This is a genomic window from Aurantivibrio infirmus (assembly GCF_054767315.1).
In genome coordinates this window covers 57,427-288,112 of the sequence record NZ_BAAFSK010000004.1, presented here as the reverse complement: position 1 = coordinate 288,112, position 230,686 = coordinate 57,427, and the positions used below count along the sequence as shown (strand labels likewise).

At 43.5% G+C, this 230,686-nt stretch carries 197 protein-coding genes, 1 tRNA gene, 1 other RNA gene, 1 pseudogene and 1 riboswitch (2 of these 201 running past the window's edge); of the genes and pseudogenes, 142 read left to right on the top strand and 58 right to left on the bottom strand.

Annotated elements, in window-relative coordinates; genetic code table 11:
• On the top strand, window positions 1-32 hold the final stretch of the coding sequence (locus tag ACYUCY_RS10720) for a DUF2878 domain-containing protein (RefSeq protein WP_460226481.1). Its footprint begins 520 nt before the window's first position; only the last 32 of its 552 coding nucleotides appear in the window; its start codon lies beyond the left edge, outside the window; it ends in the stop codon at window positions 30-32.
• 44 nt (window positions 33-76) lie between these two features.
• On the top strand, window positions 77-790 hold the full coding sequence (locus ACYUCY_RS10715; protein WP_460226480.1) for a hypothetical protein: 714 nt from the start codon (window positions 77-79) through the stop codon (window positions 788-790).
• Window positions 791-824: 34 nt separating this feature from the next.
• Here ACYUCY_RS10715 and rnt read toward each other — a convergent pair whose 3' ends face one another.
• Window positions 825-1,472 carry a ribonuclease T gene (gene rnt / locus ACYUCY_RS10710; protein WP_460226479.1) on the bottom strand — a complete coding sequence of 216 codons (648 nt, stop codon included), beginning with the start codon at window positions 1,470-1,472 and terminating at the stop codon, window positions 825-827.
• A 74-nt stretch (window positions 1,473-1,546) separates the two neighbouring features.
• Window positions 1,547-2,578: a dihydroorotase gene (pyrC, locus tag ACYUCY_RS10705; RefSeq protein WP_460226478.1), complete on the bottom strand. Its 1,032-nt coding sequence runs from the start codon at window positions 2,576-2,578 to the stop codon at window positions 1,547-1,549.
• 206 nt (window positions 2,579-2,784) lie between these two features.
• On the opposite strand from pyrC, the gene ACYUCY_RS10700 reads away from it, so the two are divergent.
• The 12 genes from ACYUCY_RS10700 (at window position 2,785) to ACYUCY_RS10645 (ending at window position 14,841) form a co-directional block, all read left to right on the top strand.
• The gene (locus tag ACYUCY_RS10700) at window positions 2,785-3,738 is read left to right on the top strand and encodes a flagellar protein MotY (protein ID WP_460226477.1); all 954 of its coding nucleotides are present in this window, start codon (window positions 2,785-2,787) and stop codon (window positions 3,736-3,738) included.
• Between the two features lie 241 nt (window positions 3,739-3,979).
• Entirely contained in the window at window positions 3,980-5,203 is a 1,224-nt protein-coding gene (locus tag ACYUCY_RS10695) for an argininosuccinate synthase (RefSeq protein WP_460226476.1), read from the top strand.
• Window positions 5,204-5,276: 73 nt separating this feature from the next.
• Window positions 5,277-5,507, top strand: coding sequence for a DUF1272 domain-containing protein (locus ACYUCY_RS10690; protein ID WP_460226475.1), 231 nt, complete (start codon window positions 5,277-5,279; stop codon window positions 5,505-5,507).
• A gap of 443 nt (window positions 5,508-5,950) precedes the next feature.
• Window positions 5,951-7,423 carry a cytochrome-c oxidase, cbb3-type subunit I gene (gene ccoN / locus ACYUCY_RS10685; protein ID WP_460226474.1) on the top strand — a complete coding sequence of 491 codons (1,473 nt, stop codon included), beginning with the start codon at window positions 5,951-5,953 and terminating at the stop codon, window positions 7,421-7,423.
• Window positions 7,424-7,460: 37 nt separating this feature from the next.
• Window positions 7,461-8,072, top strand: coding sequence for a cytochrome-c oxidase, cbb3-type subunit II (ccoO, locus tag ACYUCY_RS10680; RefSeq protein ID WP_460226473.1), 612 nt, complete (start codon window positions 7,461-7,463; stop codon window positions 8,070-8,072).
• A gap of 12 nt (window positions 8,073-8,084) precedes the next feature.
• On the top strand, window positions 8,085-8,243 hold the full coding sequence (locus ACYUCY_RS10675) for a cbb3-type cytochrome oxidase subunit 3 (protein WP_460226472.1): 159 nt from the start codon (window positions 8,085-8,087) through the stop codon (window positions 8,241-8,243).
• 79 nt (window positions 8,244-8,322) lie between these two features.
• Window positions 8,323-9,240, top strand: a complete 918-nt coding sequence (gene ccoP, locus ACYUCY_RS10670; protein WP_460226471.1) for a cytochrome-c oxidase, cbb3-type subunit III — start codon at window positions 8,323-8,325, stop codon at window positions 9,238-9,240.
• Window positions 9,241-9,317: 77 nt separating this feature from the next.
• Window positions 9,318-10,715, top strand: a complete 1,398-nt coding sequence (ccoG, locus tag ACYUCY_RS10665) for a cytochrome c oxidase accessory protein CcoG (protein ID WP_460226470.1) — start codon at window positions 9,318-9,320, stop codon at window positions 10,713-10,715.
• A gap of 43 nt (window positions 10,716-10,758) precedes the next feature.
• Complete coding sequence (locus ACYUCY_RS10660) at window positions 10,759-11,346, top strand: FixH family protein (protein WP_460226469.1); 588 nt, start codon at window positions 10,759-10,761, stop codon at window positions 11,344-11,346.
• Window positions 11,347-11,412: 66 nt separating this feature from the next.
• Window positions 11,413-13,908 (top strand): heavy metal translocating P-type ATPase, encoded by a 2,496-nt coding sequence (locus ACYUCY_RS10655; protein ID WP_460226468.1) that lies wholly within the window; start codon window positions 11,413-11,415, stop codon window positions 13,906-13,908.
• A 13-nt stretch (window positions 13,909-13,921) separates the two neighbouring features.
• Complete coding sequence (ccoS, locus tag ACYUCY_RS10650; protein WP_460226467.1) at window positions 13,922-14,152, top strand: cbb3-type cytochrome oxidase assembly protein CcoS; 231 nt, start codon at window positions 13,922-13,924, stop codon at window positions 14,150-14,152.
• The gene (locus ACYUCY_RS10645) at window positions 14,152-14,841 is read left to right on the top strand and encodes a sulfite exporter TauE/SafE family protein (protein ID WP_460226466.1); all 690 of its coding nucleotides are present in this window, start codon (window positions 14,152-14,154) and stop codon (window positions 14,839-14,841) included. Before ccoS ends, ACYUCY_RS10645 begins: the two co-directional genes overlap by 1 nt.
• Window positions 14,842-14,928: 87 nt before the next feature.
• Here the strand turns inward: ACYUCY_RS10645 and ACYUCY_RS10640 are convergent, their stop codons facing one another.
• Window positions 14,929-16,233 carry a serine hydrolase domain-containing protein gene (locus ACYUCY_RS10640; protein ID WP_460226465.1) on the bottom strand — a complete coding sequence of 435 codons (1,305 nt, stop codon included), beginning with the start codon at window positions 16,231-16,233 and terminating at the stop codon, window positions 14,929-14,931.
• A gap of 538 nt (window positions 16,234-16,771) precedes the next feature.
• Here ACYUCY_RS10640 and ACYUCY_RS10635 point away from each other — a divergent pair.
• Window positions 16,772-18,250, top strand: a complete 1,479-nt coding sequence (locus ACYUCY_RS10635) for a spinster family MFS transporter (RefSeq protein ID WP_460226464.1) — start codon at window positions 16,772-16,774, stop codon at window positions 18,248-18,250.
• Window positions 18,251-18,337: 87 nt separating this feature from the next.
• Here ACYUCY_RS10635 and ACYUCY_RS10630 read toward each other — a convergent pair whose 3' ends face one another.
• Both ACYUCY_RS10630 and ACYUCY_RS10625 read right to left on the bottom strand, forming a co-directional pair.
• A complete protein-coding gene (locus tag ACYUCY_RS10630) occupies window positions 18,338-18,997 on the bottom strand; it encodes a cytochrome b/b6 domain-containing protein (protein ID WP_460226463.1) in 660 nt (219 codons plus the stop codon).
• Between the two features lie 22 nt (window positions 18,998-19,019).
• Entirely contained in the window at window positions 19,020-19,511 is a 492-nt protein-coding gene (locus ACYUCY_RS10625; RefSeq protein WP_460226462.1) for a c-type cytochrome, read from the bottom strand.
• A 598-nt stretch (window positions 19,512-20,109) separates the two neighbouring features.
• On the opposite strand from ACYUCY_RS10625, the gene ACYUCY_RS10620 reads away from it, so the two are divergent.
• The 5 genes from ACYUCY_RS10620 to ACYUCY_RS10600 all read left to right on the top strand — a co-directional run bounded on the left by ACYUCY_RS10620 (window position 20,110) and on the right by ACYUCY_RS10600 (window position 28,858).
• On the top strand, window positions 20,110-21,198 hold the full coding sequence (locus ACYUCY_RS10620; protein WP_460226461.1) for a COX15/CtaA family protein: 1,089 nt from the start codon (window positions 20,110-20,112) through the stop codon (window positions 21,196-21,198).
• 153 nt (window positions 21,199-21,351) lie between these two features.
• A complete protein-coding gene (locus tag ACYUCY_RS10615; RefSeq protein ID WP_460226460.1) occupies window positions 21,352-21,954 on the top strand; it encodes a Yip1 family protein in 603 nt (200 codons plus the stop codon).
• A 331-nt stretch (window positions 21,955-22,285) separates the two neighbouring features.
• Window positions 22,286-22,837, top strand: coding sequence for a cyclic nucleotide-binding domain-containing protein (locus ACYUCY_RS10610; protein ID WP_460226459.1), 552 nt, complete (start codon window positions 22,286-22,288; stop codon window positions 22,835-22,837).
• A 208-nt stretch (window positions 22,838-23,045) separates the two neighbouring features.
• Complete coding sequence (locus tag ACYUCY_RS10605) at window positions 23,046-25,103, top strand: TonB-dependent receptor (RefSeq protein ID WP_460226458.1); 2,058 nt, start codon at window positions 23,046-23,048, stop codon at window positions 25,101-25,103.
• Between the two features lie 650 nt (window positions 25,104-25,753).
• Window positions 25,754-28,858 (top strand): beta strand repeat-containing protein, encoded by a 3,105-nt coding sequence (locus tag ACYUCY_RS10600; RefSeq protein ID WP_460226457.1) that lies wholly within the window; start codon window positions 25,754-25,756, stop codon window positions 28,856-28,858.
• Window positions 28,859-29,020: 162 nt separating this feature from the next.
• On the opposite strand, the gene rrtA is transcribed toward ACYUCY_RS10600, so the two are convergent.
• Together rrtA and ACYUCY_RS10590 are read right to left on the bottom strand one after the other, a co-directional pair.
• The gene (gene rrtA / locus ACYUCY_RS10595) at window positions 29,021-29,614 is read right to left on the bottom strand and encodes a rhombosortase (RefSeq protein ID WP_460226456.1); all 594 of its coding nucleotides are present in this window, start codon (window positions 29,612-29,614) and stop codon (window positions 29,021-29,023) included.
• Between the two features lie 235 nt (window positions 29,615-29,849).
• Window positions 29,850-30,836 carry an HlyD family secretion protein gene (locus tag ACYUCY_RS10590; RefSeq protein ID WP_460226455.1) on the bottom strand — a complete coding sequence of 329 codons (987 nt, stop codon included), beginning with the start codon at window positions 30,834-30,836 and terminating at the stop codon, window positions 29,850-29,852.
• 487 nt (window positions 30,837-31,323) lie between these two features.
• Between ACYUCY_RS10590 and ACYUCY_RS10585 the strand changes: the two genes are divergently transcribed.
• From ACYUCY_RS10585 to ACYUCY_RS10485, 21 genes are all read left to right on the top strand, one after another.
• A complete protein-coding gene (locus ACYUCY_RS10585; RefSeq protein ID WP_460226454.1) occupies window positions 31,324-32,292 on the top strand; it encodes an alpha/beta fold hydrolase in 969 nt (322 codons plus the stop codon).
• A 74-nt stretch (window positions 32,293-32,366) separates the two neighbouring features.
• Window positions 32,367-32,750, top strand: an RNA gene (gene rnpB / locus ACYUCY_RS10580) — RNase P RNA component class A.
• An 832-nt stretch (window positions 32,751-33,582) separates the two neighbouring features.
• Entirely contained in the window at window positions 33,583-34,023 is a 441-nt protein-coding gene (gene mraZ, locus ACYUCY_RS10575; RefSeq protein WP_460226453.1) for a division/cell wall cluster transcriptional repressor MraZ, read from the top strand.
• A gap of 19 nt (window positions 34,024-34,042) precedes the next feature.
• Window positions 34,043-34,978 (top strand): 16S rRNA (cytosine(1402)-N(4))-methyltransferase RsmH, encoded by a 936-nt coding sequence (gene rsmH / locus ACYUCY_RS10570; protein ID WP_460226452.1) that lies wholly within the window; start codon window positions 34,043-34,045, stop codon window positions 34,976-34,978.
• A gap of 1 nt (window position 34,979) precedes the next feature.
• Window positions 34,980-35,297, top strand: a complete 318-nt coding sequence (gene ftsL / locus ACYUCY_RS10565; RefSeq protein ID WP_460226451.1) for a cell division protein FtsL — start codon at window positions 34,980-34,982, stop codon at window positions 35,295-35,297.
• 35 nt (window positions 35,298-35,332) lie between these two features.
• Window positions 35,333-37,144 (top strand): peptidoglycan D,D-transpeptidase FtsI family protein, encoded by a 1,812-nt coding sequence (locus ACYUCY_RS10560; RefSeq protein WP_460226450.1) that lies wholly within the window; start codon window positions 35,333-35,335, stop codon window positions 37,142-37,144.
• Window positions 37,144-38,679 carry a UDP-N-acetylmuramoyl-L-alanyl-D-glutamate--2,6-diaminopimelate ligase gene (locus ACYUCY_RS10555; RefSeq protein WP_460226679.1) on the top strand — a complete coding sequence of 512 codons (1,536 nt, stop codon included), beginning with the start codon at window positions 37,144-37,146 and terminating at the stop codon, window positions 38,677-38,679. Before ACYUCY_RS10560 ends, ACYUCY_RS10555 begins: the two co-directional genes overlap by 1 nt.
• A gap of 40 nt (window positions 38,680-38,719) precedes the next feature.
• Window positions 38,720-40,138: a UDP-N-acetylmuramoyl-tripeptide--D-alanyl-D-alanine ligase gene (locus ACYUCY_RS10550; RefSeq protein WP_460226449.1), complete on the top strand. Its 1,419-nt coding sequence runs from the start codon at window positions 38,720-38,722 to the stop codon at window positions 40,136-40,138.
• Window positions 40,138-41,220 carry a phospho-N-acetylmuramoyl-pentapeptide-transferase gene (gene mraY / locus ACYUCY_RS10545; RefSeq protein ID WP_460226448.1) on the top strand — a complete coding sequence of 361 codons (1,083 nt, stop codon included), beginning with the start codon at window positions 40,138-40,140 and terminating at the stop codon, window positions 41,218-41,220. The genes ACYUCY_RS10550 and mraY overlap by 1 nt, the downstream gene beginning before the upstream one ends.
• Before the next feature lie 93 nt (window positions 41,221-41,313).
• Window positions 41,314-42,693 (top strand): UDP-N-acetylmuramoyl-L-alanine--D-glutamate ligase, encoded by a 1,380-nt coding sequence (gene murD, locus ACYUCY_RS10540; protein ID WP_460226447.1) that lies wholly within the window; start codon window positions 41,314-41,316, stop codon window positions 42,691-42,693.
• The gene (ftsW, locus tag ACYUCY_RS10535; protein WP_460226446.1) at window positions 42,690-43,904 is read left to right on the top strand and encodes a putative lipid II flippase FtsW; all 1,215 of its coding nucleotides are present in this window, start codon (window positions 42,690-42,692) and stop codon (window positions 43,902-43,904) included. The genes murD and ftsW overlap by 4 nt, the downstream gene beginning before the upstream one ends.
• Window positions 43,901-44,974, top strand: a complete 1,074-nt coding sequence (gene murG / locus ACYUCY_RS10530; protein ID WP_460226445.1) for an undecaprenyldiphospho-muramoylpentapeptide beta-N-acetylglucosaminyltransferase — start codon at window positions 43,901-43,903, stop codon at window positions 44,972-44,974. The genes ftsW and murG overlap by 4 nt, the downstream gene beginning before the upstream one ends.
• Window positions 44,967-46,388 (top strand): UDP-N-acetylmuramate--L-alanine ligase, encoded by a 1,422-nt coding sequence (murC, locus tag ACYUCY_RS10525; protein WP_460226444.1) that lies wholly within the window; start codon window positions 44,967-44,969, stop codon window positions 46,386-46,388. Before murG ends, murC begins: the two co-directional genes overlap by 8 nt.
• Before the next feature lie 21 nt (window positions 46,389-46,409).
• Window positions 46,410-47,363 (top strand): D-alanine--D-alanine ligase, encoded by a 954-nt coding sequence (locus ACYUCY_RS10520; RefSeq protein WP_460226443.1) that lies wholly within the window; start codon window positions 46,410-46,412, stop codon window positions 47,361-47,363.
• Window positions 47,360-48,292, top strand: coding sequence for a cell division protein FtsQ/DivIB (locus ACYUCY_RS10515; RefSeq protein ID WP_460226442.1), 933 nt, complete (start codon window positions 47,360-47,362; stop codon window positions 48,290-48,292). Before ACYUCY_RS10520 ends, ACYUCY_RS10515 begins: the two co-directional genes overlap by 4 nt.
• Before the next feature lie 97 nt (window positions 48,293-48,389).
• Complete coding sequence (gene ftsA / locus ACYUCY_RS10510; protein WP_460226441.1) at window positions 48,390-49,625, top strand: cell division protein FtsA; 1,236 nt, start codon at window positions 48,390-48,392, stop codon at window positions 49,623-49,625.
• Window positions 49,626-49,686: 61 nt separating this feature from the next.
• The gene (ftsZ, locus tag ACYUCY_RS10505) at window positions 49,687-50,859 is read left to right on the top strand and encodes a cell division protein FtsZ (protein WP_460226440.1); all 1,173 of its coding nucleotides are present in this window, start codon (window positions 49,687-49,689) and stop codon (window positions 50,857-50,859) included.
• Between the two features lie 366 nt (window positions 50,860-51,225).
• Window positions 51,226-52,137, top strand: coding sequence for a UDP-3-O-acyl-N-acetylglucosamine deacetylase (lpxC, locus tag ACYUCY_RS10500; RefSeq protein ID WP_460226678.1), 912 nt, complete (start codon window positions 51,226-51,228; stop codon window positions 52,135-52,137).
• A gap of 332 nt (window positions 52,138-52,469) precedes the next feature.
• On the top strand, window positions 52,470-53,405 hold the full coding sequence (locus tag ACYUCY_RS10495) for a M23 family metallopeptidase (RefSeq protein WP_460226439.1): 936 nt from the start codon (window positions 52,470-52,472) through the stop codon (window positions 53,403-53,405).
• 325 nt (window positions 53,406-53,730) lie between these two features.
• The gene (gene secA, locus ACYUCY_RS10490) at window positions 53,731-56,469 is read left to right on the top strand and encodes a preprotein translocase subunit SecA (RefSeq protein ID WP_460226438.1); all 2,739 of its coding nucleotides are present in this window, start codon (window positions 53,731-53,733) and stop codon (window positions 56,467-56,469) included.
• A 128-nt stretch (window positions 56,470-56,597) separates the two neighbouring features.
• Window positions 56,598-57,551 carry a Nudix family hydrolase gene (locus ACYUCY_RS10485; protein ID WP_460226437.1) on the top strand — a complete coding sequence of 318 codons (954 nt, stop codon included), beginning with the start codon at window positions 56,598-56,600 and terminating at the stop codon, window positions 57,549-57,551.
• Between the two features lie 90 nt (window positions 57,552-57,641).
• Here the strand turns inward: ACYUCY_RS10485 and yacG are convergent, their stop codons facing one another.
• The 5 genes from yacG to pilB are packed head-to-tail and all read right to left on the bottom strand — an operon-like array spanning window position 57,642 to window position 62,411.
• On the bottom strand, window positions 57,642-57,842 hold the full coding sequence (yacG, locus tag ACYUCY_RS10480; RefSeq protein WP_460226436.1) for a DNA gyrase inhibitor YacG: 201 nt from the start codon (window positions 57,840-57,842) through the stop codon (window positions 57,642-57,644).
• A 59-nt stretch (window positions 57,843-57,901) separates the two neighbouring features.
• Window positions 57,902-58,510: a dephospho-CoA kinase gene (gene coaE / locus ACYUCY_RS10475; RefSeq protein ID WP_460226435.1), complete on the bottom strand. Its 609-nt coding sequence runs from the start codon at window positions 58,508-58,510 to the stop codon at window positions 57,902-57,904.
• A gap of 58 nt (window positions 58,511-58,568) precedes the next feature.
• Window positions 58,569-59,447 carry a prepilin peptidase gene (locus tag ACYUCY_RS10470; protein ID WP_460226434.1) on the bottom strand — a complete coding sequence of 293 codons (879 nt, stop codon included), beginning with the start codon at window positions 59,445-59,447 and terminating at the stop codon, window positions 58,569-58,571.
• A gap of 5 nt (window positions 59,448-59,452) precedes the next feature.
• Window positions 59,453-60,676, bottom strand: a complete 1,224-nt coding sequence (locus tag ACYUCY_RS10465) for a type II secretion system F family protein (protein ID WP_460226433.1) — start codon at window positions 60,674-60,676, stop codon at window positions 59,453-59,455.
• 4 nt (window positions 60,677-60,680) lie between these two features.
• A complete protein-coding gene (pilB, locus tag ACYUCY_RS10460) occupies window positions 60,681-62,411 on the bottom strand; it encodes a type IV-A pilus assembly ATPase PilB (RefSeq protein WP_460226432.1) in 1,731 nt (576 codons plus the stop codon).
• 368 nt (window positions 62,412-62,779) lie between these two features.
• Between pilB and ACYUCY_RS10455 the strand changes: the two genes are divergently transcribed.
• Entirely contained in the window at window positions 62,780-63,205 is a 426-nt protein-coding gene (locus ACYUCY_RS10455; protein WP_460226431.1) for a pilin, read from the top strand.
• 410 nt (window positions 63,206-63,615) lie between these two features.
• On the opposite strand, the gene nadC is transcribed toward ACYUCY_RS10455, so the two are convergent.
• On the bottom strand, window positions 63,616-64,542 hold the full coding sequence (gene nadC / locus ACYUCY_RS10450; RefSeq protein ID WP_460226430.1) for a carboxylating nicotinate-nucleotide diphosphorylase: 927 nt from the start codon (window positions 64,540-64,542) through the stop codon (window positions 63,616-63,618).
• 134 nt (window positions 64,543-64,676) lie between these two features.
• The gene (locus tag ACYUCY_RS10445; protein WP_460226429.1) at window positions 64,677-65,201 is read right to left on the bottom strand and encodes a retropepsin-like aspartic protease family protein; all 525 of its coding nucleotides are present in this window, start codon (window positions 65,199-65,201) and stop codon (window positions 64,677-64,679) included.
• 339 nt (window positions 65,202-65,540) lie between these two features.
• Between ACYUCY_RS10445 and ACYUCY_RS10440 the strand changes: the two genes are divergently transcribed.
• The 6 genes from ACYUCY_RS10440 to ACYUCY_RS10415 all read left to right on the top strand — a co-directional run bounded on the left by ACYUCY_RS10440 (window position 65,541) and on the right by ACYUCY_RS10415 (window position 73,955).
• Window positions 65,541-68,111: a DUF1631 domain-containing protein gene (locus ACYUCY_RS10440; protein WP_460226428.1), complete on the top strand. Its 2,571-nt coding sequence runs from the start codon at window positions 65,541-65,543 to the stop codon at window positions 68,109-68,111.
• A 181-nt stretch (window positions 68,112-68,292) separates the two neighbouring features.
• Window positions 68,293-68,844, top strand: a complete 552-nt coding sequence (gene ampD / locus ACYUCY_RS10435; RefSeq protein WP_460226427.1) for a 1,6-anhydro-N-acetylmuramyl-L-alanine amidase AmpD — start codon at window positions 68,293-68,295, stop codon at window positions 68,842-68,844.
• A 120-nt stretch (window positions 68,845-68,964) separates the two neighbouring features.
• The gene (locus tag ACYUCY_RS10430; RefSeq protein ID WP_460226426.1) at window positions 68,965-69,882 is read left to right on the top strand and encodes a hypothetical protein; all 918 of its coding nucleotides are present in this window, start codon (window positions 68,965-68,967) and stop codon (window positions 69,880-69,882) included.
• A gap of 287 nt (window positions 69,883-70,169) precedes the next feature.
• Window positions 70,170-70,652, top strand: coding sequence for a YajQ family cyclic di-GMP-binding protein (locus ACYUCY_RS10425; RefSeq protein WP_460226425.1), 483 nt, complete (start codon window positions 70,170-70,172; stop codon window positions 70,650-70,652).
• 25 nt (window positions 70,653-70,677) lie between these two features.
• A complete protein-coding gene (locus ACYUCY_RS10420) occupies window positions 70,678-71,358 on the top strand; it encodes an ABC transporter ATP-binding protein (protein WP_460226424.1) in 681 nt (226 codons plus the stop codon).
• A 71-nt stretch (window positions 71,359-71,429) separates the two neighbouring features.
• On the top strand, window positions 71,430-73,955 hold the full coding sequence (locus tag ACYUCY_RS10415) for an ABC transporter permease (RefSeq protein WP_460226423.1): 2,526 nt from the start codon (window positions 71,430-71,432) through the stop codon (window positions 73,953-73,955).
• 71 nt (window positions 73,956-74,026) lie between these two features.
• Here the strand turns inward: ACYUCY_RS10415 and maiA are convergent, their stop codons facing one another.
• The 3 genes from maiA to ACYUCY_RS10400 all read right to left on the bottom strand — a co-directional run bounded on the left by maiA (window position 74,027) and on the right by ACYUCY_RS10400 (window position 77,125).
• Window positions 74,027-74,665 carry a maleylacetoacetate isomerase gene (maiA, locus tag ACYUCY_RS10410; RefSeq protein ID WP_460226422.1) on the bottom strand — a complete coding sequence of 213 codons (639 nt, stop codon included), beginning with the start codon at window positions 74,663-74,665 and terminating at the stop codon, window positions 74,027-74,029.
• Window positions 74,666-74,858: 193 nt separating this feature from the next.
• Complete coding sequence (locus ACYUCY_RS10405) at window positions 74,859-75,467, bottom strand: histidine phosphatase family protein (RefSeq protein WP_460226421.1); 609 nt, start codon at window positions 75,465-75,467, stop codon at window positions 74,859-74,861.
• Window positions 75,468-75,589: 122 nt separating this feature from the next.
• The gene (locus ACYUCY_RS10400; RefSeq protein WP_460226420.1) at window positions 75,590-77,125 is read right to left on the bottom strand and encodes an alkaline phosphatase; all 1,536 of its coding nucleotides are present in this window, start codon (window positions 77,123-77,125) and stop codon (window positions 75,590-75,592) included.
• A 274-nt stretch (window positions 77,126-77,399) separates the two neighbouring features.
• Between ACYUCY_RS10400 and ACYUCY_RS10395 the strand changes: the two genes are divergently transcribed.
• Complete coding sequence (locus ACYUCY_RS10395) at window positions 77,400-78,650, top strand: hypothetical protein (RefSeq protein ID WP_460226419.1); 1,251 nt, start codon at window positions 77,400-77,402, stop codon at window positions 78,648-78,650.
• Window positions 78,651-78,654: 4 nt separating this feature from the next.
• Here the strand turns inward: ACYUCY_RS10395 and ACYUCY_RS10390 are convergent, their stop codons facing one another.
• Complete coding sequence (locus ACYUCY_RS10390; protein ID WP_460226418.1) at window positions 78,655-79,812, bottom strand: tRNA-queuosine alpha-mannosyltransferase domain-containing protein; 1,158 nt, start codon at window positions 79,810-79,812, stop codon at window positions 78,655-78,657.
• A 216-nt stretch (window positions 79,813-80,028) separates the two neighbouring features.
• Between ACYUCY_RS10390 and ACYUCY_RS10385 the strand changes: the two genes are divergently transcribed.
• Window positions 80,029-80,445, top strand: coding sequence for a hypothetical protein (locus ACYUCY_RS10385; protein WP_460226417.1), 417 nt, complete (start codon window positions 80,029-80,031; stop codon window positions 80,443-80,445).
• A 148-nt stretch (window positions 80,446-80,593) separates the two neighbouring features.
• Here the strand turns inward: ACYUCY_RS10385 and ACYUCY_RS10380 are convergent, their stop codons facing one another.
• The 4 genes from ACYUCY_RS10380 to xseA form a co-directional block, all read right to left on the bottom strand.
• The gene (locus tag ACYUCY_RS10380) at window positions 80,594-81,394 is read right to left on the bottom strand and encodes a thiazole synthase (RefSeq protein WP_460226416.1); all 801 of its coding nucleotides are present in this window, start codon (window positions 81,392-81,394) and stop codon (window positions 80,594-80,596) included.
• Complete coding sequence (thiS, locus tag ACYUCY_RS10375; RefSeq protein WP_460226415.1) at window positions 81,394-81,594, bottom strand: sulfur carrier protein ThiS; 201 nt, start codon at window positions 81,592-81,594, stop codon at window positions 81,394-81,396. Before thiS ends, ACYUCY_RS10380 begins: the two co-directional genes overlap by 1 nt.
• A 1-nt stretch (window position 81,595) precedes the next feature.
• A complete protein-coding gene (thiO, locus tag ACYUCY_RS10370) occupies window positions 81,596-82,780 on the bottom strand; it encodes a glycine oxidase ThiO (RefSeq protein WP_460226414.1) in 1,185 nt (394 codons plus the stop codon).
• Window positions 82,781-82,822: 42 nt separating this feature from the next.
• Window positions 82,823-82,947, bottom strand: a riboswitch (TPP riboswitch).
• Window positions 82,948-83,019: 72 nt separating this feature from the next.
• Window positions 83,020-84,414: an exodeoxyribonuclease VII large subunit gene (gene xseA / locus ACYUCY_RS10365; RefSeq protein WP_460226413.1), complete on the bottom strand. Its 1,395-nt coding sequence runs from the start codon at window positions 84,412-84,414 to the stop codon at window positions 83,020-83,022.
• Between the two features lie 206 nt (window positions 84,415-84,620).
• On the opposite strand from xseA, the gene ACYUCY_RS10360 reads away from it, so the two are divergent.
• From ACYUCY_RS10360 to ung, 5 genes are all read left to right on the top strand, one after another.
• On the top strand, window positions 84,621-85,022 hold the full coding sequence (locus ACYUCY_RS10360; RefSeq protein ID WP_460226412.1) for an NINE protein: 402 nt from the start codon (window positions 84,621-84,623) through the stop codon (window positions 85,020-85,022).
• Window positions 85,023-85,202: 180 nt separating this feature from the next.
• Window positions 85,203-85,715 (top strand): DUF3237 domain-containing protein, encoded by a 513-nt coding sequence (locus ACYUCY_RS10355; RefSeq protein ID WP_460226411.1) that lies wholly within the window; start codon window positions 85,203-85,205, stop codon window positions 85,713-85,715.
• Between the two features lie 104 nt (window positions 85,716-85,819).
• Window positions 85,820-86,915, top strand: a protein-coding gene (prfB, locus tag ACYUCY_RS10350; RefSeq protein WP_460226410.1) for a peptide chain release factor 2 whose coding sequence is annotated in 2 segments (ribosomal slippage) — window positions 85,820-85,891 and window positions 85,893-86,915 — 1,095 coding nt in all. Because the reading frame shifts where the segments join, the coding sequence is not laid out codon by codon here.
• A 52-nt stretch (window positions 86,916-86,967) separates the two neighbouring features.
• Entirely contained in the window at window positions 86,968-88,506 is a 1,539-nt protein-coding gene (lysS, locus tag ACYUCY_RS10345) for a lysine--tRNA ligase (RefSeq protein WP_460226409.1), read from the top strand.
• On the top strand, window positions 88,496-89,191 hold the full coding sequence (ung, locus tag ACYUCY_RS10340; protein WP_460226408.1) for a uracil-DNA glycosylase: 696 nt from the start codon (window positions 88,496-88,498) through the stop codon (window positions 89,189-89,191). Before lysS ends, ung begins: the two co-directional genes overlap by 11 nt.
• 42 nt (window positions 89,192-89,233) lie before the next feature.
• On the opposite strand, the gene ACYUCY_RS10335 is transcribed toward ung, so the two are convergent.
• Both ACYUCY_RS10335 and ygfZ read right to left on the bottom strand, forming a co-directional pair.
• Window positions 89,234-90,070: an HDOD domain-containing protein gene (locus tag ACYUCY_RS10335; protein ID WP_460226407.1), complete on the bottom strand. Its 837-nt coding sequence runs from the start codon at window positions 90,068-90,070 to the stop codon at window positions 89,234-89,236.
• 151 nt (window positions 90,071-90,221) lie between these two features.
• A complete protein-coding gene (gene ygfZ, locus ACYUCY_RS10330; RefSeq protein ID WP_460226406.1) occupies window positions 90,222-91,262 on the bottom strand; it encodes a CAF17-like 4Fe-4S cluster assembly/insertion protein YgfZ in 1,041 nt (346 codons plus the stop codon).
• 91 nt (window positions 91,263-91,353) lie between these two features.
• Between ygfZ and ACYUCY_RS10325 the strand changes: the two genes are divergently transcribed.
• Entirely contained in the window at window positions 91,354-91,599 is a 246-nt protein-coding gene (locus ACYUCY_RS10325; RefSeq protein ID WP_460226405.1) for an FAD assembly factor SdhE, read from the top strand.
• Window positions 91,596-91,985 (top strand): protein YgfX, encoded by a 390-nt coding sequence (locus ACYUCY_RS10320; RefSeq protein ID WP_460226677.1) that lies wholly within the window; start codon window positions 91,596-91,598, stop codon window positions 91,983-91,985. The genes ACYUCY_RS10325 and ACYUCY_RS10320 overlap by 4 nt, the downstream gene beginning before the upstream one ends.
• Before the next feature lie 65 nt (window positions 91,986-92,050).
• Here ACYUCY_RS10320 and nadB read toward each other — a convergent pair whose 3' ends face one another.
• Window positions 92,051-93,667 (bottom strand): L-aspartate oxidase, encoded by a 1,617-nt coding sequence (gene nadB / locus ACYUCY_RS10315; protein WP_460226404.1) that lies wholly within the window; start codon window positions 93,665-93,667, stop codon window positions 92,051-92,053.
• Between the two features lie 362 nt (window positions 93,668-94,029).
• Between nadB and rpoE the strand changes: the two genes are divergently transcribed.
• The 11 genes from rpoE to recO all read left to right on the top strand — a co-directional run bounded on the left by rpoE (window position 94,030) and on the right by recO (window position 104,645).
• Window positions 94,030-94,632, top strand: a complete 603-nt coding sequence (rpoE, locus tag ACYUCY_RS10310; RefSeq protein ID WP_460226403.1) for an RNA polymerase sigma factor RpoE — start codon at window positions 94,030-94,032, stop codon at window positions 94,630-94,632.
• 271 nt (window positions 94,633-94,903) lie between these two features.
• Window positions 94,904-95,587, top strand: coding sequence for a sigma-E factor negative regulatory protein (locus ACYUCY_RS10305; RefSeq protein ID WP_460226402.1), 684 nt, complete (start codon window positions 94,904-94,906; stop codon window positions 95,585-95,587).
• 63 nt (window positions 95,588-95,650) lie between these two features.
• Window positions 95,651-96,712, top strand: coding sequence for a MucB/RseB C-terminal domain-containing protein (locus tag ACYUCY_RS10300; protein WP_460226401.1), 1,062 nt, complete (start codon window positions 95,651-95,653; stop codon window positions 96,710-96,712).
• Between the two features lie 46 nt (window positions 96,713-96,758).
• Window positions 96,759-97,217, top strand: coding sequence for a SoxR reducing system RseC family protein (locus tag ACYUCY_RS10295; protein ID WP_460226400.1), 459 nt, complete (start codon window positions 96,759-96,761; stop codon window positions 97,215-97,217).
• Window positions 97,218-97,364: 147 nt separating this feature from the next.
• Entirely contained in the window at window positions 97,365-98,762 is a 1,398-nt protein-coding gene (locus tag ACYUCY_RS10290; RefSeq protein ID WP_460226399.1) for a trypsin-like peptidase domain-containing protein, read from the top strand.
• A gap of 232 nt (window positions 98,763-98,994) precedes the next feature.
• Window positions 98,995-100,794: a translation elongation factor 4 gene (gene lepA, locus ACYUCY_RS10285; protein WP_460226398.1), complete on the top strand. Its 1,800-nt coding sequence runs from the start codon at window positions 98,995-98,997 to the stop codon at window positions 100,792-100,794.
• Window positions 100,795-100,862: 68 nt separating this feature from the next.
• Window positions 100,863-101,750 (top strand): signal peptidase I, encoded by an 888-nt coding sequence (gene lepB, locus ACYUCY_RS10280; RefSeq protein WP_460226397.1) that lies wholly within the window; start codon window positions 100,863-100,865, stop codon window positions 101,748-101,750.
• A 104-nt stretch (window positions 101,751-101,854) separates the two neighbouring features.
• Entirely contained in the window at window positions 101,855-102,268 is a 414-nt protein-coding gene (locus ACYUCY_RS10275; protein ID WP_460226396.1) for a DUF4845 domain-containing protein, read from the top strand.
• The gene (gene rnc, locus ACYUCY_RS10270) at window positions 102,261-102,962 is read left to right on the top strand and encodes a ribonuclease III (RefSeq protein WP_460226395.1); all 702 of its coding nucleotides are present in this window, start codon (window positions 102,261-102,263) and stop codon (window positions 102,960-102,962) included. Before ACYUCY_RS10275 ends, rnc begins: the two co-directional genes overlap by 8 nt.
• Window positions 102,952-103,860 carry a GTPase Era gene (gene era / locus ACYUCY_RS10265; RefSeq protein ID WP_460226394.1) on the top strand — a complete coding sequence of 303 codons (909 nt, stop codon included), beginning with the start codon at window positions 102,952-102,954 and terminating at the stop codon, window positions 103,858-103,860. The genes rnc and era overlap by 11 nt, the downstream gene beginning before the upstream one ends.
• A 71-nt stretch (window positions 103,861-103,931) precedes the next feature.
• Entirely contained in the window at window positions 103,932-104,645 is a 714-nt protein-coding gene (recO, locus tag ACYUCY_RS10260; RefSeq protein WP_460226393.1) for a DNA repair protein RecO, read from the top strand.
• Window positions 104,646-104,654: 9 nt separating this feature from the next.
• Here recO and ACYUCY_RS10255 read toward each other — a convergent pair whose 3' ends face one another.
• Window positions 104,655-107,396 (bottom strand): response regulator, encoded by a 2,742-nt coding sequence (locus ACYUCY_RS10255; RefSeq protein WP_460226392.1) that lies wholly within the window; start codon window positions 107,394-107,396, stop codon window positions 104,655-104,657.
• Between the two features lie 569 nt (window positions 107,397-107,965).
• Here ACYUCY_RS10255 and cysM point away from each other — a divergent pair.
• The 3 genes from cysM (at window position 107,966) to mazG (ending at window position 112,072) form a co-directional block, all read left to right on the top strand.
• A complete protein-coding gene (gene cysM, locus ACYUCY_RS10250; protein ID WP_460226391.1) occupies window positions 107,966-108,862 on the top strand; it encodes a cysteine synthase CysM in 897 nt (298 codons plus the stop codon).
• Window positions 108,863-108,908: 46 nt separating this feature from the next.
• Complete coding sequence (gene relA / locus ACYUCY_RS10245; protein ID WP_460226390.1) at window positions 108,909-111,152, top strand: GTP diphosphokinase; 2,244 nt, start codon at window positions 108,909-108,911, stop codon at window positions 111,150-111,152.
• Between the two features lie 104 nt (window positions 111,153-111,256).
• Window positions 111,257-112,072 (top strand): nucleoside triphosphate pyrophosphohydrolase, encoded by an 816-nt coding sequence (gene mazG / locus ACYUCY_RS10240; protein WP_460226389.1) that lies wholly within the window; start codon window positions 111,257-111,259, stop codon window positions 112,070-112,072.
• Between the two features lie 57 nt (window positions 112,073-112,129).
• On the opposite strand, the gene ACYUCY_RS10235 is transcribed toward mazG, so the two are convergent.
• The gene (locus ACYUCY_RS10235) at window positions 112,130-112,843 is read right to left on the bottom strand and encodes a hypothetical protein (protein ID WP_460226388.1); all 714 of its coding nucleotides are present in this window, start codon (window positions 112,841-112,843) and stop codon (window positions 112,130-112,132) included.
• 465 nt (window positions 112,844-113,308) lie between these two features.
• Here ACYUCY_RS10235 and adk point away from each other — a divergent pair, with 465 nt between their 5' ends.
• The 10 genes and pseudogenes from adk to ACYUCY_RS10185 form a co-directional block, all read left to right on the top strand.
• Window positions 113,309-113,962 carry an adenylate kinase gene (gene adk / locus ACYUCY_RS10230; RefSeq protein ID WP_460226387.1) on the top strand — a complete coding sequence of 218 codons (654 nt, stop codon included), beginning with the start codon at window positions 113,309-113,311 and terminating at the stop codon, window positions 113,960-113,962.
• Window positions 113,963-114,044: 82 nt separating this feature from the next.
• Window positions 114,045-115,040 (top strand): ferrochelatase, encoded by a 996-nt coding sequence (gene hemH / locus ACYUCY_RS10225; RefSeq protein ID WP_460226386.1) that lies wholly within the window; start codon window positions 114,045-114,047, stop codon window positions 115,038-115,040.
• A 920-nt stretch (window positions 115,041-115,960) separates the two neighbouring features.
• A complete protein-coding gene (locus tag ACYUCY_RS10220; RefSeq protein ID WP_460226686.1) occupies window positions 115,961-116,878 on the top strand; it encodes a hypothetical protein in 918 nt (305 codons plus the stop codon).
• 284 nt (window positions 116,879-117,162) lie between these two features.
• Window positions 117,163-117,912, top strand: a complete 750-nt coding sequence (gene tsaB / locus ACYUCY_RS10215) for a tRNA (adenosine(37)-N6)-threonylcarbamoyltransferase complex dimerization subunit type 1 TsaB (protein ID WP_460226385.1) — start codon at window positions 117,163-117,165, stop codon at window positions 117,910-117,912.
• A gap of 36 nt (window positions 117,913-117,948) precedes the next feature.
• Window positions 117,949-118,752 carry an undecaprenyl-diphosphate phosphatase gene (locus tag ACYUCY_RS10210; RefSeq protein ID WP_460226384.1) on the top strand — a complete coding sequence of 268 codons (804 nt, stop codon included), beginning with the start codon at window positions 117,949-117,951 and terminating at the stop codon, window positions 118,750-118,752.
• A 77-nt stretch (window positions 118,753-118,829) separates the two neighbouring features.
• Window positions 118,830-119,714 (top strand): NAD(P)-dependent oxidoreductase, encoded by an 885-nt coding sequence (locus tag ACYUCY_RS10205; RefSeq protein ID WP_460226383.1) that lies wholly within the window; start codon window positions 118,830-118,832, stop codon window positions 119,712-119,714.
• Between the two features lie 118 nt (window positions 119,715-119,832).
• Entirely contained in the window at window positions 119,833-121,134 is a 1,302-nt protein-coding gene (locus tag ACYUCY_RS10200; RefSeq protein WP_460226382.1) for a M18 family aminopeptidase, read from the top strand.
• A gap of 249 nt (window positions 121,135-121,383) precedes the next feature.
• Window positions 121,384-122,418, top strand: coding sequence for a cyclic nucleotide-binding domain-containing protein (locus tag ACYUCY_RS10195; protein ID WP_460226381.1), 1,035 nt, complete (start codon window positions 121,384-121,386; stop codon window positions 122,416-122,418).
• A 339-nt stretch (window positions 122,419-122,757) separates the two neighbouring features.
• Window positions 122,758-123,765, top strand: a complete 1,008-nt coding sequence (locus ACYUCY_RS10190; RefSeq protein ID WP_460226380.1) for a tryptophan--tRNA ligase — start codon at window positions 122,758-122,760, stop codon at window positions 123,763-123,765.
• Between the two features lie 818 nt (window positions 123,766-124,583).
• Window positions 124,584-125,072: pseudogene (locus tag ACYUCY_RS10185) on the top strand (methyl-accepting chemotaxis protein); the annotation flags it as partial.
• Here ACYUCY_RS10185 and bioA read toward each other — a convergent pair.
• On the bottom strand, window positions 125,073-126,359 hold the full coding sequence (bioA, locus tag ACYUCY_RS10180; RefSeq protein ID WP_460226379.1) for an adenosylmethionine--8-amino-7-oxononanoate transaminase: 1,287 nt from the start codon (window positions 126,357-126,359) through the stop codon (window positions 125,073-125,075).
• Between the two features lie 233 nt (window positions 126,360-126,592).
• Between bioA and ACYUCY_RS10175 the strand changes: the two genes are divergently transcribed.
• Window positions 126,593-127,948 (top strand): dicarboxylate/amino acid:cation symporter, encoded by a 1,356-nt coding sequence (locus tag ACYUCY_RS10175; protein WP_460226378.1) that lies wholly within the window; start codon window positions 126,593-126,595, stop codon window positions 127,946-127,948.
• Window positions 127,949-127,999: 51 nt separating this feature from the next.
• Here the strand turns inward: ACYUCY_RS10175 and ACYUCY_RS10170 are convergent, their stop codons facing one another.
• Entirely contained in the window at window positions 128,000-128,791 is a 792-nt protein-coding gene (locus tag ACYUCY_RS10170; protein WP_460226377.1) for a flagellar brake protein, read from the bottom strand.
• Window positions 128,792-129,308: 517 nt separating this feature from the next.
• Here ACYUCY_RS10170 and ttcA point away from each other — a divergent pair.
• The 4 genes from ttcA to ald all read left to right on the top strand — a co-directional run bounded on the left by ttcA (window position 129,309) and on the right by ald (window position 132,665).
• Window positions 129,309-130,238, top strand: coding sequence for a tRNA 2-thiocytidine(32) synthetase TtcA (gene ttcA / locus ACYUCY_RS10165; RefSeq protein ID WP_460226676.1), 930 nt, complete (start codon window positions 129,309-129,311; stop codon window positions 130,236-130,238).
• Between the two features lie 121 nt (window positions 130,239-130,359).
• Window positions 130,360-130,734, top strand: a complete 375-nt coding sequence (locus tag ACYUCY_RS10160) for a hypothetical protein (RefSeq protein WP_460226376.1) — start codon at window positions 130,360-130,362, stop codon at window positions 130,732-130,734.
• 266 nt (window positions 130,735-131,000) lie between these two features.
• Window positions 131,001-131,378 (top strand): hypothetical protein, encoded by a 378-nt coding sequence (locus ACYUCY_RS10155; protein ID WP_460226375.1) that lies wholly within the window; start codon window positions 131,001-131,003, stop codon window positions 131,376-131,378.
• Between the two features lie 174 nt (window positions 131,379-131,552).
• Window positions 131,553-132,665 (top strand): alanine dehydrogenase, encoded by a 1,113-nt coding sequence (ald, locus tag ACYUCY_RS10150; RefSeq protein WP_460226374.1) that lies wholly within the window; start codon window positions 131,553-131,555, stop codon window positions 132,663-132,665.
• Window positions 132,666-132,865: 200 nt separating this feature from the next.
• Here the strand turns inward: ald and ACYUCY_RS10145 are convergent.
• Window positions 132,866-132,942: transfer RNA gene (locus ACYUCY_RS10145), tRNA-Arg, on the bottom strand.
• Window positions 132,943-133,182: 240 nt separating this feature from the next.
• Here ACYUCY_RS10145 and arsS point away from each other — a divergent pair.
• Complete coding sequence (gene arsS / locus ACYUCY_RS10140) at window positions 133,183-134,166, top strand: arsenosugar biosynthesis radical SAM (seleno)protein ArsS (protein WP_460226373.1); 984 nt, start codon at window positions 133,183-133,185, stop codon at window positions 134,164-134,166.
• A gap of 44 nt (window positions 134,167-134,210) precedes the next feature.
• Complete coding sequence (locus ACYUCY_RS10135) at window positions 134,211-134,873, top strand: TIGR04282 family arsenosugar biosynthesis glycosyltransferase (protein ID WP_460226372.1); 663 nt, start codon at window positions 134,211-134,213, stop codon at window positions 134,871-134,873.
• Here ACYUCY_RS10135 and ACYUCY_RS10130 read toward each other — a convergent pair whose 3' ends face one another.
• From ACYUCY_RS10130 to flgA, 4 genes are all read right to left on the bottom strand, one after another.
• A complete protein-coding gene (locus ACYUCY_RS10130; RefSeq protein WP_460226371.1) occupies window positions 134,874-135,647 on the bottom strand; it encodes a flagellar brake protein in 774 nt (257 codons plus the stop codon).
• A 23-nt stretch (window positions 135,648-135,670) separates the two neighbouring features.
• The gene (locus ACYUCY_RS10125; RefSeq protein WP_460226370.1) at window positions 135,671-136,174 is read right to left on the bottom strand and encodes a flagella synthesis protein FlgN; all 504 of its coding nucleotides are present in this window, start codon (window positions 136,172-136,174) and stop codon (window positions 135,671-135,673) included.
• A 71-nt stretch (window positions 136,175-136,245) separates the two neighbouring features.
• Window positions 136,246-136,566 carry a flagellar biosynthesis anti-sigma factor FlgM gene (gene flgM, locus ACYUCY_RS10120; RefSeq protein WP_460226369.1) on the bottom strand — a complete coding sequence of 107 codons (321 nt, stop codon included), beginning with the start codon at window positions 136,564-136,566 and terminating at the stop codon, window positions 136,246-136,248.
• 123 nt (window positions 136,567-136,689) lie between these two features.
• A complete protein-coding gene (flgA, locus tag ACYUCY_RS10115) occupies window positions 136,690-137,409 on the bottom strand; it encodes a flagellar basal body P-ring formation chaperone FlgA (RefSeq protein WP_460226368.1) in 720 nt (239 codons plus the stop codon).
• Between the two features lie 276 nt (window positions 137,410-137,685).
• Here flgA and ACYUCY_RS10110 point away from each other — a divergent pair, with 276 nt between their 5' ends.
• The 24 genes from ACYUCY_RS10110 (at window position 137,686) to ACYUCY_RS09995 (ending at window position 165,742) form a co-directional block, all read left to right on the top strand.
• Window positions 137,686-138,633 carry a chemotaxis protein CheV gene (locus ACYUCY_RS10110; protein WP_460226367.1) on the top strand — a complete coding sequence of 316 codons (948 nt, stop codon included), beginning with the start codon at window positions 137,686-137,688 and terminating at the stop codon, window positions 138,631-138,633.
• 18 nt (window positions 138,634-138,651) lie between these two features.
• Entirely contained in the window at window positions 138,652-139,521 is an 870-nt protein-coding gene (locus tag ACYUCY_RS10105; protein ID WP_460226366.1) for a CheR family methyltransferase, read from the top strand.
• Window positions 139,522-139,826: 305 nt separating this feature from the next.
• Complete coding sequence (gene flgB, locus ACYUCY_RS10100; protein ID WP_460226365.1) at window positions 139,827-140,249, top strand: flagellar basal body rod protein FlgB; 423 nt, start codon at window positions 139,827-139,829, stop codon at window positions 140,247-140,249.
• 2 nt (window positions 140,250-140,251) lie between these two features.
• Window positions 140,252-140,692, top strand: coding sequence for a flagellar basal body rod protein FlgC (gene flgC, locus ACYUCY_RS10095; protein WP_460226364.1), 441 nt, complete (start codon window positions 140,252-140,254; stop codon window positions 140,690-140,692).
• A gap of 61 nt (window positions 140,693-140,753) precedes the next feature.
• Window positions 140,754-141,464: a flagellar hook assembly protein FlgD gene (locus ACYUCY_RS10090; RefSeq protein ID WP_460226363.1), complete on the top strand. Its 711-nt coding sequence runs from the start codon at window positions 140,754-140,756 to the stop codon at window positions 141,462-141,464.
• A 30-nt stretch (window positions 141,465-141,494) separates the two neighbouring features.
• The gene (locus tag ACYUCY_RS10085) at window positions 141,495-143,849 is read left to right on the top strand and encodes a flagellar hook-basal body complex protein (protein ID WP_460226362.1); all 2,355 of its coding nucleotides are present in this window, start codon (window positions 141,495-141,497) and stop codon (window positions 143,847-143,849) included.
• 139 nt (window positions 143,850-143,988) lie between these two features.
• A complete protein-coding gene (locus ACYUCY_RS10080) occupies window positions 143,989-144,732 on the top strand; it encodes a flagellar basal body rod protein FlgF (protein WP_460226361.1) in 744 nt (247 codons plus the stop codon).
• Between the two features lie 81 nt (window positions 144,733-144,813).
• Window positions 144,814-145,599: a flagellar basal-body rod protein FlgG gene (gene flgG, locus ACYUCY_RS10075; protein WP_460226360.1), complete on the top strand. Its 786-nt coding sequence runs from the start codon at window positions 144,814-144,816 to the stop codon at window positions 145,597-145,599.
• A 16-nt stretch (window positions 145,600-145,615) separates the two neighbouring features.
• Window positions 145,616-146,329 (top strand): flagellar basal body L-ring protein FlgH, encoded by a 714-nt coding sequence (gene flgH / locus ACYUCY_RS10070; protein ID WP_460226359.1) that lies wholly within the window; start codon window positions 145,616-145,618, stop codon window positions 146,327-146,329.
• A gap of 36 nt (window positions 146,330-146,365) precedes the next feature.
• Window positions 146,366-147,469, top strand: a complete 1,104-nt coding sequence (locus ACYUCY_RS10065; protein ID WP_460226358.1) for a flagellar basal body P-ring protein FlgI — start codon at window positions 146,366-146,368, stop codon at window positions 147,467-147,469.
• 36 nt (window positions 147,470-147,505) lie between these two features.
• Window positions 147,506-148,600, top strand: coding sequence for a flagellar assembly peptidoglycan hydrolase FlgJ (gene flgJ / locus ACYUCY_RS10060; protein ID WP_460226357.1), 1,095 nt, complete (start codon window positions 147,506-147,508; stop codon window positions 148,598-148,600).
• A 32-nt stretch (window positions 148,601-148,632) separates the two neighbouring features.
• The gene (gene flgK, locus ACYUCY_RS10055; RefSeq protein WP_460226356.1) at window positions 148,633-151,371 is read left to right on the top strand and encodes a flagellar hook-associated protein FlgK; all 2,739 of its coding nucleotides are present in this window, start codon (window positions 148,633-148,635) and stop codon (window positions 151,369-151,371) included.
• A 79-nt stretch (window positions 151,372-151,450) separates the two neighbouring features.
• A complete protein-coding gene (flgL, locus tag ACYUCY_RS10050; protein ID WP_460226355.1) occupies window positions 151,451-153,058 on the top strand; it encodes a flagellar hook-associated protein FlgL in 1,608 nt (535 codons plus the stop codon).
• A gap of 35 nt (window positions 153,059-153,093) precedes the next feature.
• On the top strand, window positions 153,094-153,390 hold the full coding sequence (locus ACYUCY_RS10045; RefSeq protein WP_460226354.1) for a hypothetical protein: 297 nt from the start codon (window positions 153,094-153,096) through the stop codon (window positions 153,388-153,390).
• 270 nt (window positions 153,391-153,660) lie between these two features.
• Complete coding sequence (locus tag ACYUCY_RS10040) at window positions 153,661-155,784, top strand: flagellin N-terminal helical domain-containing protein (RefSeq protein ID WP_460226353.1); 2,124 nt, start codon at window positions 153,661-153,663, stop codon at window positions 155,782-155,784.
• A 67-nt stretch (window positions 155,785-155,851) separates the two neighbouring features.
• Window positions 155,852-156,247: a flagellar protein FlaG gene (locus ACYUCY_RS10035; RefSeq protein ID WP_460226352.1), complete on the top strand. Its 396-nt coding sequence runs from the start codon at window positions 155,852-155,854 to the stop codon at window positions 156,245-156,247.
• Window positions 156,248-156,657: 410 nt separating this feature from the next.
• Entirely contained in the window at window positions 156,658-158,670 is a 2,013-nt protein-coding gene (fliD, locus tag ACYUCY_RS10030) for a flagellar filament capping protein FliD (protein ID WP_460226351.1), read from the top strand.
• Window positions 158,671-158,845: 175 nt separating this feature from the next.
• Window positions 158,846-159,580, top strand: a complete 735-nt coding sequence (locus ACYUCY_RS10025; RefSeq protein ID WP_460226350.1) for an acylneuraminate cytidylyltransferase family protein — start codon at window positions 158,846-158,848, stop codon at window positions 159,578-159,580.
• Window positions 159,573-160,613, top strand: coding sequence for an N-acetylneuraminate synthase family protein (locus ACYUCY_RS10020; protein WP_460226349.1), 1,041 nt, complete (start codon window positions 159,573-159,575; stop codon window positions 160,611-160,613). Before ACYUCY_RS10025 ends, ACYUCY_RS10020 begins: the two co-directional genes overlap by 8 nt.
• A 78-nt stretch (window positions 160,614-160,691) precedes the next feature.
• Window positions 160,692-161,828, top strand: a complete 1,137-nt coding sequence (gene neuC / locus ACYUCY_RS10015) for a UDP-N-acetylglucosamine 2-epimerase (RefSeq protein WP_460226348.1) — start codon at window positions 160,692-160,694, stop codon at window positions 161,826-161,828.
• Entirely contained in the window at window positions 161,825-162,676 is an 852-nt protein-coding gene (hisF, locus tag ACYUCY_RS10010) for an imidazole glycerol phosphate synthase subunit HisF (protein ID WP_460226347.1), read from the top strand. Before neuC ends, hisF begins: the two co-directional genes overlap by 4 nt.
• Window positions 162,673-163,302 (top strand): imidazole glycerol phosphate synthase subunit HisH, encoded by a 630-nt coding sequence (gene hisH / locus ACYUCY_RS10005; protein WP_460226346.1) that lies wholly within the window; start codon window positions 162,673-162,675, stop codon window positions 163,300-163,302. Before hisF ends, hisH begins: the two co-directional genes overlap by 4 nt.
• 1 nt (window position 163,303) lies before the next feature.
• Window positions 163,304-164,536, top strand: coding sequence for an N-acetyl sugar amidotransferase (locus tag ACYUCY_RS10000; RefSeq protein WP_460226345.1), 1,233 nt, complete (start codon window positions 163,304-163,306; stop codon window positions 164,534-164,536).
• A gap of 54 nt (window positions 164,537-164,590) precedes the next feature.
• The gene (locus ACYUCY_RS09995) at window positions 164,591-165,742 is read left to right on the top strand and encodes a polysaccharide pyruvyl transferase family protein (protein ID WP_460226344.1); all 1,152 of its coding nucleotides are present in this window, start codon (window positions 164,591-164,593) and stop codon (window positions 165,740-165,742) included.
• Here ACYUCY_RS09995 and ACYUCY_RS09990 read toward each other — a convergent pair.
• Window positions 165,735-167,834, bottom strand: coding sequence for a motility associated factor glycosyltransferase family protein (locus tag ACYUCY_RS09990; protein ID WP_460226343.1), 2,100 nt, complete (start codon window positions 167,832-167,834; stop codon window positions 165,735-165,737). The two genes, ACYUCY_RS09995 and ACYUCY_RS09990, sit on opposite strands and share 8 nt — an antisense overlap.
• 260 nt (window positions 167,835-168,094) lie before the next feature.
• Here ACYUCY_RS09990 and fliS point away from each other — a divergent pair, with 260 nt between their 5' ends.
• From fliS to ACYUCY_RS09895, 19 genes are all read left to right on the top strand, one after another.
• Entirely contained in the window at window positions 168,095-168,493 is a 399-nt protein-coding gene (gene fliS / locus ACYUCY_RS09985) for a flagellar export chaperone FliS (protein ID WP_460226342.1), read from the top strand.
• Window positions 168,486-168,782 carry a hypothetical protein gene (locus tag ACYUCY_RS09980; RefSeq protein ID WP_460226341.1) on the top strand — a complete coding sequence of 99 codons (297 nt, stop codon included), beginning with the start codon at window positions 168,486-168,488 and terminating at the stop codon, window positions 168,780-168,782. The genes fliS and ACYUCY_RS09980 overlap by 8 nt, the downstream gene beginning before the upstream one ends.
• 461 nt (window positions 168,783-169,243) lie before the next feature.
• On the top strand, window positions 169,244-170,701 hold the full coding sequence (locus tag ACYUCY_RS09975) for a sigma-54 dependent transcriptional regulator (RefSeq protein WP_460226340.1): 1,458 nt from the start codon (window positions 169,244-169,246) through the stop codon (window positions 170,699-170,701).
• 440 nt (window positions 170,702-171,141) lie between these two features.
• Window positions 171,142-172,449, top strand: coding sequence for a sensor histidine kinase (locus ACYUCY_RS09970; RefSeq protein WP_460226339.1), 1,308 nt, complete (start codon window positions 171,142-171,144; stop codon window positions 172,447-172,449).
• A 37-nt stretch (window positions 172,450-172,486) separates the two neighbouring features.
• A complete protein-coding gene (locus ACYUCY_RS09965; RefSeq protein WP_460226338.1) occupies window positions 172,487-174,031 on the top strand; it encodes a sigma-54-dependent transcriptional regulator in 1,545 nt (514 codons plus the stop codon).
• Between the two features lie 290 nt (window positions 174,032-174,321).
• Window positions 174,322-174,504 (top strand): hypothetical protein, encoded by a 183-nt coding sequence (locus ACYUCY_RS09960; RefSeq protein WP_460226337.1) that lies wholly within the window; start codon window positions 174,322-174,324, stop codon window positions 174,502-174,504.
• Between the two features lie 603 nt (window positions 174,505-175,107).
• Window positions 175,108-175,503, top strand: a complete 396-nt coding sequence (fliE, locus tag ACYUCY_RS09955) for a flagellar hook-basal body complex protein FliE (RefSeq protein WP_460226336.1) — start codon at window positions 175,108-175,110, stop codon at window positions 175,501-175,503.
• A gap of 39 nt (window positions 175,504-175,542) precedes the next feature.
• Window positions 175,543-177,255 (top strand): flagellar basal-body MS-ring/collar protein FliF, encoded by a 1,713-nt coding sequence (gene fliF / locus ACYUCY_RS09950; RefSeq protein WP_460226335.1) that lies wholly within the window; start codon window positions 175,543-175,545, stop codon window positions 177,253-177,255.
• A 75-nt stretch (window positions 177,256-177,330) separates the two neighbouring features.
• Window positions 177,331-178,365, top strand: a complete 1,035-nt coding sequence (gene fliG / locus ACYUCY_RS09945) for a flagellar motor switch protein FliG (protein ID WP_460226334.1) — start codon at window positions 177,331-177,333, stop codon at window positions 178,363-178,365.
• A gap of 31 nt (window positions 178,366-178,396) precedes the next feature.
• Window positions 178,397-179,413: a flagellar assembly protein FliH gene (locus ACYUCY_RS09940; protein WP_460226333.1), complete on the top strand. Its 1,017-nt coding sequence runs from the start codon at window positions 178,397-178,399 to the stop codon at window positions 179,411-179,413.
• The gene (fliI, locus tag ACYUCY_RS09935) at window positions 179,406-180,776 is read left to right on the top strand and encodes a flagellar protein export ATPase FliI (RefSeq protein WP_460226332.1); all 1,371 of its coding nucleotides are present in this window, start codon (window positions 179,406-179,408) and stop codon (window positions 180,774-180,776) included. The genes ACYUCY_RS09940 and fliI overlap by 8 nt, the downstream gene beginning before the upstream one ends.
• A 91-nt stretch (window positions 180,777-180,867) precedes the next feature.
• A complete protein-coding gene (fliJ, locus tag ACYUCY_RS09930) occupies window positions 180,868-181,323 on the top strand; it encodes a flagellar export protein FliJ (protein ID WP_460226331.1) in 456 nt (151 codons plus the stop codon).
• 285 nt (window positions 181,324-181,608) lie between these two features.
• Window positions 181,609-181,914 carry an STAS domain-containing protein gene (locus ACYUCY_RS09925; RefSeq protein ID WP_460226330.1) on the top strand — a complete coding sequence of 102 codons (306 nt, stop codon included), beginning with the start codon at window positions 181,609-181,611 and terminating at the stop codon, window positions 181,912-181,914.
• A gap of 272 nt (window positions 181,915-182,186) precedes the next feature.
• Window positions 182,187-183,893, top strand: coding sequence for an ATP-binding SpoIIE family protein phosphatase (locus tag ACYUCY_RS09920; protein ID WP_460226329.1), 1,707 nt, complete (start codon window positions 182,187-182,189; stop codon window positions 183,891-183,893).
• Between the two features lie 33 nt (window positions 183,894-183,926).
• Window positions 183,927-184,280, top strand: coding sequence for an Hpt domain-containing protein (locus ACYUCY_RS09915; protein WP_460226328.1), 354 nt, complete (start codon window positions 183,927-183,929; stop codon window positions 184,278-184,280).
• Between the two features lie 234 nt (window positions 184,281-184,514).
• Entirely contained in the window at window positions 184,515-185,066 is a 552-nt protein-coding gene (locus tag ACYUCY_RS09910) for a PH domain-containing protein (RefSeq protein WP_460226327.1), read from the top strand.
• 77 nt (window positions 185,067-185,143) lie between these two features.
• Window positions 185,144-186,712: a PH domain-containing protein gene (locus ACYUCY_RS09905; protein ID WP_460226326.1), complete on the top strand. Its 1,569-nt coding sequence runs from the start codon at window positions 185,144-185,146 to the stop codon at window positions 186,710-186,712.
• A 142-nt stretch (window positions 186,713-186,854) separates the two neighbouring features.
• The gene (locus ACYUCY_RS09900) at window positions 186,855-187,256 is read left to right on the top strand and encodes a VOC family protein (RefSeq protein ID WP_460226325.1); all 402 of its coding nucleotides are present in this window, start codon (window positions 186,855-186,857) and stop codon (window positions 187,254-187,256) included.
• Window positions 187,257-187,807: 551 nt separating this feature from the next.
• Window positions 187,808-189,292 (top strand): peroxidase family protein, encoded by a 1,485-nt coding sequence (locus tag ACYUCY_RS09895; RefSeq protein ID WP_460226324.1) that lies wholly within the window; start codon window positions 187,808-187,810, stop codon window positions 189,290-189,292.
• A gap of 251 nt (window positions 189,293-189,543) precedes the next feature.
• On the opposite strand, the gene ACYUCY_RS09890 is transcribed toward ACYUCY_RS09895, so the two are convergent.
• The 7 genes from ACYUCY_RS09890 to ACYUCY_RS09860 form a co-directional block, all read right to left on the bottom strand.
• Complete coding sequence (locus ACYUCY_RS09890; protein ID WP_460226323.1) at window positions 189,544-189,840, bottom strand: hypothetical protein; 297 nt, start codon at window positions 189,838-189,840, stop codon at window positions 189,544-189,546.
• A gap of 120 nt (window positions 189,841-189,960) precedes the next feature.
• The gene (locus ACYUCY_RS09885; RefSeq protein WP_460226322.1) at window positions 189,961-190,356 is read right to left on the bottom strand and encodes a hypothetical protein; all 396 of its coding nucleotides are present in this window, start codon (window positions 190,354-190,356) and stop codon (window positions 189,961-189,963) included.
• 22 nt (window positions 190,357-190,378) lie between these two features.
• Window positions 190,379-191,593, bottom strand: a complete 1,215-nt coding sequence (locus ACYUCY_RS09880; RefSeq protein WP_460226321.1) for a Bcr/CflA family multidrug efflux MFS transporter — start codon at window positions 191,591-191,593, stop codon at window positions 190,379-190,381.
• Window positions 191,594-191,930: 337 nt separating this feature from the next.
• Window positions 191,931-194,804, bottom strand: a complete 2,874-nt coding sequence (rapA, locus tag ACYUCY_RS09875) for an RNA polymerase-associated protein RapA (RefSeq protein ID WP_460226320.1) — start codon at window positions 194,802-194,804, stop codon at window positions 191,931-191,933.
• A gap of 149 nt (window positions 194,805-194,953) precedes the next feature.
• Window positions 194,954-195,976: a hypothetical protein gene (locus tag ACYUCY_RS09870; RefSeq protein WP_460226319.1), complete on the bottom strand. Its 1,023-nt coding sequence runs from the start codon at window positions 195,974-195,976 to the stop codon at window positions 194,954-194,956.
• A gap of 11 nt (window positions 195,977-195,987) precedes the next feature.
• The gene (locus tag ACYUCY_RS09865) at window positions 195,988-197,244 is read right to left on the bottom strand and encodes an MFS transporter (protein ID WP_460226318.1); all 1,257 of its coding nucleotides are present in this window, start codon (window positions 197,242-197,244) and stop codon (window positions 195,988-195,990) included.
• A gap of 59 nt (window positions 197,245-197,303) precedes the next feature.
• Window positions 197,304-198,038 (bottom strand): 4'-phosphopantetheinyl transferase family protein, encoded by a 735-nt coding sequence (locus ACYUCY_RS09860; protein ID WP_460226317.1) that lies wholly within the window; start codon window positions 198,036-198,038, stop codon window positions 197,304-197,306.
• A gap of 153 nt (window positions 198,039-198,191) precedes the next feature.
• On the opposite strand from ACYUCY_RS09860, the gene trxA reads away from it, so the two are divergent.
• From trxA to ACYUCY_RS09845, 3 genes are all read left to right on the top strand, one after another.
• A complete protein-coding gene (gene trxA / locus ACYUCY_RS09855; protein WP_460226316.1) occupies window positions 198,192-199,094 on the top strand; it encodes a thioredoxin in 903 nt (300 codons plus the stop codon).
• Window positions 199,095-199,112: 18 nt separating this feature from the next.
• Entirely contained in the window at window positions 199,113-200,477 is a 1,365-nt protein-coding gene (gene ppnN / locus ACYUCY_RS09850) for a nucleotide 5'-monophosphate nucleosidase PpnN (protein WP_460226315.1), read from the top strand.
• 150 nt (window positions 200,478-200,627) lie between these two features.
• On the top strand, window positions 200,628-203,438 hold the full coding sequence (locus ACYUCY_RS09845; RefSeq protein WP_460226314.1) for a cation-translocating P-type ATPase: 2,811 nt from the start codon (window positions 200,628-200,630) through the stop codon (window positions 203,436-203,438).
• Window positions 203,439-203,452: 14 nt separating this feature from the next.
• Here the strand turns inward: ACYUCY_RS09845 and ppsA are convergent, their stop codons facing one another.
• From ppsA to ACYUCY_RS09805, 8 genes are all read right to left on the bottom strand, one after another.
• Window positions 203,453-205,888 (bottom strand): phosphoenolpyruvate synthase, encoded by a 2,436-nt coding sequence (gene ppsA / locus ACYUCY_RS09840; RefSeq protein WP_460226313.1) that lies wholly within the window; start codon window positions 205,886-205,888, stop codon window positions 203,453-203,455.
• A 169-nt stretch (window positions 205,889-206,057) separates the two neighbouring features.
• Entirely contained in the window at window positions 206,058-206,930 is an 873-nt protein-coding gene (hypB, locus tag ACYUCY_RS09835) for a hydrogenase nickel incorporation protein HypB (RefSeq protein ID WP_460226312.1), read from the bottom strand.
• A gap of 28 nt (window positions 206,931-206,958) precedes the next feature.
• Window positions 206,959-207,306: a hydrogenase maturation nickel metallochaperone HypA gene (gene hypA, locus ACYUCY_RS09830; protein ID WP_460226311.1), complete on the bottom strand. Its 348-nt coding sequence runs from the start codon at window positions 207,304-207,306 to the stop codon at window positions 206,959-206,961.
• A complete protein-coding gene (locus tag ACYUCY_RS09825; RefSeq protein WP_460226310.1) occupies window positions 207,299-207,835 on the bottom strand; it encodes a hydrogenase maturation protease in 537 nt (178 codons plus the stop codon). Before ACYUCY_RS09825 ends, hypA begins: the two co-directional genes overlap by 8 nt.
• The gene (locus ACYUCY_RS09820; protein ID WP_460226309.1) at window positions 207,832-209,298 is read right to left on the bottom strand and encodes a Ni/Fe hydrogenase subunit alpha; all 1,467 of its coding nucleotides are present in this window, start codon (window positions 209,296-209,298) and stop codon (window positions 207,832-207,834) included. Before ACYUCY_RS09820 ends, ACYUCY_RS09825 begins: the two co-directional genes overlap by 4 nt.
• 50 nt (window positions 209,299-209,348) lie before the next feature.
• The gene (locus tag ACYUCY_RS09815) at window positions 209,349-209,906 is read right to left on the bottom strand and encodes an NADH-quinone oxidoreductase subunit B family protein (protein ID WP_460226308.1); all 558 of its coding nucleotides are present in this window, start codon (window positions 209,904-209,906) and stop codon (window positions 209,349-209,351) included.
• Entirely contained in the window at window positions 209,896-210,660 is a 765-nt protein-coding gene (locus ACYUCY_RS09810; protein ID WP_460226307.1) for a 2Fe-2S iron-sulfur cluster-binding protein, read from the bottom strand. Before ACYUCY_RS09810 ends, ACYUCY_RS09815 begins: the two co-directional genes overlap by 11 nt.
• Window positions 210,660-212,393: an NADH-ubiquinone oxidoreductase-F iron-sulfur binding region domain-containing protein gene (locus ACYUCY_RS09805; RefSeq protein ID WP_460226306.1), complete on the bottom strand. Its 1,734-nt coding sequence runs from the start codon at window positions 212,391-212,393 to the stop codon at window positions 210,660-210,662. Before ACYUCY_RS09805 ends, ACYUCY_RS09810 begins: the two co-directional genes overlap by 1 nt.
• Window positions 212,394-212,530: 137 nt before the next feature.
• Here ACYUCY_RS09805 and hypF point away from each other — a divergent pair, with 137 nt between their 5' ends.
• The 4 genes from hypF (at window position 212,531) to hypE (ending at window position 217,514) form a co-directional block, all read left to right on the top strand.
• Window positions 212,531-214,957: a carbamoyltransferase HypF gene (hypF, locus tag ACYUCY_RS09800; RefSeq protein ID WP_460226305.1), complete on the top strand. Its 2,427-nt coding sequence runs from the start codon at window positions 212,531-212,533 to the stop codon at window positions 214,955-214,957.
• Between the two features lie 2 nt (window positions 214,958-214,959).
• Window positions 214,960-215,181 carry a HypC/HybG/HupF family hydrogenase formation chaperone gene (locus ACYUCY_RS09795; RefSeq protein ID WP_460226304.1) on the top strand — a complete coding sequence of 74 codons (222 nt, stop codon included), beginning with the start codon at window positions 214,960-214,962 and terminating at the stop codon, window positions 215,179-215,181.
• On the top strand, window positions 215,178-216,287 hold the full coding sequence (hypD, locus tag ACYUCY_RS09790) for a hydrogenase formation protein HypD (protein ID WP_460226303.1): 1,110 nt from the start codon (window positions 215,178-215,180) through the stop codon (window positions 216,285-216,287). The genes ACYUCY_RS09795 and hypD overlap by 4 nt, the downstream gene beginning before the upstream one ends.
• Window positions 216,288-216,377: 90 nt before the next feature.
• Window positions 216,378-217,514 (top strand): hydrogenase expression/formation protein HypE, encoded by a 1,137-nt coding sequence (gene hypE, locus ACYUCY_RS09785; RefSeq protein WP_460226302.1) that lies wholly within the window; start codon window positions 216,378-216,380, stop codon window positions 217,512-217,514.
• A gap of 125 nt (window positions 217,515-217,639) precedes the next feature.
• Here the strand turns inward: hypE and ACYUCY_RS09780 are convergent, their stop codons facing one another.
• From ACYUCY_RS09780 to ACYUCY_RS09765, 4 genes are all read right to left on the bottom strand, one after another.
• On the bottom strand, window positions 217,640-217,966 hold the full coding sequence (locus ACYUCY_RS09780) for a hypothetical protein (protein WP_460226301.1): 327 nt from the start codon (window positions 217,964-217,966) through the stop codon (window positions 217,640-217,642).
• 2 nt (window positions 217,967-217,968) lie between these two features.
• The gene (locus ACYUCY_RS09775; RefSeq protein WP_460226300.1) at window positions 217,969-220,062 is read right to left on the bottom strand and encodes a M13-type metalloendopeptidase; all 2,094 of its coding nucleotides are present in this window, start codon (window positions 220,060-220,062) and stop codon (window positions 217,969-217,971) included.
• A 217-nt stretch (window positions 220,063-220,279) separates the two neighbouring features.
• Window positions 220,280-220,939, bottom strand: a complete 660-nt coding sequence (locus tag ACYUCY_RS09770) for a glutathione S-transferase family protein (RefSeq protein ID WP_460226299.1) — start codon at window positions 220,937-220,939, stop codon at window positions 220,280-220,282.
• 131 nt (window positions 220,940-221,070) lie between these two features.
• A complete protein-coding gene (locus ACYUCY_RS09765; protein WP_460226298.1) occupies window positions 221,071-222,915 on the bottom strand; it encodes an ABC transporter ATP-binding protein in 1,845 nt (614 codons plus the stop codon).
• Between the two features lie 244 nt (window positions 222,916-223,159).
• Between ACYUCY_RS09765 and ACYUCY_RS09760 the strand changes: the two genes are divergently transcribed.
• The 4 genes from ACYUCY_RS09760 (at window position 223,160) to ACYUCY_RS09745 (ending at window position 226,990) form a co-directional block, all read left to right on the top strand.
• Window positions 223,160-223,714, top strand: coding sequence for a hypothetical protein (locus tag ACYUCY_RS09760; RefSeq protein ID WP_460226297.1), 555 nt, complete (start codon window positions 223,160-223,162; stop codon window positions 223,712-223,714).
• A 12-nt stretch (window positions 223,715-223,726) separates the two neighbouring features.
• The gene (locus ACYUCY_RS09755; RefSeq protein ID WP_460226296.1) at window positions 223,727-224,290 is read left to right on the top strand and encodes a hypothetical protein; all 564 of its coding nucleotides are present in this window, start codon (window positions 223,727-223,729) and stop codon (window positions 224,288-224,290) included.
• 361 nt (window positions 224,291-224,651) lie between these two features.
• The gene (locus ACYUCY_RS09750; protein ID WP_460226295.1) at window positions 224,652-225,770 is read left to right on the top strand and encodes a phosphoserine transaminase; all 1,119 of its coding nucleotides are present in this window, start codon (window positions 224,652-224,654) and stop codon (window positions 225,768-225,770) included.
• Window positions 225,771-225,817: 47 nt separating this feature from the next.
• Window positions 225,818-226,990: a phosphoglycerate dehydrogenase gene (locus ACYUCY_RS09745; protein ID WP_460226675.1), complete on the top strand. Its 1,173-nt coding sequence runs from the start codon at window positions 225,818-225,820 to the stop codon at window positions 226,988-226,990.
• Window positions 226,991-227,095: 105 nt separating this feature from the next.
• Here the strand turns inward: ACYUCY_RS09745 and ACYUCY_RS09740 are convergent, their stop codons facing one another.
• The 4 genes in view from ACYUCY_RS09740 to rsxC are tightly spaced (at most 57 nt apart) and all read right to left on the bottom strand, a layout consistent with a single transcriptional unit that may run on beyond the window.
• Window positions 227,096-227,890, bottom strand: a complete 795-nt coding sequence (locus ACYUCY_RS09740; protein ID WP_460226294.1) for an electron transport complex subunit E — start codon at window positions 227,888-227,890, stop codon at window positions 227,096-227,098.
• 1 nt (window position 227,891) lies between these two features.
• The gene (gene rsxG / locus ACYUCY_RS09735) at window positions 227,892-228,527 is read right to left on the bottom strand and encodes an electron transport complex subunit RsxG (RefSeq protein WP_460226293.1); all 636 of its coding nucleotides are present in this window, start codon (window positions 228,525-228,527) and stop codon (window positions 227,892-227,894) included.
• Between the two features lie 40 nt (window positions 228,528-228,567).
• Window positions 228,568-229,629, bottom strand: coding sequence for an electron transport complex subunit RsxD (rsxD, locus tag ACYUCY_RS09730; protein ID WP_460226292.1), 1,062 nt, complete (start codon window positions 229,627-229,629; stop codon window positions 228,568-228,570).
• A 57-nt stretch (window positions 229,630-229,686) separates the two neighbouring features.
• A protein-coding gene (gene rsxC, locus ACYUCY_RS09725; RefSeq protein WP_460226291.1) for an electron transport complex subunit RsxC crosses the window boundary here: on the bottom strand, window positions 229,687-230,686 show its end. Its footprint extends 1,493 nt past the window's final position; the window shows 1,000 of its 2,493 coding nt (coding positions 1,494-2,493); its start codon lies off the right edge, out of view; its stop codon occupies window positions 229,687-229,689.

Below are 230,686 nucleotides of genomic sequence, written 5' to 3'. Positions count from 1 at the left end.
TCACCCAGTCAAATGGAGTCGAAAGCCTGTGAGCGGCTGGGGTTTGAATAGGTTTAATCAAAAGTATTCATTTTTCATGGTTTCGTTTGTTTTTTTGGCTTGCGTACCGTTTTCAGTGTTCGCGGTTGGGCAGAAAGATTTGCCGGCGGATATTGTCGGTGAAGCTTTTGATTTGGAGTCTGGTGCGTTTCTCTATCGAGAGCTACATTTTTTGTCGCCGAATTTAGGGGAGCATCGGGTGGCTTATCAAGATCAGGAAGGAAAAATAATTGCTGAGAAAAATTTGGACTTTGATGGTGTGAGTTGGCAGCCAAGCATGCGTCAACGAAACGAGATTTGTGGTGAGTTGATTGACGTTGAATTCTCTAGTGATAGTGAAAACCTGACTATTGACTATCGTGCGGACTCAAATGCTAGGTTTAAACAAAAAATAATAAAGAATTCCGAAGCCTTGGTTGTCGATGCTGGATTCGACGCGTTGCTTCAAAAAAGTTGGCAGGAACTTATTGCTGGAGAAACGATTCGCTTTGACTACTTAGCGCCTTCACAACTGAATACTTTTTTGTTTCAAGCCGAGAAAACTAATTGCGCAGAGTTGGATGGCGCAGACCTGCAGTGTTTTTCGGTTCAGCCGAAAAGGTGGTGGATGAAGGTGTTGTTAGATCCTATTATCGTGAGTTACGACAGTAAAAGCAGAAACTTGATGTCTTTTAAAGGCTTGGGAAACATTGCGAATTCGAATTGCGACTACATGAAAGTTGATATTAGATACGAATATTTAAGTAATTAGTTTAGTGTTATAAATCTCCATTTAAAAATATCTACTAGATTATCCAGCCCCCCAGCTGTTGCCAGCGATTGACAATCCCACAAAATAATTCAGCAGTTTTTTCAGCGTCGTACGCGGCGGAGTGGGCGTCGTTGTTATCGAATTCTATTCCCGAAGTTTGGCAAGCTTTTGCGAGTACAGTTTGACCATAGGCCAAACCCGCCAGGGTTGCCGTGTCGAAACACGAAAAAGGGTGGAAGGGGTTGCGTTTTATTTGGCAGCGCTCAACGGCAGCATTGACGAACCCGAGATCAAAATGTGCATTATGTCCGACGATTATTGCGCGATTGCAACCGTTCATTTTTACCGCATGGCGTATCGGTTTGAAAAGCTCAGCCATCGCAATAGTTTCTGGTACAGCGGGTCGATCAGCAGACTCTAAATTGATGCCGGTAAAATCTAATGCAGCCTGTTCGATGTTGGCGCCTTCATAGGGTTCAACGTGAAAATCATAGGTTTCCAAGGGTGATAGAAACCCTTTTTCATCCATGTGTAGCGTTACTGCGGCGATTTCTAATAAGGCGTCAGTGTCCGAATTGAAGCCTCCCGTTTCAACGTCTACGACTATGGGTAGAAACCCGCGAAAGCGTTGCGCGAATAGAGTTTTATCTTCTTGTTTGTTGACTAAATTGCTATCGCTCATAAATTGCTTTCTTTTTAACTTTTCGGTTTTATTTTGTTATTGCTTTGGAATATGCGCGTTTAGCACTTTATTTGTTATTCAACCGACCAACTTAAGGTTTGCCCCGCCGCAAGTGGCGTTAGGTTTTGCGTAGCGAAAGCGAGTTGTTCCGGTACCACCCATGATTTTTTAACCAGGGTCACGGTATCTGTATTGCGCGGTAATCCATAAAAATCAGGGCCAAAATGGCTGGAAAAATTTTCTAGCTTGTGGAGTGCACCCGCGTCTTCAAAAACTTGGGCATAGAATTCTAATGCCGCGTGAGCGGTGTAGCAGCCAGCGCAGCCGCAAGCAATTTCTTTTTTGTTGGTCGCATGGGGAGCGGAATCGGTACCTAGAAAAAACTTAGCGTTACCACTTGTTGCTGCTTTTAATAAAGCTTGTTGATGATGATTGCTTTTTAAAATCGGCAGGCAGTAATAATGCGGACGAATACCACCGGCCAATAAATGATTGCGGTTATAAAGTAGATGGTGAGCAGTAATGGTGGCGCCGACATTACTGTTGGCCTCAGACACAAACTCTACCGCTTCGGCAGTTGAGATATGTTCCAGCACGATTTTCAAGTTTGGAAATGAATCGACTAGCTTCGACAAAATATTGTCGATAAATATTTTTTCTCTTTCAAAAATATCAATGTGGCTGTCGGTCACTTCTCCATGAATTAAGAGAGGCATTGCGCACTCCTGCATTGCATTTAATGCAGGATATATCGCTTCTAGTTTGGTAACGCCGGCATCCGAATTAGTCGTTGCGCCTGCCGGATAGAGTTTACAGGCAACCACACCTTGCGCTTTCGCATCTCGGATATCCTGGGCGGATGTAAGATCCGTTAAATACAACACCATTAAGGGTTTGAATGTGCGTCCTGCGGGAATCGCTCGGCATATTCTTTCTTGATAGGCATTGGCTAAGTTGGCGTTAGTCACCGGGGGGACGAGGTTAGGCATGACAATGGCGCGGCCGAAGTAGCGGCTCGCGTCCGCTACGGTTGCGGTTAATGCATCGCCATCGCGAAGGTGAATATGCCAGTCATCAGGACGTGTAATGGTGAGACGATCAGTCATGCAGTAAAACTTACTTAATTGGGTAGCCGGACGCTTTAACAATCTTTTAGTCGACCGAAGCGGCTAAGGACGAGTTATAAAAGAGGCGTATTCTTACACAAAATGGCTGTTAAAGCACTGAGCGAAGAGGCCGATACCCTTAGAACAGCCTTGTTAGCTAGACGATACTTCCTGGCTGACGGTATAGAGTGGTAAAGGTAGCAACGATGAAATCGACATTATTGAAAAGCGGCCTTGTATTGGCCATGTTGTTGGCGTGCAAGGGCTTGAGTGCAACCAAGTTTGAAGCCAACATTTTGGAGTCTGAATGGTTGGTTGATACCTCGGTATTCGAGTGTCACTTAGTACAAGGGATTCCCTATTTTGGTGATGCCGTATTTATTCAGCGGGCGGGTGAAAGCCAACAGTTCATTCTCACTTCTGATGAGCCAAGATTAAAAACCGGGCAGGCGGCATTGACATCAACTAAGCCAAATTGGAAGAAGCACGGGCGAGATAAAAACCTGGGCTACGTTTCGGTGAAACAAGGCATTCAACCCATCAATTTAGGGCCGCAGATGTCACAGCGTGTTTTATCGGAACTACACCAAGGCATGGAAGTAACCTTTACACGACGACCTTGGTACGGGGCAGAAAAGTCAATTAATGTATCGATGACATCCGTTAATTTTCGCCCAGCGTATCAAAAATTTCTCAGTTGCCAGGCTGGTCTGCTGCCTGCAAACTTCGAGCAAATTGAGCGAAGCTCAATATATTTCGGCTCAAGTAAAGAAGCCCTGCTACCTAGCGAAGTCAGAAAGCTTGATAATATCGGCATTTATGTCAAAGCTGACCCCAGCGTAACGGCGTTCTATGTCGATGGCCATACCGACAGCGTCGGTGCACGACAAGAAAATTTTGAGTTGTCTCGCGAACGCGCCGAGATGGTGGTGGATTTCTTGATAGCTCGGGGAATTCCAAGCGAAGCGATTGTCACCCGATGGCATGGTGAGCGTTATCCAGTTGCAAGTAATCAAACTCGTAAGGGAAGAGCGCAGAACCGACGTGTTACGATTCGTCTAGTCAAAGGTGAGGAACCTATTCGCCCAGAGGTCGAGCCTGATCAAGAAGAGCTCGAAGACTCAGGTTCCGACAATAGCTTGGCTTCGATAACGAATTAATGTTGAAATCTGCGTTTACTGTTTTGATATTCTCAGTGATTTAACGCTACAATCTCGCTTCTGTATTCAGCCCAAATTGTCGAATTCGTCAGATACCCTCAGAACAGATTGTTCTGGTTTCGATAATTATCACCTGACCCCATTGTTGAATTGATTAGTCGGCCATCGAATCGATTCGTTGGCCTGAATGTTTATTAATAGACGCGCTTGATAGCGCGTTTTCGTGTTTTTGGGAGTGTGTATGTCGTCCGTTAAAAAAGTGGTTTTAGCTTACTCTGGTGGCCTGGATACCTCGGTCATTGTTACCTGGTTGAAAGAAACTTATGGCTGCGAGGTGGTAACGTTTACCGCCGATATCGGTCAAGGTGAAGAGGTCGAGCCAGCACGCGCGAAGGCTCAAGCCTTGGGTATTAAAGAAATTTACATTGACGATCTGCAAGAAGAATTTGTTCGTGACTTCGTCTTCCCTATGTTCCGCGCCAACGCGATTTATGAAGGCGAATATTTGTTAGGTACGTCAATCGCTCGCCCCTTAATTGTTAAACGACTGGTTGAAATTGCCAACGAGACCGGCGCTGATGCGATATCGCACGGCGCAACCGGTAAAGGTAATGATCAAGTGCGTTTCGAGCTTGGCGCTTATGCTTTGAAGCCGGGTATTTCAGTTATCGCGCCTTGGCGTGAATGGGATTTGACCTCTAGAGAAACCCTGATGGCCTATTGCAAAGATAGGAATATTCCGGTCGATTTTTCTAGCAGCAAGAAAAAATCGCCTTATTCGATGGATGCGAATTTATTACATATCTCCTATGAAGGTGATTTGTTGGAAGAGCCATGGAACGAGCCAGAGGAAGATATGTGGCGCTGGTCTGTTAGCCCAGAAACAGCACCAGATAAGCCGACCTACATTGAGTTGAGCTACAAAAACGGCGATATCGTGGCTATTGATGGTGTCGAAATGACGCCCGCTAAAGTACTAGCTCACCTCAATAAAGTGGGTGGCGCCAATGGTATTGGGCGCTTGGATATTGTTGAAAATCGCTATGTGGGCATGAAGTCGCGTGGTTGTTATGAAACCCCGGGGGGCACCATCATGATAAAGGCTCATCGCGCTATTGAGTCCATTACCCTTGATAGAGAAGTGGCGCATATCAAAGATAGTCTGATGCCTAAATACGCAGAGTTAATTTACAACGGTTATTGGTGGAGTCCTGAACGCCATATGTTGCAAACGGCGATAGATGAATCTCAGCAAGTTGTGAACGGCGATGTGAAGCTTAAATTGTATAAGGGTAATGTGATCGTTGTGGGTCGCCGCTCCGAGGACAGTTTATTTGATGCGGCGATTTCGACATTTGAAGATGATGCCGGTGCTTATGATCAGAAAGATGCGGCGGGCTTTATTAAGTTAAACGCTTTGCGTATGCGTATCGCGGCGAGTAAGGGACGTAGTCCTTTAAAATAATCGTTCCTTTGCCTATGCCGCCTGCATGTATTAGTGGGCGGATTTCAAACTTTTATTTAAGGCGAAGCTTGCGTTGAATCATGGGGAAACTATAAGGGTATTCCTATGCTTGAATAGCGACACGGATTTGCTTGCGAGTTCTGCCGAGGCTGTGATTTATAGTTTCGAGTGTACCTTCTGTATGTATTGCGTAAACGGAGTGTTAAAGAGGCATTCTCCAAACTGTAGTGGCAGTTTTCAAGTGTGTCCTATTCGTCCTGAGTGGCTCTCGTTAAATTTCTACCATCGTCAAAACAGGTGTTAAATCCTGAAGCGCAAAATGTCTACTTAGTCATTTGTGCATTACTGAATATTGGTTTCGCCAACCCGGTTTTGTTTGATATTTATCAAATTAACCTGGCGTCAATTCACGCATAATGCGCGCGATGTGTTTGGCAGCAATTTTTCGTACTTGTTTTCGTATTAAACCAATTCACCTCTTGATCCACTAATTCTTTATCTGTATTTTCATTACCCAGATTGATCTTGCTTATTTAATTTATCGGTAAAAATACAATCCACGCCACAGTGGACCAGTGCATCGTATTTTTAACAGTCAATGGACTTAGAGTGTAAATGCCAGGTTTTCAATCACATCCAGTATTAGGTGCATCTCGCCTATATTTTTTGTCATACGCCAAGATAGGCATTTTACCTTTCTTTCCGTCGTCACAATTAACATTCAGTTAGCTCGGGGAACTCTTCAATATGGCGAATGAGGCTACTTCAGAATTCGGCACAACAGTAAAAGCTGAAACTTACAACTATAAAGTCGTCCGTCAATTTACCATCATGACGGTGATTTGGGGTGTCGTTGGTATGGGGGTCGGCGTGCTGCTCGCGGCGCAATTAGTGTGGCCAGAATTGAATGACATTTGGCAACCCTATACACATTTTGGGCGTTTAAGACCTTTGCATACTAATGCGGTTATCTTTGCCTTTGGTGGTTGTGCATTGTTCGCAACGTCTTTTTATATTGTTCAACGGACTTGTCAGGCGAAATTGTTTGGTGGAATTTTAATTCCATTTGTTTTTTGGGGTTGGCAGCTGGTTATCTTAGCTGCTGCGATAACCTTGCCGATGGGATTAACCACTTCGAAAGAATACGCTGAACTTGAGTGGCCGATCGATGTATTAATTACCCTGGTTTGGGTTGCCTATGCCGTCGTATTTTTTGGCACGATCATGAAGCGCAAGACGGCCCATATTTATGTCGCGAATTGGTTTTTTGGCGCTTTTATTATTACCGTGGCGGTTTTGCATTTGGTTAACAGTGCCGCAATTCCTGTCGGACTATGGAAATCTTATTCTGTTTACGCCGGTGCCAGTGATGCAATGGTGCAGTGGTGGTATGGACACAATGCCGTAGGGTTTTTTCTAACGGCAGGATTTTTGGGAATGATGTATTACGTTGTTCCTAAGCAAGCGGGGCGCCCCGTTTTTTCTTATCAATTATCTATTGTGCATTTTTGGGCTTTAGTTGCGCTTTATATTTGGGCCGGCCCTCACCATTTGCATTACTCAGCATTGCCGGATTGGGCACAAAGCTTAGGTGCGGTTATGTCAATTATGCTACTGGCACCTAGTTGGGGTGGGATGATTAACGGCATGATGACGTTGAGTGGCGCCTGGCATAAGTTAGCGACAGATCCTACTTTGCGATTTTTAGTTGTATCACTTTCGTTTTATGGCATGTCGACTTTCGAAGGGCCGATGATGTCGATTAAAACGGTTAACGCACTTTCTCACAATACGGATTGGACTATTGGTCATGTCCATTCTGGCGCTTTGGGTTGGGTGGCGATGATTTCGATTGGCTCGGTCTATCATCTAATGCCAAGTCTTTATCGTGTTAAAGAAATGTGGAGCGTTAAATTAATTAATGCGCATTTTTGGCTGGCGACAATCGGTACCGTTCTTTATATCGCATCAATGTGGGTTAATGGTATTGCCGAGGGCTTGATGTGGGGTGCTTTTAATACCGATGGCACCCTAACTTACAGTTTTGTTGAATCTATTATTGCGAAAGGTCCAGGCAATATCGTTCGTGCTGGTGGAGGAGCGATCTTTTTACTAGGCATGCTGTTGATGGCCTACAACATGATTAAGACGATTGAAAGTTCGAAGCTGTCCGTCGCTGATAACGATGCTGATGAAATTTCGCAGGTGCAAACTGCGTGATGAATAAAAATGTACCGAGTGATATGGAGACTCAAGCGTGAAAAATCACGATAAAGTAGAGAAAAATATTTTTATCATGATCATATTGGTGGTCGTTGCAATCAGCTTTGGAACATTGGTAGAAATTATTCCGCCAATGTTTTTAAAGGAAACGACACAGCCAATTGATGGTTTGAAACCTTTAACGGCTATGCAGCTAGAAGGCCGTGATATATATATTCGCGAAGGGTGCCATGTTTGTCATACGCAAATGGTGCGACCATTACGTGCAGAAGTAGAGCGTTATGGTCACTATTCTGTTGCGGGTGAATTTGTTTATGATCACCCGTTTTTATGGGGTTCAAAAAGAACGGGGCCTGATCTTGCGAGAGTTGGTGGTTTGTACAGCGATGATTGGCATCGGTTACATTTGTTTAATCCTCGGGCGGTGGTTCCTGAGTCCAATATGCCCGCTTTCCCTTGGTTGTTAGATGACGAGGTAGATGGCAGCGTAACGGGTAAAAAAATGGCAGGCTTGCGTAAAGTGGGCGTACCTTATACCGATGAAGATATTGAAGGGGCTGCATCGGAGCTAGAAAATGTTAAAGAAATTGACGCGCTCATCGCTTATTTACAGCAATTGGGTACCTTGTTAAAACACAAACGCTAGGGTTTTATCGTTATGGATATTAATACACTACGCGGTATCTCCATCATCTTGATGATGATTGCTTTTCTGTATCTATGTTGGTGGGTTTTTTCGCCAAAGCGAAAAAAATCTTTTAAAGATGCGGCAAAGCTACCCTTTGCTGACGAAAATGAGCAAGAGAAAAAAGATTAAGGCGTACATATCTAGCATTTGAATTTGTATATTGTTAACGACCTGTTGATTGAAAACAGCGATTTAACTAGGAGTCATCATGAGTTTGTTTTGGAATATTTGGATAATAGGGCTGACTGTAATATCTACCGCTTTGGTGATGTGGGTTTTATTAGCCAACCGAAAGGTTGCCGTTAGAGATGACCAAGACCCGGAAGATAAAACGACGGGTCATGTTTATGATGGCATTGAAGAATATGATAATCCTTTGCCAAGGTGGTGGTTTCAATTATTTATTTTAACGTTTGTTTTTGCTGTCGTTTATTTGATTTTATTTCCCGGTCTTGGATCTTGGCCGGGTGTTCTGAATTGGACATCTGAAAAACGTTTAGACAATGAGTTCGCAGTAGCGGACCAACGTTATGGTGAGCTTTACGCCGGTTTTGCAGCGCAGTCAATTGAACAACTAGCTGATGATCCGCAAGCAGAAAAAATTGGCGTTCGATTGTTTTCGAATCACTGCTCTACTTGTCACGGTGCCGATGGTGGTGGAAATTTTGGCTTCCCCAATTTAACCGATGGTGAGTGGCTTTATGGCGGCACCCCTGAAGCTATTAAAACGTCAATTACACATGGTCGTATTGGGCAAATGCCTGCTTGGGGAAGTGTTGTGGGTGAGGAATCCGTTCTCGCGCTGACTGAGTATGTATTAAAAATTTCAGGTCAGGATCATACAGCGAGTAAAGCGCAACAAGGCGAAGCCGCATATCAACAATTTTGCGCCGCTTGCCATATGGCAGATGGGAAGGGAAATTTTGCTTTAGGCGCCCCTAATCTAACTGACAATGATGCCTGGCTATATGGTGGTAGCCGAGAAATTATTGCGCAAACCATTCGTAGTGGTCGATCCGGTGCAATGCCAGCACAGAGCGAAAGTCTTCGTGAAGAAAAAATACATCTACTCACCGCATACGTGTATGGGCTTGCACGTGATTATGCTGAACTTGAAGACAAATAGCGCTTGCGAATCGAGTCAATGCGTGAGAATGTTTTTTAGTTTTTTATCAATCGTTAATAGCTGATAGGCGGCTGCGAGTGAAGAAAAACGATACCATCGCCACAGATAAGTCCGAAGATAAATATCGCTCTCTCTATGTTGCCGATGAAAAAGTGTATACACGGAAGATCCATGGTTTTTATCAGCGTATTCGTCGTTATACCGGTATTCCCCTTCTAATTGGCTTTTTAATTTGCCCCTGGTTAATTATCGATGCTCGACCCGCAATGTGGTTCGACCTACCTGCTCGAAAATTTTACGTATTTTGGTTAACTTTTTGGCCACAAGATGGGATGTATCTCGCGTGGTTGCTAATCATTTCTGCATTTTTACTATTTACAGTAACCGTATTGGTGGGGCGAGTCTATTGTGGGTTTACCTGCCCGCAAACCGTATGGACTCACATGTTTATTTGGGTGGAAAACTTAGTTCAAGGTGATCGAAATAAGCGAATAAAATTAGACCAACAAGATTGGAATGTTGAAAAGTTTGTTAAGAAATCGACCACCTTCTTTATTTGGTTTTCGATCGCGTTGATATCCGCCTTAACTTTCGTTGGTTATTTTGTTCCCATTCGTGAATTGATTTACAGTTTTGTCGATTTCAGTGTTTCGCCCGTTTCTGCTTTTTGGGTCGTGTTTTTCACCGCCGCGACTTTTTTAAACGCAGGTTTTATGCGTGAACAAGTCTGTAAATACATGTGCCCTTACGCGCGCTTTCAATCGGTGATGTACGACAAAAATACTTTAGCGGTTCGCTACGATGAGCAGCGTGGAGAGAAAAGAGGGCCGCGTAAACCAAATGAAGACTATAAAGCGCTAGGTCTGGGTGATTGCATCGATTGTTCTTGGTGTGTTCAAGTATGCCCAGTTGATATTGATATACGCGATGGCTTGCAATATGAATGTATTGATTGTGGCCTCTGTGTCGATGCGTGTAATTCGGTAATGGATAAATTGGAATATCCCCGTGGTTTAATCCGCTACGGTACCGAAGATGGAATGAAGCAAAAGAAAGTCAGTATATTCCGGCCGCGCTTGCTGGCTTATGCTGCCGCGCTCTGTGTCATGATAGGTTTGTTCGTTTTTGCGATTGCAAGCCGTGTGCCGGTAGGTTTAGATGTGATTCGAGATCGTGGTGTGCGGATGTATCGTGTGCGAGGTGATAACATTGAAAACGTCTACACCTTAAAAGTTAGAAATATGGATCGTGGGGCCCATGATTATTTAATCGAGGTCGAAGGTTTGCCTTCTTATCGTCTCGGAGGAATACGAAATTTACGTTTAGAAGAGGGTGAAGTCTTGTCCGTACCTGTGCGTTTGGCAGTACCAAAGAACGAAATCTCCGAGAAAAATATGGACATAGTCTTTACCATACGAGCAATCGACGATGAGACCCAAAATGCTAGAAAAGAAACTCGTTTTATCAGCCCTTAAAATTCGCCAATAAATCTATTGTTAAACCGGATAATGCAGAAATATGACTCAGCCAATAAGCGAAAAAAGTATTAATAGTGGGAGTCAATCCGTTCGCGATGAGCCTGTTATGGCCAAACCGGGTACTCGTGAACCCTGGTTTTGGATTATTATTTCACCCCTAATTTTAGTTCTCTTCGCGTGTGCGATTACTATATCCATCGCAGTCATCAATGCGGATGATGTGGTTGTCGGTAATTATTATAAGCAAGGTCTGGCGGTTAATGAGGAATTCTCGTTGGCGGACAATGCAAGATCCCTTGGCTTATCCGGCGAAATGCGCTTTGATCAGCAAAATTCAACTATCCAGATTGATTTTTTGAATACTAAGAGCGAAAGCCTTCCACTATTGCCGGAGGAGTTAATTTTGCATCTTAGCCACCCTGCGGAGAAGAGAGAAGATCGAAATGTTATCTTGACCTTAAAATCTCCCGGTATATACAGTGGAACTGTTTTGAGTAAGATTGATAATCGTTGGTATTGGCAATTGAACCCCTCTTCAAGTGCCGGACGATATTCTGAAAATCAGCGCTGGCAATTGACGGGTGAGTTAATTATTTCTGACCGCGATGAAATTCTCGTTTCCTTTTAATTTTGGCCAATCTTAGCTCGACCTATTTCCACCTATTTCTTTTCTATCCTGTCTCGAGAGCAGCCAATGCTAGCAGCGTCTAAATGTTTTCACTGTGGATTAGCAGTCTCATCGAAAGAAACCTTTCCAATTGTTATTGATGGCGAATTAAAAAATTTTTGTTGTCTAGCTTGTCAGTCTGTCGCTAGCTTGTTGAGTGAGTCGGGGTTCGATCAGTACTATCTTTATCGAGATAGAATGTCTAAAGAGCTTAGCGAGCAAGATCAAAAAATTTTGCGCAATGCCGCTCAGAAAAATATAGATTATTCTGCTTATGATCAGCGATCTCTGCAAGAGGAGTTTGTCGTTGCAACGGGAGGTGGCAATTATCGCGCTAATTTATTAATAGAAGGCGTACACTGTGCCGCTTGTACGTGGTTGATAGAACATTATCTTGCCAAACAAATTGGTGTAAAAAGTGTATCCGTAAATTTGGCAACCCATCGATGCAGTGTTGAATGGGATTCCGCACTCATTCAATTGTCGCAAGTAATGCAAGCGATAAACGCGGTTGGTTATCAAGCGATACCAGCAACGACAACTCAACAGGAAAGTTTTCACAAAAAAGAAAATCAACAAGCACTTTTACGACTGGGGCTCGCGGGAATTGGCATGGTGCAAGTCGGTAGCTTGGCTATCGCTCTATATGCTGGCGCTCTGCAAGACATGACAGTGCAATGGCAGTCGATATTTCGATGGATTAGTGCGCTTATCGCAACACCGATTGTATTGTTCAGCGCACGACCATTTTTTACTGGAGCTTTACGATCACTGAAAGCAAAACGACTCACAATGGATGTATCAATCGCATTGGCAATTGGTCTGGCTTATGTGGCAAGTGTTTGGGCAACCGTGAGTAATACCGGTGAAGTGTATTTTGATTCAGTTAGCATGTTTACTTTTTTCTTATTGTTGGGTCGATACTTGGAAATGCGTATTAGGCATTCCAACCAGCAATCAATGTATAGACTTAGTCAAGCGTTACCGAATTATGCGGAATTAGTCGAACAGGGTACTGAAGAACCGTCGCTTCGACCGATATTGGTGAAGCAAATCGCTGTCGGGGATCGGTTGTGGATACGAGAGGGCGACGCGATTCCAGTTGACGGTAAGGTGATTCAAGGTGAAAGCCACGTCAATGAAGCAATGCTAAGTGGAGAGGCCACGCCAATCGCGAAAAAAATCAATGATCAAGTCTTGGCTGGCTCAGTCAATCTCAGCGACACCTTGATAATAGAAACTGAAACTATCGGCGATCAAACAAGACTCTCTGCAATACAGCAGGTAATGGAAAAAGCAATTAACGAGAAGCCGCCTGAAGTGAGTCGTGCTGATCAAATTGCCGGTTATTTTGTTGCTGCGGTACTGGGTTTAGCTTTACTGGTTGCCACTTATTGGTGGCAACACTCACCGCAAGATGCTTTATGGGTTGTGCTTTCCGTTTTAGTCGTTACTTGTCCCTGCGCATTATCGTTAGCGACACCGGTCGCGCTTACCGCCGCGACTCATCGTTTGCGCCGTTTGGGTTTTTTAGTTTTAAAATCTCACGTTGTCGAAAGCTTGAGTCGAGTGTCGCGCGCTATCTTTGATAAAACCGGCACCTTAACTTATGGTGACATGCGAATTGCTAAGATAGAAACCTATGATGCGCTGGCGCAATCGGACGTTCTGTCATACGCAACGGCAATGGAAGCGGGTTCTAATCATCCAATCGCTTCTGCATTTAAGAAAACCAAACTTGCCGATGATTTTGATATTGGTTTTAAACAGATCGATACCAAAAACTGTAGAAATGTCTCAAGTATGGGAGTCGAAGCGGAAATACAGGGTACTTATTATCGCTTCGGGCGATTAGATTTTATTTTTGATGATTTCTGCTCCTTGAGCCAAAAAAAAACAGAGCTAGAAATAAATAACTCACACAACTTAATTCTTTGGTTGGCAAGTCGAGAACGAATGTTGGCGAGGATTGAGTTGGAAGATAGTTTGCGCGACGATGGCCCTCAACTTGTCAAAGCGCTCGATAGTTTCGGTATCGCCTCGGAAATTTTGAGTGGCGATGAACAGCGAGCTGTAGAAAGTGTCGCTCGAACACTTGCAATAAAAGATTTTTCGGCAAAACTCTTACCGGAGCAGAAGCTTGTACACTTGAGGAAGAGGCAAGCAGAAGGGGATTGTGTGTTAATGGTCGGCGACGGTCTCAACGATTTACCGGTATTGGGTGGTGCGGATGTGTCTATCGCGATGGCAACAGCAACTGACTTGGCTCAACTGAAATCGGATAGCGTTCTTTTGAGTGATCACTTGCTGGTGATTCCGAATGCGATTGCCTGCGCACGTTTTTGTGCACGCATTATCAAACAGAATTTGGCTTGGGCTTTGTGTTATAACCTGCTTGCCTTGCCATTGGCGGCGATGGGGATGATACCACCTTATATCGCTGCCATCGGCATGTCCTTGAGCTCATTACTGGTAGTCATGAATGGCGCCCGACTCTATCGATTTCAAACAAAAAATAGTTAATATTTGATTCCCTATGCAAAGTCTCTATTTATTGATTCCAATTGTTTTAATCGTTGTCGCTATTGGCGTCGCGCTATTTTTTTGGGCGGTAAAAAGTGGGCAATACGAAGACTTGGAAAAGGAGTCGCAGAGTATTTTTTTTGATGATGAAGATTCAACTGAGAAAAAGACAGCTCGAGACGACCACCAAGGCAGAGCCTCTTCAAATAGCAGTGAGATAGATGACGAAGAGAAAATTAACTAATGGAATTTATAGTCATCTACATGAGTGCGTTTGGAATTGGCTTGCTAGGCGGTATGCATTGTATCGGTATGTGTGGAGGGATTTCTTCGGCCTTGGGGTTTGCACTTGAATCGAATTCACGCTGGAAACGCCTCTCGATATTGTTGAGTTACAACATCGGACGTTTGTTTACCTATAGCTTATTAGGCTTTTTCGTTGGCTATGCGAGCCATCAAATTTCGACTCACGCACACCATGAAATAATGCCTCACGATATAAAGTTGGCGAGAATAATCGCGGGATTTCTTTTGATTGCAATGTCGCTTTATTTAGCCGGTTGGTGGTATGGCTTGCGTTGGTTGGAAAAAATCGGCCAATTATTTTGGAAGAGAATTCAGCCCTTCGCACAAAAACTATTACCGGTTAAAAATTTTCCGCAAGCTTTCGCCTTAGGAATTTTATGGGGGTGGTTACCTTGCGGACTTATCTATTCAGCGCTGGCATATAGCGCGACTCAAAATCATCCCTTAGTCTCGGCGGCGACGATGTTGAGTTTTGGTTTGGGTACCTTGCCCGCGGTACTTGCCAGTGGAATTTTTGCAGTGAAAATAAAACAACTACTGCAAAAGAAAAATTTACGCTTTGTATTTGCGGGTTTTCTTTTTGTTTTTGGATTGTGGACTATACGAGGTGGGCTACCGCACATGTAAAGAACCCCTGAATTTTTGGGGATTCTTTACGTGATCTGAGCAAAAAAATAACTTGAAAAAAGTAACTTGAAAAAGTCGCCTTATAAATTATTCAATAATCGCCTGGTGGGTTAAGACTTGAAAATCTTGGCGAATATTTAAATGATTGTATGGTCGCACTTGCGTCATCATCATGCCGATTAATCCCTCTTTGCGATCAATCCAAGTAATGGTGCAATAAGCACCGCCCCAGTACACGCTACCTTCTGATAAAGGTGTTGCCGCGTCACCGCGATCTTCTACGACGGCCCAGCCTAAACCAAAGCCCATGCCTGGACCCGGTAGCCAGAGAGGAAGATCCCCAGTGTGATTATCCATCATTAAATCAAGCGTCGTTGGCGATAATAATCTTTTTCCCTCCAACTCACCGCCATTCAACATTGCTTGTTGAAAGCGCAAATAATCATGAGGCGTAGATACGAGCCCACCGGCACCACGAGGAACCTTTGTTCTCCCTGGACCGTTAATCCATCGGCTGGCATCAGTGCCAGGATCTTGAAGAACGATTTTTAGATCGTCACCAGGCATGTATTGCGACATCAAACGACCGTTTTTAGTGTCGTCTAGCCAGAAGTGGGTGTCAGTCATTCCTAACGGTTCGAATATTTTTTCCTGGAGGTATTGATCGAGAGGCATCCCGGATATTACTTCGACTAAGCGGCCAACAACATCTGTTGCACTTGAGTACTGCCATTGTTCTCCCGGCTGATAATTTAGGGGAAGGGACGCGAGGCGTTTGATATAAGAATCGTGCGTATCTGCGGCAGTGACTGAGGCATGTTCGGTGTAATAATCAACATTGCCGCGATAGGAATTTGCCAAGCCCGCAGTGTGGGTCAACATGTCTCGAATCGTAGCCGGTCTTTTTACATCAACAAGCTCGCCAGTTTCACCACTAGCATCCGAGGTTGTCGATACCTTCTGATTGGCGAATTCAGGTAGAAATTTACTGACAGGGTCTCGTAACTGAAATTTGCCTTCTTCCCAGAGCATCATTAACGCAACTGAAGTAATCGGTTTGGTCATCGATGCAATGCGAAACATCGCGTCTTTTCTCATCGGTGTTTTTGCGTCGACATCCATAAAACCTTGTGCTTCAAAATGAACCACTTTGCCATGGCGGGCTACCAAGGTTACGGTGCCAGGTACTAAACCTTCATCAATGTAACGCTGCATTGCAGGGCGAATTCTCTCTAAGCGCTCACTAGACATTCCCACACGCTCAGGTTTGGTGGTTTTTAGGCCAGGATCAACGGAATCGGCAAACGCCAGGCTGCTTATCGCTAGCCCCGAAATGGCCAGGCCAACGAGTATTGCATAGCTTATATTTATTCTTTTAATGACTTGTTTCATTGAGTTTTCCTCCAGTTGAACTGCGAATCCTAACCTATCCCTTGCCATAGCTCATCTGATAATTGATGATTTTTGGTGCAATTTACTAAATTGAGTAGGGAAAACCAGGGCGTTATGACTTAACAATCGAGACGTGGATAGGGCATTGATATGGCCGAACGTGATAGCAGTGCTAGGGGAAATATGATTTAATTCGTCGATCTCAGCGTCATTCGCAGATTGATGGGAGACATCCTACTTATCGCGGATTCGACGTTGTTATCAGGAATCTCGGTCAGGAATTAGTCTTGAGTTCTTGGTTTAGAATCGTAAAGCTAGCAGCTACGCAAACATGAGATTTAAATAATAATAATTGAAGATAGACGAACACAAAAACAAAAAAGAAAACAAGCACTATAAACATCGTGTTAAAAATTCCCACGATTTTGAAATCTAATTAACTAACCAAATTATTAAAACTAATTTGGTTGAATATAAATTTGCCTAATTAACTTTGCTTGATTAGCAATACAATAAGAAATAGCACGGAGATCTGCAAATGAGTTCTGAAAACATCGAAGCGAATCCCGCGAAGGAAGCTCCAAAGGAAGAAATTCCATACCCGAAAGAATCCTACGCCTGGTACGTTGTTGGTGTTCTTATGGTGGTTTATGTTTTTTCTTTTATGGATCGACAAATTCTGAATTTGCTGATTGATCCGATCAAAGCTGACCTGAATGTCACCGATACACAAATGAGTTATCTGGGTGGTTTAGCCTTTGCGGTTTTTTACACATTTTTCGGCATCCCAATCGGCAGAATGGCGGATAGTAAAAATCGCAAGGTAATTATTACTATCGGTCTCGCATCGTGGAGTTTCTTCACCATGTTATGTGGTGCCGCCACTCGCTATACCTACTTTGCATTGGCGCGAATGGGTGTTGGTGTTGGTGAGGCGACTTTGTCGCCTTCGGCTTATTCCCTTATTACCGATATGTTTCAGCCAAAACGTATTGCACTCGCAATCAGTATTTATGCCGCGGGTATTTATATCGGTTCGGGGCTTTCCAGTATCTTCGGTGGGATTATTATTGGTTGGGCAGAAAATGCAGGCCAACTAACTTTGCCAATTATTGGCGATGTAAAACCTTGGCAGTTCGTATTTTTTGCTATTGGATTCCCAGGTCTAGTTTTTACGTTGGTCATGTTGACGGTTAAGGAACCCTTGCGCCGTGAATCGCGTGCGGCTTCACGAGAAAAACCCGTTACTTCAGTTCCTTTCTTACAGGTGTTTTCTTATATTGGGCGCAACTGGAAAACATTTGTTTATCATAATGTCGGTTTCGGTTTTTGCTCGTTTATCTCTTACGGGGCATCATATTGGATTCCAAGTTTTTTGATTCGGGTACACGAACAAACGCGCTTTGAAGCAGGTGTATATTACGGTTCTATTGTTGCGATCTGCGGAACATGCGGAATTATTTTTGGTGGCTGGCTAGCGGGGCGATTACAAGAAAAAGGTTATGCTGATTCGAAAATGCGGGTTGGATTAATTGCCGCTATTGCTCATATTCCTTGTGGTTTACTTTATCCATTGATGCCAACACCTGAATTAGTTTATCTCATTCTTTGTCCCTCCGTATTTACGGTTGCGATGCCATTTGGTGTTGCACCGGCGGCGATTCAAGAAATGATGCCCAATAGAATGCGGGCTCAGGCGTCATCGGTTTATTTGTTTATCTTGAACATTATCGGTTTAGGCTTGGGGCCATCCGCTGTTGCTTGGTGTACTGATCTTTACTACAAAGATACACAGATGGTAGGAATGTCATTGCTGTGGGTAAGCACCTTGTTCGGACTAATTTCTTGTGTGTTGTTGTATTTAGGAATGCGTCATTTCCGTACCAGTATGCAAAACTTGGAAGATTGGAATAACGGAATAGAAGTAAAACAATATACGGCAAAACAAATGTATACTTTCTTAACCTTATTTAGCACCTTCATTCTAGCGACTGTCGGGTGGCTATTGTTTGGTTGACGAATGCTTGCAATAAATCTGTCCAATAAAAAAGGTCGACAATTGTCGACCTTTTTTATTGGACAAGAGATTGATAGGTAACTTAACTTACGATACTAGCCACCAAACAAAAACACTAGAAATTAAAATACCGATGAACGCCAGCCAAAAAGGTTTTAATTCTATTTTTAAATCATCTAAGCGTTCCTGGGGTATCTCTTTGTTTCCATCTATCATTGGTTTAATTAGGTTTTCATTCTTAAATATAAGATAGAAAAATACCGCCGCGATATGCAAGCCAATAAAAATTAATAGATAGTCAAAAAGGTCTTCGTGAGTTTTCGCTGCCCACCTTCCTAAATCGTAGCTGACTAAATAAGATAAAGGCCCTGAAGCTAAACCGTCGACATCTTCGGAAAATAGGCCGAGTAGTATTTGGGCGAGCATTAACCCGAGAAGAACGACAACGCTTAGTCCTCCCAAAGGATTATGCCCGATACTATTGGAAGGCGTTTTTTTGAATAGTGTCGTCGCGTAGGAAAATAAATTTTTTGGTCCGCGAATAAATTGTGTAAATCGAGCAGTCGTGCTGCCAAAAAATCCCCACCAAAAAATACGAAATAACAACAAGGTTAATAAGGCGTAGCCAGACCACGTATGCCATTCAAGCTTGTCGTATTCCGCGGTCCACCAAGAAACACCAATAAATACTACGAATAGCCAGTGCGTAATCCGCACTGGCAAATCCCAAACTTTTATTTTTGTCATTTAACTAAACCAGATTTGATGTTTACTCGTCTTCTTCTCGAAAGGCATCGTGACAATTTTTACAGCTACCACCTAGTGTGCGAATGCCTCCGGGCACCGCTGATGCGCCTTCTGAGTTTAGGCTGGCGATGTACTTCGCAGACTCATCAACCAAGCGTTGTGCGGCTTTGCTAAACTCTTCTGGTTTTTGCCAGATTTCAGCTTTTGCTTCTGTCTCGTTACCACTTTCCGGGCCTGAGCCAGCAGGGAACCAGGTATCAATTTGTTTAGCTAGAGTATTAATGGTCGTTGCCGCTTCGGTTACCTTGGCGACATCGGCATTACCGGAACGCGCTTGGTCGCGGATCGTTTTAAAAGATTCGCCAATCATTTCAAAATTTTCGTGACGTTTCTCCATGGCTGCTTTAATTTCTTGCGCATCTGCAGCAACAAGTAAACTGCTGAATGCGACGCTGAACCCGATAAGTAATCCAGTAGCAATGTTCGGCAAAGTAGAAAGACGAGATAAAGACATAGTTACTCCTTAAGTTTTGTTTGATATTCGAGTGTTATACCCGATGGACGAGTTGTAGTGAAATAGTAGTTTATTTAAACATTAGTGGTACAAGGTGAATCTTTTGATTTCGGTAATATTCAGCAATAAAAGAAACTTGTAGGATCTTAAAAAATAAAAACTGGCAGCGGAAAGTATCTAATGGTTTCGCGAAGCCAGCTACTGTTCTTATTATTCACTTCGCATGGTACACAGCCATTGCGTGGGTGATGTTGGTCGCCTTGGACGAAAACTGTATTGTTACCAACTTATCTTGGAGATTCAACGGTTTTCAAAGTTCCCTAGAGTCGATTTTGTTCGCTTTATGAGAGGAGAGCCGGATAACGCGACGACTATTCTGGTCCTCTCAGAGTCATTTTTGATTAAGAAGTGTTATGGCTTCGATCGAAGTGAGGCGACTAGACCTTGTTGTGAGAGTAATGAATGAGCCAGATACTATTAAAATTGGAAGAGAGAATTTGCTACAATGCGACGCTAATTTACAGGCGGTAGCTGTTCCCTTATTCACTGCACCTTGCATCGAAGTGCCAAACCATCCATTTCTTCAAATGTAGAACTAATGACAATATTGACAGAACCCCAACATCGAAAAGCCGACTTTCAGGTTGCTATTTGGCTACTTATTTGCGCTGCTGTCATCTTTGGGATGATTGTCTTGGGCGGCGTTACTCGGCTCACGGGTTCAGGTTTGTCCATGGTTGAGTGGAAGCCGTTGATGGGGGTGATCCCCCCCTTGAATCAAGATCAATGGCAAGAAACCTTCGAAAAATATCAACAGTTTCCGGAGTACCAAAAAGTTAACCATCAAATGGATTTGCAGGGCTTCAAGAGTATTTTTATTTTTGAGTATGCACATAGGGTTCTTGGCCGTTTGATCGGAGTGCTGTTTTTCTTTCCTTTTTTGTATTTTCTAATACGAAAGAAAATTCCCGCTGGCTACGTGCCTAAATTATCGGTTCTTTTTGTTCTTGGTGCGCTTCAGGGCCTGTTGGGTTGGTATATGGTGAAAAGCGGTTTGGTGGATTTACCTCGTGTGAGCCAGTATCGCTTAACCGCACACCTCGGATTAGCAGTAGTAATCTATACTCTGATGATGTGGCTGGTCTTCGATTTGCTGTTCACAAACAAAGATTCCAGTTCTCCTTCGTCCGTCAATTCTTCTCACAATTACGACCGTTATCTGACGCTGAAAAAATACGCTTACATCATAACCGCGCTTATTTTTCTGATGATTTTATCCGGAGGCTTGGTGTCTGGTTTGAGGGCAGGTTTTGCTTACAATACCTTTCCGTTAATGGACGGACGCATCATCCCTCTTGGTCTTTACGATCTGTCCCCGGCATGGCGCTCGATATTTGAAGATATTACGACGGTGCAATTTAATCATCGGATCTTCGCCTATATTCTATTTGTCTCGATTTTGAGTTTCGTGTTTGCAGTATTCTGCGGTCAATTGAGTCGCAGAATTCGCCGGGCAGTTTTAGTAATGTTGACGATGTTGTTGATTCAAGTGAGCTTGGGGATTAGTACTTTGTTGCTAATTGTGCCAGTTCCCTTGGCGGCCGCGCATCAGGCGGGCGCAATACTCTTACTTAGTGCCGCGCTCTTTGTGTGCCACGTATTTAAGGTCGAGACTAGCAAAAGTTGAATTGGTGTAATAAAAAAACGATTTACATCAAGAACTGCTTTTTTATAATCGGTATAGTGCGTAAATTATAATAATCTACATTACTGACGGATCAGTCAGTGTTGGCGAGAGCATCTAGGTCAACAATCACAGACCGCATTAAGAGGAGTATCCATGCTTAATCATCTTTTTGGTTTGCTATTCAATCCGCGACACACTTGGCAAGTGATCGGCGATTTGCCCGACGAAAGTCTCAAAAAGAATTTACCCTATGCCATGGTGTTGGCAGTGTTTCCAGCATTGGCCTGGTACATCGGCACTACCCAAACCGGCTGGAATCTAGGTGTTGACGACGATAGTATCCGCATCAGTTCAGAAAGCGCGTTGTCGTTAGCGGGCGGCTTCTATTTGGCGATGGTTCTTGGCGTCACCGGAATCGGCTATTTTATTCATTGGATGGCCCATACCTACGGCGCTGCTTCTAACCCTATAAAAGGTATTGTAATCGCAGGCTATACGGCGACGCCGGTTCTGTTGGCTGGAATCGCTGGAATTTATCCTATTTTTTGGTTCGATATTATTCTAGGTACCTTGGCTGTGGCCTACGCTGTTTACCATTTATATATCGGTATCCCAATCGTTATGCATATCCCGCAAGAGCGGGGCTTTTTGTTCGCCAGCGCCATCGTTGCGGTCGCTTTAGTGATTGTTATCGCGGTGATGGGCGGAACAGTCATTTTTTGGGAATTTATCTCAGCGCCTGAGTTCATTCGCTAGTATTCCCCTCGCAAATGCGGCAGGTTTGCACATCATGGAGCCATTTCGTAGTGGCTCCGTGGTCTTGATAGCCTAAACAAATTCTTCCTTTGACATACTCTTTGTCCACAATTTTTTATAAATCATCGAATTTATTCGTCGTAATTTACTTAGTTTTTCATTTCAAATAGCAGCTAAAAAGGGATTTGAAAGACTGCGAATTTATAATGCAACTCTCTTATTATCGTCTTTACTTAAGCTATGAGTGTTTTATTACCTGTCTCTTTGAAGGTAATGCCATGTGCATGAAAACAAGGGGAAATTGCCGTCAGAGAGAGTCGGCTCAAACAAAATGTTAGAACCTATAGAACAAACGTTTCAAACAGACGAAGACCCGATCGATGTTATCGTTGACCAAATTTCCATATTGGGCGGCATGTCGGATTCCCAGGTTTACGATGTCGTGCAGCGGCTAAAAAAAGTTAGCTACCAACGCGGAGAGCTGGTTTTCCGTCAAGGTGATCCGGCTTCCAGCATCTATATTGTTTTGACCGGTTTCGTCCAATTACTTTTTGCCGAAGGCCGACACCCGATGTCGAATCGTCAATTTGGTGTTGGTGAGTGTTTTGGCGAAACCTCAGTGATTGGGATACTCCCTCATTCGGCGAGTATGATTGCCGTCGATAACGTCGATCTTTTAGAATTATCTAAAGATGATTTAGGGCAAATTTTTGAAGAAGATACCGAGTTGTTTAGTCGGCTTGTTTTGAATATTGCCAGAGAAACTTGTCGTAGACTTCATCAAACCAACGAATTACTAGAAAAATGCTTTCAGAGCGGTGAGCTTGTCACACCGCATTTTATTCCTGTTCAAACGCCCTCAAATCATGGGCTTCGTCGTTAGTTCAGCGCTGGATTCCCGCCAAACATCAGCCGTCATTATCCGCTCGAATTCCCACTGTAATTGTTAACAGAGCTTTACCTGTTCCGTTCAGATCCATCTGGCGAAGCCCCCCACTTTTTTGCTATTGTTTGCGCCCCATGTTTTTAATGTATTTGATAGGTATCGATACATTTTCGTCTACCAGAAACTAGAAAATCAAAGGTTAGTTATGCGCTTCTTTCTTCTTAGTATTGCGATATTTCAAGCATCATTCACATTTGCACAATCAAACTCGACGATGGATGAAATCGTAACGACCACGCAGCGCAGAGATAGCTCAGCTGATAGCGTGGGGAATATTGCACAAATAAATGAGCAGCAGTTACGAGAGATCGGCTTGCTTCACATTCAAGATGCTTTAGTCAGAGTGCCGGGGGTTAGCTTTCAGCAAGGCAACGGCCAGGAATACTTACCTTCAATTCGATCAGCGGTACTAACGGGTGCTGGTGCCTGCGGTGGGTTTTTAACGGCTCAAGATAGTATTCCATTACGAGCTGCGGGCTTTTGTAACGTGAATGAATTGTTCGAAGCGAACACAGAGCAGGCCGCTTCGATCGAAGTCATTCGCGGGCCAAGTAACGCTTTGTATGGTTCAAATGCTTTGCAGGGTGTTGTGAATGTTCTTTTACCTTCTTCACCTTCGGAGCGACTTACTTCATTTGGGATTGAACTGGGTGCAAACGATTATCGAAGAGAAAAATTAACCCTAGGCAACACTTTTGGCAATCATGGCTTTATCGTTAATTTGAATACAACCCATGACGGCGGCTTTCGAGACGATGCTTATTTTGATCAGCAAAAATTAAGCGTGCGGCACGATTATTCTGGGGACAGTTGGGAAATTGCGACGACTTTTGCCGCGACGAATTTGAATCAAGAGACGGCGGGTTTTATTCTCGGTGATAAAGTTTACAAAGATAAAGACATCGCAGAATCGAATCCAAATCCCGAGGCGTTCCGAGATGCAAATTCATTCCGCTTGTATTCTCGATTTGAGCGCAACTTCGGGAATGACACCGCGTTGGCAATCACACCTTATTTTCGCAAAACAGAAATGGATTTTTTGCAACATTTTTTGCCTGGAACTCCACTAGAAGAAAATGGACAAGAAAGTATCGGCGCTCAAATTACCTGGTATGACGATCGCAGTGAATTGGTCAGTTGGATTACTGGGATAGATATTGAAAATACAAATTCATATTTGCGAGAAACACAAAGTGGTACTGCTCCCGCATTCGGTAGTGCTCCGTTTCGAATCCGTCCACAAGGCAAACATTATGATTATGAAGTCGATGCAGTTCAAATAGCGCCCTATGTTAATGTCGACGTAAGGCTTACTGAAAAATTATTATTAAATGCTGGGCTCCGCATTGAACTTATGAATTACGAATACAACAATAAAATGATTGATGGGAATACTGCAGATGATGGCATTCCATGCTTAGATGGTTGTCGTTACACGCGACCCGCGGATCGCGAAGATGATTTTACCAATCGGTCACCTAAAATTGGGCTTTCGTATAAATTTTCCGAAAGTGCTCAATTGTTCACAAATTATACCCATGGTTTTAGGGCGCCTCAGGCCACGGAATTATATCGTTTACAGGCAAGCCAGAATGTCGCTGATTTGGATTCTGAGGATGCAAAAAGTGTTGAGTTCGGTTTGCGAGGTAGAAATCGTTTTGTAAGTTATGAAGCGGTTGTTTATGGAATGAAAAAAGACAATGTTATTTTTCGGGATAACAGTGATTTTTCTAACGTTGATAATGCTAAAACAAAACACCGAGGCTTGGAGTTGGCTTTAAGCTTCCAGATATTTGACAACTTAAGTTTAGCGACGACGCTCAATTACGCGAAACATGAGTTCGATGGGACCCAATTTGTTAGTGGTACAAATGTTGGTGGTAACGAATTGGATACGGCCCCGAAACATTTTGGTAGTACTCAGCTCCAGTGGCGATTTGCTGAGAGTGCGGGTGCTGAACTTGAGTGGATACACATGGGTAAATACTTTACCGACACAAATAATAACAATACCTATGATGGCCATGAGGTGTTGAATCTGCGAACGTATTGGCAGCTGTCACCGAAAATTTACTTGGATTTTAAAGTGCTTAATTTGCTTAGAGAAGAGTATGCGGAACGTGCTGACTTCGCTTTTGGGAATGATCGTTATTTTCCTGGCGAGCCACGCTCTGCATATATAGGAGCCGAAATTAAGTTTTAAATTTTTTATCTGCAGTTATAAACGCGGTGGTTTTTACATTGTTTCTGCCAAGAAAATATAGGCTGTAAATTTTGTATTAACTAACCGCGTTTTTATTTTTTTTAGCCGTTATAAAGCTTTTGGTTTATTCTAATGGCTGCTTTTGAACGGTATAGCCATATAACCTTTATTTTATTTTTCAGTTACATTGATAACTAGAAAGCTCAAGTTGTTCGTTGTTTAATATAATTTCAAAAAAAATAGTGTTTAAAAAAAATAATTGCAATTGCAAGTATTGATAAAATACTGCTGATTTTTCGCAATATAACTTATTTGTCTAGTAAATATTCACTGGATGGATAGTTAATAAATTGATCAATAAAAAACCATAAAGATCCTATGCTTAGCTATTTTTGTTAACCCTGTCACTAATTATTCTCGCCCTACCGCTGATCGGCGTGCCCACCGCAAGCCATTGTTAATTCCTAAATGATCGAATAAGCTCGCGGCTTAGATTCACTTGGGGTGTTTCGCAAATTCCACACAAACTTTTTCTTTTGCATTTTTTATGCAAGGGCGACTTATGTTTGTTTGTTGAAAATGCGATCACAAAATCGCTTGATTACGTCACATAGCTGATACGTAACAAATTAAACTTTTGGGATATATTTATGCGCGGATTGTCATGGACTTTGGCTGTAAGTTACTTGGTATTGTTGTCAGCATGTGGTGGCGGTAGTGGAAGTTCGACGCCTGCCGATACAACACCTGGATCTTTTTCGTTTGTTGATCAGAGTGATGTCAGTTTAAATACCTTGCTAAGCTCCAATGCCATCAGTGTTTCCGGTATCAACACAGCGTCCCCGGTTTCAATTAGCGGCGGTGAATATTCCATTAATGGTGCGGCATTTACCTCGGCGTCTGGAACGGTAACCAACGGCCAAAATATCACTGTAAGGCAAACTTCTAGCGCGAATTTTTCGACATCAACCAGTGCAGTGCTTTCAGTGGGCGGTGTAAGTGACGCGTTTGAGGTCACAACCTTGGTGGAAGATATTACGCCTAATATTTTTAGTTTCACTGATCAGATCGATGTGGAACCATCAACGCTTACAACATCTAATTCAATTGTTATCTCATCCATTAATTCTCAGGCGACAGTGACAGTTGTCGGCGGCGAATATTCTATAGATGGTGGTGCTTTTACCGCCGTTGCTGGAACGGTTTCCAACGGCCAATCACTTGCGGTGAGAACAACTTCATCGGCTAATTTCGGTGGCGCAGTCGACGTTGATATCAGTGTCGGGACGGTTAGTGACACATTTAGTGTGACGACGCGAGCCGCGAATACAACGCCGGCTAGTTTTTCTTTTGTCGATCAAAGTAATATCGCATTGTCGACGCTTACTGAATCGAACACGCTTGTTATCACGGGACTTGAAGCTGATGCGAACCTTAGCATAACGGGTGGAGAGTATTCGATTAATGGCGCAGCGTATACAAGTGCAGCGGGGACGATTGCTGACGGACAAAATATTAAAGTTCGACAAACCTCTTCAAATTTAGCCAATACCACCACAGATACGGTGCTCACGATTGGTGGCGTCAGTGACACTTTTAGTGTTGCGACAGTTGTTGATAATGCCGCGCCTACCGCGACAATTTTATTTCCTTCCACGCAATCAATTTCTGACGGCGCAAATGTCATTGTTCGTGGTAGTGCAACTGACAATATTAGTGTGATCACCGCAATTTCGGTAAACGGCATTGCAGCGACAACCAGTGATAGTTTTGCGACCTGGACGGCGACGGTTCCCCTGGCACTCGGTTTAAATTCTCTTGATGTTAGTGCAACCGACGAAGCGGGAAATACCGATGCAAATGCAGCACAAGTGATTGTGCAGCGTAGTTCGACCTTGCTCACAGATCCTCGCGAAGTGCTAATTGACACTGCGGGTTCGCGAGCCATTGTTGTGGATTCCGGTTCTGCTGCAATTTTGACGATGGATTTAACAACTGGCGCGCGGGCAATTTTATCTGCAAATGGTATCCCCGCCGATAGTCCTATTTCCTCGCCTCGAGCAATCGGTATTGATGCCAATAACGTTTATGTCCTTGATGAAATATTTTTATCATTATTCGCTGTCGATCTAACAAGCGGTGCAGTGACCTTGGTATCGGGTATCGATATAGCGGGCAACCCGTTTCCCGACGCCAATAATTTATTTGCGCAACCAGTGGCTTTGACAATCGATAGTGCGAACAACCGCGCCCTAGTGCTAGACGCGAATCCCGCTGATCCAAATTTACATTCGATTATTGCGGTTGATTTAAGTGTTGGCGCTAACTTTGGCGTAAGGACTATTTTGTCGGACGGAACAACACCGAACAACACCTTGCCATTTAATTCGCCTACCAGCATCGCAATTGATACTGCTAACACTCGCGCGTTAGTGACAGACTCAGGGAATGCTGGCCGGGTTATCGCCGTCGATTTAACACCGGGTGCTACTTTGGGCGCACGAAGCTTATTGACCACCGGTGGCACTTTAGCGTTTCCTGTTGGCATTACCCTCGATACCGCAAACACACGTGCGTTAGTGTCGGTGTCTGCGAGCGACGGTTCGCCGGTAGGTATTCAAGCGGTTCGTTTGGATACAGGTGTAATTTCTGATTTTTCTAATGCAACCACACCGGATACGGCCAATGTATTGATCGACCCGATGGGTTTAACCTTGGACTCCGTCACTGGAGGTCGAGCGTTAATTGCTGATCGGACTTCGCAAGCGATTTTCGCGGTCAACCTTACCGACGGAACGCGAAGCATAGTGAGCGACGGCAAAGAAAACACGCCGAATGACTTAAACGTTTTGCAAGATCCTCAGTCAGTCGTGCTTGATAAATTAAATAATCGACTGTTTATCACTGAGCCATTTGATACTGGCGACGGAATAGATTCAGCGGCGGTTGGTAATGGAATTATCGAAGTGAATATTGCCACGGGAGAACGAAGTGTATTTGTTGCTGGTGTAAGCGGCGGTAACGATAGATCCTTCCAAGGCCTAGCTTTGGACACAGCCAATGATCGGCTACTCGCAACGCATACAGGAACCGATACGCGACTTATCGCAATCGATTTACAATCAAAAGTTGAAACAATTATTTCTGACAGCGCTGACGCTGCTGCCAACCCTTTTACAAGTCCAGGGCGAGTAATTCTCGATAGTGCCAATACTCGAGCTGTCATTATCGACGCGCAATTACAAACGATGTTCATGGTGAATTTATCGTCTGGAACCAGAACGGTTTTGTCTAGTCCGACGTTTCCCGATGCAGTAAATGTTATTAACAGCCCCTTTGGTGGCGCTTTAGATATCTTGAACGATAGAGTGTTGGTAGTTGATTCGCAGGGGTTTAATTCCGCTTTAATCGCAGTGAGCTTAAGTGGCGGCGCACGAACAGTTGTTTCCGCGAATGGTATTCCTGACGCGAACAATCAATTCGTGAGTGCCCTTGATGTTGCCTTCGATGAAAATACAAATACCGCTTATGTAGTTGATGCGGGTACGGATGCACTTTATGCGGTTACGGTAAACAGTGGTGTACGGACTTTGGTTTCTGATTTGGGACTTCCGAACAACAGTAACGTGATGACGCAACCTTGGAGCGTAGTGGTAGATCCTGTTGATAATCTCGCCTATGTCGTCGATAAAGGTTTGCAGAGTATATTGTTGGTAGATCTCATCAGCGGTGACCGCGTATTTTTATCACGATAAGCTTGTAAGGTTTAACGCTTACTGGCATAAAACACGTTTGACGTTGTAAATAAAAAACACGAAGTAGTTTACCGCTTCGTGTTTTTTTATGTGAGCACGGAATCTGTTTCGAAGGAATATATTTTTATAGTATCTTGTCGATGTTTTAAGGTCTTAGACAAATCACTTGTTTATAGTCTTTATTAAAGCTAACACGCCACCAAGTAATAAACCGGTTACAGCTCCCCACAAATGCGCGTCAACGATAACGACGGCTCCCCCTAACATGTTTGACACGTTGTCAGATGAAAACTGTTCCCAGATTAGTTTTACTAAGATTACAGATAACAATAAGCTCGCCGAGATTTTTTCTCTCTTAAAAATTTGTATACATCCGAGCACGAAAAAACCGTGCAAGACGCCGGATAAACCACGATACCACTGTACATCCGAGCTAAACCAATAAAGCCCAATGCTAACTGCGATAGCAAGAACAAACAGGGCGCTTAGTGTATACCCGGAATGCTGATCTTTAAAAAATAAGCTATTTATTGCGAGTAACGCTATCGCATTAAAGGTTAAATGTAGCCAGGTGATGTGGCTTAAGTGAGCTAAGAGTAATCGAGCAGGCTGCGAGAAAAGGTTGGCACGTTGATACTCTAATTCGGATTGTAGGCCCAGTAGTTGAATGCCGATGCAGGCGCCCACTATTACGATAATTCCAAAATGATGTCTTAGGAAAGCGGGCAAATTAAATTTGAGTGAATCCGTTTTCATGATGACTCATTTTTTTGGGGCGAGGATGTGTCGGTAATTTTTCTAGAGTACGATTCTACGTTATTCACGCGTCGATTCGATATAGGGAGAGGAGTCATTTTGCCAGCGAATTGGTGTTATCTTTTCAACAGAGGCGAATACTAAAATGCCGGAGTATATTCATACTCCGGCATTCGGGGGGGCATAATTGTGATTATGGTAGAAAGCTGTAATTTTCTGTTATTGCAAAATGTACTTATAAGTGATCCAGTAAGGATTTTTTCACTGCGACAAATGTAGGGTTTCTACGATCTTCAGCATCATAATAAAAAACATAAATTTCGCCGTCATCGGCCTTAGGTATTTCCATTGCGTATTCTTGGCGCCCAGCGCGTAGTTTTCTTAAGCCGGCTTCAATCGTGGATTCAGTTCGATAGATATCACTGCCAAGGTATTCGAAAATGGATCGCTCCACTCCCGTCCCTCTGAATTGTAAGTCTGAGATACTCGGCTCATCGTTCTCCGGGGGGGTGGCAATGCGCGCGTTAAATGATTTGATAGATTCGCGAACGCGGTTAATTTCTGATTTGTCATAATCAGATAATGATATTTGAGCTGCGGGTTTAGTTGGTGCTGCTGGTTTAGGTTCTTCTGGGGCTTGCACCGGTGCAGGCACCGGCACTGGCGCCACAGCTACAGGAGCTGGCGCTACTGGTTTAGGTGCGAGTGCAGCAATTTCTTGCGCGCGAGCTTCAATTTGCGCATCCGTTACGCGCTGTTCCTGTCGTTCAATCTGGCGTTTTGTAGCTTCAATCTTCGCTTGCAAAGCGGCAATATCATCGCCACTGTTTGCATGTTTACTCATGATGCGATCAAGTTCGCGCTGTTCTCGATCTTTTGCTCGGCCAGCAAATCTTGTGGTGTTTTCTTGTAGCATCAAATCACGATCAACATCCGCTGAGGGGTTGCTGGCTTGAAGTTGCTTTAAGCGATTCAATTCTTTTTCGGCCGCAATAAAATCCTTTTCTGCTTGCTCTAGTTCAGCTTGCGCCGCCACTGCTTCAGGGGGTAAGACGTTAACTTTAGACTGGGCCGCCAATAAGTCTGCATTTTGTTTTTTCAGTGTGTTATTCAGCGCGGCTAATGCTTCTTTTTCTTGCCCAACTGTAGCGCAGAAGGCAGTAGTTGAATACACAGAGATTGCAGCGATTAAGCCGATGATTTTTCGTTTACAAACTAGCATGTGTTTGCTCCTTCACATGGTGATGCTAAAAATAGCGACTTTAAAAATTGCCGCAATTATGGCGATTACGCCCCTGATTTCAATAAGCTACATCCGATAAAAATGACCGTTCACGGGAATTTATCGACCTTAGTATAAAAAAATTAGAATTGTGCTTTTGATAGAACGTGATTGAATACTTTATGGATAAAACTTATGCTGTCCAGTCTTGACAAACGAATTTGAAATTACTATCCAAAATCCGTTGCATGTTCCGCCAATTTGCTTAGGGCCGCAATCATATTAGCTCAGGAAATTGTCGCGATTTGAATTGTTTGGTTGCGAAGCGTAAATTTTTATTAAAGCAGCTGTTGAGATAATTTTTTTGTGCGCCAACGGTTGTAAAAAGAGATGGATGGTTGTTGTTTTTTCGAATTTTCTTGGCCTCTAATCAAAAAATAGAGTCGAGGTGAAAGATAGTTTTTTTGAATGCTTGGGGGAAATAAAATTGAAATATTTGGAAGAAATTAAATTAACGACTTTCGATAATAATGGCATTTCTATGCGAATCGCTGAAGCAGGCGAGGGTCCTTTAATAGTTATGCTTCACGGTTGGCCTGAGTCTTGGTTTTCTTGGCGTAAACAATTTAAACCCCTAGTTGAATCAGGGTTTCATGTCGTGGCCCCCGATATGCCAGGGTTTGGACATTCAGAAAGTTTAGCGTCAGTAAATGAATATAATGCTGCCAATATCGCCCGTTACGTAGTGGGCATTCTTGATCATTTTAATGTTGAGCAAGCGGTATTGGTTGGTCACGATTGGGGGGCGATAATCGCGTGGCATGTGGTAAGACTCTATCCAGAAAGGTTTAGCAAGTTAATTAATATGAGCGTTCCATTCATTCCGCATACGGAGTTGCCACCGATAAAAATTTGGCAAAATCATTATGGGGAAAACTTTTTTTATATTGTTTATTTTCAAGAAAAAGATGTGCCTGAACAGGAGTTCGATGCGAATCCAGAATCTATCATAAAAAGACTTTACTGTTCACCAAATACACCTCGGGCGGAAAAAGAAAATAAAAATAAAAATAAAAACAGCGGAGGATGGATAAAGCGTTTAGGTGATCCATTGGAGTTGCCATCTTGGCTCAGTCAAGACGAGCTAGATTATTTCGTGGATGAATATAAGCATGCAGGCTTTGAAGGTGGGATTAACTACTATCGAAACTTCGACAAGAATTGGGAGCTTATGAAGCCATATGCCGATATAAACCTCAGTATTCCGACGCTTTTTATTGCTGGTGAGAAAGATAATGTTATTCGAAACGCGACGCGAGAGCAGTTGCTCAAGAGTATGGGGAAGCAGGTTACTGGTTTAAAAGATGTTGTGGTGATTCCCGAGATGGGCCATTGGATTCAACAAGAAGCGCCAGAATTGGTTAACGATGTGATGCTAGATTTCCTGAAAGATTAGATGATTGGACATATCTATTCTCAAGGGAATATTTACCTTGCATAGTGAAGGGGCTGTCGTTAACCTCCCGCTCCGGAGTCGGCTCGGCAGTCGCTGTGTGATCAGCTAGTTAATTCGCTTGCGTGTTAACAGGCCTCGCATGGAGGAAAGTCCGGGCTCCAAAGGGTAGGGCGCCAGGTAACCCCTGGGAGGTGTGAACCTACGGAAAGTGCAGCAGAAAGTGAACCGCCTAAGTAATCTTCGGATTACCGGTAAGGGTGAAAAGGTGCGGTAAGAGCGCACCGCGCAACTGGTAACAGTTTGTGGCGATGGTAAACCCCGTCCGGAGCAAGACCAAATAGGAATCCATTGGTGCGACCCGCACTGGATTCGGGTAGGTCGCATGAGGTATGTGGTGACACATATCCCAGATGAATGACTGTCCTCGACAGAACCCGGCTTATCGGCCGACTCCGTTTTTAATTTTAAATTTTCGAGCTTTGTCCAACAGGTCATTCATTCGGTTGAATGACTGCCCTCGACGCTCTTTAGTCAGTACGCGGCTTATCGGCCGACTCCGTTTTTAATTTTTAGATTTGTTTTTAAAACAAGAAGTCATTCATTGAATTGAATTGCTGTCCTCGACGCTCTCTAGTCAGTGCACGGCTTATAGGCCAACTCCGTTTTTAATTTCTAAATCAGAGTTTTATTCAAGAAGTCATCCATGAAGTTGAATGACTGTCCTCGACACCCTCTAGTCAGTACGCGGCTTGTCGGCCGACTCCGTTTCGATTGTTTTATCAAGGTGTCATTCAAGAAGTCATTTATGGAAATGAATGGCCGCTGCCACTTAGGGTGATTTCCTTGGTTCCGGTAACACGTGTTCTTGAGAACGAACAGCTGTCTCTTTATTCAGCCGCGAAGGGTTTGGCTTAAATTTTAGAAGTGACGCTTAAATCAACTAGAATTCGGCCCCAACTATTTCATTCAGTCCTATCGACACAGCTTTTTTTATTTCTAAAAAGAATAACAGGTCGAAATAATTACCTAAAATAGTCTTACTCTTAATGAGTTACTTTAAGTTGTGATCCTACCTGCATGATTTAAACATCTTTATCAAAACCTGGTGTCAGAATTCGCCCGAATTTGACCATATCAAATCCGTGATTTACCCCTAGTTTTCAAGGTTTTAGCGTTATCTTGCTTGACTTTGCATAGGCTCAACTTACACTAGCAAAACGGTGGAGATTTGTGGGTGTTTGTGGGATTTTAGGGTTATTTGATCTCTTTGGTGGATAAAGGTGGTGTTAAGTGTTCCAAGGTAGTCATTCGATCAACATGGATAGCAAGGGCAGAATTGCGATGCCCGCGCGTGTCCGTGAATCCCTCGATACTATCTGTGGTGGACGAATCGTTATCACCGCCAATTACAAAGATCGTTGCCTCCTCGTTTATCCCGAACCTAAGTGGCAGGAAATCGTATCACAAATCAAAGCATTACCTAATACCAGCCAAGCCGCTCGTCGTTTGCAACTCATCGTTATTGGTTACGCCAATGAATTGGAGCTCGACTCCAATGGCCGAGTCTTGCTCGCGCAAACCTTAAGAGATTACGCAGGTATTGATAAAAAATTAATGCTCTTCGGGCAAATGGATCGTCTTGAGTTGTGGAGTGCTGAGGGTTGGCAGACCTTTATAGATAATCAAGACTTTGGCGAAGATACCGAAGAAATGAAGCAGTTGTCTTTGTGACAACCTTAAAGTCAAAGCGATGACAGCTGAGAAGCAAGCGCACACTACTGTTTTGCTAAAGGAAGCAGTGGATGCCTTGGTTACGGATCCAGATGGGTTTTATATCGATGGTACTTTTGGGCGTGGCGGGCATAGTCGAGAAATATTATCTGCTTTGTCAGCTTCTGGTCGCTTACTGGCGATAGATAAAGACCCCTCTGCAATTGAAGTGGGAAAACAAAGTTTTGCTGATGATGCGCGATTTTCTATCGCCCATGGCTCGTTTGCAACAATGGGCAGTTTGGTAGCAGCGCAAAATATGACGGGTCGAGTGAATGGAATATTGATCGATCTTGGCGTTTCCTCTCCTCAGTTGGATGAGGCTGAACGAGGATTTAGTTTTAGTAACGACGGTCCTTTAGATATGCGAATGGATTCATCAACAGGGATAACGGCTGCGGAATGGGTTAATTCTGTTTCAGAAGCGGAATTAATAAAGGTTTTAAAAGAATACGGCGAAGAAAAATTTGCCAAGCGGATTTCAAGTGCGATTGTTGCTGCCCGAGCGGAGGCACCCTTAACGCGAACGCTGCAACTGGCGAAGATAATTTCAGAGGCACATCCCGCCTGGGAAGTGGGGCGGCATCCAGCTACCAAATCGTTTATGGCAATACGTTTATTTATTAATGGCGAGTTAGAGGAGTTGTCGACACTTTTATCTCAAGTGGTTGGCATGCTCGCACCTGGTGGTCGTTTTGTGGTGATTGGTTTTCATTCTTTGGAAGATCGATTGGTAAAACGATTTATTCGCGAACAAGAGCGAGGAAAGCCAATCCCAAGAGGCTTGCCAGTAACTGAAGACATGATTGAGCGCACCTTAAAATCTTGCGGTAAGCCAATCAAGCCCTCGCAAAATGAAGTTGCGGGAAACGTGCGATCTCGAAGCGCGATCATGCGAGTCGCTGAGAAATTATAGTATGCCGCAAATTAAAAAGCCGACCCATATTGCAAATGATGCTCGCTACTTTAATCGCAACTTGGTGCTGATATTTTTTTTATGGTTGGCGGTAATGGTGAGTGCTTTGAGTGTTGTGTATTCGACACATAAAAGCCGGCAGCTACTAAACGAGTTAGAAAATTTCAGAAAAGAGACTAATGAGCTTTATGTAAATCGAAGCCGTTATTTATTAGAGCAAAGTACTTTGGCTGATTATTCGCGAGTTGAGGCGGTTGCATCTGCAGAATTGAATATGAGTGCCCCCGAATTCACTCAAATTATTGTCTTAGAAAATTAATTGTTTAAATCAAGTGATAGAGACTTGAATTGAATATGAAGAAGATAGCGAAAGATAAGGAGAAGAAGCGTCAGAGTCGGCAAGCTACAAGCCGAGCTGTACGTACGCCTGTCTTTCAGCCTGCCATTGTTCGCTGGCGTTATTTTTTCATCTGTAGTTTTTTTGTAATCGTTGCCGTTGTTTTGGTAGGACGCTTGGTGAAAGTGCAGGTGTTGCCGAGCCAGGATCGTGGCTTTGAGTTCTTGCAGCAATACGGCCGCTCACAGTTTTTACGTAACGAGCCTATCAGTGCAACGCGTGGAATTATTACCGATAGAAATGGCGAATTATTAGCGGTTAGTACACCAGTTGTATCGGTGTGTGGAAATCCAAAAGTTTTACTCGAGTCGAAAGAGCGTTGGGCCGAGCTAGCTCGTTCATTGAATATTTCTGCGAAGCAATTAGCCGACAAGATTAACCGCTATGCCAATAAAGAATTTATGTACTTTGAAAGAAGTATGCCGCCGGAAAGTGCCGATAAAATATTAGCTTTGGACATTCCTGGTGTTTTTCCGCAGCAAGAGTATCAGCGTTTTTATCCCGCTGGCGAAGTCGTTGCCCATGTTGTGGGCGTTACCAATATTGATGACGTTGGACAAGAAGGAATTGAGCTTGCTTACAATGATTGGCTGCGAGGTTCGGCCGGCGCAAAGCAGGTTGTTAAAGATCTTAAAGGCCGCGTTATTGAGGATGTACGTTTACTCAATGCAGCTATTCCCGGTAAAGATTTATCGCTGAGTATCGACCTACGCCTGCAATTCTTAGCTTATCGAGAATTAAAAGCTGCGTTCCAACAACATAATGCGGTATCGGGTTCGGTAGTGATTTTGGATGTAAAAACGGGTGAGGTTTTGGCGATGGTGAACCAGCCATCATACAACCCAAATAATCGCAGCAAAGTAAATGCGAGCGCGATGAAAAATCGGGCGATTACAGATTTGTTTGAACCAGGTTCAACAATGAAGCCGTTGACGGTATTAGCTGCATTGGAAAGTGGGCGCTATACCCCGGGAACGAAAATCGATACAAGCCCGGGCTGGATACATGTGCCAGGTAAAACGTTTACTGATTATTCAAATTACGGATTGATCGATATTACCAAAATAATTACCAAGTCTAGCAATGTGGGCATCACCAAAATCGCAATGGATTTATCGCCAGAAACAATACGGGGCATGTTTTTTCGCTTGGGTTTGGGGCAAGACACAGGAACGGGGTTTCCCGGTGAATCCGTTGGTGTGCTCCCAAACCATGAGCGTAAGTGGCGAGCAGTTGAGCGAGCAAACATGGCTTTCGGTTACGGTTTGTCGGTGAATGCAACGCAACTAGCGCAAGCTTACAACGTGATAGCCAATGGCGGAATTAAAAAACCTGTGTCCTTGCTGAAACTATCTGACCAGCAAACACAGGATTTTGAAGATCGTGTTGTCGGCGAAAAAATTACCAATCAAGTCCTTGCGATGATGAGAACGGTACTAGAGCCAGGTGGGACAGCAACTCAAGCGAAAATGGAAGCGTACTCAGGGGCGGGTAAAACTGGGACGGCGAGGAAGGCTAACGTTGGTGGTTATTCAGAAGATGCAAAATTTTCTGTTTTCGCGGGGATCGCACCCGTAGAAAACCCACGTATTGTTGTTGCCGTGATGATTAACGAACCTAGAAACGGTTTGTATGGTGGTGGCGAAGTAGCAGCACCTATTTTTTCTGGAATTGCTGAAGGTTCGTTGCGTATTTTGCAAGTGCCGCCAGATAAAGTTTCAAAACAAATGACGACCAAACTTCCAACTAAAAGAGAACCTTTATCGTGATGGCTCAGACAGGCTTGCTTCCTGCAATTACTCTCGCCGAATTACTGCCGGGTACCTGGTTGCCTTCCGCAGTGGGCGCTGTGGTTGTGTCTGGCTTGTGTTTGGATCATCGCAAGCTTGTCGAAGGTGATTTGTTTATCGCAATGCCGGGCACGAAACACGACGGTCGACGTTATATCAACGACGCGATTAAGTTGGGTGCAATAGCGATTTTGAAAACGCCCGATTCAGACGCGGACACAATAAGTTGGCAGGGTGAAGTTCCAATTATTCCATTTCCTTTGTTAGAAGAAAAAGTGAGCGAGATTGCGGGTAATTTTTTCTCGGATCCCTCAAAGTTAATGAATGTCGTTGGTGTTACCGGCACAAATGGAAAAAGTACGGTAACTCATTTGTTGGCTCAGCTTCATCAGCTAACGGATAGTAATGCTGGAGTGGTAGGTACTCTTGGCTTCGGCATGATGAATCAACTCGGAAACGATGTTGATGATTTGGTTGAGACGGGGTTAACCACTGCTGACCCAATTGCCACACAACAAATATTGGCAGAATTAAAAGACAAAGGCGCGGTTGTCGTAGCGATGGAGGTGTCATCTCATAGTTTGCAGCAACATCGTGTCGATGCTGTTGATTTTGAAGCTGCAATCTTTACGAATTTAACGAGAGATCATCTCGATTATCACGGTGACATGGAAAGTTACGGCCGAGCTAAGCAACGTTTGTTAGTTCGTAGCGAGCTATCACATTGTGTTGTTAATTTTGATGATGAATACGGCCGTCGTTTTGCGACAAAAATTTCTCCTGAAAAATCTAAACCAAATACTAAGTTATGGACTTATTCGATTCGAGATTCTAAAGCCGCTGTCTATGCAAAAGAAATTCATCTTGATGCCAATGGAATTTCCGCATATGTGGTTACTCCTTGGGGAGAGGGTCAGCTTAGATCGAGTTTGCTGGGCGAATTTAATCTCAGCAATTTATTGGCGGTATTAACAACTTTTTGCGCGCAGGGTGGCAAGCTTAAATCCGCGCTGGAACAAATGGAGAAGCTTAAGCCGGTCGCGGGCCGAATGGAAATAATTCGCGGCTCCGTCGACTTTAGTATTGTCGTTGATTATGCGCATACATCGGACAGTCTAATCCATGTGTTAAAAGCTTTACGTGCGCATACTGAAGGCCGTTTGTGGTGTTTGTTTGGCTGTGGAGGTGATCGTGATCGCGGCAAGCGCCCCCTAATGGCGAAAGCAGCAGAAGAATTTGCAGATATCGTTATCGTTACAAGTGACAATCCGCGCAGCGAGTCACTTATAACTATTAATGAAGACATTCGTGCGGGCTTCAAAAAACCCGAGAACGTAACTTTTTTTGATGATCGGGCAATGGCGATTAAATATTGTTTAGAAAACGCTGTAAAGGGCGATTGCGTCTTAATTGCCGGTAAAGGACACGAGAATTATCAACTGATTGGCGATAACCGCTTGCCGTTTAGTGATGCGAAACAGGCTCGATTAGCACTTAGAGAGCTGGGTGTGTAGTTTCGGTTTAAAAAATAGCATTGCATATTGATATTAAAAAATGATGAAAAGTTTTGCGTTACATGAGGTTGTCGAAAAAACCGAAGGTCGGCTGATCAACGGTGATTGCGAGTTCGATCATGTAAGTACTGACACCAGAGCGGTGCAATCAGGTGATTTATTTGTCGCCTTGCGCGGTGAAAAATTTGATGCACACCAGTTTCTTCAGCAAGCAGTGGAAAAAAATGTGAGTGGTTTAGTAGTTGAGCAAGTGGATAAATCGATAGGGCTGCCACAACTGGTGGTGAGTGATTCGACTATTGCCCTAGGAAAGTTGGCGCAAATTAATCGAGAAAACTTTCTTGGAAAAGTTATTGGAATAACTGGGTCCTGCGGTAAAACAACCGTGAAAACAATGCTACGTAACATACTTAGTTGCAAAGGCAGCGTCCATGCCACCGAAGGAAATTTCAATAATCACATTGGTGTACCACTCACCTTGTTCGCAATTTCTCCGCAGCATCAGTATTCGGTAATTGAAATGGGTGCAAGCGCCCCTGGTGAAATTGCGTACTTGGCGGATTTGGCTAAGCCCGATGTTGCTGTGATTACTAACGTGTTGCGAGCCCACGTAGAGGGTTTTGGTTCGATTGAAGCAGTGGCTAAGGCAAAGGGCGAAATCTTCTCGCAACTTTCTCCGAAAGGCACAGCAGTGATTAATTTGGATGATCGTTTCGCTCATAGCTGGGTCGCAAGTAATCCAGGTAAAAAATTAGTGACATTTAGTTGTCTGACTCCGACCGCTGACTTTTTCGCAAAAAACATTAGCGTGTTAGAAAACGGAAATATCGGTTTTGAAATGGTGATGTTCGGTGAGCAATTAGAGATCGAATTAGCCATGTTGGGGAAGCAAAATGTTGCAAACGCGTTAGCCGCTGCCGCTTGTGCCTATGCAGTGGGGGCAAGCGGGGAAGATATTAAAAATGGATTGCAAGGCACCCGGGCAGTAAATGGGCGAATGCAATCGATGGTGGGAAAATCTGGTTCGTTGATCATCGACGACAGTTATAACGCGAATCCGGATTCGGTGCAGGCCGCAATAAATGCCTTGGTTAGCTTGCAGAGAGAATCCATTTTGGTGCTAGGTGATTTGGCAGAACTTGGTGCGGACTCGAATGCTCTGCATCAATCACTTGGTGCATATGCGAAGGCAAAAAAAATCACTGAGCTGCTGACCGTTGGAGATGAAGCACAGTTTGCCAGTGAAAAGTTTAATTCAGAAAAAGGTTCTCTTGGTCAAATTGCAAAACATTTTTCCAGCCAAGAAGAACTCATTAGTTATTTGTTGAATCGCGTAGAGAAAAATAGTGCGGTTTTAATTAAAGGGTCCCGCGTTTCTCATATGGAACGAGTTGTGGCGGCGCTGACTGATGCGGACGCAGTAACTGGAGCGGACGCTATATTTGGGGCGAAGCATTAATGTTATTACTACTTGCGGAGTATTTGCAGCAACATATCAGTGCATTTGCGGTGTTTCAGTACCTAACCTTTCGCGGCATCTTAGGTGTTTTAACAGCTTTAGGTATCTCCTTGTTTATCGGGCCGTGGATGATTCGAAAGCTAAATATTTTGCAGATCGGTCAGACGGTTAGGGACGATGGACCGCAATCACATTTATCTAAATCGGGCACGCCAACGATGGGCGGAACGCTGATCCTCGCAGCAATATTTGTTAGCAGTTTGTTGTGGTCAGATTTGTCGAGCCGATACGTTCAAGTTGTTTTAATCGTTACCTTAATTTTTGGTGCGGTAGGTTTCGTCGATGATTATCGAAAAGTTGTTGAGAAAAATACTCGTGGCCTATCAGCATTTTGGAAGTTTTTCTGGCAATCCTTGGGCGGCCTTGGGGCCGCCGTTTTTTTATTTTTGACTGCCGAAAGTTCAATCGAAACGACATTGTACGTGCCGTTTTTTAAATCTGTCGCTCTCGATATGGGTGTCTTCTATATCGTATTCACCTACATCGTCATTGTAGGTTCTAGTAATGCCGTTAATTTAACAGATGGCTTGGACGGCTTAGCAATAATGCCCTGTGTCATGGTTGCCAGCGCGTTGGGGGTGATTGCGTACTTAGTTGGACACATTGAATTTGCTAGTTATCTCAATATTCCGTATGTGGCGGGAACGGGCGAGTTAGTTGTGTTTTGTGGCGCTTTAGGCGGAGCGGGTTTGGGGTTTTTATGGTTTAACACTTACCCCGCGCAGGTGTTTATGGGTGACGTAGGCGCCCTGGCTTTGGGAGCGGCATTAGGAATTATTGCTGTAATCATTCGCCATGAAATTATTTTATTCATTATGGGCGGTGTTTTCGTGATGGAAACAGTGTCAGTGATTTTGCAAGTGGGTTCCTACAAGCTAACGGGTCGAAGAATTTTCCGAATGGCTCCTTTGCATCATCATTACGAATTAAAAGGCTGGCCAGAACCTCGTGTCATTGTACGGTTTTGGATTATTACCGTGATGTTAGTGTTATTCGGTCTGGCAACTTTAAAGTTACGTTAATGAAATCGATTTTTGCGAAAATTGTGATAGCAAAATCTCAGAAGAAAACAGCATTCAGTATGCTATCGGTTGGCAATTCGTCGCAGGCAGTTTGTGAGTAAGTTAATTGCTAGCAGCCATTTAACGGCAATAGTTGGCATGGGTGTCACGGGTATTTCAGTTGCCCGATTTTTAAGTAGGGAAAACAAAAATTTCATCATGTTTGATACCAGGCAAGAGCCCGAAAATCTACAAGCCTTTATTCAGGAGTTTCCCGACGTCCCGTATGTGCTCGGTGATCTGTCAGATGAAAGTTTAATGAATGTGAATGAAATCATTTTGAGCCCTGGGTTGGATATCAAAGAACCCGTATTGCAAAAAGCGATCGAGCGAGGTGTATCAATAGTTGGTGATATTCAGCTTTTTATCAATGCAATAGATAAGCCGCTAATTGCGATCACCGGTTCAAATGCAAAAACTACTGTTACCACCTTGGTGGGAGAGATGATCGCTGCTGCTGGAAAAAAAGTAAAAGTGGGTGGAAATATCGGCGTGCCCGCTTTGGACTTGCTTGGCGACCCAGAAGAAGAGACTGATTTTTTTGTGCTTGAGTTGTCGAGCTTTCAATTGGAAACAATTCGCAAAACTAATGCTGAAGTGGCGACGATTTTAAATTTATCTGCGGATCATATGGATCGCTATGCTGGACTAGCTGAGTATCACAAAGCTAAACAGCGAATTTATTTTGGCGCAAAGAAAATTGTACTCAATCGCGATGATCCACTCACGCAGCCTCCTATCGCTGCGAACGTAAAAATAACCAGTTTTGGTTTGTCGGCGCCTGATATTGGACACTTTGGTTTAATTGAAGAAAGTGGGACGACTTATATCGCATTTGGACTCAAGAAATTAATGCCAGTTGGCGAGCTAAAAATTGTTGGTAAGCATAACTACGAAAATGCATTGGCGGCATTGGCGGTGGTTTGGTCTTTGGGCTTAGAAATTGAACCGGCGTTGCAGGTACTTAGATCATTTATTGGCTTGCCGCATCGATGTCAATTGGTAGCTAGCGTAAACGGTGTTGTGTTTATAAATGATTCTAAGGGCACAAATGTTGGTGCGACGCTCGCGGCTATTGAGGGTCTTTCTAGTTCAAATTCTCGCTTAGTGTTAATCGCTGGTGGTGAAGGAAAAGACGCGAATTTTAAGCCTCTTATTCCTGTATTTAAAGAACATGTTGCTGCGCTAATTAGTATTGGCCGAGACGCGTCACTGTTAGAAGACATTGCGCAACAAGCCGGAGTTGTTTCACAGCGAGCTGATAATCTAGAGCAGGCGGTGTCGTTGGCGTATGCCAGCTGTGGAAAAAATGACACGGTTTTATTGTCGCCCGCTTGTGCAAGTTTCGATATGTTCAAGAACTACCTTGATCGCGGTGAAAAGTTTATCGCAGCGGTGAATGACTTAGTTCAACAAGGCGGTCCATTGCAATGATGCAAATGTTGACCAATCCAATCTCTCAACATGATTTGCGATTACCAACGCGATTTGAAATGGATTGGGTCTTGTTGGGTTTGGTTTTTACATTGGCATCTATTGGGGTTTTGATGGTGGCATCAGCCTCAATGAGTCTTTCTGAATCCTATTACGAAGACCCTTGGTACATGTTGAAGAAGCATTGCATTTTGTTAGCGATGGGTACCATCGGTGCAGCAATTATTGCATCAATTCCGATACGATTTTGGCAGCAGTATGGCTGGGTGCTTTTACTACTGACTTTTATCTTATTGGCTTTAGTACTTGTCCCCGGGATTGGCCGGAGAGTTAACGGTAGTCAGCGTTGGTTTGTATTTGGCCCGATATCAATTCAAGCATCAGAAGTAGCGAAATTATTAATGGTCATGTTTTTTGCGAGTTATCTATCGCGACGACACGAGGAATTGAAAACAAGTTGGCAGGGCGTTGTGAAACCGATGGCCATTTTGTGTGGGGTCGTTTTGTTACTTCTACTGGAACCTGATTTTGGTGGATCGGTTGTGCTAGCTGGCGCGGTCTTCGCGATGATGTTTATCGCTGGAATGAAATTATGGCAATTCGGCATACTCATAGCGCTTGCTTCTTCCGCAATGGCAATGGTCGCTTTTTTTTCACCTTATCGCTTACAAAGATTAATTACTTTTTTGGATCCATGGGCAGATCAATACAACAGCGGCTATCAGCTTACGCAGTCATTAATCGCGTTTGGACAGGGTGAGTGGTTTGGTGTTGGTTTGGGTCGTAGCGTGCAGAAATTGTTTTATTTGCCTGACGCGCACACTGACTTTATTTTTGCAATTATCGCCGAAGAGTTTGGTTTGATCGGTGCAATCGTTGTTGTTGCTTTGTTCGCGGCAATTATCTACAGAATGTTAAAGCTTTCGAAGCGCGCGATGTTACACAACAATGGCTTTGTTAGCCTAGCGGCCTTTGGTATTGCGGTTTTATTTACAACTCAGGCCTTTATTAATATGGGCGTGGCATCTGGATTGCTGCCGACTAAAGGGTTAACGCTTCCATTTGTTAGTTACGGTGGTAGTAGCATATTAATTTCATGTGCATTTATAGGAATTATCTTGCGTTTAGACTGGGAATTACTTGCGAGTCCGACCAAAACTCTGAGTACTAAAGTTAAAACTGCTAAGAGCAAGAGTGGGCGTGCGCGATGAATAAGCCCTTGAATATTTTGGTGATGGCAGGCGGAACCGGTGGGCATGTGTTTCCAGCGCTAGCTGTTGCGAATCAATTGATTGCACGCGGAATGAATGTCGAATGGCTCGGTACGAAAAACGGCATCGAAGCGCAGTTAGTTCCGCAAGCAGGCATCACCTTGAATACGATCGACATCGTGGGCTTGCGAGGGAAAAACTTTTTGACTTGGGTAAAGCTTCCTTGGGTTTTGTTGCGAGCAGTGTGGCAGGCACTCGCCGTTATTAAAAAGTTTAAACCCAACGTTGTTTTAGGTTTAGGGGGGTTTGCGTCAGGTCCCGGTGGCTTGGCTGCAAAACTTAGTGCGAAACCTTTGGTGATACACGAACAAAATGCAATTGCAGGTACAACAAATAGATGGCTGGCAAAAATTGCTGATCGTCGCGCAGTTGGTTTTCCCAATAGTCTCAAAAAAGCGGAGTGGGTTGGGAATCCTGTAAGGCAGGAGTTTTATGAATTAAAGGCAGTGTCGGACAACAAAACGAAATCCGAAAAACGCAATGTATTGATCTTAGGTGGAAGTTTGGGCGCGAGAAAACTTAATCAACTATTACCTCTTGCTTTGCAAATAATGGATGAAGCGGTGCGGCCGAACGTTTGGCATCAGACAGGAAGCCAACACATCGAGTCAACGACTGAAAGTTATCAACGCACTGGTCTTAACGCCAAGGTTGTTTCGTTTATTGATGATATCGCGGAGGCTTACGATTGGGCGGATGTCGTGGTTTGCCGCGCGGGTGCTTTGACAGTCGCTGAAATTACCGCAGCTGGCGTCGCAGCGTTGTTAGTGCCGTTTCCTTTTGCGGTCGATGATCATCAAACAAAAAATGCTCAGTGGCTGGTTGAGAACAACGCCGGTATTTTATGGCAAGAAAATCAATTAACGCCTGAAGTACTCGCGAAAGAGTTATGCGATTTATTGAAATCAAACGATCGTTTAGATCAGCTTGCCGAAAATGCTCATAAATTGTCGATGCCAAATGCTGCAACGCGTGTAGCGGAGATTTGTTTGGAGGTCGTCAATGGCTGATTTAATTGCGGCGAATGTGCCCGAGATGCGACGCATTAAACGCATTCATTTTATCGGCATTGGCGGTGCGGGTATGAGTGGTATTGCTGAAGTGCTGGTAAACCAAGGTTATCAAGTTTCGGGTTCCGACTTAAAAGAATCATCGACAACGTTGCGACTAGAAAGCATGGGGGCAAAGGTGTTTTTGGGCCATCGTGTTGAGAATGTTCAAGGCGCTGACGTCGTCGTGAATTCTACCGCTATCGATGAAAGCAATCCGGAAATTGTTGCAGCCCGTGAACAGAGAATTCCTATTGTAAGACGAGCGGAAATGTTAGGCGAGCTGATGCGTTATCGGCACGGTATCGCCGTCGCCGGAACTCACGGTAAAACAACGACAACAAGTTTACTTGCGAGTATTTTTGCTGCGGCAGAACGAGATCCCACTTTTGTCATTGGTGGCTTGTTAAATAGCGCAGGTACCAATGCGAAACTAGGCGCTAGTCGGTATTTGATTGCAGAAGCGGACGAGAGTGATGCGTCATTTTTACATTTACAGCCTGTAATCGCGATCATTACTAATATTGATGCCGATCACATGGATACATATGAAGGTGATTTTTCAAGGCTGAAAAAAACCTTTGTAAGCTTTTTACATAATTTGCCCTTTTATGGTTTGGCCGTGGTATGTGGTGATGATCCTAATGTTCAGGAAATTTTAGAAGAAATTTCGCGTCCAATTTTGACCTACGGTTTTGGTGAGGAAAATGATTTTCGTGCGATTGACGTTGTGCAAGAAGAATCAAATACCCGATTTAAAGTGTTGCGCCCAGAAAATTTAAAGCCCCTAGAGATTCAACTAAATATTCCCGGTATGCATAACGTGTTGAATGCGACGGCAGCGATAGCGGTGTCGACTGATGAAGGACTTGACGATGAGTCAATTAAAAATGGTTTGGCAACGTTTTCTGGTGTGGGCCGGCGCTTTCAGGTTTACGGTGAATATCCTGTTAATAAGGGTGCAGCGATGTTGGTTGATGATTACGGTCATCACCCCAAAGAAGTATCGGTGACAATAGATGCTATTCGCGCAGGTTGGCCACAACGAAGAATTGTAATGGTTTTTCAGCCACACCGTTATAGCCGTACTCGAGATCTATACGAAGATTTCGTTGATGTTTTATCGCGAGTTGATGTTCTGATAATGCTAGAAGTTTATAGCGCGGGTGAACCAGCCATTGCCGGTGCCGATAGTCGGCATTTATGCAGAAGTATTCGTACGCGAGGCCAAGTCGATCCAATTTTTGTTGAAGGTATCGATGGTGTGCCAGCAATAGTCAAAGATATTGTTGATGCTGGAGACATTGTTATTACGCAAGGCGCTGGGAATGTTAATGCTCTGGCCGTTGAATTATCAAAACGAAAATTACAGTAAATTTTTTAAGAATAGAAAACTATGAATACTGACAGCCGACAAATACAAGTGCCGATCTCCGCAGCTGAGCGAAGTGAGTTTGGTCGTGTTGGTGTTTTGTTTGGCGGTGACTCTGCGGAAAGGGCCGTGTCTTTGGATTCCGGTGCAGCGGTTTTGAAAGCTTTGCTTGAAGCCAATGTTGATGCAGTTGGTATTGATCTGACTCAAGACGCGGTTTCTCAAATTGTCGACGCTAATATTGATCGTGTTTTTAATATGCTGCACGGTGTTGGCGGTGAAGACGGTCGAATCCAGGGTTTGTTACATTATTTAAAACTTCCTTATACCGGTAGTGGTATCCAAGCTTCGTCGTTATCCATGGATAAGCTACGTACAAAGCAACTGTGGCAGGGGATTGGTTTACCCACGCCGGCATTTACTTCGTTAACTGAAACGAGTAACTGGCAAGATGTTTTAACGACATTGGGCGGTAAGGCATTTGTTAAGCCGGTGAACGAAGGTTCTAGTATTGGAATGGGTTCTGCGGCTTCAGCGGAAGAATTAAAGGCAGCCTTTTCGAAAGCGCGAGAATATGACGAAACGGTGATAGCGGAATCTTTGATAACAGGCCCAGAATTTACCGTTGCGATTTTAAACGGTGAAGTACTACCTCCGATAAAGCTGGAAACAGATAATCAATTTTACGATTACGATGCAAAATATATTTCAAATGAAACTCGATATTTTTGTCCTTGTGAATTATCTCCAGAGAAAGATCAAGAGTTGCGAGCCCTCGCTTTATCCGCCTTTGAAAGCTTAGGTTGTAAGGGCTGGGGTCGCGTTGATCTTATGAGTAATTCTGATGGGGAGTTTTTTTTACTGGAGGTGAATACGGTTCCAGGCATGACAAGTCATAGTTTAGTACCGATGGCCGCAAAAGCAGCGGGTCTAAGTTTCGAAGCGCTCGTCGTTAATATCCTAAAGGAGACTTTATGAAAATTTTAAGTCCCTCAAAAGGAAAACCGAATCTAGACACCTCAGAGACGAGAACCAAAAATGCGGTAGGTCGGCATTACAGAAAAGAGAATACAGCAGATAAAAAAAATATCACCAAAAAAACTGCGAACAGAAATGGTGCTTTACGAAACTCTAAAGGTTCGTCTGCAGCAAGATTTGAGTTCACCCAGTATTTCGTAAGAATGTTTCTGGTGGTTTCTGCGGCTTCGTTGGTGTGTGTGGCAGTGTATGTTGGCAATGGGTTTATGGAAAAGGCTTCAGCTCGTCCCATCAACCATATTTCTGTGGAAGGGAAATTTAAATATTTGTCTAAGCAATCGGTATCTGAAATTGTTAGTCCAATGATCGAAGATGGTTTCTTACAGTTACCGCTAGAAGAAATTAAGTCTTCATTAGAAGAAAACCCATGGGTTCAGCAAGCGATTGTCAGTAGACGTTGGCCAGATAAATTTTATATTTCGATAACCGAAGAACAACCAATCGCTCGCTGGGGAAAAACGGGATTTCTAAACCAACGCGGCGACATTGTCGTTGTTGATCAACACGGTTTTCTGAATGACTTGCCTTTACTATCGGGAAATTTAGGTCAAGAAAAATCAATCATGTTGTATTACCAGCAGCTAACACAATTGCTTAGGCCTTACGATATGCAAATAGCTGAATTTTATTGTGACGAGCTAATGTCTTGGCATCTAACTTTGGGTAGCGGCTTGAGCATTACTATCGGTAAAGATCAGGTAACGGAAAAAATACAGCGTTTTTTGGATGTTTATAAACGCTCATTGCAAGTACAGATCGACAATATTGCGGGTGTTGACCTTCGGTATGGTAACGGCTTATCTGTGCAATGGAAGCAGCAAAAAGATGGGATGTTGGCGTCGCATAGTGGTTCTTTTCCCAGCTTATAAAACTATGACAATAAAGATCGTGAAGGAATTATTCGAATTTTTTTTAAAAATTTAAATGAAAAATCGGATAGAACGAAGAACTTAAGAGGCGGAACAAATGGCAAATGCTAACGACAACAGAATGATTGTGGGTTTGGATATCGGAACATCCAAAGTCGTTGCTATTGTTGGTGAAATCGCTAGCGATGGCGGAATCGAGATTGTGGGAATTGGTTCGCATAGATCTTCCGGCTTAAAAAAAGGTGTCGTTGTAAATATTGAGTCAACAGTGCAGTCGATTCAGCGGGCTGTTGAAGAGGCGGAACTAATGGCCGGTTGTCAGATTCATTCCGTTTACGCAGGAATTGCCGGCAGCCATATTCGCAGTTTAAATTCTCACGGCATTGTTGCGATTAAAGACCGCGAAGTTTTTGCGCAAGATGTGGATAGAGTTATAGATGCAGCACAAGCAGTTGCCATTCCAGCGGATCAAAAAATATTGCACATCTTACCGCAAGAATATTTGATCGATGAGCAAGAGGGCGTTAAAGAGCCACTTGGTATGTCAGGGGTTCGCTTGGAAGCGAAAGTGCATTTGGTAACTTGCGCGGTTAACGCTGCACAAAATATCGAAAAATGTATTCGTCGCTGTGGTTTAGAAGTTGACGACGTGATTCTAGAGCAGCTTGCCTCGAGCTATGCAGTATTAACTGAAGACGAAAAAGAGCTTGGCGTATGTATGGTAGATATTGGTGGCGGCACCACTGATATCGCAATTTTCACTGAAGGCGCGATTCGCCATACCGGTGTTATTCCAATCGCGGGTGACCAAGTCACTAACGACATTGCGATGGCTTTAAGAACGCCAACGCCGCACGCGGATGAAATTAAAATTAAATACGCTTGTGCACTCGCTAAATTAACTGGGCCAGACGAAACGATTAAGGTTCCTAGTGTCGGCGACAGAGCACCGCGAGATTTGTCGCGTCAAGCTCTCGCAGAAGTTGTCGAGCCGCGTTATGACGAATTATTTACTTTGGTACAAGCAGAATTAAGACGAAGTGGATTTGAAGATTTATTAGCGGCTGGGGTCGTACTTACGGGCGGTACTTCGAAAATGGAAGGCGTTATTGAATTGGCTGAAGAAATTTTTCATATGCCAGTACGTTTAGGTGCGCCGACCAACGTGAGAGGCCTAAAAGACATTGTTGATAATCCAATTTATTCAACGGGCGTTGGGTTATTAATGTACGGATTACAACAACAAGGCGGTAAGCCGAGCAGCAAAATAAACAAATTTTCGGGGAACACTTGGTGGGAAAAAGTAAAAGCTTGGTACCAAGGAAATTTTTAAAGACTTACACATTATTTAAATTTATTTTTAAAATTAATCATCTAGCTCAGAGGGATTTATTATGTTTCAACTAGTCGATAACGTACCACAAAATGCGGTAATCAAAGTCGTAGGTATTGGCGGCGGCGGCGGTAACGCTGTTAAACATATGATTGACAATCAAGTGGAGGGCGTAGAATTTATTTGCGCAAACACAGATGCGCAGGCATTAAAAGATATTGATGCACGCACGGTTTTACAGTTAGGCAGCAACATGACAAAAGGTTTGGGTGCTGGAGCAAATCCTGAAATCGGTCGTCAAGCGGCGATGGAAGATCGCGAACGCATCGCGGAAGTTTTACATGGTGCCGATATGGTATTTATTACCGCCGGCATGGGCGGCGGCACTGGTACTGGTGGTACGCCAGTTATTGCCGAAGTTGCGAGAGAACTTGGAATTTTAACTGTCGCGGTGGTTACCAAACCTTTCGTATTTGAAGGTAAGAAACGTTTAGCAATTGCGGAAGAAGGTATTCGCGATTTGAAAGATCGCGTCGATTCATTGATTACGATTCCAAATGAAAAACTTTTGTCGGTACTTGGAAAAGACATGAGTTTGCTTGATGCCTTTAAAGCGGCGAACAATGTGTTGTTAGGCGCTGTGCAAGGAATTGCAGATTTAATTATTCGTCCTGGAATGATCAACGTCGATTTTGCTGATGTTCGAACCGTTATGTCAGAAATGGGAATGGCAATGATGGGAACTGGGCGAGCCGTTGGTGAAAACAGAGCGCGTGAAGCCGCTGAAGCAGCGATCCATAGTCCTTTGTTAGAAGATATCGATCTGCAAGGCGCTCGTGGAATATTGGTGAACATTACTGCGGGCATCGATTTAACTCTCGGAGAGTTTTCTGAAGTGGGTGATACAGTTGAAGAGTTTGCTTCAAGTGATGCGACTGTTGTGGTGGGAACTGTTATTGATCCAACGATGTCTGACGAACTACGCGTTACGGTAGTTGCAACAGGTTTAGGTGCTGCAGGTGTTCAGAAATCACCGGTAGAAACTAAAGTGGTTGTTGATAATACCTTAAGAAAAACAGGACAACCTGATTACAGTAGTTTAGATCGCCCAACTGTGTTGAGAACACAAGCTGCCGCCGCTTCTTCAGCTCGACCTAAAGTTCAGACGCAAATCGATGATAGTGAGATGGAGTACTTGGATATTCCAGCTTTCTTGCGTCGCCAAGCCGACTAAGCATTGGGTAGGTTTCGGGTCTTAACTTGAAATAAAGCAAGGCGTATTGGGCGAGTATTTATGTGACGGACGACAAAACAGCCGTCTTATCTATAGGTGGCGTCCTTGCAGCGATAATATTTGATTTTCAAACCTATTCTTTACGTTGTAAGTCATTGTTTTAATGGATAATGTTTCTGATTTGATCAAGACGATCGTGGATTGTATAGGTAAAAAACGTGTGCTAGCACAAAATGTTAGTTAGTACTAGCACTTAAGTATTGGTGGATTGTGTTTTTTCTGTTAGCATTGCCGGCCTTTGTTTCACGGCCTTATGCTTTCGAACTAGAGAGTTAAAAAGGAAGCCCTTTGAGAACCAGCAAAATAATGATTAAGCAGCGAACACTGAAGAACGAAATCCGCGCTACTGGCGTTGGTTTACACACTGGTCAAAAAGTCTTGCTGACTTTGAAGCCAGCAGCCATCGATACCGGGATCACTTTTCGGCGCGTGGACCTCGACCCTGTAGTAGAGATCGAAGCGACCGCTGCAAATGTTGGTGATACGACATTATCGACTTCCCTGATGAAGGGTGACGTTCGTGTTTCGACTGTGGAACATCTTTTGTCGGCGTTGGCTGGCTTAGGAATTGATAACGTTATTGTTGAAGTGAATGCCTCAGAAGTGCCAATTATGGATGGCTCTGCTGGACCTTTCGTATTCTTGATACAGTCTGCCGGAATAGTCGAACAGCAAGCGGCTAAAAAGTTTATCCGAATTAAAAAACCGATTACGGTATCTGAAGGTGACAAAAAGGCAAGTTTTCTCCCTTTTGATGGCTTTAAAGTGAGTTTTTCGATTGATTTTGATCATCCAGTATTTCGTGATCGAAAGACCGAAGCCGTCGTCGATTTCTCTAGTACCTCCTTTGTAAAAGAAGTGAGCCGAGCTCGTACCTTTGGATTTATGCATGAGTTTGAATACTTGCGCTCAAAGGGTCTGGCGAAAGGCGGCAGTATGGACAATGCAATTGTCGTCGATGAATATCGAATTCTGAATGAAGATGGTTTGCGTTATCAAGATGAGTTTGTCAAACATAAGGTCTTGGATGCTATTGGCGATTTGTATTTACTAGGAAATAGCCTGATTGGAGAATTTAGGGCTCATAAATCTGGTCACGCGCTAAACAATAAATCCCTACGTGAACTCATTGCTCAAGAAGACGCATGGGAAGTCGTGACTTTCGAAGACGATTCCGCAGCGCCCATTTCTTACATGCAACCAATCTTAGCGGTCTAATCTCGACCGCTTGTCTAAACTCTGAACAGCTCGGCTCAGATACTTGGAAATACCCCAATCCCTGTGCCATATTTCTAGAAACCGGTCTCATTTTCACGGCAGCTTAGGCATCTGTGTGATTTTTTGTGCCACCAACGATTCACATAGTATTCACATATAAGCTATGCTTGCGCGTCTACTCGCCAGCAGGTATTGACGACTAGAAAACGTACAAAATTCAACCGGTTGGTGGTGAATGTTTACTATCAAGGAAGATCAGGATTAGGGATGAGTTAGCAGTAAACGAACTATGATTTCGTTTTAGGTATATACAAGAGAATTCGTGTAGAGATATGAAGGTTATCCTCGTCAGCAAGCGTAATGGTCGAACCCGCAGTTTTACACTGGGCAGTTGGACTCGTGGTTTATTATCGATCTGCATGCTCGGCACTCTCACTTGCTTTGGTGGTTTCGTTTACGTTTATGTTGAGCAGCAAGGCGAGAATAACGATGTTTTTACTAATAAATCCGCCAAAGCCTGGAACGAAGCCCTCGACCTGCAAAAATCTGAAGTTCAAGAAACTAAGCGTCAGGCTCAAGAAAGACTGACCGCCCTAACATTACGTGTTGCAGAGTTACAAGCGCGGCTGGTAAGGCTGGATGCTCTTGGCGAGCGCCTGACTACCATCGCAAAACTAGATCAAGGCGAATTCGACTTTAGTCAGGCTCCAGCCCTAGGTGGCCCTGAAACTGCGTCTGTTGGCGAAGCTTACACCCCTCCAGATTTTCTTAATATTATCGATACCCTAACGAACCAGATTGAAGATCGCGAAATTCAATTAGCGACACTGGAAGCGTTATTGGCTAAACAGAAACTCCAAGATGATATTTTCATCGCTGGGCGACCAGTTAAAAAAGGCTGGATGTCATCGCGATTTGGGCGTCGAACCGATCCGTTTAACGGCCGTGTTGCATGGCACGAAGGCGTGGATTTCGCAGGGAAATTGAATTCAGATATTGTTTCAGTTGCTGCCGGCGTCGTCACTTGGTCTGAAGAACGCAGTGGCTACGGTATTATGGTTGAGATCAATCACGGAGGTGGTTTCTCGACAAGATATGCGCATTGTTCTGAAAATTTAGTTCAGGTCGGTGATGTTGTTAAAAAAGGGCAAGTCATTGCCAAAATGGGATCAAGCGGCCGTTCAACGGGTCCTCACGTGCATTTTGAAGTCTATAAGCACGGCAGAGCAGTCGATCCTGCCTCCTATATTCACCGCGCTGCGCGCTGATTGTCCTTCCTCTTAGCTACTTTTCTGTAGCTTTATTCGTTAAAAGTCTGCTCATTTAATTGGAGCTAAATTTTAATTGAAGTTGTTATTTACCTAAATCGCCCCAATAAACCTTGTTGATCTGAGCGATCCCCTCTGCCGTAATAATTAATAAATGGCGGCGAAGGGAAGTGAAAGCACATCTTACCAAGAATTCAATGAACTAGCGGTGGCCTTAAATGGCCTCGATAGTGTAGATTGTGCAACCTTTTACTCTTGTCAATGACTGGGTTATTCATAAGTAAATAACATTCTCTTTAGCAGTAATGCAAAACTGGAACAAATCATGATTGGGAAAATATCTCGCCTATTAGTTGGCTCAAAAAATGACCGAGAACTCCGGAAAATGGGGAAGGTGGTCAAGCGAATAAACGAGCTTGAAGAGTCGATTAAAAAGCTAAGTGACGAAGAGCTAAAACAGAAAACTTCAGAGTTTAAGCAACGTTTGGCGGACGGTGAAAGCCTTAATGATTTATTGCCAGAAGCTTTTGCGGTCGTGCGGGAAGCGAGTGTAAGAACTATAGGTTTACGCCACTTCGATGTTCAGCTAATTGGCGGAATGGTTCTGAACGCTGGAAAGATTGCTGAAATGAGAACCGGCGAAGGTAAGACTCTCGTTTCTACCCTACCTGCTTATTTGAATGCGCTGACTGGTCAAGGCGTTCATTTGATTACGGTCAATGATTATTTGGCAAGCCGAGATGCTGGCTGGATGGAGCCAATCTATAATTTTTTGGGTATGACAGTTGGTGTAATCCAGTCGATGCAACCTGCCGCGGTCAAGCGCGAGGCGTATCAGGCTGATATTACTTATGGCACTAACAACGAATACGGCTTCGACTATCTGCGAGACAATATGGCCTTGCGAGTTGAAGATAAAGTACAGCGCGGCTTAAGCTTTGCGATTGTCGATGAAGTTGATTCGATTTTAATTGATGAGGCGAGAACACCGCTTATTATCAGCGGTGCAGCTGAAGACAGCTCGCAGATGTATAAGCGAGTTAACGTATTAATTCCAAAGTTGAAAAAAGAAATAGAAGCTGTCGAGGGAGAAGAAGGTACACCCGGCGATTTTACAATTGATGAAAAAACTCGCCAGGTAGAATTAACGGAAGCGGGCCACCAATTGGTGGAAGATTTATTAACAGCCGATGGATTATTAGCAGAAAATGACAGTTTATATGCCGCGACTAATTTAGGTTTGTTGCATCACGTTCATTCAGCCCTACGCGCTCATAAACTTTTCCAAAAAGATGTTGATTACATCATTCAAGACAATCAAGTTGTGCTGATTGATGAACACACGGGCCGAACAATGCCTGGGCGGCGCTTGTCTGAAGGTTTGCATCAAGCAATAGAAGCTAAAGAGAAAGTTGCCATTCAAAATGAAAGTCAAACTTTAGCATCAACGACTTTTCAAAATTATTTTCGTATTTATGAAAAGCTCTCCGGGATGACCGGAACTGCTGATACAGAAGCCTTTGAGTTTAGGCAAATTTATGGTCTCGATGTGGTTGTTATTCCCACCAATCAGGATGTCCAAAGAATTGACCTCAATGACCAAGTGTTTTTATCGGTTGAAGAAAAGTACGAAGCAATTATCGAAGATATTAAATCGTGTATGGAAAAAAATGCTCCGGTACTGGTCGGTGTAGGGTCTATTGAAACTTCTGAAGAGGTTTCACGACGATTGGAAAAAGCAAAAGTCGAGCACCGAGTATTAAATGCTAAGTTCCATGAAAAAGAAGCTGAAATTATTGCCCAAGCTGGACGCCCAGGAAAAGTAACCATTGCAACGAATATGGCTGGTCGAGGAACGGATATCGTGCTCGGCGGGAATTGGGAAGCTGAGGTTGCACAGTTAGAAAATCCAACACCGGACCAGATAGATAAAATAAAAGAAGAATGGAAACAAAAACATGCATTAGTTATTGAAGCAGGTGGCCTTCATATTATTTGTACAGAACGCAATGAATCGCGGCGAATTGATAATCAGTTTCGAGGTCGTGCCGGGCGTCAAGGGGATCCCGGACTGTCGCGGTTTTACTTGTCGATGGAAGATAATTTAATGCGTATCTTCGCTTCTGATCGTATTCGTGGATTTATGCAGCGAATAGGTTTGGAGAAAGGTGAAGCAATTGAGCATCGCATGGTGAACAACGCTATCGAAAAAGCTCAGCGTAAAGTTGAGGGCCGAAATTTCGATATTCGAAAACAGTTATTGGAATATGATGATGTTGCCAATGATCAGCGACAAGTTGTTTATCAGCAACGACAAGATCTGCTTGAGTCGGAGTCCATTGAAGATGCGATTACTGGAATACGGCAAGAAGTTGTAGCCGAGACAATAAACGGTTTTATCCCCCCTCAAAGTATTGAAGAGCAATGGGATGTTGCGGGTTTGGAAAAACATTTGGCTGCTGATTTCAATGTGCAGCTACCAGTCCAAAAATGGTTGGATGAAGATGATCAGCTTGATGAAGATGTATTGCGCGGAAAAATAATCTCGGAAGTACAAAAAATGTATGATGAGAAATGCGGGCGATTTGGCGATGTAATTCGCGATATCGAAAAGCAAATTATGTTGCAAGTATTGGATAATCATTGGAAAGAACATCTTTCAAATATGGATCACTTGCGTCAGGGCATAGGCTTGCGCGCCTATGCTCAGAAAAACCCCAAACAAGAATATAAGCGTGAATCTTTCGAGTTGTTTCAATCAATGCTAAGCGAAATCCAAAATGAGGTGATTCGTGTTTTAAGCAGAATTGAGCCCATGTCTCAAGAGCAAGTTCAAGAAATGGAGTTGCGTCAGCGCGAAGCTTTAGAACGTCAAAAAATGCAGCTGAAACATGATGATGCGGCATCTATCAACTCTCCAAATCAAGCGAATCGTGATTCAGACGGCTCAGAAGAATCTACTCAAACTCCTTTTGTTCGCGGAGGGGAAAAAGTTGGCAGAAATGATCCATGCCCTTGCGGCTCCGGTAAAAAGTTCAAGCAATGCCACGGAAAATTAGCGTGAAAATTTAGTATTAACGATATAACAACAAAAAAAGAATCTTAAATTTTAATTACTTTGTATTTCGCAGAAATCTTTGGCTTGCTGAAGGTTTTTTCTGTGAAACTACAATCCGTGTAGGGCAGTTTACTTTGGTTTTTCCTTCTATTCATGTTGCCGTTGGTGTCATCACTGACCCGAATGGAAAGATTTTGATCGCCAAGCGAGCCAAAGATGCTCATCAAGGCGGGTTGTGGGAGTTTCCCGGTGGCAAGCTTGAACACGGTGAGTTGACTTTCGATGCTCTCGCTCGAGAGCTACATGAAGAACTTGGTATTCGTGTATTAACGGCTGCGCCCCTCATAAAAATCCGCCATCAATACTCAGACAAATCAGTGTTGTTAGACGTGATGAGGATAAGCGAATATTCTGGTGCTCCTTCAGGTGTCGAAGGCCAACCTTTATCGTGGGTTGAACCTGCGGAAATTTTCGATATAAAAAATACTTCTTATAAATTCCCCGATGCAAATACAGCGATTTTAAAAGCATTGCGAATTCCCGACACTATGATGATTACTGGTGAGTTTTTGACAGTAGAAACTTTCCTAAAAAAATTGCAGATCTCTCTTGAGATGGGCCTTAAGTTCGTGCAGTTACGTGTTCTAGATCCAATAGATTTAGGCGGGAACATCGTTCTTGAAGCGAAAAAACTTTGCGATTTATACGGCGCAAAGTTAATTTTAAATAGCCGTAATAGCGAACAGTACAGAGAGCGGGTTGACGGTTTCCATTTAACGACTGACGATCTTATGGCCGTTAATCAGCGCCCGGTTGGCCCTGAATCTATTTTGGGGGCCTCTTGTCATACCTTGGAAGAACTCGATAAGGCTATGGAAATTGATGTGGATTACGTAACGATTTCTCCGGTTCTTCTCACTGATTCTCATCCTGAAGATGACGCGCTTGGTTGGGATAAATTTGAATTTCTAGTCGATCAAGCAAAGGTACCAGTTTACGCCTTAGGAGGGATGACTCGTGATAAGTTGGGCCTCGTTAAACAACTCGGCGGACATGGCATAGCTGCAATTCGTGAGTTTTGGTTTTAAATGTATAGATATTTTTACAGTATTTGTATGTTTTAGCGCCGGAAAACTTATCTCCTTATAAATGAGAGCAATTATTGTTACCGTTTCCAGTTACGAAAAATCATTTTCATCCTCTGAAGAGTTAGAATCGAAAACCGAATCCCCACTTATTTTGTGTTCTTCTTTAGCCCAGGCACCAAAATCAATTAATTGACAACGCTTCGAGCAGAACGGGCGGTACGGGAAATCATCTGTCCAAGTAACTGTTTCGTTACATTGTGGACAATTCAGTTTGCTTGGCTTATCTGTCATTGAGCGGTGAACCTTGTTTTTCTTCGAAAAATTTTCGTTTGAAGATTAAACGGATAAAATTATTTTTTTGCGAGAGATTTTGCCATCCGAAGGTACTGAAGATGAAGCTTCTTAACTTCCGCGTGTAAAAAACTTATATCTTGATCATTTGTAATCACATCGTCCGCATATGCTAAGCGCCGATTTCTACTCGCTTGGGCGGCGATAATTGCGCGCACTTGCTGTTCATTATTATTGTCTCTTGCTACTGCTCTTTCAATTTGCAGTTGTTCCGGTACATCAACAACAAGGATTCTTTGCGTAAGTTTGTTTTGACCAGTTTCAACAAGTAGTGGTGATACAAGAATGGCATATTCGCTAGAAGCTTCGGACAGTAAGCGATTTAGCGTTTGATAAATTAGCGGATGTAAAAGCCTTTCAAGCCATTCCCGTTCTTTAGGTTCCGCGAAAACTTTTTCGCGAAGAAGGGCGCGATCCAGTGTCCCATCTTCTTGCAGGATATCCTTGCCAAAATGCTCAGCAATTTGCCGCAAAGCAGGCTGGCCTTTTTCGACAACTATTCTGGATGCTACATCCGCATCGATGATATCAACACCTAAAGACTTAAAGGTATCTGATACCGCTGTTTTTCCGCTACCTATACCTCCGGTTAAGCCGACAATAAACATAGTGTGCTCTGAAATTAGATGCGGAAGTAATTACGTAAGTTACTTGAAGTGATGCGAGCTACGAAAGGCCAACACTATCAAAATAAATCTGAATGATTTTATCACCATATAGGAGGGTGATAAAGCCAGCGATAGCCAGGTAGGGGCCAAAAGGAATAGGGATATTTTTGTCACGTCCTTGTATGAGTATGCCAGCTATGCCAATCACTGCACCTACAAGTGAAGACAATATTATTATGACAGGTAATGCTTCCCAGCCCATCCAGGCGCCAAGCGCAGCGAGTAACTTGAAATCTCCAAACCCCATGCCTTCCTTGCCAGTTAATAATTTAAATAGCCAATAAACAGACCATAAAATCCCATAACCAGCTATCGCTCCATATACTGCTGAATAAATATCTGTAAAAACATCGAAGCTATTTATCAGTAGTCCGAGCCACAATAATGGGAGTGTAATGTTGTCGGGGAGGTATTGCGTGTCGATGTCTATAGCTGTTAAAGCTATCAGTGCCCACAACAATAAAAGAGCCGTTAGTCCTTGCGGTGTCGCGCCATAAAAATAAATCACGTAACCCGCTAGCAAGCCAGAAATTAATTCAATAATAGGATAGCGGATAGAAATTGATTTTTTACAGGAAGAGCATTGCCCCTTTAAAAAGAGGTAACTGATTACCGGAATATTTTCCCACGCTCTGATCTTGTGATTACAGTTGGGGCAGTGAGAATTTGGAAAGCCTAAGTTGAAGATTTCTGTTGAAGCAGAATTTTCAATTTTTAGTAGTTCACAACAATCGTTTTTCCATTCGTTTTCCATCATCTTGGGTAAGCGCAGTATAACGACGTTGAGAAAACTACCAACGAGTAACCCTAGTGTTATCGCAGCGACGACTGTAATCGGGGTGGGTAGTTGTGTGAGAGTGAGATAAAAGCTGCTCAAACTTTCTAAACTACGTTGCCGATTTGGAAAATTGGAAGATACATCGCCACCACTAAACCACCGACGAGCACACCTAGAACCGACATGATTAACGGTTCAAGGAGCGATGTGAGATTGTCTACCATGTTGTCAACCGCTTCTTCATAGAAAACGGCGACTTTATCGAGCATCTCATCTAAAGCACCAGATTCTTCACCGATCGCGGTCATTTGTACAAGAAGCGCTGGGAACATGTTGGAACTTCTCAACGAGTGATTAAGTTGGATACCTGTTGATACTTCATCCTTCACTTTAAGCGTAACTTTTTCATAAACGATATTGCCCGTTGCCCCGGCAACTGATGTTAAGGCCTCAATCAGTGGAACACCCGCTGCGAAAGTAGTGGATAAGGTTCTACCAAATCGAGCCATAATGGATAAATATAAAATTTCACCAACGACAGGAATTTTTAATGAATATCGATCTATTGCCGTTGCGAAAGCTTTTGAGCGCCGTTTGGTTTCTTTGAATATAAAAAATGATGCAATGATCCCAATTAGTATGTAAACCCAGTATGCTTGTACAGACTCTGAAATACCTAAAACAAACAGTGTGAAGGCAGGTAAGTCTGCTCCAAAACTGCTAAATGTCTCTGCAAATATTGGAACCACTTTAATCAACAAGATCGCAGTTACCACAAATGCAACGACTACAACAGCGATAGGATAAGTCATTGCCTTTTTAATTTTCGCTTTAATTTGTTCTGTTTTTTCTTTATAGAGCGCAATTCGGTCAAGCATCGTTTCAAGTGCGCCTGACTGTTCTCCCGACTCAACGAGGTTGCAAAAAAGATCGTCAAAATATTTAGGATGCTTTCTTAGAGAGGATGCAAATCCGCCACCGGCTGCGACATCTTCTCGAATCTCCAAAATAAGTTCGCGTAGCGATGGATTATCAAGCCCATCCGCAACAATTTCGAAACTCTGAACAAGCGGTACCCCCGCTTTCATCATGGTTGCCATTTGCCTAGTGAATATGGCGATATCCATTGGTTTGATTGCTTTTTTACCGCTACCAAATAGGGGCTTAGGTTTTCTGCGCACACCTTTGGCACGAATCCCTTGCTTCATCAGCTGGGCTCTAACCAATGCTTGGCTTTGACCTTTTATTTCGCCTTCTATCTTGTTGCCTTTCTTATCAAAGCCTTTGTAGATAAAAACACTTCCGCTGGACGCAGTTGCAGTCGCCATTTTCTTAATCCTTTGTTACCCGATTCGCTTCTTCAAGACTGGTTAAGCCGCTCGCCGCTTTTCGTAGAGCCGACACCCTTAAATTTCTAAAACCTTCTTCTTTCGCTAACTCCGCAATTTTAATCGAAGTACCGCCTTCCATTATAAGGCTGGATATCTTGGGCGTAATGCGAACTACTTCATACACGCCCACTCGGCCTTTATATCCATTTGTGCACTGAGAACATCCACCAGGGTGAAATAGTTCTATTTCTTCCCGGGGAATGCCAATGTTATCGAACCCTTCTTCCTTGAGTATTTCTTCCGGTATATCTGTTGCGGGTTTTTTACAGCTATTACACAGTCTTCGTGCCAATCGTTGAGCAATAATCAAGCTCACTGTGGTCGCCACGTTGAATGCAGGTACTCCCATATTTAACAATCGTGTCAGCGTCTCTGGAGCGCTATTAGTATGTAATGTTGAAAGAACCATGTGACCTGTTTGCGCAGCCTTTATACCAATCTCAGCAGTTTCTAGGTCGCGTATCTCACCAACCATGATGACATCTGGATCCTGTCGCAAAAAAGACCTTAAGGCTTCAGCAAAAGTTAGGCCAACCTTGTTGTTCATTTGTACCTGGTTGATGCCCTCTAGGTTTATTTCTACTGGATCTTCCGCGGTGGAGATGTTCCTTTCGCTGGTATTTAAGATGTTTAGGCCAGTATATAAAGAAACGGTTTTACCACTACCTGTTGGCCCCGTTACTAATATCATTCCTTGAGGTTGTTGGAGGGCATCCATAAAAAGTTTCTTTTGGTCTTCTTCATACCCAAGTGCATCAATTCCGAGTTTCGCGGAACTTGGATCGAGAATACGCAACACTACTTTTTCACCAAATAAAGTTGGTAGAGTATTAACACGAAAATCGATAGCGCGATTTCGGGATATTTTCATCTTGATTCGGCCATCCTGAGGAAGCCTGCGTTCTGAAATATCCATCTGAGACATAACTTTTAAGCGGGCCGCTAATCGAGTTCCTAGATTTTGAGGTGGGCGCGTCATTTCTTGTAATATTCCATCGGTTCTAAATCGAACTCGATATGACTTTTCATAGGGTTCAAAGTGAATATCGGATGCGCCACCTTTAATTGCGTCTAAAAGAACTTTGTTAATAAAGCGAACGATTGGTGCCTCATCGACTTCTGCACCATCACCATCATCACTAGGGCCATCTTCATCCACGGCCTGAATATCTAAATCATCAAGTGAGTCTTCGTCTAGTCCACCAAGTGCGTCACCGATGGATTCTTCTTGTCGATTAAAATACGCTTCAATAGCCGCCTGAAGTTTGTCAGCTTCAACTAGAATCGCTTCAGTGGTTTTGCCCGTATTAAATTTAATTTCATCTAGGGCGTGGAGGTTGGTGGGGTCTGAAACGGCTACAAACAAGCGATTGCCGCGCTTAAATAAAGGTAGGGCTTGATGTTTTTTTATTAGCTTCTGGTCAACAATCCCTGTGGGAATACTCAGCACGTTAAATGAATCGAGATCAATAATAGGAGTTCCGAATTCTTCGGATGCAGCAGTTGCTATGCTTTTTGAGTCAAGGTCCGTGGAGCTGACAAGCTGCAAGGCAAAAGGCGTCTTGTTCTGCGCGGATTGTTTAAGGACGTCGAGCGCCGTCGATTCATCAATTAGGCCATCGTTTATGAGGCGTCTCGCCAAGCCGCTGATTACCGCTGTGTTTGAGTTCATTGATTAAGCCTAAATATTAAGCCGAATTTCGACTGGTCTATATCCTGAATTAACTTTTGTCGCTAACACTATGTAAATTATAGTTTTTAGTCAATTCTTAACCGCCGAAGTTAGTGAAAGTATAGTATAGACGGTCAAATTGAAAAGCTAATACTATTTACTGATGCAAATTCCCTGAAATTGGAAGATTCTGACAAAAAATGTCAGAAGAATAATCGATTATTTAGGCTCAGATTAGAAAAGTTAAGGTATTTCAGGGGTGTTCCATAGTTGGCCCGCTTGTTGCTCAATACTCACAAGTGCCAGAAGGAAATCATTGCGAACCCTCTGGTGTGTTAATTTAAACAACGCTATTGGAGTTAACTGTAATGAAAGCATCTATGAAAAAACAAAGTGGATTTACCTTGATCGAATTAATGATTGTGGTAGCAATTATCGGCATTTTGGCTGCAGTCGCTCTGCCAGCCTACCAGGATTATACTAAGCGAGCGAAGTTTAGTGAGGTTGTGATTGGCACTTCTGGTCTTAAAACCGCTGTTGAAATCTGCGCTCAAGATTTAGGCACAGTCACAGGTTGTACTGACGGTGCAACTGGTTCAGGTTGGTCTATTGCTGCGTTGCCAGCTGCGACCACTTACACTGCTACTATGACAACCACAAATGGAGTTATCACAGCTACTGCTGTTAGTGCGCTAGGGTTAAATGGTGAGACTTATATTATGACTCCGACCTTCGCTAATGGCGCCGTCACATGGGCTAAAACGGGCACCTGTGTAGGAGCGAATGTTTGTTAAGGAAGTATTTGATTTAAAAAAAGCCCCATTGACGAGAGTCATTGGGGCTTTTTTTGTGGCTAAGGCTATAACCTATTTGATTCCAGAAAAAGACTTCACTAATAGTGTTTTGGTCAAGTCTAAAGGAGTATTTATATCGCGGCTCATCCAAACGGAAAATCTTGTGCCCCCTTTTTTAGAACACAATCTTCTCTACCGTGAGATGTCTTCATTCACAAACCTTTGGCATTATTGAATGCTATCCGAGCTAGATATTTTTTGAGATTTTCGAAAACCGCTATGGCTAATTTTGCGCCGTTGGGTTTTTGATGTTTTTCTCAAACGGCGGACGCTACTAGTTTTAACTTTTGCTGTATAAAATGATGGCTGGATGTTGGAGTAAGCAGTCTCGCTCAGTTTTATCGAGTTGCTCAGGATTTAACATTTATCTTCATGGACAGGTCTATTGCAGTAAGGTTTTTTGTTAACGAGCCAAATGATGCGTAATCCGCAATACCCGAAAGTCGGTCAGACACTTCTTTAATTTGTAAATTTCCTGACGACTCAAATTTCGAATATCCTTTTTCTAATAAAGAGCTTTTCTGTAATTCTTCGTCGGAAAAATTATCAAGCATTATGACATCTGCTTTTGCGGCGAGAGCTTCCATTAATTCTTCCAAATTCTCAACTTCCACTTCGACGGTTTTCCCTGGGTTTTGTGTTCTAGCGGTTTTAATTGCATTCGTAATGCCATCGCATGCGGCAATATGGTTTTCTTTAATTAAAAATGCATCGTATAAGCCAATACGGTGATTGTGGCAGCCGCCGCACCGCACTGCGTATTTTTGTGCGCTTCGCAGTCCCGGAATTGTTTTTCGTGTATCGAGTATTTTTACGTCTGTACCTTTTACAGATTCTGAAAATTGGCGGCTCGTGGTTGCTGTGCCGGATAATAGTTGCAAAAAATTCAGTGCTGTTCGTTCGCCGGTTAATAAGCTTCTACTGTTGCCTTTTAACTGACACAGTTCTGAGTTTGCTTTAGCGAAATCGCCATCGGCAACCTTCCAATTAATCTCAACGTCCGCATCCAATTGTTTGAATACTTCGTTAACCCAATCAATACCACAGATTACGCAGTCTTCCCGAGTAATGATTGTCGCAGTAGAATTTTGCTCCTTGGGTATTAGTTGGGCGGTGATGTCGCCTTCGCCAATATCTTCTTCTAGCGCAAAAGCTACGACGCGCACACGGTCTGTCTTTAAGTTTGGAATGTCGGCGGAAAAATCTTTTTTTAGCCTACTATCTTTGGAGGGGTATTCCTTTGAAATTGATTCAGTGCCGGGTTGCAGTGTTGACATGGTTCTATGATATTCCGAGTTTCTAGGGTTTTTCGAGATTAAAATAAAGCGTGCTGGGGTCGCTGCGCATTGTGAAAGGAAGGGATTCTAGCAGGCTCTTGCGTCTGGGTTGATATTTTTGTTTGTTTGGGTGGTTAACGTAGGTTTTGTCTCAAAGTTAGCTGATTGTCTTTTTGCAGTAACTCGACCTGGCGCAACGCACTCATTCCCAACAAAACCTCGTCATCGCCACTCATACCCGGATTTATTGAGGCCCGAACGTCGGTAAAGCGAATTGGCCCGATCGCGAGTTCGTCTATCACAGTTGCTCTTACTTCGATTGTCCCGTTAGCTGTTTGAGCATAGCCGCGAGGTCCTGCCCGAAGGCCGAGTTGTTCAGCGAGCTCACTAGGTACGACAACTTCAGTCGCACCTGTATCAAGTAAGAAGGTCACTTGCTTGCCGTTAATCGTCCCAGAGGCAAGGTAATGGTGGTAGCGATTAGCTTCAAGCACGATTTCGCGAACTGCTCCAGTCTCATTGGCAAAAAACTCCTGGTTGGGATTGATCTGGTGCCTTTCCCAACGCGCAAATATCATTGCTAAAATTCCTAAGACTAGTATCCAGCCGATCGTTAGCATTCCGCGTCCGAGTGATTTTCCTGGCGGGGTATTCGTCATTTCAGTCAACCATCCTTTTTGTGAGCTATCGTTATCGTTACTCAGTATTGATATTAGAAAGTGTAAAGATCAATTAAATTTGAATATAAAGTGAATAAAAAACTAATTTTGTTATTCCTTTTTGTGAATAGCTTCTCGATTCTGACATTTTGCCAGTAGCGTCTTGAAAGCCACATATATACTGAATGCAATTGCTCACAACAGTGATGTTAGAGCTAACTCCTGAGGTAATTAGCGCTTGTCGCAGAACACCACAGGTGGAATCCAGGGTAACAGACCACGATGGTTTTTGCTCCGGTACGGTTACTGAACTGAACGATTGTTAGGAGAGTTGTCACCATGCAGCCAGGTGCGAAGGTGGTTCCTATTAAGGCCAAGAATTCTATGAAAGCGGGTGATCGAGCGAAGTTGGCAAGATTGCCTGCGCCAGTCCATCAGGTTCAAGAAAAAGGTAAGCAATGCCTGTTGAAGTCCTTAAGGTCATTATTTGATAACGCTGATGACGCTTTGTTCGAGTTAGCTGATAAGGCTACCAATAACCAAGACCAAAACTTATATTTTGATTCAATGCGAGAAGTACGTATTCGTCGCCGGCAAATGGAAGCCCAGTTTGCTGATGAAATTGATAATGCGTTTATGGCCCTCATCAATGAAGCTGCGCCAAGCACTGAAGAGTATTTTGATAGTGTTGATATTTCTGAAGATGGTTTAAGTCTTGTTGAGCATGACGAATTAGAGGAATTGGTTGCGGTCGATTCGATGGTCTCTAAATCGAATGAGTTCTGTGGTGAAAGCCTACAATACCTTTCCTTGAGAATAGATAGCCTGGTACCGCAAAAAGTTTATCAAAAGAATAATCCTGTCGGTCCTGCTGTCGTCTGCGAGTCTTTCGTAAAAACCACGCAACAACTTGATGCCGATATTAAAGCGAAATTGGTTTTATTTAAGTTGTTCGATAAGTACGTGGTTAGTGAATTGCATACGGTTTATGAAACATTAAATACCTTGTTAATCGAACAAAATATTCTTCCGTCCTTAAAGCATAGCCGACCTCATCAAAACTCTGGCCGACCCAATGGGCAAGGACAGGGTAATCCAGTTCATGCAGTTCCTGGAAATTATCAAAATGGTAACCAGCAAGGCGGTAACGGATATCAGCAAGGCCCCGCGCATCAAGGTAATGTCCAGCAAGGTGGCGGGCAACTGGGTTCTTCACATCAAGGCGGTACTTCTTACGGCAATGCTGGTGGTGGAATGCCGCAAGGGCAAGTGCCTGTAGGCCAAAGCAATGGAGCGGTTGGCAATCATTCGGGCACTCAAGCGAATGCTGCTACTCAAGGCTCAACGGGGCAGGGTGGCGCCGGACAAGTCGTCAACGGTTTCTTAGCTAATGATGAATTGTTAGGTGCGTTGTCTCAATTGCAGACACAACAAACGAACACGTGGGGAAGTAATCCCCAGGTGACGTCGATCTCTTCTTTGCAAACTGATGTTGGAGCGCTTCTTTCACAAGTTATCCAAAACCAATATGGCCCACGAAAAGTCGGTGAATTAGAATCCGACGTGATGAACCTCGTCAAAATGTTATTCGATTACATTCTTGATGACCGAAATCTTGCGGAGCCAATGAAGGCTTTAATTGGGCGTTTACAAATACCTATTCTCAAAGTGGCGATAGTTGATAAATCTTTTTTCAACAAGGGTGGGCATCCCGCACGTCGCTTATTAAACGAAATGGCAACGGCTTGCCTAGGTTGGCAAGAAGATGCGAAAAACGAAGAAGGGATTCCCTCTGACGCTTTATATCAAAAAATAAATAATATCGTACACACCTTGTTGAGTGAGTTCGAAACAGACGTGTCAATTTTTTCTGAAATTCTTGCAGATTTCGTTTCGTTTATCGATAAAGAGCGCAAGCGTGCATCGATACTAGAGCAGCGTACAATTGATGCGGAAGATGGCAAAGCTAAAGCCGAGAGCGCTAGGCACCAGGTTAATGCGGCGTTGCAAGAAAAAATAGACGGTAAAGAATTGCCGGCCGAGATCCAAAAAATACTTGATGAGGCCTGGAGCAACGTTCTATTTCTTATCTGTTTACGAGATGGTCCGAAAAGTGACTCATGGCAGCGTGCCTTGCAAACTGCGGAAGATTTAGTGTGGAGTGCAACCGTAACACTCGACCAGCCGGGGCGGCAAAAATTGCTGGGGATGATTCCCGATTTAGTTAAACGAATTCGCGCTGGCTTAGAAAAAATCTCCTACAACCCGTTTGACCTAACGCAATTACTAAATCAGTTAGAAAAGTTGCACATGCACCGTTTGCAGGTAGCAAAAAATGCTGCTGTTGATTCAATGGAGTCGAAAAGGTCAGCGTCTGAAACCTCCAAGGCAGACGTTGCTGAAGTTAAAACAGAAGCGAAAACAGCAGCAACAAAAACGCCCGTGACGGATGCTTCTAAGACCTCGGAAGCTCCGACGTCAGCAGCAAAGGTAGAATCATCAATTAAACCCGCGTCAGATAAGCTAGAGCAAAAACCAAAGGCGGCTATTAGCGCAGCCCCGGTTGCGCCAAAAGCGACAAATCTGTCAAAGCCTAATACCTCAGCGGCTATTGCGAATATTGATGAGAGCTATTTCGCCCTGGTCAGTAAACTCACTCAAGGGACATGGTTTGAAATGTCTGAAAATGGCGGTAAAAATTTCCGCTGTCGTTTAGCGGCAATAATTAAGGCGACTGGTGTTTATATATTCGTTAATCGCAATGGTATGAAGGTAGCTGAGAAAAGCAAAGAAAGTTTGGCTCTTGCGATGAAAGATGGAAATTTGCGCTTACTCGACGACACTATGTTATTCGATCGAGCGCTCGAATCCGTTATTGGCAATCTGCGCGCTTCACGCAAGCCTAGTTAACTTCTATCTTGTTAAATTTACCAAGAACCAATCGAGGGCTTTAGGCAAAAGCCTTCGATTGACAGCTGCTCTAATTCGCTAATTGTAGAGTTCAGACCTCAAGCCGAGCTATCCCTCTTTCACTAGCTATGCAATAATCCCCGAGAATTTCGATCTCGGATGAGTGCATGGGTTCTGCCTAGTGAATTTCCAAGTTGTGAATGGCTGGCTCCAGCCTGCTGAAATAATCCCATCTCCTAATTTTGACTCACGGCCTCTGGGTTGTGATGTTGATTTGTTGGTTATTCACAACATTAGTTTGCCCCCCGGTGAATACGGAGGGGGTGATGTGCAACGTTTTTTTTGTAATACCTTAGATTGCCAAAAACATCCTTATTTTGAAAACCTTATCGATCTTAAAGTGTCTTCACATTTGCTAATTGATCGCCAGGGTGTGGTGACTCAGTTTGTGGCTTTTGATAAGCGCGCTTGGCATGCGGGTCGGTCGAATTTTTATGGTCGTGAGGCATGTAATGATTTTTCGATAGGGATTGAGTTGGAAGGCGTTGATGATCAAGCCTACTCTGAGTGTCAATATCGAAGTTTGATAGCTGTTACCAAAGTGTTAATGAAAACTTTTCCAGCATTAAATAAACAACATATTGTTGGTCACAATACAATTGCTCCCGATCGGAAAACTGATCCAGGTGAGGCTTTTGATTGGGATCAATATCTGCTTGCTTTAGATAATTAACTCAGCAGGGATATTTGTTTCAACTGAGTAACTAATACGACAGTCAACGATATATTTTAATGGTCTTGTTGGCGTAATTAAAATTGGCTCTAAGCATCAATCAGTGAAGGGGAGTAAGAAATGATATTTTTAACGGTGTTAGTAGCTTATTTACTTATCCGTTGGTGGGGATCTGCAGTACCTTTACATCATGATCAATGGTTCCATCGTTGGTGCGATAAGGTTGCTGAGCTAGAAGTGCTTAGACCTTATCCAGGTTTGGTTTTTGCCGTTTGCCTGCTTGGCCCTATTTTGGCTTTGTTTTTTATCACCGCTTTGCTCGTCAATGTCTCACCTTGGTTAGAGATGCTAATCGCGGTGCCGGTTGTTTTGTATTCTTTAGGTCGTGGTAGGTTTACGCGAGTGATTTTGGATTACCTTGATGCAAGCGAAGCAGGCGACTGGGAGCTTGCGATTAACCGTTACGCGAGATTAATCTCAGTTAGCGAATATGTTGAACCGGAAAATGATCCTGAAGCGGCGACGTCTCACTCCTATGATCAAAATAATTACGAGTTTTCTGAAGGCGATTGGGGAGGGTTAAATCGGGCGATGTTTTCTGCGGTGTGCTACCGAGCCTTTGAGCGGGTGTTCGCCGTTTTGTTGTGGCTTATCTTAGTTGGGCCGGCGGGGGCTTTGATGTATCGATTAAGCGCACTTTACCTTGAGTCAGAAAACGAAAAAATAGATAGTGATGTTGCTGCTCGATGGTTATGGGCGCTTGAGTGGCCGGCAGTTCGTGCTATTGGCCTGTCATTTGCGCTCACCGGAAATTTCGCTAACTGTATTAAAAACTGGCAAAACTATCTCTGGGATTTTGAACGATCCTCGGAAGAAGTGATTCGTTACTATTGCGAGGGTGCGTTGAGTGTCGAAGACAATGAGCATAGTTTTGACAATATTACATCACGGGAATTTAAATTAACCCTGTCACTTTTTTCAAGAACAATAATATTCTGGATTTGTGGTCTCGCGCTAGGCAGCGTCTTTATAAATTAAAAAATTATCTCGAAAGCGAGATTCTAAGATAGTGGCGTACAGCGTGAGAGTTGCTTGATTAGTCCCAATAAAAATAACAATTAGTTTATATGTTGACTAGTAATCCATATTGCAATTGGATTCGTACAATACTCAATAAGCGCCATTCGAAACACTCCTATGGTTATACTCCTATCAGAGAGCGAAAAGACTTGTAATGATTGAGGTATCTCGGGTGGATATTATTGCCTCAATTTTTCAAACTGCTATGATTTTTATTAGTGCAAATTTACAGAGGAGGTTTTTGTATGCCGTCGTTTGACGTTGTTTCCGAAGTCGATAAGCACGCCCTTACCAATGCTGTTGATCAGGCAAACCGAGTGATCACAACGCGATTTGATTTTAAGGGAGTCGATGCAAAATTTGAGCTAAAAGATTTTCAGATAAGCCTCAGAGCGGATGTAGATTTTCAGTTGGTACAGATGATAGATATCCTGAAAGGCACCTTACATAAAAGTGAAATTGATATTGCTTGTTTGGACGAGTCAGAGCCCCAAGCATCGGGAAAGCAAGTAAAACAAGAAATATTGGTCCGGACTGGTCTAGAAAGTACGCTTGCAAAAAAAATAGTTAAGCTAATCAAAGACGCTAAACTAAAAGTACAGGCACAGATTCAATCCGATCAAGTGCGAGTGACCGGTAAAAAACGCGATGATCTTCAGCAAGTTATGCAAATGTTGAAACAAGCGGACATTGAGATGCCGTTGCAATATACAAATTTTAGGGATTAATTTTATTTTTCGAGTTGATGTGTAAATGATAAATGCTAATTCAGTAACCAAAAAAGTTAAAACAAGTGAAGGAGAGTTGGTGATCCTTGACAGCGTTTCGTTAGCTGTTAAGGACGGTGAAAGTCTTGCCATCGTGGGTGCCTCGGGGTCGGGAAAGTCGACCTTACTGGGAATCCTGGCGGGCTTAGATACACCAACAAGCGGCGAAATAATGCTTAACGGCTGCAACTTAACCTCGATGGATGAAGAAGGTCGAGCGAAAGTAAGAGCGGACAATGTTGGTTTTGTTTTTCAGTCATTTCAATTGCTACCAGGATTAAGCGCACTCGAAAATGTAATGATGCCGCTTGAATTACATGGTAAGGCGGATGCTGAGGAAAAGAGTAAAGCTTTTTTACAGCGTGTCGGTTTAGAAAATCGCATGAATCATTACCCCAAGCAACTGTCGGGCGGTGAGCAGCAACGTGTGGCAATGGCAAGGGCCTTTGCAAGCGAGCCTAAAATTTTATTTGCAGATGAACCTACTGGTAATTTGGATTCCGCAACGGGATTACGTGTCATAGATTTGTTGTTTGATTTAAATAAAGAGTTGGGTACAACACTGGTCTTGGTGACCCATGAGGATCGTCTCGCTCAGCGTTGTCAGCATCGCATTGAGTTGGAAGCTGGCAAGGTTATAAATTCCGTGATGGATAAGAATGCTTAGCTAAGTGTTTTAGTGCTGGTAAAAAATTAAATAGTTAAAGTTATTTTCTCAAGCATAAATAGGTTTATTTCATGTTAGCGTTTCGCTTGTTATGGAGAAATTGGCGTAGTGGCGAGGTTAAAATTCTTGCCAGTGCATTGATGTTAGCGGTTGCTGTAGTAACGGCGATTAGTGTATTTACCAATCGTTTAGAGATTGCGCTGGTAAAAGAAAGCGCCGCGTTTCTTGGTGCAGATCAAGTCGTTGAGAGTTCACAAAATATTTCGGAGCGTTGGTTTGTTGAGGCGGAGCAATTTGGTGTCGAACAAGCACGTGCGGTGGAATTTATCTCCATGGTGTTTTCATCGGACACCATGAACTTGGCTTCAGTGAAAGCCGTTACCCAAAAATACCCACTGCTCGGCGATTTATTGGTAAGTGAAGTTCCCTTTGCCGTTGCCGATAAAGACATTTCTATTGCTGAAGGGATTCCCGCGCCAGGTGAGGCTTGGGTAGATTCGCGTTTACTGCCTTTGTTGGAAGCACAGCTAGGTAGTGAAATTCAAGTGGGTGACAAACGCTTAACGGTGACTAAAGTTATCATCAGCGAACCTGACCGCGGCGGCGGCATGGCGATGATAAGTCCTCGTCTGTTGATGAATGAGCAAGATCTATTGGCAACAAATGTTATACAGCCTGGTAGTCGCGTTTCCTATAAGTGGTTGCTGTCTGGCACAAATTCGCAACTGGATAAAACGCTCGAATGGTTGCAACCCAAGTTAACCGACCATCAACGTTTATTAAATTTAGAATCCTCACAACAGCAGCTCGCGAACGCATTGGATCGAGGTAAACGTTTCTTGTTACTGGCAGGGATTGTCGGTGTCTTACTTGCTGGGGTTGCAATAGCAATTGCCGCACAACAATTTGCAGCTCGACACGTTGATCAGGTCGCGTTGATGAAAAGCCTCGGCGCTGGTGCAAATAAAGTTCGATATCTATATGTCATGCAGCTGCTTATTTTAGCTGCTTGCGCTGCTCTAGTTGGACTCGCTGTAGGTGAAATTATTCAACGATTGGTAACAACTACGCTGGCGTCATTATTCCCGGTGGTGCTGGGCTCCGCAAGTGTCTCTGCTTATGGTACCGGCGTTATGACGGGTTTTGTGTGCTTACTTTTTTTCGCACTGCCGCCGCTCTGGCATCTGCCGACGATTCCCCCGATTAAAATCCTTCGCCGCGAGTTACCAATAAAGCATTTGCGCGCATGGGCGCAAGGTAGTTTCGGTGTGGCTGCGGTGTTGTTATTGATTTTTATTTATAGCGGCAATGTGTTTTTAACTTTTTCTGTGTTTTTAAGTTTGGCTGCGTTAGTAACAATCGCCGCCTGCATTGCTTGGTGGATGCTAAGAGTGGGAAGGCAGTTGGGTATGCGCGCAGGCAGCGTTTGGCGTTTGGCTCTTGCCAGTTTGCAGCGAAACCCCGGTCAGAGCACGATGCAGATTTTAGTTTTTTCTACGGCGATCATGTTATTGCTGGCGATGACGGTGATTCGCACTAGTTTAATTGGCGAGTGGCAATTACAGTTGCCAGAAAATGCACCGAATCATATTTTTCTTAATATTGCTGGCGGCGAACGTGACGCAATTCAATTAATGTTGGATGAGAATGAGCTCGATGTTGATGGAGAGTTTTCGCCGATGTTACGTGGGCGATTGACACAGCGAAATGGTGAAGCATTTTCTGAGGAAACCCGTGAGGAAAACTGGGTGCTTCGCCGCGAATTAAATTTCAGTTGGACTGATAAACTGCCTGAGGATAACGAGATTGTAGAAGGCGAGTGGTTTTCTGTTGGCGCAGAAAAAGTGAATGTCCCGAATGAAAACGCAAATGAAGTTGAAGTGATTGGTGGCGTTTCTGTTGAAGTTGAAGTTGCGGAACGACTGGGCCTCGCGATTGGAGATGTGCTTCAGTTTAGCATCGGTGGTCTCAACGCAAATCTTCAAGTCCAAAATTTTCGCAGTGTTAATCGCGATTCTTTTGAGTGGTATTTATTCCTAATGGAGCCTGGCGTCTTGGATAAGTTTTCTCCGGTATATCGGCGGGATGTTTATCTGCCGGCGGAGAAAAAATTATTTGTTAATGATTTATTACTTGCTCATCCGACAGTAACGGTATTTGAGTTTGATAAAATTCTTGAGCAAATTCGCAATATTGTTACTCAAGTAAGTCGGGGAGTAGAGTTAGTGCTTTGGTTGGTTATCGTCGGCGGACTTTTAGTCTTGTTAGCAGCCGTTAACGCGAGCATGGATACGCGTTTACAAGAGGCGGGTTTGTTGCGTGCCCTAGGCAGTCGTCGCCAATTAATTTTAGGCAGTGTCTGGACAGAATTTTCTGTATTAGGTTTTTTCGCGGGTTTATTGGCGGTGATTGGCTCTGAAGTATTGCTGTTGGGTTTGCAGTTTTGGATTCTTGACGTGCCTGTTCAGCCACACTTGATGATTTGGGTGTTAGGTACGCTTATCGGAACAGTGTTGATTGGTTTGTTGGGTTTGATCAGTTGTCGGAGAGTCGTAACCGCCGCACCTGCCGTCGTTTTAAGGGAAGCTGCCGCTTGATTTTCAGTTCGTATTCAAATGTTTTAAATAAAAAAAAGCCACATTAATGTGGCTTTTTTATTAGATTCTAATTATTCAGCGTCAGGTTGGGCCTCGGGTGCCGCGGCTAAGAACGCAGGGTGTTGTAACAGCGCCTCGTTGATCCTAACAAGATTTGGGTACGCGCTAAGATCGGTGTTGAGTCGATTAGCATTGGCAATTTGCGGAATTAAGCAGACATCGGCCAACGTGATGGTGTTGCCATAACTATAGTCACCGCCGTAGTTGGTGACGAGATCTTCTAAAGCTAAGAATCCTTTGCTTATCCAATAACGATACCAATTATCAACATTATCTTGATTTTGTTTGAGTTCGTCTCGTAAATAATTTAAAACGCGCAAATTATTTAATGGATGAATGTCGGCGGTAATTAACTGTGCCATCGCGCGAACTCTGGCCCGACCCGCGACAGTTTCGGGTAGCAAGGGAATATCGGGATAGCGTTCTTCCAAATACTCAATAATTGCATTAGATTGTGTATAACTTTCACCGTCATCGACAAGTGTTGGGACGAAGCCTTGTGGATTTAGTTCTTTATAGGGCGCAGAGTGTTGTTCACTACGATCTGCTTTTAGGCTTACGGGTATAGTTTCAAAATCTAGTGCTTTCAAGTTAAGCGCAATACGAACACGGTACGCGGCGGAGCTGCGGTAAAAGGAATATAGTTTCATCGTGAATCACTCTTACTTCGGTCAAATTAACGGTGGTTTACTTTACTCGGGTTTATTTTATTATTGTTTACTGTAAGCATTATCGTCGTAATAAGTGAGGTAGTTTTGCGTCATCGACTGCAAAGCAAATTTGAAATCATATGCACGCTAGCACCGAAAGTAACATAGAGTGCAGGCTTTGCAAAAGTGAAAATTACCAGCGTTCCAGATTCGCGTATTTTTTGATCAGGAATTCCCTGTCGTTTGAAACCTCGATAATACTGTGACAGCAATTTTCCATTTTGGGCGGTCGCCAGAAATCTTGCAGATTGCGACCTTCAACATGAGTCAAAATACTCTTTATGAAAATACCATGGCTTACCAGCAGGATTGTTTCATTCGGGTTATCGCTTACAATTTTTTTGAAGCTGGATAACGCGCGTTGTTGTAGTTCGAAAAAAGTTTCCGCACCAGGAAATTGAAAAAGCGACGGGTCACCCCAAAAATGTTGATGAGGTTCAGGGTGTGTTTTTTCAATATCCGCGTAAAGTTGTCCTTCCCATTCTCCAAGTTGAATTTCTCTTAGTTGATCATCTAGTTGAAGCGGTACCTGATGATGTTCCAAAATTTGATTTGCTGTGTCGCGAGCTCTAATACTGCTACTGGAATACGCGCGACTAAATGGAATATTCTTTAGCTCGCTAGCAATTTTTTGAGCTTGCTGTATACCTAGCTCGGTAAGAAAGGAATCGGTTTGACCTTGAATTCTACGTTCTAAATTCCAATTAGTTTGTCCGTGTCGAACGAGGTGTACTGTTGTCACATTTCTATCCGCTAGTTACGTTGTTGCCTAATAATTAAATGCAAAGTCTAAAGTTTTTCTTAATAGTTTGTTGAGCTATTTGAAAGACCTTACTGTAATAATTAATAATTTCGTAGTTGTTTTTATCGGGCTTTGTCTAATTGTGCCGCGTGTCGCATTACATGATAGATATAATGCTGCTCGTGGGTGTGTTGAAATAAATGTGACCAAGGTCCACCCGCATATATGGCAACATCTTCACCAGCATGACTCTCATTTGTGAGCGGTATTAAGGCTTCTTGGTGAAAGTCTTGGTCTTCCGTGTCAACCTCGTCTAAATCATGACGACCCGTGTTGGCAGCGCTGGTATAACGTCTGTCACCACCGTGTTCTACGGCGAAACCGCGACCATTTCTATATCCTAAGGTCGTGTAAGGCTGTTCATCACCTGCAAGGGTGGGCGAGTTCTCAGGGTTGCCTTTTTCGTCATTGCCAATGACTTTACCCAGTATTGGATTTCCTCGTGTTGGATAGCCAGCCATAGTAAGGGTGTGGCTGTGATCGGCAGTAACAATAATTAATGTATCTTTGTCGCTAGTCATATCGCGAGCAACTTTCACAGCATTTGATAATTCTTGTGTATCATCCAAAGCGCGGTAAGCATTTCCGGCGTGATGTCCGTGATCAATTCTTCCCGCTTCGACCATTAAAAAAAATCCCTTTGGATTTTTCTGTAAAATATCTAAAGCTTTTCTCGTCATTTGTTCGAGAGAGGGTTGCTGAGCGTTGGCATCTTTTCTATCCGCGTGATAAGACATATGGGAATCGCTAAACAGGCCTAATAAATGATGAGTATTTTTTGTGTCGACATTATCAAGCTGTTGACGATTTTCTACGTAGGCCGCGTTTGAATAATTGCTAAGCCATTCTTGTGGTAAATTTCTTCCGTCTTTTCTACGTCCATTTCTCGAGTTCGATGAACCACTATTTGCTTCTGGTAAAAAATACTGGCGACCACCGCCTAGCGCGACGTCGATGCCGTCGCCTTTGTCGAACTCGATTAACTGTCGGGCGATATCTTTACAAAGGTTTGGGTCTAAGCCAATCGGCATTTCGTTGTCACCCTCCCAGTCTCGTTCGGGAACATGGGCGTAAGTTGCTGCGGGAGTTGCGTGGGTTAGTCTTGCCGTTGTTACGATCCCGGTTGACATGCCCATTTCTTCAACTTGTTCTAAAAATGTGGGAATGAAATTTTCGCTTGCTGATTCACAGTTACCACGTTCAGCTTTTTGGTTTACTGAGATAAACCCCGCTTTGCTTTTTATGCCGGTGACCATTGCGGTCATTGTGCCAGCGGAGTCGGGAGTTTGTTGGTTCGTATTATAGGTTTTAGATAGCGCGAGGGCGGGAAGCTTTTCGAATTCAAGAAGGTTTTCTTCGCCAGCAAGCCCCTTACTTTGGCCGTCGTATATTCTACTTGCGGTTACCGTTGATACGCCCATGCCGTCGCCAATAAACAAAATAATATTTTTTGCTCGATTGGTATTTTCTTGAGTGTTCAATATTTTTTGTAGTTCTTGCTGGCCAGACAAATACCAAGATTCCGGTGTTTCATTTTTGGTTTGGCTGCGGATTGCAGATGTAAAAAAAATCGCACATAAAATTATAAAAAATCGCATGTTAAAAATCATTGTGCTTCTCGGCCTTGTTAGCGTTATCGTAAAGTTTTTATCGTTAGGTTTTGAAAGCTATCTTAGCTGAAACCTATTTTTGGTCACGTTTCTGAAGCTGAGGCGTGTTGCCTCTAAACCTCTATTGGTCAATGGATTTCGCACCTGAAGCGAGATTGTCGCGCTAAGGAATTAGCGGTATATTACAGCGCTGATAGAGTAGTGCCAAGAAATAGCTCACTTAAGCGATATCCGATAAGCCATAACAATAAACGGAGTCAATATGAATACATCTGATCAGCCGCCAAAAAACAATTTAGTAGCTCAGCCGGACAAAACCGAAATAAAACCATCGGCCGTAGATAACGACAAAAGACGTTTGTTTAAGTCGGCGGGGACGCTAGGAGCGATGGGAGTTGCTGGCGGATTGCTAGCCGGTTTTGGCGCGAGTAGCGCTCAGGCTCAAAATGCCAGCGGGCGTGATCAGGGCAGCACGACATTTGCGAAACCCGGAAAATTAAAAGACGGCGCACAATTGGATTCGCGCTTTCCCGTTTCTTTCAATGAATCTGTCTCCCATGGTTTACGTTTAATCGTTGAATATTTCACCGCGCTTAATCAACGAGATCATCGTGCGATTGCGCGCACACTTCATTTTCCATTTGCCATTTATGAAGATATTGATCCGATTATTTTTAATTCCGAAGCGGATTTTATTGCCAACCCTCCTGCGACCTTGAATGGAACCGGAAAAGGCTACTCCAAGATTGCGGAAGGTTCATATGATTTATTAGAGAGTGTGAACGTTCATCTTTATTGCCCCGTCGGTGGAGTATTTTCTTTGTCCTTTGCGCGGTATACCAAAGACGGTAATAAACTGCTCGATTGCGATGGTCTTTTTTCGGTAACAAATAACGATGGGCGCTGGGCTATTCAATTGGTATCTACGCTTGTGCATGAGCGCGGCTATGAAAAAAATCAATATCCCGATGCAGAAATGACACATCGTGTTGGTAGTCAGGGTTACTTGGCGGCATTTGGCTATCGTGATGAAGAGCTGCTGAATGATCTAAGTAAAGGGCGAGGATCATTCGAAGAGGAGTTGCCGGTTGGTACCAAACGAGCGCGTGTTTCTTTTAATTACGGACCGCGGGATCGATCGCGAAACGCGAGAGAGAATCGACCGATGGACGGCTGGGTTACTGCAGGTGTCAAATCACGTTTGTCGGTTTCTGAAGTTACAGCTGAAACAGGTACGGGAAGCACGTCTACAAATTTAGATCAGTTCGTTGCCTTAGCAGGTGGAACTGTGGGCGAGTATGATTACACACGCATGCGTCCGGATCGTCCCTTAGTGATTCACGCAACACATGATAAAGCTCACGTATTGGGCGGCTATTGGCGTTATACCGCGAGCAGTGAATTGATCTCTGAAACTCGCAGTGTGTCGATTCGTATTTATAAAGGCGGTCGTTGGGGAGGGGTGGGAAATTTGGGGCAAGTTACTCATCATGATCGTTCGAATTCGGGATAACAAATTATTTTTTGGAGCGGGAATTAAAGGAATCTTTACTTGTTAAAATCATTTTTCGGTATTTTTCTGCGAGTGATCCCCAGCTAAACCTTGATATGTCGGGCGCTTGCAAAAAATTGATTAAAACGCCTTCGTCTTTTTTAAGCCATTGTTGTGTGAGGTTTACCAACATTGTTGCCGCGCTTTCAGCTTCTTTGTGAATATCGTTTGGCGCAGAGAGGTAGCGGTACTCAGCAGAGAAAATCTCTTGGTAAGCTAATCGGTCGGGAACGATCGGGATACAGCCAGCCGCAACCGCTTCCAAGATCGCCAGTCCTTGAAAGTCATGGAGTGCTGTCGAAAATACTATGTCGGCTTTAATTAGCAGGGCTTGGTAGGCTAACGTATCCTCAATATATCCCCAGTTTCCTAGCCAGCCATTATTTTTTAATATATCTTTGATCACGGTGAATGTATCAGGTTGCGTGCGAAATTTTTGTCCTACGATATGGAACTCCAGAGGTAATTCTTTTGGGAGCGCTTTTATGCAAGTTAATAGTTGTTCCGGTCCTTTGTCATATTCCCAACGATGGTTCCAGATAATCTGTAATTTTGGACTGGGTTTTTCTTGATCTAAAAGAAATGCAGAGTTGTTAATCGGTACTGGTAAAACAGAGCTTTTCTCAGTGAGTGTTTCGTTCAACCCTTTTGGTATTTGGTCCGGTAAGCGCTTGAGTAAATTTTTAACGCCCGTTAAAAACGAGTCTCGATTAAAGTGGCTGTTGAATAAAATTAGGTTTGCACACAAAGCTGCGTACAAAGAAACTATCTTCGCTTCTAAATTATCAGAGTGACCCTGTTTTTCTTTTTCGGAGGATAGCGGGTAAGAAAATTGGTTCTCATGAAAATATAGAACGTTAGGTATTGACGCTAAACTTGGAATAAATCCTCTTAGGCCGTTCAAATCGACCATGGAGGTGGCGATCAGTAAGTCATATTTTTCCGACAGTATTTCCCTTTTATTGAATGCCCACGATAGGCTATTCCCTCGAATTCTCCAACTGAAAAAGCGCGGTTCTAAGGTGAGCACTGTCCATTGGTGTTCTGGTAGGTTCGCGACTAAAGATTGATGCCAATATTTATGGCTGTTCGCGTCGTAGGCGGAAAGTAATAAGATTTTCATTTTTATTTGGTTTTGAAATTAAGTGAAAAGGTAAAAAAAATTAGCTTGAGTAAGCCAGCAACCTTGGTAACAAATTAAAATGATTTAAGTGCAAGCTACTCCAAAAAAATATAAAAGAATGGCAGTTTTTCTTAAAATTTGTGATCGATTAACAATTAAAATTTGCTGCTTGAGCTACAGTTTATTAAAACACAGTTCTCATTGAAGGTCGTGGTCATGGATAAGTCTTGGATGTTAAACCCGCAAGCCATTCGTTATGCCAAAGCATGTATTCAAGTGGTAAAAGAAGAATTAGATATAAAGCTAAAACTATCTCATCCTGAATTTCTGCAAATGCTACATGAATACGTTGATATGACTGATTCGCAAGAATTAGGATTGGCTTATAGTCGTTTAATATCAATGGCAGGTCCAGGTGCGATTCTGCAAGGTTTGAAACCCTCAGATAATTCTGCTTCAGAAAGAAATATCGTAGAGCTACCTATAAAAAAACAAGCCAATTGTGAGCACTTTACAGATTCCGCTGCTTTGGAAGAGCAGGAAATGATTAAGTTAAACGGTAAACTCTATTCTAAATGGCGAGATGGAAAAGAGTTTAGGGGGCTGTACCGAGGCCAGCCGTCGTATCATTAGGAGCGGTGAAATATATACCTAATATTTGATGTAGGGTCTTCGCCGATTTAAATTTCTTATTTAATCATGCTTCCTACATAATGCCATGGAAGGCATATCCTCTTGGTTCCAGCGCAATTTAACGTCCTACTTCGATTCATAAAATAAATTACTTTTCGGTTTTTTGGTGCCAAAACGGTTGGCCTATAGTCGGAGTGCTCGGGCTCGCGGTTTGTCGCGTTAACATTAAACCTGCTAAGTAGGCCTCACGTCCGGCTTTGATTGCGTCAGCGAAAGCCCTAGCCATTTTTGCGGGTTCTTGGGCATTCGCAACAGCTGTATTCAATAGGACGCCGTCATATCCCATTTCCATCGCTTCACAGGCCTGTGAAGGCGCGCCAATTCCGGCGTCAATAATTAGTGGTGTGTCCGGTAGGCGTTTTCTAATCGTCAATAAATTGGTTTTGTTGACTAGTCCTTTGCCGGTACCTATTGGGGCTCCCCAGGGCATTAAAACTTCACAGCCGACATCCAATAGTCTTTGGCATAAAACTAAATCGTCGGTGCAATAGGGGAGGACTTTAAAGCCTCTTTTTATTAGATCGGCTGCGGCTTCGAGTAAAGCGAATGGGTCAGGTTGTAAATTGTAATCGTCGCCGATCACTTCTAATTTTAACCAATCTGTTTCAAATAATTCCCGTGACATTTCAGCGGTGTTAATCGCTTCTTTCACTGATTTGCAGCCCGCAGTATTGGGAAGTAGTTTTTTATTACTTTGTTTTATGGCTTGCCAAAAACTATCGCCGCCTTGGTTGTTGGGATCTTGGCGGCGCAAACCGAGAGTGACGATATCTACCTGAGCATCGTTAATAGCGTCGAGCATAGATTGAAGGGATGGATATAAAGCCGTACCAAGGAGCAAGCGGTTGGAAAATAATTCACCGTACAGTTGCAGTTTATCGTTTTCCATCAGCCTCCTCCCACCGGAGAGACGATATCTATTTGATCGCCATTATTCAGTTGTACCTTTGCATATTCAGCGCGAGGAATAAAATTTCCGTTCACCGCGACGGCAAATTTTTGTTCACCTATGTCGCTCGCTTTAATAGCGGAGACAAGTTGCGAGTCTGGCAGGTTAATAGTTTTGTTATTTAAACTGACGTTAATCATTTCACTTTATATTACTGGTAGTTAAATTAGTTTGATGGCTTGTGTTTCTGTGGCTTTTCTCTCGATGAGTGACTTCGTGATAGGCCGTTTCGTGATCGTGATAAATAGCTGACCAAAAATTTCCGGGTTGTTTCTCTTCTATCCAGTTTGAAATGTGCTCAACAATAGTAGGGGCCAGTAAATAACCATGACGATACAACCCATTAATTTGTAAGATGTTATTTTTCGCCCCATTCCCGTACGGATGGAGTCGTTGAACTTTCGGTAAATTGTCACGAAATGTTGGCCGCAAATTGGTGTCAGTTTCAATTACTCGGGCTTCTGAGAATGCTGGGTTGATAGTATAAAGCGCACTGGCTAGCTCAAGGTTTGATTGTAAACTGATTGGAGAAGAATCTTCGCTTTCTATTTCTGTTGCACCAATAATAAATTGATTGTTTGGTTTTGGCACAATATAAAGTTTGTAGCGAGGGTGCATTAAGCGCACTGGGCGACTCAGTTCAACATCTTTGCCCTCGACCCACATCACTTCTCCGCGTACACCGCGTAATTGGTTCGATGTGGTTTTCGCTCCCATACCTCGGCAATCCAAAATCCAATCCGCATCGTTAAATTGTTTTTGATCGTCGCCATTGTTTAAATCGACGGAATTGTTTTCTGTGCATTTTCCGCCGAGTTGACGAATAGCAACCAGAAGGCTGCTTAACAGTTGGCGGTTATCAAGATGTGCTTCACCGGGTAAAAATAAAGCGTGGTGAAAATGGGCTAGAGCAGGTTCTAGCTCGCTAATTTCAAGCTTGTTTAGCCAGCTACTAGTGTCGTCATGTTTTAGTTTGGCCGCGATTTCATTTTTAAATTGCGCCAACTCAGAATGATCCAGTTGGTGAGCGACGGCAATGCTGCCTTGCGCGGAGTAAGAGACAGAAGGTAAATTTGGCGTTTCGCGATTTAGCGTTTCAATCCATCGTGGCCACAGTGAAAGAGAGCTTAGACCCATATCGAAAATTAAACGATCACTGACGACAACTTCACTTAGTGGTGAAATCATTGCTGCTGCGGTATAGGCGGCGCTATGAGGATTTTCCAGCGATCCGCTTTCGGTGAGGCTTACCGAGTGACCCGTTGATAGCAGACGCCACGCAAGCAAGCGACCTAACAGTCCAGCACCAACAATGGCAATATTCATGACGGGAAAAAACGATAAGTGAAAAAGGTTGGCATGAGACGCTTCATATCAAATCTTGTTTCCTACGCAGGTTTCAACCTGATCAGGTTCGACGGGTTCAGAAGTCTGATCTCAGCGCTTTGATTCACAGTGATGTGAAGCTCTAAAGCGCGCCCCGACAAGAGGTGCTGAGTCTACTGGTATTTTTCAGAGGGAGCAATCAGCCTGGTGTCCGAATAAGCGCTTCCTGTGAGGCTTAGTTATTTGGCATCGAGCAGGCTATGAAGATCTGTTTGTTCTGCTTCGATTGCCTCGACTTTTGCGACAACTTGGCCCTTGGCAAGCTTGGCTTTAATTCGTTGCCCTTTGTTCAAACTACTGGCATCGCGAATTATTTCGCCTTGCTCATTCACTAGGATACTGTAACCACGTTGAATCGTATTGAGCGGGCTGACGGTATCCAAGGCTTCCACAACACTGGAAAATTTTTGTTGTTGAAATTTCATCAAATGCCGCAGTGTCGACATGAGGTTTTGATTAAGTTGAACTAAATTCTTTTTGGAACGATTGATTTGAGCGCTAGGGACGCAGCGCCGATACCGTTTTAACAAGCTGTTGAAAGTCGTATTCGCATCATGAAATTGGAAATTCATTGCTCGGCGTAAACGAATCTCCAGTGTGTCTAAGTGCTGGGCACGACTTTGTAGGCGTTCACCAGGATGTCTTAGTCGCGCGGCTAAACCACTGTTCAGTTGTCGCGCATGTGCTAATAAACGTTTTATTGATTGGCTCAATAATATTTCGTAACCCGCAAAGGTTTCGAGCCAGTCATCACCATCTGGGCTTAAGAGTTCGGCAGCGGCTGATGGAGTCGGCGCGCGTAGATCAGCAACAAAATCTGAAATGGTGAAATCCACTTCATGTCCTACTGCGCTGACGATGGGAAGTTTGCTGGCGAAGATTGCGCGGGCAACAATTTCTTCATTGAAAGGCCATAAATCTTCGAGTGAGCCACCGCCGCGCGATAATAGCAGGACATCAAATTTCTTAATTTCATTCGCGGTTTCGATGGCCTGAACAATTTGTTTCGCAGAACCATCGCCTTGAACGGCTACCGGGATAATAGTGACGGGAATACCCGCAAAGCGCCGTTTTAACACGTGCAATATATCTCGAATTGCGGCGCCGGTGGGTGAGGTAACAATACCAATGTGTTTGGGTAACTCGGGTATTGCCTGCTTGTGTTTCTCGTCAAATAAACCTTCTTTGTTTAATTTCGCTTTGAGAGCGTCGAAGGCCCGTTGCAATACACCAAAACCCGCTTCTTCGATATGTTCAGCAATGAGCTGATATTCTCCGCGACCTTCGTACAAGCTGACACGGCCTCGAATAACAACTTGTTTACCTTGCTCAGGCTTGAATCTAACTAGACTGTTCCTATTGCGGAACATGGCACAGCGGATCTGCGCGTCAGCATCTTTTAAGGTGAAATACCAATGACCAGAGGAGGGTGTTGCAACATTCGACATCTCTCCCTCAACCCAGGTCAAGGACAGATGCGTTTCGAGTAGTTGTCGGGCTTTATGATTTAGCTGTCCGACGGAAAGTACATCTCTCGCGGATGGTGTTGGGGCCGAAAAAAGATCACGTGTCATAGGGAGTTTGGCGTTATGGCGTTCAGAGGGTGCAAGTGTAGGCCATGTGAAGAAGTGATGAAACCATGAGTCTGGTGCAAAGTTGGAAATTGGACTTATAGGCTGGCGCGTCAAATGTTAACACTAGTTAACGAGCTTCCAGTTTTCGTCGGCTTTTATAATAAGCCGAATTTTCATCAAGCCTAGTTCGTAGGTGGAGCTATCCAATGAATCGTTACCCTACGCATTCGGTGTTAGTCGGATACCTGGCATGGATTTTCGGGTTTATCGGCGCGCATCGTTTCTATTTTGGCAAACCGCTATCCGGTACCTTATGGTTTTTTACCTTGGGGTTGTTGGGGGTTGGATGGATTATTGATATTTTTCTGATCCCAAGTATGGCTGATGAAGCAGATTCGCGTTTTATCGACGGGCCAATTGATTATTCTGTAGCTTGGTTATTACTGGTTTTTCTTGGTGTATTTGGGGTTCATCGAATGTATATGGGGAAATGGATTACGGGTTTGATATACCTGTGTACCTTGGGTCTTTTCGGTATTGGCTTGCTTTATGACTTATGGACTCTCAACTATCAGATCGATGAAATCAATGAATATGAAGAATATTAAAATCCTTCCTTATGTTGCGCTTTTGAATAAAAATTAATTGAATTAAATATCCCTTTTTATGCGCATTCGATCTTCAAGAGTACTTAAATTCACGGTGGGATTGGGCTAAAGTAACGCGCTTGTCCTCGCTGCTAATCGGTATCGTTAGATACGCGACAAATAACAGTGTGCAAACAAATAATGAGTAAATTTGGAGAACAAATGAAAGCGCTGGGTAACATTTTAATTGTGATCTTAGTAACAGTTGTCGGAATGGCGGGCAATGCCTGGTCGCAAGAAAATACGGCTGATAGAAATGAACTCCAAGGTGAGTTTCTGATGGATTTCATTATCGATACTGAAACAGCGCAGACCATTGGCGGGCGTAGAATTGTACCGATAACCGGTGGGCGTTTCGAAGGTCCCAATCTCGTGGGAACCGTATTGAATGTTGGTGCCGATTGGATAAAAACTCGCGCTGATGGTGTTAGCGAGCTGGATGTTAGGGTGACCTTGAAGACAGACGATGAAGCGCTCATCTACATGTCTTACAGCGGAATACTCAGTCGCTCTGAAACCGGCACCTATTGGCGCGTCGTGCCAAAATTTGAAACCGACGCTGAAAAATATCGCTACCTGAATAATTTAATTGCCATCGGTATTGGTAAGCGAATAGATGGCAAAACTGCTTACAGCATCTATAAAATCCTATAGCTATATTTGCCCTAGCCATCCATCCATGGCTTTCGTCGCTAGAGTTGCTCAAGTGGATTAGGTTACAATCGCTGCCTTTTGAATCCGAGCAAGCATAGAAAGTCATGGAAATAGCGCCTCTCCTCCAAACCCTCAAAGATATTCAGCAACGCACTGACACGCTTAGGGGGTATCTTTGACTACGATAATAAAAAGGAGCGACTTGCTGAAGTCGAGCTAGAACTTGCCGAGCCTTCAGTTTGGGATGAGCCGAAGCGCGCGCAAGACCTAGGACGCGAACGTTCCTCCTTGGAAATTGTCGTGAATACGATTGAAACCATGGACTCTGGTGTTGCTGATAATCGCGAGTTATTGGAAATTGCCGCTGACGAAAACGACGTCGACACTGTAGCCGATATCGAATCTGAAATTGATAAATTGAATCAACAGCTCGAACTGTTGGAATTTCGTCGGATGTTCTCAGGCGAAATGGATCCCAATAACGCTTACTTGGATGTGCAATCCGGCTCTGGCGGCACGGAAGCGCAAGATTGGGCGGAAATGGTGCTACGGATGTATTTGCGCTGGGGAGAAAGTAAAGGCTTTAAAACAGTACTTGAAGAAGTCTCTCCCGGTGAGGTCGCAGGTATCAAGAGTGCAACTATTCGATTTGAAGGCGAGTACGCCTTTGGTTGGCTGCGAACCGAAACCGGTGTTCATCGCTTGGTGAGAAAGTCTCCATTTGATTCTGGTAGTCGACGGCATACGTCATTTTGTTCAATCTTTGTTTCTCCAGAAATTGACGATGATATCGAGATTGATATTAATCCCGCGGATTTGCGGGTTGATACTTATCGAGCGAGCGGCGCTGGTGGGCAACACGTTAACAAAACCGATTCGGCTATTCGCTTAACTCACATGCCGTCTGGTATTGTCGTACAGTGCCAAAGCGAGCGTTCGCAACATCAAAACCGTGATCACGCGATGAAAATGTTACGCGCTAAATTATATGAGCAAGAAATTCATAAGCGGAATACCGCGAAGCAAGAGTTAGAAGATAATAAAGCCGACATTGGTTGGGGTAGTCAGATCCGCTCTTACGTTTTGGATGATCAGCGAATTAAAGATTTAAGGACGGGCGTGCAAACGAGCAATTGTCAGAATGTGTTAGATGGCGATCTCGATCTGTTTATTGAGGCGAGTTTGAAGGCGGGTTTGTAAGTTAACCTGAAAATCGAAAAACAAATTATGCTTTTTACAAGTGAGAAATGTTATGAGTAAAAATAAATCCGTTGAAACCAACGCCGAGAAAAAAGCGGATGAGGCGCAAGACGAAAATAAATTGATCGCTGAGCGGCGAGAAAAATTGGCAGCAATTCGAGAAAAGCAGAATGCTTTTCCCAATGCCTTTCGGCGAGAAGATTATGCTAAACGTTTACAGGGTCAATTCGGTGATCATAGCAAAGAGGAGCTTGAGCACCTGAATCAAACCGTCAGCGTTGCCGGCCGAGTAATGGCAAAACGCGGCCCCTTTATGGTGCTGCAAGATATGACTGGGCAGATACAACTCTATGCAGATAAAAATACGCAGAATACCATTAAAGAAAATTGGGGCGTTTGGGACATAGGCGATATTGTCGGTGTGCGCGGTGTCCTACATAAGTCGGGCAAAGGAGATCTTTACGTCAATCTCGAAGATTATGATTTGCTAGTAAAATCTCTGCGTCCATTACCTGATAAATACCACGGATTACAAAATACAGAGCAGCGTTATCGACAACGTTATGTTGATCTAATTATTAATCCAGAAGTGCGCGATGTGTTTCGAATTCGCTCAAAGACAGTTGATTTTATTCGTCACTATTTAAATCAACATGATTTTATGGAAGTGGAAACACCGATGATGCAAAGTGTTCCCGGCGGCGCGACGGCAAAGCCGTTTGTTACTCACCACCACGCTTTAGATCAGGAAATGTTTTTACGTATTGCCCCAGAACTGTATCTTAAGCGTTTGGTCGTGGGCGGTTTTGAGCGAGTTTACGAAATTAATCGAAATTTTCGAAACGAAGGTTTGTCGACTCGACACAATCCAGAATTTACCATGTTGGAATTTTATCAAGCCTATGCGGATTACAACGATTTAATGAACTTGACGGAAGATATGTTACGCAATCTGTGTCAGGAAGTTTTAGGTTCGACGACGGTTGTTTATCAAGAGAGCGAATACGATTTCGCCAAGCCCTTCCAACGTTTGTCGGTGTTTGACTCGATACTGCATTTTAATGAGGATATTAGCCCAGACGATTTGAATACAATCGAGGGCGCTACTGCGATTGCTAAAGCCAAAGGCGTGCCATTAAAAGATTCTTATGGTTTAGGAAAAATTCAAATAGAGATATTCGAGAAAACAGTCGAACATCGCTTGGATCAACCCACGTTCATTACTCAATATCCAACTGAAGTATCTCCTTTGGCGCGGCGTAGTAATGAGAACCCTTTCGTTACCGATCGCTTTGAATTTTTCGTTGGTGGCCGTGAAATTGCCAACGGTTTTTCGGAGCTAAATGATCCAGAAGATCAAGCCGATCGTTTTCAGGCACAAGTTTTGGAAAAAGAAGCAGGTGATGATGAGGCGATGCATTTTGATGAAGATTATATTCGCGCACTAGAGCACGGTTTGCCGCCGACTGCGGGTGAAGGTATTGGTATTGATCGTTTAGTGATGCTATTAACGAATTCTCCCAGTATTCGTGATGTGTTGCTGTTCCCACACATGCGTCGAGAAACAATTAACGAGTCCAATGCAGAATAACGCCGTCAAATTAGAAGCGTCCTGGTTGCAAATTTTGGCGGATGAATTTGAAAAGCCTTATATGCGTGCACTCAAGGCGTTTTTGAAGGTAGAAAAGCAACAGGGAAAGAAAATATATCCGCCGGGCGATTTGATTTTCAACGCATTAAATTCAACACCCTTCGATCAAGTTAAAGTAGTTATTCTAGGCCAGGACCCTTATCACGGTCCCAACCAAGCACACGGTTTATGTTTTTCTGTGATGCCCGGTGTTCCCTTGCCACCAAGTTTGAAAAATATTTATAAAGAGCTAGCGACGGATGTGGGAGTGCAACAGCCAGACCACGGTTCTTTGCAAGCTTGGGCAAATCAGGGGGTGCTACTTTTAAATGCAATGTTAACTGTTGAACATGGCAAAGCAGGTGCACATCAGGGTAAAGGGTGGGAGGAATTTACTGATTCTGTGATTCGCGCACTCAATGAGCAACGGCAAGGCTTAGTTTATTTGTTGTGGGGAAGTTACGCGCAAAAGAAAGGCGAGTTTATCGATCGCAATCGAAATTTAGTTTTACAGTCACCACACCCTTCGCCATTTTCTGCTCATCGCGGTTTTCTTGGTAACAAACATTTTTCAAAAACCAATGATTATTTGATTTCTGCCGGACTGGAAGCGATCGACTGGCAAGTGCCCAGCCAGGCCGACTGAAGAAGTGAAATCTATAACAAGAAAGGAGTCCGACTAAATTTCTTAGCCGGTTAAAAGGGACATCGCGGCTTCCATTTCGTCAGCCAAATTCTCATCGTTCTCATCAAAATCTGTATCAATTCCTAAGCGAGCGAAAGCGCCTACTGTTGAGTAGTCAATACTCGCGAGGGGATGATCGGAACCGATATAGCTTTGTAAGGTCGCGACGGTTACCAAATCGGTGTAATCGGCCTCGGCGATGTCACGATTAAAATCCATATAATTTTTAGGTACGCCAATTAATTCTTCGGGGAAATTCCAGTTACGTAAAATCAGTTCACCGATTTCTGGGTGTAGCTGTTCGATGACAAGATCGAGGGAGAAGCTGTCTTTAAGTAGGCGAGAATTTTCTTCAGCGAAAGTTAAGATTGGCAGTACACCAATTTTGTGAACTAAACCAGCGAGAGCTGCTTTGTCGACTTTTAAATTAGAGCGATGCTTGCAGAGGATATAACAGAGGCCTGCAATTTCACTAGAGTGGCTCCAGACTTCACGTAGTCGGCGATCAACCATGTCTGATGTTGCCTGGTACATTTGCTCCATGGCAAGGCCGGTGGCTAGGTTGCAGGTATATTCGATACCCAAGCGCATGAGCGCCATTTTCAAATCTTCGATTTTATGTGCGGCGCGTAACAGAGGGCTATTCGCGACTTTGATAATCCGGATAGTTAGCGCGGCATCGTGGCCGATGACTGTCACCATCTGGTCGATGCTGGCATTGGGATCCTCTGCGACCTCGCGAACTCGTAAGGCGATCTCGGGGAGGGTGGGGAGTACCAATTTATCGTTCTCGATGGCGCTAATGAGCTCCGCGCGAACTTCTTCAACCATTTGATCCATAAGAACTTTTCCCTAAAACTAACAAAAATATGGGCGCATATAGAGCGATGAGACAGACATTTTTGCCTCACTGCAAAGTCAATGTCGATCCGGAGTTTCGGATTTCTCAGGTCTTAGCAGAGCTTTCAAAGCGCTAAAAAATTAACTGCGTTTATTTAGGTATAGCATAGGGGAGGGGGAGCCAGCGGATTATTTTGGCAGTTTTATCCTGGTTTGAAAGGGATTCCGAGTCACTTGAGTCATCCGTAACGACCGCTAATATCTCGCAATGCGCTTCGTCAACAGGAGCTGCAAGCACGATGTTGCCGATGCTTTGAGAGGACTCCGCTGTAAACAGTGGGGTTCCAGGAAGGAGAAGCTTGTTCGTCGCCATTAACCCTCGTCGCATACGGCGTTTTAATTTGCCAAGATATTGCATACGAGCAACGACTTCTTGGCCAATATAACAGCCCTTTTTAAAGCTGACGCCTTCAAAAACTTGGTAGTTGAGCATTTGAGGAATGAACATTTCTGAAGTTTCTTTTCTTACATGACCGAAGCCGTCAGCGATTTCCGCGAGATCCCAGCATAGTGCGCCGTATTCTGTACATGTTTTGGAATAGCTTTCCCAAATCGATTTACAATTTTCGATGGGGATAAACAGAAGCACTCGCTCGTCACTTATCTTGACCGATATTTTGTCTTCATCGATGATGCATTGATTAATATTCTGTGGAATTTGAACGTTGTTTGGGGCATCGATTTTTTCTAATTGCACACCTTGTAGCGCAAGCAACTGATGGTTTTGGGAAGCGATGATTTCCACCTTCGAAAACACGGCGAATTTTTTTAAGGTGTTGGCCGCCGTGTCAATTAAGCCCTTATCCATGATTAAAGCCACCGTTTTTGATTCTGCTTCATCAATTAGCATGATTGCTCTGAAGCTAAATACCATCCTGCCCTTGGTATTACAGTGTCCCCCGCAAACCGAATGCTGAATCGAGAGCAAGTTCATGTCGCAGGTGACTTGGCCTTGTAGAAACTTGATGACGTCTTTGCCGCGAATCAGGAAGTAAGCGAGATGATTTGCAATCATAAGCTTGGAAGCCGATGGATTTGTTCCCGTCGTATTAAATTGGGTGATAACTTCATCGTTCCAAACAGCACCGCGGTTTTTTAAAAAGCTGTGCCATGATTCGAGGGATTCGGACATAATTTTCTTACAAAGAATAGGGGTTTAATTGCGACCTGGGTTCAGGAGTCCTATATAATAGCGAACTTTGACAAACCTAGATGCATTTATTATGGAAAAAAATAAACTAATGTGGGCAAGCCGTCGCGGTATGCTCGAATTGGATTTGGTGCTGATGCCGTTTGTGGAAAACGTTTACCCGACGTTGGATCCTGAAAATCAGCAGCGGTATTGGCAATTGTTGGATCAAGAAGATCAAGATCTGTTCGCCTGGTTCTTAAAACGCACTGACCCAGAAGATTCTGAGTTGTTAAAAATAGTGAATATTATTCGAGATAATACCGGAGTGAAAAGCTGACTATTCATTTTCGATCTTCGTCGCGACTAAAAATATTTGTCGCTGTTATTCACGCTGTCGCTATAACCTTGGTCTGGTTTAGCTCATTGCCTTTGTGGTTTTGTGTTTTGGTCGACTTGTTGATTATTTGCCATGGTTTATATCTATTGCGGAAGCATTCGGCTGTTGGTGCATGTGCTTTGGTTTTTTTTGAAGGGGCTTGGTCGATGCTGGCGCAAGACAAAAAAATACCCCTAAACTTAGTGGGTGAGGCTTTTGTAAGCACCTTCTTAATTATTTTGCATTTTAAAACCGAACAAGGGAATTTATTTTGTCTTCACTTTTTAAACGATAACACGTCAAATGATGATCTGCGCAAACTCCGCGTATGTTTGAATCACGCTTAAATAGCCCTGTTGTTTCAGAAGTGCTTTATCCAAAGTAAAATTTCTCAAAAAACCAGCCATCATTATCATCCAACCACGATTTGTTGTGCAGCAAAGTTAGTTGGAACCAAAATTGTATCTTTAGCGACGTTCGAAAGTTCTGGGTAGTCCAGAGAATAATGTAAGCCTCTACTTTCTTTGCGTTCCATCGCCGAGCGGATAATTAATTCAGCAACTAAAGATAAGTTTCTCAATTCAATCCAATCGTTACCAATTTTATAATTGCTGTAATACTCAGCGATTTCTTTTTGCAGCAATTTAATACGGTGCGTTGCTCTTTCTAAACGCTTTTTCGTGCGAACGATACCAACGTAATCCCACATAAAGCGGCGTAATTCATCCCAATTATGAGAGATAACTACGTCTTCATCCGAATTTGTTACGCGGGATTCATCCCAACTGGGTGCGGGAGTCGATTCTGAAATCGTCGCAATATTTTCACTAATATGTTGCGCGGCAGATTGTGCAAACACGATACACTCGAGCAACGAATTGCTGGCAATTCGGTTCGCGCCGTGCAGTCCGGTAAAAGTGGTTTCGCCAATCGCATAGAGATTTAACAAATCTGTGCGACCATATTTGTCTACTACAATGCCTCCACAAGTGTAGTGCGCGGCGGGTACGACAGGAATTCGATCTTTGCAAATATCAATGCCGTATTCTAAGCAGCGGGCTTTAACTGTGGGGAAATGCTCGCTAATGAACTCTTCACTCTTGTGGCTAATGTCCAAATACAGGCAATCGCACCCTAGGCGTTTCATTTCGTGATCAATAGCGCGGGCAACGGTATCGCGAGGCGCAAGCTCGCCTCTTTCGTCAAAGCGATCCATGAAGCGAGTACCATCGGGTAGTGTTAGGTGCGCGCCTTCACCACGTAACGCTTCGGTTAATAAAAAAGATTTTGCTTTTGGGTGGTACAAACAGGTTGGATGAAATTGATTGAATTCCATGTTGGCGACGCGACACCCGCTTCTCCACGCCATTGCGATGCCGTCGCCGCTGGCGCCATCTGGATTGCTAGTATAAAGATAAACTTTGCTCGCGCCGCCCGTTGCAAGCACGACGGTTTTCGCTTGGAAAACTTTAATGTTATCTGCTTGTCGATCGAAAACGTAGGCGCCGGTGCAGCGCATTTTTTTGCTTGGCAGATCGGCTTGTGTGATTAAATCGATAGCAATGTGATGCTCGAATAAATCTACCGCGGAATTCTTAACTTGGTTGACTAAAGTATTTTCAACCGCTTGTCCCGTGGCGTCGGCGCTATGGATAATCCGGCGATGACTGTGTCCGCCTTCCTTGGTGAGATGAAAGTCGTCTTGATTGTTTTCATCGCGGGTAAATTCCACGCCCTGTTTAACCAGCCATTCGATCGCCGATCGACTGCGCTCGACCGTAAAGCGAACTGCATCTTCATGACACAAGCCGCGCCCAGAAGCCAATGTGTCCGCTACGTGGTCTTCCACCGAGTCTTCTGTGTCGAGAACCGCGGCGATTCCACCTTGGGCAAACCAAGTTGAGCCGTCTTGTAATTTCCCTTTACTGAGCACCGCGACTTTGCCGACTTTAGAAAGGCTAAGGGCTAGGGATAGGCCCGCAGCACCACTGCCAATGATTAATACGTCGTAACAGAAATCAGTAGTCATAAGGGAAAGTCTTGTTTTAAGGGTGGTTGGCCGCAAAGCAATAGATGGGTGGGAACTATAGAGCAGTTAATCGAGCGCTAGTATATACAACACTTTGGCGCTGTGGGAGGCTCTCTGGTATCGCTAGACACCTAAAATTTAGGCGAATATGTGATGACCCAAGAATTTATCCGAAGAAATAGCCTGAAGACCTGTCTATAGTCGCATTGTGAACTTATACTAAGCGTTTTTGTCTAGCACAGCGCACTTAAAAATCCGTATCAGGGTAAGCTTTGATCAGTCGCGAAAATCGATTTGAATCTAGTGGATAAAAAATCAAATATTTTAAGAGACACCGTAGTAGTGGTTTGGGGAGTAACTCGATGACAGCGCAATCTGCGCAGGAAACTGATCAGCAGTTGGTAGAGCGGGTTCAAAATGGAGACAAGCGAGCTTTTGATTTACTGGTTATTAAATACCAGCACAAAATACTCGCGATTGTGGGCCGCTATGTTAGGGACAATGGGGAAGTTCATGATGTCTCTCAAGAAGCATTTATTAAAGCCTATCGAGCCTTAAAAAATTTTCGTGGTGATAGTGCTTTTTATACTTGGCTCTATCGCATTGCGATTAACACCGCTAAAAATCATTTAGTCGCACGGAGCCGCAGGCCTCCTGCCAGCGATGTTGATATGGATGATGCTGAGTTTTATAGCGGTAGTGAGGTGTTGAAGGACCAGGAAACGCCGGAGAATTTGTTGTTTCGCGATGAGTTGGACGCTGTGATTAAGGCAACGATAGATGCTTTGCCTGAGGATTTAAAAACTGCAGTCACCCTTCGGGAGTTTGAAGGGCTTAGCTATGAAGAAATTGCGGAAGTGATGGACTGTCCAATGGGGACAGTCAGATCACGAATTTTCCGCGCGCGTGAAGCGATTGATAAACAAGTCCAGGTGTTAATGGATGGGATGGCGTCGATAAAATAGTTGACTGCTTCGCTAGGTTAAGTATTTTCGAGTTTTTTATCTGCCTCGGCCGAAACCAAGTCTATGAACTGTTGTCCTATTTGGCAGCTTAGTGCGGTGATGGTGGAGTAGTTCAACGAAATTGTTATCCCGTAAGGCGCTTAAAGCAGATGAGCGTGATAGTGTTGAGATGAAACTGTATTAAAATCAAAGAATTATCGAAGTTTTTACGGTTCAGTGAAATGCTGAATCGACTAAAATTAATGAACTGTGAATGAAGGCGAAATCTGGAATGTCGAATAGTCAAAATCTTTCCCCTCTTTTTGAATCATTGTCAGCCCTAGTTGATAATCAAGCGACAGAATTGGAATTACGACGCTTGTTGGGTGAATCAGAAAAGGATAGCGAAATTCGTTCCAAGTGGGCAAGACTACAATTGGCTCGCGCGGCTATGCAGGGCGAAAGTGTAAGCAAAGAACATTTAGGTTTTGCAGACTCGGTGCGCAATGCTGTTGCAGATATTGATTTTGAAGATAGCGCTGAGCTTATTGACAGCGCGAACTCTTCGAAGCCTTCTAACTCCCATCGCTGGAAAGCTCATACCGGCCGCTTCGCAATTGCGGCATCTGTAGCAGCAGTTGTTTTATTTTCTTCACAGCAATTTTCGTTATTGACGGCGGATTCAGCGTCGGGACGCGCAGATAATTTGGCTAGTGAAGAAGAGCCCACTCAGTTCATCAGTAATAATGCTATTATCCCCACGATTAATATCCAACCTGTTAGTAATCGGGCGCCACAGCAAACGAATCTTCCGCAGCAGGCTTATACGCAAAGTGCTCTCCAGCAGCAATTGCAAGATGAGTGGGTAAAAGAGCAAATACGCCAATTTATGCTCGAGCAAGCAGAAAATTCTTCACAAAACAATAGTACGGGTTTGTTGCCTTACGCTCGTGTTCCAGAAGACAACGTTAGGTAAATTTATCTGTATATTTATTTTCTATTGTTGGCTTTATTCAAATCAGAGTGGTTTTCGAATCAAGTGATACTTAGAAAAAAATCTGTTCAATCCCCAAAAATTGTTAATACCCCCTCTGTTTGTCAACGGTCATGTTTCGGCGGAAAAGTCTTTGTCTCGAAAATCAGTAAGGCTTTTTTATATTCGGCTGTTTTATCGCTATGCGCTGTTAATGCACTCGCCGCTGGAGATCTGGAAGAAAATGTTCAGAAAATCAGTGAGCTGTTTGGGAAAATGTCAGAAGCCGTGCGAGCGAAAAATTACAAGGGCTTGTTTACTTTTGAAGTCGGTGGCTCGCTCGATACCTATAAAATCGTTCACCGTGTGGCGAATGATATCGAAACTGAGCGTCTACAAAAACTAAATGGCCGGGAACGAGAAATTATTCGTTCCGGCCACAGTCCTGCTTGCTTAAGTCGAGGTGATCGCCTGCTGCGCGGTCTGCCCGTTACTTTAGAAGAGACGAAAAAACTATTATTAAATTATCGAGTTTACCTCGCTAGCGATGAACGTGTTGCGAATAGGATGGCTTATGTTGTCCACGTGATACCCGCTGATGGGCACCGTTATGGCTATACCTATGCGGTTGATAAGTTAACTAACTTGCCGCTTAAAATAATGTTGATTGGTGAAAACAAAAAAGTGTTAGAGCGTTTTCAATTCGTACAGTTGGAAGTTGGTGATATTGTCACTGAAGAAGATGTCTTGCCGCGTTCTCAAAATGTACTGTCGGCAAAGAATGATTTAATTAATTGCGACGAAGTGAAAACGGAAGAGTCCGAGTGGGTTGCACGTTGGATTCCCAACGGTTTTGTGTATTCTGGCCAGCGAACGACCGACAAAGGCGATGCTGTGTTGATGTTCACAGATGGCTTGGCGAGTTTTTCAATTTTTGTCAGTCGGCAAAATGGGTTGGCAATGCAGGGAAGAGCTCAAACCGGTGCTACAGTTGCCTATGTTGAGCACCGTGTTTGGGATAAAAAGCCATTCAGTGTTTATGTTGTTGGTCAGATTCCACTGGCGACATCAAGGCAGATTGCTGCGAGTTTAGAAAAAGTTTCCCTCGCAGCGGCTGTGAAGCCGTGATGAAAAATAGATAAAATTGGTTCAACTTAAGTTTATCGAGTAGTAAATGTTAAAAGAAACTGGGCGAATAGTTGCAATTGATACTGACTGGGTTTGGGTTGAAACGATCAGTCAGTCTTCTTGCGGGAGTTGCTCGGCGCAAAAAGGTTGCGGCCAAAGTCTATTGGCGAAATGGGCGTCTAAAAATAGTTATATAAAGGTTTTGCTTAACGGGCGCGATTCGAGCTCATTTAAGGTTAATGATTCAGTATCAATAGCGATTCCAGAAAATGTTATCGTCTTTGCATCTTTACTGCTCTATTTATTGCCTATCGTCCTAATGCTGGTTGGTGGCGTCCTTGGCCAGTATTTATTTAACAGTGAAGTTATATCGATTCTTGGTGCAATCGTTGGATTGTTGTGTGGTGGTATCGCCGTGAAAATTTATTCGGTCTTATCGAGTCGCGATAAAAATGCACAGCCGGTCATAATTGATATTGTTTCGAGCCACGAGCGTTTAGTTTAATTATTCAATATTGTGATGCGGAAATTTTCCCTGGTTTTTGATCTTATGTGATCAATGTTTAATGCCTAAAATTGAATGTGTCAGTTGTTTTTTGAGTTTTCACACCCATACCATTAACCCTTGGGTGTTTTTAGTGAGGTTGTATCCATGAAATCAAATAGATCTTTTTTTATCGTTTTAATCAGTATGTTGGTATCAGTATCGGCTGTTTCTAGAGAGCTTCCTGATTTCACGGGCCTGATTGAAAAAGCTTCCCCCGCCGTTGTTAAAATTACTACGGTGTCGACAGTAAGCAATGTCGGTCAAAGAAGTCCATTTGGAAATCAGCAGGATGTTCCAGATTTCTTAAGGCGCTATTTTGATCAGGAGCAGGTGCCCGAACGTGAAGCCCGCGGTTTAGGTTCCGGTTTTTTTATTTCGGACGACGGTTACGTGTTAACGAATAATCATGTAGTCGATGGTGCAGACGAAATTACTGTGCGAACAATCGATCGTCGTGAATTCGAAGCTAAGGTCATCGGTACTGATCCAAGATCCGATTTGGCGTTGCTAAAAGTCGATGGAAAAAAACTGCCTTATTTGAAATTTTCTGATTCCAGTCGCTTAAAAGCGGGGGAGTGGGTAGTTGCAATCGGTTCTCCTTTCGGCATGGATTTCTCTGCCAGCCAAGGAATTGTTAGCGCGATAGGGCGAAGTATCCAAGATGGTAGTAGCGGTAATTACGTGCCATTTATTCAAACTGACGTCGCCATCAACCCGGGAAATTCTGGCGGACCACTGTTTAATTTAGACGGTGAGGTTGTTGGAATTAACTCGCAAATTTTTACCCGGTCCGGTGGCTATATGGGCTTGTCGTTTGCAATTCCGTCAGACACTGCGGTTGGAGTAGTAGAGCAGTTGCGTAACAAGGGCCGTGTTGATCGTGGTTATCTCGGTGTTGGAATAGAGGATGTCAGCAAAGAACAAGCGGCTGCATTGGGTTTGAAGAAAGCACGTGGCGCTTTGGTAATGTCTTTGCTCCCCGATGGTCCAGCGGGAAAGTCAGGTATTAAACCTCTAGACGTGATAATCCAATTTAACGGCATTGATATTATTGAATCCACTGATTTGCCTTTAGCAGTCGGCAACACCGTTCCTGGGACAAAAGTTCCGGTGGTCATTATGCGAGAAAGGAAAGAGCGCAAAATTGAAATTGAAGTGGGTACTTTACCTGGTAGCCGAGAGCTTGCAGGCGGGCCTGCACCAACGCCACAAGCGGTTTCTCCGGGCGATCGATTAGGTTTGGTCGTTGAAGGGCTTGGAGATATACCTGAAGAGCTACAGGTCTCTGGTGGTGTTTTGGTGAGTAAAGTCGCTCCGGATAGCGCTGCGGCGAAAGCAGGTTTGGTACTTGGCGATATCATCGTTCAGATCAACTTTAACGATATTACCGATGTGAGCAGTTATGAAAAATTGGTAGCAGAATTACCTGCAGGTGAAGCGCTACCCATTCGCTTTTTTCGCAATGGAAGACCCATGTTTAACCCGATAACGATAGAAGAATAGTTGGGTTTTACTGTAAAAATGGATCAGCCTATTCGCTTACCTTGTAGCAATAAGTTGATCCATTTTGTTGTAGATTTTAACTTATCCACCAATCCACCCTTCATTACTCCTCGTACCTAGACTTACTTGATAATTAGCGCTGCCAACCGAGCTTCAAATAAGGTAGACTGGGCGACTTTTTACACTCTCAAGTTCCCTTTAACCCATTGATTTTCAACAAGTTTGGTAGCAAGTGACAGACCTAAGCCACATTCGTAATTTTTCAATTATCGCCCATATAGACCATGGTAAATCCACCATCGCGGACCGTTTCATCCAACATTGCGGCGGTTTAGCCGATCGCGAGATGGCGGCGCAGGTTTTGGACTCGATGGATATTGAGCGAGAGCGCGGAATTACTATCAAAGCGCAGAGTGTTCATCTCCCTTATACAGCTCGCGATGGTAAAACCTATCAGTTAAATTTTATTGATACGCCTGGGCATGTGGATTTCTCTTACGAGGTGTCTCGATCTTTGGCGGCCTGTGAAGGGGCGTTACTGGTTGTAGATGCTGCACAAGGAGTAGAGGCACAGTCGGTTGCCAATTGTTATACCGCGATAGAGCAAGGTTTAGAAGTTATTCCGGTGTTGAATAAAATGGATTTACCGCAAGCGGAACCGGAACGTGTCGCGCAAGAAATTGAAGATATTATTGGTATCGATGCCTCTGAGGCAGTTCACTGTAGTGCCAAATCTGGTATGGGTATTGAGGACGTGTTGGAGCAATTGGTGAAGCTCGTGCCCGCGCCAACGGGTGATGTTGATGCGCCGTTGCAGGCGCTAATTATTGATTCCTGGTTTGATAACTATCTAGGCGTGGTTTCTTTAGTGCGGGTCAGAAATGGCTGTCTAAAAGTTAAAGATAAAATCGTCACCAAATCTATTGGTAAAGCCCATGTTGTAGACAGTGTAGGGGTTTTCACTCCGAAGCTGCAAAAAACAAAACAGATTAGTGCCGGTGAAGTGGGTTTTGTGGTTGCTGGCATTAAGGATATTCACGGCGCGCCAGTAGGCGACACTTTGACCCATAGCAACACCACGGACATCGCCAGCGTTCCAGGATTTAAAAAAGTTAAGCCACAAGTGTATGCCGGCATGTTTCCAGTAACATCGGATGATTATGAGAGTTTTCGCGAGGCATTGAGTAAGCTAACCCTGAATGACGCTTCACTGTACTACGAACCAGAAAGTTCCGATGCGCTTGGCTTTGGGTTTCGCTGCGGATTTCTCGGCATGCTGCATATGGAGATCATTCAGGAAAGATTGGAGCGAGAATACGATCTTGATTTAATTACTACGGCACCGACTGTTATTTATGAAGTGCTGCTGAACAACGACGAGCTGGTTCATGTCGACAATCCTTCGAAGTTGCCTGATTTAGGCCGGATTGTGGAGATGAGAGAGCCTATAGTCGAGGCAAATATCCTGGTGCCACAAAACTATCTGGGTCCCGTCATCACCTTGTGTATTGAAAAACGTGGCGTTCAGAAAGATCTGCAATACGTTGGTGGTCAGGTATCGCTGAAATATCTGTTGCCGATGAATGAAGTGGTAATGGACTTTTTTGATCGCCTAAAATCTGTGAGTCGAGGCTTCGCATCTTTGGATTATAACTTTGTACATTTCCAAGAAGCGAAACTGGTTCGTCTCGACGTCTTAATTAATGCTGAGCGCGTTGACGCATTAGCGCTAATCGTTCATCGCGATCATGCCCAGTCGAAAGGCCGCTCTTTGGTGGAGAAAATGAAAGAGCTTATTCCTCGACAGATGTTCGATGTGGCGATTCAGGCGGCAATCGGCGGCAATATTGTAAGTCGCTCTACCGTAAAAGCTTTAAGAAAGAATGTTACAGCGAAATGTTACGGTGGAGATATTACACGCAAGAAGAAGCTTCTAGAAAAACAGAAAGCGGGTAAAAAACGTATGAAACAAGTTGGTAATGTGGAAATACCCCAAGAAGCTTTTCTTGCGGTTTTAAAAGTCGATAGTTAGTGTATTAATTTTATTTAAAATTAATCCTCGGTATTGAGGATTGAAGAGACAAAGAGAAGAACGAAAACATGGATATTAATTTTCCACTTATTTTAGTGATTGCGGTATTTTTTACCGGGTTGGTTGCCATTTTCGACTGGATTTTTTTAGCTAAAAAGCGACGTCAATCTTTGGACGTCATCAAAAAACAGTTTACTGGCGTTGACTTAACTGAAGAAAAGAAGAAAGCCGCCTACGACACCGCCTGTGCCGTGGCAAAGCAAGAGCCGGTGGTTGTTGAATATTCAAAATCGTTTTTTCCGGTTTTGGCGATAGTATTAGTGCTGCGTTCGTTTATCGTTGAGCCCTTTCAGATCCCGTCGGAATCGATGGTACCTACCTTAGAGGTGGGAGATTTTATTTTGGTGAATAAGTTTACCTATGGAATCCGACTCCCTGTTATCAGAACTAAAGTCATTGATATCAATCTGCCAAAACGTGGTGATGTGATGGTGTTTTTCCCTCCTCACGAAACGCGTTACTTTATAAAACGCGTTATCGGCTTGCCCGGAGACACGGTGAAAATTGATCGGGGTGAGCTATATATCAATGGTGCCTTGGTGGAGCAAAAATTTAAAGAACGTGAAGAAGCTCTCAAAATTGGCGAAGATTGTTACGGGCCGAATGAGCATTATCAGGTATTGGAAGAGCAACTTGGTGACAAGACTCATATAATGCGTAAATGTTCAGTTCCTGGGCGGCTTAGCCAGCGCGGAGAGTGGAAGGTTCCGGAAGGCCATTATTTTATGATGGGCGATAACCGGGATAATAGTTCCGATAGTCGAGCATGGGAAAGCTATGGCGTTACAGCAACGGTTCCGGAAGAGCGCATTGTTGGTAAAGCCTTTGGTATTTGGATGCACTGGGAAAAGTTGCTGAGCTTGCCTAGTTTTAGTAGGGTTGGCAAAATTCAGTGATTCTTGTTTCTCGCTAATAAATTACTCAAGAATTGTAGGGCACGGCTAAGCATGGCGCTTATGTATTGGTCTCGGAGAATCTTGTAGAAAGCAGGAGTACATTTATGAAAGCTTTTCGTAAACAATTAGGTTTGACGTATTTGGGTATACTCGTTTTGTTGCTGTCCGTTGCTGGCGTTATCTGGGTGGCATTTAAAGTGGCGCCACCTTATTTTAATAATCGTTTTGTCACTGATGCACTTTCAACTTTGGCGGATTATGAGGACGCAGACGGTGGTATTGAAGGGTTAAGTAATTCTGATATTCGCTCGCATTTAAGGAAATATTTCTCGGTTAATAATATGCGTGACGAGTCGATTCAGAACATTGAGATTGATCGCCAAAGAAACAAATTTATAGTTAAGATGAATTATGAAATTCGAGAACCATTTTTCGAGAATATAGACATCGTATTTGTATTTAAAAACGAATTTGATAGCTCCCGTCCACACGAGTGTTGCGATCCTGTCAGTGAATAACAAACTCCAACAGTCTACGCAGCATCAACGTCTCCTTCGGTTGCTGGGTTATACGTTTAAACGCCCAGAACTCTTTCAACAAGCATTAACACATCGAAGTTCCGCTAGCGAAAATAACGAGCGCCTAGAGTTTTTAGGTGACTCTTTGTTGAATACAATTATTGCTGAAGCACTGTATGAAAAATTTCCTGAAATGCGAGAAGGTCAGCTTAGTCGCTTACGCTCCCAATTGGTAAAGGGGGATACTTTAGCGAAGATAGCTTTGGACTTTGAAATCGGCGAGTGTTTATTATTAGGGGAAGGCGAGCTAAAGAGTGGTGGGTTTCGTCGTAAATCAATTTTGGCAGATACAGTTGAAGCGCTGATTGCTGCAATTTATCTAGATAGTGATTTTGTACAATGTCGGGATCGTGTTTTAGCATGGTTCGCCGATAGACTAAACGCGGTAAGCCTTGAAAGCTCGGGAAAAGATTCGAAGTCATCCTTACAAGAGTGGTTACAAGCCAAAGGCGAGCCCTTGCCGGTTTATTCCGTTACGCATGTCGAAGGTCAATCTCACGAACAATCGTTTACTGTGAGTTGCGAAGTGAGCGTGCTGAAACTACCGGTTGTCGCTGTGGGTACGAGTCGCCAGCAAGCCGAAAAGAAAGCTGCTGAACAAGTGCTAAAAGTGATTCAAAAAGATGGAAAATAGCGAGTCGGCAAACGTAAAGCGTTGCGGCTATGTGGCTATTGTTGGTCGCCCTAACGTCGGCAAGTCTACCTTGTTAAATCATTTGCTTGGTCAGAAGCTGAGTATAACCTCCCGTAAGCCGCAAACCACTCGGCATAATTTTCTAGGAATTGATACGCAGGGATCTGTTCAAACGATTTATGTTGATACGCCAGGTCAGCACTCTGGTCAAAAGAAAGCAATTAACCGTTACATGAATCGATCAGCATTGTCGGCAATGATGGATGTGGATGTCGTCGTTTTTGTCTTAGATAAAACAGCATGGAAAGAAGAAGACGCGATGATTGCTGAACAACTCAAGAAATGTAAAAGTCCGATTATTCTCGCCATCAATAAAATTGATCAAATCGCTAAGAAAGATTCGCTACTACCTTATTTACAGAAAATATCTACAAAAGTACAGGTGGCAGAAATTATTCCATTGTCAGCATTGCAAAACGATAACTTGGATCGTTTGAAATCTCTGATAGCAAACTACTTGCCAGAAGGCGAACATATTTTCGAAGAGACGGAGGTGACTGATCGTAGCTTGCGGTTTTTAGCGGCCGAAATCATTCGCGAGAAAGTCACTCGTCAATTGGGCGATGAGCTACCGTATGAATCCACCGTCGAAATTGAAGCGTTTGAAGATGGTGAACATACAACATTTATTACTGCTGCGATTTTGGTAGAGCGTAATGGCCAGAAAAACATTTTGATTGGCGATGGTGGATCTCGAATTAAGTCAATTGGGCAAGCCGCAAGAATTGAAATTGAAGAGCTTGCTGAACGAAAGGTTATGTTAAAGCTTTGGGTGAAAGTAAAATCTGGTTGGTCTGATGATGATCGGGCACTCCGCAGTCTTGGTTACGACGGTTAAGCTCAAAAATAAACGAATTTACTGAATAGTCTACTCTTGATCCTGGCCCATCGATATTTTGAAACTTCATTATGAGAGTTCATTTACAGCCAGCCTATATACTCCATACTCGCCCTTATAGAGACTCCAGTGTAATTGTCGACGTTTTATCTCAAGACTACGGCAGATTATCTGTGCTTGCAAAAGGCCAACGTCAGTCATCTACTAAAAATCGTAAGCCTCTGCAGCCCTTTGCTGAGTTAAATTTATCTTGGCAGGGTGAGCGAGAACTTAAGTTTTTAGTCGATTCAGAGTTTCGAAGAGTAACGCCTTCATTGACTGGCGTACGTTTATATAGCGGCATGTATGTTAATGAATTACTGATGCGCTTGTTGGTACAGGGAGATGAATGCCCAGAAATTTTCCATCTTTATCAAAAATTATTAAACGAATTGGGACGGGAAATGCCGGTGGAATCTTGTCTGCGCTCATTCGAAATACAGTTGTTAGATCAGTTGGGATATGGCGTGGATTTTTTTAATGAATCAGATTCAGGTCGAATGATAGAGGCAGAAAAATTTTATAGTTTTGAGATTGAGACGGGTTTTAATATTGTTGAATTAAGGGGGTCACAATCACCGAAAAGTAATTACTTTCTGGGTGAAGATTTGTTAGCGATTGCCCATCATGATTTTTCAAGTGATCAAGTCAGAAAAAGCGCGAAGCGATTTATGCGCTTAGCACTTGCTCCTCACATTGGTAGTAAGCCTTTACAAAGCAGGGCGTTGTTTCAGAAGCCAAGTTAGAATTTTATTCTAGGTTTGCTTTTCTTCCACAAAGAGTATTTCTAAGTCGTGCTCATTCGCCCAGTTTTCCAACTGCGTAATTGCATCCAGTAGCACGCCCATTGGGTGATGAATCATATCGTAATGTTTCTTTCTCAATAGCTCATCAAGTTTTGCGCTAGCGGCCTTAAGTTTAGGTACTCCACAATAGCTGGCCCCACCATGTAGTTGATGAACAACCTCTTCTAGCTCAGCCATATTCTGTTTTTTGAAACTGTTGCTGATGGTTGTCGCAGTTTCGGGTAAGGATTCTATGAGCATCGTAAGCATATCTTTAGCGAGCCTAGGCAGGTTGTTGCTCAACTCTATACTTAACGCAATGTCGACTGGTTCATTAGTTGCTGGAATTAAGGTAGAAGATCTTAGCTGATCAGCTGAACTTTGGTTGTCTGAATCTGAGGGTTTTGCTTGATGATTATTTTTTACGTTTATTTGTGTCCACCTGCGAATAACGTGGGCAATCTGTCCTTCGCTTACCGGTTTAGTTAAATAGTCATCCAAGCCTGCCAAAAGCAATTCCGTCTTTTGGTCTGTCATTGCGTGCGCTGTTAGCGCGACTACTGGTGTTCTTTGTTCATCTTGTTCATGTAGTCGAATACGTCGAGTGGTTTCTAAGCCATCGATTCCTGGCATTTGTATGTCCATGAAGATTAAATCGAATTTATTTTTTTCGTGGTGATCTAACGCTTCCATGCCATTTTTCGCCAACACGACTTTTGCTCCCAATCCTTTTAGTAGTTCTCCTATGAGTTGTAAATTAGCTGGGTTGTCGTCGACCGCAAGGATGTGTGGGCTGATATCGCCAATAAACTTCTCTTTATTAGACTTTTGAATTTTCTCAATAATTGCGGATGTGTCCTGAGGGCTAGAAAAGGTGCGATTTAGTATTTCATAAAGTTCTTCGTGCGCGACAGGTTTGTCGAGAAAAATTCCGTCATCTTCCAAATACTCCTCATCGATATCCGTTTGAAGTTCATGACGAGACAAAGTAATTAAATAAATTGAGGGGAGTTGTTGAAGCTTCTCACGAACGTTATTTAGTTGTGCTCCGGCGTTCTTTTCATGATCGTCACAGCCCCAAATAACACATTGCCGCGCCGCATTTTTAGGGTTCGACGTGTGTGCATTAAGAAACTCTTCCGGATTGGAAATGTTTGTATAGGTCATTCGCCAATAGGCAAATAGAGACTCCAGGTGCTCCAAGGTTACTTTATCTTTTGTATAAACAAATGCATGTTGACCAACTAACTTATCCGGCTTAGGGAGCTGGGAGATGGTTTGATCTAAGCCAAATTTAGCGGTAAACCAAAATACCGTTTCTTCGTCCGGAACACTATCTAATCCGATTTCACCGGCCATTCGCTCTACCAAACGTTTCGCGATTGCTAATCCTAGCCCAATACCACCTTGTTCACGGGTATTGGAAGAGTCCGCTTGGGAAAACACCTGAAATAGGCGTTGTTGTTTTTCCGCATCGATACCTACGCCACAATCGCTGACGGTAAACCGCAATTTGGCGGTATAGCCATCGTTCGCCTCTTCTTTTACACGAACGATCACGTGCCCATTGTTCGAAAATTTAATCGCGTTATTAACAAGGTTTGAAATTATTTGTCGTAGGCGTTGAGGGTCGCCAAGTAAGTGAAGAGGGGTGTCTGGGTCAATAATAGGGACCAGTTGTAAATTCTTTTCTAGGCCGTTTGGAGTGAGTATCTGCAAGGTTTCTTCGACTAAGCCACGTAAGTTAATTGGCGAATAATCCAGAGTTAAATGATCTGTTTCGAGTTTGGAGACGTCGAGGATATCGTTAATAGCGGTAAGCAGCCCCTGAGAAGATTTTTTTATCGTATGAAGATAATTTTTCTGTTGGCCATTGAGTTTGGTTTTTAACAATAGACCGGCAAAACCAATGATTCCATTGATAGGTGTTCTGATCTCGTGACTCGTATTGGCAAGAAATTCGGACTTCGCGCGATTTGCTTCAATCGCTTGTTTTCGCGCCAAGCTCAGTTCTATGTTTTGAGTTTCGATTTTGTCGAGTGTTTGTTGGAGATCGCGAGTTGCGTCATCAGCATTAGTTTGCAATTCATTTTGTTCGGCACGCAGATGAGCGGCGGTTTTGTTAAGCAAGTGTGCTGTTCTTGACATCGATGAATTTGGTGGTAACTCAACATCTATATCGAGATTCCCAGATGATAGTTGCTCTAAGGCCGATTCGAGTTTTTTCCTCGGTTCACTGAACATTCGCCACAGGAGCAGCGAGGTGAGACTGCCGAAAACTAAAACGATAATTGAGATCGATAGTATTGCAAGGGCCAGCTCGTACTTTTGTTCGCGTAATGTGGAATGACTTAATTCAACAATAATCCAGCCTTTTGTTTGCTTGGGGTTTTCAATGCGGCTGTTAATTTCTTTGGGGATAACTATTGGGTGAATAAAAACTGAGGAGTCTTCATTGTCTATTCGCTGTTTGCTTAGGTTGAATAGTAAGTTGCGGGCTTCTATCTCGAATTGGGGTGGTACACCTAAAATATCAGGACCGTTTTTAACAATAGTGAACTGTTCATTGTTAAGTATTTCGATCGAACGTACAGAAGGTAAATTAATGGTTGTGACCGATAGTGCAGCGAGCTCATTCTTCACTGCACTGAGATCTTTATTCTCAGAAGAATCGACAAGGGCTTGCGCCATCAAGGCGGATTGTGAGGCCAATGAACTGCCTTGAACGTTCAGATTCTCATGGATTCTTTGTGAGTACATACTAAGCATTATGAAGGCGATCAAGGCAACGCATAATGCGAAGGGAATAATACAGACCAGAAAAAACCTAAGGTTGAAATGGATTTTATTGATTAGCGTATTGAATACAGACATGTTGTGAGAAAGTCATTGGCATTTTTGTGTGCAGTTTAATATGTATGCAGGTTTTTATCAGCTGTCGATTTGATGTAATGAGCAGCTTATCCTCAAATAAGCGTATGCGCGCATAAAATCCTCTCATACGCTGCTTTAAAATGCTCTCTAGGCCCAATTTTTGCTGTGTTCGAATCAGAGCGATGCAGAACGAAAACTGTGTAAATGTTCGAGTTGGCTTTACTGTCGATGATATTGCAGGTTAGGAGCTTTTCGCCCTTAAATGTTTGACATGTTAGAATGAGCGGCTTTTTTGGTCTTTAACTAAATTCACCCAAGTCGCCGCTCAAGCTATTTATATTGAAGGTGATGGGCTGAACTTAAATGTAGTTCTTTGATTTTAGCGACGGATATCGCACAGGTAGGTTATGACAAAAGCACCAACTATAGAGTCGTGTATTGGGAATACGCCCCTGGTACGTTTACAACGTCTACCTGGAGACACTAATAATCAGTTATTGGTGAAACTGGAGGGGAATAATCCGGCGGGTTCAGTGAAAGACAGGCCGGCTTTGTCGATGATAGCCCGGGCAGAAGATCGTGGTGATATAAAGCCCGGAGATACTCTGATTGAGGCAACCAGTGGCAACACTGGGATTGCTTTGGCGATGGTAGCTGCCATTAAAGGTTACAAGCTAAAGCTGATCATGCCGAATAACGCCACCTTGGAGCGTAAAGCAGCGATGGCCGCGTATGGGGCCGAATTGATTGAGGTTACGAAAGAGCAAGGCATGGAAGGTGCAAGGGACCTCGCGAAATCCATGGCGGCAAACGGCGAGGGTATAGTGTTAGATCAGTTCGGGAATGTTGATAATTCGCTAGCGCATTATGAAACTACTGGCCCAGAAATTTGGCAGCAAAGCGGAGGAAAGGTCACGCATTTCGTCAGTTCCATGGGTACCACGGGCACCATAATGGGCGTATCGCGTTTTCTGAAAGAACGCAATCAATCCATTCAAATAATTGGTTTACAGCCTGAGGAAGGTGCCAGCATCCCCGGAATTCGACGCTGGCCTAGAGAATATTTACCCAGTATTTTTGATGAATCTCGAGTAGATGAAATTGTGAATATGACGCAGATACTTGCCGAAAAAACCGCGCGTGATCTTGCGCAAGTCGAAGGTATTTTTTGTGGCGTCTCCTCTGGTGGCGCCGTCGCCGCCGCACTTGAATTAAGTAAAAAACTTGAAAACGCCGTTATCGTCGCCATTGTTTGTGATCGCGGTGACCGCTATCTTTCTTCGGGTTTGTTCGACCCACAATAATTTATATCCAGGCTAAAACAGATCTCAGACAGGTTTTGATACTGATATGGTAACAGTCAGAAAAGATCACCCATTAGCAGAAGACGGCGAAATCGATCTAGACGCGTGGATAGATCGTATTTCTTCGCAAGTTGAATTTAAAAACGATGCCCGCCAAAGCCTTAAAAAGGCGCTTCAATTGAGCTTAAAAACTGCAAGGGAACAAAGTGATACTGAAAATAGTTGGGCGGATGGCAGTTGTAGTTTTCGCACTGGTCTTGAAATGGCTGAGATCCTCGCCGAATTACAACTTGATGTAGACACGCTTATTTCCGCTGTTTTATATCGCGCGGTTCGAGAAAACAAATTACCTTTAACTGTTGTCACTAAAGAATTTGGCGCTGACGTCGGCGCGATGGTCAAAGGTGTGTTGCGTATGGCAGCAATTAGCCAAATGCGAAACGATTCTGATGCTGACGTATTTGGCCGTCATTCTGAAGAGCAAACGGGCAACGTAAGAAAAATGTTGGTCGCTATGGTTGATGATGTGAGAGTCGCCTTAGTTAAGTTAGCTGAACGGACTTGTGCCATTCGCGCGGTTAAAAATAGCAAACCTGAAAAAAAACGAAAAGTTGCAAGAGAAGTTGCAGACGTCTATGCGCCCTTGGCCCACCGGCTTGGAATTGGCCACATAAAGTGGGAGTTAGAAGATCTTTCTTTCCGTTATCTTGAGCCGGATGACTATAAGCAAATTGCTAAGTTACTTGATGAAAAACGACTTGATAGGCAAGGCTATATTGATAAGGTGATTGCAACCTTACATAAAGATTTAAAATCAGTTTCGATTAATGCTGATATCTCCGGTCGCGCAAAACATATTTATAGTATTTGGCGCAAGATGCGCCGTAAAGACATCGGGTTTTCTCAAGTTTATGACATTCGCGCTGTAAGAATTCTAGTGCCTACGGTGCGAGATTGTTACGGTGTATTAGGCGTCGTTCATAGTTTGTGGCGAAATATTCCCAACGAATTTGATGATTACATTGCGTCGCCGAAAGAAAATGGTTATCGCTCATTGCACACGGCGGTAATTGGCCCCGAAGGAAAGGTATTGGAAGTGCAAATCCGTACATTCTCGATGCATGAAGAAGCGGAGTACGGGGTTTGTTCTCATTGGCGTTACAAAGGTACGGACGTCGATGGCTCATTGGGCAGTTACGATGCCAAGATTGCTTGGTTACGCCAGGTTCTAGAGTGGCACGATGAATTGGGGGGTGGGAATCTTGAGGCCGATTTATCTGGAGGTTTTGAACAAGACTCCATATACGTTTTTACTCCTGATGGCCATATCATCGATTTGCCTGAAGGTTCGACGCCGGTCGATTTTGCATATCGTATTCATACAGATGTTGGCAATCGCTGTCGTGGCGCAAAAGTAAATGGGCGAATCGTTCCTCTGAATCATCAGTTGCAAACCGCCGATCAAGTTTCAGTGCTAACCAGCAAACGAGAAGCGCCAAGCCGAGATTGGCTATCACCCGCTTTAGGTTATATCAATACCGCTCGGGCACGGGCAAAGGTTCAGCAATGGTTTAAGTTACAAGCACGAGATCAAAACATCGCTGATGGGCGAGCATTACTCGACAAAGAATTTAAACGCTTGGCGTTGACGGAATTTGATTTCGAAAAGCTCGCAAAAAAACTAAATATGTCCAATCTTGAAACCTTGTACGCCGCCGTCGGCGCTAACGACATAGGCGTCGGTCATGTTATTAATGCAGCGCAGCGAATGCTTCCCGTTGATAATAATAATCTAGCGATACCTTTGACAGGCCGTGCGAAGGTACACCAAAGCGGTTCTGATGTTTATATCGAAGGTGTCGGCAACTTACTAACGAATATTGCTCGTTGTTGTGGGCCAGTTCCAGGTGATGAAATCGTTGGATATATTACTTTAGGTAAAGGTGTGTCGGTGCACCGAAAGGACTGCCGAAATATTTTAAAATTTCGCGAGCAAGATTCTAAGCGCATTATCCAGGTCGAATGGGGCCAGGCACCAGAAAATACCTACACGGTTTCGATCGAGATCGAAGCTTATGACCGCTATGGTCTATTGCGAGATGTTACGTCTTTGCTCGACTCTGAAAGAATCAATGTCAGCGCTATGCAAACTGTATCCGACAAAAATAAAAATACTGTGGATATGGTGATAAAAACGGAAGTGCGTGGTTATAGTGAGTTGAGCCGTGTCTTAGCGCGACTCAACCAACTTCCGAATGTAGCCAGCGCACGGCGCAAACACGAACTATAAATTTATTGTAAGGTCTGGTGTTTTCCACAACCGGTACCTTAAACACTAAATCGTTGTTATACACTCAATCGATAAGCCTCTTTTAATTTAATACGAGTAGCGACATGAATAAGCCTGGTGAACGAGCAATTGATAAATTACTCGTGGTGATGAAGCGCTTGCGAGACCCGAACACTGGTTGCCCCTGGGATGTAGAACAAACCTACGCGAGCATCGCGCCTTCTACCATCGAAGAAGCCTACGAGGTGGTGGATGCGATTGAAAAAGAGGACTTTGATCATCTGCGTGAGGAGCTGGGAGATTTACTATTTCAAGTCGTTTTCTATGCGCAACTTGGTAGTGAAGATGGGCGGTTTAATTTTAATGATATAGCCTCAGTTCTGACCGATAAATTGATTCGGCGTCATCCCCACGTTTTTCCGGGAGGGCAACTTGAAGGTTCAGCACAGATCTCAAAGATGTCGGAAGGTGAGGTGAAAGCGCAGTGGGAACTAATCAAACAAGAAGAGAGAAAAGATAAGGGGCAGGAGGGGGTACTTCAAGATATCCCCGCTTCTTTACCGGCCGTTGCTCGAGCTGCGAAGTTACAAAAACGGGCGTCGTCGATAGGATTTGACTGGCCCGACTACCAAGGCGCCTTGGATAAAGTGCGAGAAGAATTGGACGAACTACAACAAGCTATAGATTCGCAAGATGAGTCGGCTATTAACGAAGAACTTGGTGATACGCTTTTTAGTTTAGTTAACGTGAGTCGACATCTAAAAGTCGATCCTGAAAGAGCGTTGCGGAACACCAATAGAAAATTTACCGATCGTTTCAATTTTATTGAAGCTCAGCTGAGATTGGACGGGCTAAGTCCAGAACAGGCTTCTCTTGAGCAAATGGATTTATTGTGGGAGCAAGCCAAAACTTGTAAGTAACTATTTGATATAGCTACTTGCAAGTCATTATTTATTGGCTTTGGGAATGAAAGTGGTTTATCGAGTTACGCGCTGACCGACTTTGTGCTTATTGTTTTGGGAGTGTCCTGGTGATGAGGAATGGCTCGGATTACTACTGTTTGGATTGCTGCCGTTTGGATTATTCCCTGCATTCGATTCGCCAATATTAGGCGAAGTTGATTGATGTTTTTGGTCAGTGTTTTTAGCTGTGGTTGACGAGGTGACGTTGGGCTTAGCTTTGTCTTCACTGGTTTTTTCCGTGCTCGCTACAGCATTTTTCTCGCCATCAAGTTCCATTGCTAATTGTAAGCGCTGACGGACATCGACAGTTTCTTTAAGATTTTGCATGAGCTCGGTGATTTGCTGGTTGCGCTGAGTAATTTGCTCTTGCAGGCTTTTGATTTCACCCTCGATTTTTTTATGCTGATTGCGAATACGCTCTTCTTTTACATTAGCATCATCGATAATATCCGCGACTTTAATATTAGTGGATTCGAGCGTCTTCTTAACGACTGTGACAACTGTATCGTTGTTATCTCTAGGCAAAGCCTTCATCAGTTCAATGGCATCTTCGATGCTATAACCCGCTTTTTTTATAACGGTAGGGTTACTCGGCTTATTGAAATCTAATTTGGCATCATTGCTAGTAAAAACGTCTTCATTTAAGTCGGTGCTAGTGGGGAGTGCGGCCTCGTCAAAATCTTCGGTACTTGCTTGATCTGCGTCACCGCTGCGTTGAAAAAATTTCATGTCTATAACTCCTCAATTAGAGCCACTGAGTATAGCAGGCGATTTCAAATGTGATTTGACACACTTCTTGGTTTTGAGGTGAATTTCACGATTTTGAAGGCCTTGGAGTAACAGCCAGAAGGGATGACATAAGGGGCGGCTAAAAATGCCGCAAACGTTCGTTTTTAGGTAGTCCACGTTTTATATCTGTCGCTTAAGCGCTACAATGATCGACAATTGATCAGGCGGTTGTACTGGCAGAAGCGGGCGTGTATCGTTGCGCCTTTTTTTGTGGCCGATTCTCAGAGCTATAATTGCCAGTGTTGCAGAACTCGATCACAGGAGCCGACTCAACTGAAGATGAGGGCTTCGACTTCTACAGCCTGACTAGAATCAGTAGATATCAAGTTCAAAACCCTGGGTTAGGTTCAGGCTGTTAATTAGTAATTTTACTTTCGAACATTATATTAGAGGAGTAAGGCATCGATGCGCGTCATTCTTTTGGGGGCCCCCGGAGCCGGTAAAGGCACACAAGCACAACACATTATGAATCATTATGGGATTCCTCAAATATCCACTGGGGATATGTTAAGAGCGGCCGTAAAAGCTGGAACCGAACTAGGTATCAAGGCGAAAGGAATTATGGAGTCTGGTGCCTTGATGCCGGACGATCTAATAATCGATATCGTCAAAGCGCGAATTATTGAAGCCGATTGTGATAATGGTTTTCTTTTTGATGGCTTTCCCAGAACCATTCCACAAGCTGAAGCGCTGTTAGAATCAGGTGTTGATATTGATCATGTCATCGAGATTCATGTAGATGACGAAGAAATTGTTCAGCGCTTAAGTGGTCGACGGGTGCACGAGGCTTCAGGGCGTGTTTATCACTTACAGCATCAACCACCTAAGAATCCTGGCGTTGATGACGAAACAGGTGAAAGCTTAGTTCAGCGTGAAGATGACAAAGAAGAGACTGTTCGCAAACGATTAACAATCTATCATGATCAAACTGAACCGTTGGTAGAGTTTTACAAAGATCTTATTGCGCAACATCACCCTGCGGCGCCTCGTTATTCACAAATAGCGGGTGTTGGTGATGTCGACTCCATTCGTCAGCGCGTTTTCGAAGTGCTTGGTTAAGTTGTTCGATTAGCTAAGTTCTTTTTTGTTGAAAATATCAATTTACCAATGGGCGACTGTAAGATTGTAAGCGGGGAATACTGTGCTAGATAAGTCCAAAAAATGGGGCGTCATTATAATGAATTTAGGCACCCTCTCCGCGCCTACCAAAGCGGGTTATCGCGCCTTCATAAAAGAATTTCTCAGTGACCCACGTGTTGTGGAAATTCCTCGTATCGCCTGGTGGCCCATTCTCAATTTATTCATCTTGCCTTTTCGTCCTGCAAAAATCATTGGAGGCTATGAAAAGATTTGGGATGAAACTAAGGGCTTTCCGCTCACTTATATTACTCAATCCCAAAGCGAAAAATTACAATCGAAACTCCAGCTTCAATTAGGCAAGAGTGCGCCGACGGTGACTTATGCGATGACTTATGGTCAACCTAAGCTAGCGGAAAGAGTAAACGAATTAAAACAATCTGGTGTTGAAAAGATTTTCGTCCTACCGCTATATCCACAATATTCCGCTACGACTACGGCCTCTATTTATGATCAATACTCCCAGTTGATCTCAGAGTCGCGAGATATCCCAGATATCAGCATTAACAAAAGTTACTATCAACGCGATGACTATATAGAAGCGCTAGTAGATTCAATTCGTAGTTATCGGCAAGATAACGGCGCTTCGGAGCGTTTACTTTTATCTTTCCACGGTATTCCGAAACGCTGTGTGGATCTAGGTGATCCTTATTTTAAACACTGTGAAGCAACGGCCAATGCAGTTGCGGCTGGTTTAAATCTCCGAGATGATGAGTGGGGAATTAGTTTTCAATCTCGATTAGGTAAAGCGACTTGGTTACAACCCTATACCTTTGACGTATTACAAAAATGGGGAAAAGACGGCATAAAAACCGTTGATGTAGCCTGCCCAGCGTTTGCAGCGGATTGTTTGGAAACCCTCGAAGAAATTGCATTTGAAGGAAAAGAAGTATTCTTAGAGGCACAAGGAGAAAACCTCCGGTTAATTCCTTGTTTGAACGACAGCGATATTCATATCGAAGTGCTGGCGAATATAGTTCGACAGCGGCTTGGCCATTGATCCTTATCAATAACTATTCACCGCTGTAATCACAAATCTCATCCGAATTGATCCCTTCTGAGCAGATCTGCTCTACATTCAAACCCTGCAAACATATCGGCAATGCTCTCCGTGAATCCATGATTATTGCTGAGAGTTTTCACCAATATCCTTATCCGTCATATTCCAGAACCGAAAAATTAAAGAAAAACAGTATCGCTAAATTCGAGCGCTAAAGTTTTAAATAGCTTGGGTCAAATAGGGTTTCGTTATTAAAAAGCGACGATGGTCGGAAATCTTCCAGTTTTCATTTGGTTTATTTCGCAGAGGGCGAATGAACGCTGTGAACATATAAATAGTAAAACGTTAACGTTAATGAATGACCAAAGGGATAAATAGGCGGTTTAAAGTTTGAAAATGACTTTTGCTCAAGTATCAGCGGTCGAAAAATAGCGATCAAATGGAAAATTGCCTCTGAAAACTTTAAACACACCGGATTTGTTTGGAGAAATTGCCAAAAATTGTCAGTTTTTGTTTCTAGAAAAGAGAAAACTACAGTGCAAAGCCATTATTGTTTAAAAATTTACAATGAAAATTGCTTTTCGTCGATTGTGATTATGTGAATTCTAAATGCTGATCGATAAATGAAACGGATAAAATTTTGTGATTAACAGAAAATTAAACCGAGTATTTATGTTTTACGAATAAATAAAAAAACACGAAAAATGAGAAAAATTTGTTTCGAAAAAGGAAAAAAACCTAAAAAAAGCAAAAAAAAACGTAAAAAATCAAAAAAAATGCCTCTTTTTTTAAAAAAACGACTATAAAAGAGTGCAAATGAGTGAATTTTTAAATAATATTCGCTCCGGCGTCATTGACGTTCAGTATTTGTGCTATTGTTTTGAGTGTTAGTTTATCGGCTTAAGTTGAGGAGAAATCAAATGGCTAGAGTGGCAAAGAAAAGAAAAGCTAAGAAGGCACCAGCAAAACGTCGCGTTGCGAAACGCACAGTTGCTAAAAAATCAGTTGCACCTGCGGTAGCGAAAGCTCAAGCAGCGGTAACTAAGTTACAGAAAGAGATCACTGCAGCAGGTAAAGCAGTGGCAGCAGCACGTAAGAAAGCAGCTGCAGCTAAGAAGAAAGCTTCAAAATCTAAAAGTGCTGGCGACAAGCGCACTGCAAAATCAGCTGCTTCAGCGGTAAACAAGGCTGCTACAAAGGCGAAAGGCTTGCGTGGCAAGGCAACTAAAGCGAAAGCGGCACTAGCGAAAGCTAAATCTGCGGCAGCTGTTGTTGCTATTAAAGAAGCAGCAAAAGCTAAAATTGCTAAGTTAGAAGCTAAGAACGAAGCTGATTTGGCTAAAGCGCTAAAAGCGTTTGAAGCTAAATGGAAGAAGAAGCGTTCTGCAGCCCTAGCTAAGAAAGCAAAAGCAGCTGAAAAGAAAGCGGCAGCAAAAGCCAAGGCAGCTCAGAAGAAAGCAGCGGCCAAAGCTAAGATTGCAGCTCGTAAAGCAGCAGCAAAAGCAAAAGTAGCGGCTCGCAAAGCAGCAGCTCGAGCAAAGGCAGCTGAAAAAAGAGCAGCAGCTAAAGCAAAAGCAGCAGCTAAAAGAGCAGCCGCAGCGGCAAAGCGTAAAGCTAAGCCAAAGAAGGCTAAAAAGAAGGTAGCTAAGAAGCCAGCTAAGAAGAAAGTTGCCAAGAAGAAGGTAGCAAAGAAAAAGCCAGCTAAGAAGAAAGTTGCCAAGAAGAAGGTAGCGAAGAAAAAAGTAGCTAAGAAAAAACCAGCGCGTAAAGCAAAAGCCAAAAAGGCTCCAGCTAAGAAGCGTGCAAAAGGTCGCGGTCGTCCAGCTAAGAGGAAGTAGATTCCGGTCTATTTATCTTAGTTAGGCGTGCTTACTACGCTAAAGCAGGTAGTAATACGTTGATCTAATAGTCTAAGCCCCGAGTAGAGTTTCTGCTCGGGGTTTTTTCGTATTGTATCCAGCTGATAAAAGATCGCTATTTAACGAATTTTGATCGCCGAATATTGTGATATTTGAAAATACGATACACTGCCAGTTAAGTGATTCACTATGCATCTATCAGCGTCAAACGTGGATCGCCCCTACTTAATTCATGCATTACATTAAAAAACGATAAATTGCTTATGTCTCAATTGTTGGCAATCGACACTTCAACAGCCGCTTGTTCCGTCGCAATAAGTACCGATGGAAAGGTGGTCGAAGATTTTGTTATCGCACCTCAAGACCATACGCAACGATTATTGCCGATGGTCGACAACCTATTGGCCAGCAAAAATCTGCAATTATCTGACATCGATGCCATTGCATTCACAAATGGGCCGGGCTCATTTACCGGGTTGCGTATTTGTCTCAGCATTGTTCAGGGTTTAGCATTTGGTGCGAATCTCCCGGTAATTCCTATTTCGACTTTGGAAGTTATGGTTGCGGGGGCACAACGTCTGTTAAATCTCGGTGTTCAGCAAAACATATTGCCGATGTTGGATGCTCGAATGGCAGAGGTATATTGGGGTTTGTATAAACCTGCGGATCAAAGTGATCAAGCACCCATTTGTCTTGTCGCCGATAGCGTAAGTTCTTTCAGTGAGGTCATGAAATCGAAAGCCGGAGAATATTTACGCTCTCAACCTTGTCTAGGCCTTGGTGACGGGTGGAATACATTGAATTCTGATATTTCCGGCCAAGGTAATGAAGATACTGCTAGTGCAGATTTAGTGGTACATGGTGATTTCTATCCTCATGCATATGATCTTGCAGTACTCGGACAATTACTCTTCGATCAGGGTAAAGCCATTCCCGTAGATCAAGCCAAACTGAATTATTTGCGAAATGAAATTAGTTGGCAGAAGCGCCAGAAAATCCGAAAAGATCAATAACTCATTCGATTTAACTTTTCCTAGGAGCCTCCAAGCTTGGACTTTTTACATATTGTTGTACTTGCACTCATTCAGGGTTTAACGGAATTCCTACCAATATCAAGTTCAGCGCATCTTGTGCTACCTAAAGAGTTACTTGGCTGGCCGGATCAGGGTTTGGCCTTTGATGTTGCGGTTCACGTGGGCTCCTTAGCGGCGGTGATGATTTATTTTCGCAAAGATGTATGGCAATTATCGACGGCGTGGTTAGTGAGTCTCAAAACCCAAAAGCAAACCGAGAATAGCCGCTTAGCCTGGTTCGTATTTTTAGCCACGATACCAGCCGGTTTGGCGGGGATTATTTTTAACGATTTTGTGGAAGCTCATTTGCGTTCGATGAGCGTTATCATGATAACCACGATCGTTTTCGGTTTGTATTTGGCCTGGGCAGATTATCGAGGGAAACAAAATATAGAGTTGGGCCAAATTACATTGCTGATTGCGATGATTATTGGTGTTTCTCAAGCGCTCGCCCTAATACCTGGCACCTCCCGTTCTGGCATTACAATCGCAGTCGCACTGGCCTTTGGTTTGCAGCGAGAAGCCGCCGCGAAATTTTCATTTTTGTTGTCGATACCGCTAATTGGTGCCACGGGTGTCTATAAGGCTTTAGAATTGGCCAATGGCTTTGATACGCAATGGTCCGAGGTTCTACTTGGCGCATCCATCGCCGGTGTTAGCGCTTATCTGTGCATACATTTTTTCCTAAGTTTTATTCAACGCATTGGTATGATGCCATTTGTTATTTATCGCTTAGTACTTGGATTATTTCTGGCTGGGATTTTAGTTTCCCGGCTATAGCTTTGTTCTCGTCAACGACGAAGCAAAACGCTCAGACTTAATTTATTCTTTCACCGATAATTAAGAGGGAAGGTTTTGTGTCGATAGCAATTGGGTTTGTTGGTTTGGGTGTAATGGGATATCCCATGGCGGGGCACCTACAAAAACATGGTCATCCCGTGACAGTTTTTAATCGTAGCACTAATAGGGCTAAGCAATGGGTTGATGAGTACGGTGGAGCAATGGCTACATCGCCTCGTGAAGTAGCATTAGCGAGCGACGTTATTTTTACTTGTGTTGGCAATGACCATGATTTACGTGACGTGGTTTTAGGGGTGGACGGAGTAGCCCAGAGTATGAGCTCGGGCAATATCTTAGTTGACCACACGACGGTGTCGGCAGGCATTGCTCGGGAATTAAATAATGTTGTGCAGCAGAAGGCTTGCTGCTTCCTCGATGCCCCAGTTTCCGGAGGTCAAAAAGGCGCGGAGAACGCATCGCTTTCTATTATGGTCGGTGGGAAATTAACGGACTATGAAAAGGTCTTGCCGATTCTGGAAGTTTATGCCAAAGCAGTGACCTTAATTGGCGAGGTAGGTAGTGGCCAGTTGTGTAAAATGGCCAATCAAATTTGTATTGCGGGCTTGTTAGAGGGCTTGGCTGAAGCATTGCATTTTATCGATAACGCCAACTTAGATGTTGATAAAGTGCTGTCTGTCATCAGTAAAGGTGCGGCACAATCTTGGCAAATGGATAATCGAGCACAGACCATGGTCAATGATGATTTTGAGCACGGTTTTGCGGTTGACTGGATGCGTAAAGATCTCGCAATTGTTTTAGATGAAGCGCGGACAAATGGCTCGCGTTTACCCGTTACAGCGTTGGTGGATCAGTTTTACTCTGAAGTGCAAGCAATGGGTGGAAACCGCTGGGATACATCCAGTTTGTTAAAGCGCTTAAACACCCCCAACAGACATACTTAAACTACGATAGAGTGAATTTAATATTTGCCAGCGACGACGCATTACATTCAGAGCGGCAAAAATTTTCTATTGCACCAACTAATAAAGATATTAACGATGAGAGTCGGATAGCAAAACCATGAAAATAAAAGAATTTAATACCGGTCTATTAGACTTTATTCAGTCATCGCCGAGTCCCTTTCATGCCGTCGAAAGTATGATAGAAAAGCTCGAAAATAAGGGGTTTCAGCGCTTAAATCCGAGTCAAAAATGGACTTTGAAAAAGGGCCAAGGTTATTTTCTTACGCGCAATGATTCGAGTCTTGCTGCATTTGTTTACGGTCGCGAAAATATTGTTGAATCGGGTATTCGATTGGTAGGGGCGCATACTGATAGCCCTTGTTTGCGCGTTAAACCCAACCCGACGATAAAACAGAAAAACTGCTTACAAGTGGGAGTGGAGATATACGGTGGGGTTTTATTAAGTACCTGGTTTGATCGCGACCTTTCGCTCGCCGGTCGAGTGAGTTTTACCCAAACCGACGGTACAGTGACGAGCCGTTTAATCGATTTTAAAAAAGCAATAGCCGTAGTACCAAGCCTCGCCATTCACCTCGATCGCGAAGTCAATAACGCGCGGAAAATTAATCCGCAAACTGAATTACCCCCGCTGCTTGCGAACATTAACGCGTCTGAAAAATTGGAATTAAACGAAATATTAAAAACACAGTTAATAAATCAATTCCCCGAAATAGAGATAGATACGATTCTCGATTTTGAGTTGAGCTTTTACGATACTCAAGCTCCAGCAGTCATTGGATTAAACGATGATTTTATTGCAAGTGCGCGTTTAGATAATTTGGCGAGTTGTTATATCGGTTTGCAAGCGTTGCTTGAAGGCGGTGATCAGTTTTCCAGTGTACTTATCTGCACGGATCATGAAGAAGTGGGTAGCCAGTCTTCTTCTGGTGCCCAGGGCCCTTTCTTAAAGGATTTACTCACTCGAATTATTCCTGATTCCGAAGAAAGAATACGTTGTATCGAAAATTCATTGTTAATTTCCGCCGATAATGCTCATGGGATTCACCCCAATTACATGGACAAACATGATGGCAATCACGGCCCACTCATTAACAAAGGACCGGTTATAAAAATTAACGCCAATCAACGATATGCGACTAATAGCGAAACGAGTGCTTTGTTTAAGAATCTATGCAATATGGCAGATGTTTCTGTGCAAAGTTTCGTGATGCGCGCCGATATGGCCTGCGGCAGCACAATAGGGCCAATCACGTCGAGCGTTGTTGGCGTCGCGACAATCGATGTGGGTATTCCTACCTTTGCAATGCACTCGATTAGAGAATTGGCAGGTTACTTCGATAGCTACGCTCTTTATCAGGTTTTGTTACGGTTTCACGGACTGGATCAACTTCGAATTTAGACCGCGTTCACATACGCGCTCACTCCTCGCTGAGACTTTCGGTAATTTAAGCTAGAGTTAGCTCAACGATAGTTAATTTTACCTTTAGCGTTTTAACACCACTGATACTCTGTATTTACGCCTCATTCTGCTTAGTTTCTAAAGTAAGCAAAGCGTATCTATTTATAAGCTTTTGCTTCGAACATAAAGCTAGTGTAAAACACGATGTTATTCGGTGGTCTAAAGCGAAAGTTTTTAGGAGTTCCTCACATGACGGTTTCCACTGCGCTGTTACAAACATATAGTCCATTTGATAGTTTGGATACGGCGAAAATCGAACAAATGGCTGCCTATGCCCGCGTTGAGAAATTGCCCAAAGGCACTTTTATTGTTAAACGTGGTAAAGATATTGGCGCGATAACTTATTTGGTGTCTGGTCATGTCGATTTGGTCGACGCCTCGTTCAATAATGATGAAATAAAATGTGAAGGTGATCGACGCCGTTTTCCCCTCGTGGAATCCTCTCCTTCAGCGGTTTCAGCAATGAGTAAATCTGATGTTGAGGTTCTCATTGTGGAGCACGATGCATTTGAACTCATGAAGGCCTGGGAGCAAGAAAGCCGTCAAATGCCTGCAATGTCAGATCATGTTTTAGGCGCAGGAGGAGAGAATGAAGATTGGATGGTAAGCCTTTTAGACTCGCCATTATTTTCCCAGATTCCACCTTCACAATTACAATTATTATTTGCGCGTTTTGAACCAATAGAGTTTGAGGAAGGTGAAACTGTTATTAAAGAAAATAGTCAGGGTGATTATTTTTATGTGATTGAGTCTGGTCGAGCAAGGGTTGAAACACAACTCGAAGGAGAGGTCGCAAGCCTAGACGCGGGTAAATATTTTGGCGAGGAAGCGTTAGTTGGTGAAACAATTCGTAACGCTACCGTCGTTATGACCACTCCGGGCGTTCTCATGCGTCTTGATAAAGCAGATTTTCGCACACTCCTACAAGAACCTTTGATTCGCTACATCAATAGCCAACAGTTAACTAAGCACTCAAGTAATGGCGAAGACTATCAGCTCCTTGATGTTCGCCTGCCTCTCGAACATCGAAAACTACATGTTAAAGACAGTATGAATATCCCTTTGTTTTCCCTTCGCAAACGACTCGACGAACTTGATAAAAGTGCTGTTTATGTGTTGACTGATGACGCGGGTAAACGCAGTGAAGTCGCGGCGCATTTGCTTTGCCAGGCGGGTTTTACGACATATATTCTGGAAAACTCCTACAAGCATTATTTGATGTAAACCTTCGAATCGAACTAATTATCGTTAGTGAAAACGCGCTGGTCTAAAAGATTAGTCGAGTTTTCCTTGGTCATGCCCACGATCCCAGATAACTTACTTAATGAGTAAGTTATCTACTTTCACCCCCTTTCGAAATTATCTTATAGAGTTTATTGATACGCCCAATCCCTGTATCATGGCCGCCGTTTTGGTGTTAAGGCTGCGGTAGGTAGAGATGATTTTCGGTTCTCCGCGTCATTTTTAATCTAGGTATTGTTTCGGGGTTATAGCTTCGGAGTAACGGCTTCGGGCTAACAGCTTCGAGGAGCAGCCTTCGATAATTTTCAATTGTGAGTATTTATGGAATCTCAACGTATTTTGACGGGTATAACCACGACGGGTACTCCTCACCTCGGTAATTATGTTGGCGCGATTCGTCCCGCTATTGAGGCCAGTCGTAATTCGCAAAATACTTCGTTTTTTTTCCTCGCTGATTTTCACGCACTCATCAAATGCCAAGATCCAAAACTTATTCAGCAATCGACGAAGGAGATTGCTGCTACTTGGTTGGCTGCCGGTTTAGATCCCGACAAGGTTGTGTTTTATCGACAATCTGATATTCCCGAAATTCCAGAATTGTGTTGGATATTGAATTGTATGGCCGCAAAGGGCTTGATGAATCGAGCGCATGCTTACAAAGCTGCAGTAGCGGCTAATGAGGAAGCGAAAGAAGATACAGACTACGGAATTACCATGGGTTTATACGACTACCCTGTACTAATGGCGGCCGATATTTTGATGTTTAATGCCAGCCAAGTTCCGGTCGGGAAGGATCAGATTCAACATGTAGAAATGGCTCGCGATATTGCGGCACGATTTAATTTTCATTATGGAGAACATTTTCAATTGCCAACTGCCGTTGTTGAGGACAAGGTTGCGATACTTCAAGGTTTAGATGGCCGAAAAATGAGTAAGAGTTACAACAATACAATTCCGTTATTTCTGAACGAGAAAAAGCTGAAAAAACATATTAATAAAATCAAGACCAATTTGTTAGAGCCCGGTGAAGCCAAAGATCCAGATACGTCAACGGTATTTCAAATTTGGCAGGCATTCGCAAATGAACAACAAAGCGCTGAGATGCGCAAAGAATTTGAGCGTGGGATCGCTTGGGGCGAAGCCAAATCCCGCCTTTTCGAATTGATCAATAGTGAAGTCAAAGATATGCGTGAGCGTTATGAGGGCTTGTTAGAGACCCCTAACGAAATCGAAGCTGTCCTCCAGGCAGGCGCTGAAAAAGCCCGTGCTTACAGTCAACCTTTTCTGAAACAACTTCGAGCCGCTGTGGGCATTTCACCAATAGTTTAAGAGCATATAACGCGGCGCTCTTTGAAGAATTCTTTTTAGTCTTCTTTCATTCCATTGCTTGCCATTGTTTCTTGGCAGTCTATCAACTTGCACCCCCCTCTTTATTTTGATTGGCGTATTTCTAAGATGCGGTCTAATCTTTTTACACATACCATTATTTTTATATGAACTAAGTGTTTTGTGCGTGTGATTTTTGGCGCTGACACGCATTTGCCAAAATTTACATGAGATAAGGAAATATGGGGCCATCAATAATACGAAATAGCATCCAAATGTCGCTTTGGTTGATCCTGATCGCCTCTGTGTACCTAATTAATAATACTCATGTGATTGCCGGCATCGCAGTGGCTTTCGCCCTCATTCAGTTATCAATTTTGGTGCATTGGTATCCCATGAGTAATGATTCAGCGGCGTCTTCCAGTGTGCAAGTCGAAGATGAAGCAGACCTTGAGCGCCAGAAATTCAATGATTTTCAAAGCAGTATCGCGAAAACTTGTAATGATCTTTCCGAGCTCGCCAAGCAGTCCAACGCCATCGTTCAGGGCGATATGAGTAAACTTGTCGATAGCTTTAAAGGTTTGAATGACAAAACCTCTGTTGAAAGAGACCTGATCATAAAAATAGTCGGCCAGGTGTCGGAACTAGAATGTTTCGATGAAGACATTAATAGCAAGCGCGTTACGATAAAAATGTTTGCCAACGAAGTTGGTAATATTCTGGATCGATACGTTAAGCTTTTTGCAGATATGAGCGAACGAAGCGTTACCGGAGTTAACAAAATTCGCGACATGGTGGAACAGCTTGATGGAATGTTTAGCCTAATTAATGATATTCGGGGTATCGCCGATCAAACCAATTTGCTGGCATTAAATGCCGCAATTGAAGCAGCTCGAGCTGGTGAAGCGGGCAGGGGCTTTGCGGTTGTTGCGGATGAAGTGAGAAAACTCTCGCAGGATTCAAATGCACTAAGTGATCAAATTCGTGAACGCGCTGAAGGGGCAAAGTCGAGAATTACCAATGTAGAAGCGGTCGTGACGGAGATCGCCTCATTGGATACCAATATCGCGATAGATGCGAAAGCCCAGATCGACTACATGATTCGCGAATTAGAAACCGCAAATGTGAGTATTCTTGAAGATGTAAAAGATGTCTCGAACATTAGCGAGGGGATTGCCCAAGATGTGAGTATGGCGATGTCGGCTCTACAGTGCGCGGAAAAAATAGAACAAGTGAATGCGCAAATTCAAACGATGGGCGAATCAATTCAACGCGAACTCAAAGCCAATTCTTCTAAGTCCGCATATTGATTAAGTATGTTCGGAAATAGCATTTATAATTGCTACTGCAACTGTTTCTAGTTCTGAATCGGTGATGATATACGGTGGCATTACGTAAGCTAATTTCCCGAACGGTCTGATCCAAACGCCTTGTTCCACACAAGCGCTTTGAAAACGCTCAATATTAATCGCTTCGTGAAACTCTACGACGGCAATTCCCCCAAGTGCCCTTACTTCGGCAACGCTATCGAATGCCCGACAAGGCGCTAACAGGGTGCTGAGTTTCTTTTCTATTTCTAACACTCTGTTTTGCCAAGAAGATGACAATAATAATCTCGTGCTGGTGATAGCTACAGCACAAGCCAAAGGGTTCGCCATAAACGTAGGGCCGTGCATTAATATTCCCGCTTCCCCTTGGCAGATACCCGCGGCAACTTTTTCGCTACACAAGGTCGCTGCGAGACTCATATAGCCTCCTGTTAAGGCTTTTCCAACACACATAATGTCCGGCTCACAATCGGCGTGTTCGCAAGCGAATAGCTTGCCGCTGCGACCAAAGCCTGTCGCGATTTCGTCAGCGATCAGTAACACCTCAAAACGGTCTGCGAGTTCCCTAATTCGCTTTAAATAGCCCGGAGCATAAAATCGCATACCACCCGCCCCTTGCACAACAGGTTCTAAAATAATCGCAGCGATATCAGCATGATTGTTCAATATGGTTTCAATTTCGTTGAGATAGGTTTCGGAGATGGGTAAGTCGAACCCCATCGGTGGTGCAGGTGCGAAATGCTGTTGTGGGAATACATCGTTAAATAAAGTATGCATACCATTAACCGGATCGCAAACCGACATGGCGGCAAAGGTATCACCATGATAGCCATTGCGAATACTCAACACCCGGTTCTTTCCTCTGTGGCCTTTCGATATCCAATATTGAAAAGCCATCTTCATCGCTACTTCAATCGCGACGGAACCTGAATCAGAAAAAAATACTTTCGTAAGCGTTGTTGGTGTTATTTCAATTAACAATTCCGCGAGTTCAGCAGCGGGCTGATGAGTTAAGCCGCCAAACATAACGTGAGACATGTTATTTAGTTGCGAGATAATCGCGCGATTTAATTTCGGATGATTGTAGCCGTGGATTGCGCACCACCAAGATGACATCGCATCTATCACTCTTTCACCGGACTTAAAGTTTAAATAAACCCCTTCTGCTGAATCGACAACATAAGGTGATGGTGAGGAGGGGGTCGCAGAGTAGGGATGCCAAATATGCTGGTGATCAATCTCAAGGATATTCTCTAAGTTTAAAGTCATTGCGCAGTTTTCTACATTTAGCCACAGATCGAGTATTCTAAAGCATTGACATAAATTGGCATCAATAATTAAAAGTGAAATGGCTTTTCGCTCAATTTCGGGAAGAAATATATCGAAAAAATCTATAATCTACGGCCAAGTTGATCTTCATCTAAATTGCCTACGTCATTTCGAGTTATAAATGATAACCGAGAGAGAGGTAGGGAAATCAAATTTTAGAGAGTGGCATAACTATGACGAATGGAAATGAGTTTTACCGTCAGCCCTTCAAAATGCTCAGCAAACGACTGGAAAATTTAGTTGAAGGTCGATTATGGCTTAAAGTGCTGATTGGACTTGGCCTGGGTATATTGCTGGGAATTTTACTTGGGCCCAACGTGGGACTGGTTTCCGAAACTAAAGTCAATACGATCACAGCATGGCTGGCATTACCTGGACAAGTATTCTTGGCGCTGATTCAAATGATTGTTGTGCCGCTGGTGTTGGCGTCGATCGTACTTGGTTTAGCTGCGAACAATAACCCCGACGCACTAAAGAAAATTGGCGTTATCGCCTTAGTATTCATTTTATTTACCACCGCTTGCGCTACGGCCACAGGAATAGGTTTGGCACAACTTATTCAGCCGGGTAAGTATATTCAGATGAGTGATTTTGTGGAAGTTTCAACAGGGGCTCTGCCTTCTGCCACAGAAGCCTCTAACTTTCCTAATATCGCCGATGTCCCGCAAAAAGTCCTGTCTCTAGTTCCAACAAATCCCTTGGCCTCAATGGTCAGCGGAGAAATGTTGCAAGTGATTTTATTTGCCGCAGTCCTCGGTTTTGCTTTGCTCTCTATTAAACCGAAACAAGCTCAACCCCTTTTTGATTTGCTTGGAGCATTACAGGAAGTCAGTATGCGTGTCGTGTCATGGGCAATGCGATTAGCACCTTTGGCTGTGTTTGGTTTAATCACCAAATTGGTCGCTACCTTGGGGATGGAAGTGTTAGCTGGGATGCTTATTTATGTGCTGACGGTGATGTTGGGGTTGCTCGTTATCGTTGTGTTGTATTGCCTTATCGCACGTTTGGCAAGTGATATGAGTACGAAAAAATTTATAGCAAGCGTAAAAGAGTTATTACTTTTGGCATTTTCGACCAGTAGCTCGGCCGCTGTAATGCCACTTTCCTTACGAGTTACTGAAAACGATTTGAAAATCAGACCGGGTATTGCTCGATTTTTAATTCCACTAGGAGCAACCATAAATATGACCGGAACTGCGCTATACCAAGGTGTAGCGACGGTTTTTTTGGCACAAGTATTTAACGTTGAGCTGTCTTTTGTTAACTATCTTTTTGTTATTTCAATGGCGGTTGCCGCCTCCATCGGTTCGCCTGCTACTCCTGGTGCGGGTATTGTCATTTTGAGTTTTGTTTTGGAGGGAGTCGGAATTCCTGCGGCTGGAGTCGCATTATTACTTGGCGTCGATCGAATTTTAGATATGTGCCGAACGTCTGTGAACGTACTAGGTGATGTCGTTACGTGTATTGTGGCAGAGCGTTTTTATTCTGCTCAAAATCAAGATGAAGTTTTATCGCAAGATGCGATTTAGCATTAAACATCCACGCTAACGCGGCTGGGGTTGAAGCCGCGTGCCTGTGTTTTAGTTCAATACCGCGTTACTGAATTTGTTTTGCTTACTACTTTGAAATTCAACAAATCGTTGGAGGCGCAATTTTTGTTGTGCTTCTAAGTTATTAAACTCCAGACTAACTCGTGTATGTTGATAGGGTTGCCGACAATATTGAAAGGATTTTACTGTTGTCGAACATCGAATACTGATTTCAGTGCCGATATTGATTTCGCATTTAGGGAAAACGCAGTTTCGGCTAAGTTGATCACTAACATTGCCCCCAATCGCCACCCTAAGTCCACCAGCGGAAAGATTAATTGGAAATGCAGCCCATGGTGTTTTCTTGGGAGACAAAATCTTTGTTCGAACTCCGCTCGTTTGTTGTAGAGATGTTCGAGGAAACGAGCGGCGTTGGCGAATGCCGATGTCGTAGGGGAGCTCTATTGCGTACAGTAAGCCCGCGTTGTCCGTCAACACAGATTTTAATTCGCCGCTGCAAGCAATTACTTGACCTTGCTCATGATGACTAAGACTTAGCCTTTCTCCTACGATAACGGGGTTGAAGGGGTTCATCGGAATAAGTGTATCGAGATAGAGCAATTGATTTTCGAGATCGATATCCACGATCATGCTTTGATAACTATTGGGGTGTTTGCCTCCTTCGACATTCACTTCTACCAGCTGCCTTTTTTTCTGCAAGCCTAGCAGAGTGTGATAAGAGGGCGGCGTGAAAAAATCAATTTGCGACTTGTTTGACACGCCGAATTGTTCGTTTTTATCGCGCCAGAAAAACTTATTAAGAGGTGACTGCACTTGACTCATTGTTTATCGATTTCCCGTGGTTCTTTAACCTTAGATCTATACCCTAGCGATAGCTATCAGATTGCTGTCGCTAATTATCGACGAGTCAGAATGTGTTCCGACTAGTCCCTTGTTTGTGTCCACCTAGCTAGTAGAGCAAGGCTTATGCCAAGGCTGAGACCTCTATTTATGGGCCCTCGGGAGGTTAGAGCAGGCAAGATATTGCCGGTGATGCTGGCAAATAAGTACCCAATTGCCTATTGGAGCGGTAAAGCTTGATGGCTTGATGCTTTCTCACCGCTGTCTGCGCAGTCGCCAGAATGAGTTGCCCCGAAGAAGTGTTTTAACTTAGTCCCAAACCACTTAAAATGCCCGGCTTTACGTCTATCACTAATGCAGCCATTTGCGATCATCTATCTAATTCACGCCACTTGATCCGGCTGATTTTTCGCATAGTGACTGCTGTTCTGGACGATTCATTAAATAATTAAAAGCATGAGTATTTTAAGGTATGAGTAATTCAAGCCTGTCAAACGACATCGAATCGCTAGGGCCGCGAAATCGCTTGGAGTTCAATAAGTTGCAAAAGCGGCTGCGCCGCCATGTTGGCTCAGCGATTATTGATTACAAGATGATTGAAGATGGCGACAAGGTGATGGTTTGTCTGTCTGGCGGCAAAGATTCTTATTGTATGTTGGATGTCCTAATTGGTTTGCAGAAAACGGCGCCGATTAACTTTGAATTAATTGCCGTAAACATGGATCAGAAGCAGCCGGGTTTTCCCGAACATGTTTTACCCGAATACCTCAAGGCATTGGGTGTTCCTTATCATATTGTAGAGCGAGATACCTACAGCATAGTGAAAGATAAGATACCAGAAGGCAAAACGACGTGTGGTTTGTGTTCCCGTTTAAGGCGCGGGACTTTATATGGTTTTGCAGAAGAAATCGGTGCGACGAAGGTTGCGTTGGGCCATCACAAAGACGATATTGTCGAAACCTTATTCTTGAATTTATTTTATGGCGGGCGCCTAAAAGCGATGCCGCCAAAGTTGCTCTCCGATGATAAAAGAAACATTGTTATCCGACCTTTAGCGTATTGCCGTGAAAAAGATTTGACGGAATACTCGAAATATAAACAATTTCCAATTATTCCTTGCAATCTCTGCGGTTCCCAGGAAAATCTGCAACGGCAAGCCATCAAGCAAATGTTGAGCGGGTGGGAAAAGAGCAATCCTGGAAGGACAGAAACCATCTTCTCGGCCTTACAAAAAGTATCCCCTTCTCAATTAGCTGACGTGAATTTATTTGACTTTAGTAGCTTGGTGATTGATCGCAGTGGGGAGCCGAAAGAATCATCTTTTAAAAAAGAACAATTTATTGATGCTGCCAATAACCTGGATGACAATGAGAAAATTTTGCGGCAAGATCTCGCTGCCAATCTCATTAAGCTACATAACTTGAATTAGTGGTTTGTAGGAAGGAATCGATCAACAATTGGATAGATCTGAATTATTTGTTAGTGGGTAATAAGTTCTCTGTAAGGCTGTTAAAAATATAAAATCATAGCCAAGCATTTGTGGGGATAGTGTGGGTACAAATCAATTTGAAGTAATTTACATCGATAATTTCGAAGACTTATTGTCTGCTGATTTATTTCGTGACCAAGTTAGAAAACGCTTTAAACTAAAAACAGAAGAAATAGCCCGAATGTCGTCAGGGTTGCCGGTTGTCGTTAAAAGAAACCTGAGTTATGAACAAGCAAACCTATACCGTTCGGCGATTCGAAGTGCCGGCGGTGTTTGTTGGATTCAAGAGCGAGGTCCCAACGGGAAATACTCAGAAAGAAGACGAACTAAGCGACGTGAAAATTTAGATCGTCGTACCTGTTACAGAGCATCCTCCACCTTTCCTGATCGCCGTCGCAGCTGCGGTAGGCGTGGTTCCGACCAGCATTTTCGTTAAGCGACTGCGGCTCTTGTACTGCCTTTGGGATAACCACTTATGTCAAGCAAGTGGTTTTTTCGGCTATAAGTTAGTTATAAAATATTTACTTCCTGTCAAAATTTTGTCACAACAATAATTCTGTTTGGCCACCTTTATTTTTCCGCAAACCCTCCTATGCTGATAATTAAAGCTGAGCAACTTCAAGTAAACCGCATGCTATTGGTCATGATTCTTTGGTCAGCTGAATAATTGTTTAAATGAATATGTTTTAGGTAGAGGTGTCGATGGCTTTCGCAGAATTCGAAGTGGTTTACGTTGATAAAACCACATCGCCGATGGACTCGGCGGCGATACAACGTAATCTAAAAGAAATTTTTGGACTAAATTTTAGTACGCTGGAACGAATCTCAACCGGCGAACCGGTGGTTATTAAAAGAAAAATAAATTTTGATGAGGCTTCCCGATATCAAGCAGCGGTAAAACGCGCAGGCGGGATTGCTTGGGTGCAAGAGCTGGATGAAAACGGCATGCATCGAGAGCGCAGGCAAAGTAATCGTAGGCAAAAATTTGATCGAAGGGCGATTTATCGCGCTTCTTCAGTACAGCCTGATCGGCGGCAATCCTGTGGACGCCGAAGTAGCGACCAACACGCGCGACACTAACAATCCTGTTTCGCCTAAATCGCAATAATTCGAAAATATTTGGCGATTTTGTGCCTTGTATTTTCTTGTTACTTCAATCTCATCTCTTGAAAAACTATTGAGGAAGAACTATTTTGCAACGTCTTGTTTAAGTTTTTGAACAAACTGTTCTGAAACATCAACGAGGAGTGATTTATGCGAATAGGTGTTCCGAAAGAAATTAAGAATCATGAGTATCGAGTAAGCTTGTTGCCGGAACATATTGCGGTATTGAGCGCTAGCGGTCACGAATGCCGAGTTGAAATTGATGCAGGTGCGGCAATTGGATATGACGACCAGCAATACCGAAACGCCGGTGCAATTATTGTTAAGGACGGCAAAACTGTTTATAGCGAATCGGAACTCATCGTAAAAGTAAAAGAACCACAAGCTCTTGAGTGCGAGTGGTTGAATCAAAACCATATTCTATTTGGATTTCTGCATCTGGCAGCGAACTTGGAACTGGTTCAGGCCTTACAGCAGTCAAAGGCCAGCTGCATTGCTTATGAGACTGTCAGCGATGCAGCGGGCCACCTCCCTCTATTGACCCCGATGTCAGAAATCGCGGGAAGAATGTCAATACAAGCCGCAATTCATCATCTCGAAAACCCCCAGGGCGGAAGGGGGGTATTGCTTGGTGGTGTGCCAGGGGTTGCACCAGCGAAAGTGCTGATAATTGGTGGCGGTGTGGTGGGAACCCAGGCGGCGGCAGTCGCTGTGGGTCTAGGTGCGGATGTTACTGTTTTAGATCGTTCAATACCGCGTTTACGCGAACTCCAGGAATTGTTCTCAGGGCGAGTAAAAACCCTTGCAGCCCATGCGTATTTAATTGAACAAGAAATTATCGATGCCGATGTGGTGATTGGTGCAGTGCTTGTTTCAGGAGCAAAAGCGCCTAAAGTCATAAGTCGAAAAATGATAAGAAAAATGAAATCGGGCTCTGTAATTGTCGACGTTGCCATCGATCAAGGTGGATGTTTTGAAACGTCAAAGCCGACAAACCATGATGCCCCGACATTCGTTGTAGATGGCGTCATTCATTACTGCGTTGCTAATATTCCCGGCGCGGTAGCGCTTAGCGCAACTCAAGCGCTCACTAATGCAACCTTCCCGATGGTCGCAATGATCGCCAATTTAGGCCTTGAGAAAGCTTTAGATAATCCAGGTCTGGCCAGCGGATTAAATATTTACCAAGGCAAATTATTGTCCCGCGAAGTTGCCGAATCATTGAACTTACCCCATACAAAATTTGGGCAAATATTCGCTTAGTTCGAGAAATTGTCCTTATCAAAGCGATTGAAAATCGCCCTCCTTAGAGCCATGAAATGGCGTCCCCGGCAGGGTGAAGCGAATGGTTTAGCGAATTGAAAATTCGCGTGAGCGCAACGCCGACAATTTATAATTGTTGGCCGGCATTCCTGTCGGAAGGTAAAGAGCGATTGAAAATCGCCCTCCTTAGAGCCATGAAATGGCGTCCCCGGCAGGAATCGAACCTGCAACCTACGCCTTAGGAGGGCGTCGCGCTATCCTATTGTGCCACGGGGACGAGGGCGGAAAGTATAACAAGGCGCGAACTTTTCATCCATTTTGCGTGTCCATGCGTAACCTATTGGCGAAGCCTCTCGTATTTAAGGAGGTTCGTCATTAACTAGAGCTAGCTTGGGAAAGCCTGTATCCTCGCATCTGGATTTCCACAGCAATTTTCGTCGATGCTTAAAACAACGGAGATGAATTAATTTTCGTGTTTTATAGTTTCAATTCCAATAATCAAAAAAGATAAAAGTTTATGTTAGATACGGAACCACTGTTACGTGAAACTTCCTTTCCTTCGATTCAACGTGGAACGCTCACCACGTTACAAGTTAATTTGGGTTACTTGTGTAACTTGAGTTGCACCCATTGTCATGTGAACGCTGGTCCGAAAAGAACCGAATTAATGACCAAGGAAAACATTGACAAGGTTATCGAGTGCTTACGAACAAAAAATGTAAAAGTATTGGACGTTACCGGTGGTGCACCCGAGATGAATCCCCATTTTAAATATTTGGTCAGTGAAGCGCGAAAGTTGGATGTGCAGGTAATTGATCGTTGTAATTTAACAGTTTTACTGGAGCCAGGTTTTGAAGAAATGGGGAAATTTTTGGCGGAGCACAAGGTTGTCATTTCTGCGTCGCTACCGTGTTATACGGAACAAAATGTGACAGAACAGCGGGGCAAAGGAGTATTTGAACAGTCGATTGCGGCCTTGCAATATTTAAATAATTTGGGATATGGGCAAGGTGATCCAGACCTACAATTACATTTAGTTTATAACCCTAACGGCACCTTTCTTCCACCACCTCAGGAGTCATTACAGCAAGACTATAAACGTGAACTTCTAAAAGACTACGGCATTACTTTTGATGAATTACTGACAATTACCAATATGCCAATAAGTCGTTTCGGTGGTATGTTGTTGGCGAAAAATTTGTATGCCGAATATATGCAGCTTCTCAAGGATAATTTTTCTGATGCCAATTTAGCCAATGTCATGTGTCGCTCGTTGATCAGTGTTGATTGGCAAGGGTACATTTATGATTGTGATTTCAATCAAATGTTAAATTGGCCGATTCCGAATCATAATAATGAAATGATCGGTTCTGATAAAATTCGCCTTCATATCTCCGATCTTTTTTCTGACCATGATTTACCTAAAGATATTGTCATTGGTGAGCATTGCTATGGATGTACGGCGGGGCAGGGTAGTAGTTGTAGTGGTGCTTTGAACTAAGCATTAGCGATACTAAAAACTAATCGTTCTCGCAGAAAAATTCTATGTCGTCGTTTTTTTTTCCTCAATTTTGTGTCTTACAGTTTTCAAAGTCACCACATCTCGGCAAAGTTAAAACTCGCCTTGCGCCCGCCTTAACTGAAGAGCAACGAAATATACTTCATTCAAAAATGACGCAATGGGTTTGCTCTCAAGTCAATGCGTCAAAACTCGCGGAGCATCAATTATGGGTTGACGGAGATTTGAATCATCCTCTATTTACAGAGCTTTGTGAGCAATATGGTTTGAATTGCTTTCAACAGGAAGGAGAGAGCTTGGGACAAAAAATGTTTGCCGCGTTAAGCAAAAATATTCAAGTATTTCAGGGTGTTTTTTTGATTGGTAGCGACTGTCCATTTTTGTTGCCGGAGTTTTTGTTGTCGGCGATGAAAGCACTGCAAGATAGTGATGCGGTAATCGCCCCCGCATGTGATGGTGGTTATGTTTTACTAGGGCTAAAAACTGCGCCAATTAGCGTCTTTAGCGATATGCCCTGGGGTGGACCTCAGGTTTGTGAGCTAAGCTTACAACGTCTGAAGAGTTTGCAACTGAAGGTCGTTGAACTACCTACATTAACTGATATTGATAGACCAGAGGATCTGCGAAGCTTATCAACTGAAGGTTTGCCAGAGGAGCTAAGAGCGTTTAGCGCTTTCGGAAAAAACTAACTACTTAAACCCGTCTTTTAATGTTTCTGTTCTACGAAGTTTTTGCTGCAATTGTAATACGCACTTTGTTATCAGGCGTTCATTTTTATCTGATAAGTCAGTAAATATTATGCCGCATCGAACCAGAGGATTTTTATTCACTTTGCGGGCGTTCATAATTTCAATCGAGCAATTTATGTTGAGCATCTCCGGAATTTCAATCGAGCAATTTTTGATTGTCATCCCTTTCTTTAGGGTCGCCTTTTTATCAATCGAAAATTCACAACCGAAGCCAGTATTTGAAAGGTCTAGAAGTCTGCCGGAAATAGGCGCGTCGGAATCGGGTAAGGTGTAGGAAATTTTGGCACCTAAGATTCTCGGTACCAAGGTTCTAAATGACTGGCGTCGTTGCTGATAGGTAATCGTCCTGGGGAAATGCAATGCAATTCCTTTGTTGCCAGCTAGGATACTTGGAATCGCTGCTTCAGTTTGTGTGTCGATTTGACAGCCGCTTAATATAGCCGGTACGCCATTACACAAACCAATAATAGAAAACTCATGATTCTGAAATAATAAATGGTTCCCATCAGACGGGTGTAGTTTATCAATATGAAAGACCCCACGCTTAGGATCACATGAGACAATAATTGAGGTATACAGTTTTTCTAAGCGTTGAAATTCGACGCTAAGTAAAGAGTGTTCGCTTTGCATTGCTCTAACAATTCGATAGATGTCTGCATCTTCGTGAAAGGTTGTAACGAGTTCGTCAGAGCTCAGGTCATCAGTATTTTTCATGAAAGGCAAGCGGCGAAGAGAATCTAAGCTTTGACGACTGTATGAGAGGCGTTGTGCGAATCTGTTGATCCAGCGTTATTGTACAGGCTGGGTGGATCCATTTGGCCGCGTAAAGTATTTAGTAATCGGCCTAATGTTTGTTTGCCTCGCGCTACCATTTTTCCGTTGACATTATTTAAATGCTGACATTGTTGAAGATTGGCAATGAGCAGCTCCGCCGATTTATTTAATTCGTCGTCGTTTATCTGCTGAATGAGCTGTTGCCAGTTGTCTTCATTCGGTGCCAGCTTGAGTAGAGTCAATAGAGAAAATCGGTGTTGGCAATTGTCCTCGATGGCATCGAGAAGATTATTTTTCGCTTCAACGATATCGTTTAATTCAGTGGTTTTTCTTTTTATCAAGGTGTCGCGCTCATTGCCAAGTAAAACAATGAGCTTTGCACTGCTTGCTAAATCTTCTTGAACTAAATTTTTGATCTGAATGAGGTGCTGTGCAGAGAGAGTTAGTGATGATACATCTGAGTTCATAATACCCGCCTTAAAATGTGACAGCTGCCTGCAATCTGAGTCAGCAAGCCGTTAAATTTCTAGGCGTAAATTTATTTGCCTAGTAGTTCTTCTTGCTGCAACAAGCGTTCCGCAATTCGTTCGACATTGATTTCAAAGCTGCCATTCGCTATCGCTCGTTTAATTTCTGCAACACGAGAACCGTCGATATCCGCAGAAGCACGTATTCTGGCTTCCAGACTTTTTAAGGTCTGAGCTTCGGGGCTCAAATCAACCTTGTCTTGCTCGGCCGCGTTTGATTCGGTTTTTACTTTGCTCTGCTGGCTAGAACGCGCATCGATTTGACTCGCCGCTTTATTGCGAGGGTTGTCGGATCCAGCCGCAGGGACTCTGTTGTTGGGATCAATGTTCATGACTAGTATTCCTAAACTTTCATCTGCTTAAGTTGCCTTAAATTAACTCTCAACAGTGCTATCGGCCACTGATTAGGTAACTTTAGCCCTAATTTACAAATTATTAAGGTTAATTTGGGGCGTTCAAAGGATTGCCTGAACACGACCTTCCGCTAATACCTCTACCATGACCGTTCGTTGTGATTGCTCATTCTTAATTCGAATTTGTTGTCCTACTTTGCCATCACTTAAGGCAATACCTTGGCTTGATACACTGATACCACGGCTATGGGCTTCGATGACAACGGCATCTCCGCGTTTGATGACTTTTGGCGCGCTTAGGCTAGCTTGGCGTATTGGCTGACCGCGCACTGTCGGTCTTGTTAACTCTTTGCCCAGGGTATCCGCAAGGTTTGTGACAAAACCATAGGCGAGGGTTGTCGTATCAACATCAATAATTTCCAGATCTGCTTCAGTTAAGCGTGTGCCTTTTGCGAGATTGTGTTTTGCAACAATAACGGGCAATTTCATTACGACTTTTGCTGAAACCAAAATCGCCCAAGGTTTACTACCTTCACACCGAGTGCGTACCGCTACATTACCGCCGTGATTTCCTGTATCTCGAAGGGTAAACGTCAAAGATTTGTCACAACGCTGTAACCGTAACCTGGAGTCTAGCCGAGAAACATTAATAGTGACGCTCTTGGCATCGCCATTGTTCTCGTAATAATGATTTTCGAGAAAAACGGTGACGGAATTGTAAATTTCACTTACATCTTCAAATTCAGAAGCAAAACTCTGCGGCGCGCCCGTAAACAATAAGGAAATTGCAAATAAGCTGCTGTAAATCTTACCCACTTTCATAATCTGGCCTATTCTTTACTTATAAGTGCCGCTAAAAACGACTAAATCGACGCAAAAACAATTGATTCGGAACGTATAGCGTCAGAATTTTTACTGTCATATAGGTCTCATAGCAAACTTTATGCCGGGTGTCAGTAATCCCGTACTTAGCCATAGCGAATTGCCGCTACAACGGGAAGTAAATAATTAGGTAGAGGATAGGTAGAAGGTAGTTGCCTGAAATGGCGATACCGAATATTACGGGCTAGTCTTAAAGTCTTATTTAAAGGAGCAGTCATGCCCAGTGTACTGGATAGTGTTAACTCGAGAACGCAACTCGTCGGTGAGAATCGATTGGAGTTATTGTTATTCAAGTTAGCGGGTGATCAAGCGTATGGCATTAATGTATTTAAAGTGAAGGAAGTATTGCAGTGTCCGAAATTATACGAACTTCCACAGCGGCACCCAGTGGTTCGAGGTGTGGCAAATATTCGCGGTAATACGGTATCTATTATCGATATGAATCACGCTATCGGTGGTGAGCCACAGGCAGATGTAAGCAAGTGTTTCGTCATCATTGCAGAATACAATCGCTCAACTCAGGGTTTTTTAGTGAGTTCCGTCGAGCATATCGTTAATCTCAATTGGGAGAACGTTCACCCGCCACCATCTTGTGCAGGTGAAGACAATTATTTAACAGCGATTACTCAGGCTGAAGACCGCCTAGTTGAAATTATCGACGTTGAAAAAATTCTTGCCGAAATTACGCCAATGCCGCAACTATCAAATACTGATCAAGAAAAAACGCTAGATGAAGGCAGTGATGTTAAACAACATGTATTAGTCGTGGATGATTCAGCGATTGCTCGCAAGCAGGTTGCCCGGGTCGCTGAGTCCTTAGGCTTTACGGTAACTGCGCTAAAGGATGGTCGCGAAGCGTTAAACTATCTATGTTGTCTGCTTGAAGAAGGCAAAAATCCGATTGAAGAATTATTGTTGGTTATCTCGGATATCGAAATGCCTGAAATGGATGGTTACACTTTTACTGCTTCAGTGAGAAACCATCCAGACCTTAAAGATCTACATATTATTTTGCATACTTCGTTGAGCGGTGTCTTTAATGAGGCAATGGTTAAAAAGGTAGGTGCTGATAATTTTGTCGCGAAGTTTTATCCAGATGATATTGCTAAATGTTTGCAGGAACGAATAGACGCTTGTAACGAGTCGGGCAAAAACAACGCTTAGTTTGTAAGGAAGTAGCGATTGCAAAATAACACTGAGATTCACGGGGAGGAACTGCACAACGATATTGAAATTTGTGCTGTATGTGATTTTTTGCAAGAAAATTTCGGTATAAGTATCGCTGAAAACAAATATTATCTGGTAAAAACAAAACTAAAACCCCTACTCTTGAAGTACGAACTTCGTACTTTCGGACAGCTGCTCAAACACCTGTCGTCAGGGAAAGTTACGAGTTTGCGCCAAGAAGTCGCTGATCTTATGGCCACCAATGAAACGTTTTGGTTTCGAGATCAGTATCCCTACGAATATCTTAAAAAAATTATTTTGCCGAAATTGGCGTCTAGTCGATCGAGTCATCAAGAAATTCGAATCTGGTCTATGGCTTGCTCTTCTGGCCAGGAGCCTTATTCTATTAGCATGATCGCTAGTGAGTGGATGAGTGAGGCAAAAGATAATAAACAAATGCAAATAATGCCGGTAAGGATATTGGCGACTGATTTGTCGAGTAAAATGATCGATTACGCTAAGGTCGGCGTTTATGACAAATTTTCAATGACACGTGGATTGGATGAGAAAAGAAAATACCGATTTTTTGAACAAGAGTCTGCAAATCGATGGCGAATAGATTCTGCTCTTCGCTCACGAATAGAGTTTAGACAATTTAACCTACTGAATGACTTTTCATTGTTAGGCAAGTTTGACATTATTTTTTGTCGAAATGTATTGATCTACTTTACACCACAATTAAAACAATTAATTTTGCGGCGCATAAGTTCCAGCTTGCGGGATTCTGGTTGTCTTGTATTAGGGTCCTCTGAAGGAATCAACGAGTCTGAAAAATATTTCAATATGTTGCAAACCAATCCGGGAGTGATTTTTCAGAAAAAATGAGCACCTCTCCAATCTGCTGTTAACCTCTATCAGCATTGTTATCTAAATAGCTCCTTATAAATAACCACCTATAAATAATTCTTCAACGGATCGAACTGTCGTTGACCTTTTTGTCTGTTGCGGGATAATTTTTTGCCGGAATAGCGGCAAGCAATTGCCGCTTTCGCTCTTCGTTCAATTGTTTGTTGTCTGCTGTTACAAATAAAATAAAAAAAACATTAATAAACAAAGAGATAGCGAACCATCCTGTTTTGGCACAAGCCTTGCAAAATCTCGATAAAGTCAATCGAATTCAAGGTAACAACGTGGCTATAAATTTTAATCAAGCATTGGGTATTCACGAACAAGCCCTGCATGTTCGCACAGCGAGAGCTGAGCTGATCGCGAACAATCTCGCGAATAGCGATACGCCGAACTTTAAAGCCAGAGATATTGATTTTCGACAAGCCCTAAGAACGGCACAACAGGATAGCTCGATAGAGGGTAAGTTAAATTTACAGACGACCAATAATCGCCATCATACCTTAAGCGACGTAATGGGCTTTAACGAGGGCGGCGAATTTGAATCATTATTTCGTGTACCCATGCAAACATCTATAGATGGCAATACGGTCGATGAGCATGTCGAGCATGCTGAATTTATGGAAAACACGCTGGCTTATCAAGCGAGTTTTACTTTTCTAAATAGCAAATTTAAAGGCATTAACAGTGCGATCCGTGGAGAATAACGATGGGCATTAATTCGGTATTTGATATTGCAGGTTCCGCGATGACCGCGCAAAACATTCGCATCAATACGACTGCAAGCAATATTGCCAATGCACAGTCTGCAGCATCCAGTATCGATGAAGTCTATCGCGGTCGACATCCGGTTTTCGCAGCAGTTCAAAGAACTGCGATGGAGTTCGGTAACGACGACGACAGCAACGATCGGAAAGCAGGCGTTGGCGTCAGTGTGTTGGGAATAGTTGAGAGTGACGCGCCTTTACAAAAGCGCTATGAGCCGCACCATCCTCTCGCGGATGAAGAAGGTTATGTCATGTATCCCAACGTTGATGTAGTGGAAGAAATGACAAATATGATTTCTGCTTCACGTTCTTTTCAAATGAATGTAGAAGTAATGAATTCTGCGAAAGAAATGCTACAAAAAGCCCTTACTTTAGGCCAATAGTAAATTTTTTCGGATCAATAAAGTTAATACGTAGATTTAAATAATTTTTGGAATTTACATTATGAACGATGTCAGCGCAGTAAGTTCGGCAATCAGTGACTTAGACATACGCCGCAAGCAAGAGACGTTGCCAAAGGACAATGAACTTGGGCAAACCGCTTTTTTGGAATTGATGATCACCCAGCTAAGCAACCAAGACCCATTGAGTCCACAGGAAAATGGAGAATTTATAGCGCAATTGGCTCAGTTCAGTTCTGTTGAAGGTTTAGAGCGATTGAACGAAAACTTTGACAGCTTCGCGAATAATTTCACTTCTAACCGAGCGCTCCAAGCTTCATCTTTAGTGGGTAGCGCGGTAACAGTTCCTGGCGATACGGGTTTTTTGTTAGATGGACAATTAGTTTCCGCTACCGCTGCATTACCGGCATCGACTGCGGATCTTTCCGTTAATGTTTACGGTGAATCTGGCGAGCTTCTTCAACAATTCCCTGTCGGTTTTCAAACTGCAGGCGATGTAGCTTTGCGATGGGATGGCCTGAATCTTGAGGTTGATGGAAAAATTATTCCCAGTACTGGGGGTTCTAGTACAGCGTTTGGGCCGGGTAAATATCGTTTCGAAATTACTGCGACGCAAGATGGAAAACTAGAAGAGCTAGATACAGCAGTAAGTGCAAACGTAAATAGCGTTACTGTTGAAGCGAACGGAAACATAGTACTCAACCTTGCCGGTATCGGCGCGGTAAATTTGAGCGATGTAAAACAATTTAATTAATTTTTTGTAGTAATAGTTCAGGAGAACATCATGCCATTTAATACAGCCCTCAGTGGAATTCGTGCCGCAAACAGTGATTTGCGAGTGACGGGAAATAATATTGCGAATGCGAGTACTGCCGGGTTCAAGGAGTCTCGTGCGGAATTCGGTGATGTTTATGCCACTAGCTTGTTGGGAGGAGGATCAAATTCAGTTGGCAGTGGTGTACAACTGCAATCTGTTTCACAGCAATTTGGTCAAGGAAATCTAAATTTTACCGAGAACCAGTTAGATTTAGCGGTTGGCGGCGGCGGTTTTTTTATCGTTAGTGATAACGGCGATCGCCTGTACACACGAGCGGGAACATTGGGTTTAGATTCAAACGGCTTTATTGTCAACAATACCAATGCAGTATTGCAAGGTTTTCCAGCCGATGCTTCCGGTAACGTAAGTGGCGTTATTGGTGATCTGCAGATCCAAGCCGATATTCAGCCACCAAGACAAACAACCGGTGTTGATTTAGCGGTTAATTTGGATTCGAACGAAGATGTATTACAGAGTACGGGATTATCTTTTTCTACTGACGGCAGTGTCGTAGGTGTTGCACAAACCGGGCAACTAACGGCAACAACAACTAACTTACCCGTTGGCGCTGTTGCGACGCCTATCGACTTTGCTGCGAACCCCGCAACATTTGACGTAACTCTCTCAGGATCTACACCCGCAGCTGCGAATGGCACTGTTTCTCTAAATTTAAATTCTTCGACAGCAAATAGTTTGCAAGATGTTGCGAATTTAATTAACAGCGCAATTTTTGGTGCGGTGACGCCGATCAATGCGCAAGCTATCGTTAACGGTACAAGTTTGGAATTCCAAGATTTAACTACGGGTATTGGCTCAACTATTACTTTGGCAAATATTACTGGTGCGCCAGGTAATGCTTTATCTGTTGCACTGGCTGCAGCCCCGGCGTCAACTTCTGGTGTTGCTGCTGCTGACAATGGTTATGCCGTTCAAACGATGGACATTGCGGCCCCCGACGGTTCTACGATAACTTTTAATAGTGTTGTCGGTGCATCAGCGGCACAAACCGCGTCGGAATTAAATGCGTTGGCAGGTGTTACTGCTGCGGCTTCAACTTTTGGCTCTATTGCTTCAGCGGGTTTTGACAATAGTAATAACAATCTTGTTCTTAACGGCGTCGCATTAACGAGCACAACGCTCGCGGCCTTGGAAGCGGAAATTAATAGTTTGACCTCGTCGACATTACCGGGCATTACCGCCGTTGTTAATGGATCTGGAGATCTCGATATCAGCTCAGCAGTTGGCGATGATTTACGCTTTTCATTTTCCGGCGCAGGCGCTGGACAAGTTGATATTTCCGGTCGTACGGGAACGGGAACTCAAACGGTAACGAATGCACCTACGAATCAATCGGGTGTAGTTGGTGGCACTGTTGATATTGTGTTGCAGCAAGGGTATTCAATTGCCTCGACTTCTCCAACCGTAGGTAATATTTTTTCACCATTGACGCCTGCGAGCTTTACACCGCTGGTGATTAATCAATTCTCTCCAATTGACCAATCAACTTACAATCACGCTACATCAGTAACGCTTTTCGATAGCTTGGGTAACTCGCATGTAATGACACAATATTTTGTTAAGCAAGCGTTTGATCCAAATGATCCTACGACATCCCCTAATCATTGGGTGATGTATGCGCAAATTGACGGCCAAGATATCGGCGATCCAAATACTGCGTTGCCGCCACCACAAAATACTTTGCCAACCCGCGCCTCCTTTGATTTATTTTTTAATTCAGACGGAAGTTTAAATAATTTGCTAACTTCACCAATGTTGGTGTCGAACTGGACTCCACTAGACTCTAGCGGCAATCAAAATGGTGCGGTAGGCCCACTTAATGTTTTGCAAGGCGGTAGCATCCCTGTACCTTTTCCACCAAGTAGTTCTAATTTCGAAATCGATTTGAGTGGCGCTACTCAATTCGGAAGTGTGTTTGCGGTTAACTCTGTCGATCAAGATGGTTTTACTACCGGTCGTTTATCCGGTTTAGATGTCGATGAAACGGGCGTTATTTTCGCTCGTTTCACTAATGGTGAAGCACAGATACTTGGGCAAATTGCGTTAGCAGATTTTAATAACGTTCAAGGTTTGCAGCCGGTCGGAAACACAATGTGGGCAGAAACGTTTGAAACTGGAACTGCCAATATTGGAACGCCTGGTTCTTCGTCACTCGGCAACATTACCTCCGGCGCATTGGAAGAATCTAACGTAGATTTATCGCAACAATTAGTTAACCTCATTATTGCGCAACGAAATTTTCAGGCCAGTGCAAAAACCATTGAGACTGCTAATCAGACTACGCAGACGGTCATTAATATTTAGCGACAATTTTAAATTCAACAAAAAATTGACGGCAACAAAAGTTAATTTACTTAAAAGCGCTTCGGCGCTTTTTTTTGGCATTGAATCTGCATTGTTATTGATAATTCATTAAAAGCGGCAAAGTTAGGAGACATAAACAATGGACAGAGCACTTTATATTGCGATGTCGGGCGCAAAACATAATATGCAAGCGCAAGCGATTCATGCCAACAATCTTGCCAACGTCAGTACACAAGGTTTTAAAGCTGATTTCGCGCAAGCGAGATCAATGGGCGTGTATTACGGAGAAGGCTATGCATCAAGGGCTTATGCGGGTGTAGAGTCCCCGGCAATCGATTTTGCACAAGGAACAGCAATGGCGACAAACCGAGAACTCGATATTGCCTTAGAAAATAAAGGATTTATCGCGATTCAAAATCCTGATGGTAGCGAGTCTTATACACGCAATGGCAGTTTGTTTGTTGATAGTTTGGGAATGTTAAAAACCGGCAACAACTTGCCGGTAATCGGCGATGGTGGACCGATCCTCGTTCCCGAACATGAAAAAATTGAAATTGCCGTCGACGGCACAATTAGCGTAGCGATTAAAGGTGAAGCACCGTCTGGTTTAACGGAGATCGGACGTATTAAGCTCGTTAATCCAGAACTTGAAGCGATGGTAAAAGGTAGCGACGGTTTATTTAGAATGAAAGACAACAGTCTAGCCGTTGCTGACGCAAGTGTTCGTGTGACGCCGGGATTTCTCGAATCTAGCAACGTCAAGGCGATTAATGAATTAACTGATATTTTGTCATTGGCACGACAGTACGAGTTACAAGTGAAGTTGATGCAGACGGTAGATGAGAATTCACAAACCTCGGCACGGCTATTGCAAATTAGTTAAATAAGCTATCGACGGCTGCCATTAGCTTGTCACTTTAGTTGATAAAAAATGGCAATCGTTACTGAACAGGAGAAGTAGATCATGCATGCGGCACTTTATGCGAGTAAAACTGGACTCGCGGCACAAGACTTACAGCTAACAACAATCTCTAACAATCTCGCCAACACCGGCACCGTTGGTTACAAGCGAGAGCGTGCTGTGTTTGAAGATTTGCTTTATCAAATTGTTAGGCAACCAGGCGCACAATCAACCGCGGATACCCAGCTACCCTCGGGTTTGCAGTTAGGCTCGGGTGTTCGAGTAGTCGGTACGCAGAAACAATTTACGGAAGGTAATCTACAAATTACTGAACAGTCTTTGGATGTGGCAATTGTCGGAAGAGGATTCCTGCAAGTTCAACAACCTGATGGAACAACGGGATATACCCGGAACGGTCAATTACATTTAGATTCCGAAGGTACGATTGTTAACGCATCAGGGCTTGTCATCCAGCCAAATATAACCGTTCCGCAAGGGGCAACAGGTTTGACCATTGGTACCGATGGCACCGTCTCGGTTCGCTTGCAAGGGCAAGCAACACCACAACAAATTGGCAGTTTAGAGCTGGTAGATTTTATTAATCCTGCAGGTTTGCAAGCTATTGGTAGCAATCAGTTTTTACAAACTGCTTCGAGCGGAGATCCGCAAGCGGGTACTCCCGGTCAAAATGGTTTGGGAGAAATTCAACAAGGCAGTCTTGAGAACTCGAACGTCGATATCGTTGAAGAAATGGTTAATCTCATTACCACTCAACGTGCTTACGAAATGAATTCCAAAGTTGTATCAACTGCCGACCAAATGTTGCAATACATTGGTCAAAACCTTTAACGGTTAAATGGTAATTATGAAAATTAAATTTACGGTTAATAGAGCTCCAGCTTTTCTATTCACAATATTTGCAATTTCTTTTTTGCAAGCTTGCGTGATTCAACCGCCACCAAAACCCGGTGATCCCTATTATTCACCGGTTATTAGTGCGTCACCTCGACCTGAGCAGAGCGTAGGTGGATCACTGTATAAAACGGGTATGGGGCTTTCTCTTTATGGCGATACCAAGGCGGCTCGAGTCGGTGATGTCATAACAATTATGTTGGATGAAAGAACCGTTTCTTCGAAATCATCAAGTACTTCGGTAACCAAGGACAGCGAAGTCAGCTTTAGTGAAGATTCCGGCGGCAATACTTTGCTAGGCAGTAATCCAACTTTCAAAAATCTAAGTTTGTTAACTGACTTAACACAAGAACGCGATTTTTCCGGCGCGGCTGGAGCAGATCAGAGCAATCGCTTGCAGGGCAGTATCACGGTTACCGTCGCTGACATTTTACCGAACGGCAATATGGTTATTCGCGGTGAAAAATGGATGGCGCTAAATCAAGGCGACGAATACATTCGCATCAGCGGAATAATCCGTCCCGCAGATATCTCGCCGCAAAATACAGTGCCCTCGACAAAAATCGCTAACGCGAGAATTACTTATAGTGGCACTGGAAGTTTAGCTGACTCACAAACCATGGGTTGGCTATCGAAAGTTTTCAATAGCGTATTCTGGCCATTCTAAATTCCATTTATTGATGAAGAATTTTAAGAGAGCGATATGAATTTAAAAAAACTAACAATAGTTTTCGTGATGCTACTGATGGTAGATTCCGTGAGTGCGGAGCGTATAAAAGATATTGCCGCGATAGCCGGAATACGATCGAATCAATTAATTGGTTATGGTTTAGTGGTCGGTTTAGATGGCACCGGAGATCAAACCAACCAAACACCTTTCACCACACAATCATTTATTAGCATGATGGAGCAGTTTGGCGTAACGGTTCCACCAGGTGCGAGAATGCAACTAAAAAACGTTGCGGCAGTAACCGTGCACGCAGAGTTACCGGCATTTTCTAAATTAGGTCAACAACTTGATGTCACCGTGTCATCAATAGGCAACGCGAAAAGTTTACGTGGAGGCACCTTATTGATGACGCCGCTGAAGGCTATCAACGGTGAAGTTTACGCTATTGCGCAGGGTAGTTTGGTAGTGGGTGGATTCGGTACCGAAGGCAGTGATGGGTCGAGTATTACGATTAATGTTCCCAGTGTTGGCCGCGTGCCGAATGGTGCTTTGGTAGAGAAAGTAATCGCCAATGATTTTAATAGCGGGAAACCTATTGTATTTAATTTACATCGAGCTGATTTCACAACATCGAAAAGAGTGGCGGACAGTATTAATACGACTTTGGGTCCAGATGTGGCGCGTTCTGTTGACGCGATGTCGGTTATGGTTGATGCGCCAGTTGATCCTTCACAGCGAGTTGGCTTTATGGCCTTGCTGGAAAATATCGAAGTGCGTCCCGGAGATGAACCCGCACGAGTGGTAATTAATTCTCGAACAGGAACTATTGTTGTCGGGCAACATGTCAGAGTAACGCCCGTCGCAGTTACTCATGGAAGTTTAACAGTAACCGTTACTGAAACTTTCGATGTTAGCCAGCCAAATCCATTCAGCGAAGGGGAGTCGGTGTTGATTCCTCAAAGTTCCATTGAAACAGATCAAACTGCCAGTCCGATGTTTCAAATTAATGGTGTTTCTAGTCTTGAAGATATCGTCAGAGCTGTGAACACCGTCGGCGCCTCGCCTAGTGATTTAATGGCGATTATCGAAGCGTTAAAACAATCAGGCGCTTTACGTGCTGAATTAATTGTTATTTAGAAAAAGTTGTTCTTAATAAGTAGGGTTAAATAAACGATGAATATGGATACAACCGCAAGCTTGGCTCTCGAGAATTCATCGTATACCGATCTCAATGGTTTAAATAGAATAAATCAATTGGGTAAAAAAGATCAGGACCTCGCTCTAAAAGAACTTGCCAAGCAATTTGAATCCATTTTCCTGAATCTTATGCTCAAAACAATGCGAGACAGCAATGCGGTTTTTGAGGAGGGCGGACTTTTTCAAAGTAACGAAATGAAATTTCATCGCGATATGTTTGACAATCAATTAGCTTTGACCATGTCAGAAGGGCAAGGTATTGGTTTGGCTGACGCATTTTACAATCAAATGATTCAACAGTATCCACAGGGTCCCGTAAGTACCACCAATATTCCAAATATGGAAATGCCTTTGCCGACGCGACGTATTCCAATCAGTCCTTCCAATTCAACAGCGAACAATGTGAGCTCCCAAGGACTAACAGATATACGTTTCAATGAAAGCAATTCGCCAAACAGCAATCAAAAACAGCTCGATGTGGAAATTCCTATTGATACGCAACCTGCATCAGCAAATCAACATGCTAATGAAAAAATTCAGATCGAGTTTGATGGCGATCCTACTAACTTCGTTCAAAAGATTTATCCCTATGCGCAGAATGCGGCAGAAAAACTTGCTGTTGACCCAGAAACTCTAATCGCACAGGCGGCTTTAGAAACCGGTTGGGGTAAGCACGTTATTTATGGGAGTGATGGTGAGTCGAGTAATAATATATTTAACATGAAGGCCAACAAGAATTGGCAGGGCGATAGCGTTGCGGTATCGGCGCTAGAGTATAAAGACGGTATTGCGGTTCAGGAAAACTCAACATTCAAGAAATATGATTCTATTCAAGATAGTTTTAATGATTACGCGAAATTAATATCGCAGCACCCGCGTTATCAGCGAGCAAGTTCGAAAGTCGAAACTGAAGAATATCTCAACGAAATACATTCAGCCGGCTACGCAACCGATCCAAACTATGTTGAGAAAATAATGACGCTGTATAACGGTGATGTCATTCAGTCTGCGCGAAATCTTGCAGACCCAATCAAATCGATTTCACCGACAGTTTCATTTCCACAAGGATGATTAAAAAGGCACTTTGTGTAGGTTGTTAGATTATGGGACTTTTATCAAATGCGATTTCCGGATTGCAATCGAGTCAAAATGCACTGCGGACTACGGGCCACAATATTTCCAACTCAAATACCGAGGGCTTTAGTCGACAGCGTGTGGAATTCGGAACACGCCCCGAGCAACTAGCGGGAGCGGCGGGTTTTATCGGGAGCGGCGTTACCACACAGAGTATCGAACGTGTTGTGAGTGAATTTTTAACGAACCAATTACGTTCAGATACCACTACATTTAATGATTTGAGTTCGTTTAATGAAAAAATAGGCGGTATCGACAGCTTGCTTGCCGATCCAGGTACGGGATTGTCAAATGGTCTGCAAAATCTTTTTGCCGCTATTCAGAATGGTGCGGATGATCCTGCATCACCGCTGGCGCGCCAGGTCATTGTCGATCAATCCGAGAGTTTAACTTCGCGTTTTAACGGCTTGTATACTCGCCTGGAAGGAGTCGCTGCGAATGTTTCCGCTGAATTACGAGTTGTGATTAGTGAAATAAATACCATTGCCCGAACGATTGGTGAATTAAACGAAACGATTCGCGTACAAAAAGGTTCGGCACAAGGTTCTCCGCCGAATGATTTGTTAGACAAGCGCGATGAACAAGTGCGTCGCTTAGCCGAGCTTATTTCTATTCAGGTTATTGAACAAGATGCTGGCGATTTCAATATTATGATTGGTAATGGCCAACCGCTAGTAGTTGGAAAATCTATTGGTCAGCTGTCAATCAATAATAGTAACGAAATTTCTATTACCAGTGGCTCGCAGTTAATTGAAGTCACTGATGTTGTAAATGGAGGTCAGATCGGCGGGTTACTGCGTTTTCAAGATGAGGTGTTAAATCCAACTTTGAATGAACTCGGTCGTGTAGCGATTGTTCTCGCAGACGAGTTCAATAAAGTACAAACCCAAGGTTTGGATCTAGATGGTGACTTTGGTGGGTTATTTTTTACTGATATTAACGATCCGAAAATTGCAGCATTGCGAGTTATTGCGAATAGAGGTAACGCCTTACCAAACGATCGCGTACTTTCGGTCACTATTGATGATACTTCTCAGCTCTCAGTGAGCGATTACACGTTCGATTTTATCCCCAACACAAATAATTATCGCGTAATTCGGAATGATGATGGCGAAGAAGTGGCTCAGGGAATATTGTCCGGAACTTACCCAACTTCAATTCAGTTCGAGGGTTTAACCGTACATCTAACCAGCGGCTCTTTTCAGGGCGGGGATTCATTTTCTATTCAACCAACGCGACGCGGTGCGGTTGATATTGAAACGCTTATAACACGACCGGAAGACATTGCATTTGCTTTGCCGGTTAGAACTTTAACCGGCATAGGTAACACGGGTACCGCCATTGTAAGTGCGGGAGAGGTCTTAAGTATTCTCGATGGCAATAATAATATTCTGCCGAGTTTTGCAAATAACGGCAGTTTAACACCGCCAATATTAATTCGCTTTACTTCACCAACAACTTACGATGTTCTCGATACTTCTGATCCAGCAAACCCGCGCCAACTAGATCCACCTTTACGTAATCAACCCTATACCGCAGGACTTAACAATTCGGTATTCACTTTTGATCCCGGAGAAACAATTGTTACTGGAAGTGGAGCGTCAATGGGACTACCGAACGGTAGAACACCGACGACTTTGTTAGTTGGAGCAGCCGCGCTTACCAATAATTATCCTTTGGAAGTTTTTAACTTTACCACCACCGATCCAATCTCCGGTCTCACTTCCTTACAATCAGTGACGACTAATTTTGGAGATTCTGCGGCAAATACTGCGGGGTTATTAAGTAGTATCGAAGGCGTCGAGGCCAATGCTTTTACAGAAGCAATCGTTACTGATATTGATATCACTAATTTCACAGTTCCCTTACAAATACGTTTGAATGGCGAGTCCCTTGTGGGTTATTCCGGAAGCGTGATTTCTTCAGACGTACCAGACCCGGCGGTGGATGAAGCCGCGTTTAATGATTATTTAGTGTCGCAAATAAATTCTAATGCCAACCTTAGTGCTTTAGGTTTTTTCGCGAGCGCGACGTCGAATCCGGTGACGGGTGCACCTGAAGTAAAAATCCTGAACACTAATGGTCACGATCTTGATATTCGATTAGAAGGCGTCGCGGGAGACACGATATCTGTTAACGATGGAGTTAATCCGAATGTACGTTTAACAAGTTTGGGTGCGGGGTCGGAATCGGCGCTGACGGTCGGCGGACGAATTGATCTCAAATTGTCTTCAGACGTTGTTTTGAATACCGCCCCGGTTATTAGTCAGTTTTTTGGCGATAATTCTGCGGCTAATTTTGCGCAGCCCTCGTTCAGCGGATATCAAGTTTCAATTAAAGGACAGCCGAATGTGGGCGATAGATTTAATATTGAGTTCAACTCAAACGCCACGACCGACAATCGCAGCGCCTTGAAATTTGTTGGTATCGAAACCAGACCAATAATTGATGGCGAGAGACTTAGTGTCTCGGGTAGTTATCAGCAGCTCGTCGAGCGCGTGGGTACAACGAGTAACCTTTCGCAAATCAATACTGAAGCGAGCGAGGCATTACTAGAAGAGACTCAAACGGCACGGGATGCAGTATCCGGTGTTAATTTAGATGAAGAGGCTGCGAACTTAATTCGTTTCGAGCAGGCGTATAACGCCAATGCACGCGTGATAAGTGTCGCGAGAGATTTGTTCGACGCCTTGCTGAATGCAGTTTAGTACGTATCTAAGCTACGGTAGATATGTAGAGTAAAAATGTATTTATTCAAAAGATAGAACCTATCGTTGAGGTCGAGTTATGCGTATTTCTACGCAACATATCTATAGCATTGCCGATATAGGTATTGCGAAAGCACAACAGGCAATTGTGAAAACTGAAGAGCAGATAGCTTCGGGAAAGCGAGTGGTCAATCCTGCGGATGACCCTATTGCCGCGACAGTTATTCTACAAATCCGCGAAAGCTTAGCGCGCACTGATCAATTTCGTAAAAATATTGATGTGGCACAAAATATTATTGAACGTGAAGAAGTCGCTCTCGACGGTGTTGTGAATCTCCTACATCGCGTCCGGGAACTTACTGTTCAATCGGGTAATACTGCTGTGTTGAGCGATAGTGATTACGAGGCGATTGCGATTGAAATAGATTCCCGTCTTGAAGAGATGCTTAATCTAGCGAATACGCAAAACCCGGGTGGGGATTACGTATTCGCAGGGTATCAAGGTGGAAGCCAACCCTTCACCTCAGACGGTGCGGGAAATTATTCCTATCACGGTGATGAAGGTTCAATAGCAATTCAGGTTACAACGAACGCTCGAGTTCAGGTGAGTGATTCAGGTCAGCGGTTATTTGAGAATGTTGCGAGCGCTGAAAATACCATTAGAACCAGCACTAGTTCATCAAACCAATCCAACCCTCCGGTACTCGTTTCCGTTGGTCAGGTCGTTGATCAAGCGACTTATGATCAGTTTTATCCAGAAGATATGGAAGTCACTTTTAATGCAGTCGCTAATGTCGTGCCTGCTGCGACCAATTACACCATTACTGAACGTTCCACCGGGCGAGTCATTGTGCAAAATCAGTTATATCAAAGTGGCGAGGATATCGTAGCCAATGGTGTGAGTTTTACAATCTCCGGTATTCCATTTTCGGGAACTGCTGCTACTGCCGCGACGCTGCAATTTGGGGTCGATGCGGCACAGAATTTTGCGGGTGATGAGACAGGAGAGAGTCTTACATTGCGAGTTGGTGGGATAACAGAAACCTTGGTCATCGGTAGTAATGTCACCAATGATGCAGACATTGTTACCGAATTAACTACCGGTGCGAATGCTGCTCGATTGGCGAATCTCGGTGTTACGGTGAACAACCTGGTTTCACCACCGAGGTTTGAATCGGCGAATGGTCTCAATATTGAAATTGATCCCGGTAATAATAGTGGCGCTAATATTTTAGCCGCAGTAGGAATTAATACCGGAACAGCGTCTGCAAACGGCGTGCTCGCAGCCCCTGGAGATAAAATATTAATTGAATCGGAAAATCAGCAAAGTTTACTAACCACTTTATCTCGTCTAAGTGAAGCCTTACACGGTGTTGAAGCGGGGTCTCCGCAAACCAGAGCACTGGTTGAAGATGTTGTGGCAAACACATTGGTAGTTTTAGACAATGCAGAAACAACAGTAAACTCAGTCCTGGGTGAGGTGGGCGCACGATTAAATACCTTGGATAGCTCCCGAGAATTACATCTGGATTCTGATTTACTAAATAAAAAGGTTTTATCTGATATCGAGGATTTAGATTTTTCGGAAGCGGCAACACGGTTATCGTTACAAACTTTTATATTGCAAGCTGCACAACAAAGTTTTGTTCGCGTCAGTGGTTTGTCGCTTTTTAATTTGCTTAGGTAAATTTAAACTGAATAACAATTATTTGGCAGCTAAAAATGACACTTAGTAATATCCTAAATTGTAGTGAAGCTTTATTGAAGCTCGCAAAAGATAAAAAATGGGATGATTTTCTTTTGAAGCTAAATGAAAGAGAATTATTAATTTCAGAATATCAAAAATTAAATACTTTAAATACAAAGAAAAATGACGACCAAAGAATAATCTTGAATCTGAAAACGTTAAACGACAAATTAATGGCGCTGACAATCGCTCATCGAGAGGATGTTCAGGGTCAATTACTTAAGTTGTTTAAAGAAACTAGTGCGAGCAAGGCCTATACTGGTAATCAATAAGTATAGTGTTAGGCGGTTGCCCTGTAATAGTATTTTATTGTCTACTATTATAGAAGCAGCGTCATTTCTATTGTGCTCCCGTCTGCTTAGAGCAAAATAGACTAGAAAAAAAATTATAACAATAAAGAGTTATTGAATTTCTCGAAAAAAATCTAAAGCTCCTTGTGATTACGTCGATACAGATACCAGATGTCCAATTCAGCCACTGGCTTGCACGGACGGATGATAGTTCACATATCGTGAATAGGATATAAATGTAGGAGAGTTCCCATGAGTTTAGTTATTAACACTAATGTATCCTCACTGAATGCCCAGCGTCAGTTGGTTAAGTCAGGTGCGGAGCTGAGTCAAGCCAGTGAACGACTAGCGTCGGGTCGAAGAATTAACTCAGCAAAAGATGATGCGGCCGGTTTGGCAATTACCAACCGATTAACATCGCAAGTACGTGGTTTGGACCAAGCGGTTCGAAACGCGAACGATGGTATTTCATTGATTCAAACGGCGGAAGGTGCCTTGGAAGAAACCACGAACATTTTGCAACGTGTTCGCGAACTTTCAATTCAGTCTGCTAACGGAATCTATACAAACACTGACCGAGCGACACTTGATGCGGAAGTACAGCAGCTTGTTGCCGAATTAGATCGTATCGCAGACGTAACCACTTTTAACGGACAAAAATTGTTAGACGGTAGCTTGAAGAATGTTGAGCTGCAGGTAGGTTCACAAGCCAATCAAACCATCGGTCTTTCAATCGATGCAATTGATGCGGATAAATTAGGTTTGGGTTCTCAAGCCGTTGATCTACTGGGTTCGGAGATTAATCTAGCAGCATCGGTTTTTTCCGCAACGGCCGGAACTGACATTAGGGACGGCGACGTTCTTATAAACGGACAATCAATCGGGACATTTGAAACCGGAACAGCGGCAGCAAATACTTTGTCTGATTTGGTTCAATCAATCACAGACAACGTTAGTGGTGTTACAGCGTCTGCGGTAACTCAATTAGAAGCATCGCAAGTCGGTAGCGGAATTATTGATAACGATGCGGGTCAGGGCTTTAATATCACGGTGACCGAATTAAACGGTGCTGTTCAAACGTATCAAGTTCGTGAAAACACCACAACGCTTTCTGAGTTAGTCGACGTTGTTAATGGTGTAACAGGAGGTGCGATCAACGCGTCCTTGAATGATGATGGCGAACTAGTGTTGGCGAATAATTCAGGTGCGACGATTGCCGTATCTACTGTCGGCGGTTTGAATTTGCAAACCAGTCTCGGCACGAATTCATTAGTTGGTGATGGTTTGTCTCAGAACGGACAGTTAATTTTAACCTCTGACAACGATGAGCCGATTACCATTGAGCGTGGCAATACAGGTACTTTAGTTGACTTGCATAATCTTGGCTTCCGTGAATCATCGGCACAAGGCGTTATTGAGGGCGCGGGTCTTGCAGCCGCACAAGCAAATACGGCTTGGGGTGTCGGTGATGTCACCATTAACGGTCAGGCAATTAGCACAACCAATACTGACAGTTTGGCAGGAAAAATTAACGCGATTAATTCCTCGACTAATGAAACTGGCGTAACAGCGAACGCGTTTTCGACAGTCGGTATTGATTTATCGGGTGTAACTGTAGCTACGGCATTTGCTGGAACAGCAAGTTCAATCCTGATCAACGGTACGACTGTTGATTTCAGTGCAGATACGACCATTCAAGCTCTTGCAGATAGAGTTAACCTCTCTACAAATACTCACGGCGTGGTTGCTTCTGTACTTGGTAATAGCCTGCAATTTGAGTCTGATCAAGGTGCGATCGTACTCGGTGCTGCGACTGTTGATTCGGCATTCGGAGCGATTGCTGCTGAGGGTTTCACAGGAGCCAGTTTTATCGAATTCGCACCTGCTGGAGCGGAAGTTACAGTAGCTGGATCACTTGTTGGTGCTTCTTTAACGGTTGAAGCAGGAATTAAGTTAACCAGCGATAGTGGTAACCCAATCAGCGTCGAGCTTGGTGTCAACGCTAACGCGGCTGAAGTTGGATTACTCGAAGCTAACAATACTGCTGCCGGCGCGTTTGGTAGTGCGCTAAGTAGCGTGAGTATTAAAACTGCGGCTCAAGCTCAAAAGGCAATTGAGGTCGTCGACAACGCTTTGGAAACAATCAACAACACGCGATCAGCGCTCGGTGCGGTGAACAACCGGCTCGATTTCACGATCTCGAACTTGTCGAACGTTTCTGAGAAAACCGCTTCCGCTCGATCACGAATTTTTGATGCGGATTTCGCAAGAGAAACTGCGGAACTAAGTAGAGCTCAGGTGCTGCAACAGGCCTCCACCGCGATCCTCGCGCAGGCTAATGCAAGACCACAGCAAGTTCTCTCTTTACTACAGTAACTCGTTGAACCCTAATTCACCGAGCCGAATTTAATCGGTTCGGTGGAGTAAAGGTAAAGAGGTAGATATGAACGAAGTAACTAATCACAACCAATCTTTGCCGGTTTCTCAGAAGTCTGAGCGCGGCACTCCGGTTGATAGCGGCAAAAAATTGCCGCCAACTTCCGAAGTTGACGTGAAGGAAGCTGTAGAAAAACCCGACGTAGTGCAAGTTAGCCAAGAAAATCTGGCTGAAGCATTGGATAAAGTGAATCAGTATGCGCAGTCTATTCAACGAGAATTGCAGTTTAATCTCGATGAAGAAGCCGGACGCACTGTAGTAACGGTGTTGGATAGCAGCAGTAAAAAAGTTATTCGACAAATTCCAGACGAAGTGTTTTTAGAATTGGCGCGGAATTTGAATGTGAACTTAAAGCAGCAAGGTGGTGACGCTTCATTGCATCTTATCAACACGAAAGCGTAAACAATACGAGACTACGGTATCAGTAGTACGTGTTTAGAGGGATCTAAGTAAAAAAAGGGTGTCACAAGCACCCTTTTTTTGTGTTGAGAAATACGCTAAATGCGAATTAGTGTCTTAACTAAAAGCAAGGTTGGCCGATATTCATTATTAGGATGGATACATAGTGCGTTACTTAAGGAAAGTTTTTACTACACCCCCTGAAGGAAGACGTTAAAGCTTTGCTAAGGAACGAATAAAGCTTTTGTTCAAGGACGACTCATAAGGATGAGTGCAGGGATGAAAGATGAGAGTTGGCTCAGGAGAGCCAAATAGGAACTAGTCGCCACAAGGATGTGGCAATTTAACCGAAGTGTAAATTAAAACAAAGCTGAATGAGCTAGATTAGAAAAAAGCCGCGGAGTATTCCTTCCATGCAAAACCTTATCACTTCTCTTGGTGCCGGAACCGGAATCGATACGCTTGCCTTGGTGGATCAACTCACTGATATTGAACGCGCGCCGCAACAAGAAAAGCTCGATAAAAAAGAAGAGTTACTCAACACCCAATTATCTGACTTCGGTATTTTACGTTCGGCTTTTTCTACATTGGAACAAAGCTTAAAAGTGTTGGGTGAGCCAGATACTTTTGATGCTAAATCACTTGCCTTTCCAGATACCAATTTAATTGTTCCTGAATCTCTCGAAGCGGATGCCTTGGCGGGAAGTTACCAGCTTGAGGTTAGCCAAATTGCCCGCGCGCAATCTTTAAGTTCTGCGGCTTTTGCGAGTGCAAGTGATACGGTTGGAGAGGGAACCCTGACTATTCGCTTTGGTTCCTTTGATGCAGGGATTACCACATTCACGGAAGACACCAGTAAAACTGGCGGCACGATTACAATCGACAGTTCGAATAATTCATTAACTGGTTTACGAGACGAAATAAATAAATCCGGATTGGGCGTGCAAGCATCCATTGTTAATGATGGCACAAATTTTCGCTTGCTGATTACTGCTCCTTCCGGGGCAAATAATGAAGTCGAAATCGTCGTTGCTGAGGCGGGTGGTTCGCCTTCGAATAACGACGGCAGCGATTTATCACGTTTCGCATTTAACACCGCTGGAACACAGTTAACGGAAGAACAGCCTGGGCAAGATGCGCTGTTGAAAATAAATGGGCTTTCTGTATCCAGAGAATCGAATCAAGTCGATGATGTTATTCAGGGTTTAAAGTTCTCAATTGCCAATAGTTCCGCTACTGAAGTGGTTACTTTATCAATTGCGGAAGACAAGAGTATTGCTGAGCAAAGTGTTAGAGACTTTGTTGATGTCTACAATACTTTTTTAGAAACGGTAACCAAATTGACGGGCTTCGATAGTGAAATTGAAGATTTCGGGAGCTTAAAAACAGATCCTCTAGCAAGAAACCTTCTGACACGTTTACGTAATGTGATTGGCGCCGCTGTCCCTGGTATAAGTGACGGTTTTACATCGTTAACTAACGTCGGAATTCGAACGGAAAGAGATGGCTCTTTGTCGATTAATGAAAAAGATTTCTCCTTTGGCTTTAATGACAATTTTGAATTAGTCAAAGCAATTTTTACACCGCGAACATCTTCTGATTCCTCACTTATAGATGTGACTGGTTTTAGCGCTCGTAGCGTGCCAGGAACATATGCAGTCAATATCACGAACACCGCTACCGATGGTTCTTTGATAGCGGGTGCGACAATTGGTTTTCCGATAGATACGGGCACGCAAGATTATTCATTTGATATTACGGTCGATGGCGTCGCTTCAGCAACGTTGAGTTTGCCGGCCTCAACGATTTATAACACCAGTGCCGAGTTGGAAGACGCGCTGCAATCCCTGATTAATAACGACGCGAATTTACTGGCGGCGAACGCGTCGCTAAGCGTTGCTTATGTAACGGATCATTTTGAATTTACGTCAAATAGTTTAGGTTCGAGTTCCAATGTATCAATCACATCTGTTGGTGCCGATGCTGGGGAATTAGGCTTGAGTATATTAACCGGAACGGCGGGTTCTAATGTCGCAGGAACCGTGGCAGGTCTCACCGGGTTTACGCTTGGCGATGTCCTTTTACCAAAACTAGGCAGCGATGCTGAAGGTCTGAGTTTACGTATTGCAACTGGCGCAACGACAGGCAACATAACCTTCTCTCGGGGTTTCGCGGGAGAGTTAAGTTTGGTGATTAACGACTTTTTAAAAAGCAGTGGTTTAATCAGCCAGCGCGAAGCATCAATTAAATCGGATCTAAGTACAGTGGGCGAAGACAACGACAAATTGGATCGCCGAATAGAAGCTTTCCGCGCACGCTTACAAGCTCAATTTATTGCTTCGGAGCGGATTATTAAAAGTCTGCAAACATCTGGCAGCTTCTTTGAAAACTTAGCTGATACGCTTCCCTTTACGTCTGGAAAATAACTGGCTACTTGCCGGTTTTCCAGATATTCAATTCAATCTTCGCGTACTTTTTACAGCTCAAAAAAATAAATTGACCTTCCTATTTGGCGTAGATGTTGCGTAGTACTGATCCTAAGAATTATCGCCATAGATAAGCGTCAAAAATTTGTCTATCCCGAGCTTGTGGGTCTAATAAATGAGTCAAGTTATCGCCCTAATACCTGCGCGTAGCGGATCTAAGGGTTTATCCGATAAAAACATCCGATTACTGAATGGTAAGCCGCTATTGGCGTATACCATCGATGCCGCTCTCGCTAGTGGAGTGTTTGATGAAATAGTTGTCAGTTCCGACAGCGATGAAATCTTGACGATCGCCGAAACCTTTGGCGCCGGCACTCATCGACGTGATCCAACTTTATCCCAAGATGATTCCGCAATGGACCCTGTAATAGCGGAGTTTGTCGAGCAAGGTAATATGTCACCCGATACGACTGTCATTTTGTTACAGCCCACCTCACCCTTGCGAGAGGGGCGGCATATTGCAGAGGCCCTTCAATGGTTTTTGGAGAGCAGTTGCAGTAGCGTTATTAGTGTTTACACCATTCCCAGTAAGTTTCTTAAAGCATCGATACAGCAAGATAATTTTCTGGTGCCAATTTGCGACTTAGATACGGCGTATACCCGTCGCCAAGATTTGCCCACTGTGTATATGCCTAACGGCGCAATTTATATATTTAGTGTTGAGCACTTTCTGCTGGAAAATAAAATACCAAGGCAGCGCTCAGTGCCTTATGTCATGTTAGAAGAGTGCAGCCTGGATATAGACAATGAAAAAGATCTTGCACAATGTTCTCGTTATTTAATGGACAAGCAAGAAAGCATCGGTGCAGTACCATCGTCACACAATAGCCCAGGAGCCGATCATGCCTGAATTCGCCATCAAAGGTCGAAAAATAGGACCCAATTTTAAACCCTTAGTTATTGCCGAAATTGGTATTAATCATGGCGGTAATTTGGATGTCGCCAAACAAATGGTTGACGCTGCGGTGGCCGCCGGCGCAGAAATTATTAAACATCAAACGCACATCGTTGAAGACGAGATGTCTGCCGCAGCTAAAAACATTCAACCCGAGAATGCGTCCTGTTCAATTTACTCATTGATGAAAGACTGCGCTTTCGATGAAGTGCAAGAAACGGAGCTTAAAAATTATGTTGAAGCACAGGGCGTAATTTTTATTAGCACGCCTTTTTCACGCGCAGCAGTTGAGCGCTTGGAGCGCATGAATGTTCCCGCATACAAAATAGGTTCTGGTGAATGTAATAACTATCCTCTTATCGAACACATCGCCAGAAAAGGTAAGCCGGTCATTCTAAGCACTGGCATGAACAGCATAGAAAGCATTCGTAAATCCGTAGCGATACTCCGCAACCATCGAGTCCCTTTCGCTTTATTACATTGCACAAATATCTATCCGACGCCGCCTGAGCTTGTGCGACTCGGCGCCTTGCAAGATCTACAAAATGAATTTCCCGACGCGGTGATTGGCTTATCTGACCATACCGTTTCAAATCACGCCTGCTTGGGCGCGGTGGCCGTGGGTGCTGATATTCTCGAACGTCACTTTACCGACTCTATGGAAAGGGAAGGGCCCGATATTGTCTGTTCTATGGATCCAAATGCTCTAAAAGAATTGCTGCTTGGTGCCGATATTATTCATAAGGCGCGGGGAGGTCACAAGGATCTTCTCGAGCAAGAGCAGGGTACACGTGACTTTGCTTTTGCCTCAGTTGTGACGACTCATCGGGTCGAGGAAGGCGAGTTATTTACGGAAGAAAATATTTGGGTTAAACGCCCTGGCACGGGCGAAGTCAGTGCGGAGGATTACCCTTCAGTTTTAGGTACAAGGGCGATACGTACCTTGGAAGCTGATCAGCTGTTGGCACGAAATGATTATGCGCCCTAAGCACACTGATATTAAGGTAGTTACAGTAAGTGCTATTAAGGCAACTGTTATTTGATGGTGAATTTTTAGGTCGAGACAATGGAAAAGAAAATAGTATTTATCACCGGAACTCGCGCCGATTTTGGAAAAATTCGTTCGCTCTTAGATCGCGTTACTCAGCAAAAAGAATTTGAAGTTCATATTTTTGTTACGGGCATGCATATGTTACGAAAATATGGATCAACCTGTATGGAGGTGGAGAAACGCGGTTACGATAATATTTACAAGTACATCAATCAAAATTATAACGACACCATGGATACGGTGTTAGGTAAAACCATTCAAGGTTTGTCGGATTATGTTAAAGAAATAAAGCCCGATATGATTGTTGTCCATGGGGATCGTGTAGAAGCTTTGGCTGGTGCAACGGTTGGTAGTCTCAATAATATTTTAGTTGCCCACATCGAGGGTGGAGAAGTATCAGGTACTATCGATGAGCTGATTCGACATGCGGTTAGCAAAATGTCTCATTTTCATTTTGTATCGAATGATAGAGCTAAACAGCGTTTGTTGCAGCTTGGTGAAAATGAGAACAGAGTTTACGTTATCGGTTCACCTGATATTGATGTTATGTTCTCGAATGAGCTGCCGAGTTTACAAAAAGTTAAGGACTGGTACGACATTCCTTTTGAGGAATTCGGAATACTATTATTTCACCCAGTGACAACTGAATATGCGGATATGGATAGGCAAGCTAAGGTGCTTGTTGATTCAGTATTAAGCAGCTCCAAAAACTACGTGGTTATTTATCCTAATAACGATCTCGGCAGCGACTTTATACTGACTCAATACAAACGTTTAGAGAAACTAAAAAATCGCTTTCGGGTCATTCCGTCGATGCGATTCGATTATTTTCTAACTTTGTTAAAACATGCTGAGTTTATGCTGGGGAATTCCAGTTGTGCACTAATGGAAGCTCCCTATTACGGTGTTCCCGCAATCGATATTGGCAGCCGACAATATAACCGAGCACAGCTAGAAAGTGTTCTCCATTGCGCCTGCCAAAAATCAGCAATCGTTTCCGCGCTCAAGAAGATAGACACGTTGTCGGTCAAGCCTTGCCAGGAGTTCGGCAGTGGCAATAGTGCCGGTGAGTTTGCTGATGTGTTGTCGAATCCGGTTTTATGGCAGAACGATGGCCAAAAACATTTCTACGATAGAGCGGTTAGCCAATGAGAGTAATCTCTAGACTTGATATCAAGAACGAATTCGTGATCAAAGGGATTCATCTTGAAGGTTTGCGCAAGGTGGGTGACCCTGTCGAGTTGGCGATAGATTATTACCGAGCCGGTATCGATGAAATTATTTTTATGGACGCCGTTGCAAGTTTATATGATCGTAATAATGTATTTCACATTATCGAGCAAGCATGTAAGCAAGTTTTTATTCCCATCACCATCGGCGGTGGAATTCGAAGTCTAAGTGATATTGAGCAAGCATTGATTGCCGGAGCAGATAAAGTCGCAATTAATACCGGTGCCGTTAATTCACCTCAGCTAATAAATGAGGCTGTGCTCAGATTCGGTAGTCAATGCATCGTCGCGTCTATTGAAGCAAAATCTCAAAGCCTTAATCAGGGCTCAGAAAAATTCTGGCAAGCCTACATTGATAATGGTCGTGAGAGTACAGGGAAAAACCTAATCGAATGGGTCAAGGAATTATCAGATCGAGGTGTTGGAGAAATCCTGATCACTTCTGTCGACCAAGAAGGTACCAAGCGGGGTTTTGATGTTGAGCTGATTAAATTGGTTAACGACGCCGTTAACGTACCCGTTATCGCCTGTGGTGGATTAGGCGAAAAAAAACATATTCAACAACTACTTAACAATACTGCGCCCAGTGCAATTGCATGTGCGAGCGTTCTTCATTACAAAAAACAATCTATCGAAGAAATAAAAACTACCATACGTGAACAAGGATTTTCCGTGAGGGAGTCTGACAAAAATATTGACACGGCCGTTCTTCAAGAAAGCAAACATTTGAACGTAAACGATAGCAATTTGCCATTGGGAGCCTTGGTATGAGCTCGGTAGCAATTGTTGATTACGGCGTAGGTAACGTGACGAGCATAATGAATGCGTTACGGTACTGCGGATACGATTCCGTACTCACGAATAACGCTGATGTTATCGGCGACAGCGATAAAATTATTTTACCTGGTGTCGGCGCTTTTGCTTTTTGTATGCAACGTTTGGCTGAAACGGGTTTGGATGATGTTATTAAAACCTGTGTCGATAGAGGTAAATCATTGCTAGGGATTTGCGTTGGGATGCAAGTGTTGTTTGATGAAGGCCATGAACATGGCGTACATCAGGGTTTAGGGATTTTTCCTGGTGCAGTAAAAAAGCTCCCCTGTATTGATAACTCTTCGGAACGTTTACCTAACATAGGTTGGCACGCTGTAGAGTATCGCCGTGAAGGTTCAAAGCAATCAGTGTTCGAACAGTTGCCGAAAGATGATAACTATTATTTTGTTCATAGCTATGCGTGTGAGCCCGGCGATGAAAATATGTGTGTCGCGCGTAGCTACTACGCTGGGAAAGAATTCACCGCAGCAGTGGCTCGGGATAATGTGTTCGCGGTGCAGTTCCATCCAGAGCGCAGTGGTCCAGCAGGATTGAAGTTCTTACAACAGTTTATAAGGGGTTAAGATGTTGGCAGAAAAAAACGAATTCCGTGAAGCTTTTTTTGGTTTGCCTAACGAGGTGAAATTTTGTAAGCGCTGTGTAATCTCGAATCAACGCCCCAGCTCTACCGTCGAATTTAAACATCAAAAGAATGAAAAGAAACAGGTGATAGATTTCGATGACGAAGGTGTTTGTAGCGCTTGTCGTTTTAATGACGATAAAGAACATGAAATAGATTGGAATGAAAAAGAAGATCAGCTAAAGGCAATGTTAAGTAAGTTTCGTCGAAACGACGGAGGTTATGATGTCATCGTTCCCGGCAGTGGCGGTAAAGATAGTGCCTACACCGCCCACATCTTGAAATACAAGTACGGAATGAATCCCCTAACCGTTACCTGGGCGCCACATTTGTATACGGATATCGGCTGGAAAAATATGCAAAATTGGATGCATGTGGGTGGCCTCGACAATATCTTATTTACCCCAAACGGGAAATTGCATCGGCTGTTAACGAAGCTAGCATTCGAAAATTTACTGCACCCTTTTCAACCTTTCATTGTCGGGCAACGTATTATTGGCCCATTGATGGCAGCAAAATTTAACGTTCCCTTGGTAATGTATGGCGAGAATCAAGCGGAATATGGCAACGCGATCGATGAGAATCAGAAGCCGAAGATGGATGAGAAGTTCTTTTCCGTAGACGACCCAATGGACGTCATGCTTGGTGGCGTAAGCATTGAAAATATCATTCGTGATTATGATTTTACGCTAAATGATTTTACTCCCTACATAGCACCGAAATTGAAGTCGCTAGAAGAGAAAAAGGTCGAAGTCCATTACTTGGGTTACTACCTAAAATGGGATCCACAAGAATGCTATTACTACGCCGTAGAAAATACTGGGTTTCAAGCGAACAGTGAGCGAACCGAAGGCTCCTATTCAAAATATTCTAGTATTGACGACAAGATAGATGTCTTCCATTACTTTACTACTTTAATAAAGTTTGGCTTGGGTCGAGCAACCTACGATGCGGCACAAGAAATACGCAATGGGAAGATTACCCGTGATGAAGGTGTACATCTGGCCAAAAAATATGATTTGGAGTTTCCGAAAAAATATTTCCCTGAATTTTTGGAATATATTGATCTAAGCGAAGGGCAATTTTGGGAGACCGTCGATAAATTTCGATCCCCGCACTTATGGCAAAAATCGCCAAGTGGCGATTGGGAGTTACGCCACACGAGTTGGGGTGCGTAACTCTAAGCTCGTCGACATCAATTATTAACGAAGTCTATATCTAAGCTGAAGCCTATGCCTACGCCGAAACCAAAAATTAATGTTCTGCATCTGGCCAGTTTTACCGGAAATATTGGCGATAACGCCAATCACCTGGGTACGCGAGCGCAATTTTCTAAAAACCTAAACGTTGAATTCAATTATACCAACCTGGAAATTCGCGAATTCTACTGGGGCCTACGACAATTCGACCAATCATTTATTGATTATGTAAATTCTTTTGGACTGTTGATTGTCGGTGGTGGAAATTATTTTGAGCTGTGGGTGGAAAAATCTCGAACCGGTTGTTCAATAGATTTGCCTGCTGAAGACTTGGCAAAGATATCGACACCTATTTTATTTTATGGTTTAGGTGTTGATGCGGGCCAAGGTGTGCCGGAAAAGTGTCAGCGTCGGTTTAGCGACTTTCTAAGTTTCATCATTGATAGTCCCACCATTAAAGCTGTAGTTAGAAATGACGGTGCAAAAGAAACACTGCGGGAGTATTTCCCTGATATTGACACCACTGCTATTTTGAAAGTGCCAGACGGTGGTTTTTTTGTCGATCCGGGCACTTATGAGCACTGCGAGTTAAAGCTCGGCAAGAACATCGCAATCAACATCGCAGGCGACATGCTCGATACGCGTTTCCCTAGTGGCGAAAATTTTTCTTTTGATGATTTTTTGACGGAGTTTGTCGGTTTATTAACTAAAAAACTTAGAAATAATAAAGCGCTTAATCTGTTGTTTATTCCCCATATATTTCGAGATCTTGATGCTATCCATCAGGCATTGTTAAAGTTCGATGATGATATTAGACGAACTCGGATTAGTGTTGCACCTTATCTAACGGGTGATCTAGGCGCCGAAAAGTTGTTTTCCCTATACCGTCAATGCGATCTCAGTTTGGCAATGCGATTTCATGCGAATGTATGCCCATTGGGTATGAGGAGACCGGTGATCGGGCTGTCGAATTATCCGCAGATCGATAAGCTCTATCGTGATCTTGATCTGGGTGATCAATGTGTTCGGGTTAACTGTGAAGGCTTTGCGAAGGATTTAGAGAATAAAATTGATGAGGCCTTGGCGAGTGAAGCAGATTATGTTCATAGTATAAATGATAAAATAGAGGCGGATTGTGAATCCACCCATAAAGAAATTGATCAGTGGTTAGCAAAAATTATTTAAGTTTATCCTTCAATTGTCGTTCTCTATTATCCAGTTTCAATAGTTCTTTGCTCACTTTAGTTTTTGCCTGAGCTAGAAAATCCAAATAATATTGTTTGCACTCGTTAAATAGGGCCACTGAACTCTCTTCACTACCTTTGCTGTACAAAGTTTTTGCTAAGGCCAGAGAAAACCCTGCAAAGCTCCCTTTGAAAAGTGAATACACGTATTGAGTTTTTTTATCAAAACCTAGTTTTAAAGTCATCAGGTGAAGTTCGTCTAGCAAAGCCGTCGCTGCCATTATTGTAGAGGGCGAGGCGGCAAGAACTTTGGCGATATCGTTGCAGATTGTTAAGGAGTATTCGAAGGTCTTTAAGATCTCCTTCTCATTCTTCATTTTTTTCAGGCCCTTGCCGTGAAAATATTTCGCGAACAAGTTTTGGTTGAAGGCAAGTTTGTCGAAATTTCCGCTGTTAATCACTACATCGTCACATCGGATGGGTTCCGCGTTCGGAATCAATACGCCTTCACTGGTGTTGTAGCATTTAACGTCCGGATGCGTATTGAGTAATGACTGCATTGTTATACGCGAGTGGTTATAGACTGCTGTTGTGACAATTTGATCGCCAAAATTTCCGTCTACGGTGATATTTCCCTTTGCGTCATGTTTGTACAAATCTAATCCTTCTACGTGTTCATCTTTTACATCGTAATGGGCACTTAGGGATGAGTGATGTTTCTCACCGGCAGGAAAGCCCAAATCGGTTCCAACCAAATATATTTCCTTGAAGCCAAGTGCAGTGGCAAAGGCCAGACCGGTATTACTTACCGTGGGATTAGCCATCATTAAGTTGACGATGAATTCATCTTTGCCAACATACTGGCATAGGTAGTGGGTCCCTAAATCGTTACTCTTCATCCCGATTCCTTTACGCTTGAATAAACGTAAAGCGTCTGGGTGAACAGTATTAAGAGCTAACAAGATGATGTCTTCGCGATACTCTTCGTCGGTTGATGTTTCTATCCATTCGACTACAGGACGGGTGCGTTCCATTTCGATATGAAAGTCCGGTTTGATCCCCAATTTTCTTAGCGCCCCTAGTGCTGTACCACAGGAAAATATTACGGCGTCATCACCGTATTTTTCTAACATGGCTTTTGCTTTGTCGAGAGAGGGGCCATTCCCGACAATGATTGCTGGGCGATCGAGGAGTCGTTTATTAATTAGAGCGTGATCACGAAGAATAGGGTTCTCATTTCGATAGTTTTCAACCGTATGAGAAAGGCTAACTTGTTCGTCATCGAAATAACCTAGAGCCGTAAGCGCGGAGGGTAATTTGTTAAAAAACTCCTTCGACGTTTCCTTCATTTCGACGCTGCTTAAGTGCTCAAACAAGAATGGCTTAACTACATTGAATAGGCCAATTTGCCGCAGATGTTGCTGAAGCGAATCAAAACATTGTGAGGCGGTCTTGCCGACAAAATACTGTAAAGTGTGATTTTTTTGTTCGAAGTGCTGGTGAAGTTGTTGCCAATCTAAAGTGTGCAGGGAAGCAAAAAATATATCTTCGTGGGGTTCGAGGATAACCAAATGATGTATGTCTGTTTTTTCAAGAAGCTGAGTTATCTGATAGCCCAAGCCCAGCCCCATCATTAACAGAAAATTGGTGTCTTGCTGTAGTTTTCTGCCAACAACCACTTCTTCATTTTCTTGGATGTGGTTGATCAGTCGGTTCATGTTGAAAATATGTGCGTCATTTTCTTCATCGATCGCTTTAGTGGTTTTGGTATCGATGCGATAAAAACTGGGATCCTTTTCATACTGATCGACATAACGTTGGCTAAATTCACGTGGCTCACTGTTATACACGGGTTTGTCGTTAAGGTTATGATTGACTAAATTGACGTAGCCATCATCGGTATACATTAGTTTTAAGTTGGTCGGATTGTAGTTAAGAAAAAGCTCATAAACTTTTGGGTTTTTTTCTTTAAAAAAAACCATGTTCCTTTGAAACATGACCTCTAATTTCAGATTTTCTTGTTGCATTTCGACACGTCTAGCGATCACGTTCAATGCGTCGAGAGTTTCACTTGATGAGTTGTTCGTTTCCATAACCCTGCCTAATACTTGCCATCGTTAAAAGATTTCAGTGTCAAAATACTTTCTATCTATATAAAAGTTCTGGTAATCAAGACTAAGCAGCAATACTTGTGCCGATATTGGCTTTATCCCTACTCATATACGGTGATTAACCTTTTGTGTGTTCTTTTTGATTCGGAGATTAAAGTTGTCTCGCGAAACGCCGTTAACCTTTTTACACGAGAATTTGTTCATTAAATATAGTCATAAATAAGCCGCTTAAGGAAACCTCGATGAATATGAATAACCCCGCCCATGCTTATTCCTCAATGCAAGTTCACACTGGTGTTAGCAGCGCCTCGCCACATCGTTTAGTACAGATGTTATTTGAAGGCGCTTTGGAACGAATTGCTCAAGCAAAAGGTGCAATGTTGCAAAAACAGGTAGAACGTAAGGGTCAGCTTATCGGCAAAGCTGTCGATATTATTGGTGGTTTACAAGGGGCTTTAGAGGATAAAGGTGAAGGGAATCTAAGTGCAAATCTTGATGCACTTTACGAATATTCGATTAGACGTTTGTTGGAAGCAAATCGCCAGAATGACACAAGCTTGTTAGATGAAGTCAGTGGTTTGTTACACGAAGTTAAAGGTGCGTGGGACGCGATTGCCGACGAGGTAGCAGATCATGCCTAAGACTTTATTACGCGCCGTCGACGAGACGATGTCCGGCACTAGCGAGAAGTTTGATTCCTTGCGCTCGATTCGTTCAAGTATGCAAAGAGCCATCTTTGATAGTGACTGGGATGCTTTAATTCGCTTGGATCGAGTTTGCATGGGGTTGGTAAGGCAGACGCACGCCACTAGCTCCTCGCTGGTCTTACAAGAATTGATAGAAGTACGGTCTTTATATAAGAACATGATAGGCAATCTGCATCTTCAACTGCAGCGCAATGGCGAGCTGGAAAAAGGAATGCACAACTAATTATCTCTATTCTTAGTTCATAAGACGAAAAAACTATAGCTATCGACTTCGTTATAAATAGTTGGCGGCTATTACCACTTCAATAAAAACGCGACAGCAATATAAGTATAAAATTCATGTACTTTTAGTTGTTAGCCCTCAAATCTACGAATAACCTTTCGTTTCTCAGTTTAATCTCATTGTTTTCTAGTAGCACAGAAATGTTGCCCCGTGAATTTTATTTATGAATAAAAGTGGCGGTGTTTAGGCAGTTTGGTATTAGTGATCAACCAATTCCAATTTTCTGACGTCATTTATTTGACCGGGTTCGCAGCCTTGTCTACAACTTAAATTAGTCCAGTCGAGTTATTGACTTGGGCAGGTAGCTCGGGAGCTAAGCTGGCATTGAAAAATATTCTTAATGCAAAGTGATCGCAGTGAGTGAATTGGAAGTTTAACTCGTAGTCAGAAGGCCATTTTACATGTGGAAAGAAATTAAGGTTTTTGTAGTCGACGATGACCAGACCCGTCGTCATGATCTTAAAGTGGTGTTGGATTTTTTGGGGGAACCAGCGATAACCGCGAGCTGCCAAGATTGGCAACAGGTAGCCCAGAATGAGTGTGAGAATAGCAGCGAAATCGTTGCCATCATTCTTGGTGATTGTGGTAGTCACCAGCCGCTGAAATCTCGTCTTGAAAGTATTCGTCAATGGGATAATGGCTGCCCGGTAATTTTAACCGGAGAAGATCAAGTTGTTGATGAATCTTGGGATCCTTATTTAAAACACATGGTTATTGGCAAATTAGAATTGCCGCCAACTTATAGCGTCTTATTAGATACATTGCATCGTGCCGAACGCTATCGCGAAGCAATTGCCGCACAAGGTAAAAATGGCGGCAACAATCGCCCAGCACATTTATTTCGTTCACTCGTTGGTACCAGTAGAAAAGTACAAAACGTTCGCGAGATGATGGCCCAAGTCGCCGACAAAGATGTCAGCGTATTGATCACCGGTGAATCAGGAACCGGTAAAGAAGTTGTCGCGCGCAACTTACATCACAATTCGCCACGGAAAAAAGCGCCCTTTGTACCGGTGAATTGTGGTGCGATACCCGCCGAACTTTTGGAAAGCGAATTGTTTGGCCATGAAAAAGGCGCATTTACTGGCGCTATTAGCTCACGCGCGGGTCGTTTCGAATTGGCCGAAGGCGGCACTTTATTTCTAGATGAAATTGGTGATATGCCCTTGGCGATGCAAGTAAAAATATTACGTGTATTGCAAGAAAAAACCTATGAGCGGGTAGGGGGGACAAAAAGTTTTACCACGGATGTAAGAATTATTGCCGCGACTCATCGGAACTTGGAACAAATGATTGAAGAGGGTACCTTTCGAGAAGATTTATATTATCGACTGAATGTTTTTCCTATCGAAATGCCATCGCTGCGTGATCGCTCTGAGGACATCCCTTTATTAATAAACGAATTGGTTTCGCGATTGGAAAGTGAAAAGCGTGGTTCAATCCGATTTAATTCTGCCGCCATCATGTCACTTTGTCGTCATGAGTGGTCAGGTAATGTTCGAGAAATGGCAAACCTAGTAGAAAGAATGGCCATCATGCATCCCTATGGGGTGGTGGGTGTTACCGATTTACCGGCTAAGTATCGTCACGTCGATAGTGTGCAGGCTGAAGAGGAAGAATTGGCAACTATTGCGGAAGTTACGGATGCCTATCAGCCCACGATGGTAAATATGAATGATCGTGCTTTGCTGCCTGAAAATGGCATTGACCTAAAGGAATATTTAACAGGTTTAGAGCGTAATCTTATTCAGCAAGCATTGGCGGATACGGGTGGCGTGGTTGCGAGAGCTGCGGATCATTTGACAATTCGGCGTACAACCCTCGTTGAGAAGATGCGTAAGTATGGATTACAGCGCTAAAACTTCTAACGGTTTTATGCGTGACCAGTATTGAGATTTACCACGGCCAAGGATGGCATTTTATTTTTTACTTGCTGATTTAATATACCTGCCGAATCAATGTATCTGCCAAATTAAAGCCCCAAGCAATCCAAAAAAATGTCTTGTCTGCACTAGCGGCCTCAGGACTCTACTCTATTACTCTGTCTAAGCTCCAGTTTCCCTCGTGATTCTGCTTACTGATCAGGATAAACCCTAAGGTTTTGAAGCACTTGTCTGCTCTTTTGGAACACTAGGAACCCTCCTTTCCTGGTCTTACGGTCAATCCTTGCCGGACTATTTTTGCCATGGGTCAAAGTTTGGCATCGCCCTTGCAAAAACCCTCACCATGACGGAATAGTGGCAGTTGTTTGACTCAGCCACCGATTCCCAAGATTCAGTCTACATAAGGGAAAGTATCTATGTCCTATGCCGTGCCAAATGGTTTGCAGGCCAGTCGTTCAGCTAACAAGCAGCATGTTGATGCGATTATCAACTTGGCAAGCAGCTCGTTTTTAGATGAAGATTGCCTTGCAGAAGATAAAGAAAATGGCGGTTCCTCATCTTCCACATTAACGGCTGGCAGTGAATTGACTCAAGCCTTCCAAGAGTTTGCGGCGCTATCGAATCAATTAAGTCATACCTATCGCGATCTCGAAGTGAGAGTCGGGCAATTAACTGAAGAATTAGCAGAGGAATCTGATCAGCGCATACGAGCGTTGGAGGAAAAAGAAAGTCTCGCAAATCGTTTAGAGCATTTACTTAATTTTTTACCGGGTGGTGTCATCGTGCTTGATGCGAGAGGAATCGTTACTGAAAGAAATCCCGTCGCGATTGAAATGTTGGGTGAGCCCCTGATGGGCGCAGCATGGCGCGATGTGATCGAGCGCTGTTTTTGTCCGAAGGAAGACGATGGTCATGAGGTATCGACGCATGACGGCCACAGAATAAGTATCGCCACTCGATCTTTGGGAAGCCAGGGTCAAATCATTCTTCTCACCGACCAAACTGAAACCCGAAAACTTCAAGCCCAATTAAGTCGTCACGAAAGACTGAGCTCTTTGGGCAAGATGGTGTCGGCTTTAGCCCATCAAATTCGTACACCTTTATCGGCGGCGTTACTTTACGCTGGTCATTTAGGCAATGAAAAAATCACTCCGGTTCAACGCAGCGACTTTTCACAAAAAATTATCAAAAGACTTGTACACATGGAACAACAAGTTCGCGATATGTTGCTGTTTGTGAAAGGTGATTTGGTTTTGAACGATAGACTAACCCTGCGCGAAATTAGTGACGCTTTGTCAGAGCAAATCGAACCCTTATTAGAAAACGTATCGTTGACCTGCTCATGGCGAGTTAGTCAACACGATGTGCTTGTCCACTGCAATAAAGATGTCCTGATCAGCGCATTAATGAATTTGGTGAACAATGCAATCCAGGCAGTCAATGGTAATGTCAAATTAGAAATAGATATTTCATCAAACAATAACGAAGTGCGTATAGCGATATTGGATAACGGACCAGGTGTCATGGGCCATGATGTCCAAGATTTACAAGAAGCTTTCGTTACCACCAAATCCCAAGGTATCGGTTTGGGTTTGGCGGTTGTGAACACTGTCGCGAAAGGTCACGGCGGTCGTTTCGAATTATCTAATCGGGAAGATGCCAATAGTGGTGCGCAAGCAACCATTCTTCTACCCAGAGTCGCACCTCGCTTACAGTCTTTATAGATCAGATTATTTATCGTTTTTAATTAGGAAATTGTTTATGTTTTCGCACAATAAAGTCATCGATGCAGATACTAATACTAAGAATCAAAAAAACTCCTCGGCTTCAGTAAATGCTGAAAAGAAAATAATTTTGGTGGTAGAAGATGATCAAGACCTTCGCGACGCTGTATGCGATACCTTGGAGCTAGCTGATTATCATGCGGTGGCGGTGAGTAGCGGAGAGTCGGCACTGGAGGTGTTAAAACATAACAACGAAATTGCCATGATCGTTTCCGATGTCAATATGGGTGGCATGGACGGCCACGCCTTGCTTCAAGAAGTGCAAAATTTATATCCGCATATTCCGATGTTGTTGGTTACCGCTTATGGCAGTGTTAACCAGTCTGTCGATGCGATGCGTCAAGGTGCTGTTGATTATTTGGTGAAGCCTTTTGCTTCACAAGTGTTGGTCGATGCGATCAATCGTTACGTCGGTGTCGGACAAAAGGGCAACTGTGACGAACCTATTGCGGTAGCTGCAAGTAGCATTAAATTATTACAGTTGGCAAAGCGCGTTGCACTGACAGAATCGACCGTGCTTATAGTTGGTGAATCTGGTATCGGTAAAGAAGTTCTTGCACGTTATATACATCGTCAATCAGAGCGTGCCGACCAACCTTTCATTGCGATTAACTGTGCGGCAATCCCAGAAAATATGTTAGAAGCCATTTTGTTTGGACACGAAAAAGGCGCATTCACCGGCGCTTATTCAAGTGCCCCAGGAAAATTTGAACAAGCTAACGGTGGCACTATTCTGTTAGACGAGATTTCGGAAATGGAGATCGGTTTACAAGCTAAATTATTGAGAGTCTTGCAAGAGCGAGAAGTTGAACGCGTTGGTGGTCGTAAGACAATTGCGTTGGATGTTCGAGTGATCGCGACCTCAAATAGAAATCTTCAACAATCCGTTGCGGATGGTTTGTTTCGGGAAGATCTATATTATCGATTAAGCGTATTACCCTTACAGTGGGCGCCACTAAGAGAACGTCCAGACGATATCGTGCCATTGGCAACGCAATTACTTTCTCGTCACGCCCACAAACAACACCGGGCCGGTGTCAGTTTGTCCGAGCAAGCCAAGATTGCCCTACTGAGTTACCCATGGCCAGGGAATGTCAGGGAACTGGATAATGTCATGCAACGGGCCTTGATTCTTCAAGGTGGCAACTCTATGGATGCGAACGATTTGGGTTTGCAGCTCAACGGTACTGAAGCGACGATTAATACTCAGGGCTCAGTGAATAATATCAGCGAGCTAAGTGGACAGAATCAAACATCATTCGCGTCAGGGCTCGCAACCCCAGTATCAAGTGGTGGCTCAGAGATTGGCTTTGGCGAGGAAGGCGGGAACGATCATTTACTGGGTAAAGATCTCAAGCAGCGAGAGTTTGAAATCATTGTTAAGGCCTTGCAGGCGGAGGGTGGTAGCCGTAAGAATACTGCAGAGCGCTTAGGCATCAGTGCACGTACCCTTCGGTATAAAATAGCCAAGTTAAAGGAGCATGGTTTGAATGTGAACACTGTTTGGGCCTCACACCGATAACCCCGAAGTTCACAGATTTTAAGGTAATGTCGGGGTTTTATTGGCCCCGCTTTTGCCCCGATTAGTTCTAGCCTACCGTTGGTCTAAAAAACCCTTCCAGTCATTTTTTTGTCACGAATTTTCTTAAAAATATACTTGACCAAGCCCCAAGCCGGGGTTATTTTCCGCTTTGTGGCTGAGCGGGACAAACAGTGTCTAGGGAGCGTAAATCGAGTCATATTCTCGATTTTTCGCCATCTGTTTTCCGGCTCATTTACATTGTGTGATTATCGTAGATGAGGATTTTCGGTATGAGCAGTAACTCTACTAATGCTTTAATTTCTGATATTGAAATGGATGATTGGTCTGATTCTGAAGATGAAGATCAGGGCGTATCAACTTTCCAAGACATCGACAGTCGCAGGATGGTTGAGAACAAACTAGAAGACTTGAGATTATTAAGAGAAACCAGCGATTACGATTTCGATTATTAATTATTAGTTCTTCTTAGCAAGTAAAGTCCCTTGGTTTCACTTCTCAATTCCTGAGAGGAACCAATACTCTAGTTCTACTATTGGAAATAACCACAGACTCAAAGTAAAGCACCTCAAGGAATTGAGGTGCTTTTTTATTTGCCCAAGCTTTTCTAGCCTTCATTTTATTGTCTCCTCAAAACGCTCACCTCAGAAATTGTCTCCTCAAAATTGCTACCTCAAACGCAAACTTCTCGTCATCCCTTTGTCGGCATTCCAACTTTCAGTAATTCCTTTAAATATTGTGAGCTTTTGTATGAGTGGCGATTTTTAGGCGAGCAAACAAGCGGCGTGCTCTGGATCGGGGTTTATATAGAGTAAATCAGAATTCGGGCACGATGCAGATTCAACCAGTATAAAAACTACACGTATACGAGGCCTTCCAGGCAATTATTTGCCGCTCGGCAATCCTTGGCCCACTTTGTGCATTTTTCGGTTAGCGGACAGTTTTGGCCTGGTGAATGCCAATATATTGTCACTTGGTTTTTCCTGCGTGGCGGAAGCGCCAACAGTATTTTGCCAAGCGCGAAGAGTTAGCCGTATCAAGAGAAGAGAGATGAACCAATGACAGATCGAGTTGATATCAGTCGCTTGTTAGGTGAGATGAGAACATTGAAATCTCAGGCGCAAGTATTTCAAGGCCCCGGATCGATGGCCATGCGGGATCGCCCGGTTTCTCCTATTGGTGATCGCATGCAGGGCCTCGGCACGCCAGGCGTGGGTGAGACAAGCAAAGCGCCAAGTTTTGGCGATATTTTTGAAAGTGCGATCGATAAAGTTAATGAAACTCAAAAGGCGTCGGGCGCGTTGGCGACAGCTTATGAGTTAGGCGACCCAAACGTTGATATCACTGATGTAATGATTGCTTCGCAAAAAGCGAGTGTGTCTTTTCAAGCGATGTTGCAGGTGCGAAACAAATTAGTCGATGCCTATCGCGACGTATTAAATATGCCAATTTAATGAAATGAATAATTTTTAAGTTTGAGCAGAGAGAGAAGTATGGCAGCAGACGTAACACAATCGGATAACCTACCCGCCCAAAGTAGCTCTTCAGGTGGCGGCAATGATTTGATGGCTGGTTTCAACAGCCTAAATGTTTTGCGGCAATTTGGCTTGATGATTGGCCTCGCGATTAGTGTCGCTGTAGGTGTCGCCATTGTTATGTGGAGCCGTGAACCGGATTACCGTGCAGTTTATGGCAACCTTGATAATCTTGATGCTGCGCAAGTTTCAGAAATTCTGGATAACAACAATATTAAATACAAAATTGATACGAAGAACGGCGCTTTGTTGGTTGCCAGTGATGACGTCAATAAAGCGCGTTTAAAGCTTGCCGAAGTTGGTTTGCCCGGTGACAGCAATGTAGGTTTCGAATTATTAGATCAAGAACAACCCCTCGGTAGTAGCCAATTCATGGAAAGCGCACGGTATCGACGTAGCTTAGAGGGCGAGTTGGCAAGAACGATAACCAGTATTAATAGCGTTCGTAGTGCGAGAGTCCATTTAGCAATTCCGAAAGCATCGGTATTCGTTCGTGATGCAAGAGAACCAAGAGCGTCGGTATTTTTAGAATTATTTGCGGGACGAACATTGACACCACAGCAAGTTCAAGCAATAGGTAATCTTGTCGCTTCAAGTATTTCCGAATTAAATTTCCAAGATGTCACTATCGTTGATCAAAAAGGCCAACTTTATTCAACGGAAACCGAAAATTCTGAATTTGTTATGGCGGGCAAGCAACAAGAATACACACGAAATTTAGAAAAAGATTACACGCGTCGGGTGAGCAGTATTATTCAACCCATAGTCGGTAACGAAAACTATCGTGCAGAAGTCAGTGCCGACATTGATTTCACCGAAATAGAACAAGCTGCCGAAACTTTTAATCCGGATTTGCCGGCCATTCGCAGTGAGCAAACCTTAGAAGAAAGTCGAGCCAATGGTTCGGCTATTGGTGGAATCCCTGGTGCTTTGAGCAATCAACCGCCGGGCGGAGGACAAGCCCCAGAGCAAGCCGTGCCACAAGACGGCGAAGCACCTGTTGCACCGCCGAATAATACTCGTAATCAAGCCACCAGAAATTTTGAGCTGGATCGAACCATCAGCTATACCAAACATCAAGTGGGTAAGCTAAGACGTTTAACCGTCGCTGTAGTATTGAATGACAAAATTACTGTCGACCCGGAAACGCAAGCTGAAACACGAGTATCTTGGACCCAAGCTGAATTGGATCGTTTGTCGGTATTGGTCAGAGATGCGGTTGGGTATTCAGCTTCTCGTGGCGACAGCGTCAATATAATCAACTCTCCCTTTTTCGTTCCGCCTTTAGAAGCAGAAATTGAAATTTCTGAACCCGCTATATGGGAACAAGCTTGGTTCCTCTCGATTCTCAAGCAAGTAGGGGGCGTACTCGTCGTTCTAGGTCTATTATTTGGGTTAGTGCGGCCGGTTCTAAAAAACCTTTCTCATTCGGGCTTACGTGTTCGAGAAATGGATGATGCGAGGGAGTTGGCGTCGTTAGAAGCCGCGGGACTCAATAGTTTAGATAGCCTATCGGATGAAACCGTCACACTTAGTGGGGGTGGGTCGTTAAGCTTGCCAAGTCCCGAACAAGATTACGAACAACGCTTAAATACCGTGAGAGGATTAATCGCAGATGATCCCGGTCGCGTTGCGCAAGTGGTAAAACGTTGGGCCGCAGTTGAAGAGTAAAAACATTCTGCAAGGCAGCGGGTAAAAATGATTCAAAAAGATCATCCGAAAAGATTGAGATAAGAGAAGAAATACATGGCGGAAGCGACAGCAAATAAAAACAACGAAGCAGCAACTCTAAAATTAAGTCGGATCGATCAAGCGGCAGTTTTGTTGATGTCTTTAGGTGAGCTAGATGCCGCCGAGATTCTCAAACACATGGGGCCGAAAGAAGTACAGCGTTTAGGTTTTGCAATGTCTCACCTTAACAATGTTCAGCAAAATGAAGTCGAAGGCGTGCTCAATAATTTTCTCGCCGAAGTGAGTACTCAAACCGGATTAGGCATGGGCGCAGATAGTTACATTCGTAACATGTTAGTGAGCGCGTTGGGTGAAGATAAAGCCAATGGGCTTATAGATAAAATTTTGCTCGGCGGAGAAAGTGCAGGTTTAGACACCTTAAAGTGGATGGATGCGCGCTCGGTTGCCGATATGATTCGCAATGAACATCCACAAATTCAAGCCATCGTGATTGCTTATTTAGAGCCAGATCAGTCCGCAGATATTCTGGCGCAATTCAATGAAAAAGCACGACTCGATATCATGATGCGGGTTGCTTCTTTGGATACGATTCAGCCCGGCGCATTAAACGAATTGAATTCTATTCTTGAAAAACAATTCGCCCGTAAAGCGAACGCGCAAACTAAAGATATTGGTGGTTACAAAGTTGCTGCCGATATTATGAATTTCCTCGATGGCGCCATCGAAGCAGAATTGATGGATGCGATGAAAGATATTGATGAGGAAATGGGCACGGAAATACAAGATTTGATGTTTGTATTTGATAATTTGAAAGCCCTTGAGGATCGAGGTATCCAAGCCTTATTACGCGAAGTGTCTTCGGATGTACTAATCATCGCCTTGAAAGGTGCGGATGAAGAACTGCAAGAAAAAATATTTAAAAATATGTCGAAACGAGCAGCAGAGTTGTTGCGGGATGACTTAGAAGCAAAAGGGCCCGTACGTTTGTCTGAAGTTGAAACCGCACAAAAAGATATTCTAACCATCGCTCGTCGCATGGCTGAATCGGGCGAGATTCAATTAGGCGGTGGCGGCGAGCAAATGGTTTAAACACCACAGTTTTGCTTTGGAAATCTAGCCAATGACGTATAGCACGAAAGGACCAACTTCTGAAATCGATAGCGAAGATTGCCTTCCTTGGTTTCCGCCGTTAATCGATGATGCCGGTAATATATTACCCAGTGCAGAAAAAGAAGATCGGCAACGTCAAGAACAAGAAAAAAAACGCCGCAACGAGATTGTCGGTCAAACCATTCAGCGACCTAAAAAATTAAAACCGATGACGGCAAAACAGCTATCGGATCTTGCCGATAGCGCTTATCAAGATGGCTACACTGCCGGATTTAAACAAGGTGAACAGGACGGAAAGCAAAAAGGCGAGCAAGCAGGACTCAAACAAGGTCTGGATGAGTCTCGCGCGCAAACTGCTCCTCATCGAGCGCAATTACAACAATTAATCGATGGTTTGTTGCTTCCTTTTGAAGGGCAGACTAAACAACTTGAACTTATGTTGTTGGATACTGTTGTTGCCTTAACCAAATCCATGACTCGATGCGAACTTACGAGTGATTATTCCCACATAGAAAAGCTCGTTCGAGAAGCACTTTTGGCCTTGCCTTCTGGCTCAGATAATATTTCTATTCACGTACATCCGAATGATCTTGCCTTGCTAAACGATTTTTATGTCGAGAGAGTAAATGATTGGCAGTTAGTTTCTGATCCGCGAATCACTCAAGGTGGATGTAAAGTTGAAACCAAACAAAGCCTGGTAGATTTTTCCGTTGAAACTCGCTTACAAGATCTCTGTAAGCAATTTGTTGATGGCAAGCTCATGGATGCATCGTCTGAAGCAATCGAAATTGAAGAAGAACCTGATGAAGCTAATCAAAACCAACAAATTCCTGAACCGCCTGCGCAACGACCTCCGCAAGACCTGCCGCAACAAGAAGCGTTAAAGGTTGATAGTGACTTAACTTCAGAAACAGATCGTTCAGCGAAGGACGAATCAGCTACTCCAAACTCTGCAGAAGAACGTTCAGTAAGCGACGCAGGCCTAGACACAGACGAGTTAAACCAACAGGGCGGCGAGAATGAATGATTCTCCTGAATCATTGTTGACTCGTATCGAGCGTTATCATTTACGTAAACCAGTGCACATAGACGCTGAGGCGCAGGGATATTTAACTCGCTCCATTGGTTTAACTTTAGAAGCCGTGGGACTAAAAGCCTCCGTGGGTGATCAGTGCGAAGTAATCATCGACGACAAAAAAATTGAGGCGGAAGTTGTTGGCTTTGCCAATGAAAAAATTTATCTCATGCCCATCGAGCGTATTTCTGGGGTGCAACCTGGTGCGCGAGTGGTGCCAGTGTCGGCAAACAATGGCATTAAAATTGGGAATGAATGTTTAGGTCGTGTGATAGACGGATTAGGTAAACCGCTGGATGGAAAACACGGCTATCTAGGCGATAAGTTTCTATCGTTAACACCTAAAACAATTAATCCGATGCAACGCCATCCTATCGATCAAAGTTTAGATGTTGGTATTCAATCAATTAACGCTTTGCTAACCGTGGGCCGCGGGCAGCGCTTGGGTTTGTTCGCCGGTAGTGGTGTGGGCAAAAGTGTGTTGTTGGGAATGATGACAAAGTTCACTAAAGCTGATGTGATTGTAGTGGGCCTTATTGGCGAACGCGGTCGAGAAGTTAAAGAATTTATTGATAACGTGCTTGGCAAAGAAGGCTTGGCTCGCGCTGTCATTGTCGCGTCGCCTGCCGATGATGTTCCTTTGATGCGATTGCGTGCGTCGCAACTAGCAACACGGGTCGCAGAACATTTTCGTGACGAAGGCAAAAACGTATTACTACTCATGGATTCTTTAACTCGCTTTGCACAAGCGCAGCGCGAAATTTCATTAGCGATCGGGGAGCCTCCTGCTACAAAAGGTTATCCACCTAGCGTGTTTGCAAAAATTCCTCAGCTTGTTGAAAGAGCGGGGAACGCGGATAAAGGTGAAGGATCAATTACTGCGTTTTACACAGTACTAACCGAAGGCGATGATTTGCAGGATCCTATTGCCGATGCAGCAAGAGCAATTTTAGATGGCCATATTGTTCTGTCACGACAATTGGCTGACGAAGGTATTTATCCGGCAGTCGATGTAGAAAAATCAATAAGTCGGGTAATGCCCAGTATTGTAAATCCAGAACACCTTGCCTTAACGCAACGTTTTAAACAATTGATGGCGATCTACCAACAGAATAAAGATCTTGTTAGCGTCGGGGCGTATAAACCAGGCGCTGATTTAGAAGTGGACGCGAGCATCGAACGGCTACCTCATTTACGGCAATTTATTCGTCAAGATTTTAATAGTGATGTAAATTACCACGACAGCGTTTCCAATCTCGAAGCGTTAATTAAGCCCTCTTATGTTCACAGTCAGCCTGTGTCAGTAACGAAATAATTTTTTGTTAAAACTTTTCGAGAAGCATCGATAGATATTATCAAACCTAAAAATAGAACCAGTAACTAAGCGACAAGTCGCCGTTAAACGCATGGCAAATTCGAAGTCATTATCAGTCGTTAAAAAATTAGCTGAACGCAAAGAAGCTGATGCGATGACATTGTTGCAAAGCCATCAAGGTCAGTTGCAGTCCGACCTTGCTCAGTACCAGCAGATTGACGAGTACTATCAAGAGTACATTGGCAAGATTACAACCCAGCGTTCGATAAGTATCGGCGACTTGAAATCCTACCGATTATTCGCCCATCAATTGTCGGACTCGATGACTCAGATGCAACAAAAGATCGATCGTTTACAGGGCGTCATAACACAACTTCAAAGCAACTGGCTGTTGTTGAAAAAAAAGCGTGAAGCCATCGATGAGCTGATAGCCAGGGCTGCCGCCGAGGCGCAGAGCGAAGAGGACCGCATAGAGCAAAAAATAGCGGATGAATTGATTAACCAGCGCAGTCACTACGAGAATAAATCCCCTTATTCATCTTCCTAGGCCTATTTAAGTTAATCAGCTAAGTTGTTAATATTGCTGATTATTTTTCGATGAATTCGTCAAAATCAGCCTTATTTGGCACTAGGTGAAGAGCATTCGATTATTTTTCGCTCTAGTCTTTGATCTAGGCGAAAAGAAACCGTAATAAAATTGCGCTTGCACCGCGAATTTTGGTCTATGCTTATGATTGTCGACGCCGCGTCCTGGCTGCGACCATTCGATCTCTAAGGCGAATATCAAGGTAGATCTAACACAACGGAATTCAATATCAGTAAGAGGTAAGTTATGCCAATCAATTCATCCATGTCGAGCGACGGTACTGAGCTAGTGATTGCAGTACAGGGACGGTTCGATTTCAGTGCTCATCAAGATTTTCGCCGGACCTATGAAAGCTTGGATTCTCCACCCAAATGTTATGCTGTCGATATGCGCGAAGCGACTTATCTCGATAGCTCTGCGTTGGGAATGCTTTTGTTGCTACGCGACTATGCTGGTGGCGATACTTCTGATGTAAAGATTGTTAACTGTAGTTCTGATGTGAAAAAAATCTTAACTATATCTAATTTTGAACAATTATTTGCCATTCAATAAATGCAATTTTTGTTTGGCATTTGTAAAATTTATACATCGAACAAATAAGTATTTTTTCAATAAGAAAACACGTGCGAGTCCTTAGAAAGTCAAGCAGGTAGCAAAAAGGGATGTATGCGTTCGTTCATAAAGGCAAACTGCCAATCATCAATACATAGGCAAGAAGTGGTGCAAAGTTTTAATTGCTTGACCGGACGGAATCCGATATCAAATCCTTTCTTAATAGATGATTCTCTCGATAAATTTTCTAAGCTAAAGTAGTAGATGTTTTAATGGCTGCGAATACCGCATTAAAAATCTTAATCGCCGATGATACAGATACAGATCGTCTGATCTTAGAATCGATTGTTAGAAAAGAAGGCCATGAAGTTGTAAGTGCGAAAGACGGTTTAGAAGCCGTCGCGCGTTTTCAGGAAGAACAACCCGATATTATTCTACTAGATGCATTGATGCCAAATCTCGATGGTTTTGATGCGGCTCGTCAAATTAAAGCACTCGCCGGCGAACAACTCATCCCCATAATATTTTTAACGTCCTTAACGGACGCTGAATCCTTAGTAAAGTGTCTAGAAGCGGGGGGCGATGATTTTCTTCAAAAACCCTACAATCGCATTATTCTCAAAGCAAAGATTGAATCCTTCAATCGCATGCGCGAAATTCACAGTACGATGCTGCTACAGCGCGACCAGATTGTTATACATAACGATCACCTTATTCAAGAGCAGACCGTTGCCAAACAAGTCTTTGATAATATCGCACATAGTGGTTGTTTAGATGCAAGCAACGTTAAACATTATTTGTCGCCGATGGCAGTATTCAATGGCGACGTACTCGTTGCATCTCTGCGCCCATCTGGCAGCATGGCGGTCCTATTGGGAGACTTTACAGGTCATGGTTTGCCAGCAGCCATTGGTGCAATGCCGCTAGCATCAATTTTTTACGGCATGACGCAAAAAGGCTTTGCGCTAACTGATATCCTTCGTGAAATAAATTTAAAACTAAAATCAATTTTGCCAATTGGTGTCTTTTGCTGCGCGACCTTTGCGGAAATAGATTTTAGGACGGGTAAGGCCACGGTTTGGTGCGGTGGCTTGCCGGATTGCTTTATCTATCGAGCGGCGACTAAAGCCGTTGAACCTATTCGCTCCACACACTTGCCTTTGGGGGTTTTGTCTAACAGTCAATTTAAAACTGATTGTGTGCATTTGGAATTGGAATTAGGTGATCGCTTATTGATGTCGTCAGACGGTATTCATGAAGCTCGAAATGAACAAGGTGAAATGTTCGGTGAAGACCGTCTATACGATGTGTTTAAAAATTGTCAGAAACCTGAAAGCGTCTTTGATGACATATTAAAATCCGTACAAAACTTTGTTGGTGAAATTGAAGTTGATGATGATCTTTCCTTGGTGGAAATTACCATGGTGGATCCTGGCGATGTTAAATCCGCTTCGTCCCAAACCGATCTTTCCGATGGTCCAGGTTTGATGGATTGGAGTATGGATTTCGAAGTCAAAGCTTCAACGTTAAAATCATTTGATCCACTGCCGCTAATGTTAAATATCGTGACTGAAGTACCGGGTTTACGTTCCCATAGCAGTAGTCTCTACACCATATTGGCAGAACTTTATTCGAATTCGCTCGAACATGGAGTGTTGCGCTTGGACTCCACGCTAAAGAAAACGCCAGAAGGTTTTAGCGAATATTACAGCTTGCGAGAAGAGCGCTTGCAGAGTGTTAGTGAAGGCTTTGTGCGATTTCATTTTGAACATCAAGTGGATGAAAAAGGCGGTAAATTGGTGATTAAGTTATCGGATAGTGGCCCCGGTTTTAATTATGAAAAAGCCATGACCAAAGAAGGTCAGAATCTAGGTTATTGCGGGCGGGGGATCACACTGATGCAGGATTTATGTGAATCTTTTGGATACATCGGAAACGGCAACGAAGTTCGGGCTGAGTATCGATGGTTGCAACCATAAACATGTTTAAAAAGTAGCAAAGAGGGGGTCTTTATGGAAAATCAAGAACATGTCGATTCGGCGACTTTGACAATGTTGCAAGAAATATTGGAAGATGGTTTTGCCGGTTTACTGCAGACGTTTATTAGTGATACGGCGGAACGTTTAGTGCAATTACAAAGCGCCTTAGAGAGCCAAGATTGCGATAGCGTTAGACGAGGTGCCCACAGCATTAAAGGCAGTGCCAGCAACTTGGGTGCCCATAAGCTCGCGGGTTTTGCCTCTGAATTAGAAGCTAAAGGTCGCGATGAAGATCTATCGGGTACTGAAAATTTACTTGATAATATTCGCAGTGAATATCAGGAAGTAGAAGTGATTATGCAAGGTATCTTAAAGGACATAGAATAAAAACCCGCATCTATCGAGTTTATTGCGACGGTTTGTATAACCACATATTTTCCTCATCCCTCTAACTTTTTCCATCCTCAGTTTTTAAAAATTAGCTCGCTCAAACATATTCTTCTCCCTTTCTTATTAGTACGTCCGATTAAGAAGTGCATAGATATTCCTAAGGTTTGAGGAATAGCATTTACAGTATCCGTATTTCTCGGTATAAAGGTTCAGGTTTGTACAGGAGTTATTATGGAATTTGTGAATCCGCCACTCAGTATTGATCAAGCTGAAAATCTTGATGATGAGCCATGGTGCCCAGTGTGTAAGCGCTATACTGTGCAACTGCAAATCGTTACCTCAATCTATGCTGCAATATTTATTCTTGCTCCCTTTATTGCCACTTTCTTATTCGCAGAATACTCAGACCTACCCGTTATTCGTCCAGCACTTTACGCTTTGATGGTGGTGTTTTTAATCGTAATTTTCTTATTGATTCCTCGCAAAGTAAAACATACTAAATATTTATTAAGAAGATTGGACGCGCATTTGCAAAGTGGATTGATGTGGCGAAGGACCGTGTCTGTCGGAATTAATCGCATACAGCACATGGAGATCACCCAAGGGCCGATAGAGCGCATCTTAGGTCTTAGTCGCCTTGCAATTTTTACCGCCGGCGGTAACCGTTCCGATTTAACGATTCCTGGTTTAGTTACCGAAGATGCCCAACGTTTGAAAGCTCAGTTGCTAAAATTGGCTACCTTGGATGATGACGAAGATGATGCAGGAATCCTAAGTTCTTGATCGATCATTCGTTGCGAAGATATAAAAACATTGAGTTATTGTAAAGCGAAGTTATAAATAAAATAAGAAGCCAATCAATGAGCGAAAGTGATAGTCGAAAATCGGACTTTGTAATTGGCGATCATCAAAAGTGGTTGCGTATTTCACCTATTTCTATTGTTTATTTTCTATTTTCTTCAGCAAAGCATATATTTAACGCTTGGCCGGGCATCGTCGCCCTTTGGGCTGCTGGCGAAACCGTACGCAGTTATTTTTGGGCTTATGGTCTACCAGCAATCATTGGTTTGATTGTCCTTTCGCTTTTATTACAGTTCTGGTTTTTTAGATTCAAAATTGAAAAAGATAGAATTCAAATCCATAGTGGCGCTTTAAGTCGAAAAAAACTTAATCTTGACTTTGAAAGAGTTCAACAAGCCGATATAGCTCAGCCTTTCTACTTTCGCCCTTTTGGTTTGGCGACTCTGGGTTTAGAAAGCGCCGGATCTTCGCAACAAGAAGTCAATATCCCTGGGATTCCATATAAATATGCGCTAGAACTAAAGGCCTTTATTCTTGCCCATCGCGACACCCTCGGAGACTCTGCAAAAAAAACCGATCAGGTTTCAGAATCGTCTGATGCTTCTTCCTCCTCCCTAACTTATAAAAGATCAAGTGAAGTTAACTATGAGTTGCGTTTGCCCTGGACTGAAGTGGCGCGCCACGGATTGATGCACAACGGTTTGCTGTTGTTTCTCGCTTTTTTGTATCCTATAACTCAGCGCGCAGGAGATTTTTTTGAGGAATTGTTGCTGCGCCTAGAGGGTACGGTATTAATGAATTGGGCGGAATCAGTTCAAGCCGAAAATACTGTTTGGGTAATGGTGTTTATTGCTTTTATTGTTATCACGCTAGGTATTATTGTTTTATTTTTGGCATCCATAGTTATTGCGCTTTTCATGTACTGGGATTACCACCTAACCCGCGTTGAAGATCAGTATCAATATCGCGCTGGATTAGCCACGATTAAAACCCGAGGTTTTCGGCTTCATAAACTACAGCAGGTGACAATCTATCAGGGTCTGATCGCTCGTTTGCTAAGGCGCTATACACTAAGTATCAGTAAAGCCGGGCGAGCGGTGCAATCAGGCGGAGAGCAAGGTAGCAAAAAATTCTTAATTCCTGTGCTAAAAATCGAAACGTTAGAAGAGTTAAAACAACAACTCAATATACCCTCGCCACAGTGGCAGAGAGTTAGCCCCTTATTTATTTTTTGGAATACATTTATCGTAGCGAGTCTGATTTCTGTTCCAATGTTAAGTTTGTTGCTAGTTAATGAGCTGCCATTGTGGTGGACGGTGTCGAGTTATACGGTATTCGGATTATTTTTCTGGCGACGTTGGGCTTGCCTAGGTGTGCATCAAGATCAAAACTGGTTGGCAGTGAAGTCTGGTTTTATCGGTATTGAGACTATTTGGCTGCCCATTGGTAAAGCACAAAAAATGCAAGTTAGCCAACCACCATGGTTAAAATCGAGTGGTTTGGCTAATTTAAATATATGGGGCGCGGATGGCAATATCTACTTCCCCTTCATTCCTTTAAACGCTGCGAAAACAGTTCGCGATAGAACTTTAGAGAAAGTGGTTACTTTTAAAGGGAAGTGGTTTTAGGTTTTTCACGAGTTCTTCGGTTTAACCAGAATACTGAGCAGAGCGTCAGGATATATAGAGCAAAGTATAAGTTACACATTGATTCAGGACAGAGTCGATGTGTGTTAACTCATAGTTTACGTAAACCTGGGTCGTAAAAAAAATGAAAGAAATTACTAGAATAAATCACGTAGGAATTAGAGTGACCAACTTGGAATTATCTAGAAAGTTTTATGAGAAGATCGGTTTTGAATTTATCGTTGGGCCGATCGGCCCGGAACCCGTCGCAATTATGGAGCACCCCTCAGGCATTAATATTAATTTTATTCTAAACGCGAAGACAAATGAGCCACTTAATATGTTAATGGACGTCCCAGAAAAGTACACCGGATATACCCATATGGCCCTCGAAGTTACCGATCTTGAATCTGTGAAAATAAATTTATCTAATCTTGAAATTCCGATTAGCGGTGGCCCGATTGTACTTCCCGACGGTGTGACATTTATGTTTATCAGAGACCCCGACAAAAACGTTATCGAATTTCATCAACCTGCAGAAAGTTAGTCAGCATAGTAGCCAATAAAACTTGCATGGCTAAATGAGTTAGGGGCGTACAGCTAATTGCCAGGCGAGCCCTTGATAATTCTCTACTGTTATTTTCTTAAAGAGTCAAAGCCGCCTCATCCCCATCGCGACGACAATCTTTCTATCGTTCGGGCTCTTCAGCTGTTGGCAAATTCGTCATTCTAAGTTCATAGATAACGCCAGTTATTTTCTATCCTGTTCGGCATCAAACTAATCGTTTGAGTTTTGGACGACAAACTATATGCCAAATAGGGCTGTAGTTCGTTCCCCTGTCGCTAAGAAATGGGTAAAAAACAGAAGTCCGCCACAGTTTCTTCTTTACAAAAAAGCTAATCTTTCTAAATCAATTAGAGCCTAGGTTTGGTCAACTGCACGCTGTATTAAGTTCTGGTTGAGAATTCGTTGGAATTGGTGAAAGGGATTGTTGGGCTTTGTTATTTTATAAAGTCTGGCATGCAATTTTGGTAAGGCATCTGACGAATAGTTTTCTACACATGAAATTAAACTAATGGTCTTATGGAGAATTAAAAATGAAAAAAATTAAACCTATGCATGGTACCTCTAAAGCAAAAGGTTGTAGCCATATGAATTTGGGCAACTTTTGTGAATTGTTTGGGAAAGGCAAGTTGTCTAGTTGGGCGGATGATTGTGGGATTAAGGATCGCTGCGAAGCAGAAAAAATCGCAGCGTTGTTAGGTGGTGTTGGCAGCATTATGCATGATGCCTCTGGTGATTCTGCGGATTGTGATATTCCTGCGGCTTATACCTTCTTCGCACAATTCGTCGATCATGACATCACCCTCGATACAACGACGGCCCTACACGGCGAGGAACTTGATGCCAGCGCAATCAGTAAATTACCTAATTTACGTTCCGCATCCTTAGATCTAGATTGTGTTTATGGCTTTGGTCCTGAAGCCAGTCCATTTCAGTATGATCCCGTGCAGCCAGGCCGGATGTTGGTAGGGAGCGATGTTGATGGAATCTCTAACCCTAATGATCTGCCTCGAAATTCTGTTGGTCGCGCCTTAATTGGCGATCCTCGCAACGATGAAAATATATTTGTTTCGCAATTACAATTATTGTTTATTCGTTTTCACAATCGCCGTCTAGTTGGCCGAAGCTTTGAGAAAACCCAAGAAGATGTTCGTTATCATTATCAATATATCGTTCTAAACGATTTCTTAAAGCGCGTTTGTGACGAAGATATTTATAATTTCGCTCTACCAAAGATTGTTGAGAATGCTCGGAAAGCTCCGAAAGATCGTGATTATCCGTTCTGTAATTTGCTCGATAAATGTGGCCGGATTTGTATGCCGGTGGAGTTTTCCGTTGCGGCTTATCGTTTTGGCCATACCATGGTGCGTTCGGTGTATCCGGTCAATGATGGTCATCCCGCCATTGAGTTATTTGATGAACGTTTTGGCACTTTGGGATTTGGTCCGGTACCGCCAGAGTTGACTGTTGATTGGCGGTTTTTATTGGATGTTCAAAAATGCTTTCCCCATGTGAAATCGAAGGCCATTGATCACTTGTTGGCGGACGAACTCATTCATATGCCCGATCCGATAGTTGGCAGAAACTCACCCGCTAATGATCGTTCTTTGGCGTTTCGGAATTTATTGCGCGGTTATGTTCTGGGTTTGCCTAGCGGGCAAAAAGCTGCCAAGGCGCTCAAAGACAAGGGTTATCCGATCGATCCAGGTCAAGACTTAAAATTCAACGACATTCCGGGTTGGGAATGTTTGGGTGACGACGCTAAAAAAATTGCTAAACATACACCTTTATTCTTTTATTTAATGCGCGAGGGCGGTGCTCTACATAATGGCGAAAGATTGGGGCCGGTTGCTTCAGCCATATTGTTAGAGGTTTTTGGCAATATGTTCGTACATTGCTCGAGTTACTTAAAGGCCAAAGAAGATGGCAAGTATTGGGAACCCGATTCCTGTGTTGCTCATACAGATGGAGAACTAACGCTTAGAGATATCGTGCACTACGTTTCTGCTGCTTCTTAAAAGATAAGATGGTTGAGCCTGCCAACTATTAATCAGCCTTTGGGTGTTAGTAGTTGGCGGCTTTTTATTATTTAAATTGAATCACGGCTCGTGATTTCAACAACTATTTTAGCCTGCCTAATTTTCTAGACTGTATTCCAGTGAAATATACCAGCGGTCTTCTGAATATTACTGGCCGAAAACACCATCCTCCGTTCCATAAAATTGATTGCTTCCAGTCGTCATTTCTAAATTACTCAAGCAATCGTATGTTAAGGAACGCTTCCATCTTTATCATCTTCCGCCTCTTCATAATCATCATCGTCTTCATCTGAGATTTCAAATAAGCGCTCTAATGCTTCTTCGCCTTCGAGTTCAGCATCTTCGACATTGCTATAAAATACTTCGATATCTATTTCGCCGTTCGCATAAAATTCGACTTCCCAGCGTTCGCTATCTATGGATGTGAGTACCATAATAGTTTCATCTTGGTTGTGTTCTAGGGTGTAGGGTATTCCCGCATCGTCGAGTCGGTTCAGAAAATTTATAAGTTTTTGAAAGCTGTTCATGGTTTGCTCCTACGTAACTTTTGAGAATTGGCCAGGACTCTATATGTTAGCGGCGATTCTACTGTTTAACAGATGAATGACAAGTACTAGATGGCGATGATCAATACTGACCTGACATTTCTAGTTTGCCATATCATTAATAAAGGCTTGCGGCCAGAAAATACCGAATAGTAGTTTATCGCCCGCTTCATGGTATTCAGGGAATGCGATTGCCAGCGAGCTGTTACTTTTGTCTGGTAGCTGTAAACGGATTTCTCGGTAATAGCCGAGGGTTGAGCGAGCGTCATAGGTCGCGATTATCTGATTGTTCTGACAAAACCAAGTGGCTGTTTTTTGTAAGTTTGGTTTCTCTCCCTCTCCTTGAAAATTTACTAGCATCGTTTTGTCATTGTTTAATTGAATCGTCACAACTTGTTTTCTATTATCAAGTCTTTCGTAAACCCCGATGGGAATATCGCAGGCAAAACTGTGTAATGAAAAGATGAGAGATGAAAATAACAAATATCGTGAGTTCATAATTGTGCCGCTATTCTTAGTTTTACAAGGTTGTTTTCAATTCACTATTGACGGTGTCATCAATCGGCGTCTTTCCTGCAAGCAAATAAAATCCGAGTGTTAAGAGCCCGCAGCACGCCATCACGGCGGTAAGCGGGATACTGTTGTCAGTGTGCCACAAGCTAACCGCTAAGCCGGCTATAGATGCGATGCCGAAACGAAAGGTGCCGATCAGAGCTGCGGTTGAACCAGAGATGTGGGTGAACCTTGCCATTAATATCGACATAACATTTGCACTGGACACGCCTAAGTTACCAATAAACCATGCGCAAAATATTATGATTAATATTAGCGGTGGCTCGGGAAAAAAGGAGATGACGATCAGCCCAATGCTACTGAGAACGATAGAAATGACTGCGAACTTAAGTATTACTTCATTACTGAATTTGTAGACGAGACGGTTGTTGATATGGGTGATTGCAATTAGGCCGATAACATTAATCGCGAAGAGGTAACCATAATTTTCGGGTCTAATTTGGTAGAGGTCGATATAAACGAAAGGCGACGCACTAATAAATGTCATTAAACCCGCGAAAACAAAACTGGCGGAAATAGAGAGGCATAAACAATGTTTGTCTTTTATCAGTGTGCTGTAGTTTCGAAATAGCACCTGCCAATTAATTTTTTCGCGGCGTTCTTTCTTAAGGGTTTCTTGAATAGCGAATTTAAAAAATAGGCCGATACACACAGTGAAAATAGCGAGCACGCCAAAAATCCACCGCCATCCGGCAAGGGAAAAAATTAAACCACCGAGAGCTGGAGCGACCATAGGTGAAACCGCCATCACCATCATAATAAAACCCATGGTACTGGTGTAATCGGGGCCGCTGAAGCGGTCTCTGATTAATGCGGGAACAGTAACGGATATAGCGGCTGATCCTGTGGCTTGCATGGCGCGAGCAGCTAAGAATATTTCTATAGTGGGCGCAGTGGCACATAACAGCGTGCCGATTAAAAAAAGAATTAAGCCGTAAGTAATGGTCTTACGGCGACCAATGGAGTCCGATAGAGGCCCAAAAAATAACTGCGGGATCGCAAAAAAAAGTAGATAAATACTGACCGACAGTTGGACTAAATTCGGTGATGTCGAAAAATCACGGGTGATCTGCGGCATACTCGGCAGGTAGGTATCTATCGCTAAAGGTGATAGACCCATTAAAAATCCCAATAAATAATTTGACCCGCGCATTGATGTCATGGTTACAGCTCATACAGAATGAAAGCTTGTCTCATGGTGGTTCTAAACACCAATGATTCAAGGGGTGCCGCCACTGAGAATAGGATGAACTTCTCATTTGGAAAATACCGAGAAGTCTGGCGAATTAAAGCTGACGAATAATATCAGGACTCGGCTTTTTTTTCAGAAGAGAATGATCTAGGACCAAATGAGTTTTGAGAGGGGGAGAAAAAATCCTGCGTGTTGCCTGGTTAAGAATGATTGCTCCCAAAAAGCGGAAATATCATATTTGAAAATAATCAGGTGTGTATTTTCCTAGATAAATGTTCGGCAAAGACGCATCTATTCAGGTGATTTTCTATGTACACACAATAACGCGAACCGCATCTAAGCTCACTTGAGTTTGGCTAATATACTGGCTGAGCTCTTTAATCGTGTCTTCTATATGTACGATTTCTTCCTGACGGATATTTGGATTGACTTCTGCTAGCGTCTTTAGACGCGTCATCTCGCTTGTCAATTTTTCCCGCATGGTATTTTCTGCGGCGCTAACGATGGCTTCTCGTTGTTCTTCTGCACGTTCTTTATTGCCGGCAATGATTTGGGTAATTTTTTCTTTCGCGTGACGAATAATCCCATTGGCGGTTTTTTTATTTGGTACGGGTGTTTGCAATTTGTTTAGCTGCGCGAAGCTAATGATCGCGGTTAAATCGGTTTTTTCGTCAGATAAAACACGCAAGGTGTTCGCGGTAAAGTAGCTATCGAGTTGTAGATGTTGCGGGCCAGGGCAATGCACAACAAAAATTGTTTCAACTAATAAAGTACCCGGTTTCAATGGTGGCAGTTTCATTGTGCCAATAGAGGTATTACCGGTTTCGCTGCTTAATACCATATCCATTACTCCGCGCACCATCGGGTGTTCCCAGCTAAGAAAAACTATGTCTTCTCGACTCAGGGCCACTTTTCTATCGTAGGTGGCGGTCAGACCCTCATCGGGAAGGCCTGGAAAATGTTGTTGTTGCATGTGATCGCTAGGATGAAGAACAATTGTATTTGCGCTGTGGTGATCATCGTCGACGCCGAATACGTCGAAAGCCATCGACATGTAACCAGGCAATCCGGATTCAGTTTCGGACGCTTCGATCGCCGTAATTAATTTTGTCGCGCTGGATAAGTTGCAGGAATTTAATTCCAATAAGCGATCTCTACCTTCAGCAAGCTGTTTTAGGAGCGCCTGAGTTTTTTTCTGTGTTGTTGCTAGCAAAGTTGACCAGGCCTGATCGTCGCCGATGAGCAAAAGTTCATCCAATTGTGGCTTGAATTCAGAAAACAATAATTGTGCCGCCGGACAGGACTCTTCAATGGCGTTGATACCTATGTGATACCAATCCAATAGTTTTTCTTGCGCGCTGCATTCATAAAACGGTATATGAATTTGAACATCATTTTGTTGGCCGATACGTGCCAGTCGCCCGATACGCTGTTCCAATAAGTCTGGGTTATAGGGTAGATCGAATAACACCAAATGATGAGCAAATTGAAAGTTTCTGCCTTCGCTACCAATTTCAGAACATACTAATAGTTGGGCACCGTCAATGTCATCGGCGAAGTATGCCGCTGCACGGTCTCGTTCAATAAGACTTAATTCATGGTGAAACGCAGCCGAACGAACCCCTTTTCGTAGGCTTAAATATTCTTCTAAGGCTAAGGTGGTTTCGTGTTGGTTGCAAATTAACAACACTTTCTCTCGACGATGCTGCTTGAGCCAATCTACCAACCAAGTTACGCGGGGATCCGACTGCAACCATTCTGGGCCTAACAAGTTTTCAGGTCTTAAACACTCTTCAAACTTGGCACTGTTTGCTAGTTCGGAAAAGTTATTTGGTGCGCTAAGAGGGTGTCGAATGAGTTCGCGCTTTGGGAAGCCCTTAACGGCATTTCTCGTGTTGCGAAATAGAACGCGACCAGTACCATGATGATCTAATAAGTGTTGAACGCAACGATTGATTTCCTCGCTCACTGATCCTGAGTTGTTTTGCACCGCGTCTTTTAGCTGCACGATATTCGCAGCACCAATAAATGTCGCTAAGCGATCGAGTAGACCGTTGTTGCTGCCAAGTTTTTCGTCGGCATCGTCGGCAAGTAATTCTTGAACCAATTCGTTCGCAGGTAAATAACCTTTTTCTTCTTGTTTGTATTTTTCGAAATCAAAATAACGGCTGGGATCCAACAGGCGTAATCGCGCGAAGTGACTTTCTTCGCCCAATTGCTCCGGCGTGGCGGTCAATAGCAATAAGCCCGTCGATGATTGTGCGAGATCTTCAACACAACGATATTTTTTGCCAGCGACAGTTTCCTTGTCGTCGGTCCATTCGAGATGGTGAGCTTCATCAACAATCAATAAATCCCAACTTGAATCAGAGGCTTGTTTTTGACGGTCCGGGTGCTTAATAAAAAAATCAATACTAGACAGTACGAGCTGTGTGCTTTCAAAAGGGTTTTCGTCATTTTCCGAAAATGCTTCGCAGCGCTCTTCATCAAGAATAGTGAATTGCAAATTAAAGCGCCGCAATAATTCCACTAACCACTGATGAACTAAGGAATCAGGAACGCACACGAGTACACGTCTTGCGCGCCCGGTTTGTAATTGGTGGTGGACGATTAATCCCGCTTCAATGGTTTTTCCTAAACCTACCTCGTCTGCCAATAAAACTCGCGGCGCGAAGCGATTCGCGACTTCGTTGGCAATATGTAGTTGGTGAGGAAGTAGTTGAACTCTGGCACCGGTTAATCCGCGGACGGTGGAGTGGTGCTGAATCTCTTGAAAGCGTAAGCTCTGATAGCGCAGCTGATATTGATTTAACTTGTCAATTTGGCCCGAATAAAGCCGGTCTTGTGGGCGACTGAATTGCACAAAACTATTCAGTTCTAATTCAGGAACGGTGTACTCATTTCCGTTTTTATCTACCGCGACGTAAATCAAATAGTCTTGCTGATTTATGACTTCAATAACTGTAACGATTCGATCTTCACTGTCGGTAATGTCATCACCAACGTGGTACTGAACGCGATTAATAGGGGCGTTATCGCTGGCGTAAACACGGGTTTCGGCAGCGGCGGGAAAACTTATGGTGACGCGGCGATTTTCTTCACCGGCTATAATGCCCAAACCTAGTTCGGGTTCTGTATGACTAACCCAACGTTGTCCAAGCTGAAATTCTAAATCTGACAAATGTGCTCTCCAATGTGAGCCCGACATTGTACAGGGTCTAGTGGCTAGTTGAAAAACTATTTGCGTCGTGATCGCAGTGCTGGCGGGTATATTACCGTTTCATTTAAGAGAGGGGCATGCAGCGTAGAAGATTTTACTGCTTGAATTAACTATTGATCTTCGGAGTCTTCGCTCTGGTCTTCCGCGACTTGGGGTTCATCATCGCCGGAGAGTGACTTTATCTCTTTTTCAATCTGGCGGATCAGTTTTTTATTGGTGGTATTTTCCATAGCGAGTTTGTAATTTGCGATGCTGTTTTCAATCTCGCCTAGGCCAAGGTGAGACTTGGCCAACACTTGGTAAATATTCACGTTGTTTGATTCATCCCACTTTCTCTTTAACGCCAAGAATTTATTTGCGTAAACAATTGCTTGCGAGTAATTTTCGATGATGAGGTAAAAATCTGCCAGTTTTGAATTGATAGCCGGTATAAATGCGGCGCTTTGCTGGGCTTCTAGCAGCAGATTTTCTGCTAGAGCATAGTTTCCTTCAAGGGTGGCAAATTCGCTGTCGATAATTTTGTAATGAAGTGGTGAGTGAGTTGCGAAAGGTTGTTGAATTGTGCGTGCAAGTTGGTTATCGCCTCCGGCCAATTCTGGAGTGTTAATCAATATTTGGATGAGATAAAAGCGCGCTGAAATATGGTCGGGATTCAGCGCCAAGGTTTTTTCCAGATGTTCTTTGGACTGTTTAATGGATCTGCGAATACGCAACAAACTGACTTCTTGTGCACGTCTTAAATGCATCACGCCTAATGCATAATGGGTTTCCGCATCATCTTCATTCAAAGATAGTGCATGATCTAGTTGTTTTAATCCCGCTTGTGTCGATTGAGTGTTAGCTATCGCGATGCCAAGTAATCGATTTGTTTCAATATGCCTCGCCTGGGTCTTTAGCAGCGACGTAGCTTTTTCCAGCGCATCTTGAAAACGTAAATCTAATATCGCCAGTTGCGTGTCGAGTAACAGCTTCTCTTCTTCATGCGATAAAGTTAATTCTTCAATGGCCGACTCATTCTTTTCTTCAATATACGATTGAGTGGTCTGGGCAACACTCAGAGAAGCGCTGCATGCCATGAAAATAAATATACACACAAAGGCGTAAACACGAAGAAAAACCGAGTATTGGGTCATCGTTATGCTCATTAATTAGCGTTTTTTTGTTTCGGGCTGTGCTTAGGAAATATCAAACGACGGTAAACTAAGAATAGAACGCAAGAGAAAAAACAAGATCCTGCGCCGACGAGTAAGCCAATTCTAGCTGAAGAGGCATCGACAATTCCACCGACAATGATTCCGCCAATAGGTGTGGTGCCGAACATTCCCATAGTATACAAACTCATGACACGCCCTAACATCTGAGGTTCCGTGGCTTTTTGAATGGTTGTTTGTAGAACCGTTAGATAAGTTGTCATACAAAAGCCGAGCAATGGCGCAATAATAAAAAATATCGTGAGTGTAGGCGCTTGGCTCGCAGCGGTGATAACACAACCGAAAACTAGACAACTAAAAAATGTCGTTTTAGCGGTAATGTTACGCAGCATCGCAACAAATATCGCGCCGGCAATGGCGCCACCGGCACTAACAGAATGCGACCAACCAACAGCGGAGGAGGGCGCTTGGAAGACTAAGCTAACCATAGCGGTGATAACGGTAACGAAATTAAAAGCTAGACAGCCGATGATTGCGTTGATTATCAACGAGATGCGAATGACTGGTTTCGACCACGCATAGCGAAGAGAATCCATGATCGGATTTTTTGAAGGAACCTTATTCTCGGATCTCGACCACATTGATTGCGGTTGTAGTAATAATAAAATTCCCGCGGCGACGAGGAACGAGACATTGTTTATTAAGAAGCAGGTTTCAGGGCCGTAAAAATCATAAATGAGTCCACCCACTGCGGGACCGATAAAGCGCGCCGAGGACATAATTAGGGAGTTGAGGCTAACAGCGTTGGATAAGTCTTCTGGTCCGACTAATTCATAAATGATTGCTTGTGCCGCAGGTCGGTCAAATGCATAAGAAAGCCCTAGGCAAAATGATGTTCCCCAGATCCAAGCGATGTTAACTACTTCGAAATGCGTGGCTAAGGTAAGCGACAGAATTATCCCGCAGGAAAGTAAGTTGGTAACCAAGAGCACTTTTCGAGGTGGGAATTTATCGGCGATCGCGCCACCATAGGCGCCTAGAAATAGTAAAGGTAAGAACTGCAAGCCCATAGACACGCCGATGTCTTGGGTTTTTCCGGTGGTTTCAAGAACCAGTAATGCTAAAGCAATCGTATAAACCCAGGTGCCAACGTTCGAAATAAATTGGCCAATAAAATAACGTCGATAATTCGCATTCTTCAAACTAGTGAATGGCGAATTGTTCTTAGCGAAAAAACTGAGCCTAGGCAATGACGGTTCTCTGATTGAAATTAATGGGTGGAAATATTAAAAATCTTAGCGAGCCCCTTTTACTTTTTAAGTACAACGGCGGTGTGTATGAATTCATCGTCTATGAAGTATTCTCCGCGACCTTGGTATCCCAAACAAAATTCATTATTTAGAGTTTTGAGTAGCTCAAATGAAAATTGATTTTTTCTATCGACATCGAATTTTATGACGGCGTGTTTGAAGTCAAAAAATTGTTTAACGATAGGATTAAGACATTTATAAATACTTTCTTTGGCTGAAAATACCACAGTCAAATAAAGTCGATCGTTATTAGCAACATGAGGGTTGTCGCCGAAGGTTTCACGCTCCGTCAATATGTGGGAGCGAATATTGTTCGCAGTTTTTTCTTTAATACACTTTTCTGAATCAATGCCGATGCCGCGAATTTCTTCGGCTTTGGCGACGACTGCAGAAGCGAATCCGGCCGAGTGGGTAATTGAGCCAACGACACCTTCTGGCCAAACAGGCGCTCTTTCTTCACTTGTTCCAACTGCCTGATCGCTAATGTTTATCGCGCCTAATGATTTTCTCGCGCAATACCGGCCGGCGATATATTCTGCTTTCCGTTTTGGAACGGCACGTGACATCTTTTCTGGTACATAAATACCAAACTGTTCTTGGACGGATTCTTGATAGCTGTTCTTGTCAAATAGACAAGAACTTTGTTGGCAGAACTGGCCAAGATCAAGGGCGTTAGGGATTTCAGTAATCATGATGTCGAGTTCGTCATATTCGATATTGTTGACTAGACTCAAGTAGTCTTATCGCGCGACTTTCATAGGATAGGAATCGCGCTCAAATTTCGGATGCGCAAGTATATCACGCATTTTAGCGATTCCTTTCTGGGCAGCTGAATTAGAGGGCGTTATACTCTGCAACCTTTCTAAGAAACACGAGAATGTTTAGTAATGAGCGAACATATTGTCGATATTGATCAGAATAATGCACAGCAGCTGCTGATCGATGAGTCTCATCAACGTTTAGTAATGGTTGATTTTTGGGCGGATTGGTGTGGCCCTTGCAAATCCTTGATGCCTATACTCGAAAAGTTGGCAGAAGAATATGACGGGCAGTTTTTATTAGCGCGAGTCAATGCTGATGAGCAGCAAACTTTAGCCGGTCAATTCGGCGTACGTAGTTTGCCGACAGTGATGCTAATAAAAGAAGGGCAGCCCATCGACGGTTTTGCAGGCGGGCAGCCTGAAACCGCTGTTCGGGAATTGCTGGATAAACACCTACCTAAACCATGGGACATACTATTCCAGAAGGCACAAAATATTCTGCAGCAGGAGACTGAGCTTGATGGCGGCTCAGAACCTGAAAATCAACAAGAGAACCAAAAAGAAAATGAAGCTATGCCGCTATTGAGGGATGCTTATGCGCAATCCGGCAATCGCAGCGATATCGGTTTGGCTTTGGCGAAAGTATATTTAAATTTAAAACGGTTTTCGGAAGCGGAAACTATTATCAATAGTATTCCTATGGTCGATCAAGATGCAGTTTATGAGCAGGTCAGGGCATTGTTTGAGTTAAAGCAGGAAGCGGCGAAAAGCCCTGAAATTCAGGCCTTAGAAAAACAACTTAACGAAGAGCCGGACAATTTTGACGTGGCCTATAAATTGGCTATTCAATTTAGTCAGGATAACCACCATCGCGAAGCGCTTGAGTTGCTATTTATGATCTTGAAAAAAGATTTGAATTTTCAAGAAGGTGCTGCGAAGAAGGCGATGATGGATATGCTCGCCACCTTAGGGAAGGGCGATCCATTAGCAGTTGAATTTCAGCGTAAAGTTTATACCTTATTGTATTAGGATTTTTATTGATTATTTATGAAAAAAATATCTCGCGCTACGGTTAGACCCACCAGCAGTTTAAATTTATTATCGCATCGAGAAGTTACCGGCGTGATGGAAGCGAATCAAGATATTTTTGATATCTTTCGAGCCTGTGCTCTAGCGGTCCTTAACACCGGTAGCGAGCAAGATGATGTTGAACGTGTGTTAAAAGAATATTCTGATTTCGAAGTTAGAGTTGTATCTGAATCACGTGGAATCAAACTAGAAGTGATCAATGCACCAGCTTCGGCGTTTGTTGATGGAAAAATGATTCGTGGTATTCAAGAACATTTATTTTCCGCGTTGCGCGATATTGTTTATACCCACCATAAAATAAATCGCGATCGCCGTTTTGATCTTCAATCTGGTGCGGGTTTAACCGATGCCGTGTTTAGAATTCTTCGCAATGCTGGCGTAGTGCAAGCAAATCGCAAACCCAATCTTGTTGTTTGCTGGGGAGGTCACTCTATCGATCGAGTTGAATACGATTACTCTAAAGAGGTAGGTTACGAACTCGGCTTGCGAGGTATGGATATCGCCACAGGTTGTGGTATTGGTGCAATGAAAGGCCCTATGAAAGGTGCATTAATTGGCCATTCAAAGCAACAGGTCAATGACGGTCGTTATGTTGGAATAACAGAACCGGGAATTATCGCGTCGGAATCACCAAACCCCACAGTCAATGAATTGGTGATATTGCCTGATATTGAAAAACGTCTAGAAGCATTTGTTCGTTTGGCGCATTGCATTGTAGTTTTCCCGGGTGGGGCCGGTACTGCTGAAGAAGTGCTTTATTTGTTGGGCATGTTAATGCATCCAGATAACCGCGAAATTCCCTTGCCGGTTATTTTTGCGGCACCGGAAGGACGCGAAGAATATTTCCGCGCACTTGACGACTTTATTCGTAAAACCTTGGGTGAAGAAACAACACGCTTTTACGAAATTGTCATCGGTGATCCAGCGAAGGTAGCGTTGCATGTTAAACGGGGTATTGAACAGGTGATTCGTTATCGTCGCAAAGTTCAAGAGTCCTACGCCTACAACTGGAATGCGGTTATTCCAGAAGCGTTTCAAGTACCCTTTCATCCTGACCATGAAACAATGGCTAATTTAAAATTAGATACTTCGCTACCAAAACATGAGTTGGCTGCACAACTGCGTTGTGCATTTTCGGGTATTGTTGCGGGCAATGTGAAAGCCTTCGGTATTGAGCAAATAAAACGGAATGGACCTTATATTATTAAAGGCGAAAAACATTTGCTGACAGAATTAGATAAATTGCTAAGAGGGTTCGTCGATCAAGGCAGAATGAAACTCAACGGCCAAAACTATAAGCCATGTTTCAAGCTTGAGGTTTAGTGACAGGTACTGGCTAAAATTATTCTTTAAAAATTTTATTGGTGTCACTCGTCATCACTCAAACAATTATCTGATATAGGGATCAATATAATAAAACGGTTTAGTGTTAGCATTATTTTTATTGGGAAGTTATCTTAAAGTCGGTATGTTATGAGTAACGATAAGGCATCAAAGGATATTTTTAAGGGGGAAGCTCTAAGAAAATTGAAACCTAAAGAATTATTCGATTACTTTTCCGTTTCCATTGAAAAAACCTTTGCGTTATTGTCCACCTCCCGTCAAGGCCTTAGTCAACAAGAAGCAAAAAATCGCTTGCGCGAATACGGCCCAAACTCTCTACCCCTCGCCAAACCCACGCCCGCATGGCTGAGATTGTTACGACAATTTCACAACCCATTAATTTACGTTCTCTGGATGAGTGCTTTAATTAGTTTGCTGCTTGAACACTACGTTGATTGTGGTGTGATTGTTGGTGTCGTTATCGTGAATGGCATCGTGGGATTTATTCAGGAAGGAAAAGCGGAGCAAGCTTTGTTAGCCATACTCGCTATGGCAAAAACTCAGACCATTGTTGTGCGTGAGGCTGAACTAGTGACCATCGATAGTTCGGAGCTTGTACCTGGCGATATCGTTACGCTACAAGCGGGAGATCGAGTCCCAGCAGATTTGCGGTTAATTGAAGAAAAAGAGTTGAGCTGCGATGAGTCGGCATTGACGGGTGAATCGCTAACTGTGAGTAAAGATATTGTCGAGTTAGATGCGAACTGTTCTTTAGCAGAACAGAAAAATATGGCCTTTATGGGCACTTTGGTGACATCGGGCACTGGCCTGGGTGTGGTGACTCAAACCGCGAGCCAGACTCAACTTGGCGCGATCAATACCTTGGTTCAGAGTGTGTCGCTGGCAAGTACGCCACTACAAAATCAACTCAGTGTTTTTGCCAAGCAATTAACGATCGCAATAGTTGCCGTTGCTCTATTGACAATGTTGTTTGGAATGTTCATTAAAGGTTACGGTTTTTCCGAAATGTTTCAGGGCGCCATCGGTATTGCGGTTGCATCGATACCCGAAGGTCTTCCAGCCATCGTTACTATCACCTTAGCAATCGGCGTGCAACGCATGGCTCGCCACCAAGCTTTAGTTCGTCAGCTGCCAGCAGTCGAAGTACTGGGTTCCGTCGATGTAATTTGTACTGATAAAACGGGTACCTTAACCACCAATACAATGGTTGCTAGAAATGTAATTTTTAGTGGAAAAAGTTTTCGAGTAAGTGGAGACGGTTATGGTCCTGATGGCGAATTGACTGACTCTATTCTGGATAAAAGTGATAAGGCGTCGAAAGATTCAGATAGTTTTGAATCGCTTAAAAAGATGGCCGCGCAGATCAGTTTTCATTGTAACGATACCACTGTCGTTTTTCAGGACGAAGATTGGGTTATTAATGGTGATCCAACTGAAGGTGCGCTTTACTCTTTAGCTTTAAAAATTGGATTAAACGTGGAAGAAGAAAAGTCTAAACCACGTTTGGATGAAATTCCTTTCGAAAGCGAACGCCGCTATATGGCGACACTACACGAATCGCTCCAAGGAAGTACTCAGGGACAAATAATTTTTGTAAAAGGCGCACCTGATAAACTAATTAACTATTGTCATCAAGAATTATCCGAGGCTGGGCCGAAAGCCATTAACAAAGAATACTGGGAGAAAGAATTAGCGGTACAAGCTGGCAACGGAATGCGAGTTATGGCGCTTGCTTACAAAAATACCGAGGCGAACGTCGATGGTTTTGATCCGCAGCACATCGAAGATGGATTGATACTTGTAGCCTTGGTGGGTATCGCTGATCCACCCCGTGAAGATGTCGTTGAATCAATAGCCGATTGCCACAGTGCTGGCATTCGCGTCAAGATGATTACCGGGGATAACCCGATGACTGCGGCGGCAATTGGTCGAGAGTTAGGGTTAAATGCGGAGATCGTATTAACCGGCCGCGAGTTGGAAGCATTGAGTATCTCTGAACTGCAATCGACGGTTGATAGTGTTGATATATATGCACGCACGAGTCCTGCAAATAAATTACAACTCATCGATGCTTTACAAAAAAATGGACATGTCGTGGCGATGACCGGAGACGGGGTAAACGATGCGCCTGCACTTAAAAAAGCCAATATTGGTGTCGCGATGGGTGGCAAGGGCACAGATGCTGCGAAGGAGGCGGCACATTTTGTTCTTACCGATGATAACTTTTCGACGATCACTCGAGCGATACGCGAAGGGCGAACCGTTTATGACAATATCTTAAAGGCAATTATTTATATCTTGCCGACCAGTTTTGCGGAAGCGAGCATAATTGTGTTGGCAATTGTATTCGGCTTGGTTTTACCCGTTACTCCAGCTCAAATTTTATGGGTCAATATGGTTACGGGCGTCACTCTGTCGCTAGCGATCATTTTTGAGTTAGGTGAAGACAATATTATGCAGCGTTCACCGCGTTCGCCCAAGCATTCCTTCATTACTCGAAGCTTGCTAATTCGAATGTTATTGGTAGTTATATGTATGGCTAGCATTGTATTTTGGATGTTTAGCATTTATTTGCAGCGAGGCGTGAGTGCGGAGTACGCAAGAACGATGGTGGTGAACGCCTTGGTGTTATTTGAAGTGGTCTACTTATTTAACTGCCGATTTTTATATCAGTCTTCTTTGTCTACCCGTTCTTTTAAGAGAGTACTGCCGACTGTACTGGCAGTGAGTGCAGTGATGAGTTTGCAGCTTATTTTTACTTATTGGCCAACATCACATGCAGTGTTTAAATTGGAGCCGATAATTGCGAAAGATTGGCTTTATTTAGTGCTGTTTACTTTACCTTTGTTTTTTGTTGTTGAAATAGAAAAAGCTGTCAATAAGTTTATGAGCGGGATGGTCGACAAGCAGTCTCATGCGGATATTCAAAGCCAGAAATGAAATATTTGATCGGGCTAATTTGTATCGGAATCTAGCGATGCTTGTTCGGCTTGGTAGGCAATTTCCGTCATTTTCATCACTGAATCGGGGTTGAGAGCAATCGAAGATATTTTTTGTTGAATCAACCATTCAGTTATTTCTGGGAAATCAGAAGGCGCCTGACCGCAAATGCCAATATATTTTCCATGCGCGTTGCAGGCTTTGATAGCCATAGCCATGATGACTTTTAGTGCTGGATCGCGCTCATCATATTGGCTGAGAATTCCCGAATCACGATCAACGCCTAACGTCAATTGTGTTAAATCATTGGAGCCGATTGAAAAGCCATCGCAGTGAGCAAGAAATTTGTCGGCCAACAAAGCGTTCGCTGGAATCTCACACATCAAGTTAAGCTTCAATCCTTTTTCGCCACGAACGAGCCCATGTTTTTCCATTATTAGATTAACTTTCTCAACTTCGTTAACGGTACGAACGAACGGCAGCATTACTTCTAAGTTGGTCAGGCCCATTACTTCGCGAACTTTCTTAATCGCCTGGCATTCTAATGCAAAGCAATCTTCAAAATTCTCGGAATAGTATCTGGCGGCACCTCTAAAGCCGAGCATGGGGTTTTCTTCTTGCGGTTCGAAACTATCACCGCCAATGAGTGCAGCATATTCATTTGATTTAAAATCACTGGTGCGAAGGATGACAGGCTTTGGATAAAATGCGGCGGCGATACTACCAATCCCTTCAGCGAGTCGATCGATATAAAAATTTACCGGATCTGAATAACCGGCAATTTTTTTCTTAATTTCTTGTTTTAATTCCGTCGACATGGAATTGAACTCAAGTAATGCGCGGGGATGAATACCGATGGAGTTGTTGATGATAAATTCCATTCGCGCCAGTCCAACCCCATCATTGGGTAATGCAGCAAGCGAAAATGCTTGACCTGGGTTTCCGACGATTAACATTATTTTAGTTTTTGGACGTTTTAGTGTTGAGATGTCAAAACTTCTTTTTTCAAATTTTAGAGCACCTTCATAGACCTTGCCGACTTCTCCTTCTGCGCAAGAAGCCGTTACGGTTTGGCCATCGTTCAAGATTTCGGTAGCGTTGCCGGCGCCGACAATAGCGGGTATGCCCAGTTCTCGAGCAATAATGGCGGCGTGACAAACGCGCCCACCACGATTGGTGACGATCGCGCTGGCGATTTTCATCACTGGCTCCCAATCTGGATCTGTCATGTCCGTTACCAAAATTTCACCCGCTTGTAGATCCTTCATTTTTGATGCGTTAGCAATAATACGTACCTTCCCGGTACCTATTTTGCTGCCGACACTTTTACCTTGGGTAATTAATTTGCCTTTTTCAATAAGGTGAAAAGTTTCTTGTAAGCTTGATGTCGTATGCCCGTGAATGGTTTCGGGTCTCGCTTGAACAATAAAAAGCTCACCGGTGATCCCGTCTTTTGCCCACTCGATGTCCATTGGTCTTGGTGCACCCGCGTGTTTTGAATAGTGTTTTTCAATGGTGATTGCGTAATGTGCTAGCTCCAACAAGTCATCATCGTTAATAGCAAAGCGATTGCGATCGGCTTCATCAACATCGACGGTGTGGGTTGAGTGGTTTCCGCAAATTGAATCATTATTTTTGGCTTGTGTTCCGTAGACCATTTTAATGGCCTTTTCACCCAGGTGACGCCGTAAAATGGGCTTGTGTCCGATCAATAAGGTATTTTTAAATACAATAAACTCATCGGGGTTTACCGATCCTTGCACGATAGTTTCACCGAGACCGTACGCTGCGGTGATCATAATTAAATCTCGAAAACCCGTTTCGGTATCGATAGTGAACATAACACCGGAAGCGCCGAGGTCTGAACGCACCATTTTTTGAATGCCGATTGAAAGAGAAACGTCCATGTGATCGAAGCCTTGATGGACTCGATAAGCGATCGCGCGGTCTGTAAATAGTGACGCGTAAACTAATTTACAGGTTTCAAGTAGCTGGTCTATTCCCGATATATTTAAATAGGTTTCTTGTTGGCCTGCAAAAGATGCATTGGGTAGATCTTCGGCTGTTGCTGAACTACGAACCGCGACGCTGAGTTCTGCTCCCTCCTTGGTAAGCATTTCTGAATATGCCTGCTCAATCTCTGCAATTAACGCAGGCGGAAGTTCCGCATCGATAATTAATTGGCGTATCTCTTGCCCCGTATTCGCAAGTGCGCTGACATCGGTGATATCTAGGTCTGCTAGACGTGTAGTGATCGGGTCAGTTAGTTGGTTGTGTTCAAGATAGAGTTGGTAGGCTTCGGCGGTTGTTGCAAAGCCATCGGGCACCCGGACACCTTGTGAAGAAAGCTCTCGAACCATTTCTCCCAGAGACGCATTTTTTCCACCGACAAGCGCGATATCGTTGGCGGTAATTTCTTTGAATCGAAGGATGTAGGTATATTGGTTCATACGATTCCTTTGTAGAAAATTGCGGTTATTAATTGAAGCTAAGAGGGTCTAAATAAAAGTCAATGGCTAAAATAATTATTTAGAGCGTTATACCGTAACGCAGATCTTATCGAACTAAGTGGTAGTCTTATTTGCGTCGAATCAATAAATATTCAACGAGTTAAGGCTGTTATTGATTTTCAGATGTCATTTCACTTATCTGCTCATAGAGCCAATTAAGCCAATCGCCCATACCTTGCCCGGTTTTCGCCGACACTTCGATTATTTTTATCGCGGGATTAATTTCCTGTGCGTACTGGCGACATTTCGATATGTCGAAGTCTACATAAGGCAAGAGATCTGTTTTGGTAATCAGTAATAATGAGGAGTGATAAAAAGCATCCGGGTATTTTAATGGCTTATCTTCGCCCTCAGTAACGGATAGGGCGACGATCTTATGATGTTCTCCGAGATCAAATCCGGCGGGACAAACAAGATTGCCAACATTTTCTATGAAAACGACGCCAGATTTTGGCGCGGGAATCCGATCGAAAGCTTGGATCATCATATGGGCGTCTAGGTGACAGCCTTTTCCCGTGTTGATCTGAAGGGTTTGTGCGCCAGTGGCGGCTAATCTATCTGCATCAAGGGTTGTTTGTTGGTCGCCTTCAATAACTGAACAGGGCAGGGTCTTTACCAGCCGACTAAGCGTTTCTGCTAGCAATGTTGTTTTTCCGGTGCCAGGGCTCGATAACAGATTTAGGCCAAGACAATGTTGTGTTTTTAAATGTTCTCGCGCTTGTTGAGCGAAGGTATTGTTTTTCGCGAAGAGAGATTTTTGTAAATTAACTAGTCTTGTCGATTCGCAACCCGCTACGGTTACGCCAGCGGCATTATCCCCGAAATTTAACACGGGGATATCTTTCGCGTTGTCGTTCGAAGCGAGATATCGAGGAGGTTTTTGCGTCGTAATAATATCTATAGCTGGCTGCCACGTGTTGTTTGGATGGAGAGAATTTTTAGAAGCATCTGAACGCTTATTGACATATTGATGTTTGGTCAAAGAATCACACCCGCAAATAGTACACATCTTATTCCTCGTATATTTCTAGTTCGGTAAGTTGCATATCATCGCCGCCAACTATCCTGGTACCAAATTGCTGGCAGTACGGACAAGCGATATGGACTGAATCTCCTTCAAATTCTTTTTTGCAATGTAAACACTGGAGACGCCCAGGAATTTGAGAAATATTGATGGTCGCGAGATCTAAAACGGAATCGTATATCAAGGCTTCGATCGCGAATCGCAAAGATTCGGGATCGACACAGGATAGTTCTCCAATTTCAAGTTCCACTTTCTTGACATGTTTAAAATGTTCTCGTCGTGCCGTGGCGTTGATGATTTCGATGAGCTCTTCGGCTAACGATGCTTCATGCATGGGTCACCTTCTTGCCTGGTTTTGCCAGCTCGTGGTTGCTTGTGACTAAATTTAGCCAAGATTGTGGCTCTGTGCTAAATATTTTTTGCAGGAAAGCTAAGGCTGTTTCGATTGCCTGCAAAGTAGAGTCCGATATTTCAGTGTTCAGCTCAAATTCTTTGCCCTCAATGGCGAGCAAATAACTAGGCGGAGCGTTTCGCTGTTGAGTTAATTCGAAGAGTGCAAGAATATTTTCCGGACTTTGTACATGGGTTGAAAAGTGGCTGCTAGCCTCCGCAGATATTCTACTAAAGCTAAAATTGTTTAGGGTAGCGCGGCAAGCGTCAACGAATATTACAGTGTCGGTTCCTACAAGATCAAAAACATGTTCTGGGTTAAGTTGTAAATCTTCAATAAGATTAAAGTTGTAGCGCGTATTTTGGTCTAGGTTCATGGCACTGAGCGCTTTTAAAAGTAGAGGCGCTGCACCATCGTCGCCGCGGCTTGGGTTACCGTAAGCGATAATCGTGAGATGCGTTTTGGTGTTCATGAAAACTCGCCGCGATTTGATTTTTCCAAGCGATGAATCTGCTCGCCCTTAAGGTTAACTAATTCAATACTTAAAGGCATTTGACCAACGGCGTGTGTTGCACAGGACAAGCAGGGATCGTAAGCGCGAATGGAAACTTCAATGAGGTTCAATAACTCAGGTGTAATTTCCTTGCCGTCCAAATATTGGTTGGCGACTTGCCTGATAGATTCATTCATCGCTTGGTTATTGCTGGTTGTTGAAACGATTAAGTTCGCTTTTTCTACCATGTCATTTTCATCTATTTGATAGTGATGAAACAGAGTGCCGCGTGGTGCTTCTATAACGCCGATACCTTCGTTCTGCTTATTACCGCTACGCTTTAAATCGTCGGACATTAAATCAGGATCGTCCAACAGGAGGGCGATAGACTCGGCACAATGGAGGGCTTCAATCATCCTCGCCCAATGAAATGCTAAAGTGTTGTGCACTAATCCATGGGGGTTGAAGTTGCGAAATTCTTGGCGAAATAATTCAGCTTCTGGCGTAGAAATTTGGTCGCAGTTATTAAGCCTTGCCAGAGGGCCAACCCGATACCACCCGGTCTCCGGTCCTTCTTTGACAAGGAAGGGAAACTTCATATAGCTCCAGCTTCGAACGTCCTCATTGATTAAATCTAAGTAATTATTATCGGCGAACTGATCCGTATGAATGCTTCCGTCGCTATTTTTAACCCGTATTTTTCCATCGTATAGTTCTAAGTTACCTTTGCCGTCAACTAGGGACATATACCGAGTATCAAACCTTGCGAAATTTTTGAATAGCTTTTCGTCTGCCAGACATAGTTTTTTTGAAAGCATAACTGCTTCTCGTGTCCAGCTTATAATGTCCTTAATATCGATTTTTAAGCCGCTAATATTATCGATTTTTAGGGCTCTATTCATGCCACCAGGAATCGCTGCAATACCATGAATTCGCTTGCCACTAATCGCTTGAATAATTTGTTGGCCAAACTTGCGAATTTTTATTCCTTTAATAGCGAGCTCAGGGTTTTCTTTTAAGACGCCAATAATGTTCCGTTTGGCGGTATCGCTATCGTAACCAAATAGTAAGTCAGGCGATGCGAGATGAAAAAAATGTAAGGCATGTGATTGTAGAACTTGACCAAAATGCATTAGGCGTCGGAGTTTGATCGCTGGTGAAGATAAATTGTTGACCCCGGCAATTTGATCGATTGCTTTTGCAGCGGCCAAATGATGACTTACTGGGCAAATACCACAAAGTCTTTGCACTAACAAAGGCAGTTCCCAATAAGGTCTGCCTTGAATAAACTTTTCGAAACCGCGAAATTCCACGATGTGTAAACGGGCTTGTGTAATATGCCCATTGTCGTCGATAAGCAAGGTTACCTTGCCGTGACCCTCAACCCGGGTAATAGGGTCGATCGCGATACGGCGTGATTTTGGTTTAGTTGTTTCGTTCATACGATGATTGCGATTCTCTTGTTTTGGCTAAGCTATTTAGAAAAATTAATTCAATCGAAACGTCGAAGTGCGTAGTTAATATTGGGTTCTCTTTTTTCTAAAATCGCTTGCAACAGTTCAATGAAAGCTTCAGCGGGTGGAGGGCAGCCAGGCAAAAAATAATCTATCTGTACAGCTTCGTGAATCGGAACGACTTTATTCAACAACGCGGGTAGCTCCTCGTCATTGGGTATTATTGATTGAGGAGTCAAACCTAAACCGTCACGATACGATTCGTCCAAACATTCCTCGACGGTAAATTGATTTCTTAATGCTGGGACGCCCCCGTTGATTGCGCATGCGCCGACTGAAACTAGCACTTTGCATTTGGATCGAAAAAGGTTTAGCACTTCTACGTTTTCTTTATTACAAAGACCGCCCTCAATCAAGCCAATATCACAAGGCCCTAATTCTTTGATGTCTGTAAATGGCGAGCGATCAAATTCGAAATGTTTCTCAAGATCAACTAATTGTTCGTCAATATCTAAAAATGACATATGACAACCAAAACAACCGGCAAGCGAGCCAGTAGCAATTTTTAATTTTTCCCCGCTCTGGTTAGTTTTCATCAATACCACCATTGATAAGGGCAGGCCGTTTATTACCGATTTCGCTGATTGTGTCGTGATCATAAAGACGTTCACCAGGTACTTCAGTGTAATTGTTATGTTTGTGAATGATAGCCCCAACAGGACATACACTTGTGCTTAGGTCACTGGCAATTAAGTTGCTTGACTGTAGTTGGCCATCCACACTGTTAATGCGGAGCTCGGTATCTTGTCCTCGTCCGCCCAAAGAAAAAACATTTTTAGCGTCTAACTCACGACTAGCGCGCACACATAATTCGCAATTAATACAGCGGTCTCGATCAATAAAAATGTCTTGGTGAGAGCCATCACGTTGACGAAGTGGATATTGCAAGGGGAATTCGCTATGCGTCATGCCAAGTTCGTAGGCAAGCGCTTGTAGTTGGCAATTGCCGGATACTTCACAGGATGGACAGTAATGATTACCTTCGGAAAACAACATTTCAATAAGTTGCAAACGCAATTTTTGTAATCGTGGTGAATTGTTGCTGATGTTCATCCCATGTTTTGCCTTCATGGTACAGGCAGAGAAATAACCTTCGCCTTCGCTCACTAAACAAAGCTTACAGCTACCATGAAGAGACAGTTTCGGACTAAAGCATAAATGAGGAATATAAATTCCCGCTTCTGTTGCGGCTTGAATAACCGTTTGTCCTGGTGAAAAATTTATCGCAACACCGTCAATTAATAATTGATGGGTAGCGTCATTTTTTTCCTTTGGTACGGTTTCAGTCATTACTGGGTTACTCGGTCGATTTGTCGCGCTATTTCTTCTCCGACAAAATCATCGCTAATGGAATTGTTCATTGGGACATGAAAGTCGTTAATAATTTGTCGAGCGCAATCGCCGGCGGCCTTTCCTAGTCCGCAATGGCTAGCGGCGGAAAGTAGATCACTGGTTTGAATAATGAGGTCTATGTCATTTTTTCCGGCTTGTTGAGACGTAATTTTTTTCATTTTAGAATCGATAACTGCAGTTCCTACCCGGCACGGTGTGCAAAAGCCACAGGATTCTTCAGAAAAAAATTGCATATAGTTTGAAAGTATATCGCTGATTGAGCGCGACTCATTAAATACCATTAAAGAGCCGCCAGTATGAATATTTTCAAAATCCAAGGGGAGATGAAACTGATCTTTATGAATCAACTTTCCCGATGGTCCGCCAACCTGAACATAGACGGCATTTTTTGCATCGACGAGAAGTAATGCTTCCTTGATAGTTGCCCCCAACGGAAGCTCGACAATTCCTGGTGAGGGACAGTCTCCTGAAATGCTGTGTAATTTGGTACCCGGAGAAGCCTTGGTGCCGGCTTCGCGAAATTTGTCGGCACCAAAATCCGCTATCAGTGCGATATTACAGAATGTTTCAACATTATTGACGACAGTGGGTTGTTGTAGATAACCGTGGCTAACGGGAAAGGGAGGGCGAATACGCGGAATCCCGCGTTTGCCCTCTAATGATTCGAGAAGTGCGGACTCTTCACCGCAAATATAGGCCCCTGCGCCAAGGTGAATTTCAATGTCAAAATTTTCACCGAACAAACCACTTTTGCGTCTGCTGTCTATGGCGTTTTGAATATGATTTACCAGGAATAGATACTCATTGCGTAAATAGATAAAGCCGTGAGTTGCACCGATGACTTCAGCACAAATACTCATACCTTCAAGTACGTTGTCGATTTTACTGTTTAATAAAACGCGGTCTTTGAATGTTCCCGGTTCGCCTTCGTCAGCGTTACAAACCACATATTTTTTATCAGCAGGTACAGCAATACAACTTTGCCATTTAAAGAAGGTGTTGAACGCAGCACCACCGCGACCTTGTAAGCCGGATAATTTCAATTGTTCGAGGAAATAATGATTTCCTTGCTTAGTAATTTTTTCACGTAGCTCGCCTGGATTGACTGTATGACCTAATAAAGGTCCACTAGCTAAAATGGTTTCTGGTATTGAGAATAGTTGCTCTGGCCAACGATCGAATTGCGTTTCTTGTTGAATCAGATTAAGTATTTGTTGAATGCGTGCTGGATTTAGTTTCGAAATAGCAAAGCCATTAATCAATAATGCTGGTCCCTGTTCGCATAACCCAGTACAGGACGTCGTGTTAACGGATAGTTTTTCTGGATGGCTTTCGGCAAATTCAATTAGAGTTCGTAAATTATTGTTTTGGTCTAACATCATATCGGTAATGTTAGTACTGAGATAAATTTGCCAGGCACTGGGTTGCTTAATACGTAAAAAATGATAAAAATCAATGATGCCAGTGATTTCACCTGCGCTTAAATCAACAGAGTCGCTGAGTATCTCGATCGCGCTTGGTGAAATCCACCCGAAGTTATGTTGTAAGTCTACGAGTACCTGAAGGAGTTGGTGACGAGATATACCATGCTGCCAATAGTTCGCAATGAGTTCTCGGACTTTATCGCTTGATACGTTTCTAGGGTAGGGCCCAATGGGTAGAAAGCGCAAAGTTCACTCCTTTCAAACTGTGGGTTGATTCCAGAGGAGAATACTCAAAATCGCTCTGCAATTGTCGCTAATTACTATTATGTATGCTTTGATACTCGTCAATGATTTTATTGTGAAAACTAATGTAATTTCCCAAAATGAATAATAGATGTATAAAAATAGAGGTCACAGGCATTGTCCAGGGCTGTGGATTTCGACCTTATATAAAAAAACTCGCGGATAGTCTGTCTATTTTTGGTAGCGTTATCAATACCATCGGCGGCGTTGAGATCATGGCTTTTGGTGATGCAGCGTGCATAAAAACTTTTGTCGAAACTCTCGATTCTCATCCTCAAGTCGAATCGTTGACGATGCTCGAGACATCGCCCTCTGCGTCGTTCCGAGAATCTTTTCAGATTCATCATTCTGAGACTAGCGAGTTAAATATAAATCAGTGTTTGATTCCCGATCGTGTTCCTTGTGAGCGGTGCCAGAAAGATATGCTATCAATCGGTAATCGCCGTCAAACCTACGCTTTTACCTCGTGTGCGGAGTGTGGTCCTCGTTACTCCGTAAGTCTTGGTTCCCCCTTTGAGCGCAGTAACACGAGCTTTAAACATTTTCTACGCTGTGAAAAATGTGAGCAAGAATATAATGATTCCGAAAATCGTCGTTTTTACGCCCAAACGATTTCTTGTCCTAGTTGCGGCCCCCACCTTTCGTTGAAAAATGCAGAGGGCGTGGAAATTGAAACTAATTCTCAGTTTTGTATTCAAACGCTGGCAAAAAATATTGCGGAGGGACATGTTGTTGCGATTAAGGGAACTAGCGGTTTTCATATCGTTGCTGACCCTAACAATAAGTGTGCTGTCGAGAAAATTCGCGAGCTAAAGTCCCGGCCGAGTAAGCCTTTAGCCCTGATGTACCCAGATCTTGATTTAATTTCTCGTGATTGTTATTTGTCTTCGCAAGAAAAGGGTCTATTAAAAAATAAAGCCGGCCCATTAACCTTGTTACGGTCGCGGAAAATGTTTAGTGAAGTCGCTCCGAATAATGCTTATTTAGCGGTGATGTTGCCACCAAACAGTTTGTATTTTTTGCTACAACAATTTTGGGGGAAAGCTTTGATCGTGACCAGTGCGAATCGTAAAGGCGAAACGCTGATCGGCAGCATAGAAGAACTATTAGAGAGCTTCCCGAATACGTTTTCTGCGATTCTGGATCATGATTTAAAAATTCATCAACCGGTCGATGATTCTATTGCTCAAATTGTCGAACATGCACCAATGTTATTACGCCCAGCTCGCGGTTATACACCTTTAAAATTAAATTTAGATGACAAAACGCTACCTTGCTTGGGATTGGGCACTTACCTAAAAAATACTGTCGCGATGGTTAGCGATAAGACATTGTTTCTAAGTCCATTTATTGGTGATTTAGAATCGAAATCCGTGCTCGAAAAACGTGATCTTTATGTGAATGATTTTCTAGATCGATGCGGTAAGGATGTGAGCGTGGTTGGAGACACCCATAGGGAGTTTCCTTTTCCAGCAGGTTTAGCGCGTTCTCAGATTTCCACGGTGCAACACCATCTGGCCCACGCATTCGCTTGTGAATACGAACACGGTGTTCAGGCTCCCTATCTGGCAGTGACTTGGGATGGTCTAGGCTTCGGCATGGGTGATAATAAATTGATAGATTCTCAATCTACCGCAAACGTGACAGAACTCGAGATATGGGGTGGTGAGTTTTTCACAATTGGAGAAACCAGTTATGATCGTGCGGCAAGTCTTAAGCCGATAATGTTGGTGGGTGGCGATCAAGCGCAAAAAGAACCAAGGCGAATAGCGTTGGCAATGTTAAGTGAGATCGAGAGCAATAATCTGTCGAGTGTTTTTCTAGCGCAGTGCGATCCCGGGTGGAGCGAAAAGGAAATTAAAATACTCAGTCGTCTATTGTCGAATCGTTCGTCCATGAACAAAACTGGATTGGTGACGAGTTCCGCAATGGGTCGTCTTATAGACGGTTTGGCGAGCATGTTGAACCTTTGTCATATAAATAGCTTCGAGGGTGAAGCCGCCATGATTCTGCAATCTAAGGCACAACAATGGCTGACATCTCAGAACGCGGCGCAGGCTAGCGAAGCAACTATGGATAAAAAAATAAAAAGTGACATTAAAGATCTCAATTATGATTTTTTTCAAGAGCGGAATATGCTCCGCTTAGACTGGCGACCTATGGTGGTTGACTTGATGGATCGGAAAAAACGAGGCGTCGAGACTGGTGAAATCGCCTTTGCAGTTTGGCAGACTTTAGTATCGATTACTTTAGATGTTGCCCGGATAATGAAACAGCATACTGTTGTGGTCAGCGGTGGGTGTTTTCAAAACCGCCTACTCTTGGAGCTATTAAATACAGCCTGCAAAAATTCCAAGATTGCATGTTATTGGCCGCAACAAATTCCCCCCAATGATTCAGGTATTGCCGTTGGTCAGATTGCCGCTTTTTTAAAACAACACTCAAATCGTGCTGAACAAACGTCTTCAGACACAGTGCTTCAAAAAGGGGAAGTAGGATGTGTTTAGCGATGCCAGGTTTGTTAGTTGAGAAATATGTTGCTGACGATGGCCAGCCGATGGGCCGCGTTGAATATGAGGGCGTTTTTAAGTCGGTCAATTTGTCTTTTGTCGAAGAAGTCCGCGAGCAAGAATATGTGATTGTTCATGCCGGTTTTGCGATCACAGTTCTCGATCAAGAAGAAGCTATTGCATCTTTAGAAGCGTTTCGAAAGATGGAGCGCTTACAATGAAGTATGTTGATGAGTTCAGATCCCCAGAGCTAGTAGAGCATTATCGGCAACAACTCTCGCAACGGGTGACACGTGATTGGACCCTAATGGAAGTATGCGGCAGTCAGACCAATACCATCGTTAAATATGGTTTGGATCGGCTGTTACCTAATGAGGTGCATCTAGTCCACGGTCCCGGCTGCCCGGTCTGTGTCACGCCAGCAAAAGTATTGGATCAAGCCATTGCCTGTGCTGCGCTTCCGAATGTAATCGTTTGTTCTTTTGGAGATATGTTGCGAGTACCCGGATCTAAAAATTCTTTGCTGGATGCGCGGGCGCGAGGAGGTGATGTTCGAAATGTTTATTCACCGATGGATGCCTTGCAAATTGCGCGGAATAATCCGAGTAAAGAAATTGTTTTTTTGGCCATCGGTTTTGAGACTACCGCTCCTTTGAACGCAGTTGCGATAGAACAAGCTTCGAAAGAGCGTTTGCAAAATTATAGTGTGCTGGTATCACAAGTCACCGTGCCGCCGGCGATGTTGGCAATTCTATCTAACCCCAATCGCAAGATAGATGCTTTTCTGGCGGCGGGTCACGTGTGTACCGTAATGGGCGAAAACGAATACCGAGCAATTGCGGAACAGTTTAAAGTGCCCATCGTCATTACAGGCTTTGAACCCGTCGATATGATGATGGGCATCGATACCAGTGTCGATATGTTAGAAAGCGGTTCTTATGGTGTTAAAAATTGTTATACCCGCAGTGTAAAGAAACAAGGAAACAGTGCGGCGCAAACAATTATGAATAAGGTATTTAGATTAGCAGACAAGGAATGGCGCGGGATTGGTGAGGTGCCAATGAGTGGTTTGGTGTTGCGAGAGAAATATAAAGGATTTGATGCGGAAGAAAAATTCCCTCTATCAAAGTTCGGTTTTGAAATGCTTGCATCAGACAATAGCTGTATTAGTGGAGAAGTGTTACAAGGCTTAAAAAAACCGAAGCAATGCCCACATTTTGGTAAACCTTGTCATCCTGATAACCCTTTGGGTGCGACCATGGTGTCGAGCGAAGGTGCTTGCGCAGCGTATTATCAGTACAGATACTCTATCGATCTGATTGACTAGATTATTGTATTAATTTCTATGGTTTGCTTCGCGGCATAATCTGGCCTGTCGATTGATAAAAACAAATTCTGCCGAAAAACGTGGTGATAAATGGCGATTGATTTTGATAGTTTATTGTGTCCCGCTGATGCTGATACCGACATTATCACCATGGCTCATGGCGCAGGTGGTAAACAAACGGCGAAACTGATTGAAGATGTTTTCCTAAGTAAGCTTGCCAACATTCACCTAGAGCGCCAAGAAGATAGTGCGGTTTTAAGCTTTGGTGATGTTCATTTGGCTTTTACCACTGATTCTTATGTAATAAATCCGCTATTTTTTCCTGGCGGTAATATTGGCAGTTTGGCAGTAACAGGAACAATAAATGATTTAGCAATGATGGGAGCGAAGCCCAAGTATCTCTCCTTAGCAATTATTTTAGAAGAAGGTTTTCCCAAGCAAAAATTAAATGCCATCGTAGAATCAATCTCCGCCACCGCTGAGTCTGCCGGAGTGGTAATTGTTACCGGTGATACAAAAGTTGTTAATGCTGGGAAAGGCGACGGCATTTTTATCAATACCTCTGGGATCGGTTTAATCGATTCTTTACCTTATCCAAATCCTTCAAGAATAAAAATGGGCGACGCCATTATTGTGAGTGGCGACATCGGTAGGCACGGCTGTGCCGTAATGGCGAGCCGCGAAGGAATAAATTTTGAAACAAACTTGCAAAGTGATATGGCTTGCTTGCATGAAGTCGTTAACGATCTATTGGCGGCGGATATTGACCTTCACTGTCTGCGTGATTTAACGCGAGGTGGCTTAGCAACGAGCGTAATAGAAATTGCGCAAAGTGCAAAAGTACATATTGAGATAGAAGAAAATTCTGTTCCCGTGATTGAGCCCGTATCTTCGCTATGCAATATCTTGGGTTTAGATCCTATGTTCGTTGCAAATGAGGGGCGCTTTGTATTGGTGGTGCCAGATGAAGATTCCAATAGAACGCTAGAGATACTCAGTCGCCATGAAGCGAGTAAAAATGCAAAAAAAATTGGCGCAGTGGTTAAAGAGTTATCTGATATCGAACAAGTAAAAGCCGATGTTGGGATAAGTGATTCTGAAATAACGCTAGAACAAAATACTAGCCGTAATAATAAACCACAGGGTTTCGTTACTTTAAAAACCGCTTTCGGTACTAAGCGCCACCTGGACAAATTGTCTGGAGATCAATTGCCAAGAATTTGTTAGACATATGAACCTTAAAGTCAAAACTAATGGACGTTTCTGATCATTGAAAATTAGGGGCAATAGTAGCTTTATATCTACCCACGATTATTTTTAGTTATTTTTTTAGTTATTACGATTTGGTGGAGTTACTTTTTGTTTTTTACAAACAACTTCCAAATATATCGAAATGGCAAACATATGATTTCCGGAGTCAGCTGAACGAGAACTAGTAGAATAGCCGCAAGTATTAATGCGCTACCTAAGAATGGAAAATAAATAACCTCATACCACTTTAAGTTTTGATAACCGCTTGCCACGATTGACAACCCAATCAAAGTCGGAATCACAAATATAATGCTTATGTAGATAACTTTAGCGCCTACTTTCTTAGCAAGATTTTCAAGTAGCTTCATTGCCAAGGCGACTAGGCCAATGAATATCCCAAAGCCAATTATTACTTTAACTATTTCCATTTCTACCAAACGGTGACTCGGTTCTCCGGTACGATGTAAGCAGGGTTGGTTTCCTCAATATCAATAGCTTCGTAAAAAAGAGGAAAATTTGCAAGCGGAGCAGTACACCGATATTGCAAAGGAGGATGGCTATCCGATTTTAATACAAGCGTTAATAAAGCGTTATTGTATTGGACGCGCCAGCGCCGCGCCCAACTCTCAAAGAATGTGCGTTGGTCAGTGACAGCGATAACTTTGGACTGATTTTTCATCGCTAATTCAAAGGCATGGTATCCAATGGTTAGTCCGGCAAGATCAGCTATGTTTTCACTAAGGGTCGCGTCTCCGTCAACAAACATTCCGGGCAGCGGTTGATACCGACTATATTGTTTAGCCAGTTGTTCTGTGCGGCGCGCAAATTCTTGACGATCCTCCTGTGTCCACCAATCACGTACGTTTCCATCGGCGTCGTATTCGCTACCCTGATTATCCAGTGCATGGCCCATCTCGTGTCCAATCAGTGTTCCCAGGCCTCCGTAGTTTTCCGCGTCGCTTGCGGTAACGCTAAACAGTGGTGCCTGTAATCTTCCTGCAGAGATAATCAACATATTACGACTAGTACTGTATGAGCCGCCAAAACCTAGCGGCGAATTCCACCACCGCTGTCTATCGGTTGGCTTAGTTAATTTTTTGAGTAATCCTTCATAGTCTCGTTGACTAAGACGCATCAAATTTTCAATCAACTCATCAGATTGCAAAGTAACTGAAGGTGGCTCTATAGTCCTATCGGGATAAGCTATTTCAACTCGCATCTTCGTGAGTTTACGCTTCGCTTCGTCGCGGGTCGTTGACGCGAGCCAAGAGGCCTTGTCTATCCTTTCTATATACGCACGACGTACGTTTTCAGCAATCGCCTGGGCTTTCACCTTCATTGATGAAGGAAAATATCTTTCTAAATAAACTAGCGACAATTCATCTTCCAGCTGGAATCGCAAAAGCTCCATCGCGCTTTGTCGAAAGCTAGGCTTTGCTTTTAATCCAGATAGCTCTTTACCATAAAAATCGAAAGTGGCATCACCAAAAGGTTCGCTGAGGTAATTTGCATAATGCTGTAATAGCTGCCAGCGAAAATAAGCTCGTAGTTTGTCGGTAGGTAGCGTTACGAACATTTGTGCTGCAGAGCGGACAAAGGACGGCTGTTCAAGAGCGATAGCGATATCCGAAGCTAGTGCGGCTTCCTTAAAGAAAACACGCCATTTAAAATCAGGAGCAAAGCGCTCTAATTCATCGATAGAAAATTGACGAGAACGTTCTCGTACATCTTGCTGCTCAATTAGATTCCACTGAAGCTTTGCCAACTTAGTTTCCACTTCAAGCACGTCGGCGGCGGTACGAGCAATGTTACTAATGTCAGCCTCTGTATTTGCCAAGGTGAATATTTTTGTAATGTGCTCACGAAATTTACCTCTAGTTTCGATGAGGCTTGCGTTGTCGTCGAGGTAATAAGATTTATCAGGCAAGCTGAGTCCCGACTGAAGTAAATGTACCAACTCGCGATTCGAATTTTTCGAGTCAGGCCAAACATCAATCGAGAATGGCGCTGGCACAGGAGAGCGAGTGCCGCCCGATCTATCACTATGTAAGCGATTAAAACGCGCGATTATTCGAGCGACGTCTTCTGGAGTACGCATTTCCTCGATTATTTCGAGTTCATGCGCAAGAGCTTGAACACCCAGCGTGTTCCGCCGTTCTATATTTGAATAACTTTGATATAGATGACTTACGTTTGCAGATACGGAAAAGGATTCGTCTGACTCAAAAACGATTTTTTGCAAACGTTCTTGTACGATGTCATAGACTTCTACGTACTCGCTTAACCATGGACGGTCTGGCGGAAGAGGATTGCTCTCTAACCACGGGCGATTCACTTCAAAACAATAATCAAATTCACCATCGGCTAATGTACGACCTTGAAGTGGCGACGATTCTTGCTGGGCAAAGCAAAAGGAAGTTGCAAAACACTGAGCTAACAAACCATAGGCCAATTTCTTAACGGGAGCGGTCCGTTTTTTTGCTGCGTTATTTGTGTTGCTTCCTGGAGTTTTATATACAGCCATAAAGAATATCCACCGTATGCTGAAAATTTATTTGACGAGAAAAGATGGCTCAGTGACAAACTAGAATTTTCCAAAACATATGTTCAAAGAGTATTGGAAAAATACTTTCGCTCTTAATCATTATCCAAAAAAAGAAAGGGCGTCGGCGATAAAAGAGCGTGGATTAATTTTTATCTAACCCCAGTTTCTAACCCTGGTTTCTAGTATTCCCTTGCAACTAAACCAAAATATTCTGCGCACCCTTAATTTGTTTATCAACCTCCACTGCGCGCGGTGGAATATCTTTTCCTTTAATCACCGCAGGGCGTTCGCTAATTTGATCGAGCCAACGTTGTAGGTTGGGTAAACCATCTATTTCTACGCCACTCCAGTTATGAATTTTTGCCCAGGGCCAGTTGGCGATGTCGGCAATGCTGTAATCACCTGCTAAGTATTCGTGTTGTTTTAAATGCACATCCAATACGGTAAGCAGACGTTTTACTTCCCGGTGATAGCGTTCAATAGCGGAGGGAATTTTCTCTGGGAAATATCGGTAGAACACGTTGGATTGCCCCATCATTGGGCCGAGTCCGCCCATTTGAAACATTAACCACTGCATTACACGGGATCGGCCTTTGACATCGCTTGGCATTAACTTGCCGGTTTGCTCAGCTAAGTAAATTAAAATCGCACCGGATTCAAAGACCGCAAAATCATCGTTGTTGTGATCGACGATGGCGGGGATGCGGCCATTGGGGTTGATGGCTAAAAATTCTTTTTCGTGCTGTTTTTTTTCGGACAGATTAAAAGCGATAACATTGTAATCTAAATTCAGTTCTTCCAGAGCGATGGAAATTTTTCGTCCATTGGGCGTTGCAGCGGTGTATAGATCAATCATAATTATTCCAGTGTAATTTGATTTGTTAACTTTATTTGTGCTTATTGTTTGAATTCCGCACGGATGGTGCCTGTAGATTTCAAGTAACGCTTCATTTCGGTAAGCGATCTGCCTGTCCCTTTAAGAATGGATTACTGATAACCCTTAGCCTGTAAACGAAACAAATGTGCATATTGCTTATCAAGCGCTAATAACTCTTCGTGATTACCTTGTTCGACGATCGAGCCTTTGTCCATAACAACTATCGTGTCCGCCATGCGCACCGTCGAAAATCGATGAGAAATTAGTATCGCAATCTTGTTTGATGCGTGTTTACGAAAATGTTCAAAAATATTTGCTTCTGCTTGCGCGTCCATCGCGGCGGTGGGTTCATCTAGTACTAGAATGTCCGCATCTTCTCGCATAAAGGCGCGAGACAAAGCGATTTTTTGCCATTGTCCGCCGGAGAGCTCTTGGCCGCCTTTAAACCACTTGCCCAGTTGCGTATCGAAACCGTCGTTTAGGTCGTCAATGAAATCTACCGCCATGCCTTTTTCGGCAGCATTCTGCCAACGCTTTTTGTCAGTGAAATAATTGACATCACCGGCGCCAACATTCTCACCGACCAACATTTGGTAGCGCACAAAATCTTGAAAAATGACACCGATGCGCTGTCGCAAACGTATCGGGTTCCAAGCTTGGATGTCCAAACCATCTAATAAAATTCTGCCGCTGTCTGGTGTATACAAACGGGTGAGTAATTTAATTAAGGTGGTTTTACCGGAACCATTTTCACCGACTAAAGCTAAACTCGATCCAGGTTTTAGATGCAAGTTAATATTTTTTAGTGCGGGCTTTTTGGTATGTGGATAGATGAAACTGACATTTTCAAAGCGAATGCCATCGTTTTTGTCGAAACCTTCCGTTGCATTGCCGACTTGATCGGGAATTTCTTGATCTAAATATTCGTAGAGATTAGAGAGATATAAATTATCTTCGTACATACCACTGATAGCGCTCAAGCTCGCGCTCACCGCTGATTGCCCCTGTTTAAATACCGCCAGGTACATTGTCATTTGGCCAAGGGTAATTTTGGTGGCGATGGTTGAAATAATTATCCAAGCATAGGCGCCATAAAAAGCCACAGTACCGATGATGCTTAGTACGAAACCCCAGAAGTCGCGTCGTAAGGTTAAATCCCGATCTGCACGATATAGCTTGGTGAAAATGTCACGGTAACGTTGCAGTAACAGTGGACCTAGTTGATAAAGTTTTACTTCTTTGGCGCTATCTTCTCTGGCTAATACAGTTTCTAAATACATTTGCATACGGGTTTCCGGAGAGCGCCAACGGAAAAGTCGAAAGGCATCGCCAGAAAATTTCGTTTCTGCGATGAATACAGGCAGTGCGCCAAACACTAAAATCAGCAAGGCCCAGGGCGAAAACTGAACCAGTAAAATGCCTGCACCAAATAAAGAAATACCGTTTTGGATCAAACCGAAAGTACGGGTGACCAAACTCAATGGCCGTGAAGAGGCTTCACGGCGGGCACGGGTGAGTCGATCATAAAATTCCGAATCTTCGAAATGGGACATCTGTAATTCTAGGGCTTTTTCCAAAATCATTACGTTAACCCGCTGACCGAGTTGGGCGCGTAACAAAGATTGGATGACCGAAATACCGCGCTGGCAGGCGGCGAGTAGGACAAAGGCAAAGGCTTCTAAAATGACATAGCGAATTGCTTCACCACTTTCAATTGCACCACTCGCTTGGTAAATACCAATTGCTGCGACGACCGCATCGACAATCAATTGGCCAATGTAAGCCATGAGTATGGGTAGGGCACCAGCAGCGACTGTGAGTATGGCGAAGCCGATGGTGAGGGATTGGGAGGTGCTCCAGACTAAATCGATTGCGTGGCGACTGTAGCGAAATACGCCGACAAAACGCTGGAGTAAGTTGTCGTCGTTGTTTTGCCAGGGTTGTCCGTGCGCCACGATCTTTATCCTAGAGTACTGAAAATTAGAATTTTGGAAGCGGGCTATGGTATAGCTTTTTGGGCCTTAAGGTTACCCCTTCAGTGGCTACTTCGGGCGTGCACTGCCCTGATTTAGCTGAGTTTTTTGGCTTTTCACGTCCTCTACTGACAGTCTCTAAACTTATAGGCTAAATGGCCGATAGTTAGAGAGATGCCCGTAATTGGGCTAATTGGGCTGTTAGTGGCAGCCAAGGTACGCGGAAATGGCGAAAGAAGAAGAATCTGAAGAGCAGGAAGAGGTCCTCAGCGAGGCGGATAAACTGAGCGCGTCGATTAAAACCAATCGCAATTTGGTATTTGGCTTATTCGGCTTTACCGTGATCGTGGTGAGTATCTTAGTGACCTGCGTGCTAGTCATAAACGGCCAAATGTCCTCTCGTCGTGAAGTCTTATCTGAAGAATTTACCGAGCAGTTAGATGAATTGGATTTACACCTTAACCACTTAATCGCCATCCATAATTCTGAGGCGAAGCTGTATTTTGAGTTTACTGATGAATTGGAAGCTGTTCGGAAAATTTATCAAGATGAAAAAATTAATGGCTTGCGACAGCTTCTGGCACAGCGAGAGGTGGATCATCGCAGTCTGCTGGAGTTGAGTTTGGAGAGTACTTCTAACCTTGCGACTATGGTTCCAGGGTCCCGGGTTTGGACCAAAAATTATAGCGAAAAGGTTCAAGACGCGGTCTCTGTTTCGAAACAGCGAGAAGCCGACATTAAAGCCAGTATTGTTGCGCAAAAAAAACCGCCGAAGAAGTAAAGGCTGAAATACGTGAGCGAGAACGAAAACGAAGAAAAGGAACAGACGCCTAGTGAGGAAGACGAACTCGCTAGCGCCCTACCTTTGTTTAAAAAGCGGTTGCGGCGTTTGCAAGTCGCCGTCCCCATCGCTTTGTTGTTAGTTTTAGGTTTATTGGCAGGGTCAATCTATGTGGTTATATATTCTGGGTCAAAGTCGATGCAGGCCTTTGAAGAGTTGCCACAGTATCAAGTGAATATGTTGATCAAAGGCTATCGCCAAACCGTGAGCGATTTTGATGAATCCATGAAGACCTCACGTAATGCCTTCTTGGGCGAAGAGACTACCGCTTTCATAGAGGATGCTAGCAACTTAGCCGATTTCATGCTGGATAGTGAAGACGCTCAGCTGAATGCACTGCTGAACTATCGAAAAGTGATGATTGATTTTGCCGATAAAGCTGGTGGAACCCTAGAGTGGAAAAAATACTTCCTTGCGGAAATAGATGGGTTGATCACAAATTCCCGAGACCGCAAAGAAGCCATCATTACCCTTTCTGGGCGCTTTCCTGAAGTCGATCTCAGTTTAGACGATTAACATCCTTCGATCGTAATACCTCTCGGTTCTGATTTTCGAGCTTATTAAGGGCCCTTCCTCGATTGCTGGATACGTGATCTTCGGCATCGGTTTGTTTAGCGGGTTTTAGCTCATCCAGATCTCTGGTCATTCCAAATAGAAATCTCGGGTATTTCCTAATCCTCTCTGTGTTCCAGGCATATTTACTGGCATAATAGCGCCCCCAAATTTTGGCTCTCCAGTCCATCATTTGACTGCGATTTGAGCGGGACTTATGCAAGGCCCCTAAGGTAAATCACCATTTCGTAGATATCGACCACGTTCGTCGCCAATCACGACGTACTTTCACAACCAATAGACATATGCAATTTTGAGGATGGCCATGCAACCCACGGTTAAACCCAACAATCCAAATTTTTCTTCAGGTCCTTGCGCTAAACGACCTGGTTACGACGTATCAAAGCTTGATATTGCATCTCTTGGGCGTTCACATCGATCATCGCTGGGTAAGAAATTACTCAAGCAGGTCTGTGTGGAAACTGCGGAAGTCTTAGGCCTGCCTGAAGGCTATCGAGTTGGTGTCGTACCTGGCTCAGATACCGGTGCGGTTGAAATGGCAATGTGGTCGTTGTTAGGTCAGCGCGGTGTTGATGTTCTCGCTTGGGAATCGTTTGGTTCAGGTTGGGTTAGCGACATTACCAAGCAACTCAAGCTGGATAACGTTCGAAAAATGGAAGCGGACTACGGCCAATTGCCTAATCTTGCGGAAGTGAATTTCGACAATGATGTTGTATTCACCTGGAACGGTACCACCTCCGGTGTAAAAGTTAGCAACGCTGATTGGATTCCTGCAAATCGTGCTGGTCTCACTATTTGTGATGCGACTTCTGCAGTATTCGCGATGGATATGGATTGGGACAAGCTCGATGTTGTGACTTTCTCTTGGCAAAAAGCGCTTGGCGGTGAAGGCGCACACGGCATGTTGATTTTGAGTCCGCGCGCGGTTGAACGACTTGAAAGTTATACTCCAGCCTGGCCATTGCCAAAAGTTTTTCGACTCACGAAGGGCGGAAAGCTGATTGAAGATATCTTTGTGGGCGCAACCATTAATACACCCTCTATGCTTTGTGTTGCGGATTATCTTGACGCGCTGGCTTGGGTAAAAAGCCTGGGAGGTGTTGACGGCGCAATTAAAAAATCCCAAGAAAATTTAGCGGTATTGAGTGATTTTGTCGGAGCAAATGCTTGGCTGGGATTTCTTGCCGAAAAAGCAGAAACCATTTCAAATACCAGTGTGTGTTTAACAGTGGATGCAAGTGCTGACCAAATCAAAAAGATGGTGTCTCTGTTGGCTGACGAAGGTGTTGCATACGACATTGGAGCTTATCGAGATGCGCCTCCTGGTCTACGTATTTGGTGCGGAGCAACAGTTGAAGCGGATGATTTGAGAAAGCTGGGCCCATGGCTGAAGTGGGCTTATGAAACCGCTACAGCGAGTTGATCGATTGACGACAATCAAAGTTTTTAGTTTAAAAATGGGAAGTTATGATGTTTAAAATCAAAACCTACAATGCAATTTCTGACAAAGGCTTAAGTCGTTTTAGCCCAGAAAAGTATCAAGTGGCTGCTGATCTTAGTGATCCTGATGGCTTTATTCTTCGATCGCACAAGCTACACGGTGAAGAAATTCCTGCTTCTGTAAAAGCTGTCGCTCGTGCAGGTGCAGGTGTGAACAATATACCTGTCGACGAATACACAAAGAAAGGTGTCGTGGTTTTTAATTCACCCGGCGCCAATGCGAACGCAGTTAAAGAATTAGTGCTCGCCGGATTATTGTTAAGCTCGCGGGGAATTGTTCCTGGGATGAATTTCGTTTCAACTTTGGGTGATATGAAAGACGCCGGTGAAATGGGTAAGTTGTTGGAGAGCGAGAAAAAACGTTTCGCGGGCTCCGAATTGAAAGGCAAGAAACTCGGCGTGGTGGGTTTAGGCGCTATTGGTTCTATGGTCGCTGAAATGGCTTTGGCGATGGGGATGGATGTTGCAGGTTATGACCCTGCGATTTCAATCGAAGCCGCTTGGCGTTTACCCAGTGAAGTTATTCGTAAAGAAAACTTACAGTCGTTATTGGCCAGTGCCGACTATATTACTTTGCACGTTCCTGCACTGGAAGCGACTAAGCACATGATCAATAGTGATTCTCTTGCAGCTGTTAAACCCGGCGCTGTCTTGGTGAATTTCGCTCGCGACGCAATTGTTGATGCGCAAGCGGTAGTGAATAGTTTGGATAACGGTGGACTCAGCCAATATATTTGCGATTTTCCTGAGCCTTGTTTGATTGGTCGCACTGACGTTATTGCCATGCCGCACATCGGCGCGAGTACCGAAGAGGCGGAAGAAAATTGCGCAATTATGGGCGCAGACCAGCTAATGGATTATTTGGAAAACGGCAACATTGTTAACTCAGTAAATTTCCCTGCGGTAAAAATGTCCCGAGCCGGTGGCTACCGAATTACTTTTATTAACGAAAATGTTTCGGGTGTATTGGGAAATGTGCTTGGAATTCTTGCTGATAAAAACGTAAACGTTATCGATATGATGAACAAGAGCCGAAACGACGTTGCTTACAATATCATTGATGTTGAACAAGTACCTTCGGAAGAAGTGCTTGATGCTATTCGCGGTGTTGAGCATGTTGTGATGGTGAGAGGCCTCGAATAATAAGAAGCCTAGATTTTAAAATCAAACTATTGAGCTGTAACGATATTCGTCTATAGCTCAATAGTTTTTTACCCCTTCAGAAGTTAATTCCCATCCAAAGGCAGTTTATCCAAGTACAGAAGTTGTTTTAACGCGCTTCGCACCTTTTACGATAGGTTGCTGGTTTAATAGCTCACGTCGTTTAATCTCACCATCAATCCAGTTTTTACCGGCAATTAAAAGCCCCGCTGCAAGAAAAGCTCCGGGTGGCAATACGGCGACTAAGAAGCCGCTGTAATCGCTAATTAATGTGAGTTCCCAATTCAGTGCGACATCACCAAACAATAAATGCATATTGGAAAATAGCGTACCTGCACCAAGCACTTCTCTCATTGCGCCGATGGTTACCAGTACCAAACCAAAACCTAAGCCCATCATCAAACCATCGACGATTGAAGGAATAATCGGGTTGCGACTGGCGAAGGCATCAGCGCGACCAAGAATGGCGCAGTTCGTAACGATGAGCGGAATAAAAATACCAAGGATTTGGTAAAGCTCATATGTATAGGCTTGCATTAATAATTCGGTGCAAGTGGTGAACGATGCAATGATCATAACGAATACTGGAAGACGAACCGCATCGCTGACGGCATTACGAATTATCGAAACCGCCAAGTTTGATCCCACTAATACGGCCATAGTTGCAATGCCTAAACCAAGGGCATTTACAACTGACCCAGTAACTGCCAGCAAAGGACATAAGCCTAGCAGCTGAGTGAGTGCCGCGTTGTTTTTCCATAAACCATTCGCGCTAATTTCTTTGTAGCTAATGCTAGTTTCTTTGGCGATGATGTTGGAAGTACCTTCAGACCCTGTTTCTGAAGAGCTGTTTCCTTGATCCGTGTCGATGTTATCGCTCATTTTATTCGCTCTCTAAGGGCTTAGTGATATCGAAATAAGATAGGGTTTTTCTCACTTGCCGAATCACGGCTTTGCGAGTAATGGTCGCCCCGGTAAGTTGGTCATAGGCTTCACCCTGATTGTTAAGGATGATTTCTTGACGCTCGGAAAAATTAGAATGCAAATCTTTGCCATCAAAACTTTGTATCCAATTACTTTTTCGCACGTCAATATAGTCACCGAGTCCGGGCGTTTCATTGTGGCTGGTCACGCGAACTCCAGCTATCTCACCTGCGCTATTAATGCCAATAATCATTTCAATGTCGCCGCTATACCCGTCTTTGGCAACGGATGGAATGATTGCTGCAAAAGCTTGGTTCTCTTTGCGAGCGAGATGAATTAAACGTTGCTCGTCTGATTTTTCCTGCAAACCCAAAAATTCAACGAAGTCGCTAACCACCGGTGTTGTATCGGCGAACAAATCATTGTCGTGCTGATCACGGGGAATAATTTCAAACAAGGCGGCTTGCGCGGCACGTTCTTTCGCGACCACGATTTTATCTGCAGTAAGCTCATTGGTCACTGCTAGAATGGCGGCGGTAACCAAGGCAAATAAGCCGAGCAGAATGCTGTTAAATCCTATTGAGTTTCCTAGCATGTTGTTTTGTTCTAAACCCTTTGGTGATGTTTATATGTGTTTACTGTTTCTTAATAACATTCTTCCGCTGCGCATGCCCATAACTTCGCGGCACGGTGTAGTAATCGATAAAAGGTGCTGCGAAATTCATGAGTAAAACTGCGAAGGCAACGGCGTCGGGATAATTACCCCAGGCACGAATCACGAAAATAAGCATGCCAATGAGCGCACCATAAATAAGTTTGCCTAGTTGGCTGCTTGCCGAGGTAACAGGATCGGTAACGATAAAAAATGCACCGAGCATGGTACCGCCAGACAATAAATGAAACAGAGGACTGCCTGGGCTTTCGGAACTGCCATTGTCATAAAATAAAATGGCCATTAGTGATAAGCTCACCAGCATTGCCACCGGTGCATGCCAAGTAAATATTTTTTTGTACAATAAAAATATTCCACCAGCAAAAAATCCAATGTTAACCCATTCCCAACCTGCCCCAGCCCCAGCCCATCTCGCCTGGCTGAACACGGGTTCGTTAGCGAGAAGTTGCAGTAAAGTATCACCTTCGTTGTGTCTGATTATTTCTAGTGGCGTTGCGCCACTGTATGCGTCATACCCTGAGTCCAACCAAATTTTTCCGAGGGCCATTAATGGATCGATAAGCGATTGTCCTTCTGCTAGTGCAGGGGAGGGTGCGGCCCATTGAGACATTGCAGCGGGAAACGAAATTAACAAAATGACGTAGCCAACCATCGCAGGATTAAAGGGGTTGTAACCCAAGCCACCGTACAGTTGTTTAGCTAATACTATCGCGCAAAAAACACCGACCACTACAATCCACCAAGGGCAATAAGGTGGTAAGGCAATACCCAGTAAAACGGCTGTGACTAAGGCGCTATAATCGCGAAGATAAAATCCGATTGGGCGTTTACGTATTTTCAATACGGCGGCTTCGCATGCGATCGCGGTGACGCACGCTAACGTAATATTTAATAAGCTACCAATACCAAAAAAATGCGTGAGTGCAATTACGCCTGGCACTGTTGCGACCATGACATAAAACATCACTTCCTGGGTGGAATTGTGATTGTGGGTGTGTGGTGAACTTATTTGTGGCAGTGCCATAGGGTTCTCGATAAAAATATGTTCATTAAATTAGCGTACGCAGTACACGCTAATTTTCTAACTCTTCTCTTCTGTTTTAGATTCTTCAACGCTCGCCGCTAATTTTTCTTCAAGTGCGATTACGGCTTGCTCTAATTCACTCATTTTTGATGCGTCGGGATTCTTGGCTAATTGTTCCTGGGCGGAATGTAATAAATTCTGTAGGGAATCAATATGCTGTTGTAGCCCATCGTTCATATCAGAGTGATTTGAGGTCAAAGTTTGTTCCATAGCGCGCTGAATGGCGTCACTTACGTCAGCGTGGTTTTTGTTTCGGTTTTCTTGTTCCCGCGATAGCGTTTTTTGTACTTCCAACTCACCTTGATTTCGCGTACTTTCAATTCGCTGAGTCAAAATGTTGATCGATAGATTAAGCGCAGCGATTGATTCTTCATCTTCCGTGTCAGCGACAGAAAGTTTTTGTTGGGTAGCGTTCAGTTGTTCTTCCAATTTTGCAATGACTTCACGTTGATGTTCGCTTAGGTGAGCATCGCTAGCGTTGTTTTCGGAAGCAGCGTTAATATCTGATGCATTAGTTTTTGAGTCTACAGTGTCTGGGTCTACGTTTTCTGAATCTATAGTTTTTGGTTCTGCATTTTCCGATTCAGTTGTTTCTGGTAATACCTTGTTTGGATCTACATGCGCTTGTTTTGCTAATGCCTCTGACTCAGTATTAACAATGCTTGTTTGCGTCGTTTGTTCATCGCCAGCGGAATTGCTCTCGTCTTGCTTCGAGGAGCTTAAAGCCGCGATTTTTTCTCGGTAACTTTCACATTTCAGTTCCGATTCTTTAATCCGTGCTCTCGTCGCATCAGCTTGGCTCGTTTCTGATGATCCCAGTTCCGCTAGTTTGCTTTTTAATTTTTCAACTCGATCACTGGCGCTAAGTAAGCCGCGTTCTAGTTTGGCGAGCTCATTATTTTGCGAGGCCTCAGTATCAGGCGTAGATAAGTTTGGTTTACTTTCTGCAGAAGAAATTCCATTACCTGGCTCAGCTTTGTTTTGTTCTTCTAAAAGC

Coding starts and splice junctions, on each gene's coding strand:
- ACYUCY_RS10715 (WP_460226480.1), top strand. CDS start 77: ATGGTTTCGTTTGTTTTTTTGGCTTGCGTACCGTTTTCAGTGTTCGCG.
- rnt (WP_460226479.1), bottom strand. CDS start 1,472: ATGAGCGATAGCAATTTAGTCAACAAACAAGAAGATAAAACTCTATTC.
- pyrC (WP_460226478.1), bottom strand. CDS start 2,578: ATGACTGATCGTCTCACCATTACACGTCCTGATGACTGGCATATTCAC.
- ACYUCY_RS10700 (WP_460226477.1), top strand. CDS start 2,785: ATGAAATCGACATTATTGAAAAGCGGCCTTGTATTGGCCATGTTGTTG.
- ACYUCY_RS10695 (WP_460226476.1), top strand. CDS start 3,980: ATGTCGTCCGTTAAAAAAGTGGTTTTAGCTTACTCTGGTGGCCTGGAT.
- ccoN (WP_460226474.1), top strand. CDS start 5,951: ATGGCGAATGAGGCTACTTCAGAATTCGGCACAACAGTAAAAGCTGAA.
- ACYUCY_RS10675 (WP_460226472.1), top strand. CDS start 8,085: ATGGATATTAATACACTACGCGGTATCTCCATCATCTTGATGATGATT.
- ccoP (WP_460226471.1), top strand. CDS start 8,323: ATGAGTTTGTTTTGGAATATTTGGATAATAGGGCTGACTGTAATATCT.
- ACYUCY_RS10660 (WP_460226469.1), top strand. CDS start 10,759: ATGACTCAGCCAATAAGCGAAAAAAGTATTAATAGTGGGAGTCAATCC.
- ACYUCY_RS10655 (WP_460226468.1), top strand. CDS start 11,413: ATGCTAGCAGCGTCTAAATGTTTTCACTGTGGATTAGCAGTCTCATCG.
- ccoS (WP_460226467.1), top strand. CDS start 13,922: ATGCAAAGTCTCTATTTATTGATTCCAATTGTTTTAATCGTTGTCGCT.
- ACYUCY_RS10645 (WP_460226466.1), top strand. CDS start 14,152: ATGGAATTTATAGTCATCTACATGAGTGCGTTTGGAATTGGCTTGCTA.
- ACYUCY_RS10640 (WP_460226465.1), bottom strand. CDS start 16,233: ATGAAACAAGTCATTAAAAGAATAAATATAAGCTATGCAATACTCGTT.
- ACYUCY_RS10635 (WP_460226464.1), top strand. CDS start 16,772: ATGAGTTCTGAAAACATCGAAGCGAATCCCGCGAAGGAAGCTCCAAAG.
- ACYUCY_RS10630 (WP_460226463.1), bottom strand. CDS start 18,997: ATGACAAAAATAAAAGTTTGGGATTTGCCAGTGCGGATTACGCACTGG.
- ACYUCY_RS10625 (WP_460226462.1), bottom strand. CDS start 19,511: ATGTCTTTATCTCGTCTTTCTACTTTGCCGAACATTGCTACTGGATTA.
- ACYUCY_RS10620 (WP_460226461.1), top strand. CDS start 20,110: ATGACAATATTGACAGAACCCCAACATCGAAAAGCCGACTTTCAGGTT.
- ACYUCY_RS10615 (WP_460226460.1), top strand. CDS start 21,352: ATGCTTAATCATCTTTTTGGTTTGCTATTCAATCCGCGACACACTTGG.
- ACYUCY_RS10610 (WP_460226459.1), top strand. CDS start 22,286: ATGTTAGAACCTATAGAACAAACGTTTCAAACAGACGAAGACCCGATC.
- ACYUCY_RS10605 (WP_460226458.1), top strand. CDS start 23,046: ATGCGCTTCTTTCTTCTTAGTATTGCGATATTTCAAGCATCATTCACA.
- ACYUCY_RS10600 (WP_460226457.1), top strand. CDS start 25,754: ATGCGCGGATTGTCATGGACTTTGGCTGTAAGTTACTTGGTATTGTTG.
- rrtA (WP_460226456.1), bottom strand. CDS start 29,614: ATGAAAACGGATTCACTCAAATTTAATTTGCCCGCTTTCCTAAGACAT.
- ACYUCY_RS10590 (WP_460226455.1), bottom strand. CDS start 30,836: ATGCTAGTTTGTAAACGAAAAATCATCGGCTTAATCGCTGCAATCTCT.
- rsmH (WP_460226452.1), top strand. CDS start 34,043: ATGACAGCTGAGAAGCAAGCGCACACTACTGTTTTGCTAAAGGAAGCA.
- ftsL (WP_460226451.1), top strand. CDS start 34,980: ATGCCGCAAATTAAAAAGCCGACCCATATTGCAAATGATGCTCGCTAC.
- ACYUCY_RS10560 (WP_460226450.1), top strand. CDS start 35,333: ATGAAGAAGATAGCGAAAGATAAGGAGAAGAAGCGTCAGAGTCGGCAA.
- ACYUCY_RS10555 (WP_460226679.1), top strand. CDS start 37,144: ATGGCTCAGACAGGCTTGCTTCCTGCAATTACTCTCGCCGAATTACTG.
- ACYUCY_RS10550 (WP_460226449.1), top strand. CDS start 38,720: ATGATGAAAAGTTTTGCGTTACATGAGGTTGTCGAAAAAACCGAAGGT.
- mraY (WP_460226448.1), top strand. CDS start 40,138: ATGTTATTACTACTTGCGGAGTATTTGCAGCAACATATCAGTGCATTT.
- ftsW (WP_460226446.1), top strand. CDS start 42,690: ATGATGCAAATGTTGACCAATCCAATCTCTCAACATGATTTGCGATTA.
- murG (WP_460226445.1), top strand. CDS start 43,901: ATGAATAAGCCCTTGAATATTTTGGTGATGGCAGGCGGAACCGGTGGG.
- murC (WP_460226444.1), top strand. CDS start 44,967: ATGGCTGATTTAATTGCGGCGAATGTGCCCGAGATGCGACGCATTAAA.
- ACYUCY_RS10520 (WP_460226443.1), top strand. CDS start 46,410: ATGAATACTGACAGCCGACAAATACAAGTGCCGATCTCCGCAGCTGAG.
- ACYUCY_RS10515 (WP_460226442.1), top strand. CDS start 47,360: ATGAAAATTTTAAGTCCCTCAAAAGGAAAACCGAATCTAGACACCTCA.
- ftsA (WP_460226441.1), top strand. CDS start 48,390: ATGGCAAATGCTAACGACAACAGAATGATTGTGGGTTTGGATATCGGA.
- ftsZ (WP_460226440.1), top strand. CDS start 49,687: ATGTTTCAACTAGTCGATAACGTACCACAAAATGCGGTAATCAAAGTC.
- lpxC (WP_460226678.1), top strand. CDS start 51,226: ATGATTAAGCAGCGAACACTGAAGAACGAAATCCGCGCTACTGGCGTT.
- ACYUCY_RS10495 (WP_460226439.1), top strand. CDS start 52,470: ATGAAGGTTATCCTCGTCAGCAAGCGTAATGGTCGAACCCGCAGTTTT.
- secA (WP_460226438.1), top strand. CDS start 53,731: ATGATTGGGAAAATATCTCGCCTATTAGTTGGCTCAAAAAATGACCGA.
- yacG (WP_460226436.1), bottom strand. CDS start 57,842: ATGACAGATAAGCCAAGCAAACTGAATTGTCCACAATGTAACGAAACA.
- coaE (WP_460226435.1), bottom strand. CDS start 58,510: ATGTTTATTGTCGGCTTAACCGGAGGTATAGGTAGCGGAAAAACAGCG.
- ACYUCY_RS10465 (WP_460226433.1), bottom strand. CDS start 60,676: ATGGCGACTGCAACTGCGTCCAGCGGAAGTGTTTTTATCTACAAAGGC.
- pilB (WP_460226432.1), bottom strand. CDS start 62,411: ATGAACTCAAACACAGCGGTAATCAGCGGCTTGGCGAGACGCCTCATA.
- ACYUCY_RS10455 (WP_460226431.1), top strand. CDS start 62,780: ATGAAAGCATCTATGAAAAAACAAAGTGGATTTACCTTGATCGAATTA.
- nadC (WP_460226430.1), bottom strand. CDS start 64,542: ATGTCAACACTGCAACCCGGCACTGAATCAATTTCAAAGGAATACCCC.
- ACYUCY_RS10445 (WP_460226429.1), bottom strand. CDS start 65,201: ATGACGAATACCCCGCCAGGAAAATCACTCGGACGCGGAATGCTAACG.
- ACYUCY_RS10440 (WP_460226428.1), top strand. CDS start 65,541: ATGCAGCCAGGTGCGAAGGTGGTTCCTATTAAGGCCAAGAATTCTATG.
- ACYUCY_RS10430 (WP_460226426.1), top strand. CDS start 68,965: ATGATATTTTTAACGGTGTTAGTAGCTTATTTACTTATCCGTTGGTGG.
- ACYUCY_RS10425 (WP_460226425.1), top strand. CDS start 70,170: ATGCCGTCGTTTGACGTTGTTTCCGAAGTCGATAAGCACGCCCTTACC.
- ACYUCY_RS10420 (WP_460226424.1), top strand. CDS start 70,678: ATGATAAATGCTAATTCAGTAACCAAAAAAGTTAAAACAAGTGAAGGA.
- ACYUCY_RS10415 (WP_460226423.1), top strand. CDS start 71,430: ATGTTAGCGTTTCGCTTGTTATGGAGAAATTGGCGTAGTGGCGAGGTT.
- maiA (WP_460226422.1), bottom strand. CDS start 74,665: ATGAAACTATATTCCTTTTACCGCAGCTCCGCCGCGTACCGTGTTCGT.
- ACYUCY_RS10400 (WP_460226420.1), bottom strand. CDS start 77,125: ATGCGATTTTTTATAATTTTATGTGCGATTTTTTTTACATCTGCAATC.
- ACYUCY_RS10395 (WP_460226419.1), top strand. CDS start 77,400: ATGAATACATCTGATCAGCCGCCAAAAAACAATTTAGTAGCTCAGCCG.
- ACYUCY_RS10390 (WP_460226418.1), bottom strand. CDS start 79,812: ATGAAAATCTTATTACTTTCCGCCTACGACGCGAACAGCCATAAATAT.
- ACYUCY_RS10385 (WP_460226417.1), top strand. CDS start 80,029: ATGGATAAGTCTTGGATGTTAAACCCGCAAGCCATTCGTTATGCCAAA.
- ACYUCY_RS10380 (WP_460226416.1), bottom strand. CDS start 81,394: ATGGAAAACGATAAACTGCAACTGTACGGTGAATTATTTTCCAACCGC.
- thiS (WP_460226415.1), bottom strand. CDS start 81,594: ATGATTAACGTCAGTTTAAATAACAAAACTATTAACCTGCCAGACTCG.
- thiO (WP_460226414.1), bottom strand. CDS start 82,780: ATGAATATTGCCATTGTTGGTGCTGGACTGTTAGGTCGCTTGCTTGCG.
- xseA (WP_460226413.1), bottom strand. CDS start 84,414: ATGACACGTGATCTTTTTTCGGCCCCAACACCATCCGCGAGAGATGTA.
- ACYUCY_RS10360 (WP_460226412.1), top strand. CDS start 84,621: ATGAATCGTTACCCTACGCATTCGGTGTTAGTCGGATACCTGGCATGG.
- ACYUCY_RS10355 (WP_460226411.1), top strand. CDS start 85,203: ATGAGTAAATTTGGAGAACAAATGAAAGCGCTGGGTAACATTTTAATT.
- lysS (WP_460226409.1), top strand. CDS start 86,968: ATGAGTAAAAATAAATCCGTTGAAACCAACGCCGAGAAAAAAGCGGAT.
- ung (WP_460226408.1), top strand. CDS start 88,496: ATGCAGAATAACGCCGTCAAATTAGAAGCGTCCTGGTTGCAAATTTTG.
- ACYUCY_RS10335 (WP_460226407.1), bottom strand. CDS start 90,070: ATGGATCAAATGGTTGAAGAAGTTCGCGCGGAGCTCATTAGCGCCATC.
- ygfZ (WP_460226406.1), bottom strand. CDS start 91,262: ATGTCCGAATCCCTCGAATCATGGCACAGCTTTTTAAAAAACCGCGGT.
- ACYUCY_RS10325 (WP_460226405.1), top strand. CDS start 91,354: ATGGAAAAAAATAAACTAATGTGGGCAAGCCGTCGCGGTATGCTCGAA.
- nadB (WP_460226404.1), bottom strand. CDS start 93,667: ATGACTACTGATTTCTGTTACGACGTATTAATCATTGGCAGTGGTGCT.
- rpoE (WP_460226403.1), top strand. CDS start 94,030: ATGACAGCGCAATCTGCGCAGGAAACTGATCAGCAGTTGGTAGAGCGG.
- ACYUCY_RS10305 (WP_460226402.1), top strand. CDS start 94,904: ATGTCGAATAGTCAAAATCTTTCCCCTCTTTTTGAATCATTGTCAGCC.
- ACYUCY_RS10295 (WP_460226400.1), top strand. CDS start 96,759: ATGTTAAAAGAAACTGGGCGAATAGTTGCAATTGATACTGACTGGGTT.
- ACYUCY_RS10290 (WP_460226399.1), top strand. CDS start 97,365: ATGAAATCAAATAGATCTTTTTTTATCGTTTTAATCAGTATGTTGGTA.
- lepB (WP_460226397.1), top strand. CDS start 100,863: ATGGATATTAATTTTCCACTTATTTTAGTGATTGCGGTATTTTTTACC.
- ACYUCY_RS10275 (WP_460226396.1), top strand. CDS start 101,855: ATGAAAGCTTTTCGTAAACAATTAGGTTTGACGTATTTGGGTATACTC.
- era (WP_460226394.1), top strand. CDS start 102,952: ATGGAAAATAGCGAGTCGGCAAACGTAAAGCGTTGCGGCTATGTGGCT.
- recO (WP_460226393.1), top strand. CDS start 103,932: ATGAGAGTTCATTTACAGCCAGCCTATATACTCCATACTCGCCCTTAT.
- cysM (WP_460226391.1), top strand. CDS start 107,966: ATGACAAAAGCACCAACTATAGAGTCGTGTATTGGGAATACGCCCCTG.
- relA (WP_460226390.1), top strand. CDS start 108,909: ATGGTAACAGTCAGAAAAGATCACCCATTAGCAGAAGACGGCGAAATC.
- mazG (WP_460226389.1), top strand. CDS start 111,257: ATGAATAAGCCTGGTGAACGAGCAATTGATAAATTACTCGTGGTGATG.
- ACYUCY_RS10235 (WP_460226388.1), bottom strand. CDS start 112,843: ATGAAATTTTTTCAACGCAGCGGTGACGCAGATCAAGCAAGTACCGAA.
- adk (WP_460226387.1), top strand. CDS start 113,309: ATGCGCGTCATTCTTTTGGGGGCCCCCGGAGCCGGTAAAGGCACACAA.
- ACYUCY_RS10220 (WP_460226686.1), top strand. CDS start 115,961: ATGGCTAGAGTGGCAAAGAAAAGAAAAGCTAAGAAGGCACCAGCAAAA.
- tsaB (WP_460226385.1), top strand. CDS start 117,163: ATGTCTCAATTGTTGGCAATCGACACTTCAACAGCCGCTTGTTCCGTC.
- ACYUCY_RS10200 (WP_460226382.1), top strand. CDS start 119,833: ATGAAAATAAAAGAATTTAATACCGGTCTATTAGACTTTATTCAGTCA.
- ACYUCY_RS10195 (WP_460226381.1), top strand. CDS start 121,384: ATGACGGTTTCCACTGCGCTGTTACAAACATATAGTCCATTTGATAGT.
- ACYUCY_RS10190 (WP_460226380.1), top strand. CDS start 122,758: ATGGAATCTCAACGTATTTTGACGGGTATAACCACGACGGGTACTCCT.
- bioA (WP_460226379.1), bottom strand. CDS start 126,359: ATGACTTTAAACTTAGAGAATATCCTTGAGATTGATCACCAGCATATT.
- ACYUCY_RS10175 (WP_460226378.1), top strand. CDS start 126,593: ATGACGAATGGAAATGAGTTTTACCGTCAGCCCTTCAAAATGCTCAGC.
- ACYUCY_RS10170 (WP_460226377.1), bottom strand. CDS start 128,791: ATGAGTCAAGTGCAGTCACCTCTTAATAAGTTTTTCTGGCGCGATAAA.
- ACYUCY_RS10155 (WP_460226375.1), top strand. CDS start 131,001: ATGGCTTTCGCAGAATTCGAAGTGGTTTACGTTGATAAAACCACATCG.
- ald (WP_460226374.1), top strand. CDS start 131,553: ATGCGAATAGGTGTTCCGAAAGAAATTAAGAATCATGAGTATCGAGTA.
- arsS (WP_460226373.1), top strand. CDS start 133,183: ATGTTAGATACGGAACCACTGTTACGTGAAACTTCCTTTCCTTCGATT.
- ACYUCY_RS10135 (WP_460226372.1), top strand. CDS start 134,211: ATGTCGTCGTTTTTTTTTCCTCAATTTTGTGTCTTACAGTTTTCAAAG.
- ACYUCY_RS10130 (WP_460226371.1), bottom strand. CDS start 135,647: ATGAAAAATACTGATGACCTGAGCTCTGACGAACTCGTTACAACCTTT.
- ACYUCY_RS10125 (WP_460226370.1), bottom strand. CDS start 136,174: ATGAACTCAGATGTATCATCACTAACTCTCTCTGCACAGCACCTCATT.
- flgM (WP_460226369.1), bottom strand. CDS start 136,566: ATGAACATTGATCCCAACAACAGAGTCCCTGCGGCTGGATCCGACAAC.
- flgA (WP_460226368.1), bottom strand. CDS start 137,409: ATGAAAGTGGGTAAGATTTACAGCAGCTTATTTGCAATTTCCTTATTG.
- ACYUCY_RS10110 (WP_460226367.1), top strand. CDS start 137,686: ATGCCCAGTGTACTGGATAGTGTTAACTCGAGAACGCAACTCGTCGGT.
- flgC (WP_460226364.1), top strand. CDS start 140,252: ATGGGCATTAATTCGGTATTTGATATTGCAGGTTCCGCGATGACCGCG.
- ACYUCY_RS10090 (WP_460226363.1), top strand. CDS start 140,754: ATGAACGATGTCAGCGCAGTAAGTTCGGCAATCAGTGACTTAGACATA.
- ACYUCY_RS10085 (WP_460226362.1), top strand. CDS start 141,495: ATGCCATTTAATACAGCCCTCAGTGGAATTCGTGCCGCAAACAGTGAT.
- ACYUCY_RS10080 (WP_460226361.1), top strand. CDS start 143,989: ATGGACAGAGCACTTTATATTGCGATGTCGGGCGCAAAACATAATATG.
- flgG (WP_460226360.1), top strand. CDS start 144,814: ATGCATGCGGCACTTTATGCGAGTAAAACTGGACTCGCGGCACAAGAC.
- flgH (WP_460226359.1), top strand. CDS start 145,616: ATGAAAATTAAATTTACGGTTAATAGAGCTCCAGCTTTTCTATTCACA.
- ACYUCY_RS10065 (WP_460226358.1), top strand. CDS start 146,366: ATGAATTTAAAAAAACTAACAATAGTTTTCGTGATGCTACTGATGGTA.
- flgJ (WP_460226357.1), top strand. CDS start 147,506: ATGAATATGGATACAACCGCAAGCTTGGCTCTCGAGAATTCATCGTAT.
- flgK (WP_460226356.1), top strand. CDS start 148,633: ATGGGACTTTTATCAAATGCGATTTCCGGATTGCAATCGAGTCAAAAT.
- flgL (WP_460226355.1), top strand. CDS start 151,451: ATGCGTATTTCTACGCAACATATCTATAGCATTGCCGATATAGGTATT.
- ACYUCY_RS10045 (WP_460226354.1), top strand. CDS start 153,094: ATGACACTTAGTAATATCCTAAATTGTAGTGAAGCTTTATTGAAGCTC.
- ACYUCY_RS10040 (WP_460226353.1), top strand. CDS start 153,661: ATGAGTTTAGTTATTAACACTAATGTATCCTCACTGAATGCCCAGCGT.
- ACYUCY_RS10035 (WP_460226352.1), top strand. CDS start 155,852: ATGAACGAAGTAACTAATCACAACCAATCTTTGCCGGTTTCTCAGAAG.
- fliD (WP_460226351.1), top strand. CDS start 156,658: ATGCAAAACCTTATCACTTCTCTTGGTGCCGGAACCGGAATCGATACG.
- ACYUCY_RS10025 (WP_460226350.1), top strand. CDS start 158,846: ATGAGTCAAGTTATCGCCCTAATACCTGCGCGTAGCGGATCTAAGGGT.
- ACYUCY_RS10020 (WP_460226349.1), top strand. CDS start 159,573: ATGCCTGAATTCGCCATCAAAGGTCGAAAAATAGGACCCAATTTTAAA.
- neuC (WP_460226348.1), top strand. CDS start 160,692: ATGGAAAAGAAAATAGTATTTATCACCGGAACTCGCGCCGATTTTGGA.
- hisF (WP_460226347.1), top strand. CDS start 161,825: ATGAGAGTAATCTCTAGACTTGATATCAAGAACGAATTCGTGATCAAA.
- hisH (WP_460226346.1), top strand. CDS start 162,673: ATGAGCTCGGTAGCAATTGTTGATTACGGCGTAGGTAACGTGACGAGC.
- ACYUCY_RS10000 (WP_460226345.1), top strand. CDS start 163,304: ATGTTGGCAGAAAAAAACGAATTCCGTGAAGCTTTTTTTGGTTTGCCT.
- ACYUCY_RS09995 (WP_460226344.1), top strand. CDS start 164,591: ATGCCTACGCCGAAACCAAAAATTAATGTTCTGCATCTGGCCAGTTTT.
- ACYUCY_RS09990 (WP_460226343.1), bottom strand. CDS start 167,834: ATGGAAACGAACAACTCATCAAGTGAAACTCTCGACGCATTGAACGTG.
- fliS (WP_460226342.1), top strand. CDS start 168,095: ATGAATATGAATAACCCCGCCCATGCTTATTCCTCAATGCAAGTTCAC.
- ACYUCY_RS09980 (WP_460226341.1), top strand. CDS start 168,486: ATGCCTAAGACTTTATTACGCGCCGTCGACGAGACGATGTCCGGCACT.
- ACYUCY_RS09975 (WP_460226340.1), top strand. CDS start 169,244: ATGTGGAAAGAAATTAAGGTTTTTGTAGTCGACGATGACCAGACCCGT.
- ACYUCY_RS09970 (WP_460226339.1), top strand. CDS start 171,142: ATGTCCTATGCCGTGCCAAATGGTTTGCAGGCCAGTCGTTCAGCTAAC.
- ACYUCY_RS09965 (WP_460226338.1), top strand. CDS start 172,487: ATGTTTTCGCACAATAAAGTCATCGATGCAGATACTAATACTAAGAAT.
- ACYUCY_RS09960 (WP_460226337.1), top strand. CDS start 174,322: ATGAGCAGTAACTCTACTAATGCTTTAATTTCTGATATTGAAATGGAT.
- fliE (WP_460226336.1), top strand. CDS start 175,108: ATGACAGATCGAGTTGATATCAGTCGCTTGTTAGGTGAGATGAGAACA.
- fliF (WP_460226335.1), top strand. CDS start 175,543: ATGGCAGCAGACGTAACACAATCGGATAACCTACCCGCCCAAAGTAGC.
- fliG (WP_460226334.1), top strand. CDS start 177,331: ATGGCGGAAGCGACAGCAAATAAAAACAACGAAGCAGCAACTCTAAAA.
- ACYUCY_RS09940 (WP_460226333.1), top strand. CDS start 178,397: ATGACGTATAGCACGAAAGGACCAACTTCTGAAATCGATAGCGAAGAT.
- fliI (WP_460226332.1), top strand. CDS start 179,406: ATGAATGATTCTCCTGAATCATTGTTGACTCGTATCGAGCGTTATCAT.
- fliJ (WP_460226331.1), top strand. CDS start 180,868: ATGGCAAATTCGAAGTCATTATCAGTCGTTAAAAAATTAGCTGAACGC.
- ACYUCY_RS09925 (WP_460226330.1), top strand. CDS start 181,609: ATGCCAATCAATTCATCCATGTCGAGCGACGGTACTGAGCTAGTGATT.
- ACYUCY_RS09920 (WP_460226329.1), top strand. CDS start 182,187: ATGGCTGCGAATACCGCATTAAAAATCTTAATCGCCGATGATACAGAT.
- ACYUCY_RS09915 (WP_460226328.1), top strand. CDS start 183,927: ATGGAAAATCAAGAACATGTCGATTCGGCGACTTTGACAATGTTGCAA.
- ACYUCY_RS09910 (WP_460226327.1), top strand. CDS start 184,515: ATGGAATTTGTGAATCCGCCACTCAGTATTGATCAAGCTGAAAATCTT.
- ACYUCY_RS09905 (WP_460226326.1), top strand. CDS start 185,144: ATGAGCGAAAGTGATAGTCGAAAATCGGACTTTGTAATTGGCGATCAT.
- ACYUCY_RS09900 (WP_460226325.1), top strand. CDS start 186,855: ATGAAAGAAATTACTAGAATAAATCACGTAGGAATTAGAGTGACCAAC.
- ACYUCY_RS09895 (WP_460226324.1), top strand. CDS start 187,808: ATGAAAAAAATTAAACCTATGCATGGTACCTCTAAAGCAAAAGGTTGT.
- ACYUCY_RS09890 (WP_460226323.1), bottom strand. CDS start 189,840: ATGAACAGCTTTCAAAAACTTATAAATTTTCTGAACCGACTCGACGAT.
- ACYUCY_RS09885 (WP_460226322.1), bottom strand. CDS start 190,356: ATGAACTCACGATATTTGTTATTTTCATCTCTCATCTTTTCATTACAC.
- ACYUCY_RS09880 (WP_460226321.1), bottom strand. CDS start 191,593: ATGACATCAATGCGCGGGTCAAATTATTTATTGGGATTTTTAATGGGT.
- ACYUCY_RS09870 (WP_460226319.1), bottom strand. CDS start 195,976: ATGACCCAATACTCGGTTTTTCTTCGTGTTTACGCCTTTGTGTGTATA.
- trxA (WP_460226316.1), top strand. CDS start 198,192: ATGAGCGAACATATTGTCGATATTGATCAGAATAATGCACAGCAGCTG.
- ppnN (WP_460226315.1), top strand. CDS start 199,113: ATGAAAAAAATATCTCGCGCTACGGTTAGACCCACCAGCAGTTTAAAT.
- ACYUCY_RS09845 (WP_460226314.1), top strand. CDS start 200,628: ATGAGTAACGATAAGGCATCAAAGGATATTTTTAAGGGGGAAGCTCTA.
- ppsA (WP_460226313.1), bottom strand. CDS start 205,888: ATGAACCAATATACCTACATCCTTCGATTCAAAGAAATTACCGCCAAC.
- hypA (WP_460226311.1), bottom strand. CDS start 207,306: ATGCATGAAGCATCGTTAGCCGAAGAGCTCATCGAAATCATCAACGCC.
- ACYUCY_RS09825 (WP_460226310.1), bottom strand. CDS start 207,835: ATGAACACCAAAACGCATCTCACGATTATCGCTTACGGTAACCCAAGC.
- ACYUCY_RS09820 (WP_460226309.1), bottom strand. CDS start 209,298: ATGAACGAAACAACTAAACCAAAATCACGCCGTATCGCGATCGACCCT.
- ACYUCY_RS09815 (WP_460226308.1), bottom strand. CDS start 209,906: ATGAAAACTAACCAGAGCGGGGAAAAATTAAAAATTGCTACTGGCTCG.
- ACYUCY_RS09810 (WP_460226307.1), bottom strand. CDS start 210,660: ATGACTGAAACCGTACCAAAGGAAAAAAATGACGCTACCCATCAATTA.
- hypF (WP_460226305.1), top strand. CDS start 212,531: ATGAATAATAGATGTATAAAAATAGAGGTCACAGGCATTGTCCAGGGC.
- ACYUCY_RS09795 (WP_460226304.1), top strand. CDS start 214,960: ATGCCAGGTTTGTTAGTTGAGAAATATGTTGCTGACGATGGCCAGCCG.
- hypD (WP_460226303.1), top strand. CDS start 215,178: ATGAAGTATGTTGATGAGTTCAGATCCCCAGAGCTAGTAGAGCATTAT.
- hypE (WP_460226302.1), top strand. CDS start 216,378: ATGGCGATTGATTTTGATAGTTTATTGTGTCCCGCTGATGCTGATACC.
- ACYUCY_RS09780 (WP_460226301.1), bottom strand. CDS start 217,966: ATGGAAATAGTTAAAGTAATAATTGGCTTTGGGATATTCATTGGCCTA.
- ACYUCY_RS09775 (WP_460226300.1), bottom strand. CDS start 220,062: ATGGCTGTATATAAAACTCCAGGAAGCAACACAAATAACGCAGCAAAA.
- ACYUCY_RS09770 (WP_460226299.1), bottom strand. CDS start 220,939: ATGATTGATCTATACACCGCTGCAACGCCCAATGGACGAAAAATTTCC.
- ACYUCY_RS09760 (WP_460226297.1), top strand. CDS start 223,160: ATGGCGAAAGAAGAAGAATCTGAAGAGCAGGAAGAGGTCCTCAGCGAG.
- ACYUCY_RS09750 (WP_460226295.1), top strand. CDS start 224,652: ATGCAACCCACGGTTAAACCCAACAATCCAAATTTTTCTTCAGGTCCT.
- ACYUCY_RS09745 (WP_460226675.1), top strand. CDS start 225,818: ATGTTTAAAATCAAAACCTACAATGCAATTTCTGACAAAGGCTTAAGT.
- ACYUCY_RS09740 (WP_460226294.1), bottom strand. CDS start 227,890: ATGAGCGATAACATCGACACGGATCAAGGAAACAGCTCTTCAGAAACA.
- rsxG (WP_460226293.1), bottom strand. CDS start 228,527: ATGCTAGGAAACTCAATAGGATTTAACAGCATTCTGCTCGGCTTATTT.
- rsxD (WP_460226292.1), bottom strand. CDS start 229,629: ATGGCACTGCCACAAATAAGTTCACCACACACCCACAATCACAATTCC.